This window comes from Tardiphaga sp. OK246, assembly GCF_900188215.1.
GTDB lineage: Bacteria > Pseudomonadota > Alphaproteobacteria > Rhizobiales > Xanthobacteraceae > Tardiphaga > Tardiphaga robiniae.
In genome coordinates this window covers 115,097-345,782 of the sequence record NZ_FZOX01000005.1, presented here as the reverse complement: position 1 = coordinate 345,782, position 230,686 = coordinate 115,097, and the positions used below count along the sequence as shown (strand labels likewise).

Here is a 230,686-nt window from a genome sequence, read left to right as displayed (position 1 = left end):
CGTGGCTTCTGGATTGCCGCGTCGCCTTCGCTCCTTGCAATCACGTCAAGGGGCCAGAGCAAACGACCCAAGAAAGACAACACCATGAAACTCTCCCTCGAAAACCGCGTCGTCATGATCACAGGCCCCGCCAAGGGTATGGGCGCCTCCATCACCCACGCCTTTGCCGAACAAGGCTGCAAGCTGGCGCTGCTGGGCCGCGATACCTCGGCGATCGAGCCGGTTGCCGCCGAGGTGAAAGCCAAGGGCGGCGAGGTGATCGTCATTCCCTGCGATCTCACGAAGTCCGAGCAATGCGAGGCCGCGGCGGAGAAGACCAAGGCGACGTTCGGCGGGCGCATCGACATTCTTGTCAATGTCGCCGGCGGCTCCGGCCCGATCGGCAAAACGGGGGTGCAAACCACGCCGGAGGAGTTCGACGAGATCGTCACGCTCAATATGAACGGTTGCTTCCACTCCATGCGCGCGGCACTGCCGACCATGATCGATCAGCGCTACGGCAAGATCGTCAATGTTGGCGGCACCTTCGGCATGCGCGGCCGCGCCGGTCGGATGGCCTACTCGGCCTCGAAATGGGGTCTGCGCGGCATCACGAAGAGCTTCGCGCTCGAGGTCGGCCCGCACAACATCAACGTCAATTGCGTGGCGCCTGGCATGGTCGATGGCCCGCGCTTTCGCGACAAGGTCTGCCGCGACATGGCGCTGAAGCTCGGCATCACCGAACAGGAAGCCGCCGAGCGTCACGCCATGGACTACGCGCTTCGCCGCGTCACCGTCGATGCCGACGTCGCCAATGCCTGTCTGTTTCTGGCCAGCGACGTCTCGCGCCAGATTACCGGCGTCGACCTGCCGGTCGATGGCGGTTGGGCAATGCTGTGAGCGAGGTGGCTAACATGGGCGACAAGGTCGATCTGGTCATCAATGGCGGCACCATCGTATCGCCCGATGCAAGTTACAGGGCTAGCATCGCCATCAAGGACGGCGTGATCCACGCTATCGGCGCGCCGGAGGCGATGCCGCCGGCGACGCAGATACTCGACGCCACGGGCCTTCATATTCTGCCCGGCGCCATCGACGTGCACGTGCATTTCCGCGATCCCGGCTATCCGCAGAAGGAAGACTTTGCCAGCGGCACTGCCGCGGCGGCCTTTGGCGGCGTCACCACCGTGTTCGACATGCCCAACACGCTGCCGACCATCAACAATGCGGAAGCGCTGGCCGACAAGCACAAGATCGCTTCTGCCAAGGCCTATGTCGACTACGGGCTCTATGCGGTGCTGGGCGAAGACAGCATCGAACATGTCGACGCGCTGATCGATGGCGGCGTGATCGGCTTCAAGCTCTATATGGGCAACACTTTCGGCCGTATCCCCTCGCCGACCACCGGCGCGATGCTCGAAGCCTTCGAAGTGGTGGCCCCGACCGGCAAGCGCATCTCGCTGCATGCCGAGACCAATTCCATCATGGAGCGCCGCGAAGCACGGCTGCGTGCCAGCGGACGCATCGAACCGATCGCGCACCTGGCAGCACGGCCCGCCGTCGTCGCCGTCGAGGCCGTCGCTCGCGCGGCGATCCTCGCCGAATGGACCGGTGCGCGCATCCACGTGCTGCACATTTCCTCCGCTGCCGAACTGCAACCGCTGGCCGAAGCCAAGGCGCGGGGTGTCGACATTACCGGCGAGACCTGTCCGCAATATCTGCTGCTGTCGGAGACCGATTACGAAAAATTCGGCGGCGTCGTGCGCGTCAACCCGCCGGTGCGCGAGAAGCCCAACCAGCAGCCGCTGTGGAACGCGCTGATGGATGGCACGATCGACATGATCGCCACCGACCATGCGCCACATGCACCGGACGAGAAGACCCGGCCGGACATCTGGACGGTCGACTGCGGCTTTCCCGGCGTCGAGACCCAGATGCCGCTGATGCTGACCGAGATCAACAAGGGCCGCGCCACCATCAACGACTACGTGCGCTGGAGCGCCGAGAGCCCCGCCAAAATCTGGGGCTTGTATCCACGCAAGGGTACGCTGACGGTGGGGTCCGATGCCGATATTGCCATCGTCGACCTCAAGCGCGAATGGACTGTCGACGACGCGATGATCCAGTCGCGCGCGAAGATTTCGCCGTGGCATGGCCGCAAGGCCTCGGCATTGCCGATCCATACCATCGTGCGCGGCCGTTTCGTGATGAAGGACCGGATCTTGCAAGAGGAAGCCCGCGGCACCGGGCAATCGGTGCATGCGATCCAGCAGATGCCGCCGGCGACGCCGGTCAACACCGACTCGACCATGGCCGCGATCACCTCCGTGCAGAAAGCCTGACCCGATGAACGCACCGCTCGCCCACCCAAAGCCCCGCGCTGTGGACAATGTGATCGAGCTCGAAAAGGTGCGCGTCACCTTCGGCACGGCGAAGAACGCCGTGACCGCGCTGGCCGAGACGTCGCTACGCATAGACAAGGGCGAATTCGTCGCCCTGGTCGGTCCGTCCGGCTGCGGTAAGTCGACGATTCTGAAACTGGTGGCCGGCACGCTGAATGCAACCCAGGGCAACGTGTTCGTTGCCGGCCGCGAAATCGGCGCGGGTGCGGCGCGCATCGGCATGGCGTTCCAGAACCCCACGCTGCTGCCGTGGCTGAATATCCGCGACAATGTCATGCTGCCACTGAAGATCGTGCCGCCGTTCAAGGAACGCTTCAGCGCCAAGCGCAAGACCGAATATCGCGACCGCGTCGAGGCCTCTCTGACACAGGTCGGCCTCGGCGGTTTCGGTGACAAATTTCCCTGGCAGCTGTCCGGCGGCATGCAGCAGCGTGCCTCGCTGTGCCGCGCGCTGATCCACGATCCCACGCTGCTGCTGCTGGACGAGCCGTTCGGCGCGCTCGATCAGTTCACGCGCGAGGAATTGTGGGAGATCATGCAAAATCTCTGGATCGAGAAGCGCCCGACGGTGCTGCTGGTGACTCACGACCTCAAGGAAGCCGCCTATCTGGCGTCGCGCATCTGCGTGATGCAGGCGCGGCCCGGTCGCATCGTCGATGACAGCACGGTGCCGTTCGCGCGGCCGCGCACCATCGACGTGTCGTTCGAGCCGGATTTCGTCACGCTGACCCAGCGCCTGCGCCAGCGCATCGTCGCGGCTCGCGCCGTTCGGGAGATCGTGTCATGAGCGAACGCGTCCGCCGCCAGGTCATGTCCACCGCCTGCATCATCGGCTTCTTCGTACTGTGGGAATTGTTGTGCCTGATGTTCCATGTCTCGGACATCGTGCTGCCGCGGCCGAGCCAGGTGCTTGCGACGCTCTGGACGCGCTTCCCCGCGATCTGGCCGCATGCGCTGCAGACGCTGTACACAACTATGGTTGGGTTCGGCTTCGGCATCGCGATCGGCATTCTGCTGGGCATGCTGATCGGCTCGTCGAAGCTGGCCTATGACGTCGCCTATCCGATGCTGGTGGGATTCTCGTCGATCCCGAAAGTCGCGGTGGTGCCGATCTTCGTGCTGTGGTTCGGCGCGGGCACCGTGCCGGCGATCCTCACCGCGATGATCATGTGCATCTTTCCGATCGTCGTGAACGTCGCCACCGGCCTTGCGGCCACAGAGCCCGAATTGCAGGATGTCATGAAGACGCTGCGCGCGACCAAACTGGAAATTCTGTGGAATGTGGGGCTGCCGCGCACCATGCCGTACTTCTTCGCCTCCCTGAAGGTGGCTGCGACGCTGGCTTTCGTCGGCACGGTGATTTCGGAGACCGTGGCCTCCAATCGCGGCATCGGCAATCTGATGATGATCGCGTCGTCCAGCTTCGATGTGCCGCTGGTGTTCGCCGGCCTGTTCATTCTGGCTGCATTGGGCGTCGGTTTGTATATTGTGTTCTCGCTGATCGAGGCGCGCGTCACCGGCTGGGCCGTGCGCAGCGACAGTTTCGCCGCCGGCGGCTGAACACAGGACATTCCATGACGCAGACATTGCTTCCGAGCCCGACGACCGTTCATTGGGGTTATTTCGACGCCACGCTGAAGCCGATCGCCGCCATCGATCCCGGCGAGACGGTCACGATCACAAGCGTCAGCGGCACACGCGAGAACCTCCCGACAGAAGCGGGCATGACCATCCGCCCCGAACTTGTCGCCATCCTGGATGCCGTCACGCCAGAACTCGGGCCCCATATCCTCACCGGGCCTGTCGCCGTGCGCGGCGCCCAACGGGGTGACGCATTGCGTGTCGAGATCCTTGATGTCCAGCTCGCGGATGACTGGGGCTATACGCTCTTCAAGCCCGGCATGGGCACGCTGCCCGACGACTTCGACTATTTCCGCCGCGTCCATATCGGACTTGATCGGGCCAATGGCGTGGTGAAGACGCCATGGGGCATCACGCTAAAGGCGCGACCATTCTTCGGCGTGATGGGCACCGCGCCGAAACCCGCGGTTGGCCGGGTCAGCACGACCATGCCCTCGCATTTCGGCGGCAATATCGACAACAAGGAGCTCGGCGCAGGCTGCGTTCTCTATCTTCCTGTCTGGACCGAGGGCGGCCTGTTCTCCTGCGGTGACGGTCACGCCGTGCAAGGCGACGGCGAAGTCTGCGTCACCGCCGTGGAGACCGGCCTCACTGGCACATTCAAGATCGACCTTGTCAAGAATGCGCAGCTTGAGGCGCCCTATGCCGAGACGAAGGATCACCTCATCTCGATGGCCTTCGATCCCGATCTCGACGAAGCCGCGCGTATCGCGCTCCGCCGGATGGTCAGCATGATCGTCGCACGCACGACGCTGACGCCCGACGATGCCTATATGCTCTGCAGTCTCGCCGCCGATGTCCGCGTCACCCAGCTGGTCAATCTCGACAAGGGCATCCATGTCATGATGCCGCATGCGGTTCTGAACCAGTCGAAGCGCTAGACCGCGCGTTCGGCCGGCTCAAACGCGACCTCTTCGTCGTCGATCTTGTCGACGAAGGTTGCCGGCACCAGGCGCTTGCGATTGATGGTCAGATCGAACACATCGAAACGATTGTAGTAACCGACCACGTCGTGAAACTGCTTCGGCTCGATGCAGCGGCGCAGGTCGAATTCGGCATAGGCGATGCCCTCCTCGTCCTGCAGCATGTCGCCGAGCACTTCGCCGGTCGGGTCGACGAAGAAGCTGGCGGCGCGCTGCGTGCGATCGATCACATCGGCCACATCGGGATCCCGCGCGATCAGGAAGTCGCGCATCGCCTTGTCCATATAGCCGGCGGTGACGATGCCGAAGGCCTTGGCCTCGAACGAATGCGCGCTGGCGCGAATGCGATTGGCGGCGACATTGTTGAAATTACCACCGCTGCTCGGGCGGCGCGTTGGCCACATTGGCGGCCAGCTCGAAATGTGGATCTGCTCGGCCTGCGCCATCAGTGTATAGCGGGCCAGCGGATTGGTGTTCTCACCGCAGATGAGATTGCCGACACGGCCCACGGGCGTATCGGCGACACGGAGGCCCGCGCCATCGCCGGCAGCCCAGACCAGCTTCTCATAGAAGGTCGGCACCAGCTTGCGGTGATGATTGAGAATGCTGCCGTCGGGCCCGATCAGAATATTACTGTTCCAGATCAGGCCGACGCTGACCGGCGAGCTCTCGCTGATGCCCATCGAGACGGTCACGCCAAGCGCCCGCGCCTCGTTGCGCAGGGCGGCCATTTCCGAACCTGCAATCGAGACCGACTGTTCGGCCATCGTCACGAACAGATCGTGATTCTCGATCGGCGCCCATAATGCCGCCCAGACCGGAAACGCCGGGATATAAGTTTCAGGAAATGCGATCAGCTGCGCGCCTGCGGCAGCAGCCTCGCGAATGATCGAAATCGCCTTCGCCGTGGTGGCCGCGCGATCGAGAAATACCGGCGCAGCATGGACCGCAGCGACTTTAACCTGTGACGACATCGTCATTCTTCTTCCTCTTGCATCGATGCAGCGATGTCTCAGGCTCGTCGGAAGGCCCGGAAATGTCGCTGAACCATGTTCGAGGAGGAACCTATCCATTCGGGGCCGCGGGACCACGGGGCATTTCTGCAACCCGGGCTGCACGGACCACTATGCTGCGAGGATCGACCGGGCCTGGCTGGACGCCTCGCTTCACCACGTCTGATTGCGGGAGTTGTCGCCGATGCCGTAGCCATAGCTGGTCGGCGCACTCGCATAGGAATCCATCGGCCGCACCGGCGGAGCAACGGAAGGAACCGTCACGCGGGCGGGAGCATGGACACGTCGCTGCTGTACACGACGGGCTGCGCTGATGTCGGTGGAGAGCCGGGGATCTCCGATCCAGCGATAGGCCTTGTCGGACGCCGCCGAGCTCTCCGCCATGGAGGTCAACATCACGAAAGCCACGGACGCGGGCACCAGGAGCCACCGCCGGGCCGATTTCATCATCGTGTCGCGCGCAGACATTTGAGCGATCCTTTCATCATGGTTGAGGTAGCGAGATATCTTCGGGTGGAGCGTCGATGCGAACTATTCGTCAAAGGCGGGAACGATCATGCAAGCGTCCGTGGCCCGTTTCTGGATACTCCTCGAGGAGCATCACTGCTGTGTTGCGAGCGCGGACATCATCATGTTGTCGCGGCGCCAGGCGTTGGGGCTGGCCCCTGTCGCGCGGCGAAACTGGCGGCACATGTGGGCCTGATCGGAGAAGCCACAATCGATCGCGATCTCGCAGAGTGACTTGCTGCTGGATGTCATCAGCTCCATCGCACGCGTCAGACGGCGGGAGACGATATAGGCATGGGGAGACTGGCCAAAGGTGGTCTTGAACGCATTTGAGAAGTAACCGCAACTCAGGCGAGCGAGACTCGCGAGATCCGATACTTGGATCGCCTCATCCAGATTTGAATCAATGTGGCGCTTGATCCGCTCCGCCTGCCAGCGTGCGAGACCGCCCCTCGCGGGGCTGACGGGCGACGGTTGGGAGGGCGCCTCGAGCAGCGATGCAGCCTGCTTGATGCAGCGAAGAGCCGCACCAACATCCGATCCAATCGCCTGCCGTGCATCTAGCAGGAGCTGGGCGACCGTCGTAGAACTTGCGTCAGACAATACACCGGCAAACGAGTCAGAATTCTGGGACTGTGAATCGAGCAGCATATCGGTCTCCTTTGGATGGTGAATGACATCGACATCGCGATGACTTCGACGATCCAAGGATGAGAGATTCCGGCCGCGCTAACCATTCTACGAGGATAGAGATTCAAGAAACAAAGGTAATCCCGCCCTATACCAAGGTTTATCCCGGGCGAGACGCCACCGACTTCAGACGACTTCACCATTCCCTGCAGGACGCACGCCCTGCTTCCTATTTTGCGGCTCAAATGACCAATTCTGATCGGGTGCACCGCCCCTCACAGCTGCCCATGGCCATTGCGACAGCTATCCTTGCTGCAGGTATTTTCGCGTTCGACGCCTTCAGCACATTCGAGATCGCTGTCGCGGCGCTTTATATCGTCGTGCTGCTGATGGCGCTCCGTTTCACCAATGTCATGGGCATCATCCTGATCGCCCTCGGTTGCATCGGCCTGACAATCCTCGGTTATCTGATCGGCCACGCGAACGACCCCAATGAGGGAGCAATGCTGCGCGGCGCCGTCAGCGCGCTCGCCATTGCCATCGCCGCCGTGCTCTGCGTCCAGATCAGGATATCGGATGCAAGGCTTCGGCAGAGCGAAGAGCGCTATCGCAACATCTTTCAGGGCACGAGTGTTGCCATCTGGGAGCAGGATTTCACGGAAGCGGCCAATGCCTGCGCGCCGATCCTGCAACAAGGCATTCCCCGGTTGCGCGATTATTTCATCGCCAATGAGGGCTTCCTCAAACATTGCCTGTTTCTGGTGCGGACCCTCGACGCGAATGACGCCGCAAAGCAATTGATCGGCGATCTCGACCAGAAGAACGTTCAGCAGTCCTGGGATGCGGCACTCGAGCCAGAGACTTTGGTCGCCTTTCGCGAAATCCTGCTCGCATTTCTTGCCGGAGAAAGCTCATTCACGATTGAAGCGGCGATCCGTGCCGTCAATGGCGAGTTGCGTACCACCATCGTCACGGCAACCTTCCCCACCGATCGATCTCGCTCCGTCCTGATCAATTCGCTCGATGTCACCGCCAAGATCGCAGCCGAGCAAGCACTCCAGCAGAGCATCGCAGAGCTCACCCGCGTGTCGCGCATCGCGACATTGGGTGCCCTGACGGCATCGATCGGCCATGAGGTCAACCAACCACTTGCCGCCGTGGTGACCAATGCGGAGGCCGCCTTGCGCTGGCTGTTGCGGGAGCGGCCCGATCTCGGCGAGACCACGGCCTGTCTTAAGGAAGTCGTGCAGGAGGGGCGCAGGGCCGGCGACATCATTCACCGGCTGAGGTCGCTCGCCGTGAAGGGCGAGTTGGCGCGTGGCCCGGTCGACGTCAACGCCATCGTCACGCAGGTACTGGCGATGGTTCAGCGCGATCTGGCACAGCACCAGATTTCAGCAGTCCTCGACCTGACACCCGATCTGCCCACCATCGCCGCCGACGAAGTACAGCTTCAGCAGGTACTGATGAATCTCGTCAACAACGCCGTCCACGCCATGAAGGCGAGTGCGACGAAGGAGCTGAAGGTGCGGTCGGCATTCGACGCGACGCGGGGAATTCTCGTCTCGGTGCGCGATTCAGGATCAGGCATCCCGGACGACCATATGCAACGCCTGTTCGCGCCGTTCTTCACGACAAAGGCCGAGGGAATGGGCATCGGCCTCTCGATCTCCCGATCCATCATCGAGTCGCATCACGGACGCATCTGGGCGGAACGAAACGAGAGTGGTGGAACCACCTTTCATTTCATGATACCGACAGCGACCGCAGAAGGACCCGGCAACATTGCCTAACGACGCAGAAGCACCTTTGGTCGTCGTCGTGGACGACGAAGCCGCCATCCGCACTGCGGTTGGCAGTCTGCTGCGCTCGGTCGGATATGAAGTCAGCTTCGCCTCCTCGGCGGTCGAGCTTCTCGAGAGCGACATTCTCACCAGGGCCAGCTGCCTTGTCCTCGATATTCGGCTGCCGATCGTCAGCGGCCTTGATTTCCAGAAGCGCCTGGCCGATCTCGGCGGCAATACACCCATCGTCTTCATGACCGGCCATGCCGATGTGCCGATGACGGTGCGCGCCATGAAGGCCGGAGCCGTCGATTTTCTCGCCAAGCCGTTTCGCGATCAGGAAATGCTCGATGCCGTCGCCGGCGCGGTGGAGCGCGACCGCAAGGCGCGGCAAGAGCGCGATGGACTGGCCGATATCAAGGAGCGTTTCGGCACTTTGAGTGCGCGGGAACGCGAGGTGATGGAATTTGCCACCGCTGGGCTGCTGAACAAACAGATCGCCGCAAAGCTGAACCTCAGCGAAATTACGGTTAAGATCCACCGCGGCAAGATGATGAAGAAGATGGATGCGAAATCCTTCGCCTCTCTGGTGCGCATGGCCGAGGCCATCGGCATGAAACCAGCCCCGGGTACCTCCCGATAAACCTCAGTATGATTTCACTACACGGCGTTATTTGACAATATCCTAGGCGAAACGGCTCAACACTGGGGTCGCTGTCAAAGCCGCCGTGTGGAGATTGCGTTGAACTCTGAACATGCCATTGCCATCATCGACGATTCCTCGTCGGTTCGCCGCGCGCTTGAAAGCCTGCTGCGATCGCTGGGCTTTGTCGTCCTCAGCTTCGAATCCGCCGAAGCGTTTCTGACATCGCCGTCGGTGCTCGCTACGTCATGCGTGGTGACCGACGTCGAAATGCCGGGCCTCACCGGCATCGACCTCTATGAGCGCATGCGCTCGGACAAGAACCAGACGCCGGTCATTTTCATCACGGCCAATTCCGAGCAAAAGGTGCGTCAGCGGCTGGGCAACACGCCCTGCGTCCTCAACAAGCCGTTTGAAGTCGACGAACTAGCCGCCTGCATCAACCAGGCTATCGCGACACCATAGCAGCGCTGATCTTCCCAATATCGATGGCACCGATCCCCCAATAGCGATGGGCTCACATGCCCTATATGCCGTCACGCGGCGGTTTTAACGCGCGCGCGTGTCGGATAGTGTGCGCGGCACATACATGGGGGAATGACATGAGTTTGTCTGGAGTTTTTGCGCGCGTCGTGGCGGTCATCGGCGGCGCGGCGCTGCAGTGGCGCCGCCTGCAGGGCAATACACACGCGCCCGCCTGGGGCAGCGCGCCGGTGGTGCCAGAGGCGAAGCCGCAAGGCGCCATCCCCACATTGAAGATGCCGACTGCCCAGGGATGGGCCGCGGGACAGAAGCCCGAGGTCGCGCCCGGGCTCAAGGTCAATGCCTTTGCCTCCGGCCTAAAACATCCGCGCTGGATCAATGTTTTGCCCAACGGTGACGTCCTCATCGCGGAGGCGACGCAGGTCGCAGGCCCGGTGCGTAACATGTTCGGCTATGCGATGCAGGCGACGATGCGGCGGGCCGCCGCGCTCGGCATCAGCGCCAACCGCATCACGCTGCTGCGCGACCGGGACGGCGACGGCGTCGCCGAGACCAGCCAGACCTTCATGGAGGGGCTGAACCAGCCGTTCGGCATGGCGCTGCTGAACAACACATTCTATGTCGGCAATGTCGATGGCGTGGTGGCCTTCCCTTATGTGGCGGGCGCAGACAGTATCACCGCGCCGGGCAAGAAACTGACCAATTTCAAGTCGGGCGGCCACTGGACGCGAAGCATCCTGCCGAGCCCGGATGGCAGCAAGCTGTATATCGGCGTCGGCTCGCTGAGCAATATCGCCGAGAGCGGCATGGAAGTCGAAGCAGGCCGCGCGGCTGTCTATGAACTAGATATCGCCAGTGGCAAGAGCCGCATCTTCGGCGCCGGCTTGCGCAACCCCGTCGGCCTCGCATGGGAACCGACGACAGGCGCGCTATGGACCGTGGTCAATGAGCGCGACGGCCTCGGCGACGAGACGCCGCCGGATTACCTGACCTCGGTGCGCGACGGCGGCTTCTATGGCTGGCCCTATTGCTACTGGGGCAAGACGGTGGACGACCGCGTGCCGCAGGATCCGGCGCTGGTCGCCACCGCGATCACCCCCGACTATGCACTGGGCGGGCATACCGCCTCGCTCGGACTGTGCTGGTTGCCGGCCGGCACGCTGCCGGGCTTCCCTGACGGCATGGTCATCGGCCAGCACGGATCATGGAATCGCAGCACGCTCAGCGGCTACAAGGTCGTCTTCATCCCGTTCGTGAACGGCAAGCCGTCCGGACCGCCGTGGGATATTCTGTCGGGCTTCCTCGCGCCGGACGAAAAAGTGTCCTATGGACGCCCTGTCGGCGTTACCCTCACCCCGGACGGCGCCTTGCTGGTGGCCGACGATGTGGGCGACGTCATCTGGCGTGTGACGGCCGCGGCCTAAGGGCGTGGAATAGACCGGCAGGAGCGTGGAGCACGCGTTAGTCGCGCGCTCCACGCTCCGACCTTACTTCATTGTCGGCATCACGAATTCCGGACCTTGCGCAATGCTCGTTGGCCAGCGGCTGGTGACGGTCTTGAGGCGGGTATAGAAGCGAACGCCTTCCGGTCCATGCATCGAGTGATCGCCGAACAGCGAGGCCTTCCATCCACCGAAGGAATGGAACGCCACGGGTACCGGGATCGGCACATTGATGCCGACCATGCCGACGCGGATGCGATGCGCGAATTCACGCGCGACGTCGCCATTCTGCGTGAAGATCGCGGTGCCGTTGCCGTATTCGTTGTCGTTGATCATGCGCGCTGCCGTCGCATAGTCCGGCGTACGCACCACCGCGAGCACCGGCCCGAAGATCTCTTCCTTGTAGATCTTCATGTCGGGCGTCACGTGATCGAATAGCGAACCACCGATGAAGTAGCCGCCTTCATTGGACCGGAAGTCCCGGCCATCGACAACCAGCTTCGCGCCCTGCTCGACGCCGGAATCCACATAGCCACGCACCTTGTCGAGATGCTGCTGAGTCACCAGCGGACCCATTTCGGATTCCGCGTTGAAGCCTGAACCGACTTTCAGTGCACGGATCTTTGGCTCAAGCCTGGAGATCAGGGCATCCGCCGTCTTCTCGCCGACCGGCACGGCGACCGAGATCGCCATGCAGCGTTCACCGGCCGAGCCATAGGCCGCTCCCATCAGCGCATCGACCGCCTGGTCGATGTCGGCGTCGGGCATCACGACCATGTGGTTCTTGGCGCCACCGAGTGCCTGGCAACGCTTGCCGGTGCTGGTCGCGGTCGAATAGATGTAGCGGGCAATCGGTGTCGATCCGACGAAGCTGATCGCTGCAACATCGGGATGATGCAGCAGCGCATCGACGGCTTCCTTGTCGCCATGCACGACGTTGAACACGCCGGCCGGCAGACCTGCTTCGGCCAGCCATTCGGCAATCAGAAGCGATGCCGACGGGTCACGCTCGGAGGGCTTGAGTACGAAGGTGTTGCCGCAGGCCAGTGCCACCGGGAACATCCACATCGGCACCATGACCGGAAAGTTGAACGGCGTGATGCCCGCGACCACACCAAGCGCCTGACGTACGCCGTAGCTGTCGACACGCGTGCCAACATTCTCGCTGACTTCGCCCTTCAGCAACTGCGGCGCACCGACGGCGAATTCGACGACTTCGAGGCCACGCTGGATTTCGCCCTTGGCGTCCGACAGGGTCTTGCCGTGCTCCGAGGTGATCACCGCCGCGAGATCGTCGATGCGGTCTTCACAGATGCGCAGGAATTTATTGAGAATACGGGCACGACGCAGCGATGGCGTATCGGCCCAGCTTTCGGCAGCCGCGCTTGCGGCAGCAACAGCGGCGCCCACTTCGGACGTGCTGGCAAGACCCACCTGAGCCGTCTGCTCGCCGGTGGCCGGGTTGAAAACCGGCGACGTCCGGCCGCTGCGACCTGCCACCTGCTGTCCGCCGATATAGTGCTTGATTTCCGAAGCCATCGAACTCTCCTTTGATGCTCCGGCGGTCTTGCGCCGCTTCCCCGGCCCGGACAACGCGAAGTATTGCGGCTTCGATGTGCAGCAAATAGAGTCCGGCGATGGATTGGGACAAAGTTCGGATTTTCCTGGAAGTCGCCCGTACCGGCCAGATTCTGGGTGCCGCCAAGCGGCTGAAACTCAACCATGCAACGGTGGCGCGCCAGCTCACCGCCCTCGAAAAAGACCTGAAGACAAAGCTGCTGAACCGGCAGACGACGGGCTCGTCACTGACGCCATCGGGGGTTGCGCTGCTCGCAGCGGCCGAGCGCGCCGAATCCGAACTGCTCAAGGTGGGATCGCAGCTGACATCGGCCGCCGACAAGGTGGCAGGCACGGTGCGGATCGGCGCGCCGGACGGACTCGGCAATTATTTTCTGGCCGACAAGCTCGGCAGCTTTGCCGCAGCCAATCCGGATCTTATCGTTCAGCTCGTAGCGCTGCCGCGCACCTTCTCGCTCGCCAAGCGTGAGGCCGATATCGTGGTGACACTGGAGCGCCCGGATGAGGGCAAGCTGATCTGCACCAAGCTCACCGACTATACGCTGAGCGTCTACGCGTCGGAGGATTATCTCGCTCGGTCGACACCGATCCGCGAGCCCGGCGATCTCGCCGACCACCTGCTGATCACTTACATCTACGATATCATCTACAGCCGCGCGCTGGACTATGCGTCGACCTTCAGCGAACTGATCACCCGCCGCTTCGAATGCGGCAGCGTGGTCGGCCAGCTTGAAGCGGTTCGCGCCGGTCACGGCGTCGGCATCCTGCACGATTATGCCGCGCAGCTTTATCCCGAGCTGAAGCGCATCCTGCCGGCCAGCCGCTTCACCCGAAGCTATTGGCTCGTCTCGCATCCCGACACGCACGACACCAGCCGGGTCCGAGAAGTCCGCCGCTACATCGTGGCAAGGGTGCGCGAGGCGCGCAGCCAGTTCGTCGTGCAATAGGTCACAGCCACTGCGCTCAGCTTGCGGAAACGACCGCGCCGAATTTGGTGAAGAACTCGCCGGCCAGTTTCTTGGCGGTGGAGTCGATCAGTCGCCCACCGAGCTGCGCCAGCTTGCCGCCGATCTGGGAATCGACCTCATAGTGCAGGATCGTTTCGTCGTCGCCCGCGGCCTCAAGCCTGATCGCCGCGCCGCCTTTGGCGAAGCCCGCAACGCCGCCGGAGCCCTCACCGGTGATCCTGTAGCCGTTCGGCGGATCGAGATCGCTCAGCGTCACCTTGCCGCCGAATGTCGCCTTCACCGGCCCGACCTTGATCACGACTGTCGCCGTCATCTCGGTCGGTGACGTCATGTCCAGCACCTGGCAGCCGGGAATGCATTGCTTCAACACGTCCGGATCGTTGAGCGCGGCCCAGACCTTGTCGCGCGAGGCCGGAACGGTCTGGCTGTCTTTCATCTGCATGAGATCACCTGTCTGCGGGCATACGCGTCAAACCGCGCAATAACGTTCCTGAATTTCCTTATCGGCCAGCAATGCCGCGGAGCTGCTCTCATAGACGACCTCGCCCTGATCCATGATGATCGCGCGATCGGCGAGACGCAGCGCCCATTCCACATTTTGCTCGACCAGCAGCAGCGTGACGCCCTGATCGCGCAGCTTGCGGAACAACACGCCCATCTCCTCGACCAACACCGGCATGATGCCTTCGGAAGGCTCGTCGAGCAGGATCATCTTGGGTTTGGCGATGGTGGCGCGGGCGATGGCCAGCATCTGCTGCTCGCCGCCGGACATGGTAACGCCTTCCTGATCGAGGCGCTCCTTGAGGCGTGGAAAGCTCTCCGCGATTTCCTCGATCGCGTCTTTCTCGTTGATCTGACCGCGGCTGGCGACGAGACCCAGTTGCAGGTTCTCGCGCACCGTCAGGCCCGGAATGATCCGGCGCTCCTCAGGCACATAAGCAAGCCCCAGCCTGAAACGATCATGGGCGGGCATCAACGTCAGGTCGTTGCCGTCGAAGGTCATGCCGCCCGTGGTTTTCGACATCAGCCCCATGACCGAACGGATCGTCGTGGTCTTGCCGGCGCCGTTGCGACCGACCAGTGCGACGACTTCGCCCTGCGCCACCGAGATCGAGACCCCGTGCAGCGTATGGCTGGCGCCGTACCAGGCGTTCAGGTCTTTGGTTTCAAGCATAGCCATCGTTCTGTCCCAGATAGACGCGACGAACCTCGGGGTCCGTCTGAATGTCGTGCGGCGTGCCATCAGCGATCAGCCGGCCATGGTGCAGCACCAGAATCCGGTCGCTGAGACCGAGGATCATCTTCATCTTGTGTTCAACCAGGAGGATGGTCCGCTCCGCCGCCAGCTTCTCGAGCAGTGCCACCATTTCCTTGGTCTCTTCCGGACCCATGCCCGCGGTCGGCTCGTCCAGCAGCAGCACTTCAGGGTTGGAGATCAGCGCAATAGCAATCTCCAACGCACGCTGCTGGCCGTGAGCCAGAAACTTCGCGGTCTCGTCGCGCTTGGCGACCAGTCCAACGGCTTCAAGCGCGGTATCAGCTCTTGAATCTAGCTCTGTGAACCTGCTGCGGTTGGTCCAGATATTGTAGCGCGAACGACTGGCCTGCGCAGCGACACGAACGTTCTCGTGGACGCTCAGATCGGGAAAGATGTTCGTGATCTGATAGGAGCGTGCGATGCCGCGATGCACGAATTCGTGCTGCTTCGTGCCCTTGAGATCGTCGCCCTTGAAGCGGATTGATCCGCTGGACGGCGTCAGCACGCCGGACAGCACATTGAAGAACGTGCTCTTGCCGGCACCGTTGGGGCCGATGATGGAGGTGACGCGGCCCGGCCGGAACTCCGTCGTCACGCCTTGCAGCGCGACGAAGCCGCCGAACCTCACTCCGATATCGTTGACGGCGAGAAGCGGCGCGTTCATCGCATGACCTTTGTGAGAAATGTGCCCCAGATGCCCTTGGGCAGAAACAGCACGAACAGCACGAAGATGGATCCGACGATGATCTGCCAGTGCGACGTCCACAGCGAGAACACGTCTTCCATCACCAGGAACACCAGCGCGCCGATGAACGGACCGAAGAAGCTGCTCGCGCCGCCCAAAAGCGTCATCATCACGATCATGCCGGAGGACAGGTAGTGCAGCGAATCCAGCGGCACGAAAGCCAGATGCAGTGCCGACATGGTTCCACCGAGCGCGCAGATCGTGCCTGACAGTGTGAATGACAACAGCTTGGTGCGCTCGACATTGTAGCCGCAGGTCCGTGCACGACGCTCGTTCTCGCGGATCGCCTCGATGGCGGCGCCGAATGGCGAGTTGAGAATGCGCGAGACCAGCCACAGCGCTGCGGCGGCGAACGCCATCAGCACATAGTATTTGTTGACCGGGTCGAGAAAATTGATCTCGAATCCGAACAGATTGATCTTGTTGACGGTGAAACCGCGCAATCCGTTCTCGCCACCTGTCCAGGACGGCGTCTGGAGCGCCACGTAATAGACCAGCTGCGCGAGAGCGAGCGTGACCATCGAAAAGTAGATGCCGCGCGTTCGCGTCGACAGCGCGCCCATGACGAAGGCCAGCAGCGCACCGCCAATAACGCCCATCAGCACCGCGAGATACCAGGGCACACCGAACTGGCCGATGGCGATACCGGTGACGTACGCCCCGGTGCCGACAAAGGCTGCATGGCCGAATGATAGCAGGCCAGTATAGCCGAACAGCAGATTATAACCGACGGCGACCGTGCCGTAGATCAGGACGTTCACCGCCAGCGCCTTGGACGGCAGCAACCACGGTAACAGACAGAGCGCGAGGATCGACAGCGGGACACGATATTTGGTCACGAGCGATTTGAAGCGCGCAGGCTTTCGCGCACCGGCGGAAGGAGAAACGGCGAGCGCTGGGGATGTCATGGTCCGCTCCGTTACGCGAGTTTGCCGAACAGACCTTGCGGCCGGATCAGAAGGACGATGGCCATCAGCGCAAACATCACGATGGTCGCCATTTCCGGTGCGAACAGCGCGGTCATGCTGATCACGACGCCGACCAGAAGACCCGCGATGATCGAGCCGACCAGCGAGCCGAGGCCGCCGATGACAGTCACGACGAAAGCTTCGGCCAGCACCAAGGCGCCCATTTCCGGATTAACTGACCGCATCGGCCCGGACAGCACGCCGCCGAGCGAGGCGAGACCGACACCGAGCCCGAACACCAGCAGCCAGACCTTGCTGATATCGACGCCGAGCACCTTCATCATGGTTGGATCGCGCGCGCCGGCGCGCACGATCAGGCCGAATTTGGTCTTCTCCAGCCCCATCCACAGCAGCACCACGACCAGGAAGACGACGCCGACGACGAAGATGCGGTAGATCGGAAAGAAACCGACGCCGAGATCGACCACCCCGGTCAGTGATGACGGCGTCGGGAATGGAATGCCGTCACTGCCGAATACGATCCGCACGCCTTCCACCAGCACGTAGCTGAGACCGAAGGTAAGCAGAAGCGGATCGTCGATCGAACGGCCGTAAAGCGGACGTATCAGGACATATTCGATTGCCATCCCGAACACGCCGATCATGATGGGGGCAACGAGCAGCCCCCACCAGAAACTACCGGTCAATGAGGCGACCCACAGCCCGGCATAGGCGCCGACCATGAACAGCGCGCCATGCGCGAAGTTCACCACACCCAGCATGCCGAAAATGATCGACAGGCCGAGCGCGGTGATCACGAGGATCGCACCGAGGGCAACTCCGGAGAAGAGTTGCATCAGAATGAGTTCTGTATCCATGGACGGCGAATGCTTTCGTTAGGCCGGGAAGCCGAGTTCAGTGCAGCTGCGCAGCACGTTTTCCGAAGCCGGCTCATTGGCCACGATGCTGAACAGATCGCTGTCGCCCTTCATATCGGCCTTCTTTTTGGACTCGAGCACGAGAACCGACTGGACCGACTGGTGATCGCATTTGCGATAATATTGCGGACCCTTGGCGACATCGTATTTCAGGCCTTCCAGCGCCGCGATCACCTTGTCGGTGTCGGTACCGCCAGCCACCTGCATCGCCTGCAGCAGCGACGAGACGCCGGTATAGCCATAGGCGCCGTAGTCGGTCGGGATCGCGCCGCCATTGGCCGCGCGATAGGCGTCGTTGAACGCCTTTGCGCTCGGCAACTGGCTCTCAAGGCCCCAATAGTAGTTAGAGCCGCCAACGACCCCTTCGAACACTTCCGGGCTCACCGCCAGCCGCTGGTTATGCAGCAGCACGGGCACGACGATCTTGGCCTGCTGCTTGAGGCCGAAATCCACCGCCTGCTTGATCGAATTGGCCTGGTCGCGGCCGAAATTGCTGATGCACAGGATATCCGGACGCATCGAGCGCAGACGCGGCATGAAAGTCGAGTAATCCGCAGCACCGAACGGGTGCATGATCTCGCCAACGGTCTCGGCGCCGATTACGGCCTGCGCACGCTTGAAGCCACGCAGCATTTCATGGCCATAGGCATAGTCGGCCACGAGATGCGCAACCTTGGTGCCCTTCTTGAACGCGTGCCGCGCCACGGCGCCTGCGGTCATCGTGGGATTCAGCGCTTCGTGGAAGGTGTATTTGCTGAAGTCCTTGACCTCATTGATGGTGTCGGACTGGCTGATGGAGACATAGAGCACGCCGCGGGCACGCGTCACTTCATTGACCGCGAGCTGCACCGCGCTGGACAGCGATCCGACGATCGCATGGACCTTGTCTTTTTCGATGAGCTCAAGCGTACGCGTTGCCGCCTCGCCGCCATTGAGCTTGTCATCGCGCACCAGCAGCTCGATCTTGCGACCGTTAACGCCGCCCTTGTCGTTGAACTGCTTGACGGCGAGCTCTGCGCTCTTGACCTGATCCTTGGCTTCCGCCGCGAACGGGCCGGTCAGCGGTGTCGGAAAGCCGATGCGGATCGTGTCATCGGCAGCGCGTGCGATCCACGGCATGGCGACGACGCTCGCGCCGGTGCCGAGCGCGGCCAGCACGTGGCGGCGCGAAATATGATTGCGTTTGGTGTCTCGAATGTCCTTCGTCATGATGTCCTCCGTTTGATTTCTTTTATGAGTCAGATGTGTCCAAGCGCCTTGAGTATTCGTGCAGGTGTCATTGGCACCTGCGCGAGCGTGCCTCCGAATGGCTTCATCGCATCATTCATCGCATTAAGCGCTGCTGCCGATGCCGCAGCCGTGCCGGCCTCGCCGACACCCTTGGCGCCGAGCTGGGTATCCAGCGTCGGCGTCTCGACATGTCCGATTTCGATGTCCGGCATCTCCACCGCCATCGGCACGAGATAGTCGGCGAGCGAGCCATTGGTGAGCTGGCCACTGTCTCCGTAGACGCATTCCTCGAAGAACGCCGCGCCGAGCCCCTGCACGACGCCGCCGCGGATCTGCTCGTCGACCAGCAGCGGATTGATGACCCGGCCGCAATCCTCGACCACCCATAGCTTGAGGATCTTGACCAGACCTGTCTCGACATCGAGTTCGAGATGACAGGCCTGAACACCATTGGTGAATGCGAAAGGATAGCCCTGCGGCGCATAGTGATGCGCGACGGACAGCTGCGCTTGGGTGCCGGGCGGCAGTGTATCGGAACGGAAGTAAGCGATGCGCGCGATCTCCGAGAGCTCCATGCGCTGCTGCGCCGTCACAGCGTCGACGATCCAGCCACTATGAATGTCGAGCTTCTCCGGCTCGTCCTGCAGGATGGCCGCGGCCACGGCCAGCACATTGGCCTTCAGCTTCTTGGCGGCCTGCAACGCAGTTTCGCCGCCGATGCCGGCGCCGCGGCAGGCATAGGTCGCGCCGCCATGCGGCGTAGTGTCCGTATCGCCCGTCATCACCTTGATGCGATCGCGATCGACGCCGAGATGTTCGGCGACGATCTGCCCGATGATGGTCTCGGTGCCCTGCCCGAGTTCGGTCACCGAGATCGAGCAGTGAACATCCCCCGACGGCGTGATCTTGATGATGGCGCCATCCTGCGACGAGATGCGCGCACCGCCGACGCCATAGAAAGCCGGGCCGGGATTGGTGATTTCCACGAAACTCGCAATGCCGATACCGCGATGAATGCCTTTGGTGCGCAGCTCCGCTTGCTCGGCGCGCAGCCGGTCGTAGTCCATCATCGCCTTCAGCTTGGCGAGACAGGCGTGATGCGACAGCGCTTCGAACTGGTAGCCGGTCGGCGACGTGCAGGGATAGGCGTCGTCGGGGATCAAGTTGCGGCTGCGGATGTCGAACACATCCTGCGCCGTCTTGTCGGCGATCATGTCCACCAGACGCTCGCTGACGGTGCAGGCGACCGGATGACCGACGGCGCGGTACTGGCTCATCTGCACCTTGTTCTGGAATACCACCTGCAGATCGGCCCGGTAATTCCTGAATGTGTAAGGCGCGCCCATCAGGCGATAGACCTGATTGCCTTCGACCACACTGGTGCGCGGATAGGCAGAGAACGCGCCGATGCCGGTGACGTCCTCCACATCCATCGCCAGGATATTGCCGTCGATATCCGCCGCCATGCGCGCGCGGACGCGGTGATCTCGCGCGTGAATGTCGGACACGAAAGATTCGATGCGATCGGCGACATATTTCACGGGACGGCCAAGCATCATGCTGAGCCCGACCACCGCCATGTCCTCGTGATACATGTGCAGCTTCATGCCGAACGAACCGCCGATATCCGGTGCGATCACGCGGACGCGGGATTCAGGGAGGCCGTAGTGGCGGGCATAGATGTCCTGGAACTGATACGGCGTCTGCGTCGCATGATGCACCGTCAATTGCCCTTCGCTGGCATCGTAATCAGCGATGATCGCGCGCGGCTCCATGGTGACCGCCGTGTGGCGGCCGAAGTGAAACTCCTCCTCCACCACATGCGCGGCGCCGGCGAAGACATCCTCGACACCACCGGTATCGATCTTACCGTGGAAACAGAGATTGCTGCCGAGTTCCGGTGAAATCACCGGCGCATCCGGTGCGCGCGCAGCGTCGATATCGACAACGGCGGGCAGTTCATCGAACTCGATATACACCACCTCCGCTGCATCTTCAGCCAGTGCGCGCGTATCGGCCACGACCGCGACAACCGCCTGGCCGGACCATACGACCTTGTCGATCGGCAACGGCAGCTGCGGCGGTGACTTCATGCCCTTGAAGTGATCCATGGTGCCAACCCATGGCCTGCAGAGCTTTGCAAGGTCCTCGCCGGTCGCGATCAGACGCACGCCGGGCATTTCACGCGCCGTCTGCGTGTCGATCGACAGGATGCGGGCATGCGCATAAGGGCTGCGCACATAGGCGACATGGAGCATGCGCGGCAGCGTGATGTCGGTGACGTATCGGCCGCGACCGGCCAGCAATCGCTTGGCATTCGGGCGCGGCACCGAGCGGCCGATATAGGAATTCGGACGGTCAAGTGGGGTCAGCACGCTCATGCGCCGACCTCCTCGGACGCCTGAGCAATCACACCAGCATCGCGGTCGCGCGCGACCTTCTCGATGGCATCGACGATGGCTTCATAACCGGTGCAGCGGCAGTAATTTCCAGATAGCGCGTCGCGAATTTCCTCACGCGTGGGCACGCCCGGCTGTGACAGCAGGCTATGCGCGGTCATCAGCATGCCCGGCGTACAGAAGCCGCATTGCAGGGCGTTGCGCTGATGAAACGCCTCCTGAAGATCGGCAATCGCAGCGCGCTCGGTGAGACCTTCGACGGTCTCGATGGCCGCCCCGCTCGCCTGCACCGCGAAGGTCAGACAAGAATGTACGACACGGCCATCCAGAATAACCAGACAGGCGCCGCAAACGCCCATCTCGCAGCCGGTATGGGTGCCGGTCAGTTCTAGCGTCTGGCGCAGGAAATCCGCTAGCGTGACACGCGGCGCGATGCTGTGCGACACCTCAGTGCCGTTCACCGTCATGGTGACATTGACGAGATCGCTCATGCGCCCTGCCTCGCGATCTCGCCCAGCAGTCGGCCGAGAAGAACGCGCGCAAGATGGCGCTTCATGGCAGGCGGCGTGTGCTCGTCTTCAGGCGGATCGAGATCGTCGCCGACAACAGCCTGGGCCGCAGCGATCGCGGCCTGATCCAGCCGCTTGCCGATCAGACTGTCTTCGGCCTGCCGCGCACGAATCGGCGTGCTGCCAACGGAGAAGAACGCGATACGCACCTGTTTGACGACGTCATCGACGAATTCGGCGAGAACACCGCAGCCGACCAACGCAAAGTCGCCACGCCGACGCGCAAACTCATGAAAGGCCCAGCGATGACTCGGCTGAACCACCGGCACATGAATCGCGACAAGAAGCTCGCCCGGTTCGATCGCTGTCTGAAACAGATCGAGGAAGAAATCGTCGGCCGGCACGCGGCGTACGCCGTCGCGGCTAGCAATTTCGAGCTCGGCGCCCAGCGCCAACGTCATCGCCGGGAATTCCGACGCAGGATCGGCATGAGAGATACTGCCGCCGAGGGTGCCTTTGTTTCGTATAGCCGGATGCGCCACATGCGGCGCGGCTTCGCTGTAGAGCGGCGCGTGCCGGCGGATCAACGGATCGGTCAGCACTTCGTGATGGCGGGTGAGCGCGCCGATGCGCAACCAGTCCCCCTGCAGGTCGACACCACGAAGCGTCGAGATATGCGCGATGTCGATCAGCAATTGCGGCGCCTGCAACCGCAAGGCAAGCGCCGGCACGAGGCTCTGGCCACCTGCGATGTAACTCGCATCGTCGCCGGCTTCCTCGAACGCTTTCAAAGCCTCCACCACCGTGGAAGCCCTCACATAGTTGAACGCCCTCGCCTTCAACGTCTTCTCCCTAAACGTCTCGCGGACGTCCAGTTGTGACCATTTGGTCGGAAATCTAGAACACGTCGATTTCCCCGGGTCAACTTAAAATGACCATTTGGTCTCTTTTTCGAATTGAGCTATTCAGAACTCCCGCAACGCGAAGCAAAAATGGCAAAAAAGCCCATCAAATCAGTCGAAAAGCCACCGCGTCGCAACATGCGCGCGGCGGAGCGCGAGCGCTTCATCGTCGATGAAGCCGTGAAATTTTTCGCGGAACACGGCTTCGGCGGGCAGACGCGCGAACTGGCGAAACGCATGGGCATCACCCATTCGGCAATCTATCGCCACTTCCCGAGCAAAGAGGCGCTGATCGAACGCGTCTATGAAGAGATCTATCTCAGCCGCTGGTCGCCGTCCTGGGCCGGCCTGATCCAGGATCGCACGCTGTCGCTGCAGGCCCGGCTGTCGCGCTTCTATCTCGAATATGTCGAGCAGGTCTTCGAATACAACTGGGTGAGAATCTTCGTCTTCTCCGGGATGAAATCGTTCGACATCACCAAACGGTATCTTCAGATCGTCCGCGAACAAATCATCGAGCCCGCCTGTTGCGAACTTCGTCACGAGTTGAAGCTGCCTTCAAGCGATCAGGTCCCGCTGTCGGAGCGCGAAGTCGAAATGTTCTGGGGTTTGCACGGCCGCATCTTCTATATGGCCATCCGGCGTTTCGTCTACGACACGCCGACACCGGAGCGACTGGACGACATCGTCAACGACGCAGTGAGGGTGTTTCTTGATGGCTCAAAACAGCTGATGCCTGAGCTTGTACAATCGGCATCATGACATTTGTAGCACAGCCACGCCGGCAGATTGATCAAGCTGCTCGAGCGCATGAAGTGCAGCTACGGAGCCAGGTTCTGCCGCGACATTGATGTGACCCGGCACCGGCGCACGCATTTTGCGTCGAAAGAGTGAGATCGCGCCACACCGACATTACGGGCTTTCCGAAGTGCGACGCCCGAAATGGGCACCCGAGGTCGGAGAGAAGCTTGCTGTCGTCGTCACGAGTGCAACTGCAGCAGAGGAAAGCGAAACGCGCGTCACCGAGTATCATTTCTCTCAGCGATACTTATGCGCGCTTGTGTAGTTCCTTCACCGCATCGGGACTATCGAAAAGTACCGCTGCGAACAGATTGAATCGTTACGTACCGTGCTAACACTTCTCCGATACCAGCCTCCAAGTTTTAGCACAATAAACTCACTGTTTCGTCCGGTGCTGCGACAAACTCCCGCCTCAAACGTAAACAAACGTTAATCCATGGGCGCTTCGATCAAAGCTAACGCAGAACTGTAGTTACATACCTGCATTTACTTTTACGAAGATTCTTGGGGGCCTCGTCAACGTACTACAATACAGGGGAACGGTATTGGCAACATTACACTACGCATCAGGCGACAACATCGACGCACAAGGTAACTTCACCCCAGCTCAAGCAGGCTTCAATCTTGCCGACGTTTCGTCGGTGGAGCAAGTGAACGCTTTGCCGGCAGGCGTGAAGGGCCTCGTCTGGCTCGATCAGGGTGACGGCGTCACCCAGAGCTTCATCGACGCTGTGAAACCTTACATCGGTAATCCCAACGTCTACGGTTTCTTCCTTAAGGACGAGCCAGATCCCACGGGGCAGTGGAATACCCTCGTGACCGCTGCAAACCTGAAGGCTGAGTCCGATTGGATTCACGCCAACGTTCCGGGTGCGAAGACGTTCATCACCATGATGAACATGGGATCTTCGGATAATCCCAGCTTCGCGAATACGTACACCCCGGAGAACACCCATATCGACCTCTTCGGAATCGATCCGTATCCGGTGCGGTCGGATAGCTCGACAGTCGACTACAGCATGATTGACAAGGCTGTCGCTGCCGCCAAAGCCGCTGGAATTCCGGAGGCCAGCATCGTCCCGGTATTTCAGACATTCGGCGGCGGTAACTGGGTCACCGATCAGGGTGGTCACTATGTGATGCCGACCGCCGCGCAGGAACAGCAAATGCTCGACCATTGGGCATCTGTCGTTCCCAATCCGGCTTTCGACTACGCCTACGCCTGGGGATCGCAGAACGGAGACGTGGCGCTGGAAAACTCGCAAGCGCTCCAGAACGTATTCCTGCAGCACAATACGAGCACGACGACGGATTCGACGCCGACTGGAAGCACGACTCCGGTTGACACGTCGAGCAGCAACCCGACGACGCCGGTCGATACGTCGCATAGCGGCACCTCGACGGATACGACGTCTTCGAGCGATTCTTCGACGACGCCCACGGCCTCTCAGCCAACGACGACGGCGCCGACCACCGATACCAGCGGCTCCGGGCACAACCACCATCACAAGGCTGACTCCTCCCAGTCGACAGATGGAAGCACATCGTCCGGTTCCGGAGGTGGACACCATCACCACGGATCCGCGGCAAACGCGTCCGTGAGCACTGCAACGGATACCGCTTCCAGCAGCGTTACCGACACAGCGTCGGTCGACACCTCGACTGCGCCCACGACCACCGAGCCAACGACGACGGCGCCGACCACCAACGCCGGCCACTCCGGGCATAACCACCATCACAAGCTGGACTTCTCCCAGCTGACCGATGGAAGCACATCATCCGGAGGTGGACACCATCACCACGGATCCGCGGCAACCGCGTCCGTGAGCGTTGCAGCGGATACCGCTTCCAGCAGCGTTGTCGACACCTCGACTGCGCCTACGACCACCGAGCCGACGACGACGGCTCCGGCCACCGACGTCGGCAACTCCGGGCACAACCACCATCACAGGCTGGACTTCTCTCATCTCACGGATGGGAACAAATCTTTCTGGGGTGGTCATCATCAGCACGCATCCGCTTCGCCCGCTGCAACCGCAGCAGCGACGGCTGCAACGGATACGGCTTCGAGCGACGTCACCGACGCAACTCTGGCGCCGCATCTGGATCTCGCCAGCCTCCACAACAACCATCACGTGGATCACCATTCGTGGCACTGGTAAACCCGCAGAACTGAGTCTGCGACAAAGAACGACATATGCGCGGTGATCCGCGCATATGAAAGCGACTTGGGGGGCCTTCATGGCCCCCCATTTGGGGATCATCGCGGCCAGTATGGTCGCGAGAGGAATGCCGTCTCGCGCAGTGCGGGATGTGTTGCGTACGAGCCAATTCGCGCTCGCTTCTTCGCATATGGCTTCTCTAACGTTAGCGCCGTCCGATCCGGGCGGCCTGGATGCACACATGTATACTTCAGCAAGACCGCCCGCGCTTGCAGACGCTTTCCGCCAGATACGTCCAGGCCTGCTTGCCGCTGGCGGGCTGTCTATCTTCATAAATCTCCTGGTGTTCGTTTCGCCGCTTTATACGATGCAGATCTACGATCGCGTGCTGACGAGCCGAAACGCGATGACGCTGTTGCTGCTTTCGCTGATCGCGCTCGCGCTTTTCATCAGTTACGCAGCACTCGAGCACTTTCGCAGCCGTGTTCTCGTGCAAACCGGAATTCGCTTCGACCATTTGCTGTCAGGAGAAGCTTTCGAAACGGCTCTCGCGCAGGCAGTGCGCACAGGAAGCTCGCATCATGTTCAGCTGTTGCGCGACGTCGACACATTGCGCGACGTTCTATCCGGCGGCGTGATCACGTCTCTGATGGACGCTCCCTGGACTCCGATTTTTCTCGGCATGTGTTTTCTGCTTCATCCGTCGATCGGCATGGTTGCTCTGACAGGCGCGCTGGTCATCCTTGCGCTCGCCTTTCTCAATGAGCGCGCCACCAAAGCGCCGCTGATGGCGGCTTCGTTCAAGAATCTCCACGCTCTGGACCGATTGACGTCCTCGCTTCGTAACGCGGAGGCGATCCGTGGTCTCGGAATGGGGCCTGCCATACGCGCCGCCTGGGGCGCCACGCATGGACAGGCGCTCGTTGAAAGCGCCAAGGCCGGAGAACGCGGCGGAACGCTGCTCGCAATCTCGAAATTTCTGCGGATGGCGATTCAAGTGGCGATTATGGGCGTCGGGGCCTACCTGGCAATTCATCAGGAGATCTCGGGAGGCGTTCTCTTCGCTGCCTCCCTGATCATGGGGCGTGCGCTGGCGCCGGTTGAGGCGGCCGTCGCACAATGGAGAGCGTTCGTGTCAGCGCGGACGTCTTTTTCCCGCCTCGACGAGGCTCTGCGGACGCGGGCGACGGAAAGACAACCGACGCGATTGCCGCCCCCGGTCGGCAACATCTCCGTCGAGGCTTTGACCGTTATGGTACCGGGATCGCAGTTGGCGGCGATTTCCGATGTCAGTTTCCGGCTGTCACCTGGCGAAGTTGTTGCGATCGTCGGTGCGTCCGGTTCCGGCAAATCTTCCTTAGCGCGCGCGCTGGTTGGAGCCTGGCCAGCCGCACAGGGTTGCGTACGCGTCGATGGAAATGACATCCGGCATTTCGAGGCCAGTTTCCTTGGACAAAGTTTCGGTTACTTGCCGCAGGATGTTGAATTATTCGCCGGGACCGTCCGCGACAACATCGCTCGCTTTCGTGACGGCGCGTTGGATGAACAGGTTGTCGAGGCGGCGCAGCTGGCTTCGGCGCATGCCATGATCCAGCGGCTGCCGCAGGGCTACGACACTGTCATCGGGGAAAACGGGGCGGGTCTTTCCGGCGGCCAGCGACAACGCATCGGGTTAGCCCGCGCACTTTTTGGCAGGCCCGTCTTTGTCGTGCTCGATGAACCGAACGCCAATCTGGATGGTGACGGCGATCGTGCTCTGGCTGACGCCATCCAAATGCTCCGTCAACAGCGTGTGACGATCGTGATCATCAATCACAGACCAAATCTCCTTTCATTGGTCGACAAGATTGTTTTCATGCACGACGGACGCATCGGGCGCGCGGGTACGCGCGAAGAGCTTCTTCCCTTGCTTCTTGGTGAGACCATTGCGCCCATGCGCCGCGAACCGCGGATCGCAACAGAAAGCCACCGAGTTGATGGGGCCTCGCGCCACGCGCCGTTCCCAAGTTCGGCTCGGCCTGTCCATGTCACGAGGCAATGATGAAGATTCCAAAATTGCGAGCAGAGATTGCTGCTCAGGACGAACTGGCGCGACTCCTCAGACGTTTGAGCGATGGCGGCCACGCGTTTCGCAGGCCTGATGTCTTGCAACGATTTATGGAGATCAAGGCGCGGTTGCTGATCTGGCTATCAAAGGTATGGCTGTCGATATTCCGGAATCGCGACGCCGGGAACGCAAATGGCGACCCATCGGGCGATTGGCGCACTCCGGCGAGACGCGGCTTTGGCATCGTGTTCCTGACCTTCGTTGTGTTTGGTGGTTGGGCTGGCCTGGCCTCCATCGACGGTGCCGTCGTGGCTGCGGGCTCGATCGTCGTCGAGAGCGACCGTAAGTCCGTACAGCACCTGGAAGGCGGCATCGTCCAAAGCCTGATGGTGAGGGGCGACGCGCATGTCGAACAGGGACAGGTGCTGTTGCGGCTCGATCCAACTCAGGACCGGGCACGGGAGGAGATCGCGCGTTCGGCCGTGTATTCGGCAATCGCGGAAGAGGCGCGCCTGCTTGCGGAAGCCGATGGGGCCGATACGATCACGTTTCCATCCGAACTGACGCAGAAGGCCTCCGATCCCTCTGCGCAGCGTGCCATGGGCGACCAGAAGCGGCGGTTCGAGGAACGCCGCGTCGCGCGAAAGATCGAGGTTTCGATCCTTGAAGAGAAGGTCGGACAGGCGCAGCGCCAGATCCAGGGAAACGCTGCGCAAAGCAAGGCTGCACGCGCGCAGTTCGACAGCATGGCGCAGGAATATACCAAGCTCAAGCCGCTCGCCGACCAGGGGATCGTTCCGTTCGCGCGGATTGCGACTCTGGAGCGTTCCAAATCCGACCTTGAGGGCCGAATTGGTTCATACGACGCCGACATCGCGCGCTTCGGACGGATCATCGACGAAGCACGGTTACAGATCAATCAGGTCGGGCAGAAAGTTCTGGAGGAAGCCACCGGTAAGCTTGCCGACACCCGCGCTCAGCTCGCTGACGCGCGCGAGAAGCTGCGCATGGCCGCAGACGTTCTCGGTCGGATGGATGTTCGCGCATCTCGCTCCGGACGTATCGTCAATCTGAAAGTCCACACGGTCGGCGCGGTGATCAAGCCGGGCGACGTCTTGATGGAGATCGTGCCGGACAACGACGTCCTCGTGGTTGCCGCGAAAATATCCTCTCTCGACGTCAATCACGTACAAATCGGCATGCCCACGGAAGTTCGGCTTCCCTCGTTCAAGGCTCGCTCAACGCCGATCGCCATCGGCGAAGTTCTTTCGGTGGCAGCCGATGCGCTTCGCGACGAAGCCACGCACCAGCCTTACTACGAAGTCAAAGTTTCAGTGCAAGTGACGAAATTTCCCGACAAAATTCGCGAGAAGCTCAAACCCGGCATGATGGCCGACGTCCTGATCGCGACTGGTGAACGCACCGTTCTTGCCTATCTTATGCAACCGATGACCGATGCGATACGGCGTGGCATGCGGGAGGACTAAGGAGGTCAACCGGCGTCGCGACTTGCCGAAGCCTCGCCGGCGGCTTGGTTCAGTTCAGCACAACCGTCGTTGCCGCAATGCCCGGACATCGCAGATGTTGGAGCGTTGAATGGACGAGCGGGCGCGAAGGCAGCTGAGCATGCGGCAAAGCGGCAGATATGTCGGGCTGGTATCTTCGCGACGGAGGTGAGCGAACGGGTCGCGTTGTCCTGACTCGCTTAGTATGTGCGTCGGTCAGGGCGCGGGCCAGTTGCATGCCGTCGCCATCTTGCGTCGGATGGCATTCAAGCCGACCAATTGAAACGTACTTTCATATGGTGGACCTTTCCCAACGTGGACTTTAACGAGAAGCTGGCCACCATCCGGCATTGAGCGGAGCAAGCGAACAACGTCGCCTGGAAAGGCAAGACCTTTCCCCGTTTCTAACGCCCGCCAGCGCTGTTCAACAACTGGCTCTTCGTTGATCCGGTGCGCGACCTTCACCTCGCCATCCGGGACCTGCTTCCAGGATCCCGTTGTGGAAATTATCAACTCCGTGCGATGGGCGCGACAATGGATGGCGAACGCGGAGGCAGCATTTTGCGATGCTGTGCGCGCTGTCATCAGCGCCTCAATCTGCGGCTGATAATCCACCGGAGAGGTGGTCTCGCTGATGATCCAGTTCGGACTTGAAGACGGCGTGGTAGCGTGGGTTTCGGTCATCTCCCCCAACAGCTCATCGACGCACTTCAAGCGCTCCATGCCTTCAAACTGTGAGCAGGTCTTCAGGCGATCTATGGCGCCACCGGTTTGAGCACACACAGTCTGGCTCATAACCAAGAGCACAGCCAGACCGAGAGTACCCGTGTCCTTCATGGGGACCGTCCCGCTGTTACGGCTTGCGGAAGATCAAGCCATTCCTGCGCCGGCTTAAACCGGCCGAGGCTCGGCACGCTGGCCCGCAGATTGACCTCTTTCCATTTCGGATCGAAACCAGGGGACTGCAACCGGTCGAAGCGACCAAACAGGTGATCGACAAGGCGCGCCACGCGCCGGTATCGGTCAGACTGTTGTGGCCAGTTATAGGCCGCAAGAATGGTGGGGACTGCAATCGTCGCTATCCGCTCACCTTTCGGCACCAGACTCGGATAGTCCGCCGCATCGATAGACGATGGAAGATAGTAGTCCTCAAATTTGGCGCCGTACTCGACGGGGAGGAATTTAAATCCGGGATCCCAGCGTCCCTTCAGAAAGGCGTCGACGGGCTTTGACGTCACAAACACAACGGCCGCGATTTCTCCGCGCTTCATTTGCTCCAATGCGACCTGGTGCGGAATGAACATCTTTTCCACGTTTAGTCCCAGCCGACTGAAGATCAGCGGACCGGAATAGGCGGCTGCCGTACCTTGCGTATTGAAATTGACCTTTTTTCCCTTGAGCTCTTCGAGCGACCGGATCTCCGGGCGGACGAATATGTGCAGTTCGGACGGAAAGAGGTTCAGAACGTAAACGATGCGCCGTTCGATAGACGGAACTTGAGCTTTATATTCCTCAAGAGCATCCGTATTGATGATCGCCGCATCAACGCCTCTAAGATACAGCAGCGAATTGACGTTTTCCGTTGCTCCGCGCGTCACGATCGGGAGGACGTGAAGCTTATCCTCCTCGTTTACGACGCGAGCGATCTCTGCCGCGAGACGAAGCGGAGCCCCTTCAATGAGCCCGCCGGCGAGGCCGACAGTCCATGCATTGATGCGCTCTTTCGCGGCCGTTTCGGTCCTTTTCACCGCCGCCATAGCCTGCGTCTCGCGCGTCGGGAGAGATTGGGCATTGGCAGCCAGTTGCAGCCCGAACGCCGCTAATGCCATAGCAAATGAGAACTTGATGAGCGACATGCGAGTCTCCATTCTCGGAATGACCATCTACGCGTCACGAGCTGGCTGCTATTTCAGCGACTCAATCCTCGCCTTCGCATCCTCAATGCCGCCCGCCTGTGCCTTTTCATACAGTTCGAGTGCCTTTCTGGAATCACCGTGGACCCCACGTGCGCTCCACGATTTCAGCACGCGGGCGTCGTAGGTCTCCGCGAGCATAAAGGCGGCTCGCGCGCTACCATGTCCAAGAGCGTGTTCAAGCAATGGGCGCGCCCCGCTGATGTCAGCTTGCCGGAGCAATGCGTTCGCCCGAACAAGCAGTCTCTGTTCGTCCGCCACAGAATAGGGAGCGACACTCGCCAGCACGGTTGCCTCTGATGCCACGGGGACTTTCGGCTCCACACTTGGCACGGCTTCGCGAGCGGTCGACCGTGCTTGCGGTGGCGTTTCCAACACGGACGATCGTTCCGCATATGAAGCGACGGCCTGAGTGAAAGCCCACTGCGGCAAGGCGCTCTTTCCCTCGGTCGTCTTCGCACGGGGCTCCGCCGCGCCTTCGTTCCGGCCAGTAGGGGCGGGTTGGCGCGAAGCGAGAGTCTGAGAAGCACTCACGGCAGCAAGCTGCTGGTTTCGAGCCTCCAGTTGGTTCTTAACAAGAGCAAGCTCCTGCACAAGTGTGTCAGCACGCTCGCGCTCGCTGGCAAGAGCTCGCTTCTGCTCTGCTGCCGTGGTGTTGCTGGCGTCCGTCACCCGAAGCACCTCAGCGTGTGCCGCCGCGAGACGGCTGGCATGCTCCTCGATCTGCTGACGCGCCGAGGAGAGCTCGCGGGCGACTGCCTCGGTCCGGCTGCGCTCCTTTGCAGATGCGCGCTCTTGTTCGACCTTCGCAGCCTCGACGATCCGCGCAGCCTCCGGCGTCGCGGCACGCGCCGCGTCGAGTTCGGTCCGGAGAGAGATCAATTCACGCTTGAGGGCTTCCGTCCCGTCTTGCTGCTGTTTAAGCTGCTGTTCGAGCGCCTGCTTTTGCTCGATCTCTGCCGCGGTGGCTTTTGCGGCGTCCGAAGCTGCGATCCGCACCGTATCGAGTTCCGCCCGAAGGGAAGCATGGTCATGGGCGGGCGCGTCTGCCTTCCACCGCTCCTGCTGTTCGAGCGCCTGCTCTTGCTCGATCTCTGCCTCGGTGGCTTGCACAGCTTTCGAAATCACGATCCGCGCCGCGTCGAGTTCGGTCCGAAGGAAGGCAAGCTCACGCATAAGGTCGATTGTTTTGTCTCGCTCCTGTTCGAGCGCTTGCGTTTGCCTGATCCCTACCTCGATGGCCTGGGCAGATTCCTTGCCTGCCACCCGCGCCGTCTCAAGTTCCGCCCGGAGGGTCGCAAGTTCACCCGCAAGGGCGTCTGCCCTAGCTCGCTCTTGATCAAGCGCCTGTCTTAGCGTGGTGCTGGTCGCTTCAGCCGTCGACTGGGCCGCATTGAGTTCTGCTCGGGGAGGCGTGACAAGCACAGGTGCAAGGGCTTCAGCCCTGTTCCGCTCCCGTGTTTGAGAAGATTCGGAGGCCTGCGCGCGGAATTGGCTTTCACCGCATAGCCCATCCTCCGCAGCCCCAATGAGGACCCACAGAATGCAAGCTCCTACTGCAGACGAGGCACGCGCAGCGGTTCTGCTTGTTGCGCGGGAGCCCTCAACAGCTTTGGATCGCGGTAGCCAATGCGATGCTACCTCAACTGCCTGTGACCACATCGTGACAACTCAGGTGAGCTTTTATGTGTGTCCATTTTGATGACACAGCCTTCATCGGCCGTTTGTCGATGTAGCAATGGAAGTAGTCACAACGAGGTAGGCGCACCAATCGCGGCAATTAAGTAGATCACGCCTGCATTGTCTGAACCATTCTTGACCCGCCTGTTCGCGCGCGATTACGCTATCGCACACACTTGAGCCCGCACTCCCAGCACACTCAAGGAAACAACATGAACAGATCACTCGTCGTCTTCGCCAGCATGGCCGCCGTTGGGAGTATCTTGATGCTGAGCACCCAAACCAGCGGCGCTGTAGAAATCAATACGTCTGCCAAGACTTCTGCCAAAATGAACGCCAACGCCAAGGTGACCACTGCCGCCATCCGAATGCAGCCCCATCGGCTCGTTGTACAGGTTGACGTCAATGACCCCGCGACAATCAATCTCGCTCTCAATAATGTCAGCAATGTCGCTCAGCACTACAGCGAGATCGGTCAAAAGGTTGGGATCGAAGTGGTCGTTTTTGGGCCCGGACTGCATATGCTGCGAGATGACACTTCTCCCGTCAAAGCGCGCATCAAATCCATGAGCGAAACCATGCCACAGCTGACCTTTTCAGCATGCGGGAACACCCGCGAGAACATGGCAAAAGCTGAGGCGAAAGATATTCCTCTCATCCCGCAGGCCAAGGTCACCAAATCCGGAGTGGTACGGATCATGGAGCTGCAAGAGCGAGGCTGGAGCTACTTGCGACCTTGATCCAAAGGGGGCCTTTGCGATCAGCATCGCCTCGTTCCAATCTGTTGGATCTGTTGGTCGAAGATCAGGAACAGGACGACTTGATCGCTCGTTCGATGACCGGTCGGTTGACGGTCAAATGCGGGTCGATCACGAGATCGAGATGGCCGCCAGCAATCGGAATTACCTCCAGTTTTGCAAACAGAGAGTCCCATCCGAGGTGTGCTGGTGACCCTCGCCGGTTGCAAAGGAATAGCGTTCCGGTAATTGGCAAGCGAGGTTTGGCACTCGCCACCCAGCGGCCGAATTCCTGCATCCGGAGAATCTCCTCAAGCTCCAACTTGAGCATGAAGCGGGTGCCGGCCAAACGCGTCCAGATCCTCGCATCGAGAATTCGACAGAACTTCACCTCCCAGTGGAGTCGAGCAACACATTTTGCGATAGCGCGACACAGCATTCGGTACATCGTAACCCGGTGTGATCTAACTCGCTGCAGCGTACGTGACAGGGTCTCCCGATAGTCACTCCTGCGGGGGCCGATATTCGTATCCAGAATGCCCAGAAATTTCACTGACCGGCCTTCCGCAATCAGCCGGGCTGCCACTTCAAATGCGACGCCGCCACCCAGCGAATAGCCGATCAGACGTATGTCGCCGCGGGGATGAACGGCGTTGATCTGCTCCAGAGCCGATGTCGCCATGTGGTCGACCGAGCCGCATCCGGTCAGGGCAGACGTCAGATCCGGGTAGCGGATCGGGATCACATGAGCCGTCTTGCTCAGCTGTGCCCCGAACGCCGCCAGACTCGGACCATAACCTATCGAGCCTGGCAACATCACCAGATGAGGCAGGAGTTCCCCGGCGGCTTGTTGCCGCTGCGATCGGCCACCTGCAGCGACGATCTGAATCATATCGGCTGCGCTCATGTCCACCGTGAAAGCTTCCATGTTGAGCTCTTGGCCGACCAGCTCTTCCAGCTCCATCACGCATCGCAGAAGCTTGAGGGAATCGCCACCTGCCTCGTCCCAGCGGCTGGCAACGTCGGTCGTACCTAGGATCCGCGTCCATACCTGCGCCACTATTTTTTCGGCTTGCTTCACTTCACCCGCCCCTGGGGGCTGAGGTGGGGCTGGACCTCTTCGGCTCTCGGTATCCAGCACCTTGAGTTTCGCGACGTCTATCTTTCCGCCGGCGAGCCGCGGAAGCTCTGCGATTTCATGCAATCTGGTGGGATGCAATGCGGTCGGAAGCGTCTGCCTGATGACGTCCCGAACGTCAGCCGTGAATGTTGCTTTGGCCTCGACACCTGGCGATGCAAAAATAACCAGCTCGCTTGAATCGGTGACGATGGCGACGGCGTCGCTCACATAGGGAATTCTGCGTACGACGACCTCGAGTTCAGCCGGTTCGACACGCCGTCCATTGATTTTGAGCTGACGCCCCTTTCGTCCCAGCATCTGCATCAATCCGCGCGCATCGACAGTAACAAGGTCGCCTGTCGGGAAGATGCGGCAATGGCTATCATCCGGGTCGGGTAATGCAGGAAGCACCTGACCGTTCTCCCAGTAACCAAGCAGCACATGCATGCTCTTGATGATCAGCTCTCCGGCCTCGCCGGTGGGCACAGGCACCCCGTTGTCGTCGACGACAGCAAACGACATTCCGGGAAGCAAATAACCAACCGGGGGTATGCTGAAATCACTTTCCTTGCAGTCGTCGGGAAGAAACCACTGCGTGCCGGTGGTTTCGGTCGACGAATAGCTGATCTGAATGAAGCAGGAGGGCTTCACGACCTTTCGGACGAGCGCGACATCCGTCCACAGCACCTTCTCGCCGCCGATACGGACAACCCGGAGCGACTCGAAATCACCGGTTTCGCTCGCGGTAATCACTGCCCGCAGAAGAGCGGGAACGATGTAGGTGATCGTTATCTGTTGTGATCGGATCTGACGCAACACGCCGCGAAGGCCAAGGGCCTCGACATCCGCCATATGCAATCTTGCGCCGGTCAGCAAGGCCGTGAGCATCTCTCTGGTGCCCGCAATGGTCGTAGGGCCGCTCAGAGGCATGAAGACGTCAGTGGCGTCTATGTGGCATGCATCCGCATATTGCTGGACGCGCTGGAGCAAGCTGCGCTGGCTATTCACAACACCCTTTGGCTGTCCGGTGCTACCCGAGGTGTAGAGCACAAGGGCAGGTGCATCCACCGAGACTGGCTCAAGCGATGGGGCGTCATCGAAAAGTTCGTTCGCGTGCGTAATATCGATCCAACGCAGGCCGTCTTCGTCGATCCATTTGGTTGAGCTACTGTCCCCCTGGCCGATCAGTACAGAAATCTGTGCATTTGCAACGATGTGGGCAAGTCGCTGGTCCGGATCGCGCGGATTGAGCGGCACCAGGGGGCGCCCTGCGGCCATACATGCAAGCATGGCGATCGGATGCCAGATCGAGTGGCGCAACAACAGGCCGACGGCCCGCCCCTCGGGAGCCACCGCTGCAATCGCCTGGGCCAGCGTCAAAACTCTGATCAGAAAATCCGAATATGTGATTTGGCGGGTGTCATCGCTGATGGCTACGTTGTTCGGAAATCTCTTTGCCACCGCATCCAGATGCGTGATCGCGGGCACGCCGGCAAATTCGACGCCCATACGATTGAACGGGCGATCGACAGACCCGCCCAGGTCGAGGGGCAATTCGGGAGGTTTCATCCAGAGGGCTTGTGCAGGCTCGCTTGAATCTCCGGAAAGTGCGCGCCCGCCAGCGAACGTCTTCGCGCGTTTCGCCAAGGATCCATCGGGAAATCTCTGAAGTTGCATGACGGTACTCACCGTTGCGGGATGGAGATCGTAGGCCACACGTCGGCTATTGACGTCCTTCGAGTGAATGATAGGGCTGCACCAATTTTCCGGCCTCTATCCAATTACCGGGCTATTCAGCGGCGGCGGGCCGACGAAACTCCACAAAGGCAAAGAGCAGGCCGGCCGTCATGTTCACGCGTTTGTAGATGTAGATCGCCATTGCCATGTTCCAGGCTACATTCGTCACGGCCGTCGCAACGGCGGCACCCATCACGCCAAAGAAAGCAATGCCGATCGCACAGGCGACAACGTTCATGACGGCTCCGATCGCTGTGATTGCGGCAGCTGCTCGCTCGTGCCCAGTCATGGTCAGAAGATTTTGCTGCGGACCAGTAGCAGCAGCAAAGATCTGTCCGACGACGAGAATTTGGGCGACCGGAGCTGTTGCAACGAATTCCTCGCCGAAAAAGCGGAGTAGCGGTACCGTCAGCAACAAAAGTGGAAGTGCCAGCACGACTGTTCCAGCCAGCGACAGGACAGTTGCTCGGGCAAACAGACTCTGAAGCGCTGCCTCATTCCGATGCGCGTGAAGCTTCGAGACGTTCGGCGAAAAGAAAGTCCCTACTGCCATCCGAGGCAGAACAAGAAAAAGAGCTAAATTCAGCCCCAGTGCGAAGATGCCGGCCTCGTGGGTATCGCCGGTCCAGCCGAGGATAATCACGCCGGCGCGGCTCATGAGAACCTCAACTCCAATCAAGATCATGACAGGACAGGCGAGATGCCACCAGTCGCGAGGTGCATAAGCCGGCACCGCCGAGCGTAGTTGTGGCGGCCAAAGCTTCCGCATGCTCAGTCCGACGATGGCCGCTGTGACGGCAGAGCTTGCCATCAAAGCGATCAAAACCGTTGTCGCATCAATTGGCGTGACGTTGAGTGCCACGGCAAGCAGAAGCAGCCCGACCATAAGGCCATCCCGAACGAAGCGTTCGGGCGCAATTGCCGAAATGACGCCACCCAGCGCGCGTACCGTAGCGGAACCGAGAACGTAAAGCGCGACCAATGGGACGGTCGCCATGCCAACCGCCAGACTGATAGTCAGCTCCCGATGAAGCGTCTCCGACAGGAATAGTGCGGTGGCGACTCCGCAGATCGCAATCAACATCCCAACCAACAATGATCGTCCGAATGCAAATTGAATGACTCCGCGCGCCAATGGCCACTTTCCGGTCGCGCTATAGGCCGGCACATATCGCAGCAGAACCGTGTTGAACCCGAGTCCCGCGATGTAAGAGAGAAGGGTCGTCCAGGCCAAGACGTATGAATAGATACCGTAACTCGTCGCTCCTATCGTACGGGCAATGACAAGTTGAGCCACGCACGTCAGCCCGGCGCCGCCAACATAGATAACGAACGCCCACAGACTTGCGCTGGCCATGCGCCGAGCGAGCTCGGGTTGAGCCGGAGCTGTGAAAGCTCCGATTGTCTCGGGCGTCGGCAGGGGTGGCGTGAACTTCTCGGCATAAGGTTCAAAACTTTCCTCCCCTGGGTCGGGTGACGAGCTGACCGCTCCGTTGGGCCTGAACTTACTCGAGACCTCTTCTTCGATACGGTCGAGAGCCCTGGACATCAGGCCGGGATCAAGCGAGTTGATGCAGATCACCCGTTGATGCTCGGCCGCGAGTAATGAGCCAACGTAGTCAGTAATCGGCTTTGCCTTGAGAAAGGTCGCTACGTCAGGCTCGAACCATTTCTCCATGTAGGTTTTTTGGTGTACTCGCTCATGGAGGCGCTTTTCCAACAGCTCCTTCGGAGCATCAAACCGGATCAGCAGATCGGATTGTGTCCTCATGCCGATTGCACGAGCGATCGTCTTCTCGTCTGCTCGGCTAAACAGGGCCAAGGTGCAAACGATCTGCACAAAGCCCTGGTCGAACAAGACGATGCGATCTGACTTGTGCGAATCTCTCCACACGCAGGAGAATCGGACGACGTATTGGCTAAGCCTGATCCTCCAAACGGGATTATTGGGTGGCATTAGTCGGAGCAGGTCTTTCGCTAGACGCAACCCTCGGGCATTTGCGATAGGACGGCACAAGATTGCGATGGTGGCGAAGATCGCGAGAGTGACGCGCTGCAGCGCTGGAAGAAATCCACCAAAGTTCAGAAGATGATTGGATAGATGCGGCAACGTAAGTACGAGGTCGACCTCATACCCGCGGTCACGCAGGCGTTGAGCGAGTGCCCGACTAAAGGTTGTTTTGCCAGCGCCTGGTGGACCGAAGGTCTCGATAATCATGCTGCCCTCAATCGCTTCTCAACCAATTGCGGGGGTTCAGTTTGGGTGATCCGGAGCGTTTCAGCTCGATTGCGTCTCCGCGCCACGTTCGCCACGTGATTGCTCTCTTCGACCGCCGGCAGAGTGCGCCCCAAGTCCTCTTGACCAGCTGCTGTGCGCGCTCACCGAACTGGTCCTGCTGTAGCGGCTCGACACGAGTTAAGACCGACGAGAATCTCGTGTTCTGGGCAGGGTTGAGATGTTCTGTCCGAACAAGTTGATGCAGCGCGGTCTGCGCCGCCTCACGATCGGTGCTTCCAGAGTGAATGGCGAGCAAAACGTGGTCAGCCCAACTCGCCAGAAGTCTTGCTTCCGGGGCTTCCAGCAGCGAAGGTCCGTCGATGATCACGAAATCATAGGTGTCGCTCAGCTGTCGGAGCAACGAAGGAATCTTGGGGTCGGCGAGAATCCGAAGCCGATGTCCCCCAAACGATGTGGCGGGCAGGTAGTCAATTCCGGACTCATGGATATGTTCGATCGCGTCTGCAAGTGGACGGCCATACGCTAGTACACTGAGTAAGTTGGCGCTCTCGCCACTCGGTCGACGAGTGAATTGGCCAAAGTCAAGGAGTAGAGTGCGCCACCCGAGCCGGGCAGCGTAAAGACCAAGGCTCCATGCAAGTGTGGTCTTGCCTTCCCCACCGATGCTGGAGCTGACGAGGACAACACGCTGCGATCGTGGGGTTGCCGGGTCGGAGGCCAGTATGGATACCAGAATGGAGCGGATTGCTCTGGCATAGTGGCTCGCAGGCTCCTCCAAAACATAATGCGGCTGCTTGCCTGGCTCCAGTGGAATCGAAGGTATCAGTCCGGCGCATGGAATACGCAGAGCTTCAGCGGCGTCGGCTTCCGTGTGCAGGGTCCGATCGAAGTGATTCAATACGACTGCGAGAACACAAGCCAGCAGAGCGAAGATAATTGCCGCAGGAGGAATCATAAGTAGCGGGTGTAATGAGGTCGGTCGTTCTGGCGGTGTGGCCGTGGCGAGAATACTGACGTCTGATTGCGCGGTCAGACCTTTTGCGGTGAGCTCCTGCCGCCGCCGCAGAAGCGTTTCAAACTGTTGCGCCAGCGTGGTGACCTGCCACTCCAGCGCGGCGTCCCGTGAGGGAGAGGGCTGGCCAAGACGGGAGGCTTTTAGTTCCTCCTCCGCCTTTGCAAGGTCACGCTGAACTTTGGATGATTGTGTCGCAAGGGAGCTCAAAGCATACTCCACATCGCTTTGCTTCTGACGCGCGACCTCGTCGACATACGATTGTGCCACCGTATTGGCGATTTCCGCCGCTCGTTGCGGATTGGCGGCCATAGAAGTAACGGCGATGATTCTGGAGCGCCGCTCCTGACCAACCTTCAAGCTGCGCTTTAGAGCAGCGAGAGCCGACCCGTCATCGGGCTCGTGGTTCTTGCCAAGTAGCAGCTCCTTGGTTGCTGACCATGTACGACCAAAGAGCGTGCGCAAGCTTTGCATCCACGTTCGTGACCCCGTTTCAGCACCGTGCCTCGCATCTTCGAGAGCGCGGAGCGTTGGAAGGAGTCTCCGCAGATAGGCGTCGGAAAGCAGCACCGTGACATGTGTGTCGATGGTGGATTCCTCGGCGGCCGGTGTAGGTGCTGCGGATGCGCCACCGGCATTCAAGGCATCGACTGCGCCGGACTGTCGGACGTCAACAGCAAGTTGTGCCGTCGCCAGATAAGAAGGAGACATAAGAAGGCCGGCTACTCCAGCTAGCAAGGCGCCGACGACAATCATCCTGACGACAAGCCGCCTGTACTTCCGCACGCTATCCAGCACGCGATTCAAAGACTGGAGACCGTCATTTGAAGCCAGGGATTGTTCCGTCAGGCGCCGCCCAAGTTCGTCCTCTGCCATATCCGGCGAAAGAGCCTGCAGGGATCGAATACGTCTTCCTACTAACGCTTCCATAGCTCGCTCCTCTACTGTGCGGGCTCGAGGGTATCTGTCGATCGGGACGTACTCTGTTCAACCATCATTCCTAGCCATGATTGCAACATCAGGACGGCCCATAGCATTCGCGAGTGATCGCGATTGCCACTCAGATGATCCTGCCAGCAGCTCTGGACTCGTTGTACGTCCAGCAAATTCTGGCGGTTAAGGCGTGATTCGGAGAGCAGGTCTGCAGCCCATGAGCGCAGGGGGCCTTTCAACCAGGCGCCAACAGGCACGTCGAAGCCCTGCTTGGGTCGATCTATCAAGTGGCGCGGCAAGTAACGGCTGAGAACCTGCCGCAAGATCCACTTGCCCTGTCCGTCGCGCACCTTGGCCGTGTTCGGCAGCCGCCAGGAGAATTCCACGACGCGATGGTCGAGAATTGGACAGCGCGCTTCCAGGCCTGTCGCCATGCTGGCGCGATCGAGCTTCACCAGAATGTCGCCGGGGAGATAGCCGATCATGTCCCGTACAATGAAGTCGGATAGAAGATCGTTCAGCGGCGGCACCTTAGCCGAATCGGTTACCTGCTCCGGGGTCAATTGCAGCTCGGAAAGCCGCATAACTTTCCGGTACATGTCGTCGGCGTCATTGCCTGCAAACAGTTGCGCAAGGCGGTTAACCCGGTCGCTTCCGATCATCCGTCGCAGGCGGCCAGGAAGAGGTAACGCGTCAGCGATGTCTTCCCGCAAACCGCGGGCGAGCAATGACACACCCATTGCCGCCGTTCGCCGAAGTGCTCGATTGGAGTTAAGGAGGGGAGCTAGACGGGCGGTTAAAAGATGCCTGGAATATCCAGCAAAACATTCGTCTCCGCCGTCACCGGAGAGGACAACAGTTACATCCCGGCGGGCGAGGCGAGATAGCAGCAGTGTCGGAATCTGCGATTCGTCGGCGAACGGCTCGTCCCAAATACGGGGCAGTTCGGGAATGACATCCATGGCCTCCGAGGGAGTGAGACGTAGCTCCGTGTGGTCCGTGCCGAGGTGACGAGCCACGGCCGCGGCACTGGCCGCTTCGTCGAAGGCGGGCTCGCCGAAACCGATAGTGAACGTACGGACGGGCCGGGTGGATTGGGATTGCATCAGGGCGACGACAGTTGAACTGTCGATGCCACCGGACAGGAACAGCCCGATTGGCACGTCGGCAACCATGCGCTCACCGACAGCCTCGCGAAGTAGGCCATCAAGATGCGACACGAGCTCGCCATCGTCCGCGGAAACGGGGTTTCTTCGGCCGTGCTTTGCGATGTCGGTCAGCGACCACCAAGTGCGCGCCTTTGCCCGAAGCGCTGCAGCATCCCGAGATGCCAGAAGTTCATCGGCGCCGAAAGATAGAATGTTGCCGGGCGGAAGTTTGAAGACATCTTTCCATATACAATGTTCATCCGATAGCCAGCCGCGAGCGAGAAATTCAGCGACCCCGCGCGGATTGATCTCCGGATGGAAATCGGGGAACGCGTCGATCGCCTTCAACTCTGAAGCAAAGACCACGGCATTTCTCGTTCTGGCGACGTATAGGGGCTTCTTTCCCATTCGATCGCGGGCCAGATGGAGCGTACGGGTCTGCCGATCCCAGAGGCCGATTGCGAACATGCCGTTGCAGCGCGCCAGGGCAGCCTCGAATCCCCATCTCTCGATCATCGCGAGCAAGACCTCGGTATCGCTGCTGCCGATGAAGTTCTGGCCGAGGCGTTGAAGCTCCTGTCGCAACGACGGATGATTGTAGATCTCACCATTGAATGTGATGACGAATCGGCCGCTCTCGGAAAGCATCGGTTGTCGCCCCGCGTCGGTGAGGTCAACGATGGAGAGCCGGCGATGCCCGAATGCAATCCCGGCGTCACGATCGCACCACGAACCGTGGGCATCGGGTCCGCGATGGTGCAAACGATTCGTCATTCGGCCGATCGCATCCAGATCGGCGGATCGGGAAGCTTTTGGCATCTGAAGAATTCCGGCGATTCCACACATGATCTAGCTTCCGATACGCGTGTGCGGCGACGGCGGGCGCGCCGATCCAAGGATCAGGCTGAGAGCAAACGCGAACCACACGATGGGATGACGCAAGATGAAATGGCTGATGCTGAAAATGGCCAGCGCAGCGAACAATGCTGCCAGGGCATCGAGCTTCGCGCGGAACATGAGCATGAACGTGCCTGCGAAGAGGCCGCAAACGGCAATCACAGCGAGCAGGCCACCTTGCGTAAATATATCCAGCAGTGTGCTATGGGCTTCGAAAGGAGTTGGAAGCGCCTTGTTATTGGCGACGTTCGGCTTCTCGAGATGCGGGCCTGGCCCCAGCCCGAGCGATCCGGTTTCCAGCCCTCGACGGAGTGCATCTTCCCAGAGTTGCAGTCGCAGGGACGCGGTGCGCTTCGTTGCCTCGCCGCCACGGTCCTTGGCCAGACTGATTGCCAGACCTTCAAACTCATCGGCGGTCGCAACGGCATACGGTGCTAATGCGAGCGCCAGAGGGACGGCGGCGGCGATGACCAGAACCGCGACCACCGACCGGAAATTTAGTCTGTGCTGTGGCGAGGTCAGCCAACTGCGCAAACGCAGCAAAGAAAAGATCGCGGTGGCAATCACCATCGCAACAAGAAATGTATCGCTTTTGGTCAGGCGCCCGACGGCGAAGGTTAGCAGGCAACTGAATGATGCCGCGATGCGGCCAAACCCATTGGCCGATAGGGCAAGGCTGAGAGACAGCGGCGTCAAAACGGCGCAATAGAGAGCGATCTGATTGGGATTCTCCGCCCAGCCTCGAAATCGATCCCAATACCATGGATCGACCGACGGCAGGCTGATGATGGACCAGCCCGCAGCGATCTGAAGGACCAGTGCGATGTTCCAGAAAGCGAGCAGGAACCATTGGGTTTGACGTAGGGCAGCGTCGGCTTCCATCGTTGCGACGATGAGGCAGGTCAAAGCTGCCACCAACAGATACGCGAAGGTGTCGTGCAACATCGTAGGAAGGTCCAGCTCCTGGCTCAGATAGGCCACGCATGTCCCTATGCTCAGGGCGAGTGCAAGACAGGCCCAAAACGCACCGATTCGGAGCAAAGCTGTCGCGTTGTAAATCTGGCCGGTAACGATGACTCGCAATGAGACGAAGGCTAGCCACAGGACAAGACAGACCTCGCCAACACCCAGCGGAATTCCGGGAAGGCGCAGCTGTGAAGCTGTCGTAAGCACGATGCCAAAAGAAAGAAGCGCATTGGCGATCATGATGATTTCCCGCTGTGCCGGCTAACCCTTCGATCTTCATGGACGTCGCGAGACAAAGCAGCCGGATCTTCGCTTCGACTCCCGGTGAAAATCAGCTTCCTGTAAAGATCGGCGTAGCGGTCAGCCACGACGTTCAGGTCGAACTCACGGCGCACGAGCGCGATCGAGCGCTGTCCCATGCTCTTTGCGCGGGCAGGATCTTGGAGAAGATCGAGAATGGCTGCGGCGAGCGCACGCGGGTCCCGGGGCGGCACCAAATGGCCATTGCAGTTCTCCACCACAACATCGCCGCAGCCTGGCATACGCGTGGCGACAATAGGCACACCCGCCAATCCTGCTTCCAGCAGAACACGGGGGATGCCTTCCCGATACTCCGTCGGGAAGGCAAAGACATTCGCGATTCCGAGAAGCGCAGGAACGTCGGATCGCGCACCGAGAGCGATTACGTGTGGTGCATATCGATCAATCAAAGCCTGATCCACGGCAAAAGGACCTTCGCTCTCCCTTGGACCGACAAGCAGGAAACGAACGCCGGGCCGCACTTCGCGGACAATCGCCGCCGCATCTAGAAGCGTGGGTATGCCCTTTTGTACGGTCAGTCGGCTCACAGTCATGACGACTTCGTCGTCACCGAGTCCGAGCTCTGTACGAAGTTTTGCGGTGGACGGCGCCTGAGCCCGCGCTGTGTCGAAAGCATCGACATCGATTCCCGAACTTCCGATCAGTACAGCGGGGCTGTTGCCAAGCAGACGATAGCGGCGGAAAAAGTCGCCATCCTCCTTGTTTTGAAATACCGTTGCCGAGGTCCAGCAGGCGGCCAACCGCTGCAGAGCTAGGTAGGCTGGCCTGAATGCAAGAGCTTTCAGCTGTGCGGAGGAGAATACCCAACCCATTCCGTTGATGGTGCGCACAATGGGGATTGCGCCTCTCACCGCAAGAGGAGCAAGCAGATTTGGTTTGGTATCGAACGTTTGAACAACGTCCGGTCGAATGCCACGCACAAGCTGTGAGAGCTGGCCGACAGCTAGGCGGTCAGCAACCCGTGCGCCGAATCTATTGAAGTCATAGCGGTGATACTCGATGCCGCTATTTGAGAACGGGAGTGCAGCGCCAGTACCGGCAGCGCTCACCCGAAAGCCACGACTGCGCAAAGCTGCCAGAAATGGGATCCGCAGGGCATGATCCTCGCCTCCCACACAAAGCACATGCAACGTCATGCTATTCCTTTCGGTCGCAATCGGAATGCAGCTCAGTCGATCCGGAGAATCGGCTACAGATGAATTTCGACGTCCTCGCGTATGAGCGGACGGTGTGAGCTTACGAGGCGATCACAAAGTGTCTTCATTCGTTCGAATGACGGCCGCGTCGGAAGTATTCGGCGATCCTGAAGAATTGAGACATCGACACGACGAGGATTACTCCGAAGCGCGTTTGGCATGATGTACGCAAGCCGAAGCGTCGCGTCGTCAGATCCAGAATCAGTTCAAACGTCGGAGCAAAGCAGGCCTGTCGGCGACCCGTTTCACTTGCCGCTGTGTTTGTGCCCGGATGAACAAGGAGGCTCGCCTGGGTGCCTATCGTCAGACTCAATTACCGGGAGAAGGCAGGACGGCGACACGCCCGAGTAATGCAACCAGTTCCGCCTGCCGCCGTGTCTGTGTCTTGACGAACAGGGAGGCCAGGTGTGAGCGGATCGTCGTCCGGCTCAGCCGTCGGGCGCGAGCAATATCAAGCAAATTATGGCCGCGCGCCAATTCGACTGCAAGCTGGGTTTCCGCGGCTGTGAAGCCGAACAAACACCGGAGCGCTTGGGGCGTCGGCTCTGGATGAGCGTCGAGATCGAGCAGAATGATGGTGCTGGTTTCATCCGTCCAAACATTGACCATCTGGCTTACAAGGCTGGTGACGCCCTCCTTGAAGGAAGTCGCGAGCCATGATGTCGAGCCAACGGGAATTTGGGCTCCCGCGCGGTTCACCAGCTGCTTGACGGCGCCGTAGAGCGTTTCAGGGCTGGTGGTGAGGTTGCATTCGCGTTCCAATATCGCACGTCCGATTGCACTCACGTCAAGCACACAGCCACGCTTGAGCAGAACTTGCCCGCAGCCAATACGCGCCAAAACCGCGTGTAGGACGTCACGTTGTTCGCCAAGGTCGGGCTTCTTGCCTGGATCAGCGTCTGGCCGGATAGCGGGAGCACGATTCGAAATGTTGAAGATGGATTCCCTGCAGGGATGAAGCGATGCAATTGCGCCGGGCAATGTGGCACTCTGGTTCAAATTCAACATGTCGTCATTCCCTTCGCCTACTACTTCAATCGAATGACAAGGATTGATCGGAGGGAAAGCATTCCAATTTCGATGAGCCATGTAAATGTTCAAATTGGGGTAACCCGACTGCACATTTGGCTGAGGCAGTCTACTATTCGTGGGGCCCCTAGCGGTCTGAGTGACATGGAGGGAATGTCGGTTGGAAAAGCGATGCGCGCCTCAGCGCGCAGTTTTGTGCAGGCGTCCGGCCAGAGGTCGTAAGCGCGGTATCCTTTGTGGGTACCCCCGCTTGTGCCAATGGCTCAGTTAGATGCGCTGGCTACTCCCGAAGGGCGCAGCGCAACTTCGACCACATCTCCCGGCTCTACATCGAAATCAACTGATGCGACGATCCTGTTCCACTGCTGGCCGACCTTTCGTGCGATCGTTACCTCTGCTCGGAGATCGCTGGTTCCGACAGGTAGTGCTCCCGCACCGCCGACAGGCTGCAATTTTTGACTCAACGCCTGCAATTTAACCCGCAAGTCCGCCATGCGAACGGTTGAATCCTTCAACTCGCGCAACAGATTGATGGTTCGTAGATTGGCGACCCGCTCGATCTGGCGCACGAAGTCGTCGCGCTGACGTTGCAGCCGCATGACTTCGACCATCGTCTGAAGACGCCTTGTCGACGACAACAGAAGAGCGCGTCGGCTTTCCGTAACACGGGGGCTTGGCAATGATCCTGCACCAAACAACTTGGCTACCCGATCCAGCTCATCCTCATCGGCCTGAACACCCTTTTCCTCACCGTCCTGCTGCTTCCTGAGGGTTACGAGCTGAGCCTCCGATTGTTTGACTGCATCCTCCAGAAAGCTTCGTTCCTTGCGATAGTCGATTTGCGCGGTCTTTAGCGACGCCGCCTCGGATTGCATGATCGACTCGATGACGGAGGCCGGCAAAGATACTTCGCTGGGTATCTTCTGATCGAAGCTGTCATTGCCCTGAAGTTCCGCATTGGTGCGGATCACGTGGATATACTCTTTGATGTACTCGGTCGACAAAGATTGGTAATCGCGCAACAGATCCGCCGGATCGATAGCACCGACCTGACCGCGAGAACGCAACAGGCTAAAGCCACCGGCGACCGCAACGGCTTGGCGTACAGTCATGGACGCGCGATACACCAACTGTCCGGGCGTGAGAACATCGCCAGTGACGTAGATCGGTCGATATTCCACGACGCTCGTGATCACGTCCCCCGGCTTGATGACGAGCGCCTGCTCGCGCCCATCCGGTGAGCGCTGACGCAGAATCCTGGACTGCAGCAGCGTCTCCATGCGGGTCTGAAGTTCCGACGGGGTCAGACCAGCAACCGGCACCGTACCGACCCCGGGAAGAGCAATGGTGCCGTCAATCTGGATCTGAGCTCTATTGCGCTGTTCAGGCGCTCCACCGACCGACACCTCGACAGTATCGCCCGGCGCGAGGCTGTATTGAGCTCCAAGGCAAGCGTCGCTGCCCGCCAAGACAACGATTCCTGCCCAGAAGCTGATGGAGACATAGCCGAAAGTCTTACTGCGCCTGTTGCCCTTCATGACGATCTCCTTGCGCTAAGTCGTTTCCGCTGTCTCGATCAGCCCAGTCGATGCGGGAAACAAAATCAAATACCGGCCCGCCTCGTTGCCCCCAGTTGCTCGACCAGATGACTTGCGATCCATCAGGAGAAGGTGAGCCATGCGTTTCGCTCCAATAGTCATACGGAGCATTGCGCGTATGCGCGATACGTCGAAATTCGCCACTGCCATCGATTTTAAGTGCGATAACTTCCTGAGCGAACGGGGCCACTTTCTTACCGCCGGCGGGAGCGAGCGCGGCGCCGGCATAACTCATGAAGACCCAGCCGGGACGGCGTATCGCTCGCATCGATGCATGCTGAGCTTCTCCATAGGGAGCGAGCGCCGTGACCTGTCCGTCTTGGAGTCTCCGTTTGATGACCTGATACTTGTCGGGCGCCGACTTACTGATGCCGACATAAACTTCATCACCGCCGGCATCGACGGTCATGTCGCCGTGGCCGGGCCGGTGATGCTCTGTCCAGCTCTGCAGGAGATCACCCTCAATGCTGAAGACAAATGCTTGATCTGTGAAGTCAATGAGAGACTGCTGGCAGAATATGTACTTGCCCAGCGGCGAGATTCCGCAATAGCTATTTTTGCCGGGAATTCGCGCCAGCTCAATATCAGGAAATTTCCGGCGATCCGAAAGATCCATCGCAAATGCGACAAGCGTGCCCTGCTGGCCGATGGCGCGCACCACGATACGGTTGCCGTCCCATGAGGGATTGCCCTTGTAGGGACCGAATTGAAGCTCGCGATATGCTTCAGTCTCAAGAATTACATCTTCGGCGTTGCTTCGCGGCGACCATCGCGAAATGCGGCGCCCGGCGACACAAATCATGAGCTCTGGATCTTGCGGATGCCATTCGCATTCACCCCCGCGCTGTCGCCGGAACAGTGGAGCATAGGTGTGCCCATCAAGAAAGCACAAGCCATTGCAGCCGTTGACAATCAAAAGCAGGCTCTGGTCGGCGTTCCACGCCTGCGCACTCGAATAGCGATGGGTGCAATAGGAACGCTTGCAAACCATGCCGTTTCCCATCGGACTTTCAGGCGTGGTCACACGAACCAAGGTCGTACCGAGAGACGCATCGACGACTGGCGCGAGATAGCCAGGCAAATCCATGGCGGGCGCCGGGAGGAATTGGGCGTTTGCGAGCGATTCCGTTGAGGCGGGTCTTGAGGAAGCGAGCAAGACAAGAGCGCCACAGCACAGGAGAGCTCGGGCATAACCCAGCCGGGCCATCATGTGATGAAATCCCTCTGCCGCCGGACTTGCTTTCCCGAAAGGCGATGACGCCACCAGTCAACTGTCCGCTCCAACCCTTCCCGCAGCGTGACCTGCGGTGACCATCCCGTTGCATGGACGAAGCGGGTGCAATCAGCGAGCAACGCTCGCACTTCCGAATTTGTCGGTCGCAGACGCTTCTCATCCTGAAGCACAGGCTTTTCGCTGGAAGTAAGATCGACGATGACATCAATCAGGTCGCGGATCATGATCGCCCGCTGACTACCTGCGTTATATGGCTGGCCGTATTCGATGCCCTCGGCCAGTCCGGCAGCCATGAACGCGGCCGCGGTATCTGCAACGAATGTAAGGTCACGTACGGTCGTTGCATCCCCGATCATGATCGCGGGGCAAGAGGGATCGAGCGCTTGCCGTATAATGGCGGCGATAATCGCCCTTTCGCTCTGTCGTGGCCCAAACGTGTTGAATGGTCTGAGAATGACGACTGGTACGCCGAACGATTTCGCAAAAGCCCCTGCCATCATGTCCGCGGCTATTTTGGAGGCGGAATACGGCGATTGTCCCTGCAGCGGATGAGTTTCATCGATCGGCATTGTTATGGCTGTGCCGTAGACCTCGCTGGTCGACGTGTGAATGACCCGCTCGGTGCCGCACTGCCGCGCGGCCTCGAGCACATTCAAGGTGCCGAGCACGTTTGTTTCGACATAGGATTGCGCAGCGACGTAGGAATAGGGGATCGCGATCAGTGCCGCGAGATGAAAGACGATTTCGTGGCCGGGTACGAGACGACCGACGAAAGCCGCATCGCGGATGTCGCCGCGAACCAGGTTGACTTTCTTTCGGGTCGAATCCGGAAGGTCGTCCAGCCAACCATGGCTATCGAAGGAATTGTACTGGGCAAGAGCGGTAACGTTGGCCCCTGCCGAAACAAGCGCTTCGGTCAGGTGCGAGCCAATGAAACCGTCGGCTCCCGTGACGAGAATTCTGGCACCAAGGTAATTCATGGCCGTCAATGTCCGGTTTGTTGTTTAGATTCTTTCGATTGATTCTTCCGCGTGTATTCGGTCCACGATCCCACCGCGATTGCCCAGGCCGCACGAACAATCCAGCCGAGATCAGAAGCCAGTGTTCGGCGCGGGAAATAAGCGAGATCGATTTTCGCCTTGGTCGGGAACAGAACTTGTCGATAGAAATCCACAGCCGCAACGTCAGCGGGATAGAGCTTGCTTTCATGTCGAAACATGACCTGGCACGGACCAACAAGACCGGGCTTGTGGTCGAGAAGCTTCTCGAAGCCACCGTGAAAGCAGTCGAAGAATGCGAGCGATTCAGGCCGCGGTCCCACGAGCGCCATGTCGCCGCGCAAAACGTTCCAGAGTTGCGGTAACTCGTCCAGCTTGCTCGCGGCAAGGATGCGGCCAATCCTAGTCAGGCGGCCGTCTCCCTCCATTGTGAGCGGACATCCATGCCGGTCGCAATCCGGCCTGAACTTGCGAAATTTATACATGCGGAATGGTCGTCCATTTTGCCCGAGACGAAGTTGCGAGAACAGAATCGGCCTTCCGCCTTCGATCCAGACAGCAAGTGCTACAACCAGGAAGAGAGGAGCGAGAGTGGCTGTCGCAGCACCGGCAAACAGAATATCAAGGGCGCGCCGCAAGCCCACCTGCGTAACAGGAGTTGACGCCAGGAGCTGGTTCGCTGCCCCGCGCACGGCTACGCGATTGCCCCTAATGGAAACTCCGTGCCAAGTGCGGCGGCAAGAGAATTCACTACCTGTTCCACGTCGGCCGGGTTCATCCGGGGGTGCAGCGGCAGCGTGAGCTCCCGTTGGGCAAACTCCTCGGTGCGCGGCAAGAATGTATCGGGATAGAGTTCTCTGTAGAATGTCAGGTGGTGGACGGCGGGATAGTGAATCGTAGTCTGTATGCCGCGCTTGCGTAGCCGATCGATCACAGGCTGCCGATCGGTTGCCGTCGGCAGGACGACCGGCATCAGATGGTGCGCCGATGGCCAAGGATTCGCGAAGGGTATCATCACCGCTGGGCAATGCTCCGCCATCAACTGACGATAGCACAGTGACAGGCGTCGCCTGGTGTCGTTCCATTCCGGAAGTTTCTTGAGTTGGGCAAGGCCAACGGCAGCGCGCAAATCGTCCATACGATAGTTGAATCCGAGGATCGTAACATCGTAATCGGGACGACGACTGGTAAGGCGCTGTCGCGTGCTGCTTGTCATGCCATGAGACCGTGCTCGCTTGATGGTTTCCCTCAAAGCGCGGCTGCGGGCGATAATGGCGCCGCCCTCGGCGGTCGTCATGTTCTTGTTGCCGTAAAAGCTGAATGCTGCCGCCTCGCCATAGGTCCCCACTGCGGGCAGTCCGGGCGCATGAGCTGCATCCTCGATCAGGAGCAGGCCCTTGCGACGAGCGAAAGACTGCCAAGTGTCGCGATGCGCGAGGTAACCGGCGAAATGGACGAGAATAATCGCTTTTGTTCTCGATGTGCACTTGGCTTCAGCATCATCCAGCGACATCAACGGAATCTCGGCCGAATCGATATCGACGAAGACGGGGCGCGCTCCCACATAGAGAACGCTATTGGCCGTGGCGACGAAGGTCAGCGATGGAACGAGAACTTCGTCGCCAGGCCCAATGCCGAGCGCGTGCAGGATGAGGTGGAGGGCTGCCGTGCACGAGCCGACGGCGATCGAATCCTCGGCCTCATGAAGATGAGCAAACGCTTGTTCGAACTCCCGGACCCGGTCTCCCATCGTAACCCAGCCGCTCTCGATGACAGAAGCTAGGGCTGTTTGCTCGTCCGGACCCAGGACTGGCTCTGATACCAATAGCATGTGTTCATCTCCAATCCCGGATTCAGCGATACGTTTGAGATTGCACGAGCAGCAGCCGTAACATGCAGTGTCTTCGTCAGGCCGCGACGGTTGCCACGAATGCCGGGGGCGACTGCTCGTCCCATGCAATATCCTGAGCCTTGAGGAAGTCGTCCACCCGCCCGATGTCGAGCCACATGCCGTTGTGCTTGAATACGTTCACGGGTATTTCCTCTTCCAGCATCTGGGCCATCAGATCGTCGAAGCCGAATGGAACACCTGACGGAATGCGGTCCAGCACCGAGGGATCCATGCAGTAGATGCCCATACTCACGAGATGCGACAGTTCGGGCTTCTCGCGGAATCCGGTAACGCAACCGCCCGTCTCGTCGATCACGCCAAAGTCCATCTTGGTAGGACGTGTGGCGGTGGCGATGGTGAGGGGACCTTGGTGTCGGCGATGACAGCTCACGAACTGACTGAGGTTCAGGTCCGTGAGCACATCGCCGTTGAGGACCAGAAACGGAGTGTCGAGTTGTTCTCGCAAAAGTGACAGCGGGCCCATCGTTCCAAGCGGTTCCACTTCCTGCGTGTAAACGATCTGCATGTTCCACTGATTGCCGTCGCCGCAAACGCTGCGAATAAGGTGGCCCAGATATCCAGTCGTGATGAAGACTTCTCTGATCCCGTTACGTCTAAGCCATTTGAGCAGGAGTTCGAGGACGGGCCGCGATCCGATCGGCATAAGCGGTTTCGGCAAGATGGATGTATGCGGACGCAAGCGCATTCCCTTTCCGCCGCATTGGATGACAGCCTTCATATTATCCTCCTGTGTTACTGAAGCGCGCAATCGTTCATCATATCAACGCGACAGCCCGACCTGGCGCTGATGGCCGAACCGGAATGCCATTGACGAGAAAACTAGACGCTGACTATCCACGCGTCTTCGTGCGTTTGCATGAGATGTCGGAATGATAGTTGGATTGCACGCGAGCACTGTATTGCGGCGGCAAAGCTGCAGCTCGCAGTGGTGCATGATGGGACGAGACAGACCGAACCGGACTTCGGCTGCATTGCTGGCGTGCGATATCGCGAGGCCCGATTGACATCGCCGCGCTTGGAATGAAGACGATATCGCAACGAACCGGCCTTTCAGCAAGCCTGTTAGAAACTGACGGCCGACATCCGTCACGCACGCGAGCGACATCGCACTAACCGTCGCCGAAGATCGGTGGAATAATTTATTGAATCGCATCGCGAGGACACGCGCGATCGACAGCGCACGTATCTATGCTCGATCGTTCACCGGCATGAGCACAACTATCCCACAGCCATCGAGCGGCGCGACCAACAATCGCTGACTATTTGCCAATTCGTGCCGTGCCGCAAATCTTTCCGTTGATGCCCTTACGGATCAGACCGTCGATGCGCGAGACCTCAATATGATTTGGCTCGTGGTTGATCACACCCAGCGGCACTGACGTCTCGTTTTTCTTGATCTCGGAGATCATCGCAACGGGATTTGAAAGCCGACCGTTCGAATCGCCAGCTAAAGGCGGAGAGTTGCTGTTTGCCGGTTCTGCCAGTGATCCGTTGTTCATCCCCCAAATCGCTGCCTGTGTCCGATTCTGGACTCGGAGCTTGCGAAGGATCGCCTTGACGTGGACTTTTACAGTTGCCTCGGCGATATGGATCGTTCGCGCGATGCTTTTGTTGGAGGCGCCTTCAATTAGGCAGTGCAAAATTGATTTTTCCCGCGGAGACAGCTGCGGCGTGGTCATATCTTCTGTCGCGATAAGAATCGCCTGCGTCTTGTTTTGGTCGCGCGACCCCGTCTCGCCTGGGTGACTGCCTTCGGGAGCAAGAACAGATGATAGAAATTCCGGAGGAAAGATCGTTTCACCCATCATTATCAGTTCGATGGATTTTATGAATACATCGCAGGTCATAACGTTGACAAAGTAGCCGTTGGCACCTGCCCGAAACGCAGAAGAAAGTTCGTCCATTCGATAATGATCGGCCACGATCGCAATGCGCCCGCCCGGATGGTAGTCCCTGAAAAGTTCGATTTGTTCAATCGCGGCGTCAAAATCATCGCCAGTGTGAGCAATAAGAAGCAGAGGCTGGTGTGCTTGCGGTTGACCCGGGAGCAAATCATCCACGCTTGATACTGAGGCTAGGATACGAAAATTTGCTGAGCGTAAAATCCTGGCAAGACCTTCTCTGAGTAAAGTATTTTTCCCAACGAGAATTGTAAAAAAAGATTGTTGCCTCCGCATCGCGACCCTCCCAACCATACGCAAACTGATTTAAAAAAAACGGAGCGATTGAAATTCGGCTCCTTCTTGGTGATCTGTCGGCGGTTAAGCGCCGCTTCTTCGGCAGAAATTTTGGCATTGGAATATTTTCAGTCGGCAAGAAACTCTGTCTTTTTAGAAGCATTTCGTCGTCGAATTGAAGAAGCCTCCCTTCTCGTTTGAGACGATTTTATGAATGTTAGATGCGAATTCCCGATCTCCCTATATACCTTTAGTTATAGGCGATGGGCCGGTACTGAGGGATGTCGTTCATAATAGTAAACGGGGGAATCACTGCAGACTCGGTACCGGGAGTGCGTGCTTCGTCATACGGGGCATCTATCCTTGAGTGACAATTTCAGGTACGTCCACCCAAAGTTGTTACGTGTTTTCTTTGTTGCGTTGCGATGTAGCGTAACGAATTTGAGCCTCCAGAAAATTAGGCTAAGAAGGGAATATCCGGGGTCGCGTGGAGTTTAAGTTTTGGGGGCTAGGCTGAGGACCGCCCATGCGTTGCACCAGTGTCGTGATCGCAGACCGCCATCCTGTGGTTCTGCAAGGTTTGACGAGCGTGCTTGAAGCGCAAAACGGCTTCAAGATTGTCGCGTGCTGCAGCACTGGCCCGAGCTGTATCGAAGCGCTTCGAAATTTAACGCCGGACATCGCCATTATAGACATCGAAATGCCGGGCCTGACCGGGCTGGAAATCGTTGCCATCGCCAACTCCGAGGGGCTTTCAACGCGGGTCGTCTTTTTCACCGCTGTCGTTGAAGATCGCCAACTGGCTTTATCGGCCGCTGCTGGCGCCTACGGTGTCATCCTGAAGGACATGCCGCTCGAACCCCTGGTGCAGTCCTTGCGGGAGATCGCGGCTGGCCAAAGGCTATTGCCGCTTCCCGCGGTCAATCACGTTATACCTTCCGAACAGAAGAGTATCGCGATCACGGAGAGTGTTCTGGCGGTGCTGACAGAGCGCGAGCGTCAGATCATGCGCCTGGTCTCTGAAGGGTTGTCGAACAAGGAAATTGGGCGGCGGCTGAATATTGCTGACGGCACCATCAAGCAACATCTCCATCACATCTATCAGAAGCTTGAAATCAACAACCGGACAGTGCTTGCGGCGCTTGCTATATCCCACAATGAACGTGGGGGCTTTCTTGAGGATCGGGCTCTGTCGGTTCATTGTGATTGAGCGTCTGCAGTCGCACTGCCGGCCCGTGTGCCACTTCCACGCTGATACAGGCGATTGGCAGTCCTGATCGGCGACATTCACCTTGCCGCCAGCGCGGAGGCCGAAAGGACCCTGATGTGCGCTTTACCACCCTGCCCGACATCGGTGGGCCTTCTTCAGCAAATCGCTGAGGAACCTGCATTGCTGGTCGCGCGGCGCCATGCCCCCGCGGCAATCCGGTCGCAGCGGAAAAGATGCGAGTGAAGTGGCTTTGATCGGCAAAGCCATAAGCCTGTGCAACATCGGCCAACAGGATATCGATCTTCATCAGAAGATTTCGAGCCAACTCGACGTGCTGGGGCAGGATAACTTAGAAAGACGCATTTAGGATCGCGCTCGTGTCCAAATCACCGCAGATAGCTCGCCAGGTTCAGGCTCTGAACCTTGGCAATCACGGCGTAGGATGCCGTAAGCTGGGCCTGATAGGTCGACAGTTTGGCGGTGACCGCTGCAACGTCGACACTGGTGAGATCGTTGCCGAGCGTCTGCGCATAGGATTGATACTCGGTTTGGTAGGCGCTGGCCCGCTCGATTGATGCCGACGCGTTGGATATCCGCGTTTGCACCACACCAAGCTTGTCGATGGAATCGACCGCCAGATCGAGCGCCTCATTGAGCGTGTCGGTCGAAAGCGGCGAATTGCTCGCTACCAGATTCATGGCCCGCATGATCTGCTCGAAAGCGGTGTTGTCCGCCGTGACGCCGTAAGAGACCGTCTGGTTGTCCGAGACGCGTACAGCGCCGGGCTGGCTGTCGCCCTGATAGTAGTTGGTATCTGCGGTGGACGGCGACGATGCTGCGGCATAGGTCGCACTCGATATATCCACCGGCGCGGTTTTGGTGGCAGAACCGCCGAACAGATAGCCGCCGTTGTATTGCGTGTTGAGCAGCGACGCCATCTGCTCCAGCATGTTCTTCGCGGTCTCTGTCACGCTCGCTGCGTCCGTGCTCGAAGCGCTCGATGCGCTGGTCAGCAAGGTCCGGAACTGCGTCACCAGATCGGACACCGAATTGACGGCCGAATACATCACCTGGATCTTGCTGTTGGTCAGCGTGGCGGCATCGATATAGGACTGCGCCCGGGTGACCGAAACCTGCAGATTAAGCACCTGCTGCACCGATGACCCCAACCCGCCGAAATCCGACGAGATCAGACCCGAAGCCTCCTGGATCTGCTGATTGGCCATGGTGCTTTGCGTGCGCAAAGCGGATGCAATCATCTGGTCGTTGATCGCAAAGGTGGCAACGCGCATCTGCATCAAGTCGGCTCCCGTCAGCTCGCGCTCTGCACGGCGGTTATCAGTGACGAGAACATCTCGTTGATGACCTGCATGAGCTGCGACGCGGCCGTATACTGATTCTGCAATGTGCTGATCTTCGCGGTTTCTTCGTCGAGATTGACGCCCGACTGCGACGCCAGCGCATTGGCAAATGACGATTGTGCCGTCGACTTGGACGTATAGGTCGTGGCCGCGAGCGTCGCCTTCGACGCGACATTGGCGATGACCGTGGCCGCGTAATCCGCAAACGAACCGGTCGACGAGCCGAGCCCACCAGACGCGCCAAAGGTACGGGAATCCGTGAGCGCCGAGTAGATCGCATCGACCACATCGGTCGCGCCGGCGGGCAGTACCTTGGTGCCCGTCGTCAGCGTTGCCGATGCATCGAGGGTCGAGACGGCGAACAAACCTGAATTGGCAAGGATGTCGCTGCGCACGGCGATGGTGGATGCCCCGGTTCCGGTCACGAGGTCATTGAGGCCGAGATAGTCGGACAGGCCGATTCCGCTGCTGCCGACGGCACTCGTCATCTCATTGATGGCGACCCCGTTGCTGCTGCTGGAGCTGGCGATCACTACCTTCCCGCTGGCATTGATCGATGCGCTGAGGCCGGAAATGCCATTGATGGCCGAGACCAGGTCGCCCACCGTCGCATAGGTCGACAGATCGAGATCGGCATAGGACACCAGACTTCCCGACTGGTCGGCAACGGCAATGCGGACCGTGCCGGTCGCATCCAGCGCAGTCGCCGCCGTGACCATCGTGGTGCCGGTCAGCGTTGTTGGCGGCGGCAACGACGTGCCCTGATTGCTTGCGGCATTCAGGGTGTCTGCCAGCGTATTGGCAAGCTGGTCGAGCTGCGACTGCGCTGCGGGCAAGACGCTATCGCGCAGGCTGAGCAAAGAGCCGATTTCGCCAGATGTGATCTGCGTAGTGACATCGACGCCGTTGACGGAAATGCCGCTGAGCCCGCTGGACGAACCGGCCGAGTAGCTGGCATTAGCCGTAACGGATGATGCCGCCGTGAAGCTGAGCAGATGCGCGCTGTTGTCCACGAGCGTCTGGCCTGACGCCGTATAAACCTGCATATCCCCCGTCGATGAAATGAAATAGCTGACATTCATCTTCGACGCGACGGTCTGCAGCGCGACATTGCGCTGATCCTCGAGATCGCCCGTCGATTGGCCAGCGGCCGCCGCCTGTTTGATCTGGGCGTTCAAACTGGCGATGGCCTGCAGGCTGGCATTGACCTGATCGACATCGGAGGAAATCGCGGCATCGGCAGTGCCGCGCAGTTGCTGAATTCCCGAGGACGTCTCGCGCAATTGCGATGCGAGGTTGTCAAGCAGGCTTACGACATTGGCTTGCAGCGAGGCACTGCTGGTCGTGCCGGCGAGCGACGATATGGCGGATTCCAGCGATGCCAGCGTGTTCGCGATCGAAGTTCCGGTGTCCTCCGCCCCGGTCGTGCTGCCATAGAGCGCCTGGAGCCGGTTGAGATAGTCGTTGTTGGTGTTGGCTGCGCCGAGTTCCGAGGTTGCAGAGATCAGGGACTTGAACAGCAATTTGTCGACGCTGCTGGTGATCCCGATGATCGACACGCCGGTCCCGGCGCCGCCACTGGTGGTCGCGACCTGATTGGCGGTCTTGACCGTGTAGCCGGTGGTGTCAGCATTCGAAATATTCGACGAGGCGACGCTGATCTGGACCTGACTGGCCATCAGGCTACTGACGGCGATGCTGCGGGCTATCTCCAGCGACACGGCGGCGACCTCATATTACGGCTTGGTTCAGATCCGCACGTTGCGTGCGTAGGATGCCGACTGCGCATTGATGCGACCATTGGCGCCGTAGGGCGCGCTGTCGGATATCTGCTCCCGAATCGCGGCCATCACGGCGTCGATGCGGCGCTGGCTGGCCTCGATCGCGGCGCGCAGGCGGGTAACATTCTCGTCCATCGCGACGCTGAGCTGTTCGAGCCGGGTGAGTACCCGCCCCTGCAACTGGCGATCGGAAGTGCCAAGCAACATGTTCTTGCGACCTACTTCCTTGACCCAGGCCTCGAACAGCTCCGAAAGCTCCAACTTGATCGCCGTGTGCTGCGACTGCGAGGCCGGCAGCCCCATCGCCAGAGCGATATTCTCTTCGGCGACGACGTCGATCAGGCGTTCGATCAGCTCGACCAGATCCTCGAGGCGGGATCCGTCATCGGCGCTCGCGGGCTGCAGCGGCGGGCTTCGGGTCATCATATGGTCACTCCGTGATCGATGGATGGGGCGCGGCTGCCGTGGCGTGCCGCCCGAGCGAGGCTATCCGGGAATATGCCGTCGCCGCCTTGCTACGCGCGCCGGCGATGTTGAGTTTCTGCGCGAGCGCGTCGCGGCGCTGCTGCAAAGTGGTACGCAGCGTACTGAGATCGCCTTGCAGCGCCAGGATCATGCGCCGATCGCCACGATCGATCCGCTGCGCGGCGGCCAGCAACCGGTCAAGTCGCCGCATTAGCGCGTCATCGTCTGCCTCGGCCACCATCGCGGTCATCTCATGCTCGAGATCAGGGTATCGAACATCTTGTTGACGGCGGTGATCACCTGCGACGCGGCCGAATAGGCCTGCTGCGCGGAGATCATGCTGCTGAACTGCTCGTTGGTATCGGTGGTGCTGGATTCCAGCTCACTGCCAAAAATGGTGCCGGCGCCGTTGGTGCCGGATTCCTGCAACGCAGCCGTTCCCGATTCTGCCGTTGCCGAATACAGCCCGTTGCTCTGGGCTTCCAACTGATCGGCAGCGGCAAATGTCGCCACCGGGATCTTGTAGATCGCAATGGTCTGACCGTTCGAGTAGGTGGCATTGACGATGCCGTTTTCGCCAACCGAGATGTTGCTCAGTTTACCGAATGCGAGACCGTCGGACTCGATGCGGGTGATGTTTACAGCAGGAGTAGATAGGCCAGAGGCATATTGCGTCAGCCCATCGGTGCCGCCTACGGTGCCGAGGTTGAGCGTAATGTTGCTGTCCGCCGCCCCTGTGGTCCAACCAGTGATCGCCAGCGTTGCCGGACTGGGATTGGTGCTGGCCAGCGAACCGTCGGTATTGAAAGAAACCGACACGGTGCTGGTCGGGGTTGCCGCGGTTGTCGTCGTCGAATCCGACGACAATGTCGGCTGGCCGAAGCTCGCGCTCCAGGTATTGTCCGCGGTCTTTGCCCAGGTCACTTGGATCGAGCTCGACGTTCCCAGCGAATCGTAGACCGACATCGACGTGGTGAACGTATCGCCAACCGCGGCATCCGCCGGCAGATTGGCCGAGAAGGTGGTGGTCGCCGTCGCGCTGCCGCTGGTCTGCGCCACACTCGTGTCAATTGCCGTGAGATTTCCGCTGCTAGCGCTGCCAATCACATTGCCGGCCGCATCGGTGCGCCAACCCAGAAGATAAGCGCCGTTATTGACGAGATAGCCGTCGGAATCCGTCGTGAACCCGCCGTTGCGCGTGTAGAGCGTCGAGCCGCCGGTCAGCGACGTCGTCACCGGAAAGAAGCCGTTACCCTGGATCGCGATGTTGGTGGAGGTCGACGTTGTCGTCAGCAGGCCCTGTGTCGTGATATTGGACTTCGAGAGCGTCGTCACGCCGCCGGACGAATAGGCCGATGCGCTGGACGAACCCGTCACCAGCGACTCGAACGATGCCGAGTTTGTCTTGTAGCCGACCGTCGATGAGTTTGCGATATTGTCGGAAATCATCGCCAGAGCCGAGCTCTGGGCGTTAAGAGCGGAGATGGCTGAAGACAGCGCGCCGGATAGACTCATAATCAGTACTCCAAAGTAAACTCAGGAAGTGACGCCGATGACGTTGCTGGTGCTCACGGACGTGCTCCCGATATTGAGCATCGGAGTGCCGGACGAGTTGTCGATCGAGGTCACCTTTCCGGTGACGGTCGTGTAGCCGTAGACAGACTGACCAGTGCTATCGGTGGCCGAGACGTTGAGCGTGTACTGGCCACCGTCGGTCAGCTGGGTGCCGTCCGTCGTCGTGCCGTCCCAGGTGAAGCTGTTGGTGCCGGAGGCCGTGGTTCCGCTTCCGGTCCACACCGTGTTGCCGGATGAATCCTTGACACTCAGCGTGACATCGGAGGCGGCGGACTCGAGCGAATAACCGAACGAGATCTGGCCATCCTTCAGCGTGCCGGTGTCGGTTTTGGCGGTAACAGTCTGGCCGATATAGTTCGACGAGTTCAGCGTGAGCAGGCTGTTGAGCGACGACACCAGCGTGCCCATATTGCTGTTCAACGTCTGCTGCTGATCGAAATTGGCGTAGGACGTGAGCTGATTGATGAAGTCGGTCGAATTGGTTGGGTCGAGCGGATTCTGGTTCTGCAACTCGGTCACCAGCAGGTTCAGAAATTGCTGCGACGTAATGGCGGAGGTCACCGACGAAGACGACGCCGTCGAGGCTGTCGTGGTCGTGGTTGACGTCGTTGCAGCTACAGTCATGGCGCGCTCCGGCGATATCCGCGCGCGCAGCGCTGCGGAATTGCGTCAGTGAGAAGAGTGCTCGTGAAGTCCGTTCCTTATTGAAACGGGTGGTCTCGGCCGTTCAGGCAAAGATTCTTTGCAGGCCGCTCCTGCCCGCGAGCCATCGCGCTCCGTTACAAGAAAGCGCTGTGCCGCGGAGGTTTTCTGAAATTTTTTGGCGCGAGCTATTGGCGCTCAAGCGCGGCAAAAATTGCCCGCTGGGACGGCCGAGGGAGGTTTTGTAGAAGGCCGAAACGGGAGGCAGTCGCGCACGGGATTGTCCGCGGCACTGGCGGGATTGGAGCGACCGTAACGGAAGCGTCAGCTACTTGCTGTCAGGCTTGGTTGCCGGCTTCGCGGGAACCACATCGGATTGCCGAGCTTTCTGCATGATCCGGTCTACCAAGCCATCCGGCGCGCGCACGACGCCCGATGGCAGGGCACGGCGCAGCAATTGCGCCTCGGCCATCGCCGCACGCGCCTGTTCCGACGTCCGCAGCAACGCGACCGCGGCGTCCCGCCGGTTATCTGGCCAGGTTGACACGTCTTCACCGTGCCGACCCAGCAGGTCTTCAAACTCGGGAATGTCCATTCTGGAAACTCGCCCGGCACGCACCTGATCGTACGTTGCATGTCAGCCCTCGTTCGGACTGGCACGCCAGCGTCCTAAGACAGACCGGGTCGCGAGGCAATGCTGCCCCGACTTTTCAACCACAAAAAGACATCGAACGATCCTAAACTCTGCAGGTGCGATGAATTCACCGTGCCCGCCGGTGTCGATCTGATCAGGCGGGCTTCGCGGCACTCCGCGCGACGACAATCCAGGCGTCACGAAGCTCGGTCAGGCTCGCAATGATCCGGCCATAGCACTGCGCCGCGTTCGGCTGCCCGAACGACCGCAGGCAGGCCATGATCAGCGTATGATAGGTGGTGTGCAGGCCTCCCGCGACCTCGCCTCCGCGATCGAAATTCAGGTTATGGCTCAGTCCGCGCAGGATGGCAGTCGCCCGGATCATCAGATCGTGGCTCTCCTCGAATTTCTTCTCCTCGGACGCCGTCACCGATTTCTGCAATGCCGTAATCGCCCCATCGATCATCATGACCACCGCCCGCAACGGCGGTACCGCGACCGCTGCCTGTCGATAGGCCTGGGCGGCCTGAAAATTCGCTTGATGCTGCATGACTAATCACTCGACGCGTTGAGAAGGGCGGACAGATAATCCAGGGTGGAATTGGCCGACGAGATCGCTGACTGATATTTGGCGTATTGGGTGGTCAGCATTGTACGATAGATCGCGGCGCGCTCGTTGATGTCATCGATCTGCTGCTGCATCCGGTCATCCTGGGATTGCAAATTGGTGATCAGATCCTGCAGTGAGCCGCTGGTCTTGTTCGATGCGGCACTCGCGATCGCGTTGATCTGCGCCGCAATCCCGATGGTCGACGTGATGGTCACCGATGCCGATGACGTACTGCTGTAGCTGAAGGCCATGCCGGAATAGATCGTGCCGGCCTTTCCGATGATCGTCCGGCCGGACACGGTAAACAGCGAACTGTCTCCCCCCACCGAGACCGACAATGCACCGGAGCTATCGACCGCAATATCCATCACGAAGGACGATGGCGGCGATGAACTTGTATTGACAACCGCGAGCGCCGCCGACGAACTCGTGGTCTTGGTGGCGAGAAGCGCGATGACACCGTCAAGATTGTCGGCCAGGGTTGTGGCGAGCGTGCTCGTATCGAGCACAAGATCGTTCGTGTCCGAGAACGACAGGCCGAGATCGCTCATCGACAGATCGCCCACGATGGAGTTCAGGACCTGCTCCATCTGCGTCGTGACGCTACGCATGGTGCCGTCGCCAAACAGCACCGCACTCGTGTCTGCGGTTCCACTCGACGACAGCGTCTGCTGCGTGGTTACGTAGTCGCGCACAGCGTTGTAGGACGTGACGAATTGCTGCAATGCAGTCTGGATCGAACTTGTATCGACATCGATGCTGATCTTGACTGTCGATCCCGATGGCGTGCTTTGCAGCAGACTAAAGGAGACGCCGCTCAGTACGTCAGTGATGTTATTGGTGTCGCGCGTCAGCGTAATGCCGTCGACGCTGAAAATTGCGGGTTGCGATTCCTGCAGCACGTCGGTAAACGCGCCGGAACTATCTGTCACGCCCAGGGTCGTGAGCACATCGTCACCCGACATGACACTGGTGATGATATCCGCATTGTCCTTGGTTGCAGACAGGATCATCTCGTACTGATTGCTCGAGATCTGGATGATCGAGGCTTGGACGTTCGTCGTGGACGTCTGTGCGTTGATCGTATCGACGAGATCCTCCAGCGTCATCCCGCTGGTGACCGAGATATCGGCACTTGTGCCGCCTTCCAGGCCGATCGAGAAAGTGCCGGCCAGACCGAGATCGGCACTCTTGTCTGCAACTGCGGTGCCGATCACCTTGTGAGCCGTGGCGATCTGGGTCACCGTGAGCGTGTGATCGCCGGTCGCCGCGCCGTTGCTGATGGCCATCGAGACGGCAGAACTGGCGCTCACGTCGCCAGTGGATGTAATGGTCGCCGATCGCGCTCCATAGGCACTCGACGACAGTGAATTGACGATCGACTTGGAGAGCGAAGTCGTGTCGGTCGTCAGCGTCGTCAGCAGCGTCTGCAACTGCTGATAGGCCGAGATCTTGGCCTCATTCGCGGTGATGCTGGTCTGGATCGTGGTCGCGGCTGCCGTCTTGGTGGCAACCTGCGCCTCGATCAAGGCGTCCCAATCGACGCTGGTCGTCGTCTTCGTTCCTGAGGTGGTCGTCGCCAAAGCCGCAGTTGCCGCTGCGGAAGTCGAGCTCGTCACCGTCGCCATGCCACCTTACTTTCCTGTACGAAGGTGCGGGTCAGCGTTGCCGCTGGCCCGCGTTTTTGCGGCTTAGCCGAGCAGCTTCAGCAGATATTGCGGCATCTGGTTCGCCGACGATTCCGCGGCAACCGCGGCCTGCACCTTGACCTGCGACGACGACAGCTTGGCCTGCTCGGCTGCGATGTCGACGTCGGTGATCGCGGAATTGGCGGCCTGCAGGTTCTGGGACTGCGTCGAGATCGAGCTGGCGCTGAAATTGAAGCGCGATTCCTGCGCACCGATCGTCGCGCGGGCGGCGGAGACCGTATCGATGGCAGTGTCGAGCGCGTCGATGGCTGCAGTGGCGCCGGCCTGCGTGCTGACATCGAGCGTATCGACACCCAACGTGGCGGAGGTGAGATCGTCGAGCTTCACGGTGATCGTATCGGCCGATGTCGAGCCGACCAGAACGGACGCACCCGCGGCGAATGCGCTGGTACCATCCAGCAGGCTCTGACCGCTATAGCGCGTGCCGGTCGCGATACTGTCAATCTGATCGCTCAATGCGGTAAATTCCGAATTGAGATAGGCGCGGCTGCTGTCGGTCACCGTCGCCGAGGAGGACTGCGATGCCAGCGACTTCATCCGCGAGAGAATGTCGCTGATGTTCGAGGCCCCGCCATCAGCCGTCTGCAGGATCGAGGTCGCCTGCGATGCGTTGGTTGCGGCCTGCTGCAGCGTGGTGACGTCGGATGAAATGCGCGTCGAAATCGCGAGGCCGGCGGCGTCGTCGGATGCCTGGGTGATCTTCGAGCCGCTCGACAGCTTTGAGAGTGAGCTCGACATCTGCGACGAGTTGATATTCAGGTAACGGACTGCAGAATTGGCCGCGGTGTTGGTTGAAATAACGGGCATTAAATTGCTCCTTGAATGTGGCCGCGGATGCGGACCGATCGGGGACCTCTGGACGCAGGCCAGCCCCCGTCCATTCGCTAAACGGAATGGCCCTCACAATTCAGGCGCGGTCTATTTCGGGGCTGGAGATTTATAGTTAGCAATCGCTTAACGAGTGCAGGATGTCCGGCTCGTGGCGGCGCAGGATTTCGCGCAGCTGCTGCCGCCCGCGCTTGAGCAGCGACTCGACCGCCGACACAGTCGTGTTCATGACTTCAGCGATGTCGCCATTGCTCATATTTTCATGGTAGGACAGGATCACCGCGACACGTTGCTGCTCAGGCAGACGCTGCATCGCCGCCTCCAGCAATTTAGCCACCTCATCGCGCTGCATCGTGCTGAACGCATCGGGCTTGATGTCGGCTGGCTCCGGCACGGCATCGACATTGTCGGTGCGTGGCCGACGATGCAGATCGATGCAGCGATTGGTGACAACGCGGTAGAGCCACGTCGAGAATTTTGCGCGGCCGTGCTCCCATTGCCCGCGATGCGTCCAGACCTTCAGCATCGTGTCCTGCACCACATCCTCAGCATCGGCACGACTACCCAGAAGCCGAAGCGCAATGCCAAACGCACGATCGATATGACGCTCGACAAGACATCTGAATGCCGTCTCGTCATTTGCGGCTAATCTGTCCAGCAGCTCTTCGTCACTATCGCCCGCGGGCTCGCACGCGTCGAGCATCAGAGAATCCTCCGCAGCTTCGAGCTGCACCGGCATTGTTTCGACAGCGTCTGCAATCTGGAGCGCGTACGTCATGCCCTTCTCCCATTTCTCCGCCGACAAACGGCCGTTCTGGTCGACCTCTCACTCTTGAACGGGTGACGCGCGACGATCAGGCGATGAATTTTGCTTATTTTACAAATACTTGATGGGAAAAAACTGCCTAGAACTAGGCAGAAATTTCTACACTGGCTGTTGCGGCCACGTCGGGCCTGATGGGAACAGGTCATCAAAGCATCTCGAGAAATCGCATCGACTGCGGCGAGTGATGGAAAGAATTCTTACGCACACAACGACAACACCTGCAGCGATACGACATCACTCAGCAATCGAAGACCGATGCTAACAACTCTGCAGCAATGGATTCGACGGTAGACAACGTCTCACTGGGAAATTCTTGCCGAATCGCAATTTGAAAATAGCGGACTGCGTCGTCGGAAAAAGAAAAAACGCTTGCATGCGGCGCTCATCTGCGGCGCATCGCGATCTTTTTTGTTTCAGAACATTGACCGCGTGCATCCAACGTGCACGCGCAATGAAGATACACACAGTAGAAACAAACCGCACCGAGCTGAAACATATAGAAGCATATTGTGCCGACGCATCGCAGAGATATCCGCCTGACGACGTCGGCTCGTTCGTATCAGTCAAAGCATTCAAACGAACGAGACAGCGGCGATGAACGACAGCTTGGACGATATCCTCCGGCAGCATGCGCGCGCCCCGCGACTGGGCGCGCTTCAACGTGCACGCTTGCGTCAGGTAACGAGCCGGTGCCATGGCATTGTCGACTGGGATGGCGTCAGTGCCGTATCTCAGCCTGGCGCTGCGGTCATTGTGTTCGAAGCGACGCACGCTGTGCGCGTTCAGGCGCTAATCGAATCCTTGCACGAGAATGCAATCGTCATTTTGCTCGTTGGTGAGAGCCCAGCCTTCGACGGCCTGAAGTCGAAATTACACGCACACGGGTCACTCGGCGCCGAGGGCGCGGATGCGCCGCATCAGGTGTGGTGGGGCGGCGTCAAGCCCCTCACGGTGCCGACCGGATTGTATCGAAAGCAGGATACGCTTTTCATCTCGTCATTCGAGAGTTCAGACATTCAGGGCGAGGATGCCGGCCTTACCGCAGATCTGAAGCGGTTGGGCCTCGATCACGTCGTAACGCAGATATCACCGAACTGCAGCAACGCCCGGCAAGGCACATCGAAAGTCGATTTCATCATCGAGCAGTGGAGCCAGGCATGCCGCCCGGTGTTCTGGATCGACGCTCAGGCGCGGCTCGCCAATCTTCCACTGCTTCCGCAGGCGCTGGGCTGTGACTTCGCAGTCAACCGTCGCCCGAATGGGGTGATGAATACTGGCGCGCTGTTCTTCCATCAGACCGAGCGCGCCGAAGCGCTGCTCGACATCTGGCGGCGCCTCACCTGCAGCCACCCCAATCTGCCGGAGTCCTTCCTGCTGGATCAGGCATGGGCGCTCACAAATGCGCAGCGGGAGATCGAAACCGCCTGGCTGCCGGACACCTACTGGCAAAAAGATGATGTGAGGCCGCGCGTCGACGGCACGATCCTCGCTCATGCCTGTAACAATGATGATCATCCATTGGAAAAATTCGCTGAACAAATGCAGTTGGGGCGCAGGTTCGAACGCCATCAGGCTCCGGAAGCTCACCTCGTCATGAAAGGCGCCGCCGGCGGCCGCGGGCTGATCACAGTCGTGATCAGGGACATCCTTGCAGGCAGCACGACGGACATCGCCGAGTCGGTGGAAGCAGCAGCAGCAGCGTTTGCCACCGACAACGGCGGGTTTTCGCAGATGGAGATTGTGCTCTGCGGCTGGGACGACGAAGTCAGGTCCGTTCTCCAGATCGAGGACTATGCGTGGACACTGATGACCGACGTATCGGAACGTCTGCGGCCGAACTGCTTCAGCTCGCTCAAGCGCCGACGCGCCAGGCACGATTTGCATGCGCTGGAATACACGTCAGAGGATGAGTCAGAGGGCAAGATTACTTCCGCCATTCAGTTGGTCGATCCGTCACTCGGCGCCAAGCTGAAGCGAAGTGGCACGGCTGACCACATCTTTATTCGGAAACCTGCCTAGGCGCGTCCTAATATCGTTACAGAGGTCCCCAGCGTAAATTAAGCCGGCTCGACCTTGAACAGACAATGATCGTGAGTGCCTTCAGCCTCGCAATAGACCTCCTGCGCCCGCAACTTGACCTCACGACCGGCACTTGCGGCAACATATTCGAGCGAGCCCTCGAGCCAAGACGCAAACATGTAACACACCTTGCGACCACTGTTGCGGCGCTCGCCATCAACCATTGCCGAATTTCGCAAGCGCACTGTCGCCGTCCCTGCTTCCGGCGACACGTCGAGCACATCGAATTGGCCCCATCCGCGCTGCGTGATGCGGCGCATATAGTGACGGAACACATCGACGCCGGACATGCCGTGGAATTCGGCTTCCTTCTCGCACCAGTAATAGGCCGAGCGATGGCCGGCCGGCCGCAGAATGCGCTCCAGCTCTGCAGCTCCCACCGCGGCCTCGATGGCGAAGTGGTTGTTCATGTAAAAATGCTGCGGCACCAGGATCATATTGGTCGCGTCGACCGACCAGCGCCCGGTCTGATCATCGACATTGATGTCAACCTGCGGCTTCCCCATCTCAGGCTCCCCAGACGGTCTTCAGGAGATTGACCCAGTTCTTGCCAATGACGGCCTCGATGCGCGAGGCTTTCCAACCGCGCTTCTCCATGGCGGCGGTAAGATTCGGCCATTCGCCGATAGTCTTGATGCCTTCGGGATTGATGACGTCGCCGAAATTGGTGAGGCGGCGGCCATATCCCTTGTCATGGGTGATCCAGTCGAAGAATTCCTGACCATAGCCCTGCGTGAAGTCGGTGCCGATGCCGACGCTGTTCTCGCCGCAGATATCGATGACGTATTCTATTGCCTCGACATAATCGTCCACAGTCGATGCCGGACCGCGCTTCAGGAAAGGCGGGAACATGGTGACGCCCACAAAGCCGCCGTAATCGACGATGAAGCGCAGCTGCTCGTCGGACTTGTTGCGCGGATGCTCCTTCAAGCCGGCTGGCAAGCAGTGCGAATAAGCAACCGGCTGCTTGGAGGCGAGGATGACGTCTTCGCTGGTCTTCGATCCGACATGCGACAGGTCGCAGAGGATACCGAGGCGGTTCATCTCGGCGACGACCTCGCGACCGAAGTCGGACAGGCCACCGTCCTTGGACTCGTAGCAGCCGGTGCCGACCAGGTTCTGCGTGTTATAGGCCATCTGGATGATGCCGACGCCGAGCTCCTTGAACAGGCCGAGATAGCCGATCTGATCCTCGATACCGGTGACGTTCTGCCAGCCCAGGATGATGCCGGTCTTGCCTTCCTCTTTGGCCTTCAGGATGTCAGCGGTGGTGTAAACCTGCTTGAGGATGTCGTCGTTGTCTGCGAACCAGCGCTTCCACTTGACCACATTGCGCATGGTGGCTTCGAAGCCTTCCCAGACGCAGCAGGTGCAGTTGGCGGCTGTCAATCCGCCCTTGCGCATGTCCTCGAAGACCGGGCGCCCGAAATCCGAGATGATCAATCCATCGACGACGATGGCGCTTTCATGGATGCTTGAGGACATGACGTTTCCTTTCAGATGATAGTCTGACTTTTCGTTATGATGCGGCAGCCATACCGGCTAGCGCGACGTTCTTTCTGATCAGTGCGCCCCACCGAAGTAGGCGCTTTGGACTTCCTCGTTCTTTGCCAGCATCTCGGAGTCGCCCTGGACGATGATCTTGCCTTGCGACAGCACATAGCCGTAATGGGCGATGGCGAGGGTCTGGTTGACGTTCTGCTCGACCAGGAGGACCGTCACACCGGTTTCGTTCAACCGGCGGACGATGTTGAAGTTCTCCTGCACGAACAGTGGAGACAGGCCCAGCGATGGCTCGTCGATGATCAGAAGCTTGGGATCCGTCATCATTCCGCGGCCGATCGACACCATCGCCTGCTCACCGCCGGACATGGTGCCGGCAAGCTGCTTGGCGCGCTCTTTCAGGCGCGGAAACACCTCATACACCTTGCCAAGGCGCGCTTTGACCGTCTTCTCCGCATTGACGAGATAGGCGCCGACCCGAAGATTCTCTTCGACGGTCATCTTCGCGAAGATCCTGCGCCCTTCGGGAATGCACGCAATCCCGAGACCGACGATCTCATGGGTTGCCATCTGGTCGAGCGTCTTGCCTTCGAATGCGATGGAGCCGGCGCGCGGCGGCGTCAGCCGCAGAATCGAGCGTATCAGCGTCGACTTGCCGGCACCATTGGAACCGAGGATACAGGTGATCTTGCCCGGCTGCACGTCGATGGAAATGCCGGACAGCACGTCGGCCCGATCATAGGCGGTGAAGATGTTCTCGACTGTGAGATGACCGCTCATGCTTGCCCCAGATAGGCTTCGCGGACCACAGGATCGGCCGCGACATCACGGAATTTGCCTTCGCAGATCTTCTTGCCGTAGTTCAGCACGACACAGCGATCGGTGACGCGTTCGATCAAGCCCATCTCGTGCTCAACAATGATGATCGTGAGCCCGCCGAGCGATTTGCGGATGCCGAGAATTTCATCCACCACCTGATCCGTCTCGTCATGGGTCATGCCGGCAGACGGCTCATCGAGCAGCACAAGCTTTGGCTTGCCGATCAATGCGCGGCAGATCTCAACCCTGCGCCGATCGATCATGCCGAGCGAGATCGCCGGATCGAACAGCTTGTTCGGCAGCGCGGGATTGAAGACATGCAGCAGCTCGCGGGCTTCATCCGCGATTTTCTGCGCTTCCGCGGCGAATGATTTCCGCTGCACGATATTGTGCCAAAGGCCATTGTTCAGCGTTCGCTGCGCACCCAGCGCAATATTGTCGAACACCGACAGCGACAGGCATAGGCGCGATCGCTGGAACGTGCGCGACAGGCCATAAGACGAGATGTTGTGAGCCTTCTCGCGGGTGATGTCGATGTCACCCAGCAAGATCTTGCCTGCACTTGCGGAATAGACACCGCTGATCACATTGAGAAACGTGGTCTTACCCGAGCCGTTCGGCCCGATCAGTCCGAGCACTTCGCCATTGCGGACGTCAATGTTCAGCTCATTAAGTGCGAACAGGCCGCCGAAACGAACCGTCAAGCCGCGGCTCTCGAGCAGCACGTCGTTGGACAAGCTCGTCATGCGCTTGCCTCCGTATGCAGTTTCCGGACCCGGCGCGCCACGAGGCCATCCGGGCGCATGGTCAGGATCGCAATGACCAGGATGGCATAGAAGATGAGCCGGTATTCCTGGATGAACTGGAGCTTTTCGGGCAGCAGGACGACGATCAAGGCCGCCGGCAGCACGCCCCAGCGATTGCCGATGCCGCCCAGGATCACGATGGACACCATCACCAGCGAGTCGCCGAATGTGAAATTCGCGGGTGCGATGAACCCAGTCATTTTCGCATAGACCGCCCCCATCAGGCCGGCCAGGAAGTTGCCGATCGTGAATGCCAGCACTTTCCAGTAAGCTATCTTTAGTCCGAAAACGGATGCTGCGGTCTCATCGAGGCGCACCACATCGAACCAGACACCGACCCACGAGCGGTCCAGCAGTCCGACAAAGATCATCGCCAGCGCTGTCAGAATACCGGTCAGGATCACGTAGTTCACATAGGACGACAGCACGAGGCCGAAGATATGGATGTCATTGGTGAAGTCCCAGCCAAACAGATTGATGCCGGGAAGCTTCAGGCCCTGCGGACCGCCAAAGAAGTCATTCGCATCGAGAAAGACATTAAACATCACGCCGAACGCCATGGTCGTCAGCGCGCCGTAATGTCCGCGGGTGCGCAGCACCGGGAGGATGAGCAGCGAGCCGATGAAGACCGCGACCAAGCCGCCGCAGACCAAAACCAGCGCATCGGGCAGGCCGCCCTGCTGCCCCAGCATCGCCGCGGTATATCCGCCGGTGCCGGCGAAAGCTGCGGCTGCAAAGTTGGTCAGGCCAGCATAGCCCATCTGCACAGTAAGGCCGAGGCAGATCGTCGCGTAGATCAGCACCGTTGCCAGCATCAGCAGGCCGAAATTGTCGTCGCGCAGCACGAAGATGACAGCGAGCGAGGCCACCATGATCAGGCCACGCAGCAGCCAGGGATTTTCCGAAGCGGCGACTTCCATCGCGGCGACGCCTCCGAACCGAGCGGCGCAGAAGCAGAATGCAGCCGTAATCGCCAATGCGGCACCGAGCAATTTCTGGTTTTCGATCAGGACCAGCGCAGTGAGCGCCACTGCAGCGAAGGCCACAGCGACAAAAAGCGGCCACACCGGCACCCGTGCAAGCATCCGAGAGGTCGGCGTCATACCCGCTCGCTCCCGCGCTCGGCGAGAAGCCCGGTCGGCCTCCAGGTGATGAGGACGATGATCAGCACGAAGGCAAACACGTTCTTGTAGTCGCTCATCGACGGCATCGCAGCGACGACGAAAGTCTGCAGCCCCGCGAACAGATAGCCTCCGATGATCGCGCCCCAGATATTGCCGAGACCGCCCACGATCGCAGCCGTGAAGCCGATTACGGCCAACAGCAGGCCCATGCTGTAATTGATCTCGCTGTAATACAGCGCATAGATCATGCCGGCGAAGCCTGCGGTGATGGAGCCCAATGCAAAGGTCAGCGGGATGATGCGACCGAAATTGATCCCCATCACACGTGCCGTTTCGGTGTCTTCGGCCACCGCCCGCATCGCGAGGCCGAATTTGGAGTGGTTGATGATCCAGTAAACGGCGCCGATCGAGGCGGCGCCGGCAATGATCAGAATAATCGCGTCGGTGCGGAAGAACGACGGACCGATATTGAAGCCTCCGGCCGGCAGCAGCTCCGGAAAGCGCTGCGGATTGGTGCCGTTCGGAAAGAACAGCCGGATGGCTTCGCGGATGGCCGTACCGACCATCATCGTCATCAGCAGCATGTTGAGCGGCGGTGCATTGCGCAGCGGCATGATAAGGAAATGCGAAATGCCGGCGCCGACCACCGCGGTCAGTGCCATTGCCACGCACAGCGCGACAATGAACTGCAGCGGCACCGACAGTCCCAGCGCGTTCGCCGCCCAGACGGCGACGAGGCCTCCGAAGGCGCCGAGCGTGAGCACGTCCCCGTGCGAGAACTTGATCACGTTCATGACGCCGAAGAAGATGGTGAACCCCATGGCGACGAGGCCATAGATCGTTCCTTGCATCAAGCCGTTCAGCAGGTGTTGACCGATCATACCCATGGATGTCCCGACGATCCGCGCTTACGGCAGGTTCTTGAGCTTGCGCTTGCCGGACACGTATTCGCTTTCTTCCCAGACCACCCACTTGCCGTCCTGGACGACATAACTCGTGGTCAGCGGCGTGATGTTCTGGCCATGGTCGTCGAAGGTGACCGGACCGACGATGGACGGACGGTCCTTCACATCGCCGAGGTCGGCGGTAACCTTGGCGCGATCCGGCCCGACCTTCTCGATGGTCTCCATGACCAGACGGGTGGCGACATAAGCGAACGGTCCATAAGCTTCCGGCGGTTCCGAATAGCCGGCAGCCTTGTAGGCATCCGCAAACATCTTGCCGCCCGGCATCTTGGACAGCGGCGGGCTGTCGAAGAAGGTCAGCGTGCCTTCGGCGAGCTCCGGACCAGCGGCGTTGACGAACGCGTCGCCCATGATGCCGGAATTGCCCTCCAACTGCGCGTTGATGCCGAACTTGGCCATCTGCGTGCGGAGGCGCGCGCCGAGCGGCGTCAGGCCACCAAAATAGATGACCTCCGGATTGAGCTCCTTGATCTTGGTCAGCTCGGCCGACAGATCCTGCTGATCCGGCGGGACCGAGAAGCTGCCCAGGATTTCATTACCGTTCTCGAGCGTGAACTGGGTGAAGTACTTGTTCATCGACTTGCCGTAGTCGGTGGAGTCGGCGAAGGACACGAATTTCTTGTAGCCGCGTGCCTTCATGAACTGCGCGCCGATGCGGTTCTGGCCGATCAGGATGCCGCTGACGCGGTGCACTTCCGGATACTTCTTGGCATAGGTAATTTCGGGCAGCACTGCCGCCCACACGACCATCGGCATCTTGAAGCGATTGAAGATATCGACGGTGGCAATCGCAGTCGCGGAACAGTAATGCGGGATCGCGGCAATGATCGAACGATCGGACGCGATCTTGGTGACGACCTGCACGCCCACGTTGGGCTTGCATTCGTCGTCAAGCACGACGAGCTCGTACTCATATTTGGTGTTGGGCTCGGCATTCATCAGCTTCACGGCCAGTTCGGCCGAGTTGCGTCCGCCAATACCGTGAGGCGAAATAGCGCCGGTCAGCGGACCCACGAAAGCAATCTTCACCTTGTCCTTGGCGAAGGCCGCGCTGAAGCCGCCAAAGGCCAGTGGCAACACGCTCGCAACGGCCAATGCGGCCAAACCACGCTTGCTAATCGTCCCCATCGCTGATCCTTCCAGGTTGATCCAGCCTGCAACGCTAGTGGTCCGCGAATGCGGCAGATAGGATGCACGCGCGCTGTTGCTTGTAGAATTGCGTCATAACTACCGAATATCGACTGCCTGTTCTTGGTTCGCGCGCCGACTGCTCGTCGGACTATTTTGCGTAGCAAACACAATGATTTCCGCTGCGCTGCAAAATTCATCGCGAAGATCAAATCTTGGCCTGTCGATGCTTTTCAAACGAGCATTCGTCGTCGCATTGCGGGCGCTAGAACACCACCGTTCTGCGTCCATTCAAAAGGACACGACGCTCGAGATGAAGCCGCACAGCGCGCGCCAGCACTCGCGACTCGATGTCGCGCCCAACGGCGACGAGATCGTCCGAGGACGACGCGTGCGTCACCCGTTCGGTCTCCTGTTCGATGATCGGGCCCTCATCGAGATCCGGCGTCGCGTAATGCGCGGTAGCGCCGATGATCTTGACGCCCCTGTCGTGGGCCTGGTGATAGGGCCGCGCGCCCTTGAAGCTCGGCAGGAAGGAGTGGTGGATGTTGATGACGTGACCATAGAGCTTGCTCGACAGATCGTCCGACAGGATCTGCATGTAACGTGCAAGAATGACCAGATCGGCGCCTTCCCTCAGATACAGTTCGTAGAGTTGCCGCTCCTGCTCTGGCTTGGTCTCGTTGCTGACGGGCCAGTGATAGTACGGGATCCCCGCCTTCTCGGCGATCGCTTCGCAGTCGCGGTGGTTTGACACAATCGCGACGACCTCGGCTTTCAGCCAGCCGACTTTAACCTGATACAGAAGCTGCTCGAGACAATGGTCCGACTTGGAGACCATGATGATCACTCGGGGACGCGACGCTGCATCGACCAGAACAGCGTTCATCTCGAATCGAGACAACACCGGATTGAGCACAGATTCCAGTATCTTTCGACTGACCGCGTCCGGCGTCTCGAAAGCAATGCGCATAAACAGGCGGTTGGTTGTCCGGTCCCAGAACTGCGCGCTTTCCAGGATGTTGCTGTCGACATCGGAAATCGCCGTCGCAACGGTCGACACGATGCGCGGGCGATCCTGGCAATAGAAGGTCAGTATCCAGTTCTTCTTCGTCATCTTGCTTGTCTCAGTGGTGGGATCGACCGTGTGGCTACGATCGCCATGGACTGGAAACATGTCGGTGTGGCTGCCGCACAGCGGGACGGCGGACGCCCTGCATCACGCGATCTGACGATGCCTGTCGGCGCGGTGTCGCGTCAGCCTTTTGCCGACACCTTCGAAGATCGCCGTGATCGGCGCCTGCGGCTTGTGGACGGTGACACGCACGGCGCTGGCGCGCGTGAACATTCAGCCCTTGGATGAATATCCCGTCCGCCTGCCCCTCTCCCACACGCTCCATCAAGCGGCCTAATCAGGACCGATAGATCGGGAACGACGCAACCAGCTCGGCGACGCGGCCACGTACCTTTGCCTCGACCTCCGGCGCTCCCTGGTCTGGCGCGCCGGAATTCGCATCCAGGACGGTGGCAATGAGCTTGCCGACTTCTTCGAATTCACCGACGCCAAAACCGCGCGACGTCGCGGCCGGCGAGCCGAGCCGGATGCCCGACGTGATGGTCGGCTTCTCCGGATCGAACGGGATACCGTTCTTGTTGCAGGTGATGTTCGCCCGCCCGAGCGCCGCCTCGGCGAGCTTGCCGTTCAGGTTCTTCGGCCGGACATCGACCAGCATCAGGTGATTATCGGTGCCGCCGGTGACGATCGGATAGCCGGCCTTTGAAAGCGTGTCCGCCAGCGCGCGCGCATTGGCGACGACGTCGGCCGCATATTGACGGAACGAGGGCTGCAGCGCTTCGCCGAACGATACCGCCTTGGCGGCGATGACATGCATCAGCGGCCCGCCCTGCAATCCCGGGAAGATCGCCGAATTGATCTTCTTGGCGATGTCCTCGTCATTGGTCAGGATCAGTCCGCCGCGCGGTCCGCGTAGCGTCTTGTGGGTGGTCGAGGTCACCACATGCGCATGCGGGAACGGCGACGGATGGACGCCGCCGGCGACGAGACCAGCGAAATGCGCCATATCGACGAACAGGTAGGCACCGACCGCATCCGCGATGCGGCGGAACGCAGCAAAATCCCAGAACCGCGAATAGGCCGAGCCGCCGGCGACGATGACCTTCGGCTTGTGCTCCACTGCCAGCTTCTCGAGCTGCTCCATATCGATGGTGCAGTCGTCGCGGCGAACGCCATAGCTGACGACGTTGAACCACTTGCCCGACATGTTCGGCTTGGCGCCATGGGTGAGATGGCCGCCTGCCGCAAGATCGAGGCCCATGAAGGTGTCGCCGGGCTTCATCAGCGCCATGAACACCGCTTGGTTGGCCTGGCTCCCGGAATTCGGCTGCACATTGGCATAGCCGCAGCCGAACAGCGTCTTGGCGCGCTCGATCGCAACCTCCTCGACTTCGTCGGCGAAGCGACAGCCGCCATAGTAGCGCCGGCCGGGATAGCCTTCGGCATATTTGTTGGTCAGCACCGAGCCCTGCGCCTGCAGCACTGCACGCGATACGATGTTCTCGGACGCGATCAGTTCGATCTCGTCACGCTGCCTGCCGAGTTCTCCGGCCAGCGACGACGAGATGGTTGGGTCTGCTTGGGCGAGATCGGTCGTGAAGAATGCCTCGCGTTCGGCTTGGGTCATGGTCTTCCCTCAACATTCTGCCAGATTGACAGCGAGACCTCCCAGTGAGGTCTCCTTGTATTTCGATTGCATGTCGCGCCCGGTCTCGCGCATCGTCGCGATCACCTTGTCGAGCGGCACCACATGGGTGCCGTCGCCCTGCAACGCGAGCGACGCCGCATTGATCGCCTTCACGGCACCAAAGGCGTTGCGCTCGATGCATGGCACCTGCACCAACCCACCGATCGGATCGCAGGTCATGCCAAGGTGATGCTCCATGCCGATCTCGGCAGCGTTCTCGATCTGCTCATTGGTGCCGCCGAGCACCGCCGCGAGCCCCGCCGCCGCCATCGAACAGGCCGAGCCGACCTCGCCCTGGCAGCCGACTTCCGCGCCGGAGATCGACGCATTCATTTTGAACAGCGCGCCGATAGCGGCGGCAGTCAGCAGGAACACGCGCATGTTTTCAGGTGACGCCTCGCGGCAATGGTCGCGGAAATAGCGAAGCGTCGCAGGAATGATGCCGGCCGCGCCATTGGTCGGTGCCGTCACCACCTTGCTGCCGGCCGCATTCTCCTCGTTGACCGCGATCGCATACAGACTGACCCAATCCATCACCTCATGCTGGGCGCGGCTGTTCGAGCTTGCAGCGGCGAGAAGGCGCCGATGCAGTGAGGGCGCGCGGCGCTTGACGTTTAGGCCGCCCGGCAGCTGCCCCTCTTTGGTCATGCCACGATCGATGCAGTCCATCATCACCTGGATGATGCGATCGAGCCGTTGCTCGATCTCGTCCGCCGGGAGCGACGACATCTCGTTGGCCATGACGATCTGCGCAATCGACAGACCGGTTTTCGCACCGATCTCGAGCAGCTGCCTGCCCGACCTGAAAGGATGCGGGACGGGAACGTCCTCGACAATCCCGACGACGCCGACCTGCGCTTCCGGAACGACAAAGCCGCCGCCAACGGAGCACCAGCGCTCGCCGTGAAGGAGATTACCGTCCCCCCCAAAAGCGGAGAGTGCCAGCGTATTCGGATGGTTTGGCGGCTCGGTCACGCCGTCGAAGATGATGTCATTGGCGAAATCGAACGGAACGTTACGCCGCTCGGCAACCCGCAGCGTGCCCGCCGCGCGGGCGTCATCGACCAGCGTCTCCGCTTCTTCCGGATCGATCGTTTCCGGAAACTTGCCAGCAAGACCGAGAACGACCGCCTTGTCGGTGCCATGGCCGCGACCGGTCCAGGCCAGCGAGCCGAACAGCTCGACCTTCACGCGCGCGACATCCTTCAGCAGGCCGCGCTCCGCAAGCTGGCTGGCAAACAGCGCCGCGGCCTTCATCGGTCCCATCGTATGTGACGACGACGGCCCGATGCCTATCTTGAAGAGATCGAACGTTCCAATCATCGCGCGGTCTCCAGGGCGCAGCCGGGCTGCTAGGACAGGCTTCGCGCTTCGTCGAGGAATTGCCAGACATAGGGCGCAAACGAACGCCATACATCCACGTGGAACACGTGCTCTTCAGAACGTGACAGCAGAAGTGATGCCTTGCCCAGCACCGTGCGCGTGCACATCCCGACCGGGAACGCCTTGAGGGACAGATCCAGCGGGCAGCCATGGTTCAGCACCAGCGCCGCCGTTGGACCTGCAACCGCGATGCCATCCGAACGATGGCTGACATCCACCAGCGAACAGGCCTGCCCCTGCAGCGCTACCGACATCCCGCCAAATACCTCGATCGGATTCTCGTTCACCGCCTGGAACAGCCATTCGTCCGGCCCCAACCAATAGACCGACCGGTCGCCGACAGCCTCGAAGCGGCAGGCCTCAAGGCTCGGTTTGACGCCAAAATGCGCCCCGGCAGCCTCGATCGCCTCGGTCTTACCGCGAAACACCAGCTTCGCCGCATCGGGAAGAATCGAGAGCGTCGTGGCGAACGCAGCAGTGGTGCCGGATGACTGCATTGGGGACAACGCGTTCGAACGCATGATCGCAGGACTAAGCATTCAAACGTTCCCCCTTCGGATCGAACAATATCGAGTCGACGACTTTCGCCTTGATCACGCCGTCCGGCATCGGGATCGAGAGCTCCTCACCCATCCGCGAGCGACCGCCGCGAACGAGTGCCAGCGCGATCGAACGGTTCAGCGTCGCGCTCCAGTAGGCGGAGGTGACATGTCCGATCATCGGCACCGGGATCGGATGGGTCGGATCGAGCACGATCTGGGCGCCCTCTTCGAGGACCACCTTGGGGTCCGTCGTCAGCAACCCGACCAGTTGCTTGCGGTCTTCTCTGACCAGCGCCGGCCGCGACAGCGAGCGCTTGCCGACGAAATCCCGCTTCGCCTTGCCGACAGCCCAGCCGAGGCCGGCGTCATCGGGAGTCACCGTGCCGTCGGTTTCCTGACCGACAATGATGTAGCCCTTCTCCGCGCGCAGCACATGCATGGTCTCGGTGCCGTAGGGCGTGATCCCGTAGGGTTTCCCCGCCGCAAAAATCGCTTCCCAGACCGCCCGGCCGTAGCCGGCGGGAACGTTGACCTCGAAGCCCAGTTCGCCGGTGAACGACACGCGGAACAGCCGCGTCGGCACGCCGCAGATACGTCCTTCGCGGACGCTCATATGCGGCATGGCATCGGCCGACAGATCGACGCCCTCGACCAACGGCTCGAGCACCTTGCGCGCATTCGGTCCCTGCAAGGCAATGACCGACCACTGCTCGGTGGTCGAGGTGAGCCACACTTCGAGGTCCGGCCATTCGGTCTGGAGGTAGTCCTCCATCATGGATAGCACGCGGGCCGCGCCGCCGGTCGTCGTGGTGACATGGAAACGATCCGTCGCCATGCGGCCGACGACGCCGTCATCCATGATGAAGCCGTCTTCGCGCAGCATCACGCCATAGCGCAGCCGACCGGGCTCCAGCTTGGTCCAGGCATTGGTGTACATGCGATTCATGAATTCGGCAGCGTCCTTGCCGACGATCTCGATCTTGCCGAGCGTTGAGGCATCGAAGATGCCGACCGACTCGCGCGTCGCCTTGCATTCGCGCGCGACGGCGGCATGCATGTCCTCGCCCACCTGCGGGAAATACCAGGCGCGCTTCCAGACGCCGACATCCTCGAACCGTGCGCCCTGGGCTTCGGCGCATGGATGGATGCTGGTCTTGCGCACGGGATCGAACAGATCACCACGCGATTGGCCGGCAAAGGATCCAAAGGTCGTCGGTGTATAAGGTGGCCGGAACGTTGTCAGGCCGACCTTCGGCACCGCGACATCGATCTGCTTCGACACGACACCGAGGGCGTTCATGTTGGACAGCTTGCCCTGGTCGGTGGCCATGCCGGTGGTCGTATAGCGCTTGACGTGCTCGATCGACCGGAACCCTTCGCGGGTCGCGAGCCGGACATCCTTGGCCGTCACGTCGTTCTGGAAATCGACCCAGGCCCGCTTTTCCGCCTGATGATCGGTCATCACGGAGCCGATGAACGCATCGGCACCCACCGACTGCGCGGAGACCGTATAGCTGCGCTCGCCGCGCGGGGAGAAGCCGGCCTTGGCCGCAGCGTCCCGACCACCCTTGGCGCCGCTTTCGATGACGCTTTCGAGCGCGAACAGTCCCTTGCACGCCCCGACCGAACGCTCACGCTCGACGGACTCGCCAGGCACATAGGCCCGCAGCTCTTCGCTGTAGCTGAGCTTGCCGCGGCTCTGCGAGAACAGATGCACCGACGGCGTGAACCCGCCGGACATCAGGATAAGATCGCAAGCCACCGTCTCGGCATCGCCGCCTTGCGCGTTGGAGATCTGCGCCGACTTTACCCGCAGCCAGCCCGACGTGCCGCGAACGATGCTGTCGGAGCGAACCTTGATGCCTTCGGCGCGTGCCTTGTCGACCCAATAGCCCGACACGCTCTTGCGCAGATCCACGATCACCTGGATCCTGGCACCGGCTGCCTTGAGGTCCAGCGCCGCGCGATAGGCGCTGTCGCAGGCGGTGAATACGACCACCTGCTTGCCCGGCACCACGCCGTACCGATTCACATAGGTCCGGGCAGCACCGGCTAGCATGATGCCCGGCCGGTCATTGTCGGTGAAGACGAGCGGCCGCTCGATTGCGCCGGCCGCCAGCACGACTTCCTTTGCCCTGACCTGCCAGAGCCGCTCACGCGGCTGGTTCGTCGCGGGATTGCTGAGATGGTCGGTGACGCGCTCGTTGAGACCGACGAAATTGTGCGGGTACCAGCCAAACGCCGTCGTGCGCGACATCAGCTTCACATTGGGGCGCTTACGCAATTCATCGAGCGCCGCGCGCGTCCATTCGGCGGCCTGCATGCCGTCGATCGATGCCGAACGATCGGACAGCAGCGAGCCGCCCATCTCTGCCTGCTCGTCGCACAGGATCACGGTGGCATCGCTGTTGCTGGCTTCGAGCGCTGCGGCAAGACCCGCAGGTCCGGCGCCGACGATCAGCACGTCGCAATGCGCAAACACCTGCGTATAGCGATCGGCATCCGGCTCGGCTGGCGCTCTGCCGAGACCCGCCATCCGCCGGATTACCGGCTCATAGAGCTTCTTCCAGGCCGTGCGGGGCCACATGAAGGTCTTGTAGTAGAAGCCCGCCGGCAGGAAGGCCGAGAAATATTCGTTGAGGAAGCCGGCATCGGTCTCGAGCGACGGCCAGCGATTCTGGCTTTCGGCCACTAGCCCGTCATAGATCTCGACCTGGGTCGCGAGCAGGTTCGGCGTATAGCGCGACTGGGCCGCGCCGACACCGACCAGCGCATTCGGCTCTTCCGAGCCGGCGGAGACGAAGCCGCGCGGCCGATGATACTTGAACGAACGCCCGACCAAATTCACGCCATTGGCGATCAACGCGGAGGCCAGCGTGTCGCCGGCCAGACCCTGATACGACTTTCCGTCGAACGTGAAATGAATTGCGTTGCGGCTTTCAGCGCCGTCGCCGCGCCGCACGCGATACGTACCCGTCATGGCTTGGCACCCTGATGTTCGGCTTCGGGGCGCTCGCCCATGCGATAGGTGCGCTTGATGACGTCCGTGGTCGTGTCGCGGCTGGCATTGAAGAAACGGCCGCAGCCATTGGCGTGCCGCCAACGCTCGTGATGCAGCCCCTTGGTATTGTCGCGCATATAGAGATAGGCGGCCCACTCGTCGTCAGTGAGGCTCATCGGGTCGGCCGGGCGGGCGATATGCGCCTGCCCGCCATTGGCGAATTCGGCCTCCGGGCGCGGCCCGCAATAGGGGCAATTGATCAAGAGCATCTCGTTTTCCCCGCTATCAATGCGCCACGGCGGCCGCAGCCGCTTCGTCGATCACGGCGCCATCGCGGAATCGCTCGATGGTGAACGGCGCATTGATCTTGTTCGGCTCATCCTTGGCGATCGTACTGGCGAACACCTCGCCCGATCCCGGCGTCGCCTTGAAGCCGCCGGTGCCCCAGCCGCAATTGACGTACAGCCCGGATACCGGCGTCTTCGCCACGATCGGCGAGCGATCCGGCGTGACGTCGACGATGCCGCCCCAGTTGCGCAGCATGCGCAAGCGCCGGAACGCCGGCACCAGTTCGCAGATCGCATCCAGCGTATGATTGACGATGTGCAGGCCACCGCGCTGCGTATAGGACGTGTAGACGTCCGTTCCCGCACCGATCACCATCTCGCCTTTGTCCGACTGCGAGATATAGGCGTGGATCGTGTTCGACATTACCACGCAGGGGAAGATCGGCTTGACCGGCTCGCTGACCAGCGCCTGCAGCGGGAAGCTTTCCAGCGGCAGACGCACGCCGGCCATGTTCATCACCGTGCTGGTATTGCCGGCCGCGACGACGCCGATGCGCTTCGCATTGATGCTGCCGCGCGTCGTATCGACGCCGACCACCTCGCCGGTCGGCGCGCGGCGGATGCCGGTGACCTCGCAATTCTCGATAATATCCACGCCGAGCGCATCAGCAGCGCGGGCATAGCCCCAGGCCACAGCGTCGTGGCGCGCCGTGCCGCCGCGGCGCTGCAGCGCGCCGCCGAGGATCGGATAACGCATGGACCCACCGACATTCAGCGGCGGACAGAATTCTTTGCATTCCTCCGGTGATAGCCATTCATTATCGATGCCGTTGAGACGGTTGGCATGAACGTGTCGCTTGAAGCTCTGCACATCGTGAATGTTGTGCGCCAGCATCAAGACGCCGCGTGGTGAATACATGACGTTGTAGTTCAGCTCCTGCGACAGCCCTTCCCACAGTTTGAGGGCGTGCTCGTAGATCCCGGCGCTTTCGTCGAACAGATAGTTCGAGCGAATGATCGTGGTGTTCCGGCCGGTATTGCCACCGCCGATCCAGCCCTTTTCGAGAACGGCAACGTTTTTGACGCCGTAGCGGCTAGCCAGGTAGTAAGCCGTTGCAAGCCCGTGGCCACCACCACCGACGATGATGACGTCATAGCCCGGCTTCGGTTCAGGCGAACGCCACTGTCGCTGCCAGCCGGCATGACCGGTCAGCCCTACCCGTAGTAATGAAAGCGCTGAAAATTTCTGCATGGCTGTCCACGTTGTGATTGGACGGAGCCTACAACTCGCTGCCGCTTCGCGGCCAGCATCAGCCCGCCAATCATGTTGGATCAGAGCGACATCGGAACGCCGCAGGTTTGCAAAGCCCCGACACGAAACACGTAGATTTGCGACAAGCCGCCCGGCTTCGCTCGCCAGGGTCTCGAATTCGCGGCGTATCCATGCGACACGGATCGCTGCCATGTAGACAGGACGGCATGCCCCGGGCGCACGCAGTCCCGCCCTCGACGATCAAGGACACGCAGGATGAGCATCGAACGCAGCGACGAGGTTCTTCAGTATCTCAAAGACAAGTCGATCGTGGTGGAGACGTTCGAACACCCGCCCGTGCATACGGTGGAAGAGTCGCGTGCGCTACGCGGCGACATTCCCGGCATTCACACCAAGAACCTGTTCCTCCGCGACGGCAAGAAACGGTTCTTCCTGTTCGTCACCGACGAAGCCGCGACCGTTCACCTGAAGTCGCTGGCAAAGACGATCGGCGCCAAGGGCGGATTGTCATTTGGAAGCGCGGAAGCCCTGAAGGAATTGCTTGGCATCGAACCGGGATCGGTCTCGATTCTGGCGCTCTATAACGATGCCAATCAGGCGGTCACTCCCGTCATCGATGCGCGCTTACGATCGGCGGAGCGCATCAATTGCCACCCCATCATCAACAGCCGCACGACATCGCTGTCGGTCGGCGCACTCGACGCATTTCTTGCTGCGATCGGCCGCGAAGCGCAGTTCGCGACGCCAGAAGAGCCGCCGGCTGACCCTCCTGCGCCGCACCGGCCGACCTGATCTGGCCGCAACAATCTGGGGCTTCTCGGTTCCCAGCCGACGCCCCGAACGTCGCGCACCAGGCGAGACGCTTCGCCGCCCTTGCGCGCGCGGCAATGTATTTTTAGGATCAGTCCGTCGCAAATGCCTGCCCCGGCGCGCTGGAGGTATGTAATGATGCGACATGGGTCCGTTTTGGAGCATCGTCTCGCGGCGATCACCCGGATTGCCATTCGACCATATGGTGAATGCGAAGGCAGGGGTGATGCAACCAAAGGTCCGTCCGCTGCGCGTTGGCTTCATTCTGACCAAGAATTTCACGCTGACTGCGTTGGCCAGCTTCGTGGACGTGCTGCGTCTCGCCGCCGACGAAGGCGACAACAGTCGGCCGATCCGCTGCCAGTGGCACATCATGGCCGACACCGACGAGCCGATCCGTTCGAGTTGCGGTCTGCTGATGTATCCGAATTCCCGGTTCCTCGATCCGCGCGAGCTCGATTATGTCGTCGTCGTGGGCGGCCTGCTGCATCAGGGCCCGCAGATCGATGACAAGATCAAGCGCTATCTGCTGGAGGCTGCGAACACCAAGGTCGATCTGATCGGCGTCTGCACCGGCAGTTTCGTGCTGTGGCGTCTAGGCCTTCTCAACCAGAAAAAGTGCTGCATCAGCTGGTACCACTATCGCGATTTCCTGGAGGAATTCGGCGAGACGCTCCCGGTGGCCGACCAGCTCTTCGTCATCGACGGCAACCGCATCACGTGTTCGGGCGGCATGGGCGTTGCCTACCTCGCCGCCCATATCGTGGAACAACGCATGGGCCTGTCGAGCGCGCAGAAGGCGCTCCACATCATGTTGATCGATCGCATGAAACCCGGATCTTCGGCTCAATCGGCGCCGCCGACCGAATTTGCCGAGACCGACGGACGGATCTCGCGCGCGCTGCTAATGATGGAGCAGAACCTATCAGCGCCGCTGTCTGTCGCGCGACTGGCCGGCAAGGTCAGTCTGAGCACGCGGCAACTGGAGCGCCTTTTCAAAGAGGAAACCGGACAGTCGCCGCAGGCGACTTATCTGCGGCTGCGCCTGAAACATGCACGGTGGATGCTGAAAACCGACCTATCGCTGGCCGCGATCGCCGCCGAAACCGGCTTCGTCGACGGTTCGCATCTCAGCAAGGCGTTCAAGGCCGCCTTCAATACCAACCCGTCCGAGGAACGCCGCAGAATAATCGGTCAATCCCACGGGCAAGATGCCGGCGAAGGTCGGCGTATATTCAGTCCGGCTTAGGCGGCACTTGTATGGTCATACACTCCGACGACCTGATCATTCGCCCGGCTGAGCCGGCAGACCGGGCAGACATCTGGTCGGTCATCGAGCCGACCATCCGTGCAGGCACGACCTACGCCCTGGACCCCCTGATGACGAAGGACGATGCTTTGTCCTACTGGCACGGTCCGGATAAACGAACCTTCGTTGCCGTGCGCCAAGGTCAGATCGTGGGATCTTATTATGTGCGCGCCAACCAGGGCGGTGGTGGCAGCCACGTGGCCAATTGCGGCTACATGACGCTGGCGAGCGCGCAAGGCGGCGGTGTGGCGCGCAATATGTGCCTACACTCGCTCGACTATGCCAGAAGCTCCGGATTTCGCGCCATGCAATTCAACTGCGTCGTGAGCAGCAATGTGCGTGCGGTGAGACTCTGGACTACGCTTGGTTTTGAGATCGTCGGACGGCTGCCTGAGGCTTTTCGGCTTCCGACTGACGAATATGTTGATGCGCTCGTGATGTTTCGTAAGCTTGACGCTCAATAACGGCATCGCGAGGCGCACAAGACATAGATCGAGCCATGTGTACCACCCGTGTGCACCAAACGGGAAGCAAAAGCCTCTTACTTCCAATGACCCATTGATTTCATTGCGATTTTTATCTGGCTGGCGGAGAGGGGGGGACACTACGCTACAATCCATCCAAGTCATTGAAGCAATTGATCTCACTAAGGAAAATCGCCTTGATTTGGGGGACAGAACGGGGGACATTGTGGGGGACACCCGCAATGAGACCTTCCCGAACTGATCCATGAAGAAGCCTAAGCTCGGCCCCTATCTTGAGTGGCACGGCAACCGTATCCGCGTCGTCGTCCGCGTTCCGCCCAAGCAGAAGAGCCAGTTCGGCTCGAAGCTCCGTGAGGTGCTTGTCACCCGCATTCCGCTCGAAGCTGACAGCGAGAAGGTACCGGTCGTCCGCCGCCTCAAGGCCAAGCTCAGAGGACAGAAGAACACGGACAGGCAGCAGCCCCTGATCGAGGAGGCGATGCGGTGGCGGAAGGCTGCGGCAGACGAGACCCTCGCAAACGACCCGGATGATCCACAGACCACCGTAGCGGAGGCTCTCAGCGACCGTGTGGACCGAATTGCCCAACTTCACGGAGCGAGCGAAGCACTGCAGTTCGACGCGGTGGCACGAGGCAAGGCCACGCCATTCCGGGCGCTGCTTGATGTCTGGTTCGAGGAAGGCAACTTCAGCATCGGCTACGAGGAGGATGTCCGCCGCGTGTTGGGCCGTCTGGAGGCTTGGTGCGCCACCACCTCGACCATGCAGTCCATTGAGGCGATCAAGGTGCCGGTCGCGGGCCGCTTCATTCATGAGACCTACATCCGCCCGAAGGCCAACCACACCACCGCGAACAAGGACATCTCCTGTCTGCGTTCGTACTGGGAATGGCTGGGCCTGCGCTACGACATGAGGCCGAACCCGTGGCACCGGCAGACGTTGAAGGCACCGAGCAAGCGCCACGACGTGGAGGAAGCCAAGAAGCGCCCTTTCAGTGACGAGGAAGTTCGCACACTACTTCGCGGCATCAAGACCAAGCGTGACTGGCAGTTCTCGCTGATCTCCGCCCTAAGCGGGCTGCGCATCGACGAGATCGGTAGCCTTCGGGTGAAGGACTGCGCGGACGGGAAGATCACAGTGGCGAAGTCCAAGACGCCAACGGGGAAGCGGACAATCCCGGCGCACCCCGCCCTCGCCGCATTGATCGCCGACCGGATCAACGGCAAGCCGTCCAATGCTTACCTCTTCGACGAACTGCCCGAGCAGAAGCCGGGATCGAAGCGGGGCCGATCAGCGCCAGTGACGCAGTCGTTCAGTCGCGAGCGCGTCCGGCTGGCTGTCGATGAACGAGTCGCCAAGCAACAGCGACAGTCCAACGTGGACTTCCACAGTTGGCGGCGGTGGTTCATCCGAACGGCACGTGAGGCGTTGCTGAACGGTGCAACAGGCTACAGCGACTGGACCATCCCGGACGTGGTCGGGCACAAGGTCGAAGGGGGCAGCTTAGATGGCGTCGAACTGCCGCTTGGCATGACCATGCGCTATTCCGGCAAGGCATCATGGGAGGCTATGGTAGCGTGCGTCAATGCGGTGACATTGCCTGATGACGTGCCGGTCAATCGCACGGACTTCGAGACGCACGGCCCCGGTCGAAGGCGACGTAAGGTGAAGCCTGTTGTCTCACTTCAAAAGGCAGCGGAGTGATGCAGCATCGGGAGTGTTGACACCACCGCCGCATGGTGGAACCCTGTGCGAGGATACGATCCCCTTCCATTCGTAGACTGTCTACCAATGGCAACTGATCCAGCATCACGGGGACTATCGTGCATCACAACCATCATCATCGCCTCTCACCTTCGACACTCGCCACCGGCCTCAGGGTCGCTCGCGATCCACTGCGGTTGCTCTCTATTGCCGACTACTGGACGGAGTTCGACGAGCCTGCCGACCTTCTCGAAGACCCTCGGGCCACCTTCAAGCAGGATGCAGCGGACCTGATCGCTACCTGCGAGTTGAACGGCATCGCGTATCGACGGGACGATGAGCCAGCCTTCCCGGTCTGGCTGCTGCGGGAGTTCTACCCGGCGAACCCGTAAGCGCAGGAGGTTAGGCGACGACCTATGGGGCTGGTCCGCTCAGCACGGATAGCACCGCGTCAGTCTGGTGGAGGTGACACCTCGGGCATTCGTACTCCTGCATCTCGTAGCCCGTAAGGTCTCCAGTGCCAGGAGCGGTGCCGACAAGGGTCATCTCAGCCCCACACTCGGGGCATTGCGTTGGCAAGGACAGGATAGGCGTTCCGGGCATGGCGGTTCTTTCGGGAGGCGCGACACCTCTCGAAGAGCATTACAGCAGTGACGGCGGGCCGGACAACACTGACTTGGTGCGTGTTCGCTCTGCCCGTCACTGAGAACGCCCAGTTGCATGCTGAATGCGGTTCACGCTCAGCGTGGAATACGTTGCTCTCCTACCTGATCACACATCCCACAGGGCGGTTGCTCTCCAGCTTATCGCCCGCTGGCGTTGATCAGCACACACCACCGCCCCCTCGAAGAACCCGTGGCCGCTTCTGTCGGTCGTTCGGACGGGGACTTCGGGCGGGTGGTTCAACGCATCCCGAACATGCAGAGACAAATGACAGAAGAGAACACACACGAGACAGCCTCGGGGACATCGCAAGAGCCCTTGAGGGTCAAGATCGCCGACATTGCCATCCGAGACGACTGGCAGGTCCGCAACAAGATCGACCGCGCAACGGTCAACTCCTACAAGGGCACCTACAAGAACAGCGGCAACAGCAGCGGGCAACTCCCCCCGGTCACACTGGCCCGAGTGGACGGCACGCTCCGTCTGGTGGATGGCTGGCACCGCCTGAGGGCACTTGAACTGCTCGGAGAGAGCACCGTCGAGGCCACCATCTTCGACGCGACCATGTCGGAAGCGAAGTTCGCCGCAGCGATGGCGAACATGGCTCACGGCCTCCCCCTGAAGCATGGTGAGTTGCGCAAGGTGTTCAACGCCTACATCACCACGCGACAGCACATTACCAAGGCGGGACGGATCAAGTCGTATCGGGACATGCAACAGGACCTGAACAACCGGGTGGCCCACAAGACCATCTACAACTGGATGAAGAAGGACCACCCCAAGATCGCAGCGAAGATGGCCGAGCAGTATCGGGACGAGGACAAGGCTCGCTACCACGATGGCGGACCACCGCCGCAAGACACCTTCAGTGCACTGGCGGTCGCGATGGCGAACCTTGATCAGGCCCTTGCGGAAGCTCGTTCGATGAGCCCCGAGGAGCGGGGGCAACTGATCGCCCACGCCAAGGGCACCATCGCGGGCATTGAAGGCGCTGGACCGTGGACCATTACCGAGGCCAACAGTGACTTCTAAGGACTGTGTAAAATGCACACCTACAGTGAACAGTCCGGCTGAAATGTCCGCTGATGACAAGGAGATAGGGCTGAAACCCGAACCTCTGGAGATCGGCGCGGCATGGCCAATTCTGCCCGTCGGGACCGTCGTTCCGGCAACCATGTTCGGGGAACCCGTGGTGCTCGTCAGCTCGAAGCCAGACGGCTCTCCCGTCATCTTCTGTCGGGGCGGGTGGAAGTGGCTTGAGCGATGGAAGCTCACAACGATCCGGGTCTTGGGCGGTCGAGTGCGGGCCTGCGGGACCGGCAGGAACGGCGGGTACAGAGCTGACCGCTTCCTGATCGACGGTGATGGCAACCACCTCATCCTCCAGCGCAACGGCAACCTCTTCGACTTGCGGCGGTCCAACATCGCGTCAGTGTCGCGTGGGTTGCTGAAGCAGGTCCGCGTCGAGAAGAACCGTGGGCCAGACTACGGCAAGGATGTCACCTTGCGCGACGGGAGGCGACGATCTTGTCGCAAGCCCAACAGTCCGTCTGCCGTGCAGCGGGTCACCGCTATCATGGACGGTTCTTGATCACGTTCGTCCGCCCGAGGGTCAACCCAAGGTGAAGCGGATAGTCACCGGGAATGTCTGGAATTGGTCGTCTTGACGATCCCGACAGCCCCAGTCTCCCGGTGGCGGTCTCGCCTCATTGAACGAGCCAGCCCTTGGACAGTCGGATGATGGTGTCGGTCATCTGCCTCGTCTCGTCCATGGCATGGGTAACGTAGACGACTATCGGAATGCCCGCGTCCCGACGTCGCGGTCTGCACAAGCATGCTTACGGCAAACTGTGGGGCTTGATGCGAGGCTATCATGGTCGAAAGAGCGAGCCAACGGTCCCGGATAGTTGGCGCAAAACTGCGAGAGGCCATTTGATGGGTGACGGCTCAGCCATTTTCCCCGTACCGGGGGGTCGGTTCTGATGGATGCCGCAGCCATAGGGTTCCGCGATATTGTCGATCCTGACGGCGGCGGTTGCGGCGCTGGGGCTCGCATCGAAGTGCAACAGCAGCGGCTGTCAGCATCCTAAGGGGGGCAGTGGGGCTCGGGTTGGAGTGCGCCAGCAGGCTGCTCATGATCATCGTTGGTCGGGCATTGCGTGACCGAGCGTCGTCATTACGGCTCTGTCGATACCGCCCTCAGTTCGCCGACACCTCCGCAGTGCGACAACCTGACTCAGTTCACCGCGCAGCCATCTTTCGTTACATCTGTGTCAACGCACGTTGACTGAGATGTGAGGGCTTGCCGTCATGACCGTGAAGAAGTTCGTCGCCTACTACCGGGTGTCCACGCGCAAGCAGGGCGTATCGGGTCTTGGGCTGGAAGCGCAGCGGGCAGCAGTCGAAGGCTACCTGAACGGCGGGTCATGGAAGATCGTCGCAGAGTTTACCGAGATAGAGAGCGGACGCCGCAGTGACCGCCCCGCCCTCGAAGAAGCTCTGGCAGCGGCTCGTGTTCATCAGGCCCCGCTCGTTGTCGCCAAGGTGGACCGGCTCACGCGCTCGGTGGCCTTCCTGTCGAAGCTGCTTGAAGCTGGCGTTGATGTTCGGTTCGCCGACCTGCCGTCAATCGAGGGACCGACAGGGCGCTTCATGTTGCAGCAGATGGCATCGGTGGCAGAATTGGAAGCCGGCCTGATCTCGTCGCGCACGAAGGCCGCTCTCGCCGCAGCGAAGGCCCGTGGCAAGCGTCTTGGTGGCCACCGGGGGATCAAGCTGTCCGAACAGTCGCAGGCTGCAGGGCGCGCCGCACAGGCTAACAGAGCCAAGCAACGGGCCACCGACCTTGCGCCCTTGTTGTCACAGCTCACCGCCGAGGGCATCACATCTGCCAGCGCGGTGGCACGAGCACTGACCGAGCGCGGCATCCCGACCGCTCGTGGCGGCAACAAGTGGACAGCACTGCAGGTGCTTCGGGTCACCGCACGAGCGCAGGCGTGAGCCGGATCGAGTATGTGGCAACCTGATCTGTCCCTCCCGATCAGTGTATTTTGCCCGCTCCGGCCACCGCACCTGCTATAATCGGGGACAGTCGCGAGTCGGCCCTACAACGCATCGTGGTGGACCTTGGACGCATCATCGCCTCAACCCGAGGAGCCCGTAGGAATCGACAGGCCCTTCTGGTCGAGAGAACTTCCCACTCCAGCGGACGTGATCAAGGCCGAGCTTGCCGAGCACGGGCATTGGATCGTCGCCAACATCCAGCCTAACGCATCGTGGCCGGTTAATGCTCAGCGCGTCGAGTGGCGTGGGCATGTGATATGGGTCATTCCGCTGATGAAGAAGCACCATCCTGCGGTGGCGATGAAGGTCGTGCCGGGGATCAGTGCATCTCGCTGCGAAGAGATGTTGATGCGCTTCGTCAGCAACCTATCGTGGGTCGAGAGTTGCGGCCACATCGTCGTCGAGCTATCGGGTGGTGGCCTTCCTGCCCCGCTGGGCATGTTCAGGGACACGGGGATCATGACATGCGAGAGCTTCGATCTGTCCTACTTCCCGGAGCCGACTGACAACCGCGCCTTGCTCGCGTTGGCCTTGATGCGCGAGGGACGGGGACTGAACCATCCCGCTTACTCCTTCCTGTCGTTCTTCCGTGTTCTCGAAGTCGCTTTCAGCAGCCAGAAGCGGAAGGCTTGGATCGAAACCGCTATCGACACGGTGGACGGCTACGGTGTTCAGGAGGTCGTTCAGGCGCTCCGTGCGAGCGGCATTCAAGACATCTACAAGCACCTCTACGAGTCGGGGCGATGCGCCATCGCTCATGCGAACAAGGAACCCATCGTTGATCCAGACAAGCCGGGCGACCTTAGACGCTTGAGGTCGGAGGCCCCACTCATCCGCGCTCTCGCGCAGAAGGCTATTGAGGAAGAGCTGGGCGTTGAGACGCGCAACGCAGTCTACCAGAAGCACCTTCATGAGCTGGCGGGGTTCAAGGAGATACTGGGGGTCGAGGCCGTAGAATTGCTGGTGAAGAACGAGCAGGCGACCGGGGAGCGGATGACCGACATCCCTGAGATCAATGTAGAACTATTCGACAAGCCACCCTACGAACCATTGAAGCGGCTGGTCCCCCGCATGATGGAACGTGACCAGTCGAAGCTCTACATCGCGTTCAGCTCCGCTGATGAGACCGTCCGCCTCCGCGTTTGTCTGGACTTCGCAGCAGAGCGGTTGTCGTTGTCACCATTGACCGACGTGGGCATTGTGGACACCGGCAGCGCGGCATCAGCTCGACGAGTGCGTGAGGTTCGGCGGTTCGAACAAGAGCTATTCGGGAATGGGCGGCTTCGGATCGTTGATGCCGAGACAGGCAAGCTGATCAGTTGGAAGGGTGCCTACATCCCCGTGAATATGTTCCAAGATGCCGATGGATGCGCAGCACAGCTCGCAATGTGGGACCGGACGGCGGCTAAGCGTCAGGACTACGAGGATCGCTACGGCGCACGGTTGAATTGGTTCAGCCGGGGCTACTCGACACGCATCATTCCCAAGGCGTAGCTGCCTCCCATTTGGGGGACACATTGGGGTGCATCGTGGGGGACACCACGATTTTGCACTCGCCTAAGCCTTTGATTTTATAGGGATGTTTTAGGTGTCAGCGTAGTGGCGGAGAGGGGGGGATTCGAACCCCCGATGGGCTTGCACCCATGCCGCATTTCGAGTGCGGTACAATCAACCACTCTGCCACCTCTCCAAGGCGCCAAGACCCACGGTCGCCCGTGGGTGGTTGCGCGGAGTTCTAGGCGAGGATGGCGGGCCAGACAAGACGGGCAGAGCGGAAAATCCGCACCCAACTGCCCGCAGAGCCGCAAAAGCTGGCTCTAGCTAGCGCGTAGACTAGGAAGCCAGCCTTTTCGTTGCAGATTCGCAGCGGCAACGCACGCTATGGTTGGACGCGCGGCATGACGAGCCACGGCGGCGCCAGGATGATTCGCCGACGGATGCATGCACTCGGCCATTGGCCGAGGCGGCAACGGGACGCTCAACGGTCCTGCTCAATCCTTGTCTTTCTTCGCTTTCTTGTCGTCCTTCTCTTTCTTGCGGTTGGTGAAGCGAGCATTGCCCAGCCCCGTTCCGATCGTCAGCACGCCCCATCGTTCGAAGTCCTGCATAAAAGGGACTTCACTGAGGCCTTGGACAACGCCGTCGTTGTGCATGAGCACCGCAGTATCGTGATCCCCGATTGTGGGAATGCCTTCGGCGAGCAAGGCCGGCAGGTTGAACTTGCTGCTTTCCCAATTACCCGGAAGATTCTGCGCTCCCTTCGCGATGGTGCCGTCTTCGTTGATCACCCCCGGGCACGAGATGCCGATGAACGGCGCCAGCTTGAGGCCTTCGTTGTCGGCGGCGGAGATCAGATCCTTCAGCATCTTCACCAGCCGTTTGACGGCGCCTTCACGCGTCGGCTCGTCATCGGCATGTCTCCAGAGATCGGATTTCCACACCGAGGCCTTGGAGAGATCCTTCGATTTCTTCCATGCGGTTTCGACCACACCGCAACGGATGTTGGAGCCGCCGATGTCGACCGCAAGAATGCTGTCGTAACCTTCGAAAATCCACGACGGCGCCAGATGCAGGCAACCGATCAGGCCAGCTTCATCTGGATGAAAACGGATCGGCACCAACGTAACTTTGAGATCCTCGGCCTTGAGAATGATGTCCGTACGCGCAATGACGAGTTCTCCGACACGGCTCTGGCGGAAACCGCCGCCGACCACGATGCATTCCGTATCTGCCCAGGCCTTCGTCTTGAAGAAGCGCTGCGTGACATAAGCCAGCTCCCGCGCGAATTCTTCGATCGCACCATGGACGAGCGCAGCCGCGGCCACATCGTCGCCAAGAAGGATTTCGTCGAGGCTGGATTTACTGATCTCGTTGGCAGCCTTTTTGCCGAGCGGATCGTCGCCGTTTTTCTTCAATGGCTTTCTGAGATCATCCAGTATGCGCTGAAACGCGCCCTTGCTGGCGCGGTCCCCGAGAAAGCCGTTGTCGTCCTTCAGCTCGATGTTGAACGTGTCCACATCAACGGACGGCAGCCGCTTGGCACCGTGATTGCCGATGCCGACGGTCGTCATTGTGTCTTCAGCCATATTGCCCCTGCCAGACTAGAACCGCATGACAATGCTCCGGGAGCCGGTTTGTTTCATCGCCCCGCCGGGATGATCGTACCGCTCACCTTTTGCGTCGGTCGCGCGAGCCGGTTTCAATGATACCGGTAGAACATCCTTAACTAACCAACAGGGCAGCAACCCAAGCCACTACCTTTCTGCGATCGCCCTAACAGTAAATTTATCAGCTCAGGTAATTATCTCTGCATTCATACGGGTGCGTATTCATGCTGAAGTCATTCCTCGGGCTATCATTCCTTGGGCTAACCGATCGTTTTCGCCGCGACCGGCGCGGCAATGTCGCGATCATATTCGCGATCACATGCATCCCCCTTATTTCTATGGTTGGCGCCGCGGTCGACTATACGCGTGCACTACAGATCAGATCTCAACTGCAAGCCGCCCTTGATACTGCGAGCGTCGGCTCCATCGTGCAGAAGTCTGCTGCATTCATTACCGCAGGTTCGATGGCAGCAGACGGCGCCGTCCCCGGGGGCGACGTCGACGCAATCAATATTTTCAAGGGCAACACGTCCGGCAGGACCGGCTTCACGCTGACCAGCACGACAGCGACCGTCAATCGCGCCAACGGCGTCGTGACGGCCACTATGCAATTCTCGGCGGATGTGCCGACCAGTCTCACATCCGTCATGGGCTTTTCCAAAATGACCGTCACCGGCAGTTCTGTCGCGACGGCGACGATGCCGAATTACATCGATTTCTATCTGCTGCTCGACAATTCGCCATCCATGGGCGTCGGCGCAACACCGGCCGACGTGGCTCTGATGGTCAAGAACACGTCGGACAGCTGCGCCTTTGCGTGCCACGACCTCAACAATACCAACAACTACTACAAACTCGCCAAGACACTTGGCGTGATCACGCGCATCGACGTGCTGCGTACGGCCACCCAGAAGTTGATGGATACCGCGGCCAGTACGCAGACCTATTCCAACCAGTTCCGCATGGCGATCTACGACTTCGGCGCGGCCGCCTCGACTTCGGGTTTGAGAGCCCTGTTCACATTGTCGTCCAGCCTCTCGAGTGCGAAGACGGCAGCCGGAAACATCGACTTGATGACGGTGAACGGCCAGAACGACAACAACGATCAGGACACCGGCTACAGCGCTATATTCCCGGCGATCAACACCGCCATCAGCGCCCCCGGAGCCGGTACAGCCGGTGCACCGCTCAAATATCTCTTCTTCGTATCCGATGGCGTGGCTGACGAATACAATCCCGGCAACTGCCTGAAACCGACGACTGGTGGACGATGCCAGTCGCCGATCAATCCGGCGCTTTGCACCACGTTGAAGAACCGCGGCATCAAGATTGCCGTGCTCTACACGACCTACCTCGCACTTCCGACCAATGCCTGGTACAATAGCTGGATCGCACCATTCAACGCTGGTCCTTACGGACCTTCGCCCAACAGCCAGATCGCCAGCAACATGCAGAGCTGTGCTTCGCCAGGCTTCTATTTTGAGGTCAGCCCGACCCAGGGCATCTCGGACGCGATGACAGCGTTGTTTCAGCGTGCCGTTGCCGATGCCCGCGTGAGCCGCTAGCCGGCGCAACGACCGGGCAAGTCGGCTAGCTCCGCGAGATCGACTGCGTGATTCATCTTCAAGATCACGCACGCCACTGCACTGTGGCGAATGCTCATTCGCTCGCGCTTTCCTTGAGGCTTTCCAGCAGCAATTGCGCCGGTCGACTGAGGCCCTTGTCGCGCACGGCGACGACGAATTGCCGCCTCGCCCAGTCATTGCTGAGTGGGATGACTTTCAGCCCCAATGTCTGCTGGATGGTGGAGGCTTCTTCCTGCGGAATGATGGCGACGGCCAGTTGCGCCGCGACGATGCGATAGGCGGCATCCACGGTGGAAACCTGAATGCGGTAGCGCATCTGCTTGCCGGCCGCAGCCGCGACGCTTCGCTGCATGGTTTGCATGATGCTCCGCGCGACGATGTCGACGTGCTCATAGTCGACTGTGTCCTCGAACGATACTGACGTGCGTTTCGCAAGCGGATGATCGGGATGCACCACTACCGCGAGCTGATCGCGATGATAGGGAGACGTCCTGAGGCCGCGCAGGTCGACGGCATCCCAGCAGACGCCGATATCGGCGCGCCCTTCCTCGACGCCGCGCACGACCTCCCAGATCTCGCGCTCTTCGAGACTGACGCGCACGTCGCGATAGCGCTTCGCAAACAGGCTGATGTCTTCGGGCAGCACCTGCGCAACCGCCGATTTCGAGGCGAACACCCGCACATGGCCCTGCACACCATCGGCAAAAGCGCCGAGTTCGGCCTGCATCCGGTCGAGCAGTTGCAGCGACTCGCGTGCGTAACGACACAGCGCTTCACCGGCCGCCGTCACCGTGACACCGCGTCGGCCGCGCTCAAGCAACTGGACGCCAGCTTCTTGCTCCATCTGACTGATACGCTTGCTCACCGCTGAGGGCACGATGGCCTCGCGCTTTGCGGCATTGGCGATATTGCGCTCCTCGCAGACAGCGATGAACAGGCGGAGTGAAATTGGATCGAAGCTTTGCATGGGACGTCCGGGATGACACCAGCCATCTTATCTTGGAACTTCTCAGATGAAAAATGACCATTTCAGAGATGGCTAGGAGAGGCGTATGCCTCTCCGCAAGCCCGTCTCACCCCAGCCGCAGGAGCGCCTCATGCGCATCGTCGACATCCGGGAGCGTACCGCCCCGATTGCCTCCCCTATCGCTAACGCCTTCATCGACTTCAGCAAAATGACCCTGAGTCTGGTCGCCGTGGTCACTGATGTGATCCGCGACGGCAAACCGGTGATCGGCTACGGCTTCAACTCCAACGGCCGTTACGGCCAGGGCGGCCTGATCCGCGAGCGCTTCGCGCCGCGCATTCTGGAAGCCAAGCCCGACAGCCTGATCGACGCCTCGGGCAACAATATCGACCCGCACAAGGTGTGGGCCACCATGTTTACCAACGAGAAGCCGGGCGGCCACGGCGAGCGCTCGGTCGCGATCGGCACCATCGACATGGCGGTGTGGGATGCGGTCGCTAAGATCGCGGGCAAGCCACTGTTCCGTTTGCTCGCCGAACGCAATGGCACCACCGCTGACCCGAAGGTCTTCGTCTATGCCGCGGGCGGTTACTATTATCCCGGCAAGGGTCTCGAAGGCCTCGCCTCGGAAATGAAGGGCTATCTCGATCGCGGCTACAATGTCGTGAAGATGAAAATCGGCGGCGCGCCGCTCGCCGATGACTGCAAGCGCATCGAGCATGTGCTGAAACTGCTTCCAGCAGGGGCTAAACTCGCTGTCGATGCCAATGGCCGCTTCGATCTCGACACGGCCGTCGCCTATGCCAAGGCACTGCGCGAATACGACCTGTTCTGGTACGAGGAAGCCGGCGATCCGCTCGATTACGAACTGCAGGCGAAGCTCGCCGAGCATTATCCCGGTCCGATGGCCACCGGCGAGAACCTGTTCTCGATGCAGGACGCGCGCAACCTGATCCGCTATGGCGGCATGCGCTCGGACCGCGACTGGCTGCAATTCGACTGCGCGCTCTCTTACGGCCTGGTCGAATATCTCCGCACGCTCGAAATGCTGAAGAGCTACGGCTGGTCCTGGCGCCGCTGCATCCCCCATGGCGGCCACCAGATGTCGCTCAACATCGCCGCAGGCCTCGGTCTCGGCGGCAATGAGTCCTATCCGGACCTGTTCCAGCCCTATGGCGGGTTCCCGGATGGAGTGAAGGTGATTGATGGCCACATCACCATGCCGGAACTCCCGGGGATCGGCTTCGAGGGCAAGTCCGACCTGATCAAGGAAATGCGCAGCCTGGCGTCGTGAGGGCGACCGAGAGGCTAAGCCTCTGATTTGGAGAACAAAACTCCGTCATGGCCGGACCTGACCCTGCCATCCACCTTTCCGCCATTCCGTCCGAAGATGGATGCCCGGGTCATCTAGCGAAGCTCGCTTCGCGCTGCCCGGGCATGACGACTAAAGGCAGGCGCCCGAAAAACGGGGCGGCAGGTTAAATGGTACGCTCCATCGCAGGCACCGACTCATCCGCCAAGACTCTGTTTTTGGCTCGCTTTTCGCCCGTCTTTCCTTGACTCTCCGCCTTCACCCTCTATAAAGCACGCTTCGGCGCAAGCTTTGCTTGGCGCCGATTGTTTTTGCGTGGGGTCGCAACGTCGACCAAAAACGCAAAGATGCGCGACTTCCTGGAAGTCGCGGTGAACCCTTATCGACTGAACAAGAAGCCGTCCCGGATCTGATCCGAGGATGGGATCGAACACGAAGGAATATAACGATGTTCGCAGTCATCAAAACCGGCGGCCGGCAATACCGCGTCGTTCCGGATGATGTGCTCGAGATTGGCAAGATCGCCGGCGATGTCGGAACGATCGTGCAGCTTGGTGAAGTTCTCGTACTGGGCGGTGATACGCCTGTGCTCGGCCTGCCTCTGGTGGCTGGTGCGTCGGTTGCGGCCGAAGTGCTCGACCACAAGCGCGGCCCCAAGGTCATCTCTTTCAAGAAGCGCCGCCGCAAGAATTCGAAGCGCAAGCGTGGCTACCGTGACGAACTCACGATGATCCGCATCACCGAGATCCTGGCCGACGGCAAGGCGCCGACGATCGGACCTCGTCCGAAGCGTGAGAAGCCGGTCGTGACCGCTCCGGTCGATGGCGACGAAGCTCCTGCCAAGAAGGCGCCGGCGAAGAAGGCCGCTGCTCCGAAGGCAGCCGCTGCCAAGCCTGCTGCAGCCAAGAAACCGGCTGCGAAGAAAAAGCCCGCCGCGGAATAAGCCGCTGCGAAAAGTTGAGAATCTGTGAGACAATTCCTTCAAGGAATTGATCTAGAACTTATCGAGATCGGAGACGGGCTATGGCTCATAAAAAAGCAGGCGGTTCATCGCGCAACGGCCGCGATTCGGCTGGCAAGCGCCTCGGCGTGAAGGCGTTCGGCGGCGAACGCGTGATTCCCGGCAACATCATTGCGCGTCAGCGCGGCACCACCTGGCACCCCGGCCTTAATGTCGGCATGGGCACAGACCATACCCTGTTCGCCAAGGTCGAAGGCCACGTGGAGTTTCGCGCCAAATCGAACGGCCGCACTTTCGTATCGGTACTCCCGATTACTGAAGCCGCGGCCGAATAAACGGTGGACACATTGGAGTCCGCCGGGTCCTGTTGAACCGGCGGAGCGCCAGAATTGGGCTCCAGGGGAGGCGGGAAACCGGCCTCCCCTTTTCGTTTGGTGCGTCGCTTCGGGGCGCACACAGGAGCCCGAGATGTTGCAGGATATTCCGACCCCGACGTTGAGAGAAACCAGAGGCTGCGTCCTCGAGACCGAACGGCTGGCCTTGCGCAAGCCGACACTCGCGGACGTAAAAGCCATCGCGCTTCTCGCCAATGATCGCCGCATCGCCGAGATGACGCGTCGCCTGCCCTTCCCGTATCAGCAGGATCACGCAGTCGATTTCGTCAATTCGCTGAGCGGCACGGCAAGCGACAGCGTGTTCCTGATCGAACTCGATCGTCGTCCCATCGGCATGGTCGGAATCGACTGGCGCGAAGCCGAATCGCCGGAGCTCGGCTACTGGCTCGGCGTCGATCACTGGGGCCAGGGTTTTGCGACCGAGGCCGCACGTGCCGCGATCGATTACGCATTCGACGAATTCGATATCGATCACCTGATCTCGGGTGCGCGCGTCGCCAATCCGTCGTCGCGCAACATCCTGGAGAAGTGCGGCTTCCAGTGGAGTGGTGTTCAACTGCACCGCTTCGAAGCGATCGGCTCGTCAACACCGGTCGACTGCTTCAAGCTGACAAGGGGCGTGTGGAGTTCGCTGAAGAACTGGGGAACGTCGACGCGACGGTGAACGACTCTTACTTCCTCTCCCCTTGCGGGAGAGGGTGCCTGAGCGAAGCGAAGGCGGGAGAGGGGACAGGCTCTCGTTCCATGGCTCTCCCTCTCCCGTCTCGAACCCGCTTCGCGTGTTCGATCCACCCTCTCCCACGGCGCGCAGCTTCGCTGCGCTGGGGGGAGAGGGAAAAGAAGTTCACACCGCTGGCGGTACTTCGTCGGCGATCTTTCCGAGCTGCTGCTCGCGCAGAAAGATATAGAGCCCTGCTGCGATGATGACCGCCGCACCGATCAGCGTGGCCCACGACGGCAATTCGCCGAACACGAGATAGCCGAAGATCACCGCCCAGATGATCATCGAATACTGATACGGCACCACAGTGCTCGCCGGCGCCAGCTTCAGCGAGCGATTGACGCAGAGCAGCGCGCAGACCGAGACAACGCCCGCCAGAAAGAACAGGCCGAGATCGCGCAGATCGGGCATCACCCATCCGAACGCCGTGAATACGGCGCCGAAAGTAAACGTGCCGATAAACTGGGTCGTCGCGAGCACGACGTCCGGCGCGGAACGCAACGAGCGGGTGATGAGCATCAGCGCGGCGAAGGACAGGCTGCCGCCGAGCGCGATCAGCGCCGGCCATGTCACCGTCTGCGCCGACGGCTGCAGCGCGATCAGTACACCGCAGAAGCCGACGAAGATCGCGCTCCAGCGCCGCCAGCCGACAGATTCGCGCAGAAAGATCGCGGAGCCCGCGGTGACGAAGATCGGACAGGCCAAATAATAGGTGATGACATCCGCCAGCGGCAGATAGGCCGCCGCCCAGAAGAACGCCGCGACTTCCAGTGTCGACAGCACCACGCGAATGAGCTGCAGACCCGGCCGATCGAGCCGCAGGAAGTCCGCACGATGCCGCCAGATCGACGGCGCCAGCAGCGCCAGCGCCGCGCAGGCCCGCAGCAGCATCAATTGCCCGACCGAATAGGTGCCGACGAGGAATTTGCCGATCGCATCGCCGCAGGAGAACATGCTGATGCCCAGGAGCATCAGGCCGATACCGGCCAGCCGGGCGGCACGATTGTCGGCTGCGGTCGAAATGGTCGCAAACATGCCTATATGAGCCTGTAGGAAAGTCGCGGAATGCGCACGCTTGGTTAACGGCAAGATGAGTCGTTTAGGACGTCACCTGATGCGCAGCAAGGCCCCCAAATAAGGGCTTTTCACGATGCTCCGGCGACGAAGTGGTTGCCGCGACCACCCCCCTGCGATACGGATACGCTATGAAATTCCTCGATGAAGCCAAGGTTTACATTCGCTCCGGCGACGGCGGAAACGGCTGCGTGGCCTTTCGCCGCGAGAAGTATATCGAGTTCGGCGGTCCCTCCGGCGGCAATGGCGGCCGCGGCGGCGATGTCATCATCGAAGTGGTCGACGGCCTCAACACGCTGATCGACTATCGCTACCAGCAGCACTTCAAGGCGCCGCGTGGCACCAATGGCATGGGCAAGGACCGCCATGGCGCCAATGGCAAGCCGATCACGCTCAAAGTTCCGGTCGGCACGCAGATCATCGATGAGGATCGCGAGACGCTGATCCACGACTTCACCAAGCTCGGCGAGACCTATGTCCTGGCCGAGGGCGGCAATGGCGGCTTCGGCAATGCGCACTTCAAGTCATCGACCAATCGCGCACCGCGCAATGCCAATCCCGGCCAGCCCGGCGAAGAGCGCTGGATCTGGCTGCGACTGAAACTGATTGCGGATGCGGGCCTCGTCGGCCTGCCCAATGCCGGCAAGTCCACATTCCTCTCCAAGGTCAGCGCTGCGCGGCCGAAGATCGCCGACTATCCGTTCACAACACTGCATCCGCAGCTCGGCGTCGTCGATGTCGATGCGCGCGAATTCGTGCTGGCGGATATTCCTGGCCTGATCGAAGGCGCGCATGAAGGCGCCGGCCTTGGCGATCGCTTTCTTGGCCACGTCGAGCGTTGCCGTGTTCTGCTGCATCTGATCGATGCGACCTGCGAACATGCGGGCAAGGCCTACAAGACCGTCCGCACCGAACTCGATGCCTATGAGGGTGACCTCGCCAACAAGGTCGAGATCGTCGCGCTCAACAAGATCGATGCGGTCGAGCCGGACGAGTTGAAGAAGCAGAAGGACCGACTGAAGCGCGCTGCGAAGCAGACGCCGCTGCTGATCTCGGGCGCAACGGGCGAAGGCGTGCCGGACGCATTGCGTGCGCTCGTTGCAGTGATCGGCGAGGCGCCGGTGTCGGACAAGGCCAAGAGCGCAGCGCAGTCTGCGCCATGGGCGCCGGCGACGAGCTAATCTGCCTCTCACGCCCGTCCAAGCATCACACGTCCTGCCAAAGCCCACATCATGTCGCGCCCCGAGCTGAAGAACTTTCGCCGTATCGTCGTCAAGGTTGGCTCGTCGCTGCTGATCGATTCCGCGGCCGGCGAAGTCAGGGCCAAATGGCTTGCGGCGTTGGCCGCCGATATCGCCAAGCTGCATGCGGACGGTCGCGACGTCCTCGTGGTCTCATCAGGCTCGATCGCGCTCGGCCGCAGCCGCCTCAAGCTTCCGCGCGGTCCGCTGAAACTCGAAGAGAGCCAGGCCGCCGCTGCCGTCGGGCAGATCGCGCTGGCGCGCATCTGGTCGGAAGTACTGGGCCATCACGGCATCGGTGCCGGACAGATTCTCGTGACGCTGCAGGACACCGAGGAACGTCGTCGTTACCTCAATGCGCGCTCGACCATCGGCAAACTGCTGGAATGGCGCGCGGTGCCGGTCATCAACGAGAACGACACGGTCGCGACCAACGAGATCCGCTATGGCGACAATGATCGCCTCGCGGCGCGCGTCGCGACCATGGCATCCGCCGATCTGCTGGTGCTGCTGTCGGATATCGACGGGCTCTACACTGCACCACCCGGCGCCAATCCCGATGCGAAGTTGATTCCCATCGTCGACAGCGTCACTGCCGAGATCGAAGGCATGGCGGGCGCTGCCGAGAGCGAATTGTCGCGCGGCGGCATGTACACCAAGATCGAAGCTGCCAAGATCGCGACCACCGCGGGCACGCATATGATCATCGCGTCCGGCAAGGTCGAGCATCCACTGCAGAAGATCGCCGATGGCGGCCTGTGTACCTGGTTCCTGACTCCTGCAAATCCCGTCACTGCGCGCAAACGCTGGATTGCGGGATCGCTGGAACCGAAAGGCACGCTGACTATTGATGCAGGTGCTGTCGCCGCACTCCGTGCCGGCAAGAGTCTGCTGCCTGCCGGCATCATCAAGGTGGAAGGTGACTTCGCACGCGGCGACGCCGTTATCGTGCGCGGACCGGACACGCACGAAATCGGCCGCGGCCTCGTGGCTTATGACGCAGACAATGCTGAGAAGATCAAAGGCCGCTCATCTCCGGACGTGATGATTATTCTTGGGATCAGCGGCCGCGCCGAAATGATCCATCGCGACGATCTCGTGATTTCGGGATCACGAAGTTAAGCAGCGACGCTTCGCCTGAACGACGTAACGCGCAATCCGTAAACTTGGCGCCGGACGCTCGCCATCATTGCGCCATTCCCGCGTACTTCGTTGCGCGCCATAGAATCAGATAGCCAATTTTTAGGAGGCCCATTTCATGACCCGACTTTTGATCATCCCGTTCCTGCTGATCGCAACCTCCGCTTTCGCGCAGGGCGGTAACACATCAGCCAATCAGTCGGCCTGCTCGCGCGACGTCTCGCGCTTCTGCCGCGCCAAGATGAACGATGGTGACATGGTCGTGCTCAGCTGCCTCAAGGAAAACCGTTCGAAGCTCAGCAAGGCCTGCGCGAAAGTTCTCGCCGAGAATAATCAATAGCGCGACTAATGTTTTCGAGCGAAGTGAGCACCGGTTCGCGTCAGGAAAACGCGTCAAGATTAGAAGCTCTAACCGCTGCTGCCGGCCGGCGTCGCGACAGGAAGCACCTCGGTCGCCGCGCGATCGGGCGTATCGTCCTTCCAGCGCACCGAACCGAACGGCCGCTCCAGCATGCGACGCACGCGAACCGGATCCGGCCCCAGATGATAGTCTGCCGCGCGCTGATACAAAGCGCGTTCGGACTGCGTCGAACGATTACGCTGGCGCAGGAAATCGAGCCAGGTCGGGCAGTGGTAGCGTTCGGTCCACAATTCGGGATCAGCGATATCGCGCGCGATGGACCACCCATAGGCGCCGTTGCGCTGGCGCGAGAGCTGCACGTCCTGCATCACGCCGTGGAATGCGCGCGCATTCTCTTGATCCACGCGATATTCGATCTCCACCACCAGCGGACCACTGCGCGCGGTCAATTGCAGCTGCACTTCCGGATCTTCAAGACGCTCGGCATCCTCGTCGCGCGCGCCGGTCGGCGGCATCCGTAGGAACAGGCCAAACAGCGGCGAGAGAAACATCGCTCCGCCGGACACCAGCAATGCCGCTTCGACGCCGACCATGTCTGTGAGATGCCCCCAGCCCCAACTGCCAATCGCGATGCCGCCGGCAATCGCCGCCTGGAATGCCGCGAGCGAACGTCCGGCGACCCAGCGCGGCGCCGAGAGCTGTACGCCGATATTGAACAGCGCGACCGCCAGCATCCAGACCGAGCCGGCCACCACCAGCGCCGCCGCAGTGATGACCGGCTCGCTGCTGACCGCCACGACGGCAATCGCGACGCCCATGATCAGCGCACAGGCCCGGATCGAACTTTCGCCGCTCAGATGCTTGCGGACATGCCCAATATTCATTGCGCCGATCACCGCACCCATACCGAAAGCTCCGAGCATGATTCCGTAGGTCTGCGCGCCGCCATGCAGCAGGTCGCGCGCAACCAGCGGCATCAGCGCCGAGACCGAACCACCGCAGATGCCGGTGATCAGCGTGCGCGTCAGCACGATCTTGATCGACGGCGAATTAGCAATGTAACGCACGCCGGACACGATGGCCCGGCTCAGCCGCTCACGCGGCAGCCTGGAAACATCGACCTTGCGACGCCACAGGAACAGCACCACCAGCAACGGGATGTACAGCACCGCATTGGCCGCGAAGGCTGCGACGGCACCGGCGGTGGCGACCACGATGCCGCCGATCGCCGGGCCGAAACTGCGCGCGATATTGTAACTGATGCCGTTCAGCGCCACGGCGGATGGCAGTACCTCCGGCGGCACCTGCTCGCCCACGGAGGATTGCCAGGCCGGTCCGAACAGCGCCATGCCGCTGCCGATGATGAAGCAGAAGGCGAGCAGGATGTTCGGCGTGATGTGACCGGTCCAGTCCAGCATGGTTAGTACGCAGGCGCCGACCAGCGACAGCACCAGCGAGGCCAGCGACACGACACGGCGGTCATACATGTCGGCCACGGCGCCCGCCGGCATCGAGATCAGCATGATCGGCAGCATCAAGGCGGTCTGTACCAACGCCACCTTGTCGGCCGACGCGGTCATCTGCGTCATGGCCCAGGCAGCGCCCACGCTCTGGATCATCAGGCCGAGATTCGACAACAGGCTGGCTAGCCAGATCCGCCGGAACACCGCAAACCGCAGCGGGGCGGCGATGCCGTCGGAGGGAAGAACCACTGGTTTCGCTGCTTCGGCCATCATCGTCCCGTCGTCTGCTGCAGATAGCGACTGCAGGGCCATGCGGGGCCTGATTCCCCGCTTGGCGTATCAAGTTGATGCCTGCGAAACGCGTTGTCTGTCCAGTGCCTGCTCCGCTATCACAGTGGCAGGCGTCGGATGTGCGCAGATAAAGGGAGACCAGCCATGGCGCTGTCACGACGGACCATACTCACGAGCGCAGCGATGCTGCCGCTGGCTGCCCATGCATTCCATTTCGAGGCCGCAGCACAGACGGGCCCCGGCGCAGCGGCTGGTTCCGACATTCCCCCGATCCTGTTCGTCCACGGCAATGGCGACCACGCGGCGCTCTGGATGACGCAGATCTGGCGCATGGAAACCAACGGTGTTCCGCGCAACCGCCTGATGGCGCTCAATTTCACCGATCCGCTGGCGCGTTCCGACAATGCTGTGGCGCAGCAGGGCCGCTCCTCTACCGAAGACCAGCGCCGCGAACTAGGCGAAGCCATCGCGGAACTGAAAAAGCGCACTGGTGCTGCGAAAGTGGCGCTGGTCGCCAATTCGCGCGGCGGCAATGCAGTGCGCAATTACATCAAGAATGGCGGCAGCGCCGATGTCAGCCACGCCGTCCTGTGCGGCACCCCCAATCACGGCGTGTTCGACGGGACCGATAGTCCCGGCAGCGAATTCAATGGCCGCAGCCCGTTCCTCAAGAGCCTCAATCCCGGCGAAGGCCCTGAGGTGACCGAAGGCACCGCTTTCCTCACCCTCCGCAGCGATGGCATCGACAAATATGCGCAGGCCGACGGTCGCCTGCTCGGCAAGCCGGGCGTGGCCACCGGCGTCACCTCCGATGGTCCAGCGCTGCGCGGCGCCACCAATCTGGTCCTCGGTGCCATCGATCATCGCGAGACGGGCTTTCACCCCCGTGCCTTCCGCGAGATCTACAAATTTATCGTCGGCCGCGAGCCCGTGCGGATCGATATCGCGCCGGAAGCTGAGGTGAAAATCAGCGGTCTCGTCACCGGCACGCCCGGCGGCGTGCCCACCAACCGGCCGGTCGCGGATGCCCTGGTCGAGGTGTACCGCGTGGCGCCGGACACGGGCGAGCGGATCGGGACAGCGCTCCATTCGGCCCGCACATCCGCCGATGGCCGCTGGGGTCCCGTTCAGGTCGATCCGACCTGGCCTGTCGAGATCGTCCTGACATCGGCCGGAGCGCCGATCACGCATTCCTATCGCTCGCCATTCCCCCGCTCGTCCGACGTCGTGCATCTGCGCGCCGGCCGGCCGCTGGGACCCACCGATGCCAATGCCGGTGCAGTGGTGTCGATGTCGCGCGTCCGTGGCTATTTTGGATTACCGCGCGATGTCGTGCTGCTCGACGGCAAGGAGCCGACCGACGTGAAAGCCGGCGTGCCCACGGATTCGCTCTCGACTATCCGCCTTCCGGCCACGGACATCGGACGTCCGGTGGCAGCGCTGTTCAATCAGGAGCGGATCGTGGCGCGCGCCTGGCCGGCGTCGGAAAACCGGATCACGGTGGCGGAATTCACCGAGTAGATCACGCCAGCTCGCGCCCCTCAGCGGTCTGGCTTTCTATATAACCGCTTTGCTGACTTCCCTGCGCGTCTCCGGTCAGATCGCATGAGGCATTGTTCGAAATCGCAAAGAGCCCCGCCATGTGCGGGGCTCCTTCGTTATTCTGTTATCGCAGCAACAGTACCAGGATGATGAGGGGAAGCGGGATTCCGAGTAGCCACAGAAGAATGGGCATGGTTGTCTCCTTTGATTGGGGTTAACGACGCTTCTTCCAGGTCCCGTCACGAAGCCCGCCACCTTCCGTCGCGGCAAGGCTGGCGGAGAAGGCGCCGATCAGCAGCGACGCCGTGAGCCAGAATGCGAGCTGCATCGCGGCCTTGCGTGCGGCATCCACCGCGGTCTTCGCATCGTTGATGACTTCAGTGACGCGCTTGTCGGCATCTGCCTCGCTCAGACCGGTGCGGCTGGCGACAACCTTGTTGACGTAGCTGCGGTCGGCAGGCTTGAGATCTCCACCACGGAAACTGGCAGCCATCACACGTGACAGTTCACCACGCGCTTCCGCGCTGGTGCCATCGGCCGACGGCGTCGTCGGACGCAGCAGCGAATCCAGGTAGCCATCGCTCGGACCTGACTGGGCTGCAGCAGCGGTTGCACCGGCAGCAACACCCGACGCGGCTCCGCTCAGCAAAGTGGTTGCTGGAGATGCCAGCAGGATCGCTCCCAAAACCGTCGCGAACGACCAGGCCAGGAATCCATGCGCGGTGTCACGAAAGTAGACTTCGTCCGAATGCACGCCGATCCAGCGCGACCGCAGACGGCCGGCAATATAACCACCGAGCGATGACGAGATCATCGCGATGACGATCAGGTAGATACCGGTCGTGATCTTGAACGTGGTCGCGGAGGCGCCGGAACTTGCCCACGGAGACACGACAGACAGACCGAGACCTGTGCCAAAGGCAATCAGGACGAGCGTCAGTGCGAGCGAAACCACGGCACCGGCTGCAACCGCAGCCCACGATACGCCGGAGGTTTGCGGTTCGTCGACGCTTACATTGGGTTGGACGACAACGGTATCGATCATTTTAAATCCTCAGGCCGGTCCGATATGGAGCCACTGCCTCCCTAATGTGCATGCGTGAGTATCGTTCCGAGGGATGCGCCCGCTGGACCGCAATATTGGTCGATGCGTGCGTTGCGGCCACGCTTTCCATCGAGGCCTCCATGGCGCGCGGATGGACGCCTGCTATAATGACGAGACGCTCCGGTCCCTGGATCAATTGCGAGGCCCATCGTGAGCATTGCCGAGGTCTACGATTTCTCCGCTGCGCGAGCGCCCCTGGTGCCGCCGAGCCCGCCACGTGCGCCCGAGAACATGGGTGCGCTAGGGCGTATGTCGGCAATGCGCCGCAGCGCCATCGAGACCTGGGGTCAGCGCGCCTATGAAGATGACATCGTCAAGGGCCGCTTCTTCGGCCACGCGAGCTTCATCCTCAACGATCCCGACGCGATCCGCCATGTGCTGGTGGACAATTACGAGAACTATACCCGCACGCCCGCTGCATTCCGCGTGCTGCGGCCGATGCTCGGCGAGGGCCTGCTGCTCGCCGAAGGCCGCACCTGGAAACACCAGCGCCGCACCCTGGCGCCCGCTTTCACGCCGCGCGCGGTGACGACTTTGGTGCCGCACATGATCTCGGCGGTCGATGACACGCTGGCCGACCTGCATCGCGCCGTGGGCAAGCCGGTCGATCTGCGCGCGATCATGCAGCGGATGACGCTGGAGATCGCAGGCCGCACCATGTTCTCCTTCGGCATGGCCGAGCATGGCGCGAAGCTGCGCGACTTCGTGATGGAATACGGCATGAACCTGGCACGGCCGCATTTCCTCGATCTGCTGCTGCCGCTGGGCTGGCCGACGCCGCAGGATATCTCGCGCGCCTTCTTCCGCAGACGCTGGACGAGATTCGTCGGCGAGCTGATGACCGCACGTCGCGCCGCCGGCAAGAACGACGACGCGCCGCGCGATCTGTTCGACCTGATGGTGGCCGCGCGCGATCCGGAAACCGGCGCATCCTTCACCGATGGGCAGCTCGGCGATCAGGTGGCGACGATGATCCTCGCCGGACATGAGACGACGGCAACGGCGCTGTTCTGGGCGCTGTATATGCTGACGCTCGATCCGGCGACCCAGGAGCAGGTCGCGGCCGAAGCCCGTGCCGCCAGCGCGAGCGGCACATTCGACATCGAGCATCTGAAGTTCACCCGCGCGGTGATCGATGAGACCATGCGGCTCTATCCGCCCGCCTTCCTGATCGCACGCGCCGCCGCGGGCCCTGATCGTCTGGCTGGCCAGTCCGTCGCCAGCAAGGACGTGATCCTGATCGCCCCCTGGCTACTGCATCGGCACGAGAAATTGTGGCACGAGCCCAACGCCTTCATGCCGTCCCGTTTCATGCCCGGCGCGACACCGCCGGACCGCTTCGCCTATCTGCCTTTCGGCGTCGGTGCCCGGGTCTGCATCGGCGCGCATTTCGCGCTTGTCGAGGCCACATTGGCGCTGGCGAAAATCATCGGCGCTATCCGCGTCGAGCTACCGGATAAAGCGCCCGTCATGCCTATCGGCGTGGTGACGACACAACCGGATCGCTCGCCAATGTTCCGCATTGAGCGGCGTTGACGTTATTTCAGCACGCCCTCTCCTCACGTCTTCCCCGCCCCCGCGCGCTCATGGCACTTAGGCGGAACGACAAGTTGAAGCGCTGCGGCAAAGCCCTGTCTTGGACGTAGCGACTATTTGGCCTAAACTGATGCCATGAGTGATGTTCAGGCACTATTCGCGACATTGAACCAGGCGACCGATCCGGCCGTAGCCGATGCCATTGCACAACTGATCCGCGACGGCGCGGACCACGAACTCAATCGTATCAACGTGCTGGATTTTGCGGCACGCCGCGGCCTGAACGAAGAGCGCGTCATTTCCGGCTTCCTGCATGCCTCTCGCCTCGGCCTGTTCGACCTGACCTGGAATGTGTTGTGCCCGGGCTGCAGCGGCGTCCTCGACGCCCACAGCACGCTGAAATCGCTGCGCCATGACGACTACCATTGCGGGCTCTGCGCCTGCGGCTATGAAGCGTCGGTTGACGAGCAGGTCGAGGTGGCGTTCACGGTCGCACCGCGCGTCAGGCACATCGCTGCACACGACCCCAATACGCTGCCGCTCTGGGAATACTTCAAGCAGGTGTTCTGGAGCTCAGGCGTCGATCTCAATCAGGAATCGTTTGCGTCACTCACCGATGAAGTGACACTGGACGCAATGGAATTGCCGGCGCATGAAAAAGCGGTGATGTCGCTGCACCTGCCGTCGGAGTTCGTCATCGTGTTCGAGCCGGTAACCCATGCCGCGCAGTTCATCGATGTGCAGGGTGAGCCGACCAAGGAACGACAGCATTTGTCGCTGATCTACAACCGGCAGCATACACCGACCGGCACCATCACGCTGCAACCCGGACCGTTGCGATTGTCCCTCGAGAACCAGACCGAGGTGCGCGTGCTGCCGTCGGTATTTGTCGCTGCCGAGGGCCTCCATCACCTGATCGGCAAGCGCAAGCCGTTCCTCACGGCCAAGCGGATACTCACCAACCAGACCTTTCGCGATGTCTACAAAGCCGACAACCTCAATATCGATCAGCGCCTGAAGATTACCTCGCTGACTTTCCTGTTCACCGACCTCAAGGGCTCGACCGCCTTGTACGAGCGCGTCGGCGATCTCGCAGCCTTCGATCTGGTGCGTGCGCATTTCCACGCACTGCTGGAGATCATTGCGTCGGAAGCCGGTGCCGTCGTGAAGACCATCGGGGATGCCGTCATGGCGACCTTTACGCGGCCCGAACAGGCGCTGGCCGCGGGTCTGCGCATGCGCGCCGCGATGGAGCGATTGAACGAGGAGCGCGGCACCAAGGACCTCGTGGTCAAAATCGGTATCCATGAGGGACCCTGCCTCGCTGTGATGCTGAACGAGCGGCAGGATTACTTTGGCCAGACCGTCAATATCGCTGCCAGGGTGCAAGGCCTGTCAACCTCGCAGGCGATCCACGTCACCAGCCCGGTGATATCGGCGCTGGCCGTGGAAGCCATTCTGCGGAAGGCTGAAATCACACCGATCCAGAAGCACGCCGCCTTGCGCGGCATCGCCGACAAGATTGTGGTCTATGAGATTCCGTGACACGAGATCCCATAAACTACCGATCGTCTCAATTGTTACTTAACTGTCATCAGTGCTTCGGGAACCCGGCCGCATTGCATGCGTTCCATTTTCGCGCCACAAAGCACGAGCGCTTTCGCCGCATGGCGGGCCTCGCGATCATCTGGTTCAAAGAATAATGCTGGAAAAACTGCGCCAATTCATTGCCGACGTGGTGTCTCCCGATGCGCACGGAAATCAGGCATTCGACGATACCGGCTTCCGTCTTGCCGCCACGGCGCTGATGCTTCACGTCATCTCGCTGGACGGTGAGCCCTCAGCTATCGAGAGAGCCAAGTTGCACAGCCTGATCGAGTCGCGTTTCGAGCTCGATCCCGGCACGGCTGACAGGCTCATCTCGGCTGCCACCCTCGTCGAAGGCGAGGCCGTCGATCTCTATCACTTTACAAGCGTCATCATGCGCGTGGTCGACGAGCCCGGTCGTGTCCGTCTCGTCGAGATGATGTGGCAGCTGGTCTATGCTGACGGCCGCGTCAGTGAGTTCGAGGAAAATGTGGTCTGGCGCGCAGCCGACTTGCTCGCAGTTTCATCACGTGACCGGATGGAGCTCAAACGACGCGTGGCGGGCGGTACGGCCACAACGGATACGACTGTCTGAGCAGGCGCAGCCCGACCGGCAAATGACAGCACCACGACGCATAACCAAAGTTTAATGCGCGGTCCCCGATAATTCATGCCACTGCTACACGCTCGGGAACTGGAGGTCCTACGGTACTCCGGTGGTCATTCCGACTTGCACATCACGGGTATCCCTATTACGCCTGTAGATGCATGCAAATCGTCCTCACGTATTTCAAGAGTACCTTATTGTGACTGAGCGCGTGACGTTAATAACCGGAGCCTCGGCCGGAATTGGCGCCGAGTTCGCGCGCATCTTCGCCGCGAACAAGCATCGCGTCGCTCTGGTTGCACGCCGTGCCGAGCGTCTGAATGCGCTGGCCGCTGAAATCACTGCTGCCGGCGGTGCTGCGCCCATCATCATTCCCTGCGATCTCGAACAACGCGACGCCTGCGCCCAGATCGCAGCTGCCCTCGCTGCTGCCGATGTCGAAGTGGAGTACGTCGTGAACAATGCCGGCTTCGGCATGTTCGGTCGCGCGATCGACATGGACCGCGATCGGCAACTCGGCATGCTTGAGGTCAATGTGCGCGCACTGACGGATCTGTCGCTGCGCTTTTCCGAGAGCCTGATCCGCAACAAGGGCGGCATTCTCAATCTCAGCTCGATCGCGGGTTTTTTGCCGGGTCCCGGAATGGCCGTGTACTACGCCAGCAAGGCCTATGTGCTGTCCTTCACCGAAGCGCTGCGCCAGGAGCTCGGCTCAAAGGGTGTGCGCGTCACCGCATTGTGCCCCGGGCCGGTGCCGTCGGAATTCCAGGCGCGCGCCGGATTCACGCCGGGCCTCGACTCGGCGATCCTCAATGTCTCGGCGGCTGACGTCGCCCTGCTGGGCTATCAGGGCCTGATGGCCAACAAGCGCACGGTTTTCCCCGGCCTCGGCATCAAGATCGTGCCGCTGCTGCTGCGGCTTTTTCCGCGCGGCTTCATCGCGGGGGCGGTGGCAAGGTTGCAGTTGAGACGGGTGTGAATCCGGTCCACCTACGCCCTGCGGGCTTCGGCGAGACATCCTTCGTTTGCTTCGCTTTTTATGGTCGGGAGGGTGGCTTGCCGAGCCGGAGCTTGCGAAGCAAGCGAAGGATGGTGGAGCCAGGCGGGATCGAACCGCCGACCTCGTCATTGCGAACGACGCGCTCTCCCAGCTGAGCTATGGCCCCGATACGAACCGGGTCGCCCATGCGATCCGGTCAGCAATCGGCGTCATTTACAATCCCCGTTAACGGCAAGTCAAGAACGTCGCAAAAGCGCGGTTTTCCGGCACTTTTCGCCCGGAACTTCCCTTGTTTGAGGGGGGCTGAACCGATATTTAGCGGACAGTCGAATCCGCGACCTAACCCGCGAGCCATCCCCGCCATGCGCGCCGTTCTCGATATCGTGCTGATCATTCTCGATCTCTATGTCTGGCTGCTGATCGCCTCGGCGATCCTGTCCTGGCTGATCGCCTTCAACGTCGTCAACACCCGCAACCAGTTCGTCTCCGCGATCGCCGAATTCCTGTTCCGGATCACCGAGCCCGTGCTGGCGCCGATCCGCAGGATGCTGCCGAGCCTCGGCGGCCTCGATATCTCGCCGATCATTCTGATCCTGATCATCATGTTCCTGCAGCGGGTGATCACCTACTACATCTATCCCAGCGTCTTCTGATCGGCCGCCGGGTTCGTGGCAGATCCCTGGCGCTACGCGACTGACGGTGTCAGCATCGCCGTTCGCGTGACGCCGCGGGGTGGCCGAGACGATATCGACGGGATCGAGACGATGGCCAATGGCCGTTCGGTGGTGAAGGTGCGGGTGCGCGCCATCGCCGAGGGCGGCGAAGCCAACCGCGCCGTGACCGAACTGCTTGCCAAGCGGCTCGGCGTGCCGAAGCGCGATGTGCGCGTGCTGTCCGGCACCACGTCGCGCGTGAAGCAGATCGCGGTCGACGGCGACCCGACGAAACTGGGCGCGATGCTGCGCAGGATCACTGCAGCAACGCCCGACGACACAGACGACAGGACCGACACATGACCGCCAGCATCATCGATGGAAAGATCATTGCCGCCGAATTGCGCGGCCGCGTCGCCGCCGAAGTCGCGCGCGTCAAAGCCGAACATGGCGTGACGCCCGGCCTCGCCGTGGTACTGGTCGGCAGCGATCCCGCCAGCGAGGTCTATGTGCGCAGCAAGCACAAGCAGACCCAGGAAGCCGGCATGGCCTCCTTCGAACACAAGCTGCCCGCTGATGTCGCACAGGCCGATCTGATCGCGCTGGTGCAGAAGCTCAACGCCGATCCCGCCGTGCACGGCATTCTCGTGCAGCTGCCGCTGCCGAAGGGGCTCGACACCGACGCTGTGGTCAACGCCATCGATCCGGCCAAGGATGTCGATGGCCTGCACCCGACCAATGCCGGACGCCTTGCCAGCGGCATGCCCGCTTTGTCGCCCTGCACGCCGCTAGGCTGCATCATCCTGACAAAGAGCGTGCACAAATCACTCGAAGGCATGAATGCCATCGTGATCGGTCGCTCCAATCTGGTCGGCCGTCCCTTGGTGCAACTGCTGCTCAATGAAAACGCCACGGTGACCATCGCGCATTCGAAGTCGCGCGATCTCGCCAAGCTCTGCGCGCAGGCGGATCTGGTCTATGCGGCAGTGGGCCGCCCTGAAATGGTGCGCGGCGACTGGATCAAGCCCGGCGCGACCGTGATCGATGTGGGCATCAATCGGCTGCCCGGTGCCGAAGGCAAGACGCGTCTCGTCGGCGACGTGGCCTATCAGGAAGCGCTGAAGACCGCCGGCGCGATCACGCCGGTGCCCGGCGGTGTCGGCCAGATGACCGTCGCATGTCTGCTGGTGAATACGTTGCGTGCGGCATGCGCGATCCACAAGCTGCCGGCGCCGGCGGTTTAAAGCGCTCGCTCCGGCCCATCCACGTCATTGCGAGGAGCCTTGCGACGAAGCAATCCAGTTCTTGGCTTTCTGGATTGCTTCGCTGCGCTCGCAATGACGGCTGAGGGGTCGACGCAGAACTCTTACTTCGCCGTATTCTCGATCAACCGTCGATAGAACCGGATCATGTCGGCGTAATTCGCGACGCTCAGCCGTTCATTGGTGCCGTGAAAGCGCTTGAGGTCTTCCGACGTCGCGCGCACCGGCGAGAAGCGGAAGATGTTGTCGGTCACATCCGTGTAGTGCCGCGAGTCCGTTGCCGCCACCATTAGGCCCGGCGCCACCAGCGCATCCGGGAAAATCTCGCGAATGGTCTGATTGAGCGCGCGATAGGACGCGCTGGCCGTGCCGGTCACGGGAGGCGGATCGGTATTGCCGGGGAACGGCGCGATCGAAATCCTGTCGTTGCTGACCGCGCTGCGCACATGTTCGGTGACGCTGGCCTGGGTGTCGCCGGGCAATAGCCGGAAATTCACCGTCGCCTCGGCATTGCCCGGCAACACATTGTCCTGCTCGCCGGCCTTGAAGATCGTCAGCGCCGTGGTCGTGCGCACCGTCGCCTCGGTCGGGCCGCTCTTCTCGAATTCGCGCAACAGCAGCGGCTTGAACAGCCAGAGATTGGACAGCACCACGCGGTTGAAGCCGCTCATTTCCGGCGCGATGGTGTCGAACATCTCGCCGACCGTACCGCGGATCTGCATCGGCAAGCGCTTGTTCTCGAGCTGCGCCAGCGCCGCGCTCATCATGCCGATCGCCGTCTCGCGCGGCGGCATCGACGAATGACCGGGCGTGCCCTGCGCGGTCAGCACCAGCGTCGCATAACCCTTCTCGGCCACGCCGATCAGCGCCATCGGCTTATCGAGGCCTTTGAGGATGCCCTCGGTGATCAGCAGGCCTTCATCGAGTACGAAATCGAGCTTCACGCCACGCGATTTCAGCAGCGCAGCGATCGCCCTTGCGCCGCGGGTGCCGGAGACTTCCTCGTCATGGCCGAAGGCGAAATAGATGGTGCGCTTGGGGCGGAAACCCTGCTTCGCCATCACCTCGGCGGCCTCGAGGATTGAATACAGATTACCCTTATCGTCCCAGGAGCCACGGCCCCAGATGAAGCCATCGGCGACGACGCCCTTGAAGGGCGGTTGCTGCCAGTCTTTCTCGGTGCCCGGTGCGACGGGCACGACATCCTGATGCGCCAGCAGCGCAATCGGCTTCAAGGCGGGATCGCTGCCTTCCCATGTGTAGAGCAGGCTGTAGTTGCCGACGAGTTCGCGCTTCGCCACGGCATGGAAGGCCGGGAAGCTCGCCACCAGATGCGTCTGCATCGCGCGCAGTGGTTCGGCGGCCTGATCGGGATTGAGGAAATTGGAGATGGTCGGGAAGCGTATTGCTTCCGCAAGTCGCTCTGCCGCCGCCTGCTCATTGACCGGCGCTTTCGCCGCCGCGGTCACCTGAAGCTGCCGCGATCCTCCACTGAATGTCTTGACGAGCACGATGCCCGCGAGCAGCAAAACGGCCGCGATGACGATCAGCGCGGCCGTTCGGAGCAGTTTGATCCATCGGCGCATCGGAAGTCCCCTTCTGCTACGCCGGTCTCTGTTACTTGGTCTTGGCCGCCGATTCTTTTGCAGATTTGGCGCGCTCGATCCCTTCGAGGATCAGGCGCTGCGCGTCGGCGGCATCGCCCCAGCGCACCACCTTGACCCACTTGCCGGGCTCGAGATCCTTGTAGTGCTCGAAGAAGTGCTGGATCTGCTGCAGCGTGATCTCAGGCAGATCGCTGTAGTTCTTCACCTTGTCGTAGCGCTGGGTCAGCTTCGAGGTCGGCACGGCGATGATCTTCTCATCGAGGCCGCCTTCGTCTTCCATCAACAGCACGCCGACGGGACGCACGCTCATCACGGCGCCCGGCACGATGGCGCGGGTGTTGGCGATCAGCACGTCGCAGGGATCGCCGTCGCCGGACAAAGTGTGGGGGATGAAGCCGTAATTGCCCGGGTAACGCATCGGGGTGTAGAGGAAGCGATCGACGAACAGGGCGCCGGATTCCTTGTCCATCTCGTATTTGATGGGCTCGCCGCCCACCTGGACCTCGATCACGACGTTCACTTCATGCGGCGCCTTGGCGCCGAGCGGGATTGCGTCAAGACGCATCAAACACTCCAGATTTCATAGGACAGGTTGCGACAGGCGTAGCCGAGCGAGAGCCCGGATTCAACGCCTGCGAGACCAGAAAATCATGAACCGGCTTAATGGCTTAATTCGTCCAGGCGAATGCCACTTTATCGAGCGATTTTGCGCCGAAACGCTCCGAGGAACGGGCCACCATGCGGCCACCCAGAGCGCGGTAGAACTCCGTGGCGCCCTCATTGTCCGACAGCGCCCAGATCACCATGCTCTTCAGCCCGCTCTGCACGAGATCGCGCTTGGCGGAGGCGAACAGCCGGCGGCCGAAGCCGAGGCCCTGGAATTCCGGACGCAGGTAAAGTTCGTAGATCTCGCCTTCGAACTGCAGGCTGCGGGCGCGGTTACGACCGTAATTGGCGTAGCCAGCGACCTTGTCGCCGAAGCACAAAACGCTGACGCGGCTGCCTTTGCGGATCGCGGAATCCCACCAGCCGGGACCGCGGCGATTGATCAGCTTTTCCAATTCGGGGCCCGGGATGAGACCTTGATAGGCCGCGCGCCAGGCTTCGTCATGGGTGGACGCCACCGCGGCTGCATCCGCAGCTTTGGCCGGCCGAACCTCGATCAGGGTTGTGCTCATGGAGGGGATCAAAGCAAGTCGGCGGGCGCTCTTCAAGGTCCATCGTTAATTATCGGTTAACGTGTGGATTTTCAGCATCAGTTTACCGAAAGAGTTGTATCGAAAAAGGACACAGCTGCATCCAATGCGCGCCGAACGCCATGTTTTCCACTGCTGGCACGTATCGCGCGAGTCGTGTCGCAGTTGCACACGCGTATCGATGTGCACAACTGCATCAATGTGATTCGCGGCGTGTAGAGTTCGACAGGCATTGCGTCCGCACGAAAGTCCCTGAGCGCTCATGAAACACGTCCAAGCGCTTTGCCTGCTGGCTGCATTGCTCGGAAGCGCCGCTACTGCCGCAGCCCAGACATCAGGCGCGCAGGCCCCGGAAGAAGCGCCGCATCGCCGGCAGGTCTGGTCGGTAGTGTCGCCCGATCCAAATACCAGTTCCCGCGCGGTGCTATTCCGCCCACCCGGCAATGGCCCGTTCCCGCTCGCTGTCATTGCGCATGCCACCACGCAGAATGCGCTGCGCCGCGCGCAGATGCCGCAACCGGAATATCGCGCACTGGCCTCCTGGTTCGTTGGGCGTGGCTACGCCGTGCTGGTGCCCGAGCGCCCCGGCCATGGCTTAACCGGCGGGCGTTATCTCGAAGACCAGGGCGGCTGCGACAATGGCGACTATGTCGGCGCCGGCCGCGCCACGGCGGATAGTATCGCCGCAGCGATGACTGACATTCGCAAACAACCCTTCATTCGCAGCGACGGCACGATCGTCGTCGGCCATTCCGCGGGCGGCTGGGGCGCACTGGCCATGGCCGGCGCCAATCCGCAAGGCGTCAGAGCGATCATTGCCTTTGCCCCCGGACGCGGCGGCCATGCGAATGACCGGCCGAATGACGTCTGCGCGCCGCAGCGCCTGATCGCCGCTGCCGCAACCTTCGGCAAGACGGCGCACGTGCCTGTGATCTGGCTCGTCGCGCGCAATGACAGCTATTTTTCCCCGGACTTGTCACGCCAGCTGGCGGATGCATTCCGCAAGGGCGGCGACAAGGTCGATGCCTACGAACTGCCCAATTTTCGAAGCGAGGGCCACTGGCTTGCGGAAAGCGACGGCGGTGACGACATCTATGGTGCCGCGCTGGACAAGGCGCTGAAGGCAATTACGGCCAGGAAGCGATGACGCGCAAACCTGCGCAACCGGAGTGGACACCGCAGTGACCGAGCCCTGGCCCGACGACGACGTCATCCTCTATGACGGCGTCTGTATCTTCTGCTCGCGCTGGATCCAGTTCGTCGCCAAACGCGACACCGATCACCGCTTTCGTTTCACCCCGATCCAGTCCGACTATGGCAGCCGCCTCGCCCGCCATTTCGGCATCGATCCCGCCGATCCCGACACCAATGCGGTGATCCATGGCGGCGCGGCTTATGTCAGATCCGATGCGGCGCTGACGGTGCTGTCGACCCTGCCCGGCTGGCAATGGGTGCGCGTGCTGTTCGCCGTGCCGAACGCGCTGCGCAATCCGGTCTACGGCCTGATCGCAACGAACCGCTATCGCATCTTCGGAAAGACCGAGGCGTGTATCGTGCCGGATGCGGCGATGAGGGCGAGGGTGATGGAGTAAGCGAGCTTCTACGCTTTGCTCTGGTTGCCTGTGGCCAGCACTTCCTTCGCCGCCCGCTCTCCACTCTCCCGCGCCCCATGCGCCGTCGAGAAGAAATTCGGCGATGTCGCTTCGCCGGCGAAGAACAGCCGTCGATCCACCGGCACAGCTAGCACGGCGCGCGCAGCGGCATGGCCGGGCTTCGCCGCCGAATAGGCGCCCTGCGCGAAGCGGTCGTGACCCCAGCGGGATTCCGCGAGCGGCGTGAGCTTGCTGCGGATATCCGAGCCGAGCAGCGCCACGATCTCGTCGATGCTTTGCGCGGCGAGTGCACCCTGGCCGGCGTCTTCCAGGTCGCGTGCGAACCTGCCCCCGAAGAAGCCGGCGATGCAGGGGCGGCCGGACGGGCGCAGATGAAAGCTGCCGACACCGGTGCGCAGGGCGGCGCCGCGCAACCCGATATCCGACGGCCACTTCTCCGCGTCGGAGAGCGCCAGCATCACCTTGTTGTCTGCGCCGAGCGGCAGGCCGGCGGCGGCCTCGACCTTGCCGGGCAACGGCGGCGTGAAGCGGATATTTTCATTGGCGATGAGATTGGTCGGCACGCAGACGATCACTTTCGCCGCGCTGAGCGTGCCGCGCGACGTCTCGATGCGGATGCGCGTACCGGAATGATCGATAACAGTGACTTCGGTGTTCAGCGCTACCGAACATGGCGCGCCATAGGCCGCGATCAGCGCACCGTAGCCATCGGGCAGGCGCCAGTTGATGTCCGTGTCCTCATAGGCATCCATGTCGTGCAGCGACACATCCTTGAGCTCGAAACCGTTGATATAGGTCGAGACCGCATCGATCATCGGATTCCACGGATTGCCGGGTTCGAGGCAAGTCGCAGCAGGCGCATCGATCTCGTTTTCCGCGGCCTCCTCGGCGCGCTCATAGAACGCGTCGATCGCGGCGAAGAACTCATCGCGCTTCGCCTTCGAGAAGGCGGCATCATAGGCCTGATCGCGCCACGGCGGGCGCGACTTGTCGACGGCGAAGCCGAGCTCTTTCGCGATGCTGACGAAGTCATTCTTGTCGGCGGAGTGCAGCCATTCACAGCCCAGATCGAACGGAATGCCGGGGGTCGCCATGATCGTATGGGCGCGGCCGCCGATCCGGTCGCGCGCTTCCAGCACGATCACGGAGAGCCCGGAACCTTCCAGCATACGCGCGGCGCCGAGGCCGGCAGCGCCGGCTCCGATGATGGCGATATCTACTTCGGAAGGCAGTCTGGTCATCGCGTCGGTATTCACAGCGGATGGGAAACGGGTGACAACGGGATAAAGGCTTGCTTGAATTATTCAAGCCACCGCTGCCCTCGGAGAAGATGCATGACAGCCCCACACGATTTCGAACTCTACGGCTTCTGGCGGACGTCCGCGACCTATCGCGTCCGCGTGGCGCTCAACCTGAAGGGATTGGAAGCGCACGAGCGCGTGATCGACCTCGACAAGGGCGAGCAGCGCGGCGACGCGTTCCTCAAGATCAATCCGCTCGGCGCGATTCCGGCCCTGATCGAGCCCGGCCACCTGCCGCTGACTCAGTCGCTGGCGATCCTGGAATTCCTCGACGAGATCCATCCGACCCCGCCGCTGCTGCCGAGCGATCCACACGGCCGCGCCCGGGTGCGTTCGATCGCCGCGATGCTGGCCGCCGACACCCACCCGCTCATTACGCCGCGTGTGCGGAAATATCTCGCCATCACCGCCGGCTTTGACGATGCCGCAGTTCGCGCCTGGCTGGTGCACTGGTTCACCACGGGCCTCGCCGCCGTGGAAGAGCGCCTCGCCAGCGAACCCGCCACCGGCCGCTTCTGTCATGGCGACGAAGTGACCATCGCCGACATCTGTCTGCTCAGCATCACCGCAACCATGAAGGTGCTGAAGATCGAGATTGCAGGCATCCCGACCATCGACCGCATCGTCGCCACCTGCGAGGCGATGGAGGCGTTTGCGAAGGCGGATCCGTTGAAGCAGGTGGGAGCGCCGGCAAATTGACTCTGCCCTCATCCTGAGGAGCCGCGCAGCGGCGTCTCGAAGGATGGCCACAAGCATCGGCGCGACGCCAACTCATGGTTCGAGACGGCGCTACGCGTCTCCTCGCCATGAGGGGCGGAGTGAAGGCATCACCCAAACAAAAAATGCCCGGCTTTCGCCGGGCATTTCATAACCAGTCAAAGAAAGCTCGTCGCTTACGCGATCACTTCCTTGGTCTTTTCGGCGCGCTTGCGGTCGTTGGCATCGAGATGCTTCTTGCGCAGGCGGATCGACTTCGGGGTGATCTCGACCAGCTCGTCGCTCTCGATATAGGCCAGCGCCTTTTCGAGGGTCATGCGGATCGGCGGCGTCAAACGCACCGCTTCATCCTTCGAGGTGGTGCGGATGTTGGAGAGCTGCTTGCCCTTGAGAACGTTGAGTTCGAGATCGTTCTCGCGGGTGTGCTCGCCGATGATCATGCCCTTGTAGACCTTCCAGCCCGGCTCGATCATCATCGGGCCGCGATCTTCCAGCTTGAACATGGCGTAGGCCACCGCTTCGCCCTGGTCGTTGGAGATCAACACGCCGTTACGGCGGCCGGCGATCTCGCCCTTATAGGGCAGGTAGTCGTGGAACAGACGGTTCATGATCGCGGTACCCTTGGTATCGGTCATGAGTTCGCCCTGATAGCCGATCAGGCCGCGGGTCGGCGCGTAGAACACCAGACGCAGACGGTTGCCGCCCGACGGACGCATCTCGATCATCTCGGCCTTGCGTTCGCTCATCTTCTGAACGACCACGCCGGAGAATTCCTCATCGACGTCGATGACGACTTCCTCGACCGGCTCCAGCGTGTTGCCGTTTTCGTCCTTGGTAAGAACCACGCGTGGACGCGACACCGACAGTTCGAAGCCTTCGCGGCGCATGTTCTCGATCAGGATCGCGAGCTGCAATTCGCCGCGGCCCGACACTTCCATCGCGTCACGATCGGCGGATTCGACGACCTTGAGCGCGACATTGCCTTCGGCTTCGCGCAACAGGCGGTCGCGGATCAGGCGGCTAGTGACCTTGTCGCCTTCGGTGCCGGCGAGCGGCGAGTTGTTGACGATGAAGGACATCGACACGGTCGGCGGATCGATCGGCTGCGCCTGGATCGGAATTTCAACCGACGGATCGCAGAAGGTATCGGCGACAGTGCCCTTCGGCAGGCCGGCGATGGCAACGATGTCGCCGGCTTCGGCGAGTTCCACCGGCTGGCGCTCGAGGCCGCGGAAGGCCAGGATCTTGGTGATACGGCCGGTTTCGACGACCTTACCGTCACGCGACAGCACCTTGACAGCCTGGTTCGGCTTTACCGAGCCCGCCGAGATACGGCCGGTGATGATACGGCCGAGATAGGGGTTGGCTTCGAGGATGGTGCCGAGCATGCGGAACGCACCTTCTTCTACCACCGGCGGCGCGACATGCTTGATGACGAGATCGAACAGCGGCTTCATGCCGACATCATGCGACGCATCCGGGCTGTCGGCCATCCAGCCGTTGCGGCCCGATCCGTACAGAATCGGGAAATCGAGCTGGTCGTCGGTGGCGTCGAGCGCTGCGAACAGGTCGAACACTTCGTTGACGACTTCGGTGATGCGGGCGTCCTGACGGTCGACCTTGTTGATGGCGACGATCGGCTTGAGGCCGAGCTTCAACGCCTTGCCGACCACGAACTTGGTCTGCGGCATCGGGCCTTCAGCGGCGTCGACGAGCACGATCACGCCATCGACCATCGACAGGATGCGTTCGACTTCGCCGCCGAAGTCAGCGTGGCCCGGGGTGTCGACGATGTTGATCTGGACTTCATCCCACAGCACCGAGGTGCACTTGGCGAGAATGGTGATGCCGCGCTCTTTTTCGATGTCGTTCGAATCCATCGCGCGTTCCTGGACGCGCTGATTGTCGCGATACGTGCCCGACTGCTGCAGCAGCTTGTCCACGAGAGTGGTTTTGCCGTGGTCAACGTGGGCGATGATAGCAATGTTGCGAAGGTTCATAGGTCTTCTTCTGGTTACGGTCTGGGTGCCCTTGAGCGGGTTCAACAAGACATGCTCGACAACAAAAGGCTTATGCCTTGCGCTCGAGCGCGTTCGATAACTGCCTCGTCTGAAAACGCGCTGGGGCAATCCCTCCAAAAGCAAACCCGGCCAGAAGGGGCCGGGTACTCGGACGCGTTGCGGCGCAATATAGGGGGAAATCGCCGAAAAACAATGCGAATCTGCCAAATGGTTAGCCCAATTTCGGGTCCAGAACCGTGGCCCAAAGGGCCATATCGGCCCGATCCCGCAGGGTAACGGTCATTTGGCCGCTTTGGCTGTCGATTTTGACGTGACCGAAGAACTGCATGCCGGCCGACGGGGGCAAATTCTGCTTATCGGGCCCCGGCGCCTTCACGAAACGGACCTCAGGACCGAAGGTATTGTCGAGCGCCGCCGGCCCGAAAGTTCCGGCGTGAAACGGGCCCGAAACGAACTCCCAGAACGGCTCGAAATCCTGAAACTGCGCCTTTTCCGGATTGTAGTAATGCGCCGCCGTGTAATGCACGTCGGCGGTCAGCCAGACCGTGTTGCGGATACCGGCCGATTTGATGAAGCGCAGGATATCGGCGATTTCCAGCTCGCGGCCCCGCACTGGTCCGTCGCCCTGTGCGATGGCCTCAGACCCGGTTTTGTCGGCGGCGTTGTCATAGACGACGAGGCCGATCGGCATATCCGAGGCGATGACCTTCCAGGTCGCCTTCGAGGCCATCAATGCGCGCTTCAGCCAGGCCATCTGCTCCGGACCGATGAAATACGCATGGGGACCATAGGTGTCCTGCAGGTTCGGGCCGTTGGGCCCGCGATAGCTGCGCTCGTCCAGCATGAAGACGTCGAGATGCGGGCCGTAATTGAGCGTGCGATAGACGCGGCCCGGTTCGGCCGGATTGACCGAGATCGGATACATCTCGTGATAGGCACGGGCGCCGCGCGCAGCCAGCAGCGTGATGTCGCGCTCCTTGTAGGATGCCGGTAACTGTTTCGAGAGCGACCAGTTGTTGGTGACCTCGTGATCGTCCCACTGGCCGAAGATCGGCACCTGCGCATTGAATGCGCGGACATTGTCGTCGAGTAGATTGTATTTGTGCGCGGCGCGGAATTCATCGAGCGTCTCGGCGACCTTCGCCTTTTCCGGCACCGTGATGGTGTTTTTCCAGATCGTGCCGTCCGGCAGTTTCGTTTCAGGCAGGATCGGGCCGTCGGCGTAGATGGTATCGCCGGAATGGATCAGGAAATCCGGATTGTGCTTGCGCATGGTGGCGAAGGTGACCATTCCGCCGTCATCGGCGTTGATGCCCCAGCCCTGCCCTGCGACATCGCCGCCCCAGACAAAGGACACATCGCGGCGATCCGCTGGCGCGGTGCGGAAGCGGCCGATCACCGGCTCGCCGACGATTGCGGTATGCGACAAATCACGGAATTTGACGCGGTAGAAGATGTCCTGCCCGGCTGGCAGATTATCGAGCAGCAACTTCGCCGTGAAATCGCTCTCGGGCAGCGCCGTGATAACCGGCAACATGCGCGCATTGCTGAAGGATTCGGTAGTGGCGACCTCCACCATCATCTGCGCCGGCCGATCCGCGCGCGACCAGATCATGCCGCTGCTCGTCCCGACATCGCCGGACTGCACGCCATGCGACACGAGCGGACGATCCGCCGCACGGCTGAGGTAAGGCATCGCCAGGAAGCTTGCGCCTGCTGCGGCTGAGTGCGCGAGGAAGCGACGACGGGAAATATGTAGCGCCATGGCGAACTCCTGATCCTGGCTCTGGCACCAGTGGCTCTAGGCAGATCGCTTGACGCTGCGATGACAGGTGATGCGCAATATCAACACCTGTCAGCGCACGTTGCGAGTGACTAGCAACTTGATTGACACATTTGGAAATTTCACCTTAACGTGAACGTGACGGTTCCCTTCGGGGATCAAAAGGGAATGCGGTGAGGGGGATCCCCCGATTCCGCGGCTGCCCCCGCAACTGTAAGCGGCGAGCCTGCGCCAAGAGCCACTGGGTGTTCACCTGGGAAGGCGGCGACAGGCAGTGACCCGCGAGCCAGGAGACCTGCCGCCAGTCGTGGTCACACGCGAGCACATTGGGCGGGGTGTCCTGGTGGAAGTCACACTGCCTCTTTGAAAAGCGGCGGCGAGACTTGGTTTGCGGTGACGTGCCACGTAACCGCGAGTCCTGTAGATGACCTCCGTTTCTCCCGTCGCATTGAAGCAATGCAAAGCTCTTCTTTCCTCTGTCGCACTGTCCTGCTTCCTTGTGCCCGCCGAGGGCTCGCTGCGACCTGCGCAATCGCACCACGTACTCGACCCCGTGGTGGTGCAGCCGACGGTGACGCCAACGCGCGCGCGCCGCGCCACATCAGGCAAGGCCACGCGCGCCGCGCGCTTGCGGCAGCAGCGCAATGTCGCCGCCAATACCGGCGCGCCGGTTGCCACGCCGACAGGCCCCGTCTTCGCAGCGCCGACGCTCAACCTCACCGGCACAACGTCGACCGGCAGCCGCCTCGGCCTGACGCGCCTGCAGACGCCGGCCAGCGTCGAGGTGATCTCGGCGGAAACCATGGCCGAGCGCGGCCAGCAGAACGTGGTCGATGCCGTCACGCAGAATGCCACCGGCTTTACGGCCATCGGTGAACCCGGCAATGGCGGCATCGCTTTCAGCACCCGCGGCTTCGCCGGCAGCGGCTCTGTCACGTCGCTCTATGACGGCACACGCCTCTATGTCGGCTCCGGCACGGTGAACTTCCCCTTCGACACCTGGACCGCCGAGAAGATCGAAGTGCTGCGCGGCCCCGCCTCCGTCATGTATGGCGAAGGCGCCATCGGCGGCGCTATCAACGTGATTTCGAAACTGCCGCTCTGGGTGCCACGCAACCAGGCCGAAATCTCTCTGGACAGCAACATGACGCGCCGCATCGCTCTCGATAGCGGCGGCCCGGTCAGCAAGGACGTCGCCTATCGTATCGCCGTCACCGGCAACGCGTCCGATGGTTGGGTCGATCGCGACAACACCTCGAACATCGCGCTGCACGCCGCCGTGCAGATCAAGCAGACCGAGGACATCACCTGGACGCTCTCCACCGACTATGGCGACCGCCATCCATCAAAATATTTCGGCACGCCGCTGATTAACGGCCAGCTCAATGAGGCGATCCGCTTCAAGAACTACAATGTCAGCGACAGCAACATCCGCTATCAGGACAGTTGGAGCCAGGTGAAGACCGAGTGGCAGGTGGCCGACGGCATCACCCTGCGCAACACGCTCTATTACATGTATGCGAAGCGCCACTGGAAGGAGGTCGAGATCTACGGCTTCAATTCCGGCACCGGCCTGATCGATCGCGGCGATTATCTCGAGATCTTCCACCAGCAGCAGCAGATCGGCGACCGCATGGACGCCACCTTCGAGGGCCATCTGTTCGGCATGGTCAACACCTTCGTGGCGGGCTTCGACGTTAACCGCATCGACTTCAAGCATACCAACAATTCGCCGTTTAGCGGGTCCTCATCGGTCAATCCGTATAATTTCGATCCCGGCCTGTTCAGCAGCCCGGACCCGACGATTCCCGGCTTCAAGAGCGTCGCCAATCAGTACGCATTCTTCGCCGAGAACCGACTGGCCGTCACCGAACAATTGTCGCTGATCGCCGGCGTCCGCCAGGACCAACCGACCGTCGAACGAACCGACTATCGCACCCCCGCCAACAGCTACACCCGGGACTATTCGGCGACCTCGTGGCGCGCCGGCGTCGTCTATACGCCGATTCAGAACCTTGCTTTCTATGGCCAGTATTCGACGGCGGTCGATACCATCGGCGGCTTGATCTCGGCGAGTAACGCCAATGCGAAGTTTGACCTCGCGACCGGCAAACAGGCCGAGATCGGCGTCAAGCAGTCGTTCTGGGGCGGCCGCGGCGAGTGGACGCTCGCTGCCTATGAGATCGTGAAGAACAATCTGCTGGCCGTCGTTCCCGGTAGCGGCGGAGCGGTTCAGCAGGTCGGCCAGCAGTCGTCGCGCGGTGTCGAGGCCTCGATCGGTCTCGTGCTCGAATACGGCTGGCGCATCGATGCCAACACCGCGCTCCTGCGCGCAAAGTATGACGACTTCCTGCAGGCCAGCGGCGTGAATTTTGCCGGCAACGTCCCGATCAATGTCCCGCAGAACGTCTCCAATATCTGGGCAACATGGGGCTTTGCGCCAAACTGGTCGGCCAATGCCGGCGTGCAGATTGTCGGCAAGACCTATGCAGACAACGCGAATACGCTGGAAATGCCGAGCTACACAGTTGTGAATGCCGGCCTGCAATGGAAGCCGGACGTCAACACCACGGTGTCGCTGCGCGTTTACAACCTGTTCGACAAGATCTACGCGACGTCGAGCTACAGCGACAATCAGTGGATGCTCGGCATGCCACGCACCGCTCAACTCGCCGTCAACGTGAAGTTCTGAGCTTGTCACGCAAGCTGACACGCACTCTCCGGCGGTGGCTGTATATCGGCCACCGCTGGGTCGGCATCGTCACATGTCTCTTCTTCGCGATGTGGTTCATCTCCGGCGTGGTGATGATGTATGTCGCGTTTCCCGGCCTCTCCGACAAGGAGCGGCTGGCAGCATTGCCCGACATCGTCTGGGAGAAAGTGGCGCTCTCTCCCGACGAGGCGATGAAGGCTGCCGGTGCCACGCGCTATCCGCGCGAATTGCGATTGAACATGGTTGCCGACGAGCCGGTGTATCGGTTGACTGGCTGGGACGGCAAACGGCAAACCATCTCCGCCGTCGATGGCCGCGCCATCACCGAGATCAACGAACAGCAGGCACTTGCAGTCGCGCGGCATCATCCCGCCAGCAAGTTGCCTCAGCTCGAAGAGACCGTCGATCACGATCAATGGAGTGTCACCGCACGCTACGATCCACTGCGACCATTGTATCTGATCACACTCGGCGACGACGCCGGCACCAAACTCTACGTCTCCTCGCGCTCCGGCGAGATCGCGCTCGATACCAACCGCACCGAACGCGTCTGGAACTGGCTCGGTTCGATCCCGCACTGGATCTATCCGACCGTGCTGCGCAAGGACGGTCCGCTGTGGCGGCTCGTGGTGTTGTGGATCTCCGGCATCTGTTTGATCGTCGGCGTTACCGGAATCTGGATCGGCATTCTGCGCGTGCGCCTCAAGCGGCGTTATGCGAGCGGCAACATCACGCCCTATCGCGGCTGGATGGCGTGGCATCACGTCACCGGACTGATCGCCGGCCTCTTCGTGCTGACCTGGATGTTCTCGGGCTGGCTGTCGCTCGATCCCGGCCGCGTTTTTGCCGACCGCAATACGCCACGCGAGGTATTGCAGCGCTATGCCGGCCACGACGCGCCTGATATCCCTGCGGCCATTCGCGCACCGGCGGACAAGGCCGCGGTCGAAGCGCGCTTCGTATGGATCGACGGCATGCCGCTGATGATCGTCGCGAAGCGCGACGGCACGAAGATGGCGATCAATCCGACAAGCGGCGAAATCGCAAGACTGCCGCAAGACCGCCTCTGGAACGCCGCAACAAAACTGCTTCCGGATTCGCGCCTCGAACGCCAGATAACCCTCGGAAAATACGACGCTTATTGGTACGCGCACCACAATGACCGCGAATTGCCGGTGTTACGCGCCAAATTCGATGACGACGCGCAAACCTGGTTTCACATCAGCCCGGTCACCGGCGACATTCTCGGCCGCGTCGACTCAAGCCGGCGTACCTATCGCTGGCTGTTCAATGCGCTGCACAGTTTCGATTTTCAGCTGTTGTTGATGTATCGCCCGGCCTGGGACATCGTGGTGTGGCTGCTGTCGATTCTCGGCACCATCGTCTCGGCGAGCGGCGTCGTGATCGGCTGGCGCTATCTCAAGCGCTAAAGCGTTTTCAAGCGAAGTGGTCCCGGTTCGCGTGAAGAAAACGCGTCAAAACGAAAGACTCTAGACCGCCAGCGGCCGCGGCGGCTGACGCAATTGCTCCGGCGGATTCATCGGCTCCGGCGGGATCATGCCGATCAGCGCCTTGCGGTCGGCGACGGCGTTGTGGAATTGCTCGAGCGCAATATTGAAGGCTGTCAGCGTGCCTTCCTCAATGGCACCATGCTCGTAGCAATTCAGCGTATGACGCAGAATATCGTCGGCTTCCGCCTGCATCGTATCGAGCTCTTCGAGGGACTCGCTCTTGCGCGCGGCGGCAATCATGTCGAGCAGACGATCGCGCTCTGACACATTCACGTTGCGCTCATCCTTCTTCAGATAGCTCGCGAACCAAGCGCCGATCGAGCCCATCGCCGAGAGCCCCATCAGGCTCCACCAGATGTAATCGCTATAGCGATCGAGGAAGGTCTTTTCTTCACCATCCACATAGGCGGCCGCGCCGGGATGCACGGGGATCACCGCATCCTTATCGGTATCCGGCGTCTCGATCTTCGCCGCCAGCGGGAAGTCGTTGATGATCTGCTGACGGATCGCAAACAGCTGCCGCGTGAAGGCGGCGATGGTCACATCAGACAGGCTCTGCCGTGCCACGATGTGATGCGAAAAGCTGATGGTCTTGACGTCGTCGTCCGGCCGCGCCGGCGCGCCGCCGAATGCGCCTGCAGGAATTTCCGATGATTCATACATCGGGAAATTCTGCGCGATGGCTTCTGCGGAATCGATCGCGAGGAAGGTCGGCGTGCCATCGCGGCTCGAAGCCTGGATCGCATCATTGGTGATCTTGCTGTTCACCGGACCTGCCGCGATGAACGCATCGACCTTCTGGTCCTTCACGGCCTCAGCCACTTCGGTGGTCGAGAACTGCACGATGGTGACCTTGGCCGGATCGACGCCATATTGCCGCAGGATGATGTTCAGCAGGTTGACGTTGGCCTGCGTCTTGCCGATCACGCCGACGCGGCGTCCGGCGAGCTGCGAGAATTTGGTGATCTTCGGCCCGGATTTCTTGCCCTTGGCGGCCGGCGGCACCCAGATCACAGCAACGTTCTTGCGCAGCGTGGCGACGGCGCGCGCATTCTTTGGCACTTCGAGATCGCCGCGGATGATCGCGAGATCGGCCTTGCCATCCGCGAGCGCCTTGGCGCTGGCGGTGGCTCCTTCGGTGAGGATCGGTCGCAGCCGGACTGTATAGTGATCGCGCGAGAACGATTGCACCAGCGCCTGCACCACCTTGACGTCGTCGCTGTTCGGCGGACCGACGGCGATCCGCAGCGGTACCGGCTTCATGGCGAAGTAGTAAGCGCCAGCCACGGCAGCAACGATCGCCAGAGTCCCGGCCAGCGTAATCAGCGTCATCTTGCGCCGGATCGACCGCGGTGACGGCGGCCCTATCGGCCCGATAACATCGGGACCGTCTGCCATGGATCTGGAAAACAATCGCTTCAAATTCATCTGCGCCAAATGGGTTCGAGCGACAATGTAGCAAAGTTTCGGGTCGACGCGCCGTTCCACCGGCAGCATGGTTACCGGCGCGATTGGTTACTTTCCTGCATGCGCGGCATTTGCTGCCTTATTGTGGCATGGATCCCAACTGTGTCACCGGGCGTTAGAGTAAAGTTCAAGTGAAGCAGGAGGTTGGCATGGTGGAACGACTCTCGGCCGAGGCCCGCAAGGCGGCGCTCAAGGAGCTCTCGGGCTGGAGCGAGGTTTCCGGGCGCGATGCCATCGCCCGGACCTTTACGTTCAAGGATTTCAACGAGGCCTTCGGTTTCATGGCGCGGGTCGCTCTGGTCGCCGAGAAGAGCGACCACCATCCGGAATGGCGCAATGTTTACAAGACAGTGGAGGTAGTACTGTCCACCCACGACGCCGATGGCGTCACCAAGCGCGACGTCGATCTGGCCAGGGCCATGAATACCATCGCCGGGCAACTCGGCCACTCCTGAGCGTTGCTGAATGTTGCGACGCCGGAGCCGGATCACCATTTACCGGAAAGGCTGCAAACTGCAGCCGTGAGGACATTGCCGATGGCAACCGACCACAGCGTGGGCTTCGAGCCAGCCGATGAACTGGCCAAAGACCGCGAAAGCGTACGCAAGCAGTTCTGGCACAAGCTCAAGCGACTGGCGGTCAAGCTGCCTTTCGCCGAAGACTTGCTGGCGGCTTACTACTGCGCCTTCGACCGGCAGACACCGCGCCATGTCCAGGCGGCGCTGCTCGGCGCCATCGCCTATTTCGTGCTGCCATTCGATTTCGTGCCGGACATGCTGCCCGTTCTGGGATTCACTGATGATGCCGCGGTGCTGGCCACCGCCTTGCGCATGGTGGCGAGCCACATCAACGAGGACCACCGCGAAGCCGCCAGAGCGGCCATCGCACGTGGATTGGCGAAGGGTGAAACGGACGCGTAATCCGCGTCCGCCTCATTCAGCTTTATGGATGAAGGATCACTTTGCCCATGGCCTGACGGCCCGCCAGTACCTTCAACGCATCGGCTGTCTTGGCTAACGGGAAAGTCCTGTCGACATGGGATGAGATCTTCCCTTCGGCGGCCCACTTCACCAGCTTTTCCAGATTGGCGCGGTTCTTCTCGGGATTCTGCCGTACCCAGGCGCCCCAGAACACGCCGCGGATGTCGCAGCCTTTCAGCAGCGCGAGATTAAGCGGCATCTTCGGAATGTCGCCGGCGGCGAAGCCGATCACCAGGAAGCGGCCTTCCCAAGCGATAGCGCGCAGCGAGGCTTCGGCATATTTGCCGCCCACCGGATCGAAGATGATGTCGACACCCTTGCCGTCCGTCAGCTTCTTCAGACCTTCCTTCAGATCTTCGGTCGCGTAGTTCAGCCCAATATCCGCGCCGTGCTTCTTGGCGAATTCCAGCTTCTCGTCCGACGATGCGCAGGCGATGACCTTGAGACCCAAGAGCTTGCCGAGTTCGCAGGCCGCGAGCCCAGTGCCGCCCGCGGCGCCGAGCACGGCCAGCGTCTCGCCGGGCTTCGGGCTGGCGCGGTCTTCCAGCGCATGCAGCGCCGTGCCGTAAGTGATGATCACGCCGGCGGCGCGATCGAAATCGAGATTGTCGGGAATCTTCACGGCGGATGCCGCAGGCACCGCGATCTTTTCACGGGCGCCATTGTGGCCCACAGATGCAACCACACGGTCACCAACCTTGAAGCCGGTCACGCCGCTGCCGATGCTCTCGATCACACCAGCGACTTCCGCAGCCGGCGAGAACGGGAACGGCGGCTTGATCTGGTATTTGCCCTGGATCATCAGAATGTCGAAGAAATTCAGCGCCGCCGCCTTGATGGCGATAACGACCTGACCGTCACCGGCAACGGGATCATCGATATCGGCGAGAACGAGATCATCGGGTTCGCAGAATTGCGAGCAGAGAATGGCTTTCATCTGATCATCTGACCTTCGGCTTGAGACAGTTGAAGGGAGTCATGCCGGATTTGACGGCGCGCTACAATCTGATTCGAGAAAAGGTAATTCCGCCACGCGGCCAACCGAGGAACCGTCCCATGTTCGAAACAACGCTGCTCGCCAACAGGCGCATTCTGGTCACCGGCGGCGGTTCCGGCCTCGGTGCGTCCATGAGTCGCCGCTTTGCGGAGCTGGGTGCCGAGCTCATCATCTGCGGTCGCCGGCTTGAATTGCTCGAACAGACTGCAGCACAACTGCGGACCGATTTCGGCGGCAAGGTCAGCGTCGCACGATGCGATATTCGCGACGCCGACGCGGTCGAGACGATGATGGACACAATCTGGCGCGACGGGCCGCTCGACGTCCTCGTCAACAATGCTGCGGCCACCTTCATCGCGCAGAGCGAGCATCTCTCCACCCGCGCCGCCGACGCGATCCTCGCGCCGACGCTGCACGGCGCCATGTATTGCACGCTCGAAGCCGGTCGACGCTGGATCGCAGGACACCACAAGGGCGTCGTGCTGAGCATCCTCTCGACATCCACGATCACCGGGCGCGCCTTCACGGTGCCATCGGCGATGGCCAAATCTGGACTCCTTGCAATGACGAAGTCGCTCGCGGTGGAGTGGGGACCCAGAGGCATCCGCACCGTCGCGATCGCGCCCGGCCCGTTCCCCACCACCGGCGCGACCGGGCAGCTGCGGCCCGAGGGACGCGACAGCGGCCCTGCGGCGCAGAACCCGCTCGGCCGCGTCGGCGAACACAGCGAGCTCGCAAATCTCGCAAGCTTCCTGATTTCCGATCAGGCCGGCTATATCAATGGCGAGATGGTGGTGCAGGATGGGGGCGCACACCTGCGCGCATCTGGCGCAGAGGATCTGCTGCAGTGGAGCGATGCGCAGTGGGCAGCGCAGCGTGCGGCGCGTGCAAAAAACTGAGCAGAAAACTGAGGATGACTCCTGCGCCGTCAGCGCGCAGCAAGGCAAGGACTGCTATCCTTGCGGGAGTCGCGTCTGCCTTTTCAAGAAAGCGATTTGCGGATATGGCAGACATCGTGACGTCAGCGATTCCAGATCGTCTTGGTAAAGCCGTCTTGTTGCGAGCCATCTTCCAGTCACAATGATAGAGGATCGAGACTTGATGTCCGTGCGGCGATTCCTGACAGTTGTGTCGATGAGTATAGCGATGGTCGGTATCTCCGATCTTGCGCAGGCGCAGAGCGCTGCATCGAAAGGCAAGGCCGCCGCACCGAAGGCAGCGCCCACACCGGCAAAGCCAGCAGCCGCGGCGCCTGCTGCAGCGGGTGGCGCCGAGCCCACGCTGGTCGGACAGTTCGGCTCGTGGGGCGCCTACACCGCGACACCGAACGGCAAGAAAGTCTGCTTTGCTCTGGCCAAGCCGGCGTCGTCAAAGACCAATCCGGCGAACCGCCCGCGCGATCCCGCTTACGCCTTCGTCTCGACCCGCCCGGCCGAGAAGGTGACCAACGAAGTCTCGATCATGATCGGCTATCAGTTGAAGCCGGGCTCCGAGTCCACGCTGGAAGTCGGCGGCGCGCGCTATGCGATGTATACGCAGGGCGACGGGCTCTGGATCAAGAATGCCGCCGAAGAAGAGCGCATGGTGGAAGCCCTGCGCAAGGCGGCCGACGTGACCGTGAAGGGCGTCTCCGCCAAGGGCACCGAGACCACCGACACGTTTTCGCTGAAGGGCCTGGCCCAGGCGCTGGACCGGCTGGCGCAGGATTGCCGGCGGTAATTGCCGCCAAACACCGGCTAAATCCTTGTCGCCGTTAATATTGCCGCATTTCGCGCCTTTTCATTCGGGCGCGAAAAGCTTATTTGAGGTCGGCCTGTTTAAGGCCTGATTTCCCGCGACATCATAGATCGAACGCCATGACCCCCGTTTCAGCCGAGGCCGGCTCCGCCATCGACGCTTCCCGCGCATTGCCCGCGGGCGAGATGCCGCTGGAGAAGATCGCCACCGAGACCTATGTGCCGCTGGCCAAGCCGTCCCTGATCGGCCTGTCGCGCACGGAAATCGCGGAAAAGCTCGGTTCCATCGGCGTGGCGCCGGCCCAGCGCAAGATGCGGACGCAGCAGATCTGGCACTGGATGTATGTCCGGGGCGTCCAGACCTTCGCCGAAATGTCCAGTATTTCCAAAGGCATGCGCGAAGACCTCGAGAAGCATTTCACGGTGGCACGGCCCGAGGTCGTGGTCGAGCAGATCTCCAATGACGGCACCCGGAAATGGCTGCTGCGGCTGCCTTCAGGTACCGCCGGCGAGAAGGCCCACGAGGTCGAGTGCGTCTATATCCCCGAAACCGACCGCGGCACGCTCTGCGTCTCGTCGCAGGTCGGCTGCACCCTGAACTGCTCGTTCTGCCACACCGGTACCCAGCGGCTGGTCCGCAACCTGACGGCCGGCGAGATCGTCGGCCAGATCATGGTCGCCCGCGATCGTCTCAACGACTGGGCCGACCGTGAGACCCCAGACGGCAACCGCCGCGTCACCAATATCGTGATGATGGGCATGGGCGAGCCGCTCTACAATTTCGACGCGGTGCGTGACGCACTGCTGATTGTCTCGGACAATGAAGGCATCGGCATTTCGCGCCGGCGCATCACGCTGTCGACCTCCGGCGTGGTGCCGAACATCAAGCGCACCGGCGACGAGATCGGCGTCATGCTGGCGATCTCGCTGCATGCAGTACGCGATGAGCTGCGCAACGAGCTGGTGCCGCTCAACAAGAAATATCCACTCGAACAGCTGATGCAGGCCTGCCGCGATTATCCCGGCGCGTCCAACGCACGGCGCATCACCTTCGAATATGTGATGCTGAAAGGCGTCAACGACTCGCTCGAGGACGCCAAGCTGCTTGTGAAGATGCTCAAGGGTATCCACGCCAAGATCAATCTGATCCCGTTCAATCCGTGGCCCGGCACGCGCTACGAATGTTCGGACTGGGACCAGATCGAGAAGTTCTCCGAATATATCTTCAATGCCGGCTATTCCTCCCCGGTGCGCACGCCGCGCGGCCGCGACATTCTCGCGGCCTGCGGCCAGTTGAAGTCGGAGACCGAGAAACTGTCGGCGCGCGAGCGTCAGGCTTTGCGCGCGATGGCGATGACGGACTGACAATGGCGCTGATCGGCCGCCTGTTCGTCATCTTTCTCGGCTTCTGCGCCGCCTGTCTCGTTGGCGGCGCCATCGTGGTGTTCTCGATCCTGTTTCCGGAACTCAGCGCGCTCGATACCGGCGTCATCGACCCGAACACGATCAACATCCTGCTCGGCTTCGGCTTTATCTTCATCAGCGGCTTTGCGCTGATCCCGGCGATGCTCGTCGTCCTCATCACCGAGGCTTTCTATATTCGCAGCGTCATCGTCTATGCGCTCGGCGGCGCGGCGGTCGGGCTCGCCTGCTATCTCGGCCTGATCCCCTACGACCCTGCCACGACGAGTTTCGACGGCATCGTCCGCCGCCATCTCGAAGTCATGACCGGCGCGGGCATCATCGCGGGGCTGATCTACTGGGTGATCGCTGGCCGCAACGCTGGCGCCTGGCGGCAGCCACGGCGCGCGCCACCGCAGCCCGATGTCGCGGCCGGCCCCTAGTGCACTGCCTTTCCTTCAACTCCTGCCTCGGCTAAACCGCCCGCCATGAACCGGACCGGACTCCTCATCGCGCTTGGGCTGTTTGCCGTCATTGCCATTGTCTTCGGAATCTGGCCCGAACTCGACCTCAAGCTCGCGGCGCTGTTCTACGATCCTGAGACCAGACGCTTTCCCACGACGTCGCTGCCCTACGCGCAGTTCGCCCGCGATGCGGCGATGTGGATCGCATGGGCCTTTGTCGCGCCCTCGATCCTCGCGCTGATCGTGAAGCTGATCTGGCCGAACCGGCCACTGCTGGTGAAGGGCCGCACCATGGCCTTCCTGATCCTCACCATGCTGATGTCGGCCGGGATCCTGACCAATCTGACCTTCAAGACCTTCTGGGGCCGCCCGCGGCCGGTGATGGTCTCCGAATTCAACGGCCCCTGGCAGTTCAAGGCGTGGTGGGATCCGACCGGCCAATGCGGGCGCAATTGCTCGTTCTTCTCGGGTGAGGGCGCCACGGCCTTCTGGACCTACGCCCCCGCCGCGCTCGCGCCGCCGTCCGTGCGCCCCTACGCCTACGTGGCGGCCACTGTGTTCGGCATCGCCACCTCGGGCTGGCGGATGGCCTTCGGCGGCCATTTCTTTACCGACGTGACCATCGCCGGCCTCGTGTCGTTCCTGGTTATCTGGTTGATTCACGGATGGATTTACCGCTGGCCCTCGACCCGGATGACGGATGAGGACGTCGATCGCTGGCTGACCAGGATCGCCTGGCCCGGCTATCGCTGGCGGCTGCGCATGATCGGGCAGCAGCCAAAGCCGTCTTTCGTCAACCGGATCACCGAGCAGCACCACGATTGAGCGGCCTCAAGCGGATGCCGCGTTGACGCGCTTTGCCCGGCCGGGCTATCGCTGGCCGCAGAAATTGCCCGATTGGACGTTCCATGACCACGATCTTGAAGAGCCTGCCCAAGGGCAAAAACGTCGGCATCGCTTTCTCCGGCGGCCTAGACACGTCAGCGGCACTGCTCTGGATGAAGCAGAAGGGCGCCAAGGTCTTCGCCTATACCGCCAATCTCGGCCAGCCTGACGAAGCCGACTACGACGAGATTCCGCGCAAGGCGATGGAGTTCGGCGCCGAGAAGGCGCGCCTCGTCGATTGCCGCGCCCAGCTCGTCCATGAAGGCATCGCCGCGATTCAAGCCGGTGCCTTCCATGTCTCGACCGGCGGCATCGCCTATTTCAACACCACGCCGCTCGGGCGCGCCGTCACCGGCACGATGCTGGTCTCGGCCATGAAGGAAGACGGCGTCAATATCTGGGGCGATGGCTCGACCTATAAGGGCAACGATATCGAGCGGTTCTACCGCTACGGATTGCTGACCAATCCGGAGCTGAAGATCTACAAGCCCTGGCTCGACGATCAATTCATCGACGAACTGGGCGGCCGCGCCGAAATGTCGGCCTTCATGACCGCCCACGGCTTCGCCTACAAGATGAGCGCCGAGAAGGCGTATTCGACTGACAGCAACCTGCTCGGCGCCACCCATGAAGCCAAGGATCTCGAACAGCTCGACAGCGGCATCAAGATCGTCAACCCGATCATGGGCGTGCCGTTCTGGCGCGACGACTGCGCCGTCAAGGCCGAGAAGGTCGTGGTGCGGTTTGTGGATGGCCAGCCCGTTGCGCTGAACGGCCAGAGCTTCACCGATCCTGTCGCGCTGTTCCTCGAGGCCAATGTCATCGGCGGCCGCCACGGGCTCGGCATGAGCGACCAGATCGAGAACCGCATCATCGAGGCGAAGAGCCGCGGCATCTATGAAGCGCCCGGCATGGCGCTGCTGCACATCGCCTATGAGCGTCTCGTCACCGGCATCCACAACGAAGACACCATCGAGCAATATCGCATGAGCGGCATGAAGCTCGGCCGGCTGCTGTATCAGGGGCGCTGGTTCGATTCGCAAGCCTTGATGCTGCGCGAGACCGCGCAGCGCTGGGTGGCCCGCGCGATCACCGGCGAAGTCACGCTCGAACTGCGCCGCGGCAATGACTACTCGATCCTGAACACCGAGAGCCCGAACCTGACTTACGCGCCGGAGCGCCTGAGCATGGAGAAGGTCGAGGATGCGCCGTTTACGCCGGCAGACCGGATCGGCCAGCTCACCATGCGCAACCTCGACATCACCGATACCCGCGCCAAGCTGGATCTGTATTCGAAGACGGGTCTGTTGAGCGCCGGCGAAGGCTCGAACATTCCAAAGCTCGACAACGATAAGAACTGAGGGCGCGGCGGAGACGCTCGAACTATAAGATCAAACGGCCGGATGTCGTCGTCACGTCATCCGGCCGTTATATTGGAAGGACATCGCCTGACACAGGCTCTCGCTTGGGACGTCCACCATGAGAAACACGTCGTTGCTGGCCGCGTTTGCGGCCTTTTTCATGAACACCCCAGTCTGCGCACAGACGATCTATCCGCTCGACCGCGCTGATATCCTTGCGGGCGCGAAATTCGACTTCAAAGTCGAGTTTCCCGAACTCATTCAGGCCGCCGATATCAAGGTGACGATCAACGGCGCCGACCAGACTGCGGCGTTCGGCAAGACCGCGGACTACATCGCGAGGGAAGACGGCAAGGATCAGTCCGCCCTGCTGCTGCGCGACGTGACGCTCGATAAAGCTGGGACTTACAAGATCGAAGTCAGCGACGGCGTGCGCAGCCGCGCGGTGATGTGGAACGTCTACGACACTGGTCCGCGCAAGGCGAAGAACGTGATCCTGTTTATCGGCGACGGTATGTCGCTGGCGCACCGCGTCGGCGCCAGAATTCTTTCGAAGGGCATCACCGAAGGCAAGAGCCGCGGCAAGCTCGCGATGGACGACATGCCGCATATGGCGATGGTGGCAACGGCGGGCTCCGACTCCATCATTACCGATTCCGCGAATTCAGCCAGCGCCTATGCCACCGGCCACAAGACCGCGACCAATGCGATGGGCGTCTATGCGGATCGCACGGCGAATGTGTTCGACGATCCGCAGGTTGAAACCATCACCAGCCTCGCGAAGCGCAAGCTCGATCTGGCGATCGGCATCGTCACCAATACCGAGGTCGAGGACGCGACGCCCGCCGCGATGATCGCGCATACCCGCCGCCGCGCGGCCTATGACGAGATCGTCGCGCAGTTCTTTGCCGTCAGGCCGGACGTGCTGATGGGGGGCGGCGCCGCAAATTTCCTGCCGCAGGCAGCCGCGACATCGAAGCGCAAGGATGACGTCGACTATGTCGCGCGCTTCCGTGATGCCGGTTATTCGGTGGCGACCACGGCGCCCGAACTGAACGGCCTCGCCAAGAAGCCGGAGACGCGCAAGCTGCTTGGACTTTTTACGCCTGGCAATATGGACGGCGTGTTGGACCGCAAGTTCCTCGGCGGCGGCGGCGTGAAGAAATTTCCGCAGCAGCCTGATTTGACCGAGCAGGTGCATGGCGCGCTCAAGGTCCTGTCGCGCAACGACAACGGCTTCTTCCTGATGGTCGAGTCGGGCCTGATCGACAAATACGCCCATCTGCTCGACATGGACCGCGCCGTCTATGACGTCATCATGCTCGACAATGCCGTGAAGCTCGCCCGCGACTGGGCAGCCAAGCGCGGCGACGACACGCTCATCCTCGTCGTCTCCGACCACAGCCATCCCAACAGCCTGGTCGGCACCGTCAATGACGACATGAGCAAGGAGTCAAACCTGCCGCTGCGCGAACGGCTTGGCGTCTATGAGAAGGCCGGCTTCCCGAACTATCCCGCGCCGGATGCCGAAGGCTATCCATCGCGCATCGATGTCAGCCGGCGGCTTGCGATCATGTCGGCGAGCCTTCCCGATCACTACGAGACGCTGCGGCCGAAGCTCGACAACCCGAACGATCCCACCGAGAAGGGCGAAGAGCCCGGCACTTTCAAGGCCAATGAGAAATACAAGAATGCGCCCGGCAGCATGCTGCGGCTCGGCAACCTGCCGGCCATGATGGGCGCCAGCGTGCATTCCGGCGAGGACGTCATCCTCACCGCCATCGGCCCCGGCAGCGACCGGGTGAAGGGCTCGATGGATAATACGGACGTGTTTCGCGTGATGGTGGATGCGTTGGGATTGGCGGCGAAGTAGTAGCGTCTTTCCCTCCCTCAAGCGGCTCAGCCGCGCAATGGGGAGGGAAGCCATTGGCAGCAGCGTACTATCAAAACAAAAATGGCCGGGATCGCTCCCGGCCATTTTCTTTCATATCAAACCGCTCAGCGACGCGGCGGTGCCGTGCCCGGAGGCGGCGGGGGCAGCGAAGCCTGACCGCCGTTCAACAGCGGCGTGATGTTGCGAATCGTGACGCGGCGGTTCTGGCGCTCCGGACCGTCGGTCTGGATCTTCAGATACTGCTCGCCATAACCCTGCGACGTCAGGTTTTCCGCCGGCACCTGGAATTGCTGGGTGAGCAATTCAGCCGCCGACTGCGCACGGCGATCCGACAGCGACAGGTTGTCGACGTCCGATCCGACCGCATCGGTGTGACCCTCGATCAGGAACACCGCACGCGGGTTGCGCGAGATCGCCCGGTTGAGACCATCTGCGATCACCTGCAGCTTCGAGGCTTGGTCCGGCGGAATATCCCACGAGCCTAGCTCGAAGTTGATCGAGTCCAGATCGATCGACGGCATGCGCTGGCGCACCATCGGGCTGTAGCGGATTTCATCGAGCGTATAGCGGCGCTCGATGCGATCCACCGGTGGCGCGATCAGCGTATCGTAGACGAGATCGGGCGAGGCCTGATCGTAGTCGACGATGTAACGGTTCTGCGGAATCCGGATCATCGGCGGCGGCAGATCGACATAGAAGCCGAGACCACCCGGACCGCCGGGGCCACGTGGACCACGGAACGAGTTATCGATGATGATGATCTCGCGTCCCTCGCGGTCCCTGCGGATACGTCGCAGCAGCTGACCGTCGCGGCCGACCACCGTGATGATCTGCGAGCCGTCGGGACGGATCACGATGGTCCGATCCTCACCGCCGACCCGATCCGTACGGATGTCACGCGCGCCGTAGCGGAAGCGATCGACCTCGTTGTGGCGGATGAACGACTGACCGCTCGGATCCTGCACGATGATGCGTCCAGGCTCGGTGATGATCGTGCGACCGCCTTCCTGGCGCTCGCTGCGCTGGCCGCGGAAATCGCCCATGTTGCGCGGCCCTTGGGGGGCAGCGCCCGGTGCGATCGGCGTCAGCGCTGCTGCTGGCGGCGGCGCCTGAGGGATCGGTGCCGTCACAGTTGGTGCGGGCGGCTGCACGACCTTGATGTTGCCGCCACCGGGGGCGACCACGAGAGGTGCAGCAGTGCTCGTGGGCGGCGCAGCGGCGGGTGCCGTAGCGTTCGGCGCGACGCCGGGCGCAGCAGCGTTGGGCGGCGTGCCGGGTGCACCGGGCGCGCCTGCGCCCGGACCACCAGGAGGACCACGGCGACCATCCGAACCTCGTCCGTCAGGACCACGGCCATCAGGGCCACCGGGGCGACCAGACGGAGGCGCACCCGCAGCAGGCGGTGTGCCCGGCGCAGCCGGAGCTGCCGACGGCGCCGGTGCTGCTGCAGGAGGCGTTGCCGCGGGGGGAGTCGCAGCCGCTGGCGGCGTCGCCGGTGTTGGAGCCGGTGTCGGCGCAGCAGCAGGTGCCGGACGCGCGGCAGGTGGAGTTGCTGCAGGCGGTGTCGCCGGCGCCGCGGCTGGTGGCGTTGCAGGCGTGGGACGTGCGCCGGCCGGCGGCGTTGCACCGGGTTCACGGCGCTCAGGACGTCCTTCGCCGGGCTCGCGACGTTCGGGACGCGCAGCGGGCGGCGTTGGCGCTGACGGAGCTACAGGCGCAGCGGTGGGCGCTGGAGGTGCGACGCGCGGGGCCGGAGGCGCGACGGGAGCCGGCGGCGGGGTTGGGCGCGGCGGCGGAGCGGCCGCAGGTGGTGGGGGTGGCGGCGGTGCCGGGCGCGGAGGTGCAGCCGCAGGCGGCGGCGCAGCAGGAGGTGCCGGAGGCGCGGGACGCGCAGCAGGGGGAGCCGGTGGCGGCGGCGGTGGCGCCGCAGGGCGTGCGGCCGGCGGCGCAGCGGCGGGAGGCGCAGCAGCTGGCGGAGCCTTGGGTGGTGCCTTCGGGGGAGCCTTGGGCTCACCTTCAGGCGCAGCAGGTGCGGCCTGCGCGAGCACGATCGGCGCATCGACACTCGACGCATAAGCAGCGGTCGCTGCGATATGCGCAACGCCGAGCGTCGTCGTGGCCAGTAATACGAGACGAAGTTTTGTCATGATAGACCTTGGGCCCCCGGATAAGGATCTTCAACAAACTGATTTTTGTCGGCCGAACAAATCGGCACATTGATCAACTGATATGCATTGGGCCGGAATGTGGCGACAGGCAAATGCAAATTCGTTTTTATTTTCGACACGACAATGGCCCAAACGCGCTTTGTTCATTGCGCGTTCAGGCCATCGATCTGTAGTTCGCTACATCACTGCAGGCGGCTGCTGACCCGGATTGATATCAGGATTTGGCACCGGCATCTCATCAGGCACATCTCCAGGTAACTCTTCGGGTCGCGACGGCTCACCGGGATCGCGCACCGGCGGCGGTACCTCGGGCCGCGGATTGCCCGGCGGGCTCTCCTGCGGCGGTTCGGAGGGTTGACCGGGCTTGATCGGCGGATCCTCGACGGGATCGATGCCGGGTGAATCGTCTTTAGGCATCTAGATTGCGACCTTACGGTTGGTGCCGATGTCTGGACGCGTACCAGTCACAGCCGCAGCGGCCATCTTCACATAGCTGATCACAGTGCCCGGCGAGTCCCAGAACTCGGCATCGTCAGGCGTGAACTTCAGCACACGAATATTCGGATCTTCCGCGCTGTCCCACCACGCCTTTGCGGAGGTGGTGAACAGCTCCTTGATCTTGGCGCGATCGTTCGAGACGGCAGCAGTGCCGCTCACCGAGACATACTTCTGATCGCTCGCATCTGCGAAAGAGAGATTCACGTTCGGATTGCGCTTGATCTCATCATCCTTGTGTCTACGCGCATCGCTGAGGAAGTAGACCGCATCGGCTTCGCGATCCACATAGGCAGCCATCGGGCGCGCTCGCAGCTTGTCGCCATCATGCGTCACCAGCATGGCGAAGCCGATCTTCTTCATCAATTCCCAGGCACGTTCGATATCACGGGTATTGTCATTGGCCATCATCTGTCTCCCTTGGGGCTGAACTAACAACGGCGCGATCGATGCGATGTTCCGCGACAACGGGCCGGATGAAGGCGGGTTTGACAGCGGAACAGGAACCGCCCATCAAGACGCAGTTTGGCCATACTATTTGACCTGGGGGATTTCGATGCCGTTCGCCTATTGGAGCATTCTGATTGCTGCACTGCTGCCGCTGATCATTATTGGTTATGCCAAAGCGGGATCGCGCGATAACAGCGCGCCGCGCGACAGCGCCGAGAACCTTTCAGGCGCCAAGCGCCGCGCCTATGCCGCGCATCAGAATGCCTTCGAGAGCTTCCCGTTCTACGCAGTCTCGGTCGTCGCAGCGTTGAACTTTGGCGCATCGGCGACGACCGTGAGCGTGCTGGCCGCTCTCTATCTCGCGTTTCGGATTGCGCACGCGCTGCTGTACATCGCGGATAAATCGTCGCTGCGCTCAGCCGCCTATGCCGGCGGGCTCTTCGCCAATATCGCGATCTTCCTGTCGCCGGCGCTGAAGATCAACTTCTTCTAGTTTCAGGCACAGATCACGCCGCGCTCCTGGCCGGCTTGCGCTGGCGCAGGAAGCGGCCGAGCAAGCGACGCTTACCCTTGCGCGGTATGAGATCGATGTCGCTGACCAGCTTGGCGCCGCCCTTGCGGCGCTCCAGCACGATCTTACGGCTGTGGAAGGCTTCAAGCTCGACGCGATGCGCGACAGATACCACCGTGGCGTTGGGCAGCTCCTTGGTGAGCAGCTCCATCATCTTGTCCTGGCTCTTCGCGTCCAGCGCCGAGGTCGCTTCGTCCAGCACAATGATATCAGGGCGGTGCAAAAACAGCCGTGCCAAAGCGAGACGTTGCTTCTCGCCGCCGGACAGTGTCTGGTCCCACGGCGCATCCTCCTCGATCTTCTCCTTGAGATGGCCGAGCCCGACCTTGTCGAGGGCCTCGCCGATCTGCTCGACGGTCCAGTCTTCCGACGCCGCGGGATAGGCGGCTGCGCGGCGCAAGGTGCCTGACGGCACATAGGGCTTCTGCGGCAACATGAAGAGCCGCCGGTCCGGATGGAAATTGACGCTGCCACCACCCCATGGCCACAGGCCCGCAATGGCGCGCACCAGCGTGCTTTTGCCGGTGCCGGACTCGCCCGCGACAAGCAAACGTTCACCAGGCTCGATCTTCACTTCGGCGTCGCCGACGACGGCAGTGCCGTCGTCGAGCGTCACGGAGAGATCATGCAGGCTCAGCATCGTCTCATCCGTCGTTTCGCCGCGCTTGATACGACCGATACCGTCACCAAGCTCGGCGCGTTCGAGACCATCCAGCGACATCATCAGCGAGGCGATGCGGCGCGCGCAGGCGTTCCAGTCGGCAAGGCGCGGATAGTTGTCGACCAGCCAGCCGAATGCGCTTTGCACGATGGTGAAGGCAGACGCCGCCTGCATCACCTGACCGAGTGACATGCTGCCGTCGAGAAACTTCGGCGCGCACAGCAACAGCGGTACGACGGGCGCGATCAGGCTCGAGCCCTGCGACACCAACGTGGTACGCATATGCTGTCCGGCGAGACGTGCCCATTGCCTGAGGACATTGCCGAAGGTCTTATCGATGCCGTCGCGCTCTTCTTCCTCGCCGCCGAGCAGCGCGATGCTCTCGCCGTTCTCGCGCACGCGCGTCAGCGCATAGCGATACTCGGCCTCGGCTTGGTTCTTGTCTTCGGAGATCTGCACGAAACGCCGGCCGATCACCATGATCGAGCCGGACGCAATGGCCGCATAGATGATCGCGGCAATGACAAGGAAGCCGGGAATGGTGATGAGACTGCCGCCCACAGTCAGCGTCAGCGCGCCGCCGATGGTCCACAGCACGACGATGAAGGTGGTGGCGGAGAGAAATGCCGCGATGACGCCAGAGACGAAGTCGACGGGCGAATCGGTCGCGATGCGCAGATCCTCGGCGATCCGATATTCGGGATTCTGGTGATCGCCGCCGACGAGATTGAGCTGATAATAGCGGCCGCTGGTGAGCCAGCGCGACACCACAGAATTGGTCAGCCATGCGCGCCAGCGACGCTGGATGCCCATGCGGCCATAGACCTGCGCGACGCCAAGGAGCACGCTGCCGATGGCGAGCGGAAAGAACACGCCGGTGAGATGAAACACGCTGGCCGCATCGCGTTTCTCGATGGCGTCGAAGATCGCGCGGTTCCAGACATTGATGCCGTATTGAAACGCCACATTGGCGACGATGAGCAGCAGCAGCCCGACCGAGAACACCCAGGCTAGTCTGTCGCCCGACTTGCCCCAGAAGCCACGCGCGCTGATCCAGAATCGCGTCAGCAGATAGTCCTTGCGTGCCTGCTCGGCCTCTTCCGGCGTCAGGTCCGGATCGGGCTCCACGACTTCAGGCGGCGGCGGCTCGATATGCCTGCCGTCCTCGCCAACGACCCCGACAATCGGCCCCTTCACATCGGACGCGTCGGATGCAGGCTTGGCTTCGTTAACTGAATGTTTGCTCATGGCGCGATAACGCCAAGGAAATCAAAAGGTTCCTTGAGTTCCCAGCGGCTCAGACAGCCTCGCGCTGGGCCTTGCGCCAGGTGCCGGCCTTGCTGAGCACCCGCGACAATTGCTCGATCGAATAGGGTTTATGCAGCAGCTCGAACCCAAAGGTGCCGTTCTGCGCCAGCACATGACTGTAGCCGGAGGTCAGCACCACCGGCAGATCCGGATAGAGTTTTCGAATCTCCTGCGCCAGTTCGATGCCGGTCATTCCAGGCATCACGACATCGGAGAACACGACGTCATAGTGCGTGGCATGACGGGCGAGTTCGACGAGCGCTTCCTGAGCGTTCGGCCGCAACACCGTGGTGTAGCCAAGCTCGCTCAGCGCATCGGTCGCAAAAGTCCCGACGTCGCGATTGTCCTCCACCACCAGCACCGACATGCCGTGGCCATCGACGACGGGCGCTTCGCTCGCCGACAGCGCCGGCGCGATGCTGTCGCCGGAAACGCGCGGCAGATAGAGCGTGAAAGTGCTGCCCTTCCCGACTTCGCTGGCGACCACGACCTCACCGCCGGATTGTTTGGCAAAGCCGAACACCTGCGAAAGTCCGAGGCCAGTGCCCTGCCCGACTTCCTTGGTCGTATAGAATGGCTCGAAGATATGCTCGAACTGATCGGCAGGAATACCGCTGCCAGTGTCGGATACTGAGATCGCCACATAGCCGTCAGACCTCAGGGCAAGCGCAACAGGGATTTGCTCTGCCGCGCTGACGGCGATCGTCAGCCGCCCCTCGCCCGCCATGGCATCGCGCGCGTTAACCGCGATGTTGATCAACGCGGTTTCGAACTGGCCGATATCGGCATCCACAAACAACGCCTCATCGGGCACATGGGTCATAATTTCGATGGGCGCCCCCGTCAGCGTGCCGATAATCTCGCTCACCGAATGCACGCATTGGCCGACGTCGAATACTTCAGGCTTCAGCGTCTGGCGCCGCGCAAAGGCCAGCAATTGCGCTGTCAGCTTGGCGGCGCGATTCACTGTTTCGGAGATCGCTGCAATGTAGCGGGCACGACGATCCGGCGAGAGATCGGGCCGTTGCAGCAAGTCGACTGACGAGCGGATCACGGTGAGGAGATTGTTGAAGTCATGCGCGACGCCGCCAGTCAACTGGCCGAGTGCTTCGAGCCGCTGGCCATGTTTCAGCGCTTCTTCGGCCTCACGCCGTTTCATCGCTTCGAAATTGAGCCGGCGGGTGCGACGGATCGCGAATGCCAGCAACAGGAACAGCAATGCCGTCGCAGGAACGCCGAAGATCAGATGATAGCTGATGGTGCGCAGCCAGCGCGCACGGATCGCTGACGTCTCAAGACCTGCCGCGACATAGACCGGATAGCCGGCGAGCTGCTGATAGCCGATACGGCGCTCGACATTGTCGCCGGGCGAGACAAGCGTGACCAGCCCTCCAGCAGGATGGGCCGACAGGGTGCGGCCCACGGGGCCCTTGGGATCGAGACGCACCTCACGATCGAGCTGCGGATAACGTGCCAGGATCGAACCATCGGTGAGACCAAGCGCAAAGAAGCTCCCGGCATCGTGGCCGATGCGCGCATAGAAACGATCGAAATATTCCGGAAAGACAGAGGCCTGCACCACACCAGTGAAGCTGCCATCGGCCGAGACCCGCCTACGGCTCACACCAAAGAACGGCGCCCCCTGATAGGGCGGGCGCGGCAACAATGATTGACCGATGAACGTGCCGGCATCACCAGCGATATGGACCCTGTAGTAATCGCGATCAGAGAAATCGAGATCCGGCAGCGTCAGATCCAGACTGTTGACCAACGCGCGGCCTTTATTGTCGAACACCCAGACCGACTTCAACTGCGGCAGCGCATCGGTGAGTTGCTTTAGCCGGCCCGCCATCCGGTCCGATTGCGCACGCAGCTCGTCGTCGGATTTACCGCGTACGATCTCGTTCATTTCGGACAGGCTGCGGTCGATCGTCTCGAACACCTTTAAAGCGTGTTCGTGCGCCACATCGAGCGCGCGCTCGATCTCGCGGTCGGCGATCTCGCGCGTCGACACCCACGACGTCGCCGCCGCGAACAGAAACAGTGCAAGCGGAAGGGCCAGCGAAGCGGCCATCATCCATTGCAGCGTTCTCAACGAATTTTGGTGTTCGGTCTTCACAGCACCTGCCCGACTCCCTGCAGTCTAGCGCAAGGGCGGTGTCTCACCAACCGCTCCCCGGGCGGGAACCCGCCGTAGCCGGGAGGAGGTCCTGTGGCGTTAGCCGGCCGCGCTCATTTGCGACCGGAAGGCCCATTTGGTGAAATGCTGCTCGATCCCCGCGAAGACCGCGTACATGAGCACGCCTTCAAAGGCGAGCAGCAGCAAGGCGGCGTAGACATTCGCCATACGGAAGCTGGCGCCCTCCAGCGCGATCAGGTAGCCGAGCCCGGCATTGGCGCCGAGCGTCTCCGACACAACAGTGCCGACGAATGCCAAAGTGATAGCAATCTTCAGCGAGCCAAAGAAATATGGCAGCGCACGCGGAATGCCGACCTTGAGCATAATGTCGAGCTTGCCAGCGCCGAGGGCCCGCAACACGTCCTCGAGTTCCGGCTCGGTTGTCGCCAGACCCGTGGCGATATTGACCACGATCGGAAAGAACGAAATCAGGAAGGCGGTGACGATTGCCGGCACTTCGCCGATGCCGAACCACAGGATCAGCAGCGGGACAATGGCGACCTTCGGGATCGTGTTGAAGCCGATCATCACCGGATAGAGCCCGCGATAGATCGCCCGCGACCACCCCACGACGAGACCGAGAATGATGCCGAAGCCCACGGCCAGCGCAAATCCGACCATGGTCACCCAGAGCGTGACCCAGGAATGATAGAGAAACACACGCCAGAGTTTGAACATCGCCGCAAAGGCGGCCGATGGCGGCTGCAGCACCGACGTGTTGACCTTGAAGACGATGCAGGCCAGCTCCCAGATCAGGAAGATGGCAATGGTGAAGAGCCAGGGCGAAAGCTTTTCGAGAGTCCGCGGGTTCATGACTGGCGCACCTGTGCGATCTTCATGCGCAGCTCCATCACGATGTCGCCGAAATCCTTTTCATAGGTCACCTGCAGATCGCGCGGGCGCGGGAAATCCACTGGTTTGATCTGGACGATGTGACCGGGGCGCGCGCTCATGACGTAGATATTATCGGCGAGGAACGCCGCCTCGCGCAGATCGTGCGTCACCAGAATCACCGTGAAGCCCAGTCGCTGCCAGAGATCGCGCAGCACGCACCACAGCTCCTCGCGCGTGAACGCGTCGAGCGCGGCGAAGGGCTCGTCGAGCATCAGCAGCGCCGGCTCGTGGATCAGCGAGCGGCACAGCGACACGCGCTGCTGCATGCCGCCGGACAATTCCCAGGGATAGCGGTCGCCGAAGCCGGCAAGACCGACGGTAGCCAGAAGCTGCTCGGCCTTGGCACGGAACTCCACTTTCTTGGAACGAAACTGCGAGCGATGCGGCTCAACGATTTCGAGCGGCAGCAGGACGTTGTCGATGACCTTGCGCCACGGCAGCATGTTGGCGTTCTGGAACGCCATGCCGGCCATCTTCACCGGTCCTGTCACTTGTTTGCCGTCGATGGCGATCGTGCCGGCCGTTGGCTTGTGCAGGCCCGTGACGAGCCGCATCAAGGTGGACTTGCCGCAGCCGGAGGGGCCGACCACCGCGGCGAATTCGCCGCGCTGGACTTTGAGCGTCGCATCCTGAAGCGCGACAATGTCACCCGAGGCGCCACGATATTTCAGCGTGACGCCGTCGATATCTACGAAAGCTTCCATGCGCGGCGACCTGACCTTCTGTCGTGGCGCTTAGAACTTGCGTGCGTCAGCCGGGGGCAGATATTCCGACGTGAACAGATCCCCCGCCTTCGGCTTCGGATTCTTGAACTCGTAGGTCACGGCGATCTGCTCGATGGCATCTGTCATGCGCTTCTCATCGATGCCGCCGACACCATTGGCCTTCACCCAAGGGGTCACGAAGTTGTCCTTCAGCGACATCTTGAGGCGGGCAAGCTCGATCTTCTCGTCGGCGGTCTCATTACGCTTCATCACCGACTTGATGGCGGTGTCAGGGTCCTTGATGGTGTCGATGATACCTTTGACGGTCGCGCGCACAAAGCCGGCCACGAGTTTCGGATTGGCCTTGGCGAATTCGGGGTTCACCATGATGGCGTTACCATAGAGCACGATGCCGTAGTCGGACATCAGCATCACCTTGATGTCCTTCTCGGCGATGCCCTTGGACATCAGGTTGAAATAGGACGAGAACGAGAAACCGGTGATCGCATCGACCTTGCCGTCGGCGAGCATAGGCTCACGCACCGGAAAGCCGACATTCTCGATCTTCACCTTGCTGTCGTCGATCTTGTTCTCTTTGACGAAGGCCTTCCACTGCGCGAATGCACCGTCCGGCGCCGGCGCGCCCAGGATCTTGCCTTCGAGATCCTTGGGCGAATTGATGCCCGACTTCGCAATGCTGACGATGGAGAAGGGCGGTTTGTCATAGACCATGAGGACGCCCTTGACGTCCTTGTCCGGATTCTGGTCGCGGAAGCGCGCCAGCGAATTGATGTCGAAGAAACCGATCGGATAGGTGCCCGCCGCGACCCGCGCGATGCCGGCGACCGAACCTGGACCGGAGTCGATGGTCACGTTGAGGCCTTCGGCCTTGTAGTAGCCTTTGTCGAGCGCAACGAAATACGGCGCGGACGGACCTTCGAATTTCCAGTCGAGCGCGAATTTGACATCGGTGTCGGCGCTCGCGGATAGCGCAGACGCCAACAGCGCTGCACCCGCCATGACGCTCAAACCCAGCTGACGAAACATGAAAAACTCCCCCTGATCAATTATCAGGCACAGGCTAGCACAGCCCGTGCCAACCTTGGCGAGTCCCCTTTTCAACGAGAAATAGCGCCGCGGCTCCGAGGGATCGGGTTCGAAGAGGCAGTATGCTTAAATCGTGAGCAAAAAAAAGAACACCGGCCTGCTTGCGCAGACCGGTGTCCTGATCGGCAAACCCGGATCCTTAAAACGTCAGACCTGACGCTCGACCATCTTCATCTTCAGCTCGGCGATGGCTTCAGAGGGGTTGAGACCCTTCGGGCACGCCTTGGCGCAGTTCATGATGGTGTGGCAGCGATAGAGCCGGAACGGATCTTCGAGATTGTCGAGGCGCTCGCCGGTGGCTTCGTCGCGCGAATCCTTGACCCAGCGGGTGGCCTGAAGGAGGGCAGCCGGACCGAGGAAGCGGTCGCTGTTCCACCAATAGCTTGGGCACGAGGTCGAGCAGCAGGCGCACAGGATGCATTCGTAGAGGCCGTCGAGCTTCTCGCGGTCCGAATGGCTCTGCTTCCATTCCTTCTGCGGGGTCGGCGTGGTGGTCTTCAGCCACGGCTCGATCGACGCATACTGGGCGTAGAAGTTGGTGAGATCCGGCACCAGGTCCTTCACGACGGGCTGATGCGGCAGCGGATTGACCTTGATGGCGCCGTCGTCGACTTCGTCCATCGCACGGGTGCAGGCCAAGGTGTTCTGGCCATCGATATTCATGGCGCAGGAGCCGCAGACGCCTTCGCGGCAAGAGCGGCGGAAGGTCAGCGTCGGATCGATGTTATTCTTGATCCAGATCAGACCATCGAGAACCATCGGACCGCAGTCGTTGGTATCGATGTGATAAGTGTCGACCGACGGGTTCTTGCCGTCATCCGGATTCCAGCGATAGACGCGGAATTCGCGCGTCTGCGTGGCGCCGGCCGGCTTCGGCCATTCCTTGCCGCCGGTGATCTTAGAATTCTTCGGAAGTGCGAACTCAGCCATTCTCTCAAGCCTTCGCTGTCATCATTAGTACACGCGCGCTTTGGGCACGATGTACTGAACGTCGTTGGTCATCGTGTAGTCGTGCACCGGGCGATAATCGATGGTGGTCTTGCCGCCCCCATCGATCCACGCCAGCGTGTGCTTCATCCAGTTCTTGTCGTCGCGATCCGAGAAGTCCTCGCGCGCATGCGCGCCGCGGCTCTCGGTGCGGTTCGCAGCCGAGTCCATGGTGACGATGGCCTGAGTGATCAGGTTGTCGAATTCGAGGGTCTCGATGAGATCCGAATTCCACACCAGCGACCGGTCAGACACGGCGATATCGCCGATACCGCCATACACCTTGTGGATCAACTCCTTGCCTTCGTTCAGCACTTCACCAGTGCGGAACACGGCGCAGTTGGTCTGCATCACATGCTGCATGTTCTCGCGGATCTTCGCGGTCGAAGTGCCACCCTTCGCATAGCGGTAGTGATCGAGACGACCAAGCGCGCGGTCGGCCGAGTCCTTCGGCAGGTCGGGCTGCTTGGCATTCGGCGTCAGCTTCTCAGCGCAGCGCAGCGCGGCCGCACGGCCGAACACCACGAGATCGATCAGCGAGTTGGAGCCGAGACGGTTGGCGCCGTGCACCGACACGCAGGCAGCTTCGCCCACGGCCATCAGGCCCTGCACCACCGCATTGTCGTCGCCGTCCTTCTTGGTGACGACTTCGCCGTGATAGTTGGTCGGGATGCCGCCCATGTTGTAGTGCACCGTCGGAACGATCGGAATCGGCTCCTTGGTGACATCGACGCCGGCGAAAATGCGCGCCGAGTCGGAGATGCCCGGCAGACGTTCGGCCAGCACCTTCGGATCGAGATGGTCGAGATGAAGGAAGATGTGATCCTTCTTCTTGCCGACGCCGCGGCCTTCGCGGATTTCGATGGTCATGGCGCGCGAAACCACGTCTCGCGAGGCGAGATCCTTGGCTGACGGTGCGTAACGCTCCATGAAGCGCTCGCCTTCGGCATTGACGAGATAACCGCCTTCGCCGCGCGCGCCTTCGGTGACGAGACAGCCCGAACCGTAAATGCCGGTCGGATGGAACTGAACGAATTCCATGTCCTGCAGCGGCAAACCAGCCCGCAGCGCCATACCGCCGCCGTCACCGGTGCAGGTATGCGCCGAAGTGCAGGAGGCGTAAGCGCGGCCATAGCCGCCGGTGGCGAGAATGACGGTCTGCGCCTTGAAGCGATGCAGCGTGCCGTCGTCGAGCTTGAGCGCAATGACGCCGCGGCAGACGTTCTGATCGTCCATGATCAGATCGATGGCGAAGTATTCGATGAAGAACTCGGCTGAGTGGCGCAGGGCCTGGCCGTACATCGTGTGCAGCATGGCGTGACCGGTACGGTCGGCGGCCGCGCAGGTGCGCTGGGCCTGGCCCTTGCCGTAATCCATGGTCATGCCGCCGAACGGGCGCTGATAGATCTTGCCATCTTCGGTGCGCGAGAACGGCACGCCCCAGTGTTCGAGCTCGTAAACGGCGTCGGGCGCGTTGCGCACCATATATTCGATCGAGTCCTGATCGCCGAGCCAGTCCGACCCCTTCACGGTGTCGTACATGTGCCAGCGCCAGTTATCCTCGTGCATGTTGCCGAGCGAGGCGGAGATGCCGCCCTGTGCTGCAACCGTATGCGAGCGGGTCGGGAACACCTTGGTGATACAGGCGGTGCGCAGGCCAGCTTCGCCGCAGCCGACGGTCGCGCGCAGCCCGGCGCCGCCGGCGCCAACGACAACGACGTCATAGGTGTGATCTTCGATGGGATAGGCGTGGCCGTTGGTGGCGGGGCCGCCAACGCCGTTCGCGCCAGTGCCGTTGACGGCCATGCGCTACACTCCGGATGAAAGTTTAAGGATGGCGTAGATCGATGCCAGCGCCACGGCGGCAGAGAAGAAATTGTTGCCGATGATCGAGATCAGCTTGATCTTCTCGTCATGGACATAGTCTTCGATCACGACCTGCATGCCAATCTTCATGTGCCAGATGCTGGCAACGATGAAGAGCAACATGACGATGGCGACAATAGGCGAACCAAGGACCTGCGCGACGCCGGCCTGGTTGCTTCTGAAAACCGACATCACGATGAAGATCACAGGGATCAGCAGAAGCAGCATGGCCACTGCGGTCAGGCGCTGCCGCCAGAAGTCTGATGTGCCCGAATGCGAGGAACCGAGACCACGGACGCGGCCGAGCGGCGTGCGCACCGACTTCGGAGAGTTGGAACCGCTCATCGTCCGCCTCCGATCGCGTAGGCAATGATCCAGAGCAGGATGGTGATGCCGATGCCGCCGATCAATGCGGCCCAGGTGAGCCATTCACGCTCGGATGGCTTGAAACCGTAACCGAGATCCCAGACCAGATGGCGGATGCCGCTCATGGCATGATGGATCAGCGCCCACGTGTAGCTGAATGCGATCAGGCGACCGATGATGCTGCCGGTGAAGGCCTGCACGTGTGCATAGGCCGCGGGGCCAGACGCAGCGGCGATCAGCCACCAGACAAGAAGCAGAGTGCCGAAATACAAGGCGACGCCGGTAGCGCGATGCACGATGGACAACGCCATCGTCAGGGTCCAGCGGTACACTTGCAGATGCGGCGAAAGGGGTCGTTCGATCCGAGCGGTCATTTAGCAACTTTGACAGGTTAATGGGCAGACGGTGCCCGATTGGGGATCGCGTAGAGCAATTCTATTTACGAACTCAAAACAACCAGTGCAATCGCGAAATGACATACTCCGAACAATCGTTCAGAGCTTCAAATGAGCCTTGCATTTGCGGGTATTGACAGTTGCCGGGCTTGTTGCTGACAGCCTTGGTGAAGCGCGATTCATGAGAACTTCATGATGCGATAGCAAATGGCAATCGGGGCGGGAATGGCTGGGCTCAATGTAACCGAGATTGTCGAACTGGCGGCGCTTCTTATTGCCGTCGGCGCACTGGCCGGTTTCCTGGCAGGTGTCTTCGGGATAGGCGGAGGCGCCATCCTGGTCCCCGTATTTTACGAGTGTTTCCGCATCGCCGGAGTGCCTCTGGAAGTACGGATGCCGCTCTGTATCGGCACCTCGCTGGCGATTATCATCCCGACCTCGATCCGGTCCTTCCGTGCCCATATGGCCCGCGGCGCCGTAGATATGGAGATCCTGCGGAAGTGGTGGTGGCCGATCCTGATCGGCGTCATCATCGGCAGTGTCACCGCCCGCTATGCGCCGGAGCGGCTGTTCAAGATCGTTTTCGTTGCCGTTGCCTGGTCCGCGGCGGCACGGCTGCTGCTCGCGCGCGACGGCTGGAAGCTCGGCGACGACTTGCCCGACGGCCCACTGATGAAGATTTACGGCTTCTTCGTCGGTCTTCTCTCCACGCTGATGGGCATTGGCGGCGGATTGTTCTCGAACCTGCTGATGACCTTTTATGGCCGGCCTATCCATCAGGCGGTGGCGACATCCTCAGCGCTCGCCGTGCTGATCTCGATCCCCGGCGCCATCGGCTACATCTATGCCGGCTGGCCGGCCGCTGCGCGCTTTCCCGATGTCGCAGCGCTGCAGCTGCCCTTCGCTGTCGGTTATGTCTCGCTGATCGGCGCGCTGCTGGTGATGCCGACCAGCCTGCTGGTGGCGCCGCTCGGCGTGAAGGCGGCACATGCGATGTCGAAGCGCGCGCTGGAAATGGCATTTGGAATTTATCTATTCATCGTCGGCAGCCGGTTTGTCATCGCTCTAATATGACCCCGTAAATCAGAGCGGCCGACGCACAACAGCTACCGTAATAGTATCCGGATCATAACTTGCTATGGATGCCGTCAGACCACGCGACGGAACACCGATGGCGCACTCGCATCACGATCATGACGACCACGGTCACACACACGACCATGCCGGCCACGACCACGCGCAAGGCGATCACGCCGGTCATTCCCACGGTCCCGGCGGACATGTGCATGCGCCCGCTAATTTCGGCATGGCTTTTGCCGTCGGCATCAGCCTCAATACCGTCTTCGTCGTCATCGAGGCGATCTATGGCTATGCCAGCGGCTCGATGGCGCTGGTGGCCGATGCCGGGCACAATCTCTCGGATGTGCTCGGGCTGATCGCGGCATGGACCGCAGCTGTGCTGTCGAAGCGCGCGCCAACGCCGCGCTTCACCTATGGTTTGCGCGGGTCCTCAATTCTCGCAGCGCTCTTCAACGCCGTGTTCCTGCTGGTTGCTGTCGGTGCCATCGCCTGGGAGGCCGTGCTAAGACTGTTCAATCCCGAACCGGTAGCCGAGATCACCGTGATGATCGTCGCGACCATCGGCATCGTCATCAACGGCGTGACCGCTTGGCTGTTTGCCTCGGGCCGCAACAGCGACCTCAACATCCGCGGCGCCTATCTGCATATGGTCGCCGACGCTGCGGTCTCCGTTGGCGTGGTCATCGCCGCGATCGCCATTATGTTCACCGGCTGGCTGTGGATCGACGCCCTGACCAGCCTCGTCATCTGTGTGCTGATCGTCTGGGGCACCTGGAGCCTCTTGCGCGACTCCACTGCGATGTCGCTCGCCGCCGTTCCGCGCGGCATCGACCCCGTTGCCGTGCGCGGCTACCTCGAACAATGCCCCGGCGTCGCGCAGGTGCACGACCTGCATATCTGGCCCATGAGCACAACCGAAGTGGCGCTGACCTGTCACATGGTGATCCCGTCAGGCGCACCCGGCGACGCCTATCTGATGGAAGTCGCCGCGCGCCTGAAGCGTGACTTCGGCATTGAGCACGCGACGATCCAGATCGAGATGGATCCGAATTCGGCCTGCGCACTCGCGCCGGAGCATGTTATCTAAGGTATGGCCACACAGCATCTCATGGTTCGAGACGGCGCTGCGCGCCTCCTCACTATGAGGGACCGCGCGGGGGCTTACTTCGCGTAGATATCCTTGTAGCTATCGCGCAGTACGTTCTTCTGCACCTTGCCCATGGTGTTGCGCGGCAGATCGTCGACGAAGATCACGCGCTTCGGCATCTTGAACTTGGCGATCTGGCCATCCAGCGCCTTGAGCACGGAGGCCTCGTCGATCGCGGTCTTCTTGTCGCTCACGACCACGGCGGTGACGCCCTCACCGAAATCTGCATGCGGCACGCCGATCACGGCGCTTTCTATCACGCCGGGCATGGCGTCGATCTCGCTTTCGATTTCCTTCGGATAGACATTGAAGCCGCCCGAGATCACCAGATCCTTGCCGCGGCCGAGAATGTGGACATAGCCCTTGGCGTCGATCTTGCCGAGGTCGCCGGTGATGAAGAACCCGTCGTCGCGGAACTCCGCCTTGGTCTTCTCCGGCATCCGCCAATAGCCCTGGAACACATTCGGCCCTTTCACCTCGATCATGCCGATGGTGTCGCGCGCGAGTTCCTTGGCCGTTTCGGGATCGGTGACGCGCACGGAGACGCCGGGAAGCGGGAAGCCCACCGCGCCGGGTACCCGCTCGCCGTCATAAGGGTTCGACGTATTCATGTTGGTTTCGGTCATGCCGTAGCGCTCGAGCACAGCATGGCCGGTGCGCGCGAACCATTCGCGATGCGTATCGGCCAGCAGCGGCGCGGAGCCGGAGATGAACAGCCGCATGTGGCTGCAAGTCTCTTTCGTCAGGTTCGGCGACTGCAGGATACGCGTGTAGAAAGTCGGCACGCCCATCAGCACGGTGGCGCGGGCCATCAGCTTGATGATGAGTTCCGGATCGAGCTTGGGCAGGAAGATCATCGACGCGCGCGCAAACAGCGTCACATTGCTCGCCACGAACAGACCATGCGTGTGATAGATCGGCAGGGCGTGGATCAGCACATCGTCCTTGGTGAAACGCCAGTATTCAACAAGGCTCAGCGAGTTCGACGCCAGATTGTCGTGGCTCAGCATCGCGCCCTTGGAGCGGCCGGTGGTGCCCGACGTATAGAGGATCGCGGCGAGATCTTCGTTCTTGCGCTCGACGGTCTGGAAATCCGGCTTCTCTTTCGCTGCGGCATCGGTCAGCGAACCCTTGCCGTCGGCGCCCAGCGTCTCGACCTTCGCACCGACCTTGGCCGCAATAGCGGCGAAGCCTTCAGCCTTGGAGGGATCGCACACCACCAGCGACGGTTCGGCGTCGGTAATGAAGTAATCGAGCTCGTTCAGCGTATAGGCGGTGTTAAGCGGCAGATAGACCGCGCCGGCGCGCACGGTCGCCAGATACAGCACCAGACCGGGCACCGACTTCTCGGTCTGCGCCGCGACACGGTCACCCGGCTTGACGCCGCGAGCCACCAGCACGTTGGCCATCTGGCCCGCCAGCGCGATCAGATCACCATAGCTGATGTGCTTGCCCTCGGGCGTCTCGATGGCGAGACGCGAGGCATCGTCGAGTTTGTCGAACAGGCGAGAAAACAGGTTGGCGTTCATGGCAAGGTCACGCGGTGCAGGAGTGAGGGAGCGACCGGTGCAGCTGCCTGACGATCGCGTCAATTAATCCCGTTCCTTAGCAAGAATGGCCATATCTAGGCAACGCATGCTCCATGGGGATCGCCCCCATATCTGGTGGATCGGCCCCCTGGGGCGCGTCATCCCGGCACGGTTTCCGCACGTGATTGTATTAAACGCGATGCATCGAACGCGTTATTGCCTCGCGCGAACGAGATGCGCCGGCAAAAGTTTCAACGGCGCCAAAAAATATAGCCTGAAACTGGTCCCGAGACCTCGCGTAACTCGGGCATCGACGGCGCAATCTGGCCTCCAAGGGATTGCCGCGGTTGATGCCATTCATCGCACCAGCGAGATCGCTGGTCACTCACATCACTCGGGAGACGATCCATGTCCAAGCGCATTGCACTTCTGTCGGCCGTCGCATTCAGCACCCTCGCCATCACTGGCGCCGTGCTTGCCCCCGCGCAGGCCGAAGACAAGAAGATGATGAAGAGCGAAATGTCGGGCGAGAAGACCGTCATGGTCGGCGGCGCGCCGATGTATCCGTCGAAGAACATCGTCGAGAACGCCGTCAACTCGAAGGATCACACTACGCTGGTCGCCGCCGTGAAGGCCGCCGGCCTGGTCGATACCCTCTCCAGCAAGGGCCCGTTCACGGTGTTCGCACCGACCAACGCCGCCTTCGGCAAGCTGCCGGCCGGTACCGTCGACACGCTGGTGAAGCCTGAGAGCAAGGCGACCCTCACCAAGATCCTGACCTACCACGTGGTGCCCGGCAAGCTGAACGCCGCCGACCTCAAGGACGGCCAGAAGCTGAAGACCGTGGAAGGCGAAGAGCTGACCGTGAAGGCTTCGGGCGGCAAGGTGATGATCGTCGATGCCAAGGGCGGTTCCTCGACCGTGACCATCGCCGACGTCAACCAGTCGAACGGCGTGATTCACGTCATCGATACTGTCCTGATGCCGAAAGCCTGATCTCCGGCTTCTGCGCAACAAGTTCGCGCATCCTGACTTGTCCCCACTGGATGCGCGCGCGTCCCCCAAGGATACCGAGGGCGCAAAAGGAGCGAGCCGGGGCAACCCGGCTCGCTTTTTTGTGATCGGTATGAGCCGACCCGACCGGGGTTGTTACAGGAGCCGCCGTAACGAACGACCGGTTATGCCGTATAGCTGGTAACAACTCGCGTCACCGAGCACCATCGAACCACTGCTCAGCCCAGGATATGCCTATGTCGAGCATCACAGCCGCCGGCGATCGCGCCGCAACCAAAGTTACGAATACCAAAGTCATCCAGCCCGCCTGGGTGCGCGTCGTGCACTGGATCAACGCCGTCGCGATCGTGCTGATGATCATGTCGGGCTGGCAGATCTACAACGCCTCGCCGCTGTTCAATTTCACATTCTCATCATCCATTACGCTGGGTGGTTGGCTAGGCGGCGGCATCATGTGGCACCTCGCCGCCATGTGGCTGCTGGTGATCAACGGCCTCGTCTATCTCACTCTTGGCATGGTCACCGGACGCTTCCGCAAGAAGCTGCTGCCGATCTCGGCGAAGGGTGTACTCGACGACACCAAGGCTGCGCTGACCGGCAAGCTCTCGCACGCTGACCTCTCAACCTACAATCAGGTGCAGAGGCTGCTCTATACCGGGATCATTGTGGTCGGCATTCTGATCGTGCTGTCGGGTCTCGCGATCTGGAAGCCCGTCCAGCTGCAATATCTTACTGCGCTGTTCGGCGGCTACGACACCGCCCGCTATGTGCATTTCTTCATGATGGCGGCCATCGTCGGCTTCCTCGTCATCCACATCGCTCTGGCCCTGATCGTGCCGAAGAGTTTGCGTGCAATGATTATCGGACGCTGAGGGACACGACCATGATCAGAAAAATTCGCTCCCTCATCATTCCCGGCGTCGACAAGAATCTCCTCGTCAAGGATGCCACCAAACTGATGCCCGATCTGTCGCGCCGCCGTTTCATCGCGTCGGGTGCAAGCTTCGGCGCATTGACTTTGCTCACCGGCTGCGACGTGAGTGACAGTCTCTCGGCTGAAAACCTGCTGACGCATATGTCCAAGTTCAACGACATGGTTCAGGCCCGAATCTTCAATCCGAACACGCTGGCGCCGACCTATTCCGAGAAAGACATCAAGCGTCCGTTCCCGTTCAACGCCTTCTACGCCGAGGACGACGCACCGAATGTGGACGGCAAGGAGTGGAAGCTCGAAGTCTCCGGTCTGGTGCAGGACAAGAGGTCCTGGACGCTGGATGAACTGCACAAGCTGCCGGAAGTATCGCAGATCACCCGCCATATCTGCGTGGAAGGCTGGAGCGCCATCGGCTCCTGGCAGGGCACGCCGCTGCGCGACTTCCTCAAGCTGGTCGGCGCGGACACCAATGCAAAGTGGGTCCATTTCCGCTGCGCCGAGGACTATACGAGCTCACTCGATATGCCCACGGCCATGCATTCGCAAACGCAGATGACCTTCAAGTTCGACAACCAGCTTCTGCCGCGGGCCTATGGTTTCCCAATGAAGATCCGCGTACCGACCAAACTCGGATTCAAGAATCCGAAATACGTCGTCGCGATGGAAGTCACCAACGACTACAAGGGCGGCTATTGGGAAGATCAGGGCTATAACGATTTCAGCGGGAGCTGATTGGCTTCTGGAACATCGCCAGCACCGCACCGAACACCAGCGTCGCTGCTGAGACCACAAGAGCGGATGTGAGACTGCCGGTCGCGTCCGAAATGGCACCCACCGCGATCGGACCAAGAGTCTGGCCGATGCCGAACACGATCGTCACCGCCGCGATGGCCTTCGACCATGCCGCGCGAGGATAGTTGAAGCGCACGAAGGCCGTGGTTGCCGCAACCACCGCGAAGAATGCAACGCCGAAAATGGCGGCGGAGATGCCGAGCACCACAGGCGAATGCCCGAGCAGCGGCATCGCTGCGCCTACCGCATTGGTGCCGAGAATGATTGCCATGGCGCGGCCGCTCTGGCCACGCGCCAACACGTTACGCCACAGCCAGGGCGACGCGAACGAACTGACGCCAATCAGGCACCAGAACGCACTCTGCGCCACGGCGCTTCCGCCGCCATCGCGCACATAGGCAATCATGAAGGTCATGTAGGCAATATAGCCGGCGCCAAACATGAAATAGGCAATGAGGTAAATCCACATCGGGCGGATCGCGAGCGGCGCCTTGTCGTCCGTTGACGTGTCATCAGCCGCATCGACGCGCGGGCGCAACAGCGGCAGGCCGATCACGACCGATACGAGACCGAGGACCAACCACACGATCCACCAGGAGCCCGGACCAAAGCCCTGCAGCACGAACGGCGCGATCAGACCGGACAGGAGGATACCCATACCTGGCCCGGCATAAAACAGACTGAGCAGATAGGACGACCGTTCGGGATAAGCGAGGCCGATGGTGGCGGCGAGCGCGCCGCCGGCCACGAACGAAACCGCCGCGCCAAAACCGGTGACCAGCCGCGCGATGCTGAGCAGCGTAAAATCCACGGTGACGCCGCAAACGATGAGCGACAGGATGCAAGCAAGCGTACCGCCCTGAATCACCGCGATCAGACCGAAGCGCCTGCCGAGCCCGGCCGCAACCAGTGCGCCGGCGAGATAGCCCGCGGCGTTGACGGTATTCATGAAGCCGGCCGCCGAATAGGACCATTGCAGGCTGTCGCGCATATCGGGCAACACCAGCGAATAGGCAAAGCGGCCGATGCCGAGCCCGATGGCCGGCGCGAGCGACAGGACGAGTATCAGCCACGCCGGGTTAGGGCGCGCCGGGGAAGGCACAGATGACGTCACGGGAATCTCCGCTGTGTCAGCAATGTCGCAGGTTTCACGGCACCCGCAATCACCCCTTCGGCAACACTGTCTTGCCATTCCCGCAATGACGTCTTAGCACTCGCGGCAATCAGTAACGGATTGCAAGGGCACTTGAATATGGCAACGCACAAATTGCTGCTTCTCCCCGGCGACGGCATCGGCCCTGAAGTGATGGCCGAGGTGAAGCGCCTGATCGACTGGATCGATGCCCAGGGCATCGCCAAATTCACGATCGAGAACGGCCTGGTTGGCGGCGCCGCCTATGATGCCGACAAGCTCCCTATCACCGATGCCACAATGGCCAAGGCGGATGCCGCCGATGCCATCATCTTCGGCGCCGTCGGCGGCCCGAAGTGGGACAGCGTGCCTTATGAGCATCGCCCCGAGGCCGGCTTGCTGCGCCTGCGCAAGGATCTCGGCTTGTTCGCCAATCTGCGCCCAGCCGTGTGCTATCCCGCGCTGGCGGAATCATCGAGCCTGAAGCGTGAGGTCGTCGAGGGCCTCGACATCATGATCGTGCGCGAGCTCACAGGCGGCGTCTATTTCGGCGAACCGAAGACCATCACCGATCTCGGCAACGGCCAGAAGCGTGCCGTCGATACGCAGGTTTACGACACCTATGAAATCGAGCGCATCGCCCGCGTCGCTTTCGATCTGGCCCGCAAGCGCCAGAACAAAGTGACGTCGATGGAGAAGCGTAACGTCATGAAGTCGGGCGTGCTCTGGAACGAGGTTGTCACCCAGGTGCATGGCCGCGAATACAAGGACGTCACGCTCGAGCATCAGCTCGCCGATTCCGGCGGCATGAACCTCGTGAAGTGGCCGAAGCAGTTCGATGTCATCGTTACCGACAACCTGTTCGGTGACATGCTCTCCGACATCGCAGCGATGCTGACCGGCTCATTGGGCATGCTGCCCTCGGCCTCGCTCGGCGAAGTCGATGCCAAGACCAAAAAGCGCAAGGCAATGTATGAGCCCGTGCATGGTTCGGCGCCGGACATTGCCGGCAAGGGCATGGCCAATCCGCTGGCGATGATCGCCTCGTTCGGCATGGCGCTGCGTTACTCGCTGGACATGGGTGAGTTGGCCGACAAGGTCGACCAGGCCATCGCCGCGGTGCTGGCAAAGGGTCTGCGCACGGCCGATATCAAGTCGGAAGGGTCAACCGTGGTGAGCACATCCGGCATGGGCGAAGCACTGCTGAAGGAATTGCAGACGCTGCACGCTTAAGCGCGCTCGAACCTCTCCCACAAACAAAAAATGCCCGGCTGAGCCGGGCATTTTCGTATTTGGATGTCGCCACGCTCAGTAGAGCGGGAAGCGCTCGGGATAGCCGCCGAGATCCCACTGCGAGTTGAGCGGCTGGCGATCCAGCGGACGGTTGTTGTTGTCGCGGGCGAAAGAGTAGCCGGGCGGATAGGCATAGTCGGTGAACTTGCGGTCACCCGGGAGCACTTCGACGCCGGCATCGAGCCAGGAGCGACGCGTCACGTAAACGCGGGTGCGGCCCTGCTGATAGGACACGTTCGGGCCGCGCGCGCCATAAACAGCGTCACGGTCAGAAACACGAACCTTCTTCTTGGTGGCGGCATCGGCCGGCGAGACGGCAACGGCGGTCGCGATGACGGCAACCGTCGCGAACAACATGGCGAGAGTTTTCGCGGCGGGGAATTTCAAGGTCATCAGGTCCTCATTGCAGTCAGAAGATCGGCATTCAAAAGCCGAGTCGGCAAATCCGATTTGCGGTCAATTTAGCTGGCCGGGGTATCCGGCCACAAGGTCTATCCGGCCACAGTCGTCGATATAATGCGCGGTGTGGCCGAATGTTGCATGTAATCCAAGGTCTTGGTCCAACCCATCACGAAGAGGTCACAAGCTGCCGCGCAGCAGCGGGTTCTGGGCGCCGGTGACCCAATCGGCTGAAATGGCCGACAGTGCCGCACCGCTGATGCAGCCGGCCCGCTTCAAATCTGCCTGGGCAAAGGCCTCCTGCAGCCGGGGTTCATTGCCGGCGGTGAGCAGCACCAGCCGGTTCAGGGTGCAGGCGATCGCCGCCCGCCGCGCCGGCAGGCCGTCTCCCTGGCACGACCAGCCGGAAATCCTGAGATTGGCCACCTCCAGCGTCTTCATGAAGCCGAGGCAGCGCTTGTTGTCTTTCAGCCGGTCGGCAAAGCCCATCAGGGCGACCGGCCCGAACTTGCTGTCGATAATGCCCTCGCCCACCACCTCGCGAACGCCGCCGGGGTCCATGCGGCCCGCAATGTCCGCTGCCGGCGGACCTGCCCGCTCAGCCTCGGCACCAGGACGATACAATTCCAGCTCGGCCACCGGAGGTTCTCCGGGCGACGTCCAGCGCAGGATGTCCTTCCGACCCCCGTCGGGATGCCTCATGATCTCGTAAGACACTGTTTTACCTGACGAATCGAACTGACTGACGGCAAAAGCGGGATGGGAGCGGCTGGCGACACTCCAGCCAGCCTTGGCGGCTGGTTCGCTGCTGAGGTCGAATTCCAGTCCGTCGAAAACCGTAGCCGCGGCCATGACAACCAGTGCCAGCGCACCCATATACGCGAGCAGACGCACGGCGATGGCACCGCACTCGTCGGCAAAGCTCTGCAGGGCAGGATGGACACCTGCCGACTTTGGGTGGTGCGAAACCAAAATTGAACGCATCAACACACGCAAACACGCTTAGGACGTTGTCTTTGCGACGTTTCTCGCATAGAAGCGCGGCTCTTCCCTTTCCACGGTATGTGGGGGTGAAGCATTTTTCTTCGGAGAGTGAACGATGGGTTACAAAGTCGCGCTGGTCGGAGCGACCGGCAATGTCGGGCGTGAAATGCTCAGCATTCTGGATGAACGTAAATTCCCCGCTGACGAGGTCGTGGCGCTCGCGTCGCGCCGCAGCATGGGCGTTGAGGTTTCCTTCGGCGACAGAACCCTGAAATGCAAAGACCTCGCGACCTATGACTTCAGCGATGTCGATATCTGCCTGATGTCGGCTGGCGGAGCCGTGTCCAAGGAATGGTCGCCGAAGATCGGCGCGGCCGGTGCCGTCGTGATCGACAACTCGTCGACATGGCGCATGGACCCCGACGTGCCGCTGATCGTGCCGGAAGTGAATGCCTCTGCCGTTGATGGCTTCACCAAGAAGAACATCATCGCAAACCCGAACTGTTCGACTGCGCAGCTCGTGGTGGCGCTGAAGCCGCTGCATGACAAGGCGACCATCAAGCGCGTCGTCGTCTCGACCTATCAGTCGGTGTCGGGCGCCGGCAAGGATGCGATGGACGAGTTGTTCTCGCAGACCAAGGCCGTCTACACCAACAGCGAGCTGGTCAATAACAAATTCCCGAAGCGTATCGCCTTCAACGTCATCCCGCAGATCGACGTGTTCATGGAGGACGGCTACACCAAGGAAGAGTGGAAGATGATGATGGAGACCAAGAAGATTCTTGATCCCAAAATCAAAATGTCCGCGACCTGCGTGCGCGTGCCGGTGTTCGTCGGCCACTCGGAAGCGGTCAACATCGAATTCGAGAACCCGATCTCGGAAGATGAAGCCCGTGACATCCTGCGTAATGCGCCAGGCTGCCTCGTGATCGACAAGCGCGAGCCGGGTGGCTACGTGACGCCCTATGAAGCCGCAGGCGAAGACGCCACCTATATCAGCCGCATCCGCACGGATTCGACGGTCGATAACGGTCTGGTTCTTTGGTGCGTGTCGGACAACCTGCGCAAGGGCGCGGCGCTCAACGCCGTACAGATCGCGGAATGCCTGATCAACCGCAAGCTGATCACGGCGAAGAAGAAGGCCGCGTAAGCGGACCTTCGATCTCCTACAATCAAAAGCCGGATGCTCAGCATCCGGCTTTTTTGTTTTACGCCACCGGCCGAAACTCTTTCGCGGCCTGATCGAGCACGGACAGCGAGCCGACAGCGACACCGAAGTAAGCGCCGTGCAATTCCAGCTCGCCGCTCTCGACCTTGCTGCTCACGAACGGGAACGTCATCAGGTTTTCCAGACTGCGGAACACGGCGGCCTTCTCGATACGGGTGACGAAATCCTGAAACGCCTCGTGCTCGCGGATCTCAACCTTCTCGTCGGGCTTGATGAACATCGACATCCAGCGGCCGATGAAGTCACCCGGTGATAGCGGCGCCGCATTGTCGACGAAAGCGCGGATGCCGCCGCATTGCGCGTGACCGAGGATGACGATGTGCTTCACCTTCAACACCTGCACCGCATATTCCAGCGCTGCCGAAACGCCATGGGCGCCGCCATCGGGCTGATAGACCGGCACCAGGTTGGCGATGTTGCGCACCACGAACAGTTCGCCGGGCGAAGCATCGAAGATGACCTCCGGCGACACGCGCGAGTCGCAGCAGCCGATCACCATGACTTCCGGCGACTGGCCCTTTTCCGATAATTCGCGGAAGCGCGACTGCTCGGTCGGCAATCGCTCCGACGTAAAGGTCTGGTAACCGGCAATGAGCTGCTTCGGAAATGATGTCATGGTCTGCCTCGTTCGGAGCATGATCCCGAAAAGTGGATACCGGTTTTCGCCGACAAACGGGGTCGTTTGTCGAGAGATCACGCTCAAACATACGGTCCCCACGGATAACCATAGGACGCCAGCGCGAACAAGCCTTCCGGGCGGCGGGCTGAAATGTTATCGCGGATGCCTGAATAACGAACAGGCCATAATCACAGGGAAATGACGCCATGATCCGTCCGCGCCGCAGCCATTTGTTCATGCCCGGCTCGAACCCGCGCGCGCTGGAAAAGGCCCGTACCGTGGCCGCTGACGGCATCATCCTCGACCTCGAAGACGCCGTGGCGCCGGACGCCAAGGGAACCGCGCGCGACGCCATCGCGCAGACGCTCAATGCCGGCGGCTTCGGCAAGCGCGAGGTCATCATCCGCATCAATGCGCTGGATTCGCCGTGGTGGATCGACGACGTGACCATGGCCGGCAAGGCCAAGCCCGATGGCATCCTGGTGCCGAAGATTTCCAGCGTCGAGGATCTCTCAGCCGTTGCTGATCGCCTGAGTGACATTGGCGCCGACATGTCGATCAAGGTCTGGGCCATGATCGAGACCTCGCGCGCCATCCTGCATGCGGAAGAACTCGCGGCCGCCTCGCGCGATTCCGAAAATCGCCTGGCCGGCTTCGTGTTCGGCCCCAACGACATCGCCCGCGAGACCCGCATCCGCATGATGCCCGGTCGCGCGGCAATGTTGCCGATGATCACGCATTGCGTGCTGGCGACGCGGTTGCATGGTCTCGAAATTCTCGATGGTCCCTACAGCAATTTCAGCGATACCGAGGGTTTCATCGCCGAAGCCGAACAGGGCCGCGACATCGGCTTCGACGGCAAGACGCTGATCCATCCGAGCCAGATCGAGGCCTGCAACAAGGTTTTCACGCCGCCGGACGACGAAGTTGCCCAAGCCCGCCGCATCATCGCCGCCTTCGAGCAGCCCGAGAATGCCAAGCGCGGCGCGATTCAGCTCGACGGCAAGATGGTCGAGCGGCTGCATGCGGACATGGCCAAGCGCACGATCGCGATCTCGGACGCGATTGCGGCGATGGGGAACTAGTACCAGTCAGCAACGACGCGCTTTCTTCACCCTCCCCCTTGCGGGGAGGGTGGCGCGTTGCGAGCGCAGCGAGCAGCACGACGGGTGGGGGTGCCACAGGCGATGCTCTCACGTGTGGCACCCCCACCCCGGCCTCCACCTGAACGATGCTTCGCATCGTCAGGTTCGGCCGACCCTCCCCCGCAAGGGGGAGGGATACCGCGGGCCGTTGCGCGAAATTTGTAGATTCAAAGGCTGATACTAACGAGCGCCAACCCACTCCGTCGCCCAGGCATAGAAACTCCCCGGCACCGGCGCTTCCTTCCCGCGCCCCTTCGGCGAAATATGAAAGCCCAATACTTCGGGATCGCCAATCAGCCCTGCAAAGTTCGACGGCTCGAAGAACAGCTTCGGCTCGGCATGAACCGCATAATACGACTTCCGCGGCAGCGCGTGATGCTGCGCGCCATGGCGCTTCGCCAGCGCCGTCAGCGATGCCGGGCCAAAGATCGCGACGCGGACGTCGCTCGCGCGCTTCGACCTGTCGCGCCATTTGCGCCATGCGAAAGCGAGGCGATGGCGCAATGACATCCAGTCTGGCGTCAACTCGTCCTGCCTGATCAGCGCCTCGAACGCCGCGACGATCGGATCGTCGGGCGGCAGATACAGCACCGAATTGCCGAGCTGACGTCGCTTCTCCCAGGCGAAATAGGGTTTTGCGGAATCGATCTCGATCGGCTTCAGCAACAGCACATCCGCGTCGAGCCAGAGGCCGAGACCTTCGGCCATCAGCCGGATGCGAAAGAAATCGCTGAACTGCAGTGGGGTCCAGCCAACCCACGCGCCATCGGGAGCTGATGGGCGCAGCCGCTCGGCGAAAGCCCGCGGCAACACGGCTTCCGCATCGGCATTGCTCACGCCATCCGGCAGATCGGTGATCGGTGCAAAACTGTAGAGCGTGACGCGATGGCCGGCCTCGACCTGCGACCTCAGGCACAGCCGGCGCAGCGCATCGAGCGGGCCCTCCCAAAAGGTGACGACGTCAGGAATCACGCGTCACCTTCCGAAGTGAGATCAGGCCCAGGCGCGTGCGGTCTTGAGCTTCTCTTCGTAGCTGTCGATGGAGGCCTTCTTCTCCATCGTCAGGCCGATATCGTCGAGACCGTTGAGCAGGCAGTGCTTGCGGAACGGATCGATTTCGAACTTCACCGTGCCACCGTCGGGGCCACGAATTTCCTGGTTCGGCAGATCGATGGTGATCGTCGCATTGGCGCCGCGCTCGGCATCGTCGAACAGCGCGTCGAGATCCTTCTGCGAGACGCGGATCGGCAGCACACCGTTCTTGAAGCAGTTGTTGTAGAAAATGTCGCCGAACGAGGTCGAGATCACGCAGCGGATGCCGAAATCCAGCAGCGCCCACGGCGCGTGTTCGCGCGACGAACCGCAGCCGAAATTATCGCCGGCCACCATGATCTTGGCATTGCGATAAGCCGGCTTGTTGAGCACGAAATCCGGGTTCTCGCTGCCGTCATCGAGGTAGCGCGCTTCCGAGAACAGGCCCTTGCCGAGACCGGTACGCTTGATGGTCTTCAGATACTGCTTCGGGATGATCATGTCGGTATCGACATTGATGATCTTCAGCGGCGCCGCGACGCCTTCCAGCGTGGTGAACTTGTCCATGAACGTATCCTCGGATTGAGCGGGCGTTTTAGCCCGATCGGGCGGCCCGTCCAAGGGTGATTTATGCAGGGCTAATCGGCGACGCCAGCCTCGATGGCCTCCATATCGGCGTCCGAGAGCCCGAAATGGTGGCCGATCTCGTGGATCAGCACATGGCGGACGATATGGCCGAGGGTTTCGTCGTGTTCGGCCCAGTAATCCAGGATCGGCCGGCGATATAGCCAGATCATGTTGGGCAACTGCCCGGTATTGTCCTGGCTCTGAAATGGCAGGCCGACACCCTGGAACAGGCCGAGCAGGTCGAATTCGGTCTCGGCCTGCATCTCCTCCAGCACCTCATCCGTCGGGAAATCATCGACCCGGATGATCACGCCCGCGCAGAGCTTGCGAAAATCCTCCGGCAGGAGGGCCAGCATGGCATGAGCCATATCCTCCATTTCCGCGAGATCGGGAGCTTTTGCCTGGTGCCACATGTTTCCCTGTCTAGCCAATTCCCATGACATGGCAATGCGCCGGCACAGGGCCGTCCCGGCGGTTGACGGGCGGGCGTCAATCGGAGACTTTGCGGCATTCTTTTGAAGCATGATCTCTCGACAAACGAACCCGTTTGTCGGTGAAACCCGGCATCCACTTTTCGGGATCATGCTTATGGCAGTTTGGGGCGAGACAATGCGGATCATGATGGCGGCACTGGGATTGGCGGTTGCGCTCGGCGGCTTGCCGATGGCGAACACCGCACAGGCGCAGACGGCCACACAGGTCGCCCAATCCGACGACAGCGTTCAGCCCCGCCGTGCGCGCCCGCGCGTTCGTATCTATCGCACCCCGGACGAACGCGGTGTCTATCCCAGCTACAATCCCGGCCCGAATGCCGTCCGCGATTGCACCGCCAATCTGGTGCAGGAATATCGCCCGAGCGGCACCGTGATCGTGCCGCGCATGAACTGCTACTGGCGCCGCGGCTGAGCCGACACTTCATACTTTGATTTTGAATAACGTCAGGCCGAGGCTTTGCAACTGCGGAGATGGCGTTCGCATGCGCTGAGCTTTCGTTCCAGCGATGCGTCACAAAACCCTGCGACATATCGCACCGAGCATATTCACATCGCGTTCACCTCCTGCGCCCTAGCGTCATGCACATGGGCGATGATCCATTCGTGAAGCTGCATCTCGACATGAACGCAGCAGACTCAGGAGAGAACACGTGAACGTGAAGAAATTTTTCGGCCTCGCCGCCATCGCAGGATTGCTGTTCGTCACAGCGCCGACACAGCAGGCAAATGCAGTCTCGCTGAACAGCCCGGGCATCGCATCGTCCGTACAGGGCGGTGAGAAGCTGACGACTGAGGTTCAGTATCGTCATCACCACAATGGCGGCTATCGCGGGCATCACGGCATGCGGCGTCACCACGGCTGGCATCGTCCGCATCACATCCGCCGCCATCATGGCTGGCACCGGCCGCACCATGTGCGTCGTCACGGCTGGCGCTACTGAGACTCCCTCTAAAGTCCAAACAGGCGTGCGCACGCGCGCCTGTTTTCTTTGACGAGATGTTGACCGCGTCGGTCTGTCGCGGGAAATCATTGCAGCTATATGCGTTATGGGGTGAAGGCGACGAAAGACGATCGATGGAAAGCGATCGAGGCAAGGAAAAATCATGAAGAACTGGGTAGGCGCAGCCATGCTGGCTGCAACACTTTCACTTGGTGGCGCATTGACCAGTGCCCCCGCAATGGCTGATGCACAGACGCCTCGAAAGGCTGCGGCAGACCACAAGGCAAAGGCCACGGACTTCAGCGCGCAGCGGCGCCATCGTCACTTTCACCACCGCCATCATCACTTCGGCCACCGGCACTACGGGTATCGCAGCTATTACGGCCCGCGTTATGGCTACGGATACGGCTATCGCCCGTACCGCTCATATTACGGCCCCGCCTATTACGGACGTCCCTATGCCTATCGCCCTGCTTACTACGGCGGATACGGCTACCGGCCCTACGGCTATTACGGCGGCTATCGTCCCTACGGCGCCTATGGTTACGGCCCGGGCGTCGGCTTCGGCGGAGGCCCTCTCAGCGTCGGCTTCAGCTTCGGCCGCTGGTAATTTCCGACATTATTAAACGACGTCGACAGGCGCCCTTTGCGGCGCCTGTCTTTTTGTACGCGCCGCGCGGCTTCCGCCTGCGTCATTCATGACGCGTTCAGATCGACATCCTTAATTTTCGGTCAAGGCGCGACAACTCACATGACATGACCATGCGCAAACGCACCGTTGGCGCAAGCGAAGATGTGCGTCATCAGGTTTGCGCGATCGAGTGTCCCATGCGCTGATCGAGGGAGGATGTTTCCAATGAGACATGTTCAAGATCGACAACCTGTCCTGAATCCCGATCGAGGTTTTGCGATCAGACAATTCATGACGCGCTCGCTCGGCGTGGCTGCCGCCGCAGCGATGATGATATCGCTGACGCCATCGGCACGGGCAGTCTCGCTGATCAATCCCGGCGCGGCACCCGCAGCCAAGCAGGCGAGCGACGCGCTACTCACGCAGGTCCAGCATCGCGGTGGACGCGGCGGCGGTGGCGGTGGCGGTTTCCGCGGTGGTGGCGGCGGTCACGCCTTTCATGGCGGAGGAGGCGGCGGATTTCGCGGTGGCGGCATGCCGGCGTTTCGTGGTGGAGGTGGCGGTGGAGGCTTCCGAGCCGCAGCGCCTGCGTTCCGCGGCGGAGGCGGTTTCCGTCCGGGCCCGGCCTTTGTCGGCGGCGGTTTCCGGCGTGGCCCCGTATTCCATGGCGGCGGCTATCGATACGCGGCGCCATTGATCGCCCGGCGCCCCTATTATGCGCCGGCGCGTTACTATGGCGCGCGCCATTACGGCTATCGCCGCCATTTCCGGCCGCATTATTACGGCTATGCACCGAGCTACTATTACGGCCCGCGCTACTACCAGCCGCGACGCTTCTGCCGCGTCGTCTGGACCTATTACGGCCCACGTAAGATCTGCCGTTATCGCCCCTGGCATCACCGCCACTGGCACCACCGGCGGCATTACCATCGCTTCAATATTTATTGGTGAGATGGGTCGGGTTGACTGAAGCGACTCTCCACACACTCCGTCATGGCCGAGCATAGCGCGAAGCGCGGCTTCGCTGGATGTCCCGGCCATCTACGCTTTGCTTGTTGCCAAAACGTGGATCCGCGGGTCAAACCCGCGGATGGCGACGGAGTGTAGTGCACGCGCCGGAGCTCACTCTCCGAGCTGAAACGCCTCGAACCGCCCGAGCTCTTCCTCGATGCGGCGCTTCCATTCCTTGCGCGGCGTTTTCGACTTCGCGCCATCACCGACCCAGCTCCATTGCTGCATCAGCAATTTGCGCTTCTGCCGATCGGTCTTGAGATCGACCGCTGCAACGATCTGATCATCCACCAGCACCGGCAGTGCGAAGTAGCCGAGCTGGCGTTTTTCCTTCGGCACATAGGCCTCGAAGCGATGGTCATGCCCGAAGAACAAATTGGTCCGCTTGCGCTGGATCACCAGGGGATCGAATGGCGACAGCACATGCACGAGCCCCGCCTCGCCCGGGCTGGTGTCCTCGATCGCCGCGGGCGTCGTCCAGTGCTCCTGCTTGCCGGCGCCATCGAGCGCGACGGCCATCAGCTCGCCCTTGCGCACACGGGCCTCGATCAGCTTGCGTATGCCGGCCTTGCTCGGTGCATCCAGGTGGCAGATCGAGTCCAGACTGACGATGCCCTGCGACCGCAGCGCGCGATCCAGCAGATAGGCGTATTTCTCCGTAGCACTCGCGGCTTTCGGCAGCGTCTCCCAGCCGAAATGCCGCAGCAGAAGATCATAGGTCTTCAGCATGCCCTGCCGTTCGGAGATCGTGAGATGCCCCTCATAAAACGCCAGCTGCAGCGCTCGCTTTGACGGCTTGCGGCTGGCCCATTCGTGATCCTTCTCGCGCAGCACATCGTCATCGATATCGCGGATCGACAGCGGGCCAGCCTTGGCCAGCCGCATCACCTTGCGCTTGTCCGCCGATGTCGTCGGTCGGCACATAGGCTAGCGCGTGGGTCCAGTATTCGAACACGCTCTTGTCATGGGTCTGCGCCTGCCTGAGATCCGCGCGTTTGTAGTTCGGAATCCGCGAGAACAGGATGTGATGATGGCTGCGCTCGATCACATTAATGGTGTCGATCTGCACATAGCCGAGATGCTGAACCGCGGCCTTCACCGCCTCCGCGCCATCGCCGAATGGCGCACGCGCATCGAGCCGTTGCGCGCGCAGCCAGATGCGGCGGGCGGCGGTGTTGGTGAGTGCGATGGGTTTGGCAGGTGTGCGGGGCATCGACAGCGTTCAACATGGCTCATAAAAAGACGGCCTGCATCAGCAGGCCGTCGATCTTATCGAGGATGTACCGCCGTGTGCAGCTAGATTAGTGCCACTCGCGGATATCGACGAAGTGTCCCGCGATCGCAGCCGCAGCCGCCATCGCCGGCGACACCAGATGGGTGCGACCCTTGTGGCCTTGACGACCCTCGAAGTTGCGGTTCGAGGTGGCGGCGCAGCGTTCTTCCGGCGCCAGCTTGTCGGGGTTCATCGCCAAGCACATGGAGCAGCCCGGCTCGCGCCATTCGAAGCCGGCCTTCAGGAAGATCTTGTCGAGGCCTTCAGCTTCCGCTTGTTCCTTCACCAGACCCGAGCCCGGCACGATCATCGCCGAGACATGGCCGTTGACGATCTTGCCGTCGACGACCTTGGCCGCGGCGCGCAAATCCTCGATGCGGCCATTGGTGCAGGAGCCGATGAACACACGATCCAGCTTGATGTCGGTGATTTTCGTACCTGCGGTCAGACCCATATAGGCCAGCGCACGCTCCTTGGAGAGACGCTTTGCTTCATCCGCGATGTCGGCGGGGTTCGGCACCTTGCCGGAGATCGAGATGACGTCCTCGGGCGAGGTGCCCCAGGTGACGATCGGCGGCAGCTTCGCCGCATCGAGACGGATCTCGTGATCGAAATGCGCGCCTTCGTCGGAGAGCAGTGTTTCCCAATAGCGCACGGCCTGTTCCCACATCTCGCCTTTCGGCGACATCGGACGACCTTTCAGGAATTCATAGGCCTTCTCGTCGGGCGCGATCAGGCCGGCACGGGCGCCGCCCTCGATGGACATGTTGCAGACCGTCATGCGGCCTTCCATCGACAGAGCGCGGATCGCCTCGCCGGCGTATTCCAGCACATAGCCGGTGCCGCCGGCGGTACCGATTTCGCCGATGATGGCCAGGATGATGTCCTTGCCGGTGACACCGTCGGGCAATTTGCCGTCGACGGTAGCGCGCATGTTCTTCGCCTTCTTCTGGATCAGCGTCTGCGTCGCCAGCACGTGCTCGACTTCCGACGTACCGATGCCATGCGCCAGCGCGCCGAATGCGCCATGCGTCGAGGTGTGGCTGTCGCCGCAAACGATCGTCGTTCCCGGCAGCGTAAAGCCCTGCTCGGGGCCGATGACGTGAACGATGCCCTGACGCTTGTCGAACTCGTTGTAATATTCGATGCCGAATTCACGCACGTTCTCGGCCAAAGTCGCGATCTGCTCGGTGCTTTCCGGATCGGGATTGGGCTTGGTGCGATCGGTGGTCGGCACGTTGTGATCGACGACGGCGAGCGTCTTCTCTGGCGCATGCACACGGCGGCCGGCGGCACGCAGGCCTTCGAACGCCTGCGGGCTCGTCACTTCGTGCACCAGATGGCGATCGATATAGAGCAGGCAGGTGCCGTCAGCGGCTTCCTCGACCAAATGGTCGTTCCAGATCTTGTCGTACAGGGTGGTCGGCTTTGCAGAGTCAGTCATGAGATCAGGCCTCAAAAGAAAACGTGGGCCAGTTGCGTGCTGCTAAATGATTCGCCGCATCGACGGCGCAAAGCGAGCAACTGAGAAACGGGAAAAGAAACGCGTGAGATTGCTCACGCGCTTCTAAGCGCGCCCACGATCGACGTGGTGAAGCGACCGAAGAAGCGACCGGGCAGCCGACTATGATCGTCGATGACGATGCGCAAAGCGTGCTGGTGCAGGTCTAGAAACATTCCAGTCATATAGCACTCAGCGATCACGACGCCAATGCGACGGAGGTATGCAGTCTTCACGTAACAAAAAAGCGCGGCTTGCGCCGCGCTTTTCGTCTCGCACATTCGATGATGCGGAAAATTACTTAGCTGCAGCCACAGCCGCGACCTTGGCCGGACGCTCGGTCTTCTTCTCGACGATGCGGGCCGACTTGCCGCGCAGATCGCGCAGGTAATACAGCTTGGCGCGACGCACCTTGCCGCGACGCACAACCTTGATCGAGTCGATCATCGGGGAGAGCAGCGGGAACACGCGCTCGACACCCTCGCCGTAGGAAATCTTGCGAACGGTGAAGCTCTCATTGATGCCACCGCCGTTACGGCCGATGCAGACGCCTTCATAGGCCTGCACGCGGGAGCGCTCGCCTTCGACAACCTTCACGTTGACGATGAGGGTGTCGCCGGGACCGAATTCCGGGATCGACTTGGTGGCGGAAAGGCGGTCGAACTGCTCTTTTTCAAGCGTCTGAATCAGGTTCATCGAAAATCTCCATCGGCGGCGCGCCCAGATGTTGCGCGGGCTGCGCTCGAAACTCTTACCCTGCCATTGCACGGATTTGGCGCTGCTATACGGGAAAGCGAAGCCGTTGTCACCGTCTCTGTCACTCGCCCGTCGTGATTTTTGGCGGTTTTCGCTTTCTGCCCGATTCCGGGGCTTTCGGGCGAGCCGCCCATAAATCGGGCCGGCGCTCCGCGGTCAGCGCCTCCGCCTCGGCCAGCCGCCATTTGGCCACCTTCGCATGGTCGCCGGAAATCAGGACATCCGGGATCTGGCGGCCCTCGAAGGTCTGCGGGCGAGTGTATTGCGGGTATTCCAGTAGCCCGTCGGAGAAACTCTCGTCGGTTCCAGACGCTAACTTACCCATGACCCCCGGCAGAAGCCGGACGCAGGCGTCAATCAGCGTCATGGCGGCGATTTCGCCGCCGGACAGCACATAATCGCCGATCGAGACTTCCTCGAGCCCTCGCGCGTCGATGACGCGCTGATCGATGCCCTCGAAGCGGCCACAGACGATCAGCGGCCCCGGCCCGGCCGCCAGCTCCGCCACTCGCGCCTGGGTCAATGGCCGACCACGCGGGCTCATGACGAGCCTGGGGCGATCCTGCGCATCCGCCGCATCGATCGCCGCCGCCAGCACGTCAGCCCGCAGCACCATGCCCGGCCCGCCGCCGGCCGGCGTGTCATCGACGCTGCGATGCTTGTCGGTGGCCGAGGCACGGATATCCCGTGCCTCCAGCACCCACAGGCCGGAAGCCAGCGCCTTGCCAGCAAGGCTGATGCCGAGCGGACCCGGAAACATCTCCGGAAACAGCGTCAGCACCGTCGCGCGCCATGGCGCGGATGAAGGATCGGAAGTCATGGCCTTCCATCGCGCGTCCGGCGCGAGGCGTCAAACCCCGGCGATCGCCGCGTCAGGCCGCCGACATCTGCTCGCTGGTGTCACCGGCATCGAAGGCGGCGCGAGCGGCCTTGATCTCCGCGAAGCTGCGCTCAGCCCAGTCGATCAGGCCGGCCAGCGGCCCGAGGGCCGATTGTCCGAGCGGCGACAGCCGATATTCGACCGAAGGCAGAGCGACAAAACAGTCCCATACGTTCGTCTGCCGGAAGCCGAATTCAAGGCCATCATGTTCAATGCGGGCCTTCCGGAAGAACTCGCGGATCTGATCGCGACGTCAAACACGGCGGCAGCCGACGGCGCGCTGTTCGATGACAGCCATACGCTGAGTAAGCTGATCGGGCGGAAGACGACGCCGTTCGCAGCAACGATAGCGGAGGCGTTGAAAGCGTAAACCCTACGCCGCGGTGGGATCGTCGCCGATGATCTCACCGGGCAATTCGATCACGACCTTGCCGGCCTTGATATCGACCGTTGGCACCACCGCATTGGTGAACGGCAACAGCAGGGTCGCGCCCTCTAGCGGCGCGATCTCGATGATATCGCCGGCGCCGAAATTATGGATACCGACGACACGGCCGATCGCATCGCCCGCGGCATTGACCGCAGCGAGGCCGATCAGGTCGGCGTGGTAATATTCATCGTCTTCGGTGTCGGGCAGCGCATCGCGCGCCACAAAGAGCTCGACGCCATTGAGGCGCTCGGCGTCTTCGCGGGACGCGACGCCTTTCAGCGTCGCGACCAAATGGCCCTTGGCCTCGCGGACATCATCGACCTCGAAACTCCGCTTGCCGTCCTTGGTGGCAAGCGGACCGTAGTCGCACACGGCGAATGGATCTTCGGTGAAGGTCCACAGCCGGACCTGACCGCGCACACCATGCGGCGCGCCGATGCGCGCGACGCAGATTTGCGCGGAGGTCATTCCGCCTTACTTCTTAGCGGCGGCTTCAGCGTTGGCCTTGCGCTCCTTGCGCGGCACGGCCTTCTCGGGATTGTTGCGCGCTTCGCGCTTCTGAACGCCAGCGGCGTCGAGGAAGCGAGCCACGCGATCCGACGGCTGTGCGCCCTTGGCGATCCAGGCCTTGGTCTTGTCGAGGTCGAGCTTCAGGCGCAGCTCATTGTCCTTGGCGAGCAGCGGATTGAAGTAGCCAAGACGCTCGATGAAGCGGCCATCGCGCGGAAAACGCGAGTCGGCGACGACGACGTGATAGACGGGGCGCTTCTTGGTGCCTGCACGAGCGAGGCGGATGACGACGGACATGGGATTCTCCTAAGTATGTTCGATTTGAATGTGAGTTGAATGGGTCGCGTTATTTCTTTTTCCCGAGACCGGGAAAGCCGCCGAGTCCCGGCAGCGTCGGTTTGCCCAGGCCCGACAGGCCCGGGAAATCTTTCGGCAATGACGGCATGCCCTGCGGCAGACCGCCCGGCATCTTCTCGGCCATCGCCTTCATCTGTTCGGGTGACGGCATGCCGCCGCCACCGAAGCCCATGGCTTGCGCGATGCCGGCCATCGGGCCGCGCTTGCCGGAGCCCATGGCCTTCATCATGTCGGCCATGTTCCGGTGCATCTTCAGCACCTTGTTGACTTCCTCAACCTTGAGACCGGCGCCGGCAGCGATGCGCTTTTTACGGCTGGCCTTGAGGAGGTCGGGATTCTTGCGCTCCTGACGCGTCATTGAATCAATAACCGCGATCTGGCGCTTCACCACGCGGTCATCGAGACCGGCGGAGGCGATCTGGTTCTTCATCTTGGCGATGCCAGGCATCATGCCCATCAGGCCGGAGAGACCGCCCATATTGGTCATCTGGATCAGCTGCTCACGCATGTCGGTGAGATCGAACTGACCCTTGCGCATGCGCTCGGCGGTGCGCGCAGCTTTCTCGGCGTCGATATTCGCAGCGGCGCGCTCGACCAGCGAGACGACGTCGCCCATGCCGAGAATGCGGCCGGCGATGCGGCTCGGATGGAAGTCTTCCAGTGCATCGGTCTTTTCACCGGTGCCGATCAGTTTGATCGGCTTGCCGGTGACCGCACGCATCGAGAGTGCAGCACCGCCGCGGCCATCGCCGTCCACACGGGTCAGCGCGATACCGGTGAGGCCGACGCGTTCGTTGAAGGAGCGTGCAAGATTGACGGCGTCCTGACCGGTCAGCGCGTCCGCGACCAGCAGCACTTCGTGCGGGTTAGCAATCGCTTTGATCTCGATCGCTTCCGACATCATTTCTTCGTCGAGCGTCGTGCGGCCGGCGGTGTCGAGCAGAACCACGTCGTAGCCGCCGAGCTTCGCAGCGGACAGCGCGCGCTTGGCGATCTCAGCGGGCTTCTGGCCTTCGACGATCGGCAGCGTCTGGATGTCGAGATCGCGGCCGAGCACCGCGAGCTGTTCCATGGCGGCCGGACGATAGACGTCGAGCGAGGCCATCAGCACCTTGCGCTTGTCGCGCTGGGTGAGACGGCGGGCGAGCTTTGCAGTGGTGGTGGTTTTACCGGAACCCTGCAGACCGACCATCATGATGGCGACGGGTGGCACGGCTTGCAGATCGATGCCGCCTTCACCGTCGGCGCCGAGCGTGGCGACCAGCTCGTCATGGACGATCTTGACGACCATCTGGCCGGGGGTGACCGACTTGACGACGGTGGCGCCGATGGCCTGTTCACGGACACGATCAATGAAGCTGCGGACCACGTCGAGCGAGACGTCGGCCTCGAGCAGCGCCCGGCGGACTTCGCGCATGGCGGCATCGACATCAGCCTCCGACAGCGCACCGCGCCCGGTGAGCCGATCGAGAATTCCGCCAAGCCGTTCCGACAGACTGTCGAACATCGATTGTCGCTTCCGCTCGTGCCATCCCCATGATGGCAAATAACCAAACACTTTTGCGCCCGAGGGCGCATCGCGCTGTCGGGCGTTGACCTCCGGTCTCCAGGACCGGTCGGCGGGTCGAAAAGAGAACTTTTCGAGAAGTGGCGGGATTTACAGTGCTGGAGCCCGATAAGTCAAGGTTTGCAGGGCGATCGCCTGGTCAGGCGGCCGCGCTCCGGGTTCCGCCGGCATCATAGTGCTGCTGTGCCTCAAGCACCTGGCCCATATGGTTTTCAGCCCAGACCCGCAGCGCATCGACGGTATCCGACAGGGTTCGTCCGAGCGGAGTGATCGCATATTCGACCGTGACCGGCACGGTGGGGATCGCCTTGCGGCTCACCAGGCCATCGCGCTCCAGGCTTTTCAGGGTCTGCGACAGCATTTTCTGCGAGATTCCCTCGATCTGCCGCCGCAGCTGGTTGAAGCGAACGGGGCCGTCCGTGAGCAGGCCCAGCACCAGAACCGCCCATTTATCGGCGATCCGGTCCAGAACCAGCCGGGTTGGGCAGCTGCTCGCATAGACGTTGCCGGCTTTCCAGCGCTGGGCGGCGCTTTCGATATCGGTCTGCATGGCGGCGGTCTCCTCGGGGTAACCAGCTAACGCAAAAGTGCCTTCTTCACAGCTACTGCCGAAATGAATAGCAAGTTTCTATTGGTTACTACATGGAGATATCAAATGAAAATCGCCCTGATCGGCGCCACCGGCCGCGCCGGCTCGCAAATTGTCGCTGAACTGTCCCGCCGCGGTCATACCGTCACCGCCATCGCCCGCAACCCGGAGAAAGCCCCTGTTCTGGCCGGGGTGACGCCACTGAAGGCCGACGCCAACGATGCTGCCGGTCTCACTGCCGCCCTGAAGGGCCACGACGTCGCCGTCAGCGCGATCCATTTCCTCGTCAGCGACCCGCACAAGCTGATCGCGGCCGTGAAGGCGGCGGGCGTTCCGCGCTATTTGGTGGTCGGCGGCGCCGGCAGCCTCGAAGTCGCTCCCGGCCTGAAGCTGATCGAGACCCCGGGATTTCCGGCGGAATACCGGGCCGAGGCCGCGGTGGGCGGCCTGTTCCTCGACATCCTGCGCCACGACAAGGAGCTCAACTGGACCTTCCTGTCGCCCTCGGCCCTGTTCATCCCGGGCGAGCGCACCGGGACATTCCGGCTTGGCAGCGATCAACTGCTCGCCAACGACAAGGGCAGCAGCATTTCCTTTGAGGATTATGCCATCGCCATGGCCGACGAGATCGAGACGCCTGCGCATGCACGCAAGCGGTTCACCGTCGGCTACTGAGCGAACAAAGGATCGGCGCGGGTTGCGGAATCCACTGACAAATTCCATGTGATGCGGGCTGCGCCTCGTTGGGCGCAGCCCGTCGTCCCACCGGATTTGATCCAGCTCCATGATTCTCACCCGCCGCCGCCTTCTGACGTCGCTGGGCGGTCTCGCCGCAGCCACAGTGGGGCTGTCGGCCATCTGGGCTTCCCGTATGACCAATTATGACGGCCCCGTCTCCGATCACTTCGACGGCAAGATCTTTTTCGATCCCGATGGGGTGCCGCCCAGGTCGTTCGGTGAAGTGCTGCGCTGGCAATTCGGCGGCGGCCGCACCCGGGAGGTCTGGCCCGACTGGGTCGAGAACGAGTTTGCCGATACGCCGCCGGCGAAGGTCGAGGGCACAGGCGTTCGTTTTTGTTACGTCGGTCACGCCAGCTGGCTGATCCAGACAGCCGGGATCAACATCCTGTTCGACCCGGTGTGGTCGGATCGTGTATCGCCATTCCCGTTTGCCGGCCCGAAGCGCCACAACGCGCCGGGCATCGCCTTCGACAGGCTGCCGAAGATCGATGTCGTGCTGGTGTCGCACGGTCACTATGATCACCTCGATCTTCCGACGCTATCGAAGCTATCAGCCAAATTTGCACCGCGGGTGATCACACCACTCGGCAACGATGCCACCATGACCAGTGCCGACAGCACCATCAAGGCCGAGGCCTATGACTGGACAGATCGCGTCGAGCTTGGCGGCGGCCTCGCCGTGACGCTGGTGCCGACGCGGCACTGGACGGCACGCGGCCTGTTCGATCGCAACAAGTCGCTGTGGGCGAGCTTCGTGCTGGAGACGCCAGCCGGCAAGATCTACATCGTCGGCGACAGCGGCTATGGCGACGGCCTGCACTTCCGCCGCGTGCGCGAGGCCCATGGTGCTATCAGGCTCGCGATCCTGCCGATCGGCGCCTATGAGCCGCGCTGGTTCATGAAGGACCAGCACATGAATCCGGAAGATGCCGTGAAGGCGTTTGGTGACTGCGGCGCACAGCAGGCGCTGGCCAGCCATCACTCGACCTTCCAGCTCACCGATGAGGCGATCGACGGGCCGGTGAAAGGATTGGCCGCCGCATGCAGCGCGGCGGAATTGCCCAGCGAGAAATTTATGGCGCTGAAGCCGGGACAGGTGGTGGAGATTTAAGGAGAGCACGAACTCTCAGTCGTCATGCCCGACCAGTGCGAAGCCGCGCTTCGCGCTTTGCCCGGCCATGACCGAGTTTGTAGTTACTGCGCCGGCTTGATTTCCCAGCTCACGCTGACATTCACGCGCAGCACTTCCTCGCCTTGCGCCACCGGAGCCGATGCCACATCGGCGCCCATCTTGCGCAACATCATTGGCGCTGGCGCGCTGCCGGAGTCCTCGGAGATGCTGATCGGCGCGCCGAGCTTGACGCCGGCAGCCTTGGCGTAAATCTCTGCCTTGCGCCGCGCATCCGCAATCGCGTCGCTGCGCGCATCGTCGAGAAGTTGCGACGCCTTGGTCACCATGAAATTGATGCCGCCAACCTCATTGGCGCCCGACGACACCAGCGCGTCGATGGTGCCGGCGACCTTGGTCACGTCGCGTACGCGGATGGTGACGCGGTTGCTCGCACGATAACCCGAGATGACGTTGGGGCCAGGATTGGGATTGGGACGGGTCTGCTGCGCATATTGCGGAAACAGCGACAGCCGCGACGTCTGCATGTCCTTCTCGGCGATGCCCGCGCTCTTCAGGGCCGCCAACACCTTGGCCATCGCGGTATTGTTGGCCTCGGCGGCCTCGCGTGCCGTCTTGGCATCAGTCGTGACACCGCCATCGACGACAGCGAGATCCGGCGGCACCGAGACGGTGCCTTCGCCGGAGACGGAAATCACCGGCGGTGGATTGACCTGCGCGAGCGCAGGAGTGGCGATGAGCGCAATGCCGAAAACGGCCAGAGTCAGATGATTTTTCATGCCCGATCTCTCGCGACCGTCCAAGGCTTCTTTATGACCAGAGATTCCTTATCGCTGGCCTTCGCTTCTATTACTTCAGCGGCACATAGACATTGATGACGAGCTTGTCTTCCGCCGTCTTCAAGGGATCGGTCATGTATTCCTCGATGAAGGTGTCCTTCGCCTCCAACTTCTTGTCGTCGAGGTGATTGGTGATCGCCTCATAGGTGTTGTCCATATTGTCGTAGGAGCCGCGATGGACGAACTTCAGCGCCTTACCATCCGGTGACAGGCCCATCTTCATCGCCTTCGGCAGGTTCTTCACCTCCTGATCGACCGGGATTTCCGCGAGGAAGGTGAAGCCGGTGTCGTCGGTGGTCGTATAGACGATCATCGGATTGCCGGATGATTTGACGCCCTGTTTGTCGAGCACGGTCGTGATCTGCTTGAACGCATCCATCAGCGTATCGAAGGCCGAATCCCAATTGGCCTTGCCGACGAACGTCACCATCTGCTTCGGCGACAGCGTGATTTCCTCGCCGAACGGATCAGCAACCTGGACCTGAGGCGCGGGTGGCGTTGCAGGGGCCTGCGCCGCGGCGGGCGGCGTTGCCGGCGCGGCGGGGGCCGGCGTCTCCGGTGTGGCGGGAGCGGGTGTGGCGGGAGCCGTTGCCGCCGGAGCTGGTGTCGCCGGCGCGGGCGGGGTGGCCGGGGAGCTTGCCGCTGGCGGCGTGGCAGGCGGAGATTGTGCCCAGGCCGCGGCGTTCAGCGTCAGCGCGGCTGCCGGGATCAGCGCCGCAGTGGCGAGGCGGGACAGGCGAGAACGGGTCATTCGAAGGGTCTCCAGTGACATCCTGCGCGCAGCGTCCGGCAACATGCGCGATACGGCATCATGGTAACACGCAGCCGCGGCTTTCGTCCCCTCCCCAAATTGCGCAGGGCCATTCAAAACAGCCGACACAGAATCGCCGCACTGGCCAATCTGCCCGGCCTCGCCATATAAGGCTGAGATCAACGGGACCGAGCATGAGCGCACTGGCCAACCATTCCTTCGCCAAGATGAACGGCATCGGCAACGAGATCGTCGTGATCGACCTGCGCGATACGGCATCCGGTATCACGCCTGCCGACGCCCGCGCCGTTGCCACCCCCGAAGGCGTACCCTATGACCAGTTGATGGTGCTGCAGAAGCCCCGACTGGCCGGCACCGACGCCTTCGTCTCGATCTACAACAATGACGGCTCCGAGGCGGGCGCCTGCGGCAACGGCATGCGTTGCGTGGCGCGGCAGACTTTTGCCGGTGCCGGCCGCGACAGGACGGCGCTGACTTTCGAGACCAAGGCCGGCCTGATCAATTGCTGGCAAGGCCCCGCGCCTGACCTTTACACGGTGGACATGGGCACGCCGAAGTTCGGCTGGCAGGACATTCCGCTGGCCGAGGAATTCCGTGACACCCGCGGCATCGAGCTGCAGATCGGCCCGATCGACGCGCCAATCCTGCACACCCCGTCAGTGGTCTCGATGGGCAACCCTCATGCGATCTTCTGGGTGGACGACATCCAGGCCTATGACCTCGAGAAGTTCGGCCCGCTCTTAGAAAACCACCCGATTTTCCCGGACCGTGCCAATATCACGCTGGCTCATATCGTCGATCGCGATCACATCGTGATGCGTACCTGGGAGCGCGGCGCCGGCTTGACGAAGGCCTGCGGCTCCGCGGCTTGCGCAACCGCTGTTGCCGCCGCTCGCCTGCGTCGGACCAATCGCACTGTGCATATGACGCTGCCCGGCGGTGAACTCACCATCGAATGGCGCGAGAGCGACGACCACGTGCTGATGACGGGGCCGGCCGCGTTTGAATATGAAGGCACGTTCGATCCGAAGCTGTTCGCTTCGGTCGCCTGAAACAAGCTTCGCGTCCCCGGGCAATCGATCTGTTCGTGAGCTACGCATCCATCGCCCACATTGTTTTAGACAGACGCCCCTTTCATTCAACCAATGGTTGCGATATATTGATCCTACGCGCCATCGCAACGGTGCGCGATGGAGGTGGGGCATGCCGTCAGTCGTCCGCATCAATTTCGCAGACCACAGAAATGGCGAGCCCGGTGCGACGGCTGCATCGGCCATTGCGGGTGGCCTGCCGGTTTACGAACTGAAATTTTTCAATAACAGCGCTTCAACACAGACATTCGTCTGCTTTCAGTCCAGCCAGAACCCGCCTTCCGGGCTTGTCCCTGCCTGGTTCGTCATGCGGGTCAGTCCCAGGACAGAGCTGATCTTTTCGTGGCAGCCGACCCATGACTTCGTCTGGATGGAGAGCGGCAACCTCGCGCCGGGCATCACATTCGCTGCGGTCGAGGTCCTTCCCGCGACGCTGCCCGCCAGCAGCCTCGTGACATTGACCTATGACAGCGGGGCCTTTGGCTTCATCAACCAGCGGCAGGGGCAAAGCGACTCCCTGATGATCACATGCGACGGAACGATCCCGATGGACACGGCCAGCGTCGGCATTGGCATGGCCGGATCAGCAACCGAGGTGATGCAGGCCGCACCGAACATGACATTTACGTTCACGTCGACGGCGAGATACTGGATGACGCTCGCTGATGTCGTGCAGGGCGAAATCTTCGATCCGTCCAAGCTGGCGGTCGTCGTGCCATTGGTTTTCGAACCGAACATGTGTGCACTCACCGTCACGTTAAACCCCGATGGCACGGTGACAGTTCAGAACGGCGCTGCCGCGTGAGCGTGGCCTGTTATAGCGCGGGTGCTGCGCGCTATCCCGACGCGTTACTCCCCGTTCCAGCCGCACTCCTTCAGCCGCTCATGCAGATGCGGCGGGGCCGGCGCGACGACACGAATCGGGTCCTTGTTGCGCGAGATCGGGATCACGATCTCCCGCGCATGCAGATGCAGCGTTGGCTCGCCAAACCTTGGCCCATTGCCGTAGATATTGTCGCCGACGATCGGAAAACCTGACGATGCCGAGTGCACGCGGAGCTGATGCGTGCGACCCGTCACCGGCTCCAGCGCCAGCCAGCTCATGCCGCCGCCGCGGCCGAGTACGGTGAAGTTCGAGACGGCCTTGAGCCCCTCGGGATCCGGCTTCATCCACCAGCCCCGGTCGGCATTGAGCCGCCCGAGCGGCATGTCGATCACGCCCGAATCTTCGACAGGCCCGCCCTCGACCACCGCCCAATAGGTCTTCCGGATACGGCTGTGCTTGAACAGCAGGCCCAGCGACGCTGTCGCCTTGCGGTGCCGGCCGAGCACCAGGCAGCCCGAGGTGTCGCGATCCAGCCGATGTGCCAGAACGGGTGCACGCGGCAGGCCATAGCGCAGGAATTCGAACGATGTTTCAAGATTGGCGCCGCCCTTGGGGCCGCGATGCACCGGCAGGCCAGCCGGCTTGTCGATCACCAGCATCAGGCCGTCACGGTGCAGCACCCGCGCCAGAATCTCGGCCTCGGTCAGCTCCACCGCGTCGGTGCGGGGTTCCAGCCGGGGCTCGGCCTCCAAGCTTACGTCTTCGTCACTTTCACTGGTCATACTTTGAATCATGGCGCGAAACGGCTAACACACCCCCGACATGAGCGACACTCCCGAAACGCCAAAACTGAGCTGGTGGCGACGGCTCTCCGGCGGGTTGAAGCGCACCTCGAGCGCCCTTGGCACCGCGGTCGCCGACCTCGTGACCAAGCGCAAGCTCGACCGCGTCATGCTCGAGGACATCGAGGACGTGCTGCTGCGCGCCGATCTGGGTACCGAAGTGGCGGCGCGGATTTCCGCCGCCGTCGGCCATGGCCGCTATGACAAGGCGATCTCCGCCGACGAGGTCAAAACCGTTGTGGCCACCGAAGTCGAGAAAGTGCTCTCGGCGGTCGCCAAGCCGTTGGTGATCGATACTTCGCACAAGCCGTTCGTGATCCTCGTGGTCGGCGTCAACGGTTCCGGCAAGACCACCACCATCGGCAAACTGGCGTCCACCTTCTCCGCCGAAGGCCGCAAGGTGATGCTCGCCGCCGGCGATACGTTTCGCGCGGCAGCCATCGAGCAGCTCAAGGTCTGGGGCGAGCGCAACAAGGTGCCGGTCATCGCCGGCGCGCAGGGTTCGGATTCCGCGAGCCTCGCCTTCACCGCCGTCACCGCGGCCCGCGACGACAAACGCGACGTGCTGCTGATCGACACCGCCGGCCGCCTGCAGAACAAGACCGAACTCATGGTCGAGCTCGAAAAGGTCGTGCGCGTGATCAAGAAGGTCGATGCCACAGCGCCGCATGCGGTGCTGCTGGTCCTCGATGCCACAGTGGGACAAAACGCGCTGTCGCAAGTCGAAGCGTTTCATCGTACGGCTGGCGTCACCGGCCTTGTGATGACCAAGCTCGATGGCACCGCGCGCGGCGGCATCCTCGTGGCCCTGTCGGAGAAATACAAATTGCCGGTGCATTTCATCGGCGTCGGCGAAGGCATCGATGATCTCGCGCCTTTCACCGCCAAGGATTTCGCGCAGGCGATTGCAGGGATTGAAAGCTGACATGACTGACGTGATCGACAAGAAGCAGCCGCACCCGCTATTCAAGCTCGCCACCGAGCTCGGCCCGCTGATCGTGTTCTTCGTCGCCAATGCGAAATTCAACCTGTTCGTCGCCACCGGCGCCTTCATGGTGGCGATCGTCGCGGCGATGATCGCGTCTTACGTCGTGGTCAAGCATGTGCCGATCATGGCGCTTGTCACAGCCGTTATCGTGCTGGTGTTCGGCACGCTGACGCTGGTGCTGCATGACGAGACCTTCATCAAGGTCAAGCCCACTATCATCTATGGCCTGTTCGCTGCGATCCTCGGCGGCGGCCTGTTGTTCGGCCGCTCCTTCATCGCCATCATGTTCGACCAGATGTTCAATCTCACACACGAAGGCTGGCGCGCGCTAACGAAGCGCTGGGCGCTGTTCTTCTTCGGCATGGCGCTTCTGAACGAAGCGATCTGGCGCACCCAGAGCACGGATTTCTGGGTAGCCTTCAAGGCGTTCGGCGTCATCCCGCTGACCATGGTCTTCGCGGTGGCGCAGATGCCGCTGATCAAGCGCTACGGCATCGAGCCGGCTACGCTCGCGGAGAGCGCGGCGGACGAAGGCGATCTGAGGAAGTAGAAGCGGCTCTTACTTAACCTCGCCCCGCTTGCGGGGAGAGGTCGGATTGCGAGCGCAGCGAGTAATCCGGGTGAGGGGGAGCCAGTGTTTCACTCGTTAGCTCCCCCTCACCCGTCGCGGACTTCGTCCGCGCCACCCTCTCCCCGCAAGCGGGGAGAAGGAAAACATCACACCGCCAGCGTGCCGGCCTTTGCCGCCGCATAGCGCTCGCCGACCTTGGTCCAGTTGACCGTATTCCACCACGCCTTGAGATAATCAGCGCGACGGTTCTGGTAGGTCAGATAATAAGCATGCTCCCAGACGTCGTTGCCCATCAGCGCGCGCTTGCCGTCCATGATCGGATTGTCCTGATTCGGACGCGTCTCGATCGACAGCTTGCCGTCCTTGTCGACGATCACGAACACCCAGCCAGAACCGAACTGACGGCCGCCGGCGGCGTTGAAATCGGTCTGGAATTTCTCGAGGCCGCCGAGGTCGCGATCGATCGCCGCGAGCACATCGCCTTCCGGCTTGCCGCCATTCGGGCCCATGATCTGCCAGAACATGGTGTGGTTGGCATGGCCGCCGAGATTGTTGCGCACGCCGGTGCGGATCGCGTCAGGCACGCTGTTGAGATTGCCGAGCACCTCGACCAGCGGCTTCTCGCCGATCACCGGGGTATCCTTGGCAAAATTGTTCATGTTGGCAACGTAGGCGGCGTGATGCCTGTCGTGATGGATCTCCATCGTTTTGGCATCGATATGCGGTTCAAACGCCGTGACCGGATAGGTCAGCGGCGGCAGGATGAATGGCGCATTGCCGGCAGTAGGGGTGGCCGGCGCAGCCGCCTGGGCGAAAGCAAGACGGGGCGCGACGACCGCGGCAGCGATGCCGGTCGCAGCGAGCATGAGATGGCGTCGGGACATCGATGACATGGGGCTTCTCCCTTGAATATGAACTGCTACGTCTGGCAAATACGCACCGCATCTCTGGCAGTTTCGTGTGCGGGCATTGTGACGCAGCGCGACATAGCACATCACAGGTCTGAAATACCGTCTCACATGGGGCGAATCATGATCCACCGGGCCGGACGCTGCGTTGGCCGTCGCGGTGCTTCAGGAGATAATGCAGGCCGACCAGGGCCGCAGCCATTCCCGAGATCGCGCCGATGGCTAGCGCCCAGCGCGGACCGAATCGATCAGCGGCCCAGCCGACAATCGGCGCACCGATCGGCGTACCACCAAGTGCAATGGCTAGCAGGATCGCCATCACGCGACCACGCATGGCCGGCTCGGTCGAGAGCTGCACCAGGCTGCTTGTCGAGGTGGTCACGGTTTGAGCTGCAATACCGATCACGATCAGCGTAAGACCGAACAACCAGTAATTCGGCATGGCGGCGGCGAGGGCGAAGCCCGCGCTGAACACAGCGGCCCCGACGATCAGAAGACTGATGCGCGGCCTGTCGCGCCGCGCTGCCAGCAGCGAACCGATCACCGACCCGATCGCCATGACCGATGTCAGGACGCCATATTGACCGGCGCCGGCATGAAATGCCGTGACCGACATGGTCGAGATGAAAATCGGAAAGTTCAAACCGAAGGTGCCGATCAGGAACAGCATCAGCAAGATGGCTTTCAGGTCCGGCCGTTTCCAGACATAGCGAAAGCCTTCGACCAGACTGCCGCGGCCACCTGCAGAACGCTGCGCCGGATACATCTCATCGGCGCGCAGAAGCATGAGGGAGCCAAGCACCGCCATGAACGAGACCGCATTGAGAATGAACACCCATCCGGAGCCGACATGGGCAATCAAGAGGCCAGCAACCGCCGGACCGATCATCCGCGCCGCGTTGAACGAGGTCGAGTTGAGCGCGACGGCATTCGACAGATCGGCCTCGATGACCAGTTCGGAGACGAAGGTCTGCCGTGCCGGAAAATCGAAGGCCGCAACACAGCCGAGCAGGAACGCGAACACATAGACATGCCAGAGCTGCACGTGACCGCTGAGGAGAAGGAGTCCCAGCCCAAGCGCCAGCAGCCCCATCGCCACCTGCGTCGCGATCAGCAGCTTGCGGCGATCCAGATGATCGGCGGCATAGCCCGTGAATGGCAACAGCAGAAGCATCGGCCCGAACTGCAGCGCCATCACGATGCCGACCGCGGTGGCGTTGTTGTCGGTGAGTTGCGTGAGCACTACCCAGTCCTGCGTGGTACGCTGCATCCACGAGCCGATATTCGACACCAGCGCACCACCTGCCCAGACGCGATAGTTGAAACCGCGCAGCGAGCGGAACGTACCGGTGGCCGATATACTCATGAACCGAGCGGTGTGTTGCCGCCGTGAAGGCGCCCGAACAGCCGCGCCGTAAAGATCGCCATTAGCAGAGCGCCAAGACCGAAAGCGGTGACATCGATCGTGGAATGCAGATCGAAATCGCCGACGCGGACGACTAGGAGATAGCCGATCACCAGGTTGACGAAGCCCCAGATCACGTTGACCGTCGAGGACGACAGTCCCTTGCCCGGCGGCTTCGCGAACGGACTTTGAAACGGCCGGCCGGATACGCCGCTCACGAGGTGCGGGATCACATTGATGAGGAAAGCGCCACCGAAGAACCAGGCGAGATAATGAAGCCAAAGCATCTCACGCACTCCGTTTGTCGAGCAGGTTGATGACGTCCTGCGTGGTGCCGGTCTCACCGAGACGGGGGAAGACGTTGGCGATGCTGCAATCATGCGCTTCGGCGCGCATATCCGTCATCGCATCGACGGCGAGCGTGACGTTGAAGCCCGCTTCATAGGCTTGGCGCGCAGTGGCTTCGACACCGGTTCCCGTCGCAACACCGGCGATGACGACTTGCGTGACACCGCGCGACTTCAGTTGCTGTTGGAGATCGGTTGTGGCGAACGCGCCCCAGCTGTGCTTGGTCACGGTGATATCGCGGGGTTGCTGATCTAGTTCAGGGATGAGATCGGTCCAGTCCTCGGCAAGCGGCACCGATCGGCGCAGCTGTTCGGTGCGGCCCGGCGCACCGCCGGCCACGTTGACGAGCACGACCGGCAATTCGCGGACGCGAAACGCGTCGAGCAGCACACGTGTCTGCTTCACGACGTCCCCGATCGGATGCACCGTCGGCAGCGCGACGATGCCTTGCTGCAGATCGACGACAATAAGTGCGGTGTTCGGATCGAGCATGGTGAGGGCCATGGAGCTCTCCTTTGAATGCGACGGCGCGATCAGGCGTCGACGATGCGCTTGAGCAACCCGATGCTGCCGGCGAGCTGATCCTGCTCCACGGCGGTCAGGGTTTTCTGGATGGCGTGGAACAGCCAGTCCTCGCGGGCGGCGCGACCGACACGGATCCATTCCTTACAGGCGGGGGTGAGCGCCCAAATGGTCTGGCGACCGTCATTCGGATCGGGGGTGCCGCTGACCAGCCCGGTGGTCTCCAGCGCTGCCACCGTGGCGCCCATGGATTGCGGCCGCACGCCCTCGGCGCGAGCGAGGTGGGTCACCGTCGCCGGGCCGTCGCGATCCAGCCGGCTCAGCACCGACACCTGGGACATCGTCAGGTCGCCGATGCCGGCCTTTTCACGCAATCTGCGCTTCACCTGACCGATCAGGTCGCGAATCTCGGTCGCCAATGCCAGTGCCTGGGCATCTTCGGGGTTGTCGTGATGGTCCGTCATGACCTCGGATTACAGGATATGAAGGAAAACTACAAAGGAAAGCTTCATATCTGTCGATCACATCGTCGTGTCGTTTCAAACCTCGCAGTGATGGGGGCAGGTGTCTTGCCGCTAAACAAAAAGGGCGGCCTATCGGCCGCCCTTTCGTACTTCGCAATGTCGCGAAAATTACTCCGCTGCAGTCGCGCCTTCGGCAGCCTTCTGCTTGGCTTCGAGATCTTCACCGGTCTCCTGATCGACAGCCTTCATCGACAAACGCGTCTTGCCGCGATCGTCGAAGCCGAGCAGCTTGACCTTGACCTTGTCGCCTTCCTTGACGACGTCGGAGGTCTTCTGCACGCGGCCGCCGGCGAGCTGGCTGATGTGAACCAGACCGTCCTTGGCGCCGAAGAAGTTCACGAATGCACCGAACTCCATGACCTTGACCACGGTGCCTTCATAGATCGCGTTGAGCTCCGGATCCGAAGCGATCGACTTGATCCACTTGATCGCAGCCTTGATCGACTCACCATCCGACGAAGCCACCTTCACGGTGCCGTCGTCTTCGATATTGACCTTGGCGCCGGTCTTTTCGACGATCTCACGGATCACCTTGCCGCCGGTGCCGATCACTTCACGGATCTTGTCGGTGGCGATCTTGAAGGTCTCGATGCGCGGCGCGTATTCGCCGAGCTCGGCACGGGCGTTGTTGAGCGCCTTCGACATCTCACCGAGAATGTGAATGCGGCCTTCCTTGGCCTGGCCCAGAGCGACCTTCATGATCTCTTCGGTGATACCGGCGATCTTGATGTCCATCTGCAGCGAGGTGATGCCGGTATCGGTACCAGCCACCTTGAAGTCCATGTCGCCGAGGTGATCTTCATCACCCAGGATGTCCGACAGAACCGCGTAGCGTGCGCCTTCGAGAATCAGGCCCATGGCGATACCCGCCGTCGGACGCTTCATCGGAACGCCCGCATCCATCAGCGCCAGCGAAGCACCGCAAACCGATGCCATCGACGACGAACCGTTGGACTCGGTGATCTCCGACACCACGCGCACGGTGTACGGGAATTCGTGGTGACCCGGCAGAACCGGATGGATTGCGCGCCAGGCGAGCTTGCCGTGGCCGATTTCGCGACGCTTGGTGCCGCCCATACGACCGGTCTCGCCGACCGAGTAGGGAGGGAAGTTGTAGTGCAGCAGGAACGTCTCTTTGTACGTTCCCGACAGCGAGTCGATGTACTGCTCGTCTTCACCGGTGCCAAGCGTGGTCACGACCAGCGCCTGGGTTTCACCGCGGGTGAACAGCGCCGAACCGTGGGCGCGCGGCAGCACGCCAACTTCGGCGACGATCGGACGAACCGTCGTCAGGTCGCGGCCGTCGATGCGCTTCTTGGTGTCGAGGATGTTCCAGCGAACGATCTTCGATTCCAGTTCCTTGAACACGCCGGCGATGCGGAGCTTGTCGTATTTCGGCTCCTGACCTTCCGGGAAGTAGTGCGCCATCGCCTTCGCCTTGACGGCACCGACGGCGGCGTAGCGGTCCTGCTTCACAGGGATCGCGTAAGCAGCGCGCAGCTCGGTTTCGACGAGACCGAGCATTTCCTTCTCGATTTCGCTGTCATCGATGGTCTTGACCTCGCGCGGCTCCTTTGCGGCCTTCTCGGCGAGCTCGATGATCGCCTTGATGACCGGCTGGAAGTGGCGGTGACCGAACATCACGGCGCCGAGCATCACGTCTTCGTTGAGCTCCTTGGCTTCCGATTCCACCATCAGCACGGCATCGCCGGTGCCAGCGACGACGAGGTCGAGATTGGTGTCGGCCATTTCGTCGAGGGTCGGGTTGAGCACGTATTCATCATTGATGAAGCCGACGCGGGCTGCACCGATCGGGCCCTGGAACGGGGCGCCGGAAATCGTCAGGGCAGCCGAAGTGGCGACCAGCGCGAGAATGTCCGGATCGTTTTCCATGTCGTGCGACAGCACGGTGACGACGATCTGGGTTTCGTTGCGCCAGCCATCGACAAACAGCGGGCGGATCGGGCGATCGATCAGGCGGGAGACCAGCGTCTCCTTCTCGGTCGGACGACCTTCGCGCTTGAAGTAGCCGCCGGGAATGCGGCCGGCTGCGTAGGTCTTCTCGATGTAATCGACGGTCAGCGGCAGGAAGTCGATGCCATCCTTGGCAGTCTTCGCGGCGACGACGGTGGCGATAACGACGGTCTCGCCATAGGTGGCGATGACGGCGCCGTCAGCCTGACGGGCAACCTTGCCGGTTTCCAGCTTGAGCGGACGACCGCCCCAATCGATCTCGACGGAGTGAACATTAAACATCTTAGGTTTCTTTCATGGGTTCACGGAGGACGTGACGGCCAAAAACACTGAAGTCCAAAACACAAAAGCCATGCGCAAGACGGCAAGAAGCTGTTCGCGATGTCGCGAAATCAGCGTCCGGCGATCCTGCCATGGCTCTGGTATTCTGAATGGCGTCCATCCTTCCGATGGTCGCGGGGATCTTTGGAGGATCGCGCCGCGCGACGGGCACCTTGCCCGTCATCGTCCAGTTGCCGGATTGCTTCTGAACGTTATCGCGAAAGCCGCACATGGCTTCCGCTACAAAAAACGCGCGCAAAGGGTTTTTGCGCGCGTGATTTCGCTTAGCGGCGAATGTTGTGCTTCTCGAGCAGCGCCTTGTAGCGCGCCTCGTCCTTGCGCTTGATGTAGTCAAGCAGCGAACGACGCGTGGAGACGAGCTTCAAAAGACCACGGCGGGAATGGTTGTCCTTGGTGTGGGTCTTGAAGTGTCCGGTCAGGTTGGCAATGCGCTCGGAGAGGATCGCAACCTGGACTTCCGGCGAACCAGTGTCGCCGGTCTTGTTGGCATTGGTCTTGATGACTTCCGCTTTGCGTTCTGCGGTAATCGACATCGTCAGTTACTTTCTTTGCGGGCCGAACTGGCGGTCAGTCCGGTCAGGTTAAACACGCGCTTGGGGATGAGTTCGCCGTTGCCAACTTCAGCGAGGGCCAATAATCGCCCTGCCACGGTGACATAAACTGTGCCGCTACAATCGGGCGCATCCCGTCCGCGCAACAAAACGGCCTGGCCCCGATGGAGCCTTGCCGCATCCGCCCGTGTGACGGCCAGTGCCGGGATGTCGTCCAGCGCGGTCTCAACGGGCAGTAGCGCGTCGGCGAGGCTACCCTCGCCAGACGCGGCTCTATCGCACAAAGCCTCCAACTGTTCCAGCGGAATCATGTCGGCTTCGGCGAAAGGTCCGACCAGGGTACGCCGGAGCGCACTGATATGGCCGTAGCAGCCGAGTAAACGGCCGATATCGCGGGCCAGCGCGCGCACATAAGTGCCCTTGCCGCATTCGGCCTCGAACACGGCATGGTCGCTATCTGGCTGTTCTGTCAGGACTAATTCGTGAATGACAACCGGTCGGGGAACCAGCGGCACCACCTCACCGTCGCGGGCAAGATCATAGGCGCGTTCGCCCTGAATCTTGATCGCCGAGTATTGCGGCGGGGTCTGTTCGATATTGCCGGTAAATTGCGGCAGCAGCGCCCGGATCTGGTCGGCCGTTGGCCTATTCGGGCTGGTGAAGGTCGCGCGGCCCTCAGTGTCGTCGGTATCGCGCTCCTCGCCCCAGGCGACCGTGAAGCGATAGCGCTTGCGGCCGTCCATCACGAACGGAACCGTCTTGGTGGCTTCGCCGAGCGCGATCGGCAGACCGCCGGACGCCAACGGATCAAGGGTACCGGCATGGCCGGCGCGCTTGGCCTGGAACAGGCGCTTGGCGATCGCGACGGCCTGGGTCGAGGTCATGCCGATCGGCTTGTCGAGGATCACCCAGCCATGAACGTCGCGCTTGTCGCGCCGGACCTGGCCCTGCTGACGCTGCTTGCCGCCCTGATGGCGGGGATCGTTATTGCCGCGATGGCCCTGATGCTGACGCTGGTCATTGCTGCCGCGGTCACCTTGCTGACCGTGGTCGCCGTGCTGCACGGCCGGAGACAGGGTGGGCTCGCCATTGCCCGCTTCATCGAGGCGTGAATCGAGGGCGGCGGCTGGGGTCGTCACAGTCATTCGTTTTCGTCCGAGTCTGGTTTGAGGTCGCGCGCAACGGCAGGCGTGCGCAAAAGTTTGTCGATGCGTTCGGCTTCGTCGAAGCGCTCATCGATGCGGAAGCGGAGATCGGGGGCGTATTTGAGGTTCACGCGATACGCGACCTCGGTTCGCAGGAAGCTCTTGTTCGCCGCGAGCGCCTTCAGCACCGGTTCGGTGTTCTGGCCGCCGAGCGGCATCACATAGACGGTGGCGAGCTTGAGATCGGGCGACATCTTCACCTCGGGCACGGTGATGATGGTGGTCTGCAGAACGGGATCGTGGACCCCACCCTGCGACAGGATATCGGCAATCGCGTGGCGCATCAGCTCGCCAACGCGCAATTGACGCTGCGAGCCGCCCGGCGCGGCAGATTTTTGGTGATGCTTGGGCATCGGTTTCCCTACGAAAACAAAATTCGTCATGGCCGGGTTTGTCCCGGCCATCCACGACTGCTCTTTTGAAATTCAAAGACGTGGATGCCCGGCCATCTAGCGAAGCTAGCTTCGCGCAGGCCGGGCATGACGTCTCGTTTAAATCCGGTCTCTCTGTAAGATTTGGACTTACAGGGAGCGCTGGATGGTCTCTACGCGGTAACACTCGATCACGTCGCCGGCGCGCATGTCGCCGTAGTTCTCGAACGCCATGCCGCATTCCTGGCCTGACGCCACTTCCTTCACTTCGTCCTTGAAGCGCTTCAGTGTCGACAGCTTGCCTTCGTGCACCACGACGTTGTCGCGGATCAGGCGCACATTCGCGCCGCGCTCCACGGTTCCGTCGGTGACGCGGCAACCCGCAACCTTGCCGACCTTCGAGATGTTGAACACTTCGAGGATCTGCGCATTGCCCAGCATGGTTTCGCGCAGTGTGGGCGCGAGCAGACCGGACATGGCTTTCTTCACGTCATCCACGAGATCGTAGATGATGTTGTAGTAGCGGATTTCGATGCCGTTGCGCTTGGCAGCAGCAGCGGCTTCCTTGTTGGCACGAACCGAGAAGCCGATGATGGCGGCGTTGAAGCCTTCCGCCAGCGTGACGTCCGATTCTGAAATGCCGCCGACGCCCGCATGCAGGATGCGCGCAGCGACTTCATCGGTGCCGAGCTTCTCAAGCGAGCCGAGAATCGCTTCAAGCGAACCCTGCACGTCGGCCTTGATGATCAGCGGGAAGTCCTTGCGACCCGAGGTCTTCAGCTGGCTCATCATCTGCTCGAGCGAGCCGCGCATGCCATTGGTGGAGGCCGCGGACTTCTCACGCTTCTGATGCGCACGGTAGCCGGTGATTTCACGGGCGCGGGCTTCGTTCTCGACCACGGCCATACGATCGCCGGCTTCCGGCGGACCGTTGAAACCGAGCACTTCCACCGGCACCGACGGACCTGCCGCGGTCAGCGTCTCACCCTGATCGGAGATCAGCGCGCGGACACGGCCCATTTCGGCACCGGCCACGATAATGTCGCCAACCTTCAGGGTGCCGCGCTGAACCAGCACGGTCGCCACCGGACCACGACCACGATCGAGCTTGGCTTCGATCACGGTACCTTCCGCCGGACGCTCCGAATTGGTCTTCAGGTCGAGAATATCGGCCTGCAGCGCGATCATTTCCAGGAGCTTGTCGAGGTTGGTCTTGTTCTTCGCCGACACTTCGACGTCGACCACGTCGCCGCCGAAGGATTCGACCTGCACGTCATGCTGCAGCAATTCGGTGCGCACGCGCTCCGCCTTGGCGTCGGGCTTGTCGATCTTGTTGATCGCCACGATCATCGGCACGCCGGCTGCCTTGGCGTGGTTGATGGCTTCGATGGTCTGCGGCATGACGCCGTCATCGGCCGCCACCACAAGGATGACGATATCCGTGACCTTGGCGCCGCGGGCACGCATCGCGGTGAACGCAGCGTGGCCTGGCGTATCGATGAAGGTGATCTTCTTGCCGCTCTCGGGCGACGTGACCTGATAAGCGCCGATATGCTGCGTGATGCCGCCGGCTTCGCCGGACACCACATTGGCATGACGCAACGCATCGAGCAGCGAGGTCTTGCCGTGATCGACGTGGCCCATGACGGTCACGACCGGCGAACGCGGCTCGGTATCGGTGGAATCGTCGACCTTGTCGAACAGACCTTCTTCAACGTCCGATTCGGCAACGCGCTTGACGGTGTGGCCCATTTCCTCGGCCACCAGCTGCGCGGTGTCGGCGTCGATGACGTCGTTGATCTTGTGGATCGCGCCCTGCTTCATGAGCAGACGGATCACGTCCACGGCGCGCTCGGCCATACGGTTGGCGAGCTCCTGAATCGTGATCGCTTCCGGGATCGTGACTTCGCGAACCAGCTTTTCCTTCGGCTCGTTCGACTGATGACCCTTCAGACGCTGGGTGCGGCGACGGAACGAGGCGATCGAACGCTCGCGGACGTCGCCGGCCGACAGCGCGGTGACCACGGTGAGACGGCCGCGCTCCTTCTGCGGACCGGGCTTGGCAGTGGGCTTCGGCGCGATCACGGGGCGCGCGGCGCCGCCGGGACCACGGCGAATGACGCGTGGACCTTCATCCTCGTCGGTGCCGTCGGCAGCGACGCCGGGCGCACGCGCAGGCGTAGTTGAGGTGGCGCCGGGACGGGCCGTCGTCGTGGCCGGCTTGGCGGCCTTCGCATCGGCTTCAGCCTGACGGCGCTTGGCCTCGACTTCGGCGCGGCGCTTGGTTTCTTCTTCCTGGCGGTGACGCTCTTCCTCGGCCTTGCGACGGGCTTCGGCAGCTTCACGCTCTTCCTGTTCCTTGAATTCCTTGGTGTTGCGGCGAGCTGCCTCGATCTCGGCGAGGCGACGCTCTTCCTGCTCGCGCACGCGGGCATCGGCCAGCGCGCTGGCGCGGGCATTGCGCTCTTCTTCGGTCAGGGTGCGGAGCACGACGCCCGAACCTGAACGGGCCGGAGGCTGCGGGCGCTGCGGCGCGCGCGACGGCGGCGCTGCGGGAGGCGGAGCGGAGCTGCGTCCTGCGGGAGAAGGGGCAGCAGTGCGGGAAGCCGGTGCGGCCGGCGCAGGCGCAGCAGCGCGCGCAACCGGCGCCGCGGGCGCAGCAGTTGCAGCGGGAGCAGCCGGCGCAGCAGCAACGGGAGCTGGTGCAGCAGTCTCGACAGGTGCGGGAGCAGCAGTTGCTGGTGCGGCGACAGGCGCAGCCGCGGGCGCATCGCCGGGCATACGGCGCTTGCCGCGCTTCTCGACCACCACCTGCTTGGTGCGGCCATGGCTGAAGCTCTGGCGCACAGTGCCCTGCTCGACGCGCGGCTTGAGCGTCAAGGTCTTGCTGGGAACGCTCAGAGTCTTGTCACCAGGCGTTTTCGTATCAACCATTCAGCAGTCCTAATCTTGTTGCGTTGTGCGCGGTCGCACAGTCGTCGAAGTTTCGATCAGCGAGATCGTTGGCGTCAGCGGCTCCGTCTCCGGCGCAGCAGTTGTCAGCGAAGCTTTGGCGCTTGCGTTGATGTCGTCGTCAGCCAGCCGGTATTGGACCAGAGTCTGGCTGCGCGACAGGAACGTTTTGCCCGCCGGGCCCGTAAGCACGGCAGCATGTATCACATTTGACCGCCCCAATGCCAAATCCAATTCATCGGAGCTTAAAACCGTAATGATCGGCAGTTTCGGCGCGTCGTCGCCGGATTCCGCGTCAAATTCCACGCGTTGCCGGGCAACGCTGTCCAGTTTACGGATTCCGTCGGGGGCGCCGTTGGAGGCGTGGAGAAGAACACCGACCGTTCCGCGGCGCAGGGCGTCTTCGACCTTGGTGAAGCCGGAAACCACCAGACCGGCCTTGGCAGTTATGGCCAGCGCCTCGATGACGCCGCGCACCATGAGCTTGTCGGTGTCGTCGGCCAGGGTCGGCGACGCCTTGACCGCTTTCTTGAAGCCCTTGGCAAAAAGATTGCGCTTCGCCGCCTCGGTCACCGCCTTGCGGGAGGCCGTGACCCAGAGGCCGCGGCCGGGAAGCTTGCGCTTCAGATCCGGGATCGCCTCGCCCGTGGGCGCGACGACGAACCGGATCAGTTCATCGATCGGGCGCACGCTCCGCGTAACCACGCACATCCGCATCGTCCCGGGCTTGGTGCTCCGGGGGCCGTTGTCCAGATCTGCTTGGTCAGCAATGGCGAGCATGCGCGTGGCATTGTCCTTACGCTTCTTCGGTGGCGTCGAGCGGCGCACCCTTGTCGAGATCGGCCTGGGTGATCCAGCCGGCCACGACGCGGGCCTGCATAATCAGATGCTCGGCGTCTTCACGCGAAATTTCGCTGGCATCGAGAATGCCCGGGTGCTTGGTCGGCTCGGAGCCTTCCTTGCGTTCAGTCCAGCCCACCAGATCGTCAGTGGCGCAGCCGGCAAGATCCTCGACGGTCTTGATGTCGTTTTCGCCGAACTTGACCATCATCTTGAGGGTCACGCCCGGAACGTCCTTCAAAGCGTCTTCCACACCCAGTTCCTTACGTTTGCCTTCGAGTTCAGCTTCGAGCTGCTCGAGGTATTCACGTGCACGGCTCTGCAATTCGGCCGCTGTTTCGTCGTCGAAGCCCTCGATGCCCGACAGTTCCTTGGCATCGACCATCGAAAGTTCTTCCACCGAGGTGAAACCTTCCGACGCGAGCAGCTGACCGACGACTTCGTCGACGTTCAGCGCTTCCATGAAGACGCGCGTGGAATTTTCGAAATCGGCCTGGCGACGTTCGGATTCTTCCTGCTCGGTCAGGATGTCGATATCCCAGCCGGTCAGCTGCGAAGCCAGGCGCACATTCTGGCCGCGACGACCGATCGCAAGGGATAGCTGGTTATTCGTGTCGGGAACGACAACCTCGATGCGCTCACGATCTTCATCGATCACGACTTTCGAGACTTCCGCCGGCGCCAGCGCGTTCACCACGAAAGTGGCGATATCCGGCGACCATGGAATGATGTCGATCTTCTCGCCCTGCAGCTCGTTGACCACGGCCTGCACGCGGGAACCACGCATACCGACGCAGGCGCCGACCGGATCCACCGACGAGTCGCGCGAGATCACGCCAATTTTCGCACGCGAACCGGGATCGCGGGCCACGGCCTTGATTTCAACGATACCGTCATAGATTTCAGGCACTTCCTGCGCGAACAACTTGGCCATGAACTGCGGATGGGTGCGCGACAGGAAGATCTGCGGACCACGGGTCTCGCGGCGCACGTCGAACACATAGGCGCGAACGCGGTCGCCGTTGCGGAACACTTCGCGCGGCAGCATCTCGTCGCGGCGCACGATGGCTTCGCTGCGGCCGAGATCGACGATCACCGAACCGTATTCGACGCGCTTGACGATGCCGTTGACGATCTCGCCGATGCGATCCTTGAATTCCTGGTACTGCCGGTCACGCTCGGCTTCGCGCACCTTCTGCACGATGACCTGCTTGGCGGACTGCGCGGCGATACGGCCGTATTCCAGTGGCGGCAGCGTGTCGGCGATGGTGTCGCCGATCTGCGCACCCGGATTGGCGCGCTGCGCGTCAAACAGCGAGGTCTGGAAAGACGAATTCTCGACGTCCTCTACCACCAGCATGTGGCGGGTCAGAGAGAGCTGGCCGGTCTTGGGATGAATCTCGGCATGCACATCGGTCTCGGAACCGTAACGCGCGCGGGCCGCTTTCGCGATCGCCTCTTCCATCGCCTGGATGACGATGTTGCGGTCGATCGATTTTTCGCGCGCGACGGCGTCGGCGATCTGCAGCAGTTCGAGTTTATTGGCGCTGACAGCGGCCATAGCTCATTCTCCTTCGATGGGATCGATTTCGCCTCGGCGCGCACGGTCGGCGGCCAGACGATGTTCTTTGGTATTCTTCGGCAAAGGCTTCTTGGTAGCTTTCGCGACCTTGAGTTTCGGCTTCGGCGCAAAGCTCTTTTTCGGATCGCTGCGCTTGGCATGCGGTGCCGGCGGCGGCGCGAGACCGAGCTCCCGCTTGAGATCAAGCTCGGCGTGCTTGCCGCGGCGCATCGACTCGGCGATCAGCTCGTCGGTCAACACCAGGCTGGCATTGGAGATATCTTCCAGCGGCAACCGCGTGATGGGGTCTTCGCCGTCGCGGGCGCCTTCGCGGTCGATCAGGACGACGTCGCCTTCGATAGCCCCGAGCCGACCACGGAAGCGTTTGCGGCCGCCGACGGCGACAGCCATCTCGATCTTAACCAGATAGCCATGATAGCGCTCGAAATCGGAGCGTCGGACCAGCGGGCGATCGATGCCCGGCGACGAAATTTCGAGGCGATAGGCGCGCTGGATCGGATCGGCGACATCCATCACCGGCGATAGCGCGTGTGAGATCGCCTCGCAGTCCTCGACCAGCATGGTGCCATCCGGCCGCTCCGCCATGATCTGCACGGTGCAGCCGAGCTCGCCGGAAATTTTGATCCGCACCAGCCGGTAACCGAGGTTTTCGAGCACGGGCGTGGCGACTGCCGATACCCGCGCCGCAGCACCCGGCTCGATCACCAGGCGCGGCTCGGAAAGCAGCTCGGTATCAACGGTTTCTGGGTTTTGGTCGGTCATGTCCAGGATCGAAGTATTCCGGTTGGAGGATGTCTGAATGCGCGTGCAGCCTGCAGAAGTGTATCGCGTCGGGCTTTCGGCCCTTTTGGACCCTGCGAGCCCCGCCGGATTATGGCCAAGGTCCGTTCAGGTAATAAAAAAGAGCGGGTCCCGAGGGGCCCACTCTCAAACGCGATCGTATGAGAACCTAATAAGTTGTGGGCGATATAGCCCTTTTCCGGCGCCCCGGCAAGGCCGCAGTGGCTGCCCCGCAATATTTCTGCAACCCGCGGTAGCCCAATCCTGCGGACTAACCGTTCCTTCATCAACCCCATCTAGGGTGCCCCAGCCTTTCCGTATGGTGGTGTTGAGTATTTTTTGATGGCTGAGGCGAAATCGCTCATTCCCGGGCTGGAGAACATCGTCAGAGATGGCGATCCCAAGCGGCGCGGCGAAGCGGTGCGTAAGATTTCCGAGCTTTTCCTAAGGGGCGCATCCCGTTTTCAGCCGGCCCATGTCGATCTGTTCGACGGCGTTCTGACGAGTCTGGTTCCACAAACCGAGGTCGAAGCACGCACCGAGCTGGCCGAACGGCTGTCTGATCTCGTCAACGCACCGCCGCAACTGGTGGCCTTGCTCGTCCGCGATGACGAAATCCTGATCGCCGGGCCGCTGTTGCGCCGCTCACCTTTGATCGACGAACCGACACTGGTCGACATCGCCAAGGCCCAGGGCCAGTCGCATCTGCTGGCGATCTCCGATCGCTCGACGCTGACCCCGCGCATTACCGACGTGATCGTCCGCCGCGGCGACCGCGACGTGATCCGCCGGGTCGCCGGCAATGCCGGTGCCGCTTTCTCGCAACTTGGCTATACCGGCCTCATTCGCCGCGCCAGCGATGATGGCGCCCTCGCCGTCACGGTCGGGCAGCGCGACGATCTCGCGCCGGAACAACTCAAACACCTGTTGGCACAGTCGGTCGAGGTGGTTCGCCGTCGGCTGTTCGACGCCGCCGCCCCTCAACTGCGCAACGCGATCAACCGCGCGATGCAAGACATCACCGGTACGCCGACGCATCTGGCCGTCACCCGCGACTTCGCCACCGCGCAGCGTGCCATTCGCAAGCTCCACCAGGCCGACGAGCTGGACGAAGGCGCCTTGTTGCGCTTTGCCCGCGCCCATCAATATGAGGAAACCGCCGCCGCCCTCGCCGCTCTGTCGGGCGTGCGGATCGGGACCATCGACCAGCTCCTCAAGGGCGACCGCGACGATCCGATGCTGATCCTCGGCAAATCGATCGGGATTTCCTGGGCCACCGTCCGCGCCCTGATGACGCTGCGTCTCGGCCCCGGCCGTTCGCCTGCCGCCGCCGATGTCGAGGAAGCCCGGCAGAATTTCGAGCGCCTGGTTCCCGCCACGGCACAGCGCGTGCTGACCTTCTGGCAGACCCGCGAGACCGCCTCAGCGATCCCCCTGCCGCTCTGATCCGCTGGGGTTCTCCGGGGCGGCTGCCCGTCGCTCCCGTTTGCGCCACTCCGCCACAAAACTCACGAACGCCGCCAAAGCCGGCGGCGGCTGCCGACGGCTTGGATAATACAGGAACGGGCCCGGGAATGGCGGCAGCCAGTCCTCCAGCACGCTGACCAACCTCCCGGTCACGAGGTCGTCCCGCACATAGCCCTCAAACACCGCGTAAAAGCCAAGTCCGTCCCGGGCCGCTTCCAGCCCCAGCCGGGAATAGCTCGCCAGCAGCGGCCCCCGCGGCGGGATCCTGACCACCTGGCCGTCCTTTTCGAACTCCCATTCCGGGATAGAACCGTTGTCGAAACGCGTTCTGATGCAGCAATGCTGCAGCAATTGCTGCGGTGCAATAGGTCGCCCATGCTGCGCAATATATTGCGAGGAAGCCACCATCACGAAGCGTTGCGGCGGCCCCAGCGAGACTGCGATCATGTCCTGCGCCAGATCCTCGCCATAGCGAATGCCGGCGTCGAAACCCTTGGCGACGATGTCGATCAATGACGTCTCGGCAACGATCTCAAGCTCAACCTGCGGATATTGCTGCAAAAATGGCGTAACCATCGGCGCCACCACGATATCGATGGCTGGTGCTGGACCGTTGATCCTCAGTCGGCCAGACGGCACATCACCGAAATCGCGAACTTGCTGCAGCGCAGCATGGACATCACCCATGGCCGGAGCGATTTTGCGCTGCAGCAATTCTCCTGCCTCGGTAAGCGCAACACTACGCGTTGTGCGATGCAGCAAACGAACGCCAAGCCGCTCTTCCATGTCGCGCAAACGCTGGCTCAGGCTGGACACCGACACATGGGTCTCCACCGCCGCCCGCCGGAAATTCCGGGTCCGTGCCACTGCCAGAAAGGCCGCCAGATCGCGCAGATCGAGATCGCTCATTGTTCGACAGAGTGAACAAGCCTTTCGGGATTGTCCAGCTTATCGGATCAATGGAGCGGGCTCATATCGGGGCGGCAGCGGCGGAGGATCGGTCCGGCCGCCTTCTGGGAGAACCACCATGAACCACCTTCAACTCGGAAAGACTGGCCCCACAGTGGCCGCGCTCGGCCTCGGCTGCATGGGCATGTCGGATGTCTACGGCCCGGCCGACCGAGGCGAAAGCATCGCCACCATCCACGCCGCACTGGAGGCCGGCGTCACCCTGATCGACACCGGGGACTTCTACGCCATGGGCCACAATGAACTCCTGATCGCCGAAGCCTTGCGCGGCCGCAACCGCGACAACCTGCAGCTTTCGGTCAAATTCGGCGGTATGCGCGATCCCGCCGGTGCCTTCATGGGCTTCGACAACCGCCCGATAGCGATCAAGAATTTCGTGGCCTATTCGCTGGTGCGGCTCGGCGTCGAGATCATCGACATCTATCGCCCCGCGCGGCTCGACCCCAATGTGCCCATCGAGGACACCGTCGGCGCCATCGCCGACCTGATCAAGGCCGGCTATGTTAAACATATCGGCCTGTCCGAAGTCGGCTCCGAGACCATCCGCCGTGCCCACAAGGTGCATCCCATCACCGACCTGCAGATCGAATATTCGCTGATCTCGCGCGGTATCGAGGATGACATCCTGCCGACCTGCCGCGAGCTCGGCATCGGCATCACGGCCTACGGCGTGCTGTCGCGCGGCCTGATCGGTGGCCACTTCACCAAGAACGGCATGAACGCGAGGGACTATCGCAGCCACAGCCCACGCTTCAGCGCTGCGAATATCGATCGGAATCTGGCTCTGGTCGACAAAATCCGCGCTGTCGCCGACGACATCGGCGCTTCGGTCGCACAGGTCGCCATCGTCTGGGTCGCCGCACAGGGCCAGGATATCCTGCCCGTGGTCGGTGCCCGCCGACGGGATCGGCTCACTGAAGCGCTGGGATCGCTGGATGTGAAACTCACGCCCGCGCATCTTAGGGCGCTGGCGGAGGCGATCCCGGCCGATGCGGCAGCCGGCGGCCGTTATCCTGACGAGCATCTCGCGCATATGGACAGTGAAAAGAAACGGGCGTGAGACGACACAGGCCAATGGCATCCCTCCCCCCTTGCGGGGAGGGATTAAGAAAGCGCCTCACAAATATGCACTCAAATCCCTGATGCTCGGCGCATCCCCGTTCAGCGGATTCGCCGGATCGCGCCCGTAACGCAGCGTCTCGAAGCGCATGTTGCGGGCGTCGATCATCAGCAGACGCCCGACCAGCCCTTCACCAAAGCCCACGATCTCGCGGATCGCTTCCAGCGCCATCATCGAGCCAACCATACCGGCCAGCGCACCCATGACGCCGGCTTCCTGGCAGCTCGGCACCGTGCCCGGCGGCGGCGCTTCGGGAAACAGACAGCGATAGGTCGGATTCAATGCGCCCGACGCGTTGGCCTCGTGGGCACGGATCGTGGTCAGCGACGCATCGAAGGTGCCGAGCGCAGCGGAGATCAGAGGTTTCTTCGCGAGATAGCAAGCATCCGACAGCAGATAGCGCGTGGTGAAATTGTCGGAACCATCGAGCACGATGTCGTAGCCCGACAACAGCGCCATCGCATTGGCTGCATCGAGCCTGACGGCATGGCCGATAAATCTGACATGCGGATTGAGCGCATGGATCTTTGCTGCGGCGCTGTCGGTCTTCAATGCGCCGATATCCGGCGTTGCGTGAATGACCTGCCGCTGCAAATTCGACAGTGATACCGTGTCGTCGTCGACCACACCGAGCGTGCCGATGCCCGCGGCCGCTAGATACATCAGCGCCGGTGCGCCAAGCCCGCCGGCGCCGATCACCAGCACTTTCGCGCCCTGCAGCGCGGTCTGGCCGGGACCGCCGACCTCGCGGAGCACAATGTGACGCGCATAGCGCTCGAGTTCATCGGCATTCAGCATCGCAATAGTCGCTCCAAACTCCGACCCTCATGGTGAGGAGCGCGCTTCTTGCGCGCGTCTCGAACCATGAGATGAACAGCTCATCCTTCGAGACGGCGCTGAAGAAGCGCCTCCTCAGGATGAGGCCACAGATCAGGTCCCGCATTGTCGTGAACCCTCCCCGCGCTGTCACCGACCCACGAGATGTGCTTAATTCCACCGAAATCAATCACCAGCTTCAAGACCGGACATGTCATGAGATCGATGCTTTCAGCAACATTGATGATCGTGGCAGCCTCTGCGGCTCACGCACAGGTGCAGGCGACGCCTCCCGCGGTGCAGGGCATCAAGCCGAAGCCGGTCACCACCACACCGATCCGTCCGGCGCTGCAGACCCCTGCCGACACCGCCAATGCCATGGCGCAGGCCGAGCGGCTCGGCATTCAATCGGATCTGGCGTGGACCGGGCAGTATAACGGCGCCATTACCGGCGAGGTCTCGGATCGCATGGTCAATGCGATCAAGACGTTCCAGAAGGACAACGGCGCCAAACAAACAGGCGTCCTGAACCCGCAGGAGCGCGATCTGCTGCGCGCGGCAGCGAGGAAACTTCAGGACAATGTCGGCTGGAAAATGGTCACCGACATGGTGACCGGCGCACGGCTTGGCATTCCCGGCAAGCTGGTGCCGCAGCAGGCCTCCGACGCGAACGGCAGCAAATGGTCGTCCTCCACCGGCACGGTCCAGATCACGCTGGCGCGCCGCAAGGAGGACGCGCCCTCCACCGCGAAACTCGCCGAGGCCGAGCGCAAGGAGCCCGGTCGCAAGATCGACTATCAGGTCGTCAAGCCGGATTTCTTCGTGCTGTCCGGGTTGCAGAACCAGAAGAAGTTCTACATCCGCGGCCAGTTCAAGGACTCCGAGGTCCGCATCCTCTCGATCTTCTACGATCAGGCCACCGAAGGCACGATGGAGCCGGTGGTGATTGCGATGTCGTCGGCCTTCAACGCATTCCCCGCAGGGGCGCAGGCGATGGGTCCGCCGCCGCGCAAGAAGGTCGAATATGCCAGCGGCATCGTGGTGAGCGATGACGGCGCCATCGTCACCGATCGCCAGGCCGTCGATGGCTGCATGTCCATTGTCGTCGCTGGTTACGGCAATGCCGACAAAGTCGCCGAAGATAAAGTGCGCGATCTCGCATTGCTGCGCATCTATGGCGCGCGCGAGCTGAAGCCGCTGTCGCTCGGCGCAGGCGCAGCGAAGCCCAATCTTGAGCTCGTGGGGATTGCCGATCCGCAAAACCAGGGCGGCGGCGCAGCCGTCACCAGCGTGAAGGCGTCCACCACGCCGGTCGGCACCGGCAGCGAACTGGCCCTCTCACCCGCACCGGGGTTCGGTTTTTCCGGCGCAGCCGCCATCGACAGCGACGGCAAATTTGCGGGCCTCGCGCAGTTGAAGCCGCTGCTCGTAGCCGGCCCGCCGAATGCAGCGCCACAGGCGGCGCTGGTGCCCGCGGAACTCGTGCTGAATTTCGTGAAAGCGAATGGCGTGAACGCGAACGGCAGCTCGGCCGATGCCAAGGCTGCGATGGTGCGCGTGATCTGCGTGCGGAAGTAGCTGTCGGGCTCCGAAGCCCGCAGACGTTTGCTAGTCCACTTCCTCGTACATCGAATCCATCTGCGCCGCGAACGGCGTCGCGCGCGGCGGCGGCGCTGCAGGCGCGCGGATGATCCGGCGTTCGAGTTGTTCGCGGTTCTGCTGCTCGACGAATTTCACTGCGAATCCGCCCTGGAGATGGCGCACCACGCGGCCGACGCAGGCGCCGACGGCGAGCGGCGTGCCGACCTCCGGCTGCACGTCGGCCGAGATCGCGGCGCCGGACACGGACATGTCGATGACGAAGCAGTTCTTCATACTGCCGTCGGCGAACGTCAGCATGGAATGCGGGCTCGCGGGAATGAGGCGGGCCTGCTTGCGCTCCTCGCGCACCGTAGGGTCTTTCTGGAATTTCTCCAGCCAGGTCAGCTTGTCCGAGAGCTTCTGACGCATCGGCGGCGTCATGTTGAGTTCGAGCAAGAAGCTGCCGGAGATGGTGTCGCTGATGCGGCCTTCGAGCTGACCGAAGTCGCCGAAATAGGGCGTGATGCGATCGCCGATACGACCGACCACCGGCACATCAACAATCATCCGGAACGGCGAGACGCGGCTGGTCCGGCAGGCAAAGCTGCGCGGATTGCCTGCGGAATCCAGCCAGTTCGACAGCGTATATTGCCCGCTGACGACAACGTTGACGGCCCGCTGCTTGAGGAATTTTTCGACGGACACAGGTTCATCCTCTACGGTACATTTCCACCACCATAGAAAACCCAACCACGCCAGCATTTGCGCCCGCCTTGGTTATTGCGTTACTTATATACCCCTTCAAGTTGAGGAAATATTACCGGCAAAATCCCGGCGATTGGCGCTATGGAGGCCGGAGGCTTCTCTGCCTCAGCCGGGCACCCGCCCCTTGATGGCATTGGCGCGGGCACTGCAGGTGATACGGCCGGTTGCATCCTCCGAAAGTCCCGTCCGGACGCGCGATTTGAGCTGCGCAATCTCCTCCGGCGTCATCACCGTCAGAGCTGCCTTCACCGATGGCCCTGCGGACGAGGCCGACCAGAAGTCGTCGAAATCGGTGAAGGCACGGGTGACATCGATCACGCGGGTTTCGACGTCCACCAGGCCGGCGGAGGTCCACAGCGACTGCATCACGTCGAGGCGCGATGCGTCCACGCTCGGCGGAAGCGACGGCATCTGGCCCATCTTCAGCAATTCACCAAGGATCGGCTGCAGCGGGAAGCCGCCGCCATCCATATCCCACGCATAGGCGGCCACCGTGCCGCCGGGTGACACGACACGCACCATCTCCGCAACGCCCTTCGACGGCTCCGGCACGAAGAAGATCACCAGCGCCATCACGGCGACATCGAAGGACTTGTCGGAAAACGGCAGTGCCATTGCGTCGCCCAGATGAAACGCCGCCATCGCAGCACCCGGCCGCGTCCGCGCATAAGCAAGCTGCGGCTCCGAGGGATCGATACCGTCGATCACCGACGGCGCATGACGCTCGGCGATCAGCTGCGTGAAGGCGCCGTTGCCGCAGCCGACATCGACCCAGGCAAGACCCGGCTTTGGCGCCACCCAATCCAGAAAGACCTCGCCGGCGCTGCGGCTCCAGACGCCCATCATCCGCTCATAGGACGCGCCGTCATTGAAGCGGATGGAGGGAGACGATGCGTCGGTCATGGGGAGTCCTCAATACGGTGTTGGCAGCAGATCATGGCCGGAAATGCCGGGCGCGCAACCACGTTGCCTTCACGGTGGGATCGGCGTGATGCGCACGCATCGGCACAGTTGTTGCTTGGTTTATCGCAAGCAGAACAGTTCGCGACGTCCCGAGGCGTCACCCTGTTACAGAGGAGAGCGAGATGAAGGTCGGCGTATTCATTCCAATCGGGAACAATGGCTGGTTGCTCTCTGAAAATGCCCCGCAATACATGCCGACTTTCGACCTCAACAAGGAGGTGACGCTAAAGGCCGAACATTACGGACTCGATTTTGTGCTCTCGATGATCAAATTGCGTGGCTTCGGTGGGAAAACCGAATTCTGGGATCACAATCTGGAATCCTTCACCTTGATGGCCGGGTTGGCCGCAGTGACCAAGCGAATAAAACTGTTCGCCACGGCAGCGACGCTCGTGATGCCTCCCGCGATTGCCGCACGCATGGCTGTGACCATCGATTCGATTTCACATGGCCGCTTCGGCCTCAATCTCATCACCGGCTGGCAACGTCCCGAATATTCGCAGATGGGGCTTTGGCCGGGCGATGAATATTTCGCACGCCGTTACGAATATCTTTCGGAATATGTCGAGATCCTCCGCGACCTCTGGCAGACCGGCGCCTCGGATCGCAAAGGCGAATTCTTCCAGATGGAAGACTGCCGCGTTAGCCCGCGGCCGCAAGCCGATATGAAGATCATTTGCGCCGGCCAGAGCGGCGCCGGAATGGCCTTCTCCGCAAAATACGCCGACTACAATTTCTGCTTCGGCAAGGGCATCAACACCCCGACCGATTTCGCACCCGCCGCCGAACGGCTGGCCGAGGCTACGCATGACACCGGCCGGCACGTGACGACCTATGTGCTGTTCATGGTGATCGCGGCCGAGACCGATGAAGCCGCGTTCGCAAAGTGGGAGCACTACAAAGCCGGCGTGGATCACGAAGCGGTCGCCTGGCTGGGCGTACAGGGTGCCGTCGACACCAAGTCAGGCAAGGACACCAACATCCGCCAGATGGCGGACCCCACATCAGCGGTCAATATCAATATGGGGACCTTCGTCGGCTCTTTCGCCAATGTCGCCCGCATGCTCGACGAGGTCGCCACCGTGCCGGGCACCGAGGGCGTGTTGCTCACCTTCGACGATTTCGTCCAAGGCGTTGAGGACTTCGGACAACACATTCAACCCTTGATGACATCGCGTAAGGGAGTTGCAGAAGCTGCAGCCGCCGCATTGAAAGACATGTGAGGATCGATACTCAACAACGACGTGCCGGCAAGGCCGCCCGACGCGGTGTCACCTCTGACACTTCGGGCACCAGAAGGTCGACCGCCCGTTCTGCACGAAACGTTTCACGATCCCCGAACACCCATCGGTCTGGCACGGCTCGCCTTCGCGGTCATAGACCTGAAACGAGTGCTGGAAGTAACCGAGCTCGCCATCGGTCTGCCGGTGATCGCGCAGCGACGAGCCGCCGGCCTTGATGGCCTGGTTCAGCACCTCGTGGATTGCCGTGACCAGTCGTCTGGAATGATCGGTCGGCTCGCCCTTCTTGGTCGCCAGTGTCGCGGCCAGCCGCCGCGGCGACAAATGCGAGCGAAACAGCGCTTCGCAGACATAGATGTTGCCGAGGCCCGCGACGACGCGCTGATCGAGCAGCGCGGCCTTGAGGCTGGTCTTCTTGCCTGCGGTGGCGCCGGCCAGCATCGCCGCATCGAAGGCATTGCCCAGCGGCTCGGGGCCGATGTCCTTCAGGAACGGCTCGTTATCGATCTCGCTGCGCGCAAAGATCTTCATGAAGCCGAAACGGCGGGGATCGTTGTAGATCACTGACGGGCCCGACGACATATGGAAGACGACGTGATCGTGCGCCCGCTCGTCGCTGCGCGGATGATGGAAGGCACCTGGCATCACATTTTCTTCATCACCTGCGACAGCAGCGGGCGCATCGGACACCACCCGGAACGAACCGGACATGCCCAGATGCATCAGCAGCACATCGCCGGAATCGAGGTCCGCCAGCAGATATTTGGCGCGGCGGCCAAGGCTGGTGATTACCCGGCCCTGCAACCTGCCGGCAAAATCCGGCTGAAACGGAAAACGCAGGTCTTTTCGCCTGAGATCCAGACGGGTGATCTTCGACCCCTCCATGGCCGGCTGCAGGCCCCGGCGGACGGTCTCGACTTCGGGTAATTCAGGCATGATTCACGTCATTCACCTTGAGAGGCTGACGTGATAGCCCCATTGCCGCAGGCGCGCTATGGTCCGCCGCGATGAGGCTTTTGAGATGAAAACGATGGATCAGCCGGGCGAAACCACCCATTTCGGCTTCAGGGACGTCCCCGTAGGCGACAAGCAGACGCTGGTGAACGATGTGTTCCACAGCGTGGCCCGGCGCTACGACCTGATGAACGATCTGATGTCCGGCGGCATGCATCGCGTCTGGAAGGACGTGATGATCAACGCGCTCAACCCGCCGCGCTCGGACGCGCCTTTCGCCCTGCTGGACGTTGCCGGCGGCACCGGCGACATTTCCTTCCGCGCTGCCAAGGCGTCGGGCCTCGGCTTCTCGGCGACGGTCTGCGACATCAACACCGGCATGCTCGATGTCGGCCGCGAGCGCGCCATTACCCACCATCTCGAACATCAGGTCTCCTTCGTCGAGGGCAATGCAGAAGAGTTGCCATTCGCCGACAAGAGCTATGACGCCTATACGATCGCCTTCGGCATCCGTAACGTGCCGCGTATCGACCGTGCGCTCAGTGAGGCCTATCGCGTGCTGAAGCCGGGCAGCCGTTTTCTCTGCCTCGAATTCTCGACCGTGGATGTGCCTGGCCTCGACAAGATCTATGACCTGTTTTCGTTCAAGGTCATCCCGCCGCTCGGCAAGGCCGTCACCGGCGATTCCGAATCCTATCAGTATCTCGTCGAATCGATCCGCAAGTTTCCGAAGCCGCCAATTTTCGCCGACATGATCCGCGAGGCCGGCTTCTCCCGCGTGAAGTACGAACTCCTCTCGGGCGGCATCGTCGCGCTGCATTCGGGCTGGCGTTTGTGATCTCGGCACTCAATCATATGGCGCGGCTGGCCCGCGCCGGCTTCGTGTTTGCGCGCGAAGGCGTGTTCGGCGTGGTCGATCCCTCGCTGGTGCCGCCGCCGGGACAGCTCGCTCTGCGCATGGCGCGGCTCATTGAGCGGCCCGGCGCGAAATCGGGCGCGCGGCTGTCGCGCGCGCTGACCCGGCTGGGACCTGCCTATCTCAAGCTCGGCCAGTTTCTCGCGACACGACCCGACGTGGTCGGCGTCGCCATGGCGCGCGATCTCGAAAGCCTGCAGGACCGGCTGCCGCCGTTCTCCCTGACCGAAGCCGAAGGTGTCGTCGCCGCTTCGCTGGAACGCCCTGTGGCGCAGCTCTATGCGAGCTTCAGTCCGCCGGTCGCCGCGGCTTCGATCGCGCAGGTACATCGCGCCGAAATCGACAAGGACGGTGTCCGCAAGGCCTACGCCGTGAAAGTGCTGCGCCCGAATGTCGCCGCGCAATTCCGCCGCGACCTCGGCGATTTCGCTTACGTCGCCCACAAGGCAGAAGAGCATTTTTCCGAAGCGCGCCGCCTTCGCCTGATCGAGATCATCACCACCATGTCGCGCTCGGTGGCGATGGAGATGGATCTTCGGCTCGAAGCCGCAGCACTCTCCGAGATGGCGGAGAACACCCGCAACGATTCGGATTTCCGCGTGCCGGAAGTGGACTGGGATCGTACCTCGCACAATGTGCTGACGATGGAGTGGATCGACGGTATTGCACTGAACGATCACAAGGGCCTGGAAGAATCCAACGTCGATCTGCCGGACCTTGGCCGCAAGGTGATCCAGAGCTTCCTGCGCCACGCGTTGCGTGACGGCTTCTTCCATGCCGATATGCATCCGGGCAATCTGTTTCTCGATCCTGACGGCCGCCTCGTCGCCGTCGACTTCGGCATCATGGGCCGACTCGGTCTGAAGGAGCGCCGCTTCCTTGCGGAGATTCTGCTGGGCTTCATCACCCGCAACTATCGCCGCGTCGCCGAAGTCCACTTCGAGGCTGGCTATGTGCCCGGCCACCATTCGGTCGAAAATTTTGCGCAGGCGATCCGCGCCATCGGCGAGCCGATTCACAATCGCACGGCCGAAGAAATCTCGATGGCCAAGCTACTGACGCTGCTGCTTGAGGTCACCGGTCTCTTTGATATGCGCACGCGGCCAGAATTGATTTTGCTGCAGAAGACCATGGTCGTGGTCGAAGGTGTCGCGCGAAGCTTCGATCCCAAGCTCGACATCTGGAAGGTCGCCGATCCCGTTGTCCGCGAATGGATCGAGCGCAATCTCGGCCCATTGGGCAAGATTCAGGGTGCGCTCGCCGGCGCCGGCGAACTCGGCAAGGTCGCCGGCAGTCTGCCGGCCCTGGCAACACGGGCGCTGACGGTGCTCGAGCAGTTGGAGACCATGACGCGGGACGGCGTCAGGCTCGACGACGCGACCATCGCCGCCATCGCGCGGGCGCGGGCCAAGCAGCTCCGCTGGCGCACCGTGGGCGTCTGGGTGATCGCCTTGTCGTTCCTCGGGCTGCTGCTGTCGATCCGCTAGAATGATTGCAATGCTGGCACTTTGTGCTAGCGTTGCTGTCAAAATAGCGCGAGACGCCTCATGGCCAGCCTGACGATCCGCAAGCTCGACGACGCCATTCGCGACGAATTACGACTGCGTGCTGCCCGCAACGGACGGTCGGTCGAGGACGAGGTGCGGGTCATTTTGCGTGAGGCGTCGCAAGACGGCCTCAAGGCTGACGCAAGATTTCCGCAAGACGCGCCAAACCCGGAAAACCCATCCAAGCCATTGAAATACATCGGTGATCAGCTTCGCGTCACGCTGATCATCGGCGGCGGAATCGCGGCCTATAAAGCGCTCGATCTGATCCGCCGCTTGAAGGAACGCGGCATCCATGTCCGCGTGGTGCTGACCCGGGCCGCGCAGCAATTCGTCACGCCGCTGGCCGCTAGCGCCCTGTCCAACGAGCGCGCCTATACCGACCTGTTCGATCCGCAGAGCGAATTCGATGCCGGGCATATCCGTCTTGCGCGCGAATGCGATCTGATCGTGGTTGCGCCGGCAACCGCCGACCTGATGGCGAAAATGGCCAATGGCCTTGCCGATGATCTGGCCTCTGCGATTCTCCTGGCCGCCGACAAACCGATCCTGATCGCGCCGGCGATGAATCCGCTGATGTGGAATAACGCCGCGACGCGCCGCAATGTCGCGCAATTGCAGCGTGACGGCGTGAGGATGATCGGGCCGAATGCCGGCGAGATGGCCGAACGCAATGAAGCCGGTGTCGGTCGCATGGCCGAGCCGACCGAGATTGCGATTGCGGCTCACACCTTCCTGCGGCCGCCGCGCGCGCAACCGCTGGCGGGCAAGCGCGTGCTGATCACTGCGGGCCCGACGCATGAGCCGATCGATCCGGTGCGCTACATCGCCAATCGCTCGTCCGGCAAGCAGGGCTATGCGATCGCCGCGGCGGCACGGGACGCGGGCGCCGAGGTCATTCTCGTCTCGGGCCCGGTCGATCTCGACGAGGTGCCGGGCGTGACGATGACGCAAGTCGAAGCCGCGCGCGACATGCTCGCTGCAGTTCAGGCCGCGCTGCCGGTCGACATCGCGATCTTCGCGGCGGCCGTGGCCGACTGGCGCGTCGTCAACGAGGGCGCCCAGAAGCTCAAGAAGACCGCCGGCGCTGCGATGGCACCGCTGCAGCTCACCGAAAATCCCGATATTCTCGCGACGATCTCGAAACTCCCCGAGCATCGTCCTCCCCTGGTGATCGGATTTGCCGCCGAGACCGAGCACCTGATCGACAACGCCAAAGCCAAGATCGCACGCAAGGGCTGCGACTGGATCGTCGCCAATGACGTCTCGCCCGCGACCGGCATCATGGGCGGCGACGACAATACCGTGCATCTGCTAACGCGCAGCACGGACAGCGCGGATATCGCCGTTGATTCGTGGGCGCCGATGAGCAAGGAACAGGTCGCGACGACCCTGGTCGCGCGAATCGCCGACACCGTGACGCAATCCACGAAAGACCAATCATGAGCGCTGCCATCCCCGTTCAGGTCGACGTCCAGCAGCTCCCGCATGGCGCTGGCCTCGCGCTACCGGCCTATCAGACCGCGCATGCTGCCGGCCTTGATCTGCTCGCCGCGGTTCCCGAAGACCAACCGATGATTCTCGCCCGCGGCAAATATGCGCTGGTGCCGACCGCGCTGACCATCGCGCTGCCGCCGGGCTATGAGGCGCAGGTACGCCCGCGCTCGGGCCTTGCTGCCAAGCACGGCATCACCGTGCTGAATTCGCCGGGCACCATCGACGCCGACTACCGCGGCGAGATCGGCGTGCTGCTGATCAATCACGGCCCCGCGGATTTCACGATCAAACGCGGCGAGCGTATCGCCCAGATGGTAATCGCGCCGGTCACGCATGCGGAACTCGTGGTGGTCGCGGCGCTCAGCGAAACCGAACGCGGCATCGGCGGCTTCGGATCCACCGGCCGCTAGCGCGTATTTCGTCACATCGCGCAGCATTTGAATCAAAGGCGCCTGCATTTTTTAACCGGGGACTCTGCGTTCACGGTCTGGACTCTTACCCGGCGACTCCCGAAGCGGATATTGTCGAACGATTCGCGATCGGTGAGGGGCTGGTCGGGAAGACGTGCGGTTTGGGGCAAATGATGTCAGGCGTGATCGCGGCGATGCGTCGGACCTTGCTGTCATGCACTTCTATGGTGCGCGACGGGCTTGTCGGCATCAGTGCGTCTGCACTTCTGGCCACCTCCTCGGCGTCGGCCGCCGACGAACCCTTCATTACCCAGACGCTCGCCAATCTGCTCGATCTCGATCGCCAGGAAATCGCCGCGCTGACGACAGCAACAGCGGTGCTCGGCTTCTCAGTCGTTTCCGCCATCCTGTTGATGCACAATCGTATTCGCTCGGCCAAGACCGAGGCGAAGCTGCGCGCGGAGCTGCATACGCTGCAGGTCGAGTCCGACCGCTTTCGCGCCTTGCTGTTCACCGAGCCGCAGGTGCTGATCGCCTGGGCTGCGGGCGAAACCCGTCCCGATATCTCCGGCGACACCGCATTGATGATGTCGCAGGACCCGCAGCAGCATCAGCCGCAGCGCATTCTTGCGTTCGGAACATGGCTGCCGCCGGAACCCGCGCTGCGGATGGATCACGCCGTCGACGCACTGCTCGATGCCGGTGAAGGTTTCCTGCTCAATCTGACGACCTCGAGCGGCCGCGCCATCGAGGCGATGGGCCGCGCCATCGGCGGCCAGGCCATTGTCCGGATTCGCGAATTGAGCGGTTTGCGCCGCGAGCTTGCCGAAGTCTCGCTGCGTCACAAGGAACTTGCAGAAGAATCCGAAATTCTCCGCGGCTTCGCCAATGCCGCGCCATGGCCGATCTGGGCCAAGCAGGCCGATGGCCGATTGAGCTTCGTCAATGCAGCCTATGCGCGTGCGACTGAAGCGACTGATACGGGCGATGCGGTCGGTCGCAATCTGGAACTGCTGGACAGCGACGACCGCAGCAGTCTGGCGCGCGCGCTGAACGACAACCAGCCATTTGCCGCGCGCGTGCCGATCGTGATCTCGGGCGAACGGCGCATCTTCGACGTCCACGCCGCCAAGGTCGCCAGCGGCAGCGCCGGCATGGCGATCGACGCCAGCGAAGCTGCCGCGCTATCAGCCGCCTTGGTGCGGATGGCAGAGGCGCATCGCCGCACGCTCGACCAGCTGTCGTCGGGCGTCGCCGTATTCGACGGCCAGCGCAGCCTTGCCTTCTACAACGACTCCTATCGCCGGCTGTGGGATCTCGACCGCACCTTCCTCGACGGCAATCCCGACGATTCCAGTGTGCTCGACCGTCTCCGTGCTGCGCGAAAACTGCCGGAGCAGCCCGACTTCCGCGCCTGGAAGGCCAAGCTGCACGAAGCCTATCGTGCCGTCGAAGCCCATAAGGATGTCTGGTATCTGCCGGATGGCCGCGCGCTCTCGATCGTCACCACGCCGAATCCCGAAGGCGGCGTCACCTATCTGTTCGACGATGTGACCGAGAGCCTCGAACTGGCGCGGCGCTTCGATGGCCTGATCCGCGTTCAGCGCGAGACGCTCGACAATCTGGCCGAAGCCGTCGCCGTGTTTGGCAGCAACGGCCGCGCGCAACTGTTCAATCCGGCTTTCGCCAAGATGTGGAAGCTGTCGGACGAAGCGCTGGAACAGCGCCCGCATATCGAAATGGTCGAGACCTGGTGCCGGCCATTGTTCGACGACACCCCGACATGGCAGGCGATCCGCAGCGCCATTACCGGCATCGACAATCGCAAGTCTGTTCCGCTTAAGCTCGAGCGCAAGGACGGCAGCGTGCTGGCCTGCATGACCATGCCGCTGCCTGATGGCGCGACCATGCTCACCTTCCAGGACATTTCGGACGCCGAGAATGTCGAGCGCGCGCTGCGCGAGCGCAACGAGGCGCTCGAGACCGCCGACCAGATGAAGGTCGACTTCGTCCACCACGTCTCCTACGAGCTGCGCTCGCCGCTCACCACGATCATCGGCTTCGCGCATCTGCTCAGCGATCCCGTGACCGGCCCGCTGATGCCGAAACAGGCCGAATATCTCGATTACATCACCACCTCGACCGGCGCGCTACTAGCGATCATCAATAACATCCTGGATCTCGCCACCATCGATGCCGGCGCGATGACGCTGAATCTCGGCCCGATCGATATTCGCAAGACCATCTCGGCGGCGGCCGAAGGCATTCAGGATCGCCTGGTGCGCGACCGCATCGCACTGCAGATCGACGTCGACCCCGCCATCGGCAGCTTTACCGGCGACGAAAGCCGCGTTGTGCAGGTGCTGTACAATTTGCTCGCCAATGCCGTCGGCTTCTCGCCGCATGATGCCGCAATCACGCTGACCGCGCGACGATCCGAACACACCATCACCTTCACCGTCACCGATCGCGGCCCCGGTATTCCGCCCGAGGTGAAGGACAAGGTGTTCGACTGGTTCGAAAGCCACGCCAATGGCTCGCGTCATCGCGGCGCCGGACTCGGCCTGTCGCTGGTGCGCTCCTTCGTCGAGCTGCATGGCGGCAAGGTCCGCGTCGATTCCGCGGTCGGCAAGGGCACCACCGTCAGCTGCGACTTCCCCATCGACCAGACCGCGCATCGCAACGCCGCCGAATGACCGATCCCATCATAAACGAGCCCTGCATATTTTCGCTGGCGCTCGCAAATGAGACGGCCACTGCGCAATTGATGGCCGACCTCGCCCTGCTGATCGGCCCCGGCGATGTCATCACCCTCTCGGGCGATCTCGGCGCCGGCAAGACGGCCGCGGCACGCGCGATGATCCGCTATCTCGCCAGCGATTCTGAACTCGAAGTGCCGAGCCCGACCTTCACGCTGGCGCAGAATTATGACCTGCCGTCGTTTCCTCTCATCCATGCCGATCTCTATCGTATCAACGACGCGAGCGAACTCGAGGAGATCGGCCTATCGCCGTTGCCGGACGACGTAGTCGCGCTGATCGAATGGCCGGAGCGCGCCGATGGTACGCTGCCGCCGGATCGTATCGATATTGCGCTCAGCCATCGTCCGGCACTGGGCTCCGTGGCGCGTGCCGCGGAGATCACCGGTCACGGCAAGGCCGCATCGATCGTTCTGCGCCTGAAAGCACTGCGTGAATTTCTCGAAGAGGCGCGCTATCTCGATGCTATCAGACAGCGCATGGCCGGCGATGCGTCGACGCGCTCCTATGCGCGGCTAATCCGCGGTGATGACGTCTTCATCCTGATGAATGCGCCGAAGCGGCCGGATGGTGCGCCGGTCTATGACGGCAAGTCCTACAGCGCAGCGGTGCATCTGGCGGAGGACGTCAGACCGTTCGTCGCCATTGCGAACGGACTACGCGCGCAGGGGATCTCCGCGCCGGCGATTCATCACGCCGATCTCGATGCGGGTTTCCTGATCACCGAAGATTTCGGCACGGTGCCGGTGACCGAAGGCGAGCCACCTGCGCCGATCGCCGAGCGCTATCAGGCCGCAACCGATATGCTCGCAATGCTGCACGGCAAGACGCTGCCGGAGACGCTGCCGCTGTTGCCGCATGTCGATTACGCCATTCCCGTCTTCGACACGGATGCATTGCTGGTCGAGATCGGCCTGATGCCGGAATGGTATCTGCCGGACCGCGACGCGCCGCTCGCAGATGACGCACGCACTGAATTTGTCACGATGTGGCGCGCGCTGCTGGCGAAACCCGCTGCGGCGCCAAAGACCTGGGTACTGCGCGACTTCCATTCGCCGAATATCATCTGGCTCGACGATCGCGAGGGCATCAACAAGGTCGGTGTAATCGATTTCCAGGACACGGTGCTCGGCCCCGCCGCCTATGATCTCGTCTCGCTGCTGCAGGACGCGCGTATCGACGTGCCCGAGCATCTGGAGCTGACCATGCTGACGCGCTACATCAAGGCGCGGCGCGCGACCGATCCCGCTTTCGATGCCGCGGCTTTTGCCGAGCTCTATGCAATCATGTCGGCACAGCGAAACACGCGACTGCTTGGTACATTTGCGCGGCTCAACCGCCGCGACGGCAAGCCGCATTATCTCAAGCACCAGCCACGGATCTGGACCTATCTCAACCGCTCGCTGGCGCATCCGACGCTGGCGCCGTTCCAGCAGTGGTATGCGGCGCATGTACCACCGCCGCGGGCCTAGAGCCTTTCGTATTGGCGCGTTTTCTTGACGCGAACCGGCATCCACTTCGCGCGAAAACGCTCTAACACTTCCTTAACCACTTATTAGTCGCACACGCTCTATCCTGCGCTTGAGTCCTGCACATGCGGGACTTGGCGTACTGGACAAGGGACGTGTCATGACGGAGCGGCGTGCCGGAGATCGGGTCGTTTTCGAGCGCGGCTTTCCTGCGCACATGATGGGCATCGACGGCACCTGGCGTCGCTCCTGCATCATGGAAGATATTTCCGAGACCGGCGCCAAACTCACCGTCGATGGTTCTGTCGAAGGATTGAACCTGAAAGAATTCTTCCTTCTGCTCTCATCAACCGGACTTGCCTATCGCCGCTGCGAACTCGGCTGGGTCAATGGCGACCAGATTGGTGTGAATTTTCTCAAACCCAACGACAAAAAGAAAAAGACGAAACGTTCCGAGACGCAGGAGGCAGAAACGTGACTGTGCAGGCGGGTGTAATTGTCGCATCCGCGTCATCTCGGCCCATTATGGCTCGATAGGTTCATGCATGCGACACGCCGCCGTGCTACCATCATTTCAGCTCAAAAATTCAAGAACGATTCCATCAAGGCCCATCATTCTACCAAGGCCAATGTCGCTATGTCCGTAAAACCCACCAAAGCAATGGTTCTCGCCGCCGGTCTCGGCCTGCGCATGCGACCGCTCACCGACAACTTGCCGAAGCCGCTGGTCCCTGTCGCAGGACAGCCGCTGCTGGATCACGTGCTCGACAAGCTCGCCGCTGCTGGCGTGACCGAAGCCGTCGTCAATGTGCACTACCTGCCCGACCAGATCATCGATCATGTCGCGACGCGCACCAAACCGAAGATCACCATTTCCGATGAGCGCGATCAGGTGCTCGGCACTGGCGGTGCCGTGGTGAAGGCGCTGCCGCTGCTCGGCTCCGAGCCGTTCTATCATCTCAATGCCGACACGATGTGGATCGACGGCGTGCAGCCGAATCTCGCGCGTCTTGCGGAGGCCTTCGATCCCGCACGTATGGACATCCTGCTGCTGATGGCGCCGACCGCCAACAGCATCGGCTATGCCGGTTGCGGCGACTACGCGATGCTCACCGATGGTGCGCTGCGTCGCCGCAAGGAGAATCAGGTGGTGCCGTTCGTCTATGCCGGTGTCGCGATCCTGTCACCGGCGCTGTTCAAGGATGCGCCATCCGGTGAATTTTCGCTGACCAAACTGTTCGATAAGGCCAACGAGCAGGAGCGCCTGTTCGGACTGCGCATGGAAGGCGTCTGGATGCATGTCGGCACGCCCGACGCCGTGCGCGCCGCGGAAGACGCGTTCCTCGCCAGCGTCGCCTGAGTTTCCTGCGACTCCCGTCGCCTTTCCAGCCATGCCATGATGCACCCTGATCACGAATCAGGGTGTTCATGCGCGTCTTCAACATTCCATCCTCTGCGCCGTTCCTGCGCACGCTGATCACCGCGCTTGTCGACGGTGATCTCGTCGAAGGATTTTCCGCGCGCGGCGCGCCGGAGAAACTGGCTGAAGTGACCCTGTATCTGCCGACACGCCGCGCCGGCCGCATGGCGCAGGAGATATTCCTCGACGTGCTCGGGACCGACGCCGTGCTGCTGCCGCGTATCGTTCCGCTCGGCGATGTCGACGAGGAAGAACTGGCCTTCGCGCAGGCAGCATCGCCTGAGGCGCTCGAAAGGCTCGATGCACCTCCCGCGCTCGACGGATTGCAGCGCCGGCTTCTGCTGGCGCAACTGATTGCCGCATGGGCGAAGCAACTTGCACCGGGCGATCCCACGCAGACACCGCTCGTGGTCGGTGGCCCCGCCTCCACGCTCGCTCTGGCCGACGATCTGGCGCGGCTGATGGACGACATGGCGACGCGCAAGGTCGACTGGAGCGCGCTGGACGGGCTGGTGCCCGACGCGCTCGATCAGTATTGGCAACTCACGCTGCAGTTTCTGAGCATCGCCAGGAACGTATGGCCAGGCATCCTCGCCGCACACAATGCGATTGAGCCTGCGGTGCGCCGCGATCTGCTGATCGATGCTGAAGCTTCGCGCCTGAAGGCCCACAAGGGCGGCCCCATCATCGCCGCCGGCTCGACCGGCTCGATGCCGACCACCGCGAAGTTCCTGCGCGAGGTCGCGCAGCTGCCGCAGGGTGCTGTCGTCCTCCCCGGCCTCGATACTGATCTCGACGACACCGCGTGGAATATGATCGGCGGCACGAAGGATGCGTTCGGTCGCACAGAGTCGTCCGCATCGAACCATCCGCAATTCGCGCTGCATGCGCTGCTGGAGCGCTTCGGCATCACGCGCCGCGATGTGACGACGCTCGGCACGCCGTCGCCGCAGGGCCGCGAATTGCTGGCCTCGGAGGCGATGCGGCCATCCAATGCCACGGCGCAGTGGCATACGCGTCTCGCTCAGCCGGCCGTCGAACAGAAAATTGCGGCCGGCATGCAGAACCTTGCTGTGATCGCCGCCGCGAATCCGGAAATGGAAGCACTGGCCATCGCGATCGCCATGCGCGAAGCCTACGAACTCAAGAAATCCGCCGCACTGGTGACACCCGACCGCGCACTGGCGCGCCGGGTGATGGCCGCGCTGGGCCGCTGGAATCTGATCTTCGACGATTCCGGCGGCGATGCGCTGACCGAGACCTCGGCGGGCATCTTCGCGCGCCTCATCGCCGAGGCCGCAGCGGAGCAGCTCGAACCGGCGACATTGCTGGCGCTGCTGAAACATCCGCTGTTTCGTCTGGGGGCGCCGCCGAACGCCTGGAAAGACGCAATCGAGACGCTTGAGCTGGCGCTGCTACGCGGTACGCGGCCGACACCGGGCACGGCGGGACTGGCGCAGGACTTCACGCGCTTCCGCGACGAGCTCGGCAAGCTGCGCCGCCGCGAAACGTCGATGCTGCATGGCGCGGAGCCGCGCGCAAAACTCGACGACGACCGTCTTGACCGCGCGGAAGAACTGATCGCCGGATTGCGCACCGCGCTGGCGCCGCTGGAAGGCATCCACCCCATCAGGCCGATCGATTTCGCTGAAGTTGCCTTGCGGCATCGTGAGGCGATCAAGCTGCTGTCGCACGACGACAGGGGCAACGATGTCGCGCTTGTGGGGCGCGAAGGAACAGCGCTGACCAAGGCGTTCGACGATCTCGTCGTCATGGAGACTGTCGCAATCGAGAGCGGCGACGAGGAGCGGCTGCGCCCCAGCGGGCTGATGATGCAGCTCCGGGATTATCCCGATGTGTTTCAGACCGCCTTCGCTGACCGCATCGTGCGCCGGCCCGAAGTCGCCAATGCCAGCTTGCGCATCTATGGCCAGCTCGAAGCGCGGCTGACGCAATCGGACCGCGTGATCCTTGGCGGTCTTGTCGAAGGCATCTGGCCGCCGTCGCCGCGCATCGATCCCTGGCTGAGCCGCCCGATGCGGCATCAGCTCGGGCTCGATCTTCCGGAACGCCGTATCGGCCTCACCGCGCATGACTTCGTGCAATTGCTCGGCACCGAGGACGTCATCCTGAGCCACGCCGCGAAAGTTGGCGGCGCGCCGGCCGTCGCGTCGCGCTTTCTGCACCGGCTCGAAGCTGTTGCCGGCGAGACCCGCTGGGACGCGGCGCTGGCCGCCGGCGAGCACTATGTTCGCTATGCCGAAGAGCTCGATAAACCCGAGACCGTCACGCCGATTGCCCAGCCGGAGCCGCGGCCGCCGCGGGACGCGCGACCGCTCAGGCTGTCGGTCACCGCCATTGAGGACTGGCTGCGCGATCCCTATACGATCTATGCCCAATATATTCTGGGCCTGGCGCCGCTCGATCCCGTCGACATGCCGCTCTCCGCCGCCGACCGGGGATCGGCGATCCATGCGTCGCTCGGCGACTTCACCATGGAATACAGCAAGGCGCTGCCTGACGATCCCGCCGCCGCGCTACGCCGGATCGGACAAGCACATTTTGCGCCCCTGATGACGCGGCCGGAAGCGCGCGCGCTGTGGTGGCCGCGATTTCTGCGCATCGCATCCTGGTTTTCCGCCTGGGAGATCGACCGCCGCATCAATGTCGCCAGCATCGACGCGGAAGTGCGCGGCGAGATCAAGATCCCGCTCGATCACGACCGCGTCTTCCATCTCTCGGCGCGTGCCGACCGTATCGAACATCGCAGCGACCGCACTTTCGCCCTGCTCGACTACAAGACCGGCCAGCCGCCGACCGGCAAGCAGGTCCGCATGGGCCTGTCACCGCAGCTCACGCTGGAAGCCGCGATCCTGCGCGAGGGTGGATTTGCCGGCATTGCCGCGGGATCGTCGGTCAGCGAACTGGTCTATGTCCGCCTCAGCGGCAACAACCCGCCCGGCGAAGAGCGGCTGCTGGAACTGAAGATCGAGCGCAAGGACGAGCCGCAACTGCCCGACGATGCCGCGATCGAAGCGCGCGCCAAGCTGGAAGCGCTGATCCGCAGCTTCGAGGACGAAGCCACCGCCTATACATCGCTAAGCCTGTCCATGTGGTCGAACCGCTATGGCAGCTATGACGATCTGGCGCGAATCAAGGAATGGTCCGCCAATGGCGGCACTGGCGGCGGAGGCGAGTCATGAGCGGCCCGCGCAACATCCCGCCCGCCGCGAGCGCCAAGCAGCAGCTCGCATCGGATCCCGCCTCGTCGGTATTCGTCTCAGCGAATGCCGGTTCCGGCAAGACCTATGTGCTGGTCAACCGCGTGATCCGGCTGCTGCTCAACGACGTCCCGCCGGAGAAAATTCTCTGCGTGACCTTCACCAAGGCCGCGGCGGCCAACATGGCGGAGCGGGTGTTTACGCGACTTGGCCATTGGGTCACGCTTGACGACGCCGCGCTCGATGCTGAGATCAGAAATGCCGGCGCCGTTCCCAGCCGTAAAGTGCGCGAGCGCGCTCGCGAGCTATTCGCCAGTGCGCTGGAGACGCCTGGCGGCCTGAAAGTCCAGACAATCCACGCGCTGTGCACGCGGCTACTGCAGCAATTTCCGTTCGAGGCCAATGTGCCGGCGCGGTTCAGCGTGCTCGACGACCGCGACCAGAACGAGATGATGGAGCGCGCCAGCCTGCAGGTGCTGTTGCATGCGGCGGCGGCACCTGACAGCGCCGAGGGCCGCGCGCTGACGACCGCGATGACCTCGGCCGCCGACGTGACCTTCCGCGACGTGGTGCGCGAGGCGAGTCTGTCCCGCGATCAATTCCTGGCATGGATCGAGCGCGCCGGCTCGACCGACGCCGCGATGGCGCAACTCTCAGCGACGCTGGGCGTGACAGCCGGCGATACCAGAGAGAGCGTCGAGCTGGAGATTATCGACGGGCCGCATCTGCCCCGCGAACGCTGGATCCCCGCCGCCGAAATCTTCGAGACCGGCAGCAAGACCGACAACGATCAGGCAGCGCGGCTGCGTGAGGCTTTGGCGTTGTCGGGCACCGAACAGGTCGAGAAATACCTCGAACTGTTCCTGACCAAGGACCAGAGCTTACGCAAATCGCTGGCGACCAAGAAGATCGCCGACGGCCGGCCGGATCTGCTGGCGGCCCTGCAGCGCGAGGGCGATCGTGTGATCCCGCTGCTGGAGCGCCGCCGCGCCGTCGCGATGCGCGAACGCACCCAGTCGCTGCTGGTGATCGCCAGTCAGGTCGCGGAGAATTATCGCCGCGAGAAGAACGAGCGCGGCCTCCTGGACTACGACGACCTGATCGCGCGCACGCTGGAGATGCTGGATCGGGTGTCGTCGAGCTGGGTGCATTTCAAGCTCGACCGCGGCGTCGATCATGTGCTGATCGACGAGGCGCAGGATACGAGCCCGCGGCAATGGGACATCATCACCCACCTGATCTCGGAATTCACCTCCGGCGAAGGCGCGCGCGACGGCCTCAAGCGCACGATCTTCGCGGTGGGCGACGAGAAGCAGTCGATCTTTTCGTTCCAGGGGGCCGCACCGCGCGAATTCGACCTGCGGCGCAAGGCGCTGCAGAGCCGGTTCAAGGATGCCGGGATGAAGTTCGATCCCATCGCGTTCAGCCATTCGTTCCGGTCGGGCTCGGCCATTCTGCAATCGGTCGATCATGTGTTTCGTGAGGAAGCGATCTTTCGCAGCATCCATGCTGTCGAGAACGGCTATCCGATCCATGAAACGCTGGAGGATGCCGGCCCGAGCCTGATCGACCTCTGGGAGCTGGAGCAGCCGGACGACCGGCCGAGTATCGAAGGCTGGCAGGCGCCATTCGACAAGCGCTCGGAGACCAGCCCGGAGGTGAAGCTCGCGCGCCGAGTCCAGACCGAAATCAAGGACCTGATTGCGGCGAAAACCGAGACAGGACCGATCGGCAAGCGTCGTGCACTGCGCTATGGCGACATCCTGGTGCTGGTGCGCCGCCGCGGCAAGGCGTTCGACGCCATCATCCAGGCGCTGAAACATGCCGGCATTCCCGTCGCCGGCGCCGACCGGCTCAAGCTCACCGAACATATCGCCATCATCGACTTGATGAATCTGGCCGACGCGCTGCTGCTGCCGCAGGACGATCTGGCATTGGCGACCGCGTTGAAGAGCCCACTATTCGGCCTCGATGACGATGACCTGTTCAAGCTGGCCTATGAGCGCACAGGATCGCTGCGCGACGCACTCGGCGAAAAGGCGGCGAGCGATCCCAAGCTCAGCGGCGCTTTCAAGCGGCTCATCGCTTGCGAGAAGCGCTTTGCCAGCGAGACGCCTTTTGCGTTCTATGCCTGGCTGCTCGGCGGTGATCACGGCCGCGCGCGCATCCTGCGTCGGCTCGGCCATGAGGCCAATGACGCGCTCGACGAATTTCTCGAACTCGCGCTGGGCTATGAGCGCAAGGCACCGGCCTCGCTGCAGGGCTTCGTCGCCTGGCTGCGCGCCGCCGACACGGAAGTGAAGCGCGACATGGAGATCACCCGCGACGAAGTCCGCGTGATGACCGTGCATGGCGCCAAAGGCCTGGAAGCGCCGGTCGTATTCCTGGTCGATACCACATCGTCGCCGGCGGATTCGCAGCGACTCAATTTGATCCATCTCCCGCAGGGCAACGCCGCACCGAACAGCCCGGGCGTCGTGGTCTGGGCCGGCAAGAAGGCGGACGATCCGCCAGCAGTCGCGGCGGCGCGCGCCGACATGATCCGCGATACCGAGGACGAATATCGCCGGCTGCTTTATGTGGCGATGACGCGCGCGGCCGATCGCCTGATCGTTGGCGGCTGCATGCCCGGCAACCGCAACGAGGTGCGGCCGCTGTCCTGGTACGACCTGATCCAGAAGGGCCTGGAGAATTCCGGGCTGCAGATGCAGAGCGTGCCGCCGCCGGACGGCGTGGTGAAACGCTATACGCGCGTGGAAGACGTGACACCGGCGCCTGGCGCGATGGCGCCTGTCGCAGCAGGTGCGCCCATCGTGCTGCCATCCTGGATGCGCGACAAGGTCGGCGACCAGCCGCGCCGCGAAAGCCTGTTGCGCCCATCAGATGTCGACGACGATGACGACGGCCGCGGACAGCGCTCGGGCGAAGCCGAACGGCTGCGCCAACTGGCCTTGCAGCGCGGCAACCTCGTGCATCGCCTGTTACAATCGCTGCCCGACATCACCGCCGAGAAGCGTCGCGAGACCGCCCTGAATTTCCTCGCCCGCAACGCCCATGACTGGACCGATCTCGACCGGGTGGCGCTGGCCACGCAGGTGCTGTCGCTGATCGGCGATCCGCGCCTCGCGGAACTGTTTGCCCCCGGCAGTCGCGCCGAGGTGGCGGTGGCCGGACGACTGACGCGAAAGGACGGATCGCCTGTGCTCGTCTCGGGCCAGATCGACCGGCTGGTCCTGACCAAAACCGAGATCCGGATCGTCGATTACAAGACCAACCACAACCCGCCGCGCAGACTGATCGAGGCGCCCAAGGCCTATATCCGGCAGTTGGCGCTGTATCGCGGCGTGCTCGCCAAGTTATACCCAGACCGACCGATCCGGGCTGCCCTGCTCTGGACGGAAACGCTTGAAATGATGGAGATTTCCGGTGCTGCGCTGGACGCGGAGCTGGCCGCCATCATCTCACTGTGACCAACCTTGACCCGGCAAGGGGGCGTTCATAGGTTGGATGCATCATTCCAGCGCGCGAATCTTCTAGCGCGCCTTTCATTGAACAGGACGAGGATACGACCATGGCCGTTGGCAAGGTGACAGACGCCGATTTCGAAGCGGAAGTGCTCAAGGCGACCGGCCCGGTCGTGATCGATTTCTGGGCCGAGTGGTGCGGTCCCTGCCGCATGATCGCGCCGGCGCTCGACGAAATCTCCGCTGCCATGGGCGAAAAGGTCACCATCCTGAAGCTCAACGTCGACGAGAATCCGAAGACCGCCTCCAAGTATGGCGTAATGTCGATTCCGACGCTGATGATCTTCAAGGGCGGCGAAATGGCCTCACGTCAGGTCGGCGCGGCGCCGAAGGCGAAGCTGCAGCAGTGGATCAGCGCCGCGGTCTGATCGCGCGCTTCATCTCTGAGAATTCGACGGCCGGTGATCACCTCACCGGCCGTTTTTGTTTTGTGTACCCAACCTCGCCCCGCTTGCGGGGAGAGGGAAGCGACGCCGACCGTTTTTCTTTACATCAGCGAATCCATCCCGTCGCCAGTGCGCTCGCCCATTCCGGTCGCTGGTGCTCCAACGCCAACTCCGCCATCGCCTGATGGTCGTAAGGCACCTGACGGAACGTCACCTGCCATCGCTTGCCCACCTTCTCGATAATCGCGTAGCAGGCGTCAGGCGTGCCGATTTCCAGCGTATGCGGATAGGGTGTGACGTCGCGATAGCCGGGACCACCGACGCTGCCGGGATTGACGATCATGCGGCCGTCGCGAAGCCTGACG

The 230,686-nt window shown here is 61.6% G+C and carries 212 protein-coding genes, 2 tRNA genes, 1 pseudogene and 1 riboswitch (2 of these 216 cut by a window edge); of the genes and pseudogenes, 91 read left to right on the top strand and 124 right to left on the bottom strand.

From position 1 onward, the window contains the following. On the bottom strand, positions 1 to 86 hold the 5' portion of the coding sequence (locus CHC01_RS32720; protein WP_176454689.1) for a hypothetical protein. The gene continues 67 nt to the left of window position 1, outside the view; 86 of the gene's 153 nt are visible here — the first part of the coding sequence; it begins with the start codon at positions 84 to 86; its stop codon lies beyond the left edge, outside the window. Between CHC01_RS32720 and CHC01_RS23060 the strand changes: the two genes are divergently transcribed. The 5 genes from CHC01_RS23060 to CHC01_RS23040 are packed head-to-tail and all read left to right on the top strand — an operon-like array spanning position 85 to position 4,903. Continuing rightward, the gene (locus CHC01_RS23060; protein ID WP_089266670.1) at positions 85 to 879 is read left to right on the top strand and encodes an SDR family NAD(P)-dependent oxidoreductase; all 795 of its coding nucleotides are present in this window, start codon (positions 85 to 87) and stop codon (positions 877 to 879) included. The two genes, CHC01_RS32720 and CHC01_RS23060, sit on opposite strands and share 2 nt — an antisense overlap. Beyond that, on the top strand, positions 876 to 2,321 hold the full coding sequence (gene allB, locus CHC01_RS23055; protein ID WP_244558492.1) for an allantoinase AllB: 1,446 nt from the start codon (positions 876 to 878) through the stop codon (positions 2,319 to 2,321). Before CHC01_RS23060 ends, allB begins: the two co-directional genes overlap by 4 nt. A gap of 4 nt (positions 2,322 to 2,325) precedes the next feature. Beyond that, positions 2,326 to 3,168 (top strand): ABC transporter ATP-binding protein, encoded by an 843-nt coding sequence (locus tag CHC01_RS23050; RefSeq protein WP_089266666.1) that lies wholly within the window; start codon positions 2,326 to 2,328, stop codon positions 3,166 to 3,168. Continuing rightward, entirely contained in the window at positions 3,165 to 3,941 is a 777-nt protein-coding gene (locus CHC01_RS23045; protein ID WP_068737726.1) for an ABC transporter permease, read from the top strand. The genes CHC01_RS23050 and CHC01_RS23045 overlap by 4 nt, the downstream gene beginning before the upstream one ends. Before the next feature lie 14 nt (positions 3,942 to 3,955). After that, positions 3,956 to 4,903 (top strand): acetamidase/formamidase family protein, encoded by a 948-nt coding sequence (locus CHC01_RS23040; RefSeq protein WP_089266665.1) that lies wholly within the window; start codon positions 3,956 to 3,958, stop codon positions 4,901 to 4,903. Here the strand turns inward: CHC01_RS23040 and CHC01_RS23035 are convergent. The 3 genes from CHC01_RS23035 to CHC01_RS23025 all read right to left on the bottom strand — a co-directional run bounded on the left by CHC01_RS23035 (position 4,900) and on the right by CHC01_RS23025 (position 7,116). Next, positions 4,900 to 5,919 (bottom strand): carbon-nitrogen hydrolase family protein, encoded by a 1,020-nt coding sequence (locus tag CHC01_RS23035; protein ID WP_089266914.1) that lies wholly within the window; start codon positions 5,917 to 5,919, stop codon positions 4,900 to 4,902. The genes CHC01_RS23040 and CHC01_RS23035 overlap by 4 nt on opposite strands. Before the next feature lie 192 nt (positions 5,920 to 6,111). Then, positions 6,112 to 6,426, bottom strand: coding sequence for a hypothetical protein (locus tag CHC01_RS23030; RefSeq protein WP_089266663.1), 315 nt, complete (start codon positions 6,424 to 6,426; stop codon positions 6,112 to 6,114). Positions 6,427 to 6,558: 132 nt separating this feature from the next. After that, complete coding sequence (locus tag CHC01_RS23025) at positions 6,559 to 7,116, bottom strand: helix-turn-helix domain-containing protein (RefSeq protein WP_141137153.1); 558 nt, start codon at positions 7,114 to 7,116, stop codon at positions 6,559 to 6,561. A 266-nt stretch (positions 7,117 to 7,382) separates the two neighbouring features. Here CHC01_RS23025 and CHC01_RS23020 point away from each other — a divergent pair, with 266 nt between their 5' ends. From CHC01_RS23020 to CHC01_RS23005, 4 genes are all read left to right on the top strand, one after another. Then, complete coding sequence (locus tag CHC01_RS23020; RefSeq protein ID WP_176454688.1) at positions 7,383 to 8,888, top strand: sensor histidine kinase; 1,506 nt, start codon at positions 7,383 to 7,385, stop codon at positions 8,886 to 8,888. Then, positions 8,881 to 9,522, top strand: a complete 642-nt coding sequence (locus CHC01_RS23015; protein WP_089266657.1) for a response regulator transcription factor — start codon at positions 8,881 to 8,883, stop codon at positions 9,520 to 9,522. Before CHC01_RS23020 ends, CHC01_RS23015 begins: the two co-directional genes overlap by 8 nt. 99 nt (positions 9,523 to 9,621) lie before the next feature. Further along, positions 9,622 to 9,987, top strand: a complete 366-nt coding sequence (locus tag CHC01_RS23010) for a response regulator transcription factor (RefSeq protein ID WP_176454687.1) — start codon at positions 9,622 to 9,624, stop codon at positions 9,985 to 9,987. 137 nt (positions 9,988 to 10,124) lie between these two features. After that, positions 10,125 to 11,429: a PQQ-dependent sugar dehydrogenase gene (locus CHC01_RS23005; protein WP_089266654.1), complete on the top strand. Its 1,305-nt coding sequence runs from the start codon at positions 10,125 to 10,127 to the stop codon at positions 11,427 to 11,429. A 63-nt stretch (positions 11,430 to 11,492) separates the two neighbouring features. Here CHC01_RS23005 and CHC01_RS23000 read toward each other — a convergent pair whose 3' ends face one another. After that, complete coding sequence (locus CHC01_RS23000) at positions 11,493 to 12,986, bottom strand: CoA-acylating methylmalonate-semialdehyde dehydrogenase (protein WP_089266653.1); 1,494 nt, start codon at positions 12,984 to 12,986, stop codon at positions 11,493 to 11,495. Positions 12,987 to 13,084: 98 nt separating this feature from the next. Here CHC01_RS23000 and CHC01_RS22995 point away from each other — a divergent pair, with 98 nt between their 5' ends. After that, complete coding sequence (locus CHC01_RS22995; RefSeq protein ID WP_089266651.1) at positions 13,085 to 13,972, top strand: LysR family transcriptional regulator; 888 nt, start codon at positions 13,085 to 13,087, stop codon at positions 13,970 to 13,972. A gap of 16 nt (positions 13,973 to 13,988) precedes the next feature. Here the strand turns inward: CHC01_RS22995 and CHC01_RS22990 are convergent, their stop codons facing one another. Genes CHC01_RS22990 through CHC01_RS22950 form a run of 9 tightly spaced genes read right to left on the bottom strand, consistent with a single transcriptional unit; the run spans position 13,989 to position 22,822 of the window. Further along, positions 13,989 to 14,435, bottom strand: coding sequence for an SRPBCC family protein (locus tag CHC01_RS22990; protein ID WP_089266649.1), 447 nt, complete (start codon positions 14,433 to 14,435; stop codon positions 13,989 to 13,991). Between the two features lie 27 nt (positions 14,436 to 14,462). Continuing rightward, entirely contained in the window at positions 14,463 to 15,167 is a 705-nt protein-coding gene (locus CHC01_RS22985) for an ABC transporter ATP-binding protein (RefSeq protein WP_089266647.1), read from the bottom strand. Further along, positions 15,160 to 15,915 (bottom strand): ABC transporter ATP-binding protein, encoded by a 756-nt coding sequence (locus CHC01_RS22980; RefSeq protein WP_089266645.1) that lies wholly within the window; start codon positions 15,913 to 15,915, stop codon positions 15,160 to 15,162. The genes CHC01_RS22985 and CHC01_RS22980 overlap by 8 nt, the downstream gene beginning before the upstream one ends. Further along, on the bottom strand, positions 15,912 to 16,904 hold the full coding sequence (locus CHC01_RS22975; RefSeq protein ID WP_089266644.1) for a branched-chain amino acid ABC transporter permease: 993 nt from the start codon (positions 16,902 to 16,904) through the stop codon (positions 15,912 to 15,914). The genes CHC01_RS22980 and CHC01_RS22975 overlap by 4 nt, the downstream gene beginning before the upstream one ends. A gap of 11 nt (positions 16,905 to 16,915) precedes the next feature. Continuing rightward, entirely contained in the window at positions 16,916 to 17,782 is an 867-nt protein-coding gene (locus CHC01_RS22970; protein ID WP_089266642.1) for a branched-chain amino acid ABC transporter permease, read from the bottom strand. A gap of 18 nt (positions 17,783 to 17,800) precedes the next feature. Next, a complete protein-coding gene (locus tag CHC01_RS22965; RefSeq protein WP_089266640.1) occupies positions 17,801 to 19,051 on the bottom strand; it encodes an ABC transporter substrate-binding protein in 1,251 nt (416 codons plus the stop codon). 29 nt (positions 19,052 to 19,080) lie between these two features. Next, on the bottom strand, positions 19,081 to 21,453 hold the full coding sequence (locus CHC01_RS22960; RefSeq protein WP_089266638.1) for a xanthine dehydrogenase family protein molybdopterin-binding subunit: 2,373 nt from the start codon (positions 21,451 to 21,453) through the stop codon (positions 19,081 to 19,083). Next, positions 21,450 to 21,962 carry a (2Fe-2S)-binding protein gene (locus tag CHC01_RS22955; protein ID WP_089266637.1) on the bottom strand — a complete coding sequence of 171 codons (513 nt, stop codon included), beginning with the start codon at positions 21,960 to 21,962 and terminating at the stop codon, positions 21,450 to 21,452. The genes CHC01_RS22960 and CHC01_RS22955 overlap by 4 nt, the downstream gene beginning before the upstream one ends. Continuing rightward, positions 21,959 to 22,822, bottom strand: coding sequence for an FAD binding domain-containing protein (locus CHC01_RS22950; RefSeq protein WP_089266635.1), 864 nt, complete (start codon positions 22,820 to 22,822; stop codon positions 21,959 to 21,961). The genes CHC01_RS22955 and CHC01_RS22950 overlap by 4 nt, the downstream gene beginning before the upstream one ends. A gap of 150 nt (positions 22,823 to 22,972) precedes the next feature. Between CHC01_RS22950 and CHC01_RS22945 the strand changes: the two genes are divergently transcribed. From CHC01_RS22945 to CHC01_RS22930, 4 genes are all read left to right on the top strand, one after another. Continuing rightward, positions 22,973 to 23,644 (top strand): TetR/AcrR family transcriptional regulator, encoded by a 672-nt coding sequence (locus CHC01_RS22945; RefSeq protein WP_231078470.1) that lies wholly within the window; start codon positions 22,973 to 22,975, stop codon positions 23,642 to 23,644. Positions 23,645 to 24,228: 584 nt separating this feature from the next. Then, positions 24,229 to 25,845, top strand: a complete 1,617-nt coding sequence (locus CHC01_RS32715; RefSeq protein WP_176454686.1) for a calcium-binding protein — start codon at positions 24,229 to 24,231, stop codon at positions 25,843 to 25,845. A 241-nt stretch (positions 25,846 to 26,086) separates the two neighbouring features. After that, positions 26,087 to 27,886: a type I secretion system permease/ATPase gene (locus CHC01_RS22935; protein ID WP_089266633.1), complete on the top strand. Its 1,800-nt coding sequence runs from the start codon at positions 26,087 to 26,089 to the stop codon at positions 27,884 to 27,886. 104 nt (positions 27,887 to 27,990) lie between these two features. After that, positions 27,991 to 29,379 (top strand): HlyD family type I secretion periplasmic adaptor subunit, encoded by a 1,389-nt coding sequence (locus CHC01_RS22930; RefSeq protein WP_244528108.1) that lies wholly within the window; start codon positions 27,991 to 27,993, stop codon positions 29,377 to 29,379. 234 nt (positions 29,380 to 29,613) lie between these two features. On the opposite strand, the gene CHC01_RS22925 is transcribed toward CHC01_RS22930, so the two are convergent. Genes CHC01_RS22925 through CHC01_RS22915 form a run of 3 tightly spaced genes read right to left on the bottom strand, consistent with a single transcriptional unit; the run spans position 29,614 to position 32,576 of the window. Next, positions 29,614 to 30,234, bottom strand: coding sequence for a type VI secretion system-associated protein TagO (locus CHC01_RS22925; RefSeq protein ID WP_089266630.1), 621 nt, complete (start codon positions 30,232 to 30,234; stop codon positions 29,614 to 29,616). Then, a complete protein-coding gene (locus CHC01_RS22920; protein WP_089266912.1) occupies positions 30,231 to 31,253 on the bottom strand; it encodes a TAXI family TRAP transporter solute-binding subunit in 1,023 nt (340 codons plus the stop codon). The genes CHC01_RS22925 and CHC01_RS22920 overlap by 4 nt, the downstream gene beginning before the upstream one ends. Positions 31,254 to 31,301: 48 nt before the next feature. After that, positions 31,302 to 32,576 carry a coiled-coil domain-containing protein gene (locus tag CHC01_RS22915; RefSeq protein WP_141137152.1) on the bottom strand — a complete coding sequence of 425 codons (1,275 nt, stop codon included), beginning with the start codon at positions 32,574 to 32,576 and terminating at the stop codon, positions 31,302 to 31,304. A 626-nt stretch (positions 32,577 to 33,202) separates the two neighbouring features. Between CHC01_RS22915 and CHC01_RS22910 the strand changes: the two genes are divergently transcribed. After that, positions 33,203 to 33,730, top strand: coding sequence for a DsrE family protein (locus tag CHC01_RS22910; protein ID WP_089266626.1), 528 nt, complete (start codon positions 33,203 to 33,205; stop codon positions 33,728 to 33,730). A gap of 64 nt (positions 33,731 to 33,794) precedes the next feature. On the opposite strand, the gene CHC01_RS22905 is transcribed toward CHC01_RS22910, so the two are convergent. The 14 genes from CHC01_RS22905 to CHC01_RS22840 form a co-directional block, all read right to left on the bottom strand. Beyond that, positions 33,795 to 36,524 carry a non-ribosomal peptide synthetase gene (locus CHC01_RS22905; protein WP_244558491.1) on the bottom strand — a complete coding sequence of 910 codons (2,730 nt, stop codon included), beginning with the start codon at positions 36,522 to 36,524 and terminating at the stop codon, positions 33,795 to 33,797. 112 nt (positions 36,525 to 36,636) lie between these two features. Then, entirely contained in the window at positions 36,637 to 38,802 is a 2,166-nt protein-coding gene (locus CHC01_RS22900; protein ID WP_089266624.1) for an oligosaccharide flippase family protein, read from the bottom strand. A gap of 7 nt (positions 38,803 to 38,809) precedes the next feature. Continuing rightward, on the bottom strand, positions 38,810 to 40,765 hold the full coding sequence (locus tag CHC01_RS22895) for an AAA family ATPase (protein WP_089266622.1): 1,956 nt from the start codon (positions 40,763 to 40,765) through the stop codon (positions 38,810 to 38,812). Between the two features lie 11 nt (positions 40,766 to 40,776). Further along, positions 40,777 to 42,762 carry an asparagine synthase (glutamine-hydrolyzing) gene (gene asnB, locus CHC01_RS22890; protein ID WP_089266621.1) on the bottom strand — a complete coding sequence of 662 codons (1,986 nt, stop codon included), beginning with the start codon at positions 42,760 to 42,762 and terminating at the stop codon, positions 40,777 to 40,779. Positions 42,763 to 42,765: 3 nt separating this feature from the next. Beyond that, positions 42,766 to 44,019, bottom strand: a complete 1,254-nt coding sequence (locus CHC01_RS22885) for an O-antigen ligase family protein (RefSeq protein WP_089266619.1) — start codon at positions 44,017 to 44,019, stop codon at positions 42,766 to 42,768. Then, positions 44,016 to 45,236, bottom strand: coding sequence for a glycosyltransferase (locus tag CHC01_RS22880; protein WP_089266617.1), 1,221 nt, complete (start codon positions 45,234 to 45,236; stop codon positions 44,016 to 44,018). The genes CHC01_RS22885 and CHC01_RS22880 overlap by 4 nt, the downstream gene beginning before the upstream one ends. Before the next feature lie 369 nt (positions 45,237 to 45,605). Next, positions 45,606 to 46,385 carry a helix-turn-helix transcriptional regulator gene (locus CHC01_RS22875; protein WP_141137151.1) on the bottom strand — a complete coding sequence of 260 codons (780 nt, stop codon included), beginning with the start codon at positions 46,383 to 46,385 and terminating at the stop codon, positions 45,606 to 45,608. A 203-nt stretch (positions 46,386 to 46,588) separates the two neighbouring features. Then, complete coding sequence (locus CHC01_RS22870; protein WP_089266615.1) at positions 46,589 to 47,863, bottom strand: polysaccharide biosynthesis/export family protein; 1,275 nt, start codon at positions 47,861 to 47,863, stop codon at positions 46,589 to 46,591. Continuing rightward, a complete protein-coding gene (locus tag CHC01_RS22865; RefSeq protein ID WP_244558489.1) occupies positions 47,841 to 49,010 on the bottom strand; it encodes a hypothetical protein in 1,170 nt (389 codons plus the stop codon). Before CHC01_RS22865 ends, CHC01_RS22870 begins: the two co-directional genes overlap by 23 nt. Positions 49,011 to 49,129: 119 nt before the next feature. After that, a complete protein-coding gene (locus CHC01_RS22860) occupies positions 49,130 to 50,137 on the bottom strand; it encodes an SDR family NAD(P)-dependent oxidoreductase (protein ID WP_089266613.1) in 1,008 nt (335 codons plus the stop codon). Positions 50,138 to 50,142: 5 nt separating this feature from the next. Further along, positions 50,143 to 50,799, bottom strand: coding sequence for a sugar transferase (locus tag CHC01_RS22855; RefSeq protein WP_244558488.1), 657 nt, complete (start codon positions 50,797 to 50,799; stop codon positions 50,143 to 50,145). A 50-nt stretch (positions 50,800 to 50,849) separates the two neighbouring features. After that, entirely contained in the window at positions 50,850 to 51,986 is a 1,137-nt protein-coding gene (locus tag CHC01_RS22850) for a DegT/DnrJ/EryC1/StrS family aminotransferase (RefSeq protein WP_089266610.1), read from the bottom strand. A 76-nt stretch (positions 51,987 to 52,062) separates the two neighbouring features. Next, the gene (locus CHC01_RS22845) at positions 52,063 to 52,785 is read right to left on the bottom strand and encodes a sugar phosphate nucleotidyltransferase (RefSeq protein ID WP_089266608.1); all 723 of its coding nucleotides are present in this window, start codon (positions 52,783 to 52,785) and stop codon (positions 52,063 to 52,065) included. A 541-nt stretch (positions 52,786 to 53,326) separates the two neighbouring features. Continuing rightward, on the bottom strand, positions 53,327 to 54,127 hold the full coding sequence (locus CHC01_RS22840) for a LuxR C-terminal-related transcriptional regulator (RefSeq protein WP_244558487.1): 801 nt from the start codon (positions 54,125 to 54,127) through the stop codon (positions 53,327 to 53,329). 643 nt (positions 54,128 to 54,770) lie between these two features. On the opposite strand from CHC01_RS22840, the gene CHC01_RS22835 reads away from it, so the two are divergent. Further along, positions 54,771 to 55,454 carry a LuxR C-terminal-related transcriptional regulator gene (locus CHC01_RS22835; protein ID WP_089266606.1) on the top strand — a complete coding sequence of 228 codons (684 nt, stop codon included), beginning with the start codon at positions 54,771 to 54,773 and terminating at the stop codon, positions 55,452 to 55,454. On the opposite strand, the gene CHC01_RS32015 is transcribed toward CHC01_RS22835, so the two are convergent. The 12 genes from CHC01_RS32015 to CHC01_RS22780 all read right to left on the bottom strand — a co-directional run bounded on the left by CHC01_RS32015 (position 55,390) and on the right by CHC01_RS22780 (position 65,837). Then, a complete protein-coding gene (locus tag CHC01_RS32015; RefSeq protein WP_141137150.1) occupies positions 55,390 to 55,761 on the bottom strand; it encodes an AraC family transcriptional regulator in 372 nt (123 codons plus the stop codon). The genes CHC01_RS22835 and CHC01_RS32015 overlap by 65 nt on opposite strands. 79 nt (positions 55,762 to 55,840) lie before the next feature. Further along, entirely contained in the window at positions 55,841 to 56,752 is a 912-nt protein-coding gene (locus CHC01_RS22830) for a flagellin (protein WP_089266604.1), read from the bottom strand. Between the two features lie 14 nt (positions 56,753 to 56,766). Continuing rightward, entirely contained in the window at positions 56,767 to 58,536 is a 1,770-nt protein-coding gene (gene flgK / locus CHC01_RS22825) for a flagellar hook-associated protein FlgK (RefSeq protein ID WP_089266602.1), read from the bottom strand. 27 nt (positions 58,537 to 58,563) lie between these two features. Further along, the gene (locus CHC01_RS22820) at positions 58,564 to 59,022 is read right to left on the bottom strand and encodes a flagellar protein FlgN (protein ID WP_089266600.1); all 459 of its coding nucleotides are present in this window, start codon (positions 59,020 to 59,022) and stop codon (positions 58,564 to 58,566) included. A gap of 4 nt (positions 59,023 to 59,026) precedes the next feature. Next, positions 59,027 to 59,311: a hypothetical protein gene (locus tag CHC01_RS22815; RefSeq protein ID WP_089266599.1), complete on the bottom strand. Its 285-nt coding sequence runs from the start codon at positions 59,309 to 59,311 to the stop codon at positions 59,027 to 59,029. Next, positions 59,308 to 60,576 (bottom strand): flagellar hook protein FlgE, encoded by a 1,269-nt coding sequence (gene flgE / locus CHC01_RS22810; protein WP_089266597.1) that lies wholly within the window; start codon positions 60,574 to 60,576, stop codon positions 59,308 to 59,310. The genes CHC01_RS22815 and flgE overlap by 4 nt, the downstream gene beginning before the upstream one ends. A gap of 21 nt (positions 60,577 to 60,597) precedes the next feature. Next, complete coding sequence (locus CHC01_RS22805) at positions 60,598 to 61,260, bottom strand: flagellar hook assembly protein FlgD (protein WP_089266596.1); 663 nt, start codon at positions 61,258 to 61,260, stop codon at positions 60,598 to 60,600. Positions 61,261 to 61,606: 346 nt separating this feature from the next. Further along, positions 61,607 to 61,873, bottom strand: a complete 267-nt coding sequence (locus CHC01_RS22800) for a hypothetical protein (RefSeq protein WP_089266594.1) — start codon at positions 61,871 to 61,873, stop codon at positions 61,607 to 61,609. 193 nt (positions 61,874 to 62,066) lie between these two features. After that, positions 62,067 to 62,462 carry a flagellar export chaperone FliS gene (locus tag CHC01_RS22795; RefSeq protein ID WP_089266592.1) on the bottom strand — a complete coding sequence of 132 codons (396 nt, stop codon included), beginning with the start codon at positions 62,460 to 62,462 and terminating at the stop codon, positions 62,067 to 62,069. A 2-nt stretch (positions 62,463 to 62,464) separates the two neighbouring features. Then, the gene (gene fliD / locus CHC01_RS22790) at positions 62,465 to 64,150 is read right to left on the bottom strand and encodes a flagellar filament capping protein FliD (protein WP_089266591.1); all 1,686 of its coding nucleotides are present in this window, start codon (positions 64,148 to 64,150) and stop codon (positions 62,465 to 62,467) included. A gap of 63 nt (positions 64,151 to 64,213) precedes the next feature. Further along, a complete protein-coding gene (locus CHC01_RS22785; protein WP_089266590.1) occupies positions 64,214 to 65,038 on the bottom strand; it encodes a flagellin in 825 nt (274 codons plus the stop codon). Between the two features lie 136 nt (positions 65,039 to 65,174). Then, positions 65,175 to 65,837: an RNA polymerase sigma factor gene (locus CHC01_RS22780; protein ID WP_089266588.1), complete on the bottom strand. Its 663-nt coding sequence runs from the start codon at positions 65,835 to 65,837 to the stop codon at positions 65,175 to 65,177. Positions 65,838 to 66,479: 642 nt separating this feature from the next. On the opposite strand from CHC01_RS22780, the gene CHC01_RS22775 reads away from it, so the two are divergent. Beyond that, positions 66,480 to 67,904, top strand: coding sequence for a hypothetical protein (locus tag CHC01_RS22775; protein WP_089266587.1), 1,425 nt, complete (start codon positions 66,480 to 66,482; stop codon positions 67,902 to 67,904). A 38-nt stretch (positions 67,905 to 67,942) separates the two neighbouring features. On the opposite strand, the gene CHC01_RS22770 is transcribed toward CHC01_RS22775, so the two are convergent. From CHC01_RS22770 to CHC01_RS22705, 15 genes are all read right to left on the bottom strand, one after another. Further along, positions 67,943 to 68,470, bottom strand: coding sequence for a 4-vinyl reductase (locus CHC01_RS22770; RefSeq protein WP_089266585.1), 528 nt, complete (start codon positions 68,468 to 68,470; stop codon positions 67,943 to 67,945). Between the two features lies 1 nt (position 68,471). After that, on the bottom strand, positions 68,472 to 69,449 hold the full coding sequence (locus CHC01_RS22765) for a dipeptidase (protein WP_089266584.1): 978 nt from the start codon (positions 69,447 to 69,449) through the stop codon (positions 68,472 to 68,474). 78 nt (positions 69,450 to 69,527) lie between these two features. After that, positions 69,528 to 70,247 (bottom strand): ABC transporter ATP-binding protein, encoded by a 720-nt coding sequence (locus CHC01_RS22760; RefSeq protein WP_089266582.1) that lies wholly within the window; start codon positions 70,245 to 70,247, stop codon positions 69,528 to 69,530. Beyond that, a complete protein-coding gene (locus CHC01_RS22755) occupies positions 70,244 to 71,032 on the bottom strand; it encodes an ABC transporter ATP-binding protein (RefSeq protein ID WP_089266581.1) in 789 nt (262 codons plus the stop codon). The genes CHC01_RS22760 and CHC01_RS22755 overlap by 4 nt, the downstream gene beginning before the upstream one ends. Continuing rightward, positions 71,029 to 72,195, bottom strand: coding sequence for a branched-chain amino acid ABC transporter permease (locus CHC01_RS22750; RefSeq protein WP_210421704.1), 1,167 nt, complete (start codon positions 72,193 to 72,195; stop codon positions 71,029 to 71,031). The genes CHC01_RS22755 and CHC01_RS22750 overlap by 4 nt, the downstream gene beginning before the upstream one ends. Next, the gene (locus CHC01_RS22745) at positions 72,192 to 73,097 is read right to left on the bottom strand and encodes a branched-chain amino acid ABC transporter permease (RefSeq protein ID WP_244499877.1); all 906 of its coding nucleotides are present in this window, start codon (positions 73,095 to 73,097) and stop codon (positions 72,192 to 72,194) included. Before CHC01_RS22745 ends, CHC01_RS22750 begins: the two co-directional genes overlap by 4 nt. Before the next feature lie 27 nt (positions 73,098 to 73,124). Next, the gene (locus tag CHC01_RS22740) at positions 73,125 to 74,309 is read right to left on the bottom strand and encodes a branched-chain amino acid ABC transporter substrate-binding protein (RefSeq protein WP_089266580.1); all 1,185 of its coding nucleotides are present in this window, start codon (positions 74,307 to 74,309) and stop codon (positions 73,125 to 73,127) included. A gap of 265 nt (positions 74,310 to 74,574) precedes the next feature. Further along, a complete protein-coding gene (gene purU / locus CHC01_RS22735; RefSeq protein ID WP_089266578.1) occupies positions 74,575 to 75,426 on the bottom strand; it encodes a formyltetrahydrofolate deformylase in 852 nt (283 codons plus the stop codon). Positions 75,427 to 75,528: 102 nt separating this feature from the next. Further along, complete coding sequence (locus CHC01_RS33160) at positions 75,529 to 75,657, bottom strand: tunnelling fold family protein (RefSeq protein ID WP_283805465.1); 129 nt, start codon at positions 75,655 to 75,657, stop codon at positions 75,529 to 75,531. Between the two features lie 64 nt (positions 75,658 to 75,721). Next, positions 75,722 to 77,011, bottom strand: a complete 1,290-nt coding sequence (glyA, locus tag CHC01_RS22730) for a serine hydroxymethyltransferase (protein WP_089266576.1) — start codon at positions 77,009 to 77,011, stop codon at positions 75,722 to 75,724. A 9-nt stretch (positions 77,012 to 77,020) separates the two neighbouring features. Then, positions 77,021 to 78,394, bottom strand: a complete 1,374-nt coding sequence (locus tag CHC01_RS22725; RefSeq protein ID WP_089266574.1) for an L-serine ammonia-lyase — start codon at positions 78,392 to 78,394, stop codon at positions 77,021 to 77,023. A 29-nt stretch (positions 78,395 to 78,423) separates the two neighbouring features. Then, positions 78,424 to 78,993 (bottom strand): sarcosine oxidase subunit gamma, encoded by a 570-nt coding sequence (locus tag CHC01_RS22720; RefSeq protein WP_089266572.1) that lies wholly within the window; start codon positions 78,991 to 78,993, stop codon positions 78,424 to 78,426. After that, positions 78,986 to 81,976 carry a sarcosine oxidase subunit alpha gene (locus CHC01_RS22715; protein ID WP_089266571.1) on the bottom strand — a complete coding sequence of 997 codons (2,991 nt, stop codon included), beginning with the start codon at positions 81,974 to 81,976 and terminating at the stop codon, positions 78,986 to 78,988. The genes CHC01_RS22720 and CHC01_RS22715 overlap by 8 nt, the downstream gene beginning before the upstream one ends. Further along, positions 81,973 to 82,266, bottom strand: coding sequence for a sarcosine oxidase subunit delta (locus tag CHC01_RS22710; RefSeq protein ID WP_068737808.1), 294 nt, complete (start codon positions 82,264 to 82,266; stop codon positions 81,973 to 81,975). The genes CHC01_RS22715 and CHC01_RS22710 overlap by 4 nt, the downstream gene beginning before the upstream one ends. A 16-nt stretch (positions 82,267 to 82,282) precedes the next feature. Continuing rightward, positions 82,283 to 83,536, bottom strand: coding sequence for a sarcosine oxidase subunit beta family protein (locus CHC01_RS22705; protein ID WP_089266570.1), 1,254 nt, complete (start codon positions 83,534 to 83,536; stop codon positions 82,283 to 82,285). A 276-nt stretch (positions 83,537 to 83,812) separates the two neighbouring features. Between CHC01_RS22705 and CHC01_RS22700 the strand changes: the two genes are divergently transcribed. The 9 genes from CHC01_RS22700 to mauJ all read left to right on the top strand — a co-directional run bounded on the left by CHC01_RS22700 (position 83,813) and on the right by mauJ (position 93,083). After that, a complete protein-coding gene (locus CHC01_RS22700) occupies positions 83,813 to 84,349 on the top strand; it encodes a prolyl-tRNA synthetase associated domain-containing protein (RefSeq protein ID WP_089266568.1) in 537 nt (178 codons plus the stop codon). Positions 84,350 to 84,512: 163 nt separating this feature from the next. Continuing rightward, the gene (locus tag CHC01_RS22695) at positions 84,513 to 85,616 is read left to right on the top strand and encodes a GlxA family transcriptional regulator (protein WP_089266567.1); all 1,104 of its coding nucleotides are present in this window, start codon (positions 84,513 to 84,515) and stop codon (positions 85,614 to 85,616) included. 32 nt (positions 85,617 to 85,648) lie between these two features. After that, positions 85,649 to 86,140 carry a GNAT family N-acetyltransferase gene (locus CHC01_RS22690; protein WP_089266908.1) on the top strand — a complete coding sequence of 164 codons (492 nt, stop codon included), beginning with the start codon at positions 85,649 to 85,651 and terminating at the stop codon, positions 86,138 to 86,140. 265 nt (positions 86,141 to 86,405) lie between these two features. After that, on the top strand, positions 86,406 to 87,863 hold the full coding sequence (locus CHC01_RS22685) for a tyrosine-type recombinase/integrase (protein WP_089266565.1): 1,458 nt from the start codon (positions 86,406 to 86,408) through the stop codon (positions 87,861 to 87,863). 119 nt (positions 87,864 to 87,982) lie between these two features. Further along, positions 87,983 to 88,255 (top strand): hypothetical protein, encoded by a 273-nt coding sequence (locus CHC01_RS22680; protein ID WP_244558486.1) that lies wholly within the window; start codon positions 87,983 to 87,985, stop codon positions 88,253 to 88,255. A 463-nt stretch (positions 88,256 to 88,718) separates the two neighbouring features. Next, positions 88,719 to 89,558: a ParB/RepB/Spo0J family partition protein gene (locus CHC01_RS22675; protein WP_210421703.1), complete on the top strand. Its 840-nt coding sequence runs from the start codon at positions 88,719 to 88,721 to the stop codon at positions 89,556 to 89,558. A 43-nt stretch (positions 89,559 to 89,601) separates the two neighbouring features. Next, positions 89,602 to 90,117 carry an HNH endonuclease gene (locus CHC01_RS22670; protein ID WP_244558485.1) on the top strand — a complete coding sequence of 172 codons (516 nt, stop codon included), beginning with the start codon at positions 89,602 to 89,604 and terminating at the stop codon, positions 90,115 to 90,117. Positions 90,118 to 90,836: 719 nt separating this feature from the next. Then, complete coding sequence (locus CHC01_RS22665) at positions 90,837 to 91,526, top strand: recombinase family protein (protein ID WP_089266563.1); 690 nt, start codon at positions 90,837 to 90,839, stop codon at positions 91,524 to 91,526. Between the two features lie 210 nt (positions 91,527 to 91,736). Beyond that, positions 91,737 to 93,083 carry a methylamine utilization protein MauJ gene (mauJ, locus tag CHC01_RS22660; RefSeq protein WP_089266561.1) on the top strand — a complete coding sequence of 449 codons (1,347 nt, stop codon included), beginning with the start codon at positions 91,737 to 91,739 and terminating at the stop codon, positions 93,081 to 93,083. Positions 93,084 to 93,189: 106 nt separating this feature from the next. Here the strand turns inward: mauJ and CHC01_RS22655 are convergent. Both CHC01_RS22655 and CHC01_RS22650 read right to left on the bottom strand, forming a co-directional pair. Continuing rightward, positions 93,190 to 93,279 (bottom strand) — tRNA-Ser (locus tag CHC01_RS22655). Positions 93,280 to 93,580: 301 nt separating this feature from the next. After that, positions 93,581 to 94,675: an ROK family protein gene (locus CHC01_RS22650; protein ID WP_089266560.1), complete on the bottom strand. Its 1,095-nt coding sequence runs from the start codon at positions 94,673 to 94,675 to the stop codon at positions 93,581 to 93,583. Between the two features lie 245 nt (positions 94,676 to 94,920). Here CHC01_RS22650 and CHC01_RS22645 point away from each other — a divergent pair, with 245 nt between their 5' ends. After that, complete coding sequence (locus CHC01_RS22645) at positions 94,921 to 96,261, top strand: TadE/TadG family type IV pilus assembly protein (RefSeq protein ID WP_089266558.1); 1,341 nt, start codon at positions 94,921 to 94,923, stop codon at positions 96,259 to 96,261. Between the two features lie 94 nt (positions 96,262 to 96,355). Here CHC01_RS22645 and CHC01_RS22640 read toward each other — a convergent pair whose 3' ends face one another. Then, positions 96,356 to 97,249 (bottom strand): LysR family transcriptional regulator, encoded by an 894-nt coding sequence (locus CHC01_RS22640; RefSeq protein WP_089266556.1) that lies wholly within the window; start codon positions 97,247 to 97,249, stop codon positions 96,356 to 96,358. Positions 97,250 to 97,379: 130 nt separating this feature from the next. On the opposite strand from CHC01_RS22640, the gene CHC01_RS22635 reads away from it, so the two are divergent. From CHC01_RS22635 to CHC01_RS22620, 4 genes are all read left to right on the top strand, one after another. Next, positions 97,380 to 98,543 (top strand): mandelate racemase/muconate lactonizing enzyme family protein, encoded by a 1,164-nt coding sequence (locus CHC01_RS22635; protein WP_089266905.1) that lies wholly within the window; start codon positions 97,380 to 97,382, stop codon positions 98,541 to 98,543. 466 nt (positions 98,544 to 99,009) lie between these two features. Beyond that, positions 99,010 to 99,504, top strand: a complete 495-nt coding sequence (gene rplU, locus CHC01_RS22630; protein WP_089266555.1) for a 50S ribosomal protein L21 — start codon at positions 99,010 to 99,012, stop codon at positions 99,502 to 99,504. A gap of 80 nt (positions 99,505 to 99,584) precedes the next feature. Further along, positions 99,585 to 99,857 carry a 50S ribosomal protein L27 gene (gene rpmA, locus CHC01_RS22625; protein WP_068737821.1) on the top strand — a complete coding sequence of 91 codons (273 nt, stop codon included), beginning with the start codon at positions 99,585 to 99,587 and terminating at the stop codon, positions 99,855 to 99,857. Between the two features lie 133 nt (positions 99,858 to 99,990). Then, positions 99,991 to 100,581 carry a GNAT family N-acetyltransferase gene (locus tag CHC01_RS22620; RefSeq protein ID WP_089266554.1) on the top strand — a complete coding sequence of 197 codons (591 nt, stop codon included), beginning with the start codon at positions 99,991 to 99,993 and terminating at the stop codon, positions 100,579 to 100,581. A gap of 180 nt (positions 100,582 to 100,761) precedes the next feature. Here CHC01_RS22620 and CHC01_RS22615 read toward each other — a convergent pair whose 3' ends face one another. Further along, the gene (locus tag CHC01_RS22615) at positions 100,762 to 101,679 is read right to left on the bottom strand and encodes a DMT family transporter (protein ID WP_089266904.1); all 918 of its coding nucleotides are present in this window, start codon (positions 101,677 to 101,679) and stop codon (positions 100,762 to 100,764) included. A gap of 164 nt (positions 101,680 to 101,843) precedes the next feature. On the opposite strand from CHC01_RS22615, the gene obgE reads away from it, so the two are divergent. The 3 genes from obgE to CHC01_RS22600 all read left to right on the top strand — a co-directional run bounded on the left by obgE (position 101,844) and on the right by CHC01_RS22600 (position 104,433). Next, positions 101,844 to 102,893 (top strand): GTPase ObgE, encoded by a 1,050-nt coding sequence (gene obgE / locus CHC01_RS22610; RefSeq protein ID WP_089266552.1) that lies wholly within the window; start codon positions 101,844 to 101,846, stop codon positions 102,891 to 102,893. 51 nt (positions 102,894 to 102,944) lie between these two features. Beyond that, positions 102,945 to 104,075 (top strand): glutamate 5-kinase, encoded by a 1,131-nt coding sequence (proB, locus tag CHC01_RS22605; protein ID WP_089266550.1) that lies wholly within the window; start codon positions 102,945 to 102,947, stop codon positions 104,073 to 104,075. A gap of 136 nt (positions 104,076 to 104,211) precedes the next feature. Next, complete coding sequence (locus CHC01_RS22600) at positions 104,212 to 104,433, top strand: cysteine rich repeat-containing protein (RefSeq protein ID WP_068737829.1); 222 nt, start codon at positions 104,212 to 104,214, stop codon at positions 104,431 to 104,433. A 68-nt stretch (positions 104,434 to 104,501) separates the two neighbouring features. Here the strand turns inward: CHC01_RS22600 and CHC01_RS22595 are convergent, their stop codons facing one another. Next, positions 104,502 to 106,187 (bottom strand): MFS transporter, encoded by a 1,686-nt coding sequence (locus CHC01_RS22595; RefSeq protein WP_089266903.1) that lies wholly within the window; start codon positions 106,185 to 106,187, stop codon positions 104,502 to 104,504. Between the two features lie 165 nt (positions 106,188 to 106,352). Between CHC01_RS22595 and CHC01_RS22590 the strand changes: the two genes are divergently transcribed. Next, positions 106,353 to 107,729, top strand: coding sequence for a hydrolase (locus CHC01_RS22590; protein ID WP_089266548.1), 1,377 nt, complete (start codon positions 106,353 to 106,355; stop codon positions 107,727 to 107,729). A gap of 235 nt (positions 107,730 to 107,964) precedes the next feature. Here the strand turns inward: CHC01_RS22590 and CHC01_RS22585 are convergent, their stop codons facing one another. Further along, positions 107,965 to 108,795, bottom strand: coding sequence for a hypothetical protein (locus CHC01_RS22585; RefSeq protein ID WP_089266546.1), 831 nt, complete (start codon positions 108,793 to 108,795; stop codon positions 107,965 to 107,967). A gap of 210 nt (positions 108,796 to 109,005) precedes the next feature. On the opposite strand from CHC01_RS22585, the gene CHC01_RS22580 reads away from it, so the two are divergent. The 4 genes from CHC01_RS22580 to CHC01_RS22565 all read left to right on the top strand — a co-directional run bounded on the left by CHC01_RS22580 (position 109,006) and on the right by CHC01_RS22565 (position 113,564). Then, the gene (locus CHC01_RS22580) at positions 109,006 to 110,391 is read left to right on the top strand and encodes a cytochrome P450 (protein WP_089266544.1); all 1,386 of its coding nucleotides are present in this window, start codon (positions 109,006 to 109,008) and stop codon (positions 110,389 to 110,391) included. A 135-nt stretch (positions 110,392 to 110,526) separates the two neighbouring features. Continuing rightward, positions 110,527 to 111,936 (top strand): adenylate/guanylate cyclase domain-containing protein, encoded by a 1,410-nt coding sequence (locus CHC01_RS22575; RefSeq protein ID WP_089266543.1) that lies wholly within the window; start codon positions 110,527 to 110,529, stop codon positions 111,934 to 111,936. Positions 111,937 to 112,093: 157 nt separating this feature from the next. After that, positions 112,094 to 112,573, top strand: a complete 480-nt coding sequence (locus CHC01_RS22570; RefSeq protein WP_089266541.1) for a tellurite resistance TerB family protein — start codon at positions 112,094 to 112,096, stop codon at positions 112,571 to 112,573. A 211-nt stretch (positions 112,574 to 112,784) separates the two neighbouring features. Beyond that, positions 112,785 to 113,564, top strand: a complete 780-nt coding sequence (locus tag CHC01_RS22565; protein WP_089266539.1) for an SDR family NAD(P)-dependent oxidoreductase — start codon at positions 112,785 to 112,787, stop codon at positions 113,562 to 113,564. Positions 113,565 to 113,675: 111 nt separating this feature from the next. Here CHC01_RS22565 and CHC01_RS22560 read toward each other — a convergent pair. Then, positions 113,676 to 113,751, bottom strand: a tRNA-Ala gene (locus CHC01_RS22560). A 196-nt stretch (positions 113,752 to 113,947) separates the two neighbouring features. Between CHC01_RS22560 and CHC01_RS22555 the strand changes: the two genes are divergently transcribed. From CHC01_RS22555 to folD, 3 genes are read left to right on the top strand one after another with little or no spacing between them, the layout of a single operon-like run. Beyond that, positions 113,948 to 114,238: a YggT family protein gene (locus CHC01_RS22555; RefSeq protein WP_068737841.1), complete on the top strand. Its 291-nt coding sequence runs from the start codon at positions 113,948 to 113,950 to the stop codon at positions 114,236 to 114,238. 15 nt (positions 114,239 to 114,253) lie between these two features. Then, entirely contained in the window at positions 114,254 to 114,601 is a 348-nt protein-coding gene (locus CHC01_RS22550) for a DUF167 domain-containing protein (protein WP_089266538.1), read from the top strand. Continuing rightward, entirely contained in the window at positions 114,598 to 115,482 is an 885-nt protein-coding gene (gene folD, locus CHC01_RS22545) for a bifunctional methylenetetrahydrofolate dehydrogenase/methenyltetrahydrofolate cyclohydrolase FolD (protein WP_089266537.1), read from the top strand. Before CHC01_RS22550 ends, folD begins: the two co-directional genes overlap by 4 nt. A 122-nt stretch (positions 115,483 to 115,604) precedes the next feature. Here the strand turns inward: folD and CHC01_RS22540 are convergent, their stop codons facing one another. The 3 genes from CHC01_RS22540 to CHC01_RS22530 all read right to left on the bottom strand — a co-directional run bounded on the left by CHC01_RS22540 (position 115,605) and on the right by CHC01_RS22530 (position 118,285). After that, a complete protein-coding gene (locus tag CHC01_RS22540) occupies positions 115,605 to 117,086 on the bottom strand; it encodes a M20 family peptidase (RefSeq protein WP_089266535.1) in 1,482 nt (493 codons plus the stop codon). A gap of 31 nt (positions 117,087 to 117,117) precedes the next feature. Then, positions 117,118 to 117,672, bottom strand: a complete 555-nt coding sequence (gene ppa, locus CHC01_RS22535; RefSeq protein WP_089266533.1) for an inorganic diphosphatase — start codon at positions 117,670 to 117,672, stop codon at positions 117,118 to 117,120. Between the two features lie 103 nt (positions 117,673 to 117,775). After that, complete coding sequence (locus CHC01_RS22530) at positions 117,776 to 118,285, bottom strand: GNAT family N-acetyltransferase (RefSeq protein WP_068737851.1); 510 nt, start codon at positions 118,283 to 118,285, stop codon at positions 117,776 to 117,778. A 280-nt stretch (positions 118,286 to 118,565) separates the two neighbouring features. Here CHC01_RS22530 and CHC01_RS22525 point away from each other — a divergent pair, with 280 nt between their 5' ends. Together CHC01_RS22525 and CHC01_RS22520 are read left to right on the top strand one after the other, a co-directional pair. Continuing rightward, entirely contained in the window at positions 118,566 to 119,450 is an 885-nt protein-coding gene (locus tag CHC01_RS22525) for an alpha/beta hydrolase family protein (protein WP_089266531.1), read from the top strand. A 34-nt stretch (positions 119,451 to 119,484) separates the two neighbouring features. Then, positions 119,485 to 119,895 carry a thiol-disulfide oxidoreductase DCC family protein gene (locus tag CHC01_RS22520; RefSeq protein ID WP_089266902.1) on the top strand — a complete coding sequence of 137 codons (411 nt, stop codon included), beginning with the start codon at positions 119,485 to 119,487 and terminating at the stop codon, positions 119,893 to 119,895. Positions 119,896 to 119,903: 8 nt separating this feature from the next. Here CHC01_RS22520 and CHC01_RS22515 read toward each other — a convergent pair whose 3' ends face one another. After that, positions 119,904 to 121,157, bottom strand: coding sequence for a flavin monoamine oxidase family protein (locus tag CHC01_RS22515; RefSeq protein WP_089266901.1), 1,254 nt, complete (start codon positions 121,155 to 121,157; stop codon positions 119,904 to 119,906). A gap of 93 nt (positions 121,158 to 121,250) precedes the next feature. Between CHC01_RS22515 and maiA the strand changes: the two genes are divergently transcribed. Beyond that, positions 121,251 to 121,916, top strand: coding sequence for a maleylacetoacetate isomerase (maiA, locus tag CHC01_RS22510; RefSeq protein ID WP_089266530.1), 666 nt, complete (start codon positions 121,251 to 121,253; stop codon positions 121,914 to 121,916). A gap of 194 nt (positions 121,917 to 122,110) precedes the next feature. Here maiA and typA read toward each other — a convergent pair whose 3' ends face one another. Together typA and CHC01_RS22500 are read right to left on the bottom strand one after the other, a co-directional pair. Then, a complete protein-coding gene (gene typA, locus CHC01_RS22505; RefSeq protein WP_089266528.1) occupies positions 122,111 to 123,934 on the bottom strand; it encodes a translational GTPase TypA in 1,824 nt (607 codons plus the stop codon). 232 nt (positions 123,935 to 124,166) lie between these two features. Beyond that, entirely contained in the window at positions 124,167 to 125,720 is a 1,554-nt protein-coding gene (locus CHC01_RS22500; RefSeq protein WP_089266526.1) for an alkaline phosphatase D family protein, read from the bottom strand. Positions 125,721 to 125,863: 143 nt separating this feature from the next. Next, a riboswitch (cobalamin riboswitch) is annotated at positions 125,864 to 126,055 on the top strand. Between the two features lie 107 nt (positions 126,056 to 126,162). Between CHC01_RS22500 and CHC01_RS22495 the strand changes: the two genes are divergently transcribed. Both CHC01_RS22495 and CHC01_RS22490 read left to right on the top strand, forming a co-directional pair. After that, positions 126,163 to 128,430: a TonB-dependent receptor gene (locus CHC01_RS22495; RefSeq protein ID WP_089266525.1), complete on the top strand. Its 2,268-nt coding sequence runs from the start codon at positions 126,163 to 126,165 to the stop codon at positions 128,428 to 128,430. Positions 128,431 to 128,432: 2 nt separating this feature from the next. Then, positions 128,433 to 129,881, top strand: coding sequence for a PepSY-associated transmembrane domain-containing protein (locus tag CHC01_RS22490; protein WP_089266524.1), 1,449 nt, complete (start codon positions 128,433 to 128,435; stop codon positions 129,879 to 129,881). A 60-nt stretch (positions 129,882 to 129,941) separates the two neighbouring features. Here the strand turns inward: CHC01_RS22490 and CHC01_RS22485 are convergent, their stop codons facing one another. After that, positions 129,942 to 131,360: a TAXI family TRAP transporter solute-binding subunit gene (locus CHC01_RS22485; protein ID WP_089266522.1), complete on the bottom strand. Its 1,419-nt coding sequence runs from the start codon at positions 131,358 to 131,360 to the stop codon at positions 129,942 to 129,944. Positions 131,361 to 131,560: 200 nt separating this feature from the next. On the opposite strand from CHC01_RS22485, the gene CHC01_RS22480 reads away from it, so the two are divergent. Then, entirely contained in the window at positions 131,561 to 131,884 is a 324-nt protein-coding gene (locus tag CHC01_RS22480) for a 4a-hydroxytetrahydrobiopterin dehydratase (RefSeq protein WP_256461208.1), read from the top strand. Between the two features lie 81 nt (positions 131,885 to 131,965). Continuing rightward, complete coding sequence (locus tag CHC01_RS22475; protein WP_089266520.1) at positions 131,966 to 132,349, top strand: YkvA family protein; 384 nt, start codon at positions 131,966 to 131,968, stop codon at positions 132,347 to 132,349. A gap of 22 nt (positions 132,350 to 132,371) precedes the next feature. Here CHC01_RS22475 and CHC01_RS22470 read toward each other — a convergent pair whose 3' ends face one another. Further along, positions 132,372 to 133,346: an NADPH:quinone oxidoreductase family protein gene (locus tag CHC01_RS22470; RefSeq protein ID WP_089266519.1), complete on the bottom strand. Its 975-nt coding sequence runs from the start codon at positions 133,344 to 133,346 to the stop codon at positions 132,372 to 132,374. Positions 133,347 to 133,465: 119 nt separating this feature from the next. On the opposite strand from CHC01_RS22470, the gene CHC01_RS22465 reads away from it, so the two are divergent. The 7 genes from CHC01_RS22465 to CHC01_RS22435 all read left to right on the top strand — a co-directional run bounded on the left by CHC01_RS22465 (position 133,466) and on the right by CHC01_RS22435 (position 141,126). Then, positions 133,466 to 134,305, top strand: a complete 840-nt coding sequence (locus CHC01_RS22465; protein WP_089266517.1) for an SDR family oxidoreductase — start codon at positions 133,466 to 133,468, stop codon at positions 134,303 to 134,305. Positions 134,306 to 134,507: 202 nt separating this feature from the next. Continuing rightward, positions 134,508 to 135,125: an invasion associated locus B family protein gene (locus tag CHC01_RS22460; RefSeq protein ID WP_176454685.1), complete on the top strand. Its 618-nt coding sequence runs from the start codon at positions 134,508 to 134,510 to the stop codon at positions 135,123 to 135,125. A gap of 203 nt (positions 135,126 to 135,328) precedes the next feature. Next, positions 135,329 to 136,507, top strand: coding sequence for a dual-specificity RNA methyltransferase RlmN (gene rlmN / locus CHC01_RS22455; protein WP_089266898.1), 1,179 nt, complete (start codon positions 135,329 to 135,331; stop codon positions 136,505 to 136,507). Between the two features lie 2 nt (positions 136,508 to 136,509). Next, positions 136,510 to 136,986 (top strand): hypothetical protein, encoded by a 477-nt coding sequence (locus CHC01_RS22450; RefSeq protein WP_089266516.1) that lies wholly within the window; start codon positions 136,510 to 136,512, stop codon positions 136,984 to 136,986. A gap of 45 nt (positions 136,987 to 137,031) precedes the next feature. Beyond that, positions 137,032 to 137,832: a phosphatase PAP2 family protein gene (locus tag CHC01_RS22445; RefSeq protein WP_089266515.1), complete on the top strand. Its 801-nt coding sequence runs from the start codon at positions 137,032 to 137,034 to the stop codon at positions 137,830 to 137,832. A gap of 83 nt (positions 137,833 to 137,915) precedes the next feature. Continuing rightward, positions 137,916 to 139,253 (top strand): argininosuccinate synthase, encoded by a 1,338-nt coding sequence (gene argG / locus CHC01_RS22440; RefSeq protein ID WP_089266514.1) that lies wholly within the window; start codon positions 137,916 to 137,918, stop codon positions 139,251 to 139,253. Positions 139,254 to 139,371: 118 nt separating this feature from the next. Continuing rightward, the gene (locus CHC01_RS22435) at positions 139,372 to 141,126 is read left to right on the top strand and encodes an alkaline phosphatase (RefSeq protein WP_089266512.1); all 1,755 of its coding nucleotides are present in this window, start codon (positions 139,372 to 139,374) and stop codon (positions 141,124 to 141,126) included. Positions 141,127 to 141,251: 125 nt separating this feature from the next. Here CHC01_RS22435 and CHC01_RS22430 read toward each other — a convergent pair whose 3' ends face one another. The 3 genes from CHC01_RS22430 to CHC01_RS22420 all read right to left on the bottom strand — a co-directional run bounded on the left by CHC01_RS22430 (position 141,252) and on the right by CHC01_RS22420 (position 144,218). Further along, complete coding sequence (locus CHC01_RS22430; protein WP_089266511.1) at positions 141,252 to 143,294, bottom strand: OmpA family protein; 2,043 nt, start codon at positions 143,292 to 143,294, stop codon at positions 141,252 to 141,254. Positions 143,295 to 143,492: 198 nt separating this feature from the next. Next, complete coding sequence (locus CHC01_RS22425; protein ID WP_089266509.1) at positions 143,493 to 143,732, bottom strand: hypothetical protein; 240 nt, start codon at positions 143,730 to 143,732, stop codon at positions 143,493 to 143,495. Continuing rightward, positions 143,733 to 144,218, bottom strand: coding sequence for a pyridoxamine 5'-phosphate oxidase family protein (locus tag CHC01_RS22420; RefSeq protein WP_089266897.1), 486 nt, complete (start codon positions 144,216 to 144,218; stop codon positions 143,733 to 143,735). Between the two features lie 148 nt (positions 144,219 to 144,366). Here CHC01_RS22420 and CHC01_RS22415 point away from each other — a divergent pair, with 148 nt between their 5' ends. After that, positions 144,367 to 144,753 (top strand): MAPEG family protein, encoded by a 387-nt coding sequence (locus CHC01_RS22415; RefSeq protein WP_089266507.1) that lies wholly within the window; start codon positions 144,367 to 144,369, stop codon positions 144,751 to 144,753. Between the two features lie 13 nt (positions 144,754 to 144,766). Here the strand turns inward: CHC01_RS22415 and CHC01_RS22410 are convergent, their stop codons facing one another. The 9 genes from CHC01_RS22410 to sdhC all read right to left on the bottom strand — a co-directional run bounded on the left by CHC01_RS22410 (position 144,767) and on the right by sdhC (position 155,277). After that, the gene (locus tag CHC01_RS22410; protein WP_089266506.1) at positions 144,767 to 146,740 is read right to left on the bottom strand and encodes an ABC transporter ATP-binding protein/permease; all 1,974 of its coding nucleotides are present in this window, start codon (positions 146,738 to 146,740) and stop codon (positions 144,767 to 144,769) included. A 49-nt stretch (positions 146,741 to 146,789) separates the two neighbouring features. After that, positions 146,790 to 148,919 carry a hybrid sensor histidine kinase/response regulator family protein gene (locus tag CHC01_RS22405; protein ID WP_089266504.1) on the bottom strand — a complete coding sequence of 710 codons (2,130 nt, stop codon included), beginning with the start codon at positions 148,917 to 148,919 and terminating at the stop codon, positions 146,790 to 146,792. 99 nt (positions 148,920 to 149,018) lie between these two features. Continuing rightward, a complete protein-coding gene (locus CHC01_RS22400; protein ID WP_089266502.1) occupies positions 149,019 to 149,792 on the bottom strand; it encodes an ABC transporter permease in 774 nt (257 codons plus the stop codon). Further along, complete coding sequence (locus CHC01_RS22395) at positions 149,789 to 150,577, bottom strand: ABC transporter ATP-binding protein (protein WP_089266501.1); 789 nt, start codon at positions 150,575 to 150,577, stop codon at positions 149,789 to 149,791. The genes CHC01_RS22400 and CHC01_RS22395 overlap by 4 nt, the downstream gene beginning before the upstream one ends. Positions 150,578 to 150,607: 30 nt before the next feature. Beyond that, positions 150,608 to 151,624: an ABC transporter substrate-binding protein gene (locus tag CHC01_RS22390; RefSeq protein ID WP_244558484.1), complete on the bottom strand. Its 1,017-nt coding sequence runs from the start codon at positions 151,622 to 151,624 to the stop codon at positions 150,608 to 150,610. A gap of 207 nt (positions 151,625 to 151,831) precedes the next feature. Continuing rightward, positions 151,832 to 152,614, bottom strand: coding sequence for a succinate dehydrogenase iron-sulfur subunit (locus CHC01_RS22385; RefSeq protein WP_068737894.1), 783 nt, complete (start codon positions 152,612 to 152,614; stop codon positions 151,832 to 151,834). Between the two features lie 24 nt (positions 152,615 to 152,638). Further along, positions 152,639 to 154,477 (bottom strand): succinate dehydrogenase flavoprotein subunit, encoded by a 1,839-nt coding sequence (gene sdhA / locus CHC01_RS22380; RefSeq protein ID WP_089266499.1) that lies wholly within the window; start codon positions 154,475 to 154,477, stop codon positions 152,639 to 152,641. Positions 154,478 to 154,480: 3 nt separating this feature from the next. Beyond that, a complete protein-coding gene (sdhD, locus tag CHC01_RS22375) occupies positions 154,481 to 154,882 on the bottom strand; it encodes a succinate dehydrogenase, hydrophobic membrane anchor protein (RefSeq protein ID WP_089266497.1) in 402 nt (133 codons plus the stop codon). Next, positions 154,879 to 155,277 carry a succinate dehydrogenase, cytochrome b556 subunit gene (sdhC, locus tag CHC01_RS22370; protein WP_089266496.1) on the bottom strand — a complete coding sequence of 133 codons (399 nt, stop codon included), beginning with the start codon at positions 155,275 to 155,277 and terminating at the stop codon, positions 154,879 to 154,881. The genes sdhD and sdhC overlap by 4 nt, the downstream gene beginning before the upstream one ends. Before the next feature lie 246 nt (positions 155,278 to 155,523). Here sdhC and CHC01_RS22365 point away from each other — a divergent pair, with 246 nt between their 5' ends. Together CHC01_RS22365 and CHC01_RS22360 are read left to right on the top strand one after the other, a co-directional pair. Beyond that, positions 155,524 to 156,372: a sulfite exporter TauE/SafE family protein gene (locus CHC01_RS22365; RefSeq protein WP_089266495.1), complete on the top strand. Its 849-nt coding sequence runs from the start codon at positions 155,524 to 155,526 to the stop codon at positions 156,370 to 156,372. A gap of 97 nt (positions 156,373 to 156,469) precedes the next feature. After that, the gene (locus CHC01_RS22360) at positions 156,470 to 157,465 is read left to right on the top strand and encodes a cation diffusion facilitator family transporter (RefSeq protein ID WP_089266895.1); all 996 of its coding nucleotides are present in this window, start codon (positions 156,470 to 156,472) and stop codon (positions 157,463 to 157,465) included. Between the two features lie 74 nt (positions 157,466 to 157,539). On the opposite strand, the gene CHC01_RS22355 is transcribed toward CHC01_RS22360, so the two are convergent. After that, positions 157,540 to 159,054 (bottom strand): malonate--CoA ligase, encoded by a 1,515-nt coding sequence (locus tag CHC01_RS22355; RefSeq protein WP_089266493.1) that lies wholly within the window; start codon positions 159,052 to 159,054, stop codon positions 157,540 to 157,542. Between the two features lie 408 nt (positions 159,055 to 159,462). Between CHC01_RS22355 and CHC01_RS22350 the strand changes: the two genes are divergently transcribed. From CHC01_RS22350 to CHC01_RS22340, 3 genes are all read left to right on the top strand, one after another. After that, on the top strand, positions 159,463 to 160,050 hold the full coding sequence (locus tag CHC01_RS22350) for a fasciclin domain-containing protein (protein WP_068737906.1): 588 nt from the start codon (positions 159,463 to 159,465) through the stop codon (positions 160,048 to 160,050). 254 nt (positions 160,051 to 160,304) lie between these two features. Then, positions 160,305 to 160,940 carry a cytochrome b/b6 domain-containing protein gene (locus CHC01_RS22345; protein WP_089266492.1) on the top strand — a complete coding sequence of 212 codons (636 nt, stop codon included), beginning with the start codon at positions 160,305 to 160,307 and terminating at the stop codon, positions 160,938 to 160,940. Positions 160,941 to 160,951: 11 nt separating this feature from the next. Then, a complete protein-coding gene (locus CHC01_RS22340; protein ID WP_089266490.1) occupies positions 160,952 to 161,734 on the top strand; it encodes a molybdopterin-dependent oxidoreductase in 783 nt (260 codons plus the stop codon). Here CHC01_RS22340 and CHC01_RS22335 read toward each other — a convergent pair. Further along, positions 161,721 to 162,908, bottom strand: coding sequence for a YbfB/YjiJ family MFS transporter (locus CHC01_RS22335; protein ID WP_244558483.1), 1,188 nt, complete (start codon positions 162,906 to 162,908; stop codon positions 161,721 to 161,723). The two genes, CHC01_RS22340 and CHC01_RS22335, sit on opposite strands and share 14 nt — an antisense overlap. Before the next feature lie 138 nt (positions 162,909 to 163,046). Here CHC01_RS22335 and leuB point away from each other — a divergent pair, with 138 nt between their 5' ends. After that, on the top strand, positions 163,047 to 164,159 hold the full coding sequence (leuB, locus tag CHC01_RS22330) for a 3-isopropylmalate dehydrogenase (RefSeq protein ID WP_089266487.1): 1,113 nt from the start codon (positions 163,047 to 163,049) through the stop codon (positions 164,157 to 164,159). Positions 164,160 to 164,234: 75 nt separating this feature from the next. Here the strand turns inward: leuB and CHC01_RS22325 are convergent, their stop codons facing one another. Further along, positions 164,235 to 164,612 carry a hypothetical protein gene (locus CHC01_RS22325; protein WP_089266485.1) on the bottom strand — a complete coding sequence of 126 codons (378 nt, stop codon included), beginning with the start codon at positions 164,610 to 164,612 and terminating at the stop codon, positions 164,235 to 164,237. A gap of 186 nt (positions 164,613 to 164,798) precedes the next feature. Continuing rightward, the gene (locus tag CHC01_RS22320; RefSeq protein ID WP_089266484.1) at positions 164,799 to 165,602 is read right to left on the bottom strand and encodes a hypothetical protein; all 804 of its coding nucleotides are present in this window, start codon (positions 165,600 to 165,602) and stop codon (positions 164,799 to 164,801) included. Positions 165,603 to 165,717: 115 nt separating this feature from the next. On the opposite strand from CHC01_RS22320, the gene CHC01_RS22315 reads away from it, so the two are divergent. After that, the gene (locus CHC01_RS22315) at positions 165,718 to 166,752 is read left to right on the top strand and encodes an aspartate-semialdehyde dehydrogenase (protein ID WP_068737914.1); all 1,035 of its coding nucleotides are present in this window, start codon (positions 165,718 to 165,720) and stop codon (positions 166,750 to 166,752) included. Between the two features lie 58 nt (positions 166,753 to 166,810). Here CHC01_RS22315 and CHC01_RS22310 read toward each other — a convergent pair whose 3' ends face one another. Next, positions 166,811 to 167,446: a carbonic anhydrase gene (locus CHC01_RS22310; RefSeq protein ID WP_068737916.1), complete on the bottom strand. Its 636-nt coding sequence runs from the start codon at positions 167,444 to 167,446 to the stop codon at positions 166,811 to 166,813. A gap of 209 nt (positions 167,447 to 167,655) precedes the next feature. On the opposite strand from CHC01_RS22310, the gene CHC01_RS22305 reads away from it, so the two are divergent. Then, on the top strand, positions 167,656 to 168,534 hold the full coding sequence (locus tag CHC01_RS22305) for an HpcH/HpaI aldolase/citrate lyase family protein (RefSeq protein ID WP_089266483.1): 879 nt from the start codon (positions 167,656 to 167,658) through the stop codon (positions 168,532 to 168,534). Between the two features lie 240 nt (positions 168,535 to 168,774). Here the strand turns inward: CHC01_RS22305 and CHC01_RS22300 are convergent, their stop codons facing one another. The 3 genes from CHC01_RS22300 to CHC01_RS22290 all read right to left on the bottom strand — a co-directional run bounded on the left by CHC01_RS22300 (position 168,775) and on the right by CHC01_RS22290 (position 170,666). Then, positions 168,775 to 169,566 carry a glycosyltransferase family 32 protein gene (locus tag CHC01_RS22300; protein WP_089266481.1) on the bottom strand — a complete coding sequence of 264 codons (792 nt, stop codon included), beginning with the start codon at positions 169,564 to 169,566 and terminating at the stop codon, positions 168,775 to 168,777. Positions 169,567 to 169,587: 21 nt separating this feature from the next. Continuing rightward, entirely contained in the window at positions 169,588 to 170,193 is a 606-nt protein-coding gene (gene leuD / locus CHC01_RS22295; RefSeq protein WP_089266479.1) for a 3-isopropylmalate dehydratase small subunit, read from the bottom strand. A gap of 71 nt (positions 170,194 to 170,264) precedes the next feature. After that, positions 170,265 to 170,666 carry a metallopeptidase family protein gene (locus CHC01_RS22290; RefSeq protein ID WP_089266478.1) on the bottom strand — a complete coding sequence of 134 codons (402 nt, stop codon included), beginning with the start codon at positions 170,664 to 170,666 and terminating at the stop codon, positions 170,265 to 170,267. A gap of 205 nt (positions 170,667 to 170,871) precedes the next feature. On the opposite strand from CHC01_RS22290, the gene CHC01_RS22285 reads away from it, so the two are divergent. The 4 genes from CHC01_RS22285 (at position 170,872) to CHC01_RS32710 (ending at position 173,270) form a co-directional block, all read left to right on the top strand. Further along, positions 170,872 to 171,159: a hypothetical protein gene (locus tag CHC01_RS22285; protein ID WP_374725621.1), complete on the top strand. Its 288-nt coding sequence runs from the start codon at positions 170,872 to 170,874 to the stop codon at positions 171,157 to 171,159. Between the two features lie 238 nt (positions 171,160 to 171,397). After that, complete coding sequence (locus tag CHC01_RS22280) at positions 171,398 to 171,688, top strand: hypothetical protein (RefSeq protein WP_349636627.1); 291 nt, start codon at positions 171,398 to 171,400, stop codon at positions 171,686 to 171,688. Positions 171,689 to 171,851: 163 nt separating this feature from the next. Then, positions 171,852 to 172,298 (top strand): hypothetical protein, encoded by a 447-nt coding sequence (locus tag CHC01_RS22275; RefSeq protein ID WP_089266475.1) that lies wholly within the window; start codon positions 171,852 to 171,854, stop codon positions 172,296 to 172,298. A gap of 312 nt (positions 172,299 to 172,610) precedes the next feature. Further along, complete coding sequence (locus CHC01_RS32710) at positions 172,611 to 173,270, top strand: hypothetical protein (protein WP_176454684.1); 660 nt, start codon at positions 172,611 to 172,613, stop codon at positions 173,268 to 173,270. A 171-nt stretch (positions 173,271 to 173,441) separates the two neighbouring features. Here CHC01_RS32710 and CHC01_RS22265 read toward each other — a convergent pair. From CHC01_RS22265 to trmD, 4 genes and pseudogenes are all read right to left on the bottom strand, one after another. Continuing rightward, positions 173,442 to 174,543 (bottom strand): annotated as a pseudogene (locus CHC01_RS22265) (winged helix-turn-helix domain-containing protein). 88 nt (positions 174,544 to 174,631) lie between these two features. Next, entirely contained in the window at positions 174,632 to 176,047 is a 1,416-nt protein-coding gene (leuC, locus tag CHC01_RS22260; RefSeq protein ID WP_089266473.1) for a 3-isopropylmalate dehydratase large subunit, read from the bottom strand. Positions 176,048 to 176,401: 354 nt separating this feature from the next. Continuing rightward, entirely contained in the window at positions 176,402 to 176,800 is a 399-nt protein-coding gene (gene rplS / locus CHC01_RS22250; protein WP_089266471.1) for a 50S ribosomal protein L19, read from the bottom strand. A 121-nt stretch (positions 176,801 to 176,921) separates the two neighbouring features. Continuing rightward, positions 176,922 to 177,680, bottom strand: coding sequence for a tRNA (guanosine(37)-N1)-methyltransferase TrmD (gene trmD / locus CHC01_RS22245; protein WP_089266469.1), 759 nt, complete (start codon positions 177,678 to 177,680; stop codon positions 176,922 to 176,924). Between trmD and CHC01_RS32705 the strand changes: the two genes are divergently transcribed. Then, positions 177,679 to 178,110: a Rossmann-fold NAD(P)-binding domain-containing protein gene (locus CHC01_RS32705; protein ID WP_176454683.1), complete on the top strand. Its 432-nt coding sequence runs from the start codon at positions 177,679 to 177,681 to the stop codon at positions 178,108 to 178,110. The genes trmD and CHC01_RS32705 overlap by 2 nt on opposite strands. A gap of 3 nt (positions 178,111 to 178,113) precedes the next feature. Here the strand turns inward: CHC01_RS32705 and rimM are convergent, their stop codons facing one another. The 4 genes from rimM to CHC01_RS22220 form a co-directional block, all read right to left on the bottom strand. After that, on the bottom strand, positions 178,114 to 178,638 hold the full coding sequence (gene rimM / locus CHC01_RS22235; protein ID WP_089266467.1) for a ribosome maturation factor RimM: 525 nt from the start codon (positions 178,636 to 178,638) through the stop codon (positions 178,114 to 178,116). 6 nt (positions 178,639 to 178,644) lie between these two features. After that, positions 178,645 to 178,977, bottom strand: coding sequence for a 30S ribosomal protein S16 (gene rpsP / locus CHC01_RS22230; protein WP_089266465.1), 333 nt, complete (start codon positions 178,975 to 178,977; stop codon positions 178,645 to 178,647). Positions 178,978 to 179,026: 49 nt separating this feature from the next. Continuing rightward, a complete protein-coding gene (ffh, locus tag CHC01_RS22225; RefSeq protein ID WP_089266463.1) occupies positions 179,027 to 180,544 on the bottom strand; it encodes a signal recognition particle protein in 1,518 nt (505 codons plus the stop codon). Between the two features lie 199 nt (positions 180,545 to 180,743). Next, positions 180,744 to 181,154 carry a winged helix-turn-helix transcriptional regulator gene (locus tag CHC01_RS22220; RefSeq protein ID WP_089266461.1) on the bottom strand — a complete coding sequence of 137 codons (411 nt, stop codon included), beginning with the start codon at positions 181,152 to 181,154 and terminating at the stop codon, positions 180,744 to 180,746. Between the two features lie 105 nt (positions 181,155 to 181,259). On the opposite strand from CHC01_RS22220, the gene CHC01_RS22215 reads away from it, so the two are divergent. Then, the gene (locus tag CHC01_RS22215) at positions 181,260 to 181,868 is read left to right on the top strand and encodes an NAD(P)-dependent oxidoreductase (RefSeq protein ID WP_089266459.1); all 609 of its coding nucleotides are present in this window, start codon (positions 181,260 to 181,262) and stop codon (positions 181,866 to 181,868) included. Positions 181,869 to 181,977: 109 nt separating this feature from the next. Continuing rightward, on the top strand, positions 181,978 to 183,045 hold the full coding sequence (locus tag CHC01_RS22210; protein ID WP_176454682.1) for an MBL fold metallo-hydrolase: 1,068 nt from the start codon (positions 181,978 to 181,980) through the stop codon (positions 183,043 to 183,045). An 83-nt stretch (positions 183,046 to 183,128) separates the two neighbouring features. On the opposite strand, the gene CHC01_RS22205 is transcribed toward CHC01_RS22210, so the two are convergent. Both CHC01_RS22205 and CHC01_RS22200 read right to left on the bottom strand, forming a co-directional pair. Next, a complete protein-coding gene (locus tag CHC01_RS22205) occupies positions 183,129 to 183,842 on the bottom strand; it encodes an SIMPL domain-containing protein (RefSeq protein WP_089266458.1) in 714 nt (237 codons plus the stop codon). A gap of 70 nt (positions 183,843 to 183,912) precedes the next feature. Beyond that, positions 183,913 to 184,653, bottom strand: coding sequence for a GyrI-like domain-containing protein (locus tag CHC01_RS22200; protein WP_089266456.1), 741 nt, complete (start codon positions 184,651 to 184,653; stop codon positions 183,913 to 183,915). Positions 184,654 to 184,847: 194 nt separating this feature from the next. On the opposite strand from CHC01_RS22200, the gene dapF reads away from it, so the two are divergent. Both dapF and CHC01_RS22190 read left to right on the top strand, forming a co-directional pair. Continuing rightward, positions 184,848 to 185,726 carry a diaminopimelate epimerase gene (gene dapF, locus CHC01_RS22195; protein WP_089266454.1) on the top strand — a complete coding sequence of 293 codons (879 nt, stop codon included), beginning with the start codon at positions 184,848 to 184,850 and terminating at the stop codon, positions 185,724 to 185,726. A 151-nt stretch (positions 185,727 to 185,877) separates the two neighbouring features. Continuing rightward, a complete protein-coding gene (locus tag CHC01_RS22190; RefSeq protein WP_089266453.1) occupies positions 185,878 to 186,570 on the top strand; it encodes a RhiA family protein in 693 nt (230 codons plus the stop codon). 44 nt (positions 186,571 to 186,614) lie between these two features. On the opposite strand, the gene CHC01_RS22185 is transcribed toward CHC01_RS22190, so the two are convergent. Then, complete coding sequence (locus tag CHC01_RS22185) at positions 186,615 to 187,250, bottom strand: RluA family pseudouridine synthase (RefSeq protein WP_244558501.1); 636 nt, start codon at positions 187,248 to 187,250, stop codon at positions 186,615 to 186,617. Between the two features lie 163 nt (positions 187,251 to 187,413). On the opposite strand from CHC01_RS22185, the gene ftsY reads away from it, so the two are divergent. Both ftsY and CHC01_RS22175 read left to right on the top strand, forming a co-directional pair. Then, positions 187,414 to 188,358 carry a signal recognition particle-docking protein FtsY gene (gene ftsY / locus CHC01_RS22180; protein WP_089266452.1) on the top strand — a complete coding sequence of 315 codons (945 nt, stop codon included), beginning with the start codon at positions 187,414 to 187,416 and terminating at the stop codon, positions 188,356 to 188,358. A gap of 13 nt (positions 188,359 to 188,371) precedes the next feature. Then, the gene (locus CHC01_RS22175) at positions 188,372 to 188,971 is read left to right on the top strand and encodes a septation protein A (protein WP_089266891.1); all 600 of its coding nucleotides are present in this window, start codon (positions 188,372 to 188,374) and stop codon (positions 188,969 to 188,971) included. Between the two features lie 167 nt (positions 188,972 to 189,138). Here CHC01_RS22175 and CHC01_RS22170 read toward each other — a convergent pair whose 3' ends face one another. The 14 genes from CHC01_RS22170 to rimP all read right to left on the bottom strand — a co-directional run bounded on the left by CHC01_RS22170 (position 189,139) and on the right by rimP (position 203,278). Further along, a complete protein-coding gene (locus CHC01_RS22170; RefSeq protein WP_089266451.1) occupies positions 189,139 to 189,885 on the bottom strand; it encodes a superoxide dismutase in 747 nt (248 codons plus the stop codon). 136 nt (positions 189,886 to 190,021) lie between these two features. Beyond that, complete coding sequence (locus tag CHC01_RS22165) at positions 190,022 to 191,266, bottom strand: MFS transporter (protein ID WP_089266449.1); 1,245 nt, start codon at positions 191,264 to 191,266, stop codon at positions 190,022 to 190,024. After that, complete coding sequence (locus tag CHC01_RS22160; protein WP_089266447.1) at positions 191,263 to 191,592, bottom strand: hypothetical protein; 330 nt, start codon at positions 191,590 to 191,592, stop codon at positions 191,263 to 191,265. Before CHC01_RS22160 ends, CHC01_RS22165 begins: the two co-directional genes overlap by 4 nt. A 1-nt stretch (position 191,593) precedes the next feature. Continuing rightward, complete coding sequence (locus CHC01_RS22155; protein ID WP_089266445.1) at positions 191,594 to 192,157, bottom strand: isochorismatase family protein; 564 nt, start codon at positions 192,155 to 192,157, stop codon at positions 191,594 to 191,596. 29 nt (positions 192,158 to 192,186) lie between these two features. Further along, positions 192,187 to 192,639, bottom strand: a complete 453-nt coding sequence (locus tag CHC01_RS22150; protein WP_089266443.1) for a MarR family winged helix-turn-helix transcriptional regulator — start codon at positions 192,637 to 192,639, stop codon at positions 192,187 to 192,189. Between the two features lie 168 nt (positions 192,640 to 192,807). After that, the gene (gene pnp, locus CHC01_RS22145) at positions 192,808 to 194,955 is read right to left on the bottom strand and encodes a polyribonucleotide nucleotidyltransferase (RefSeq protein WP_089266441.1); all 2,148 of its coding nucleotides are present in this window, start codon (positions 194,953 to 194,955) and stop codon (positions 192,808 to 192,810) included. A 1-nt stretch (position 194,956) separates the two neighbouring features. After that, positions 194,957 to 195,253, bottom strand: a complete 297-nt coding sequence (locus CHC01_RS32880) for a hypothetical protein (RefSeq protein WP_068734147.1) — start codon at positions 195,251 to 195,253, stop codon at positions 194,957 to 194,959. Positions 195,254 to 195,278: 25 nt separating this feature from the next. Beyond that, positions 195,279 to 195,548 carry a 30S ribosomal protein S15 gene (rpsO, locus tag CHC01_RS22135; RefSeq protein WP_068734145.1) on the bottom strand — a complete coding sequence of 90 codons (270 nt, stop codon included), beginning with the start codon at positions 195,546 to 195,548 and terminating at the stop codon, positions 195,279 to 195,281. A 2-nt stretch (positions 195,549 to 195,550) separates the two neighbouring features. Next, positions 195,551 to 196,711, bottom strand: a complete 1,161-nt coding sequence (truB, locus tag CHC01_RS22130; RefSeq protein ID WP_089266439.1) for a tRNA pseudouridine(55) synthase TruB — start codon at positions 196,709 to 196,711, stop codon at positions 195,551 to 195,553. Then, positions 196,708 to 197,124 carry a 30S ribosome-binding factor RbfA gene (gene rbfA, locus CHC01_RS22125; RefSeq protein ID WP_068734171.1) on the bottom strand — a complete coding sequence of 139 codons (417 nt, stop codon included), beginning with the start codon at positions 197,122 to 197,124 and terminating at the stop codon, positions 196,708 to 196,710. Before rbfA ends, truB begins: the two co-directional genes overlap by 4 nt. Before the next feature lie 168 nt (positions 197,125 to 197,292). Next, positions 197,293 to 200,076 (bottom strand): translation initiation factor IF-2, encoded by a 2,784-nt coding sequence (gene infB / locus CHC01_RS22120; protein ID WP_089266436.1) that lies wholly within the window; start codon positions 200,074 to 200,076, stop codon positions 197,293 to 197,295. Between the two features lie 9 nt (positions 200,077 to 200,085). Further along, entirely contained in the window at positions 200,086 to 200,874 is a 789-nt protein-coding gene (locus CHC01_RS22115; protein ID WP_089266890.1) for an RNA-binding protein, read from the bottom strand. Between the two features lie 16 nt (positions 200,875 to 200,890). Beyond that, positions 200,891 to 202,495: a transcription termination factor NusA gene (gene nusA / locus CHC01_RS22110; RefSeq protein ID WP_068734140.1), complete on the bottom strand. Its 1,605-nt coding sequence runs from the start codon at positions 202,493 to 202,495 to the stop codon at positions 200,891 to 200,893. 3 nt (positions 202,496 to 202,498) lie between these two features. Further along, positions 202,499 to 203,278: a ribosome maturation factor RimP gene (rimP, locus tag CHC01_RS22105; protein WP_089266435.1), complete on the bottom strand. Its 780-nt coding sequence runs from the start codon at positions 203,276 to 203,278 to the stop codon at positions 202,499 to 202,501. Between the two features lie 360 nt (positions 203,279 to 203,638). On the opposite strand from rimP, the gene CHC01_RS22100 reads away from it, so the two are divergent. Next, positions 203,639 to 204,742 carry a DUF2336 domain-containing protein gene (locus CHC01_RS22100; protein ID WP_089266433.1) on the top strand — a complete coding sequence of 368 codons (1,104 nt, stop codon included), beginning with the start codon at positions 203,639 to 203,641 and terminating at the stop codon, positions 204,740 to 204,742. Here the strand turns inward: CHC01_RS22100 and CHC01_RS22095 are convergent. Further along, a complete protein-coding gene (locus tag CHC01_RS22095) occupies positions 204,719 to 205,672 on the bottom strand; it encodes a LysR family transcriptional regulator (protein WP_089266431.1) in 954 nt (317 codons plus the stop codon). The two genes, CHC01_RS22100 and CHC01_RS22095, sit on opposite strands and share 24 nt — an antisense overlap. Positions 205,673 to 205,790: 118 nt before the next feature. Between CHC01_RS22095 and CHC01_RS22090 the strand changes: the two genes are divergently transcribed. Then, entirely contained in the window at positions 205,791 to 206,792 is a 1,002-nt protein-coding gene (locus tag CHC01_RS22090; RefSeq protein WP_089266429.1) for an aldo/keto reductase, read from the top strand. A gap of 57 nt (positions 206,793 to 206,849) precedes the next feature. Here the strand turns inward: CHC01_RS22090 and CHC01_RS22085 are convergent, their stop codons facing one another. Continuing rightward, positions 206,850 to 207,650, bottom strand: a complete 801-nt coding sequence (locus tag CHC01_RS22085) for a HesA/MoeB/ThiF family protein (RefSeq protein WP_089266428.1) — start codon at positions 207,648 to 207,650, stop codon at positions 206,850 to 206,852. A gap of 234 nt (positions 207,651 to 207,884) precedes the next feature. On the opposite strand from CHC01_RS22085, the gene CHC01_RS22080 reads away from it, so the two are divergent. Further along, positions 207,885 to 209,246: a serine protease gene (locus CHC01_RS22080; RefSeq protein WP_089266427.1), complete on the top strand. Its 1,362-nt coding sequence runs from the start codon at positions 207,885 to 207,887 to the stop codon at positions 209,244 to 209,246. A gap of 30 nt (positions 209,247 to 209,276) precedes the next feature. On the opposite strand, the gene CHC01_RS22075 is transcribed toward CHC01_RS22080, so the two are convergent. Both CHC01_RS22075 and CHC01_RS22070 read right to left on the bottom strand, forming a co-directional pair. Next, positions 209,277 to 209,954: a PilZ domain-containing protein gene (locus tag CHC01_RS22075; RefSeq protein ID WP_089266426.1), complete on the bottom strand. Its 678-nt coding sequence runs from the start codon at positions 209,952 to 209,954 to the stop codon at positions 209,277 to 209,279. A gap of 165 nt (positions 209,955 to 210,119) precedes the next feature. Continuing rightward, positions 210,120 to 210,917 (bottom strand): class I SAM-dependent methyltransferase, encoded by a 798-nt coding sequence (locus tag CHC01_RS22070; protein ID WP_089266425.1) that lies wholly within the window; start codon positions 210,915 to 210,917, stop codon positions 210,120 to 210,122. Positions 210,918 to 211,099: 182 nt separating this feature from the next. Between CHC01_RS22070 and rutA the strand changes: the two genes are divergently transcribed. Continuing rightward, positions 211,100 to 212,200 (top strand): pyrimidine utilization protein A, encoded by a 1,101-nt coding sequence (gene rutA, locus CHC01_RS22065; RefSeq protein ID WP_089266423.1) that lies wholly within the window; start codon positions 211,100 to 211,102, stop codon positions 212,198 to 212,200. 48 nt (positions 212,201 to 212,248) lie between these two features. Here the strand turns inward: rutA and mutM are convergent, their stop codons facing one another. Then, entirely contained in the window at positions 212,249 to 213,154 is a 906-nt protein-coding gene (gene mutM / locus CHC01_RS22060) for a bifunctional DNA-formamidopyrimidine glycosylase/DNA-(apurinic or apyrimidinic site) lyase (protein WP_089266421.1), read from the bottom strand. Positions 213,155 to 213,248: 94 nt separating this feature from the next. On the opposite strand from mutM, the gene ubiE reads away from it, so the two are divergent. From ubiE to trxA, 11 genes are all read left to right on the top strand, one after another. Continuing rightward, a complete protein-coding gene (gene ubiE, locus CHC01_RS22055) occupies positions 213,249 to 214,010 on the top strand; it encodes a bifunctional demethylmenaquinone methyltransferase/2-methoxy-6-polyprenyl-1,4-benzoquinol methylase UbiE (RefSeq protein ID WP_089266889.1) in 762 nt (253 codons plus the stop codon). Next, entirely contained in the window at positions 214,007 to 215,575 is a 1,569-nt protein-coding gene (ubiB, locus tag CHC01_RS22050) for a 2-polyprenylphenol 6-hydroxylase (RefSeq protein WP_089266419.1), read from the top strand. Before ubiE ends, ubiB begins: the two co-directional genes overlap by 4 nt. A 60-nt stretch (positions 215,576 to 215,635) precedes the next feature. Beyond that, complete coding sequence (coaBC, locus tag CHC01_RS22045) at positions 215,636 to 217,081, top strand: bifunctional phosphopantothenoylcysteine decarboxylase/phosphopantothenate--cysteine ligase CoaBC (RefSeq protein WP_089266417.1); 1,446 nt, start codon at positions 215,636 to 215,638, stop codon at positions 217,079 to 217,081. Next, positions 217,078 to 217,542, top strand: coding sequence for a dUTP diphosphatase (gene dut, locus CHC01_RS22040; RefSeq protein WP_089266415.1), 465 nt, complete (start codon positions 217,078 to 217,080; stop codon positions 217,540 to 217,542). The genes coaBC and dut overlap by 4 nt, the downstream gene beginning before the upstream one ends. A gap of 173 nt (positions 217,543 to 217,715) precedes the next feature. Further along, on the top strand, positions 217,716 to 220,238 hold the full coding sequence (locus CHC01_RS22035) for a sensor histidine kinase (protein WP_089266888.1): 2,523 nt from the start codon (positions 217,716 to 217,718) through the stop codon (positions 220,236 to 220,238). Continuing rightward, a complete protein-coding gene (tsaE, locus tag CHC01_RS22030) occupies positions 220,235 to 221,773 on the top strand; it encodes a tRNA (adenosine(37)-N6)-threonylcarbamoyltransferase complex ATPase subunit type 1 TsaE (RefSeq protein WP_176454680.1) in 1,539 nt (512 codons plus the stop codon). Before CHC01_RS22035 ends, tsaE begins: the two co-directional genes overlap by 4 nt. Positions 221,774 to 221,930: 157 nt before the next feature. Continuing rightward, positions 221,931 to 222,248: a PilZ domain-containing protein gene (locus tag CHC01_RS22025; protein WP_068734110.1), complete on the top strand. Its 318-nt coding sequence runs from the start codon at positions 221,931 to 221,933 to the stop codon at positions 222,246 to 222,248. Between the two features lie 159 nt (positions 222,249 to 222,407). Beyond that, positions 222,408 to 223,130: a nucleotidyltransferase family protein gene (locus CHC01_RS22020; protein WP_089266886.1), complete on the top strand. Its 723-nt coding sequence runs from the start codon at positions 222,408 to 222,410 to the stop codon at positions 223,128 to 223,130. 68 nt (positions 223,131 to 223,198) lie between these two features. Beyond that, the gene (gene addB, locus CHC01_RS22015; protein WP_089266414.1) at positions 223,199 to 226,393 is read left to right on the top strand and encodes a double-strand break repair protein AddB; all 3,195 of its coding nucleotides are present in this window, start codon (positions 223,199 to 223,201) and stop codon (positions 226,391 to 226,393) included. After that, on the top strand, positions 226,390 to 229,881 hold the full coding sequence (addA, locus tag CHC01_RS22010; protein ID WP_141137149.1) for a double-strand break repair helicase AddA: 3,492 nt from the start codon (positions 226,390 to 226,392) through the stop codon (positions 229,879 to 229,881). Before addB ends, addA begins: the two co-directional genes overlap by 4 nt. Before the next feature lie 101 nt (positions 229,882 to 229,982). After that, complete coding sequence (gene trxA, locus CHC01_RS22005) at positions 229,983 to 230,303, top strand: thioredoxin (protein ID WP_068734104.1); 321 nt, start codon at positions 229,983 to 229,985, stop codon at positions 230,301 to 230,303. 124 nt (positions 230,304 to 230,427) lie between these two features. Here the strand turns inward: trxA and CHC01_RS22000 are convergent, their stop codons facing one another. Continuing rightward, positions 230,428 to 230,686: the 3' end of a metallophosphoesterase family protein gene (locus CHC01_RS22000; protein ID WP_089266412.1), read on the bottom strand. The gene runs 482 nt beyond the window's last position; the window shows 259 of its 741 coding nt (coding positions 483-741); its start codon lies off the right edge, out of view; the stop codon is at positions 230,428 to 230,430.

Coding starts and splice junctions, on each gene's coding strand:
- CHC01_RS22325 (WP_089266485.1), bottom strand. CDS start 164,612: ATGACCTTGAAATTCCCCGCCGCGAAAACTCTCGCCATGTTGTTCGCG.
- CHC01_RS22755 (WP_089266581.1), bottom strand. CDS start 71,032: ATGACGAGCTTGTCCAACGACGTGCTGCTCGAGAGCCGCGGCTTGACG.
- CHC01_RS22830 (WP_089266604.1), bottom strand. CDS start 56,752: ATGCAGATGCGCGTTGCCACCTTTGCGATCAACGACCAGATGATTGCA.
- CHC01_RS23035 (WP_089266914.1), bottom strand. CDS start 5,919: ATGTCGTCACAGGTTAAAGTCGCTGCGGTCCATGCTGCGCCGGTATTT.
- CHC01_RS22365 (WP_089266495.1), top strand. CDS start 155,524: ATGGCTGGGCTCAATGTAACCGAGATTGTCGAACTGGCGGCGCTTCTT.
- CHC01_RS22600 (WP_068737829.1), top strand. CDS start 104,212: ATGACCCGACTTTTGATCATCCCGTTCCTGCTGATCGCAACCTCCGCT.
- CHC01_RS22620 (WP_089266554.1), top strand. CDS start 99,991: ATGTTGCAGGATATTCCGACCCCGACGTTGAGAGAAACCAGAGGCTGC.
- CHC01_RS22715 (WP_089266571.1), bottom strand. CDS start 81,976: ATGACGGGTACGTATCGCGTGCGGCGCGGCGACGGCGCTGAAAGCCGC.
- dut (WP_089266415.1), top strand. CDS start 217,078: ATGAGCGCTGCCATCCCCGTTCAGGTCGACGTCCAGCAGCTCCCGCAT.
- CHC01_RS22955 (WP_089266637.1), bottom strand. CDS start 21,962: ATGAGCGATCTCGTCAATGTCACCATGACGGTGAACGGCACTGAGGTG.
- CHC01_RS22190 (WP_089266453.1), top strand. CDS start 185,878: ATGCCGTCAGTCGTCCGCATCAATTTCGCAGACCACAGAAATGGCGAG.
- CHC01_RS22485 (WP_089266522.1), bottom strand. CDS start 131,360: ATGGCAGACGGTCCCGATGTTATCGGGCCGATAGGGCCGCCGTCACCG.
- CHC01_RS22080 (WP_089266427.1), top strand. CDS start 207,885: ATGAGATCGATGCTTTCAGCAACATTGATGATCGTGGCAGCCTCTGCG.
- CHC01_RS22155 (WP_089266445.1), bottom strand. CDS start 192,157: ATGGCCCTCACCATGCTCGATCCGAACACCGCACTTATTGTCGTCGAT.
- CHC01_RS22575 (WP_089266543.1), top strand. CDS start 110,527: ATGAGTGATGTTCAGGCACTATTCGCGACATTGAACCAGGCGACCGAT.
- CHC01_RS23040 (WP_089266665.1), top strand. CDS start 3,956: ATGACGCAGACATTGCTTCCGAGCCCGACGACCGTTCATTGGGGTTAT.
- asnB (WP_089266621.1), bottom strand. CDS start 42,762: ATGTGTGGAATCGCCGGAATTCTTCAGATGCCAAAAGCTTCCCGATCC.
- CHC01_RS22705 (WP_089266570.1), bottom strand. CDS start 83,536: ATGCAGAAATTTTCAGCGCTTTCATTACTACGGGTAGGGCTGACCGGT.
- CHC01_RS22785 (WP_089266590.1), bottom strand. CDS start 65,038: ATGCCCGTTATTTCAACCAACACCGCGGCCAATTCTGCAGTCCGTTAC.
- CHC01_RS23000 (WP_089266653.1), bottom strand. CDS start 12,986: ATGGCTTCGGAAATCAAGCACTATATCGGCGGACAGCAGGTGGCAGGT.
- CHC01_RS22465 (WP_089266517.1), top strand. CDS start 133,466: ATGTTCGAAACAACGCTGCTCGCCAACAGGCGCATTCTGGTCACCGGC.
- CHC01_RS22880 (WP_089266617.1), bottom strand. CDS start 45,236: ATGACGTTGCATGTGCTTTGTGTGGGAGGCGAGGATCATGCCCTGCGG.
- rpsO (WP_068734145.1), bottom strand. CDS start 195,548: ATGTCGATTACCGCAGAACGCAAAGCGGAAGTCATCAAGACCAATGCC.
- CHC01_RS22850 (WP_089266610.1), bottom strand. CDS start 51,986: ATGCTATTGGTATCAGAGCCAGTCCTGGGTCCGGACGAGCAAACAGCC.
- CHC01_RS32710 (WP_176454684.1), top strand. CDS start 172,611: ATGACGCGCTCGCTCGGCGTGGCTGCCGCCGCAGCGATGATGATATCG.
- CHC01_RS22865 (WP_244558489.1), bottom strand. CDS start 49,010: ATGGATTTGCCTGGCTATCTCGCGCCAGTCGTCGATGCGTCTCTCGGT.
- CHC01_RS22740 (WP_089266580.1), bottom strand. CDS start 74,309: ATGGGGACGATTAGCAAGCGTGGTTTGGCCGCATTGGCCGTTGCGAGC.
- CHC01_RS22780 (WP_089266588.1), bottom strand. CDS start 65,837: ATGACGTACGCGCTCCAGATTGCAGACGCTGTCGAAACAATGCCGGTG.
- CHC01_RS22350 (WP_068737906.1), top strand. CDS start 159,463: ATGTCCAAGCGCATTGCACTTCTGTCGGCCGTCGCATTCAGCACCCTC.
- CHC01_RS22400 (WP_089266502.1), bottom strand. CDS start 149,792: ATGAACCCGCGGACTCTCGAAAAGCTTTCGCCCTGGCTCTTCACCATT.
- CHC01_RS22980 (WP_089266645.1), bottom strand. CDS start 15,915: ATGAACGCGCCGCTTCTCGCCGTCAACGATATCGGAGTGAGGTTCGGC.
- CHC01_RS22895 (WP_089266622.1), bottom strand. CDS start 40,765: ATGGAAGCGTTAGTAGGAAGACGTATTCGATCCCTGCAGGCTCTTTCG.
- sdhC (WP_089266496.1), bottom strand. CDS start 155,277: ATGACCGCTCGGATCGAACGACCCCTTTCGCCGCATCTGCAAGTGTAC.
- CHC01_RS22500 (WP_089266526.1), bottom strand. CDS start 125,720: ATGGCGCTACATATTTCCCGTCGTCGCTTCCTCGCGCACTCAGCCGCA.
- CHC01_RS22920 (WP_089266912.1), bottom strand. CDS start 31,253: ATGTCGCTCATCAAGTTCTCATTTGCTATGGCATTAGCGGCGTTCGGG.
- CHC01_RS22515 (WP_089266901.1), bottom strand. CDS start 121,157: ATGACCAGACTGCCTTCCGAAGTAGATATCGCCATCATCGGAGCCGGC.
- CHC01_RS22900 (WP_089266624.1), bottom strand. CDS start 38,802: ATGATTATCGAGACCTTCGGTCCACCAGGCGCTGGCAAAACAACCTTT.
- CHC01_RS22720 (WP_089266572.1), bottom strand. CDS start 78,993: ATGCTTAGTCCTGCGATCATGCGTTCGAACGCGTTGTCCCCAATGCAG.
- typA (WP_089266528.1), bottom strand. CDS start 123,934: ATGAACCTTCGCAACATTGCTATCATCGCCCACGTTGACCACGGCAAA.
- addB (WP_089266414.1), top strand. CDS start 223,199: ATGCGCGTCTTCAACATTCCATCCTCTGCGCCGTTCCTGCGCACGCTG.
- CHC01_RS22770 (WP_089266585.1), bottom strand. CDS start 68,470: ATGGGGAAGCCGCAGGTTGACATCAATGTCGATGATCAGACCGGGCGC.
- CHC01_RS22685 (WP_089266565.1), top strand. CDS start 86,406: ATGAAGAAGCCTAAGCTCGGCCCCTATCTTGAGTGGCACGGCAACCGT.
- CHC01_RS22775 (WP_089266587.1), top strand. CDS start 66,480: ATGAACGACAGCTTGGACGATATCCTCCGGCAGCATGCGCGCGCCCCG.
- CHC01_RS22285 (WP_374725621.1), top strand. CDS start 170,872: ATGATGGCGGCACTGGGATTGGCGGTTGCGCTCGGCGGCTTGCCGATG.
- CHC01_RS23025 (WP_141137153.1), bottom strand. CDS start 7,116: ATGCTGCTCGATTCACAGTCCCAGAATTCTGACTCGTTTGCCGGTGTA.
- CHC01_RS22170 (WP_089266451.1), bottom strand. CDS start 189,885: ATGTCATCGATGTCCCGACGCCATCTCATGCTCGCTGCGACCGGCATC.
- CHC01_RS22100 (WP_089266433.1), top strand. CDS start 203,639: ATGGCTGAGGCGAAATCGCTCATTCCCGGGCTGGAGAACATCGTCAGA.
- ubiE (WP_089266889.1), top strand. CDS start 213,249: ATGGATCAGCCGGGCGAAACCACCCATTTCGGCTTCAGGGACGTCCCC.
- CHC01_RS22410 (WP_089266506.1), bottom strand. CDS start 146,740: ATGAGCAAACATTCAGTTAACGAAGCCAAGCCTGCATCCGACGCGTCC.
- CHC01_RS22525 (WP_089266531.1), top strand. CDS start 118,566: ATGAAACACGTCCAAGCGCTTTGCCTGCTGGCTGCATTGCTCGGAAGC.
- CHC01_RS22710 (WP_068737808.1), bottom strand. CDS start 82,266: ATGCTCTTGATCAATTGCCCCTATTGCGGGCCGCGCCCGGAGGCCGAA.
- CHC01_RS22960 (WP_089266638.1), bottom strand. CDS start 21,453: ATGAGCGTGCTGACCCCACTTGACCGTCCGAATTCCTATATCGGCCGC.
- CHC01_RS22165 (WP_089266449.1), bottom strand. CDS start 191,266: ATGAGTATATCGGCCACCGGTACGTTCCGCTCGCTGCGCGGTTTCAAC.
- CHC01_RS22470 (WP_089266519.1), bottom strand. CDS start 133,346: ATGAAAGCCATTCTCTGCTCGCAATTCTGCGAACCCGATGATCTCGTT.
- CHC01_RS22320 (WP_089266484.1), bottom strand. CDS start 165,602: ATGCGTTCAATTTTGGTTTCGCACCACCCAAAGTCGGCAGGTGTCCAT.
- CHC01_RS22115 (WP_089266890.1), bottom strand. CDS start 200,874: ATGCTCGCCATTGCTGACCAAGCAGATCTGGACAACGGCCCCCGGAGC.
- CHC01_RS22670 (WP_244558485.1), top strand. CDS start 89,602: ATGTCCGCTGATGACAAGGAGATAGGGCTGAAACCCGAACCTCTGGAG.
- CHC01_RS22220 (WP_089266461.1), bottom strand. CDS start 181,154: ATGCAGACCGATATCGAAAGCGCCGCCCAGCGCTGGAAAGCCGGCAAC.
- CHC01_RS22205 (WP_089266458.1), bottom strand. CDS start 183,842: ATGAAAAATCATCTGACTCTGGCCGTTTTCGGCATTGCGCTCATCGCC.
- rutA (WP_089266423.1), top strand. CDS start 211,100: ATGAAGGTCGGCGTATTCATTCCAATCGGGAACAATGGCTGGTTGCTC.
- dapF (WP_089266454.1), top strand. CDS start 184,848: ATGAGCGCACTGGCCAACCATTCCTTCGCCAAGATGAACGGCATCGGC.
- CHC01_RS22875 (WP_141137151.1), bottom strand. CDS start 46,385: ATGGCTCATCGAAATTGGAATGCTTTCCCTCCGATCAATCCTTGTCAT.
- CHC01_RS22745 (WP_244499877.1), bottom strand. CDS start 73,097: ATGATCGGTCAACACCTGCTGAACGGCTTGATGCAAGGAACGATCTAT.
- CHC01_RS22210 (WP_176454682.1), top strand. CDS start 181,978: ATGATTCTCACCCGCCGCCGCCTTCTGACGTCGCTGGGCGGTCTCGCC.
- infB (WP_089266436.1), bottom strand. CDS start 200,076: ATGGTTGATACGAAAACGCCTGGTGACAAGACTCTGAGCGTTCCCAGC.
- leuD (WP_089266479.1), bottom strand. CDS start 170,193: ATGGACAAGTTCACCACGCTGGAAGGCGTCGCGGCGCCGCTGAAGATC.
- CHC01_RS22985 (WP_089266647.1), bottom strand. CDS start 15,167: ATGCTTGAAACCAAAGACCTGAACGCCTGGTACGGCGCCAGCCATACG.
- CHC01_RS23020 (WP_176454688.1), top strand. CDS start 7,383: ATGGCCATTGCGACAGCTATCCTTGCTGCAGGTATTTTCGCGTTCGAC.
- CHC01_RS22070 (WP_089266425.1), bottom strand. CDS start 210,917: ATGACCGACGCATCGTCTCCCTCCATCCGCTTCAATGACGGCGCGTCC.
- rpmA (WP_068737821.1), top strand. CDS start 99,585: ATGGCTCATAAAAAAGCAGGCGGTTCATCGCGCAACGGCCGCGATTCG.
- CHC01_RS22905 (WP_244558491.1), bottom strand. CDS start 36,524: ATGCAACTTCAGAGATTTCCCGATGGATCCTTGGCGAAACGCGCGAAG.
- CHC01_RS22345 (WP_089266492.1), top strand. CDS start 160,305: ATGTCGAGCATCACAGCCGCCGGCGATCGCGCCGCAACCAAAGTTACG.
- CHC01_RS22725 (WP_089266574.1), bottom strand. CDS start 78,394: ATGATTGGAACGTTCGATCTCTTCAAGATAGGCATCGGGCCGTCGTCG.
- CHC01_RS22965 (WP_089266640.1), bottom strand. CDS start 19,051: ATGACGAAGGACATTCGAGACACCAAACGCAATCATATTTCGCGCCGC.
- ppa (WP_089266533.1), bottom strand. CDS start 117,672: ATGCGTCTTGACGCAATCCCGCTCGGCGCCAAGGCGCCGCATGAAGTG.
- argG (WP_089266514.1), top strand. CDS start 137,916: ATGACCACGATCTTGAAGAGCCTGCCCAAGGGCAAAAACGTCGGCATC.
- CHC01_RS22020 (WP_089266886.1), top strand. CDS start 222,408: ATGTCCGTAAAACCCACCAAAGCAATGGTTCTCGCCGCCGGTCTCGGC.
- mutM (WP_089266421.1), bottom strand. CDS start 213,154: ATGCCTGAATTACCCGAAGTCGAGACCGTCCGCCGGGGCCTGCAGCCG.
- CHC01_RS22990 (WP_089266649.1), bottom strand. CDS start 14,435: ATGCAGATGAAAGACAGCCAGACCGTTCCGGCCTCGCGCGACAAGGTC.
- CHC01_RS22355 (WP_089266493.1), bottom strand. CDS start 159,054: ATGAACGCCAACCTGTTTTCTCGCCTGTTCGACAAACTCGACGATGCC.
- CHC01_RS22835 (WP_089266606.1), top strand. CDS start 54,771: ATGCGTTGCACCAGTGTCGTGATCGCAGACCGCCATCCTGTGGTTCTG.
- CHC01_RS22860 (WP_089266613.1), bottom strand. CDS start 50,137: ATGAATTACCTTGGTGCCAGAATTCTCGTCACGGGAGCCGACGGTTTC.
- ffh (WP_089266463.1), bottom strand. CDS start 180,544: ATGTTCGACAGTCTGTCGGAACGGCTTGGCGGAATTCTCGATCGGCTC.
- rbfA (WP_068734171.1), bottom strand. CDS start 197,124: ATGCCCAAGCATCACCAAAAATCTGCCGCGCCGGGCGGCTCGCAGCGT.
- CHC01_RS22315 (WP_068737914.1), top strand. CDS start 165,718: ATGGGTTACAAAGTCGCGCTGGTCGGAGCGACCGGCAATGTCGGGCGT.
- CHC01_RS22935 (WP_089266633.1), top strand. CDS start 26,087: ATGTATACTTCAGCAAGACCGCCCGCGCTTGCAGACGCTTTCCGCCAG.
- CHC01_RS22160 (WP_089266447.1), bottom strand. CDS start 191,592: ATGCTTTGGCTTCATTATCTCGCCTGGTTCTTCGGTGGCGCTTTCCTC.
- CHC01_RS22530 (WP_068737851.1), bottom strand. CDS start 118,285: ATGAGCACAACCCTGATCGAGGTTCGGCCGGCCAAAGCTGCGGATGCA.
- rpsP (WP_089266465.1), bottom strand. CDS start 178,977: ATGTCCGTCGTCATCCGCCTCGCTCGTGCAGGCACCAAGAAGCGCCCC.
- rimM (WP_089266467.1), bottom strand. CDS start 178,638: ATGACCTCCGCGCAAATCTGCGTCGCGCGCATCGGCGCGCCGCATGGT.
- flgE (WP_089266597.1), bottom strand. CDS start 60,576: ATGAGTCTATCCGGCGCGCTGTCTTCAGCCATCTCCGCTCTTAACGCC.
- CHC01_RS22845 (WP_089266608.1), bottom strand. CDS start 52,785: ATGAAGGCTGTCATCCAATGCGGCGGAAAGGGAATGCGCTTGCGTCCG.
- CHC01_RS22085 (WP_089266428.1), bottom strand. CDS start 207,650: ATGCTGAATGCCGATGAACTCGAGCGCTATGCGCGTCACATTGTGCTC.
- CHC01_RS22385 (WP_068737894.1), bottom strand. CDS start 152,614: ATGGCTGAGTTCGCACTTCCGAAGAATTCTAAGATCACCGGCGGCAAG.
- CHC01_RS22820 (WP_089266600.1), bottom strand. CDS start 59,022: ATGATGACCCGAAGCCCGCCGCTGCAGCCCGCGAGCGCCGATGACGGA.
- folD (WP_089266537.1), top strand. CDS start 114,598: ATGACCGCCAGCATCATCGATGGAAAGATCATTGCCGCCGAATTGCGC.
- CHC01_RS22025 (WP_068734110.1), top strand. CDS start 221,931: ATGACGGAGCGGCGTGCCGGAGATCGGGTCGTTTTCGAGCGCGGCTTT.
- CHC01_RS22495 (WP_089266525.1), top strand. CDS start 126,163: ATGACCTCCGTTTCTCCCGTCGCATTGAAGCAATGCAAAGCTCTTCTT.
- CHC01_RS22215 (WP_089266459.1), top strand. CDS start 181,260: ATGAAAATCGCCCTGATCGGCGCCACCGGCCGCGCCGGCTCGCAAATT.
- CHC01_RS22450 (WP_089266516.1), top strand. CDS start 136,510: ATGGCGCTGATCGGCCGCCTGTTCGTCATCTTTCTCGGCTTCTGCGCC.
- CHC01_RS22290 (WP_089266478.1), bottom strand. CDS start 170,666: ATGTGGCACCAGGCAAAAGCTCCCGATCTCGCGGAAATGGAGGATATG.
- CHC01_RS22420 (WP_089266897.1), bottom strand. CDS start 144,218: ATGGCCAATGACAATACCCGTGATATCGAACGTGCCTGGGAATTGATG.
- proB (WP_089266550.1), top strand. CDS start 102,945: ATGTCGCGCCCCGAGCTGAAGAACTTTCGCCGTATCGTCGTCAAGGTT.
- truB (WP_089266439.1), bottom strand. CDS start 196,711: ATGACTGTGACGACCCCAGCCGCCGCCCTCGATTCACGCCTCGATGAA.
- rplU (WP_089266555.1), top strand. CDS start 99,010: ATGTTCGCAGTCATCAAAACCGGCGGCCGGCAATACCGCGTCGTTCCG.
- addA (WP_141137149.1), top strand. CDS start 226,390: ATGAGCGGCCCGCGCAACATCCCGCCCGCCGCGAGCGCCAAGCAGCAG.
- CHC01_RS22750 (WP_210421704.1), bottom strand. CDS start 72,195: ATGACGCCGACCTCTCGGATGCTTGCACGGGTGCCGGTGTGGCCGCTT.
- CHC01_RS22415 (WP_089266507.1), top strand. CDS start 144,367: ATGCCGTTCGCCTATTGGAGCATTCTGATTGCTGCACTGCTGCCGCTG.
- CHC01_RS22815 (WP_089266599.1), bottom strand. CDS start 59,311: ATGACCGCGATGGTGGCCGAGGCAGACGATGACGCGCTAATGCGGCGA.
- CHC01_RS22425 (WP_089266509.1), bottom strand. CDS start 143,732: ATGCCTAAAGACGATTCACCCGGCATCGATCCCGTCGAGGATCCGCCG.
- CHC01_RS22800 (WP_089266594.1), bottom strand. CDS start 61,873: ATGGACATTCCCGAGTTTGAAGACCTGCTGGGTCGGCACGGTGAAGAC.
- CHC01_RS23005 (WP_089266654.1), top strand. CDS start 10,125: ATGAGTTTGTCTGGAGTTTTTGCGCGCGTCGTGGCGGTCATCGGCGGC.
- CHC01_RS22925 (WP_089266630.1), bottom strand. CDS start 30,234: ATGAAGGACACGGGTACTCTCGGTCTGGCTGTGCTCTTGGTTATGAGC.
- maiA (WP_089266530.1), top strand. CDS start 121,251: ATGACAGCCCCACACGATTTCGAACTCTACGGCTTCTGGCGGACGTCC.
- CHC01_RS22870 (WP_089266615.1), bottom strand. CDS start 47,863: ATGAAGGGCAACAGGCGCAGTAAGACTTTCGGCTATGTCTCCATCAGC.
- CHC01_RS22760 (WP_089266582.1), bottom strand. CDS start 70,247: ATGAGCGGTCATCTCACAGTCGAGAACATCTTCACCGCCTATGATCGG.
- CHC01_RS22970 (WP_089266642.1), bottom strand. CDS start 17,782: ATGGATACAGAACTCATTCTGATGCAACTCTTCTCCGGAGTTGCCCTC.
- CHC01_RS22150 (WP_089266443.1), bottom strand. CDS start 192,639: ATGACGGACCATCACGACAACCCCGAAGATGCCCAGGCACTGGCATTG.
- sdhD (WP_089266497.1), bottom strand. CDS start 154,882: ATGAGCGGTTCCAACTCTCCGAAGTCGGTGCGCACGCCGCTCGGCCGC.
- CHC01_RS22390 (WP_244558484.1), bottom strand. CDS start 151,624: ATGTTTCGTCAGCTGGGTTTGAGCGTCATGGCGGGTGCAGCGCTGTTG.
- CHC01_RS22700 (WP_089266568.1), top strand. CDS start 83,813: ATGAGCATCGAACGCAGCGACGAGGTTCTTCAGTATCTCAAAGACAAG.
- rplS (WP_089266471.1), bottom strand. CDS start 176,800: ATGAACCTGATTCAGACGCTTGAAAAAGAGCAGTTCGACCGCCTTTCC.
- ftsY (WP_089266452.1), top strand. CDS start 187,414: ATGAGCGACACTCCCGAAACGCCAAAACTGAGCTGGTGGCGACGGCTC.
- CHC01_RS23060 (WP_089266670.1), top strand. CDS start 85: ATGAAACTCTCCCTCGAAAACCGCGTCGTCATGATCACAGGCCCCGCC.
- CHC01_RS22640 (WP_089266556.1), bottom strand. CDS start 97,249: ATGCAAAGCTTCGATCCAATTTCACTCCGCCTGTTCATCGCTGTCTGC.
- CHC01_RS22945 (WP_231078470.1), top strand. CDS start 22,973: ATGGCAAAAAAGCCCATCAAATCAGTCGAAAAGCCACCGCGTCGCAAC.
- CHC01_RS22555 (WP_068737841.1), top strand. CDS start 113,948: ATGCGCGCCGTTCTCGATATCGTGCTGATCATTCTCGATCTCTATGTC.
- CHC01_RS22765 (WP_089266584.1), bottom strand. CDS start 69,449: ATGTCCTCAAGCATCCATGAAAGCGCCATCGTCGTCGATGGATTGATC.
- CHC01_RS22650 (WP_089266560.1), bottom strand. CDS start 94,675: ATGGCTGAAGACACAATGACGACCGTCGGCATCGGCAATCACGGTGCC.
- nusA (WP_068734140.1), bottom strand. CDS start 202,495: ATGGCCGCTGTCAGCGCCAATAAACTCGAACTGCTGCAGATCGCCGAC.
- CHC01_RS23045 (WP_068737726.1), top strand. CDS start 3,165: ATGAGCGAACGCGTCCGCCGCCAGGTCATGTCCACCGCCTGCATCATC.
- CHC01_RS22275 (WP_089266475.1), top strand. CDS start 171,852: ATGAAGAACTGGGTAGGCGCAGCCATGCTGGCTGCAACACTTTCACTT.
- CHC01_RS22595 (WP_089266903.1), bottom strand. CDS start 106,187: ATGGCCGAAGCAGCGAAACCAGTGGTTCTTCCCTCCGACGGCATCGCC.
- rimP (WP_089266435.1), bottom strand. CDS start 203,278: ATGACCGACCAAAACCCAGAAACCGTTGATACCGAGCTGCTTTCCGAG.
- CHC01_RS22185 (WP_244558501.1), bottom strand. CDS start 187,250: ATGCTGGTGATCGACAAGCCGGCTGGCCTGCCGGTGCATCGCGGCCCC.
- CHC01_RS22885 (WP_089266619.1), bottom strand. CDS start 44,019: ATGATCGCCAATGCGCTTCTTTCTTTTGGCATCGTGCTTACGACAGCT.
- CHC01_RS22570 (WP_089266541.1), top strand. CDS start 112,094: ATGCTGGAAAAACTGCGCCAATTCATTGCCGACGTGGTGTCTCCCGAT.
- CHC01_RS22645 (WP_089266558.1), top strand. CDS start 94,921: ATGCTGAAGTCATTCCTCGGGCTATCATTCCTTGGGCTAACCGATCGT.
- CHC01_RS22795 (WP_089266592.1), bottom strand. CDS start 62,462: ATGCAGCATCAAGCGAATTTTCAGGCCGCCCAGGCCTATCGACAGGCA.
- CHC01_RS22360 (WP_089266895.1), top strand. CDS start 156,470: ATGGCGCACTCGCATCACGATCATGACGACCACGGTCACACACACGAC.
- CHC01_RS22445 (WP_089266515.1), top strand. CDS start 137,032: ATGAACCGGACCGGACTCCTCATCGCGCTTGGGCTGTTTGCCGTCATT.
- CHC01_RS22305 (WP_089266483.1), top strand. CDS start 167,656: ATGATCCGTCCGCGCCGCAGCCATTTGTTCATGCCCGGCTCGAACCCG.
- leuC (WP_089266473.1), bottom strand. CDS start 176,047: ATGACTGACTCTGCAAAGCCGACCACCCTGTACGACAAGATCTGGAAC.
- CHC01_RS22340 (WP_089266490.1), top strand. CDS start 160,952: ATGATCAGAAAAATTCGCTCCCTCATCATTCCCGGCGTCGACAAGAAT.
- CHC01_RS32705 (WP_176454683.1), top strand. CDS start 177,679: ATGGCCTTCCATCGCGCGTCCGGCGCGAGGCGTCAAACCCCGGCGATC.
- trxA (WP_068734104.1), top strand. CDS start 229,983: ATGGCCGTTGGCAAGGTGACAGACGCCGATTTCGAAGCGGAAGTGCTC.
- leuB (WP_089266487.1), top strand. CDS start 163,047: ATGGCAACGCACAAATTGCTGCTTCTCCCCGGCGACGGCATCGGCCCT.
- CHC01_RS22665 (WP_089266563.1), top strand. CDS start 90,837: ATGACCGTGAAGAAGTTCGTCGCCTACTACCGGGTGTCCACGCGCAAG.
- CHC01_RS22395 (WP_089266501.1), bottom strand. CDS start 150,577: ATGGAAGCTTTCGTAGATATCGACGGCGTCACGCTGAAATATCGTGGC.
- glyA (WP_089266576.1), bottom strand. CDS start 77,011: ATGACCCAAGCCGAACGCGAGGCATTCTTCACGACCGATCTCGCCCAA.
- CHC01_RS22585 (WP_089266546.1), bottom strand. CDS start 108,795: ATGATCGATACCGTTGTCGTCCAACCCAATGTAAGCGTCGACGAACCG.
- trmD (WP_089266469.1), bottom strand. CDS start 177,680: ATGACTTCCGATCCTTCATCCGCGCCATGGCGCGCGACGGTGCTGACG.
- CHC01_RS32015 (WP_141137150.1), bottom strand. CDS start 55,761: ATGAAGATCGATATCCTGTTGGCCGATGTTGCACAGGCTTATGGCTTT.
- pnp (WP_089266441.1), bottom strand. CDS start 194,955: ATGTTTAATGTTCACTCCGTCGAGATCGATTGGGGCGGTCGTCCGCTC.
- CHC01_RS33160 (WP_283805465.1), bottom strand. CDS start 75,657: ATGTTCACGCGCGCCAGCGCCGTGCGTGTCACCGTCCACAAGCCGCAG.
- CHC01_RS22540 (WP_089266535.1), bottom strand. CDS start 117,086: ATGCGCCGATGGATCAAACTGCTCCGAACGGCCGCGCTGATCGTCATC.
- CHC01_RS22430 (WP_089266511.1), bottom strand. CDS start 143,294: ATGACAAAACTTCGTCTCGTATTACTGGCCACGACGACGCTCGGCGTT.
- CHC01_RS22435 (WP_089266512.1), top strand. CDS start 139,372: ATGAGAAACACGTCGTTGCTGGCCGCGTTTGCGGCCTTTTTCATGAAC.
- obgE (WP_089266552.1), top strand. CDS start 101,844: ATGAAATTCCTCGATGAAGCCAAGGTTTACATTCGCTCCGGCGACGGC.
- CHC01_RS22805 (WP_089266596.1), bottom strand. CDS start 61,260: ATGACTGTAGCTGCAACGACGTCAACCACGACCACGACAGCCTCGACG.
- CHC01_RS22975 (WP_089266644.1), bottom strand. CDS start 16,904: ATGACATCCCCAGCGCTCGCCGTTTCTCCTTCCGCCGGTGCGCGAAAG.
- sdhA (WP_089266499.1), bottom strand. CDS start 154,477: ATGGCCGTCAACGGCACTGGCGCGAACGGCGTTGGCGGCCCCGCCACC.
- fliD (WP_089266591.1), bottom strand. CDS start 64,150: ATGGCGACGGTGACGAGCTCGACTTCCGCAGCGGCAACTGCGGCTTTG.
- rlmN (WP_089266898.1), top strand. CDS start 135,329: ATGCCGCTGGAGAAGATCGCCACCGAGACCTATGTGCCGCTGGCCAAG.
- CHC01_RS22460 (WP_176454685.1), top strand. CDS start 134,508: ATGTCCGTGCGGCGATTCCTGACAGTTGTGTCGATGAGTATAGCGATG.
- CHC01_RS22090 (WP_089266429.1), top strand. CDS start 205,791: ATGAACCACCTTCAACTCGGAAAGACTGGCCCCACAGTGGCCGCGCTC.
- CHC01_RS22590 (WP_089266548.1), top strand. CDS start 106,353: ATGGCGCTGTCACGACGGACCATACTCACGAGCGCAGCGATGCTGCCG.
- coaBC (WP_089266417.1), top strand. CDS start 215,636: ATGGCCAGCCTGACGATCCGCAAGCTCGACGACGCCATTCGCGACGAA.
- CHC01_RS23050 (WP_089266666.1), top strand. CDS start 2,326: ATGAACGCACCGCTCGCCCACCCAAAGCCCCGCGCTGTGGACAATGTG.
- CHC01_RS22995 (WP_089266651.1), top strand. CDS start 13,085: ATGGATTGGGACAAAGTTCGGATTTTCCTGGAAGTCGCCCGTACCGGC.
- CHC01_RS22200 (WP_089266456.1), bottom strand. CDS start 184,653: ATGACCCGTTCTCGCCTGTCCCGCCTCGCCACTGCGGCGCTGATCCCG.
- CHC01_RS22695 (WP_089266567.1), top strand. CDS start 84,513: ATGGGTCCGTTTTGGAGCATCGTCTCGCGGCGATCACCCGGATTGCCA.
- CHC01_RS22475 (WP_089266520.1), top strand. CDS start 131,966: ATGGCAACCGACCACAGCGTGGGCTTCGAGCCAGCCGATGAACTGGCC.
- CHC01_RS22035 (WP_089266888.1), top strand. CDS start 217,716: ATGTCAGGCGTGATCGCGGCGATGCGTCGGACCTTGCTGTCATGCACT.
- purU (WP_089266578.1), bottom strand. CDS start 75,426: ATGACGAAGAAGAACTGGATACTGACCTTCTATTGCCAGGATCGCCCG.
- CHC01_RS22095 (WP_089266431.1), bottom strand. CDS start 205,672: ATGAGCGATCTCGATCTGCGCGATCTGGCGGCCTTTCTGGCAGTGGCA.
- CHC01_RS22635 (WP_089266905.1), top strand. CDS start 97,380: ATGCGCATCGTCGACATCCGGGAGCGTACCGCCCCGATTGCCTCCCCT.
- tsaE (WP_176454680.1), top strand. CDS start 220,235: ATGACCGATCCCATCATAAACGAGCCCTGCATATTTTCGCTGGCGCTC.
- CHC01_RS22310 (WP_068737916.1), bottom strand. CDS start 167,446: ATGACATCATTTCCGAAGCAGCTCATTGCCGGTTACCAGACCTTTACG.
- CHC01_RS23030 (WP_089266663.1), bottom strand. CDS start 6,426: ATGTCTGCGCGCGACACGATGATGAAATCGGCCCGGCGGTGGCTCCTG.
- CHC01_RS22910 (WP_089266626.1), top strand. CDS start 33,203: ATGAACAGATCACTCGTCGTCTTCGCCAGCATGGCCGCCGTTGGGAGT.